The 230,686-nt window shown below is 39.0% G+C and carries 206 protein-coding genes, 2 tRNA genes, 3 rRNA genes and 1 riboswitch (1 of these 212 cut by a window edge); of the genes, 168 read left to right on the forward strand and 43 right to left on the reverse strand.

All coding sequences use genetic code 11. The features are described 5' to 3' along the window. The 6 genes from dnaA to glyS all read left to right on the forward strand — a co-directional run bounded on the left by dnaA (position 1) and on the right by glyS (position 9,321). Positions 1-1,374: a chromosomal replication initiator protein DnaA gene (gene dnaA / locus RI845_RS00005; protein ID WP_348387704.1), complete on the forward strand. Its 1,374-nt coding sequence runs from the start codon at positions 1-3 to the stop codon at positions 1,372-1,374. A 14-nt stretch (positions 1,375-1,388) separates the two neighbouring features. Then, positions 1,389-2,492, forward strand: a complete 1,104-nt coding sequence (dnaN, locus tag RI845_RS00010; protein ID WP_348387705.1) for a DNA polymerase III subunit beta — start codon at positions 1,389-1,391, stop codon at positions 2,490-2,492. 17 nt (positions 2,493-2,509) lie between these two features. After that, positions 2,510-3,601 (forward strand): DNA replication/repair protein RecF, encoded by a 1,092-nt coding sequence (gene recF / locus RI845_RS00015; protein WP_348387706.1) that lies wholly within the window; start codon positions 2,510-2,512, stop codon positions 3,599-3,601. Position 3,602: 1 nt separating this feature from the next. Continuing rightward, complete coding sequence (gene gyrB / locus RI845_RS00020; RefSeq protein ID WP_348387707.1) at positions 3,603-6,041, forward strand: DNA topoisomerase (ATP-hydrolyzing) subunit B; 2,439 nt, start codon at positions 3,603-3,605, stop codon at positions 6,039-6,041. Between the two features lie 296 nt (positions 6,042-6,337). After that, positions 6,338-7,255 carry a glycine--tRNA ligase subunit alpha gene (gene glyQ / locus RI845_RS00025; RefSeq protein ID WP_348387708.1) on the forward strand — a complete coding sequence of 306 codons (918 nt, stop codon included), beginning with the start codon at positions 6,338-6,340 and terminating at the stop codon, positions 7,253-7,255. After that, the gene (glyS, locus tag RI845_RS00030; protein ID WP_348387709.1) at positions 7,255-9,321 is read left to right on the forward strand and encodes a glycine--tRNA ligase subunit beta; all 2,067 of its coding nucleotides are present in this window, start codon (positions 7,255-7,257) and stop codon (positions 9,319-9,321) included. The genes glyQ and glyS overlap by 1 nt, the downstream gene beginning before the upstream one ends. Positions 9,322-9,556: 235 nt before the next feature. On the opposite strand, the gene tusA is transcribed toward glyS, so the two are convergent. Further along, positions 9,557-9,799: a sulfurtransferase TusA gene (gene tusA / locus RI845_RS00035; RefSeq protein WP_348387710.1), complete on the reverse strand. Its 243-nt coding sequence runs from the start codon at positions 9,797-9,799 to the stop codon at positions 9,557-9,559. Positions 9,800-9,938: 139 nt separating this feature from the next. On the opposite strand from tusA, the gene RI845_RS00040 reads away from it, so the two are divergent. From RI845_RS00040 to RI845_RS00055, 4 genes are all read left to right on the forward strand, one after another. Then, a complete protein-coding gene (locus tag RI845_RS00040) occupies positions 9,939-11,813 on the forward strand; it encodes a transglycosylase SLT domain-containing protein (RefSeq protein ID WP_348387711.1) in 1,875 nt (624 codons plus the stop codon). 81 nt (positions 11,814-11,894) lie between these two features. Next, a complete protein-coding gene (pepQ, locus tag RI845_RS00045) occupies positions 11,895-13,214 on the forward strand; it encodes a Xaa-Pro dipeptidase (protein WP_348387712.1) in 1,320 nt (439 codons plus the stop codon). A 3-nt stretch (positions 13,215-13,217) separates the two neighbouring features. Further along, positions 13,218-13,841 (forward strand): YigZ family protein, encoded by a 624-nt coding sequence (locus RI845_RS00050; RefSeq protein ID WP_348387713.1) that lies wholly within the window; start codon positions 13,218-13,220, stop codon positions 13,839-13,841. Between the two features lie 130 nt (positions 13,842-13,971). Next, complete coding sequence (locus RI845_RS00055) at positions 13,972-15,423, forward strand: TrkH family potassium uptake protein (RefSeq protein WP_348387714.1); 1,452 nt, start codon at positions 13,972-13,974, stop codon at positions 15,421-15,423. Positions 15,424-15,491: 68 nt separating this feature from the next. On the opposite strand, the gene trkA is transcribed toward RI845_RS00055, so the two are convergent. From trkA to def, 4 genes are all read right to left on the reverse strand, one after another. Then, positions 15,492-16,874 carry a Trk system potassium transporter TrkA gene (gene trkA, locus RI845_RS00060; RefSeq protein WP_348387715.1) on the reverse strand — a complete coding sequence of 461 codons (1,383 nt, stop codon included), beginning with the start codon at positions 16,872-16,874 and terminating at the stop codon, positions 15,492-15,494. A gap of 91 nt (positions 16,875-16,965) precedes the next feature. After that, entirely contained in the window at positions 16,966-18,261 is a 1,296-nt protein-coding gene (rsmB, locus tag RI845_RS00065) for a 16S rRNA (cytosine(967)-C(5))-methyltransferase RsmB (RefSeq protein WP_348387716.1), read from the reverse strand. Then, entirely contained in the window at positions 18,254-19,240 is a 987-nt protein-coding gene (gene fmt / locus RI845_RS00070; protein WP_348387717.1) for a methionyl-tRNA formyltransferase, read from the reverse strand. Before fmt ends, rsmB begins: the two co-directional genes overlap by 8 nt. Before the next feature lie 9 nt (positions 19,241-19,249). Then, positions 19,250-19,762 carry a peptide deformylase gene (def, locus tag RI845_RS00075; protein WP_348387718.1) on the reverse strand — a complete coding sequence of 171 codons (513 nt, stop codon included), beginning with the start codon at positions 19,760-19,762 and terminating at the stop codon, positions 19,250-19,252. A 149-nt stretch (positions 19,763-19,911) separates the two neighbouring features. Here def and RI845_RS00080 point away from each other — a divergent pair, with 149 nt between their 5' ends. From RI845_RS00080 to RI845_RS00095, 4 genes are all read left to right on the forward strand, one after another. Then, complete coding sequence (locus RI845_RS00080) at positions 19,912-21,009, forward strand: LysM peptidoglycan-binding domain-containing protein (RefSeq protein WP_348387719.1); 1,098 nt, start codon at positions 19,912-19,914, stop codon at positions 21,007-21,009. A 58-nt stretch (positions 21,010-21,067) separates the two neighbouring features. Beyond that, entirely contained in the window at positions 21,068-22,183 is a 1,116-nt protein-coding gene (dprA, locus tag RI845_RS00085) for a DNA-processing protein DprA (protein ID WP_348387720.1), read from the forward strand. A gap of 43 nt (positions 22,184-22,226) precedes the next feature. Further along, a complete protein-coding gene (locus RI845_RS00090) occupies positions 22,227-22,700 on the forward strand; it encodes a DUF494 family protein (RefSeq protein WP_348387721.1) in 474 nt (157 codons plus the stop codon). 75 nt (positions 22,701-22,775) lie between these two features. Further along, positions 22,776-23,333, forward strand: a complete 558-nt coding sequence (locus RI845_RS00095; RefSeq protein WP_348387722.1) for a topoisomerase DNA-binding C4 zinc finger domain-containing protein — start codon at positions 22,776-22,778, stop codon at positions 23,331-23,333. 67 nt (positions 23,334-23,400) lie between these two features. On the opposite strand, the gene RI845_RS00100 is transcribed toward RI845_RS00095, so the two are convergent. Both RI845_RS00100 and purE read right to left on the reverse strand, forming a co-directional pair. Next, positions 23,401-24,564, reverse strand: a complete 1,164-nt coding sequence (locus tag RI845_RS00100) for a 5-(carboxyamino)imidazole ribonucleotide synthase (protein ID WP_348387723.1) — start codon at positions 24,562-24,564, stop codon at positions 23,401-23,403. Between the two features lie 5 nt (positions 24,565-24,569). Continuing rightward, positions 24,570-25,052: a 5-(carboxyamino)imidazole ribonucleotide mutase gene (gene purE / locus RI845_RS00105; RefSeq protein WP_348387724.1), complete on the reverse strand. Its 483-nt coding sequence runs from the start codon at positions 25,050-25,052 to the stop codon at positions 24,570-24,572. 220 nt (positions 25,053-25,272) lie between these two features. Here purE and RI845_RS00110 point away from each other — a divergent pair, with 220 nt between their 5' ends. From RI845_RS00110 to hemF, 3 genes are all read left to right on the forward strand, one after another. After that, positions 25,273-26,919, forward strand: coding sequence for an acyl-CoA synthetase (locus tag RI845_RS00110; RefSeq protein WP_348387725.1), 1,647 nt, complete (start codon positions 25,273-25,275; stop codon positions 26,917-26,919). A gap of 100 nt (positions 26,920-27,019) precedes the next feature. Then, positions 27,020-27,589, forward strand: a complete 570-nt coding sequence (locus tag RI845_RS00115; protein WP_348387726.1) for an L-threonylcarbamoyladenylate synthase — start codon at positions 27,020-27,022, stop codon at positions 27,587-27,589. Beyond that, entirely contained in the window at positions 27,589-28,497 is a 909-nt protein-coding gene (gene hemF, locus RI845_RS00120; protein WP_348387727.1) for an oxygen-dependent coproporphyrinogen oxidase, read from the forward strand. The genes RI845_RS00115 and hemF overlap by 1 nt, the downstream gene beginning before the upstream one ends. A gap of 76 nt (positions 28,498-28,573) precedes the next feature. Here hemF and RI845_RS00125 read toward each other — a convergent pair whose 3' ends face one another. After that, complete coding sequence (locus tag RI845_RS00125; RefSeq protein ID WP_348387728.1) at positions 28,574-30,406, reverse strand: DUF3413 domain-containing protein; 1,833 nt, start codon at positions 30,404-30,406, stop codon at positions 28,574-28,576. Positions 30,407-30,531: 125 nt separating this feature from the next. On the opposite strand from RI845_RS00125, the gene RI845_RS00130 reads away from it, so the two are divergent. The 3 genes from RI845_RS00130 to RI845_RS00140 all read left to right on the forward strand — a co-directional run bounded on the left by RI845_RS00130 (position 30,532) and on the right by RI845_RS00140 (position 32,424). Beyond that, the gene (locus RI845_RS00130) at positions 30,532-31,197 is read left to right on the forward strand and encodes an OmpW/AlkL family protein (protein WP_348387729.1); all 666 of its coding nucleotides are present in this window, start codon (positions 30,532-30,534) and stop codon (positions 31,195-31,197) included. Positions 31,198-31,387: 190 nt separating this feature from the next. Continuing rightward, positions 31,388-32,212: a shikimate dehydrogenase gene (gene aroE, locus RI845_RS00135; RefSeq protein ID WP_348387730.1), complete on the forward strand. Its 825-nt coding sequence runs from the start codon at positions 31,388-31,390 to the stop codon at positions 32,210-32,212. Next, positions 32,209-32,424: a hypothetical protein gene (locus tag RI845_RS00140; RefSeq protein WP_348387731.1), complete on the forward strand. Its 216-nt coding sequence runs from the start codon at positions 32,209-32,211 to the stop codon at positions 32,422-32,424. Before aroE ends, RI845_RS00140 begins: the two co-directional genes overlap by 4 nt. A 3-nt stretch (positions 32,425-32,427) precedes the next feature. Here the strand turns inward: RI845_RS00140 and RI845_RS00145 are convergent, their stop codons facing one another. Beyond that, the gene (locus RI845_RS00145; protein ID WP_348387732.1) at positions 32,428-32,976 is read right to left on the reverse strand and encodes a gamma carbonic anhydrase family protein; all 549 of its coding nucleotides are present in this window, start codon (positions 32,974-32,976) and stop codon (positions 32,428-32,430) included. Between the two features lie 734 nt (positions 32,977-33,710). On the opposite strand from RI845_RS00145, the gene RI845_RS00150 reads away from it, so the two are divergent. The 5 genes from RI845_RS00150 to rrf all read left to right on the forward strand — a co-directional run bounded on the left by RI845_RS00150 (position 33,711) and on the right by rrf (position 39,197). Continuing rightward, positions 33,711-35,253, forward strand: a 16S ribosomal RNA gene (locus RI845_RS00150). 117 nt (positions 35,254-35,370) lie between these two features. Beyond that, a tRNA-Ile gene (locus RI845_RS00155) sits at positions 35,371-35,447 on the forward strand. Positions 35,448-35,489: 42 nt separating this feature from the next. Then, positions 35,490-35,565, forward strand: a tRNA-Ala gene (locus RI845_RS00160). 419 nt (positions 35,566-35,984) lie between these two features. Next, positions 35,985-38,874: ribosomal RNA gene (locus RI845_RS00165) — 23S ribosomal RNA — on the forward strand. Between the two features lie 208 nt (positions 38,875-39,082). After that, positions 39,083-39,197: ribosomal RNA gene (gene rrf / locus RI845_RS00170) — 5S ribosomal RNA — on the forward strand. The 16S, 23S and 5S rRNA genes sit together here with 2 tRNA genes alongside, the layout of an rRNA operon. 615 nt (positions 39,198-39,812) lie before the next feature. On the opposite strand, the gene RI845_RS00175 is transcribed toward rrf, so the two are convergent. From RI845_RS00175 to RI845_RS00190, 4 genes are all read right to left on the reverse strand, one after another. Beyond that, on the reverse strand, positions 39,813-41,261 hold the full coding sequence (locus tag RI845_RS00175; RefSeq protein ID WP_348387733.1) for a DUF3300 domain-containing protein: 1,449 nt from the start codon (positions 41,259-41,261) through the stop codon (positions 39,813-39,815). Between the two features lie 174 nt (positions 41,262-41,435). Next, positions 41,436-42,719 carry an ATP-binding protein gene (locus RI845_RS00180; RefSeq protein ID WP_348387734.1) on the reverse strand — a complete coding sequence of 428 codons (1,284 nt, stop codon included), beginning with the start codon at positions 42,717-42,719 and terminating at the stop codon, positions 41,436-41,438. A 75-nt stretch (positions 42,720-42,794) separates the two neighbouring features. Beyond that, complete coding sequence (locus tag RI845_RS00185; protein ID WP_348387735.1) at positions 42,795-43,478, reverse strand: response regulator transcription factor; 684 nt, start codon at positions 43,476-43,478, stop codon at positions 42,795-42,797. A 3-nt stretch (positions 43,479-43,481) separates the two neighbouring features. Then, positions 43,482-43,784 carry a PepSY domain-containing protein gene (locus RI845_RS00190; protein WP_348387736.1) on the reverse strand — a complete coding sequence of 101 codons (303 nt, stop codon included), beginning with the start codon at positions 43,782-43,784 and terminating at the stop codon, positions 43,482-43,484. A gap of 227 nt (positions 43,785-44,011) precedes the next feature. Here RI845_RS00190 and RI845_RS00195 point away from each other — a divergent pair, with 227 nt between their 5' ends. Next, positions 44,012-44,887 carry a choice-of-anchor H family protein gene (locus tag RI845_RS00195; protein WP_348387737.1) on the forward strand — a complete coding sequence of 292 codons (876 nt, stop codon included), beginning with the start codon at positions 44,012-44,014 and terminating at the stop codon, positions 44,885-44,887. Positions 44,888-44,939: 52 nt separating this feature from the next. Here the strand turns inward: RI845_RS00195 and RI845_RS00200 are convergent, their stop codons facing one another. Beyond that, positions 44,940-48,392: an acyl-[ACP]--phospholipid O-acyltransferase gene (locus tag RI845_RS00200; protein ID WP_348387738.1), complete on the reverse strand. Its 3,453-nt coding sequence runs from the start codon at positions 48,390-48,392 to the stop codon at positions 44,940-44,942. A 202-nt stretch (positions 48,393-48,594) separates the two neighbouring features. Between RI845_RS00200 and RI845_RS00205 the strand changes: the two genes are divergently transcribed. The 3 genes from RI845_RS00205 (at position 48,595) to glmU (ending at position 53,125) form a co-directional block, all read left to right on the forward strand. Next, positions 48,595-49,332: a helix-turn-helix domain-containing protein gene (locus RI845_RS00205; protein ID WP_348387739.1), complete on the forward strand. Its 738-nt coding sequence runs from the start codon at positions 48,595-48,597 to the stop codon at positions 49,330-49,332. Between the two features lie 200 nt (positions 49,333-49,532). Then, on the forward strand, positions 49,533-51,584 hold the full coding sequence (locus RI845_RS00210) for a VIT and vWA domain-containing protein (protein ID WP_348387740.1): 2,052 nt from the start codon (positions 49,533-49,535) through the stop codon (positions 51,582-51,584). A gap of 182 nt (positions 51,585-51,766) precedes the next feature. Next, positions 51,767-53,125, forward strand: a complete 1,359-nt coding sequence (gene glmU / locus RI845_RS00215; protein ID WP_348387741.1) for a bifunctional UDP-N-acetylglucosamine diphosphorylase/glucosamine-1-phosphate N-acetyltransferase GlmU — start codon at positions 51,767-51,769, stop codon at positions 53,123-53,125. A 47-nt stretch (positions 53,126-53,172) separates the two neighbouring features. Here glmU and RI845_RS00220 read toward each other — a convergent pair whose 3' ends face one another. Next, positions 53,173-54,081: a nucleoside-specific channel-forming Tsx family protein gene (locus tag RI845_RS00220; RefSeq protein ID WP_348387742.1), complete on the reverse strand. Its 909-nt coding sequence runs from the start codon at positions 54,079-54,081 to the stop codon at positions 53,173-53,175. A 97-nt stretch (positions 54,082-54,178) separates the two neighbouring features. Continuing rightward, the gene (locus RI845_RS00225) at positions 54,179-55,144 is read right to left on the reverse strand and encodes an integron integrase (RefSeq protein WP_348387743.1); all 966 of its coding nucleotides are present in this window, start codon (positions 55,142-55,144) and stop codon (positions 54,179-54,181) included. Between the two features lie 68 nt (positions 55,145-55,212). Here RI845_RS00225 and RI845_RS00230 point away from each other — a divergent pair, with 68 nt between their 5' ends. The 73 genes from RI845_RS00230 to RI845_RS00590 all read left to right on the forward strand — a co-directional run bounded on the left by RI845_RS00230 (position 55,213) and on the right by RI845_RS00590 (position 95,533). Then, the gene (locus RI845_RS00230) at positions 55,213-55,770 is read left to right on the forward strand and encodes a sugar O-acetyltransferase (RefSeq protein ID WP_348387744.1); all 558 of its coding nucleotides are present in this window, start codon (positions 55,213-55,215) and stop codon (positions 55,768-55,770) included. A gap of 222 nt (positions 55,771-55,992) precedes the next feature. Continuing rightward, complete coding sequence (locus tag RI845_RS00235; protein WP_348387745.1) at positions 55,993-56,328, forward strand: GIY-YIG nuclease family protein; 336 nt, start codon at positions 55,993-55,995, stop codon at positions 56,326-56,328. 119 nt (positions 56,329-56,447) lie between these two features. Further along, the gene (locus RI845_RS00240) at positions 56,448-56,879 is read left to right on the forward strand and encodes a hypothetical protein (RefSeq protein WP_348387746.1); all 432 of its coding nucleotides are present in this window, start codon (positions 56,448-56,450) and stop codon (positions 56,877-56,879) included. Positions 56,880-56,993: 114 nt separating this feature from the next. Beyond that, on the forward strand, positions 56,994-57,221 hold the full coding sequence (locus RI845_RS00245) for a hypothetical protein (RefSeq protein WP_348387747.1): 228 nt from the start codon (positions 56,994-56,996) through the stop codon (positions 57,219-57,221). 115 nt (positions 57,222-57,336) lie between these two features. Then, positions 57,337-57,627, forward strand: a complete 291-nt coding sequence (locus tag RI845_RS00250; protein ID WP_348387748.1) for a hypothetical protein — start codon at positions 57,337-57,339, stop codon at positions 57,625-57,627. A gap of 107 nt (positions 57,628-57,734) precedes the next feature. Then, entirely contained in the window at positions 57,735-58,172 is a 438-nt protein-coding gene (locus RI845_RS00255) for a hypothetical protein (protein WP_348387749.1), read from the forward strand. Between the two features lie 109 nt (positions 58,173-58,281). Next, complete coding sequence (locus RI845_RS00260) at positions 58,282-58,662, forward strand: hypothetical protein (RefSeq protein ID WP_348387750.1); 381 nt, start codon at positions 58,282-58,284, stop codon at positions 58,660-58,662. A gap of 152 nt (positions 58,663-58,814) precedes the next feature. Then, positions 58,815-59,402 (forward strand): hypothetical protein, encoded by a 588-nt coding sequence (locus tag RI845_RS00265; protein ID WP_348387751.1) that lies wholly within the window; start codon positions 58,815-58,817, stop codon positions 59,400-59,402. 122 nt (positions 59,403-59,524) lie between these two features. Further along, positions 59,525-59,746: a hypothetical protein gene (locus RI845_RS00270; RefSeq protein ID WP_348387752.1), complete on the forward strand. Its 222-nt coding sequence runs from the start codon at positions 59,525-59,527 to the stop codon at positions 59,744-59,746. A gap of 115 nt (positions 59,747-59,861) precedes the next feature. Continuing rightward, positions 59,862-60,173: an immunity protein Tsi6 family protein gene (locus RI845_RS00275; protein ID WP_348387753.1), complete on the forward strand. Its 312-nt coding sequence runs from the start codon at positions 59,862-59,864 to the stop codon at positions 60,171-60,173. A 118-nt stretch (positions 60,174-60,291) separates the two neighbouring features. Further along, entirely contained in the window at positions 60,292-60,615 is a 324-nt protein-coding gene (locus RI845_RS00280) for a hypothetical protein (protein WP_348387754.1), read from the forward strand. A gap of 421 nt (positions 60,616-61,036) precedes the next feature. Then, positions 61,037-61,672, forward strand: coding sequence for a DUF5677 domain-containing protein (locus tag RI845_RS00285; RefSeq protein ID WP_348387755.1), 636 nt, complete (start codon positions 61,037-61,039; stop codon positions 61,670-61,672). Positions 61,673-61,918: 246 nt separating this feature from the next. Further along, complete coding sequence (locus RI845_RS00290) at positions 61,919-62,302, forward strand: hypothetical protein (protein ID WP_348387756.1); 384 nt, start codon at positions 61,919-61,921, stop codon at positions 62,300-62,302. 102 nt (positions 62,303-62,404) lie between these two features. Continuing rightward, on the forward strand, positions 62,405-62,785 hold the full coding sequence (locus tag RI845_RS00295) for a hypothetical protein (RefSeq protein WP_348387757.1): 381 nt from the start codon (positions 62,405-62,407) through the stop codon (positions 62,783-62,785). Positions 62,786-63,247: 462 nt separating this feature from the next. Next, on the forward strand, positions 63,248-63,481 hold the full coding sequence (locus tag RI845_RS00300) for a hypothetical protein (protein WP_348387758.1): 234 nt from the start codon (positions 63,248-63,250) through the stop codon (positions 63,479-63,481). A 118-nt stretch (positions 63,482-63,599) separates the two neighbouring features. Further along, positions 63,600-63,971: a hypothetical protein gene (locus RI845_RS00305; RefSeq protein WP_348387759.1), complete on the forward strand. Its 372-nt coding sequence runs from the start codon at positions 63,600-63,602 to the stop codon at positions 63,969-63,971. A 113-nt stretch (positions 63,972-64,084) separates the two neighbouring features. After that, positions 64,085-64,384, forward strand: coding sequence for a hypothetical protein (locus RI845_RS00310; protein ID WP_348387760.1), 300 nt, complete (start codon positions 64,085-64,087; stop codon positions 64,382-64,384). A gap of 145 nt (positions 64,385-64,529) precedes the next feature. After that, positions 64,530-64,784: a hypothetical protein gene (locus RI845_RS00315; RefSeq protein WP_130598657.1), complete on the forward strand. Its 255-nt coding sequence runs from the start codon at positions 64,530-64,532 to the stop codon at positions 64,782-64,784. A 114-nt stretch (positions 64,785-64,898) separates the two neighbouring features. Beyond that, complete coding sequence (locus RI845_RS00320) at positions 64,899-65,393, forward strand: hypothetical protein (protein WP_348387761.1); 495 nt, start codon at positions 64,899-64,901, stop codon at positions 65,391-65,393. Positions 65,394-65,505: 112 nt separating this feature from the next. Then, positions 65,506-65,886 (forward strand): hypothetical protein, encoded by a 381-nt coding sequence (locus RI845_RS00325; RefSeq protein ID WP_348387762.1) that lies wholly within the window; start codon positions 65,506-65,508, stop codon positions 65,884-65,886. A 101-nt stretch (positions 65,887-65,987) separates the two neighbouring features. Next, positions 65,988-66,341, forward strand: a complete 354-nt coding sequence (locus tag RI845_RS00330) for a hypothetical protein (protein ID WP_348387763.1) — start codon at positions 65,988-65,990, stop codon at positions 66,339-66,341. 572 nt (positions 66,342-66,913) lie between these two features. Then, positions 66,914-67,333 (forward strand): hypothetical protein, encoded by a 420-nt coding sequence (locus tag RI845_RS00335; RefSeq protein ID WP_348387764.1) that lies wholly within the window; start codon positions 66,914-66,916, stop codon positions 67,331-67,333. Between the two features lie 121 nt (positions 67,334-67,454). Continuing rightward, positions 67,455-67,793, forward strand: coding sequence for a DUF6678 family protein (locus tag RI845_RS00340; protein WP_348387765.1), 339 nt, complete (start codon positions 67,455-67,457; stop codon positions 67,791-67,793). A gap of 438 nt (positions 67,794-68,231) precedes the next feature. Continuing rightward, positions 68,232-68,684 (forward strand): hypothetical protein, encoded by a 453-nt coding sequence (locus RI845_RS00345; protein ID WP_348387766.1) that lies wholly within the window; start codon positions 68,232-68,234, stop codon positions 68,682-68,684. Positions 68,685-68,801: 117 nt separating this feature from the next. After that, on the forward strand, positions 68,802-69,134 hold the full coding sequence (locus RI845_RS00350) for a hypothetical protein (protein ID WP_348387767.1): 333 nt from the start codon (positions 68,802-68,804) through the stop codon (positions 69,132-69,134). Positions 69,135-69,280: 146 nt separating this feature from the next. Further along, positions 69,281-69,718, forward strand: coding sequence for a hypothetical protein (locus tag RI845_RS00355; RefSeq protein ID WP_348387768.1), 438 nt, complete (start codon positions 69,281-69,283; stop codon positions 69,716-69,718). A 432-nt stretch (positions 69,719-70,150) separates the two neighbouring features. Continuing rightward, the gene (locus tag RI845_RS00360) at positions 70,151-70,504 is read left to right on the forward strand and encodes a hypothetical protein (protein ID WP_348387769.1); all 354 of its coding nucleotides are present in this window, start codon (positions 70,151-70,153) and stop codon (positions 70,502-70,504) included. Positions 70,505-70,619: 115 nt separating this feature from the next. Next, complete coding sequence (locus RI845_RS00365) at positions 70,620-70,991, forward strand: SMI1/KNR4 family protein (RefSeq protein WP_348387770.1); 372 nt, start codon at positions 70,620-70,622, stop codon at positions 70,989-70,991. A gap of 124 nt (positions 70,992-71,115) precedes the next feature. Next, positions 71,116-71,439, forward strand: a complete 324-nt coding sequence (locus RI845_RS00370; protein WP_348387771.1) for a low molecular weight protein tyrosine phosphatase family protein — start codon at positions 71,116-71,118, stop codon at positions 71,437-71,439. A 125-nt stretch (positions 71,440-71,564) separates the two neighbouring features. Continuing rightward, the gene (locus RI845_RS00375; protein ID WP_348387772.1) at positions 71,565-71,924 is read left to right on the forward strand and encodes a hypothetical protein; all 360 of its coding nucleotides are present in this window, start codon (positions 71,565-71,567) and stop codon (positions 71,922-71,924) included. 122 nt (positions 71,925-72,046) lie between these two features. Then, positions 72,047-72,418, forward strand: coding sequence for a hypothetical protein (locus RI845_RS00380; protein WP_348387773.1), 372 nt, complete (start codon positions 72,047-72,049; stop codon positions 72,416-72,418). Between the two features lie 176 nt (positions 72,419-72,594). Further along, on the forward strand, positions 72,595-72,876 hold the full coding sequence (locus RI845_RS00385) for a type II toxin-antitoxin system Phd/YefM family antitoxin (protein WP_348387774.1): 282 nt from the start codon (positions 72,595-72,597) through the stop codon (positions 72,874-72,876). Then, entirely contained in the window at positions 72,873-73,166 is a 294-nt protein-coding gene (locus RI845_RS00390) for a type II toxin-antitoxin system RelE/ParE family toxin (RefSeq protein ID WP_348387775.1), read from the forward strand. The genes RI845_RS00385 and RI845_RS00390 overlap by 4 nt, the downstream gene beginning before the upstream one ends. Positions 73,167-73,277: 111 nt before the next feature. After that, positions 73,278-73,583, forward strand: coding sequence for a hypothetical protein (locus RI845_RS00395; RefSeq protein WP_348387776.1), 306 nt, complete (start codon positions 73,278-73,280; stop codon positions 73,581-73,583). 182 nt (positions 73,584-73,765) lie between these two features. Further along, a complete protein-coding gene (locus tag RI845_RS00400) occupies positions 73,766-73,999 on the forward strand; it encodes a CopG family transcriptional regulator (protein WP_348387777.1) in 234 nt (77 codons plus the stop codon). Beyond that, the gene (locus tag RI845_RS00405; RefSeq protein WP_348387778.1) at positions 73,986-74,249 is read left to right on the forward strand and encodes a type II toxin-antitoxin system RelE family toxin; all 264 of its coding nucleotides are present in this window, start codon (positions 73,986-73,988) and stop codon (positions 74,247-74,249) included. Before RI845_RS00400 ends, RI845_RS00405 begins: the two co-directional genes overlap by 14 nt. Positions 74,250-74,367: 118 nt before the next feature. Then, entirely contained in the window at positions 74,368-74,823 is a 456-nt protein-coding gene (locus tag RI845_RS00410; protein ID WP_348387779.1) for a GNAT family N-acetyltransferase, read from the forward strand. A gap of 93 nt (positions 74,824-74,916) precedes the next feature. Continuing rightward, the gene (locus RI845_RS00415; protein WP_348387780.1) at positions 74,917-75,162 is read left to right on the forward strand and encodes a Rho-binding antiterminator; all 246 of its coding nucleotides are present in this window, start codon (positions 74,917-74,919) and stop codon (positions 75,160-75,162) included. A 129-nt stretch (positions 75,163-75,291) separates the two neighbouring features. Then, complete coding sequence (locus RI845_RS00420) at positions 75,292-75,804, forward strand: hypothetical protein (RefSeq protein ID WP_348387781.1); 513 nt, start codon at positions 75,292-75,294, stop codon at positions 75,802-75,804. A 127-nt stretch (positions 75,805-75,931) separates the two neighbouring features. Next, entirely contained in the window at positions 75,932-76,675 is a 744-nt protein-coding gene (locus RI845_RS00425; protein ID WP_348387782.1) for a hypothetical protein, read from the forward strand. A 183-nt stretch (positions 76,676-76,858) separates the two neighbouring features. After that, positions 76,859-77,374, forward strand: coding sequence for a hypothetical protein (locus RI845_RS00430; protein ID WP_348387783.1), 516 nt, complete (start codon positions 76,859-76,861; stop codon positions 77,372-77,374). Between the two features lie 155 nt (positions 77,375-77,529). Continuing rightward, positions 77,530-78,102 carry a hypothetical protein gene (locus tag RI845_RS00435; protein ID WP_348387784.1) on the forward strand — a complete coding sequence of 191 codons (573 nt, stop codon included), beginning with the start codon at positions 77,530-77,532 and terminating at the stop codon, positions 78,100-78,102. Between the two features lie 138 nt (positions 78,103-78,240). Next, positions 78,241-78,636, forward strand: coding sequence for an ACT domain-containing protein (locus RI845_RS00440; protein ID WP_348387785.1), 396 nt, complete (start codon positions 78,241-78,243; stop codon positions 78,634-78,636). 59 nt (positions 78,637-78,695) lie between these two features. After that, positions 78,696-79,085 (forward strand): MAPEG family protein, encoded by a 390-nt coding sequence (locus RI845_RS00445; protein ID WP_348387786.1) that lies wholly within the window; start codon positions 78,696-78,698, stop codon positions 79,083-79,085. A gap of 122 nt (positions 79,086-79,207) precedes the next feature. Beyond that, entirely contained in the window at positions 79,208-79,546 is a 339-nt protein-coding gene (locus tag RI845_RS00450) for a zinc ribbon domain-containing protein YjdM (protein WP_348387787.1), read from the forward strand. 46 nt (positions 79,547-79,592) lie between these two features. After that, complete coding sequence (locus RI845_RS00455) at positions 79,593-80,084, forward strand: gamma-glutamylcyclotransferase family protein (protein ID WP_348387788.1); 492 nt, start codon at positions 79,593-79,595, stop codon at positions 80,082-80,084. 71 nt (positions 80,085-80,155) lie between these two features. Beyond that, positions 80,156-80,536 (forward strand): hypothetical protein, encoded by a 381-nt coding sequence (locus tag RI845_RS00460; protein WP_348387789.1) that lies wholly within the window; start codon positions 80,156-80,158, stop codon positions 80,534-80,536. A gap of 107 nt (positions 80,537-80,643) precedes the next feature. Continuing rightward, positions 80,644-81,102 (forward strand): DUF3291 domain-containing protein, encoded by a 459-nt coding sequence (locus RI845_RS00465; protein WP_348387790.1) that lies wholly within the window; start codon positions 80,644-80,646, stop codon positions 81,100-81,102. A 38-nt stretch (positions 81,103-81,140) separates the two neighbouring features. Then, entirely contained in the window at positions 81,141-81,575 is a 435-nt protein-coding gene (locus RI845_RS00470; RefSeq protein ID WP_348387791.1) for a PaaI family thioesterase, read from the forward strand. 23 nt (positions 81,576-81,598) lie between these two features. Beyond that, positions 81,599-81,904 carry a hypothetical protein gene (locus tag RI845_RS00475; RefSeq protein ID WP_348387792.1) on the forward strand — a complete coding sequence of 102 codons (306 nt, stop codon included), beginning with the start codon at positions 81,599-81,601 and terminating at the stop codon, positions 81,902-81,904. 56 nt (positions 81,905-81,960) lie between these two features. After that, positions 81,961-82,377 (forward strand): nuclear transport factor 2 family protein, encoded by a 417-nt coding sequence (locus RI845_RS00480; protein WP_348387793.1) that lies wholly within the window; start codon positions 81,961-81,963, stop codon positions 82,375-82,377. 119 nt (positions 82,378-82,496) lie between these two features. Further along, entirely contained in the window at positions 82,497-82,868 is a 372-nt protein-coding gene (locus RI845_RS00485; RefSeq protein WP_348387794.1) for a hypothetical protein, read from the forward strand. 40 nt (positions 82,869-82,908) lie between these two features. Then, the gene (locus tag RI845_RS00490; RefSeq protein ID WP_348387795.1) at positions 82,909-83,196 is read left to right on the forward strand and encodes a hypothetical protein; all 288 of its coding nucleotides are present in this window, start codon (positions 82,909-82,911) and stop codon (positions 83,194-83,196) included. 109 nt (positions 83,197-83,305) lie between these two features. After that, positions 83,306-83,800 (forward strand): GNAT family N-acetyltransferase, encoded by a 495-nt coding sequence (locus RI845_RS00495; RefSeq protein WP_405054114.1) that lies wholly within the window; start codon positions 83,306-83,308, stop codon positions 83,798-83,800. A gap of 25 nt (positions 83,801-83,825) precedes the next feature. Then, positions 83,826-84,191, forward strand: coding sequence for a cupin domain-containing protein (locus RI845_RS00500; protein WP_348387797.1), 366 nt, complete (start codon positions 83,826-83,828; stop codon positions 84,189-84,191). Positions 84,192-84,241: 50 nt separating this feature from the next. Continuing rightward, complete coding sequence (locus RI845_RS00505; protein ID WP_348387798.1) at positions 84,242-84,700, forward strand: GNAT family N-acetyltransferase; 459 nt, start codon at positions 84,242-84,244, stop codon at positions 84,698-84,700. A gap of 102 nt (positions 84,701-84,802) precedes the next feature. Further along, positions 84,803-85,282 carry an AAA family ATPase gene (locus RI845_RS00510; protein WP_348387799.1) on the forward strand — a complete coding sequence of 160 codons (480 nt, stop codon included), beginning with the start codon at positions 84,803-84,805 and terminating at the stop codon, positions 85,280-85,282. Positions 85,283-85,328: 46 nt separating this feature from the next. Continuing rightward, positions 85,329-85,757 (forward strand): GNAT family N-acetyltransferase, encoded by a 429-nt coding sequence (locus tag RI845_RS00515; RefSeq protein ID WP_348387800.1) that lies wholly within the window; start codon positions 85,329-85,331, stop codon positions 85,755-85,757. 30 nt (positions 85,758-85,787) lie between these two features. Next, entirely contained in the window at positions 85,788-86,306 is a 519-nt protein-coding gene (locus RI845_RS00520) for a metal-dependent hydrolase (protein ID WP_348387801.1), read from the forward strand. A 168-nt stretch (positions 86,307-86,474) separates the two neighbouring features. Continuing rightward, entirely contained in the window at positions 86,475-87,026 is a 552-nt protein-coding gene (locus RI845_RS00525) for an alpha/beta hydrolase family protein (RefSeq protein WP_348387802.1), read from the forward strand. 196 nt (positions 87,027-87,222) lie between these two features. Next, positions 87,223-87,537: a hypothetical protein gene (locus RI845_RS00530; RefSeq protein WP_348387803.1), complete on the forward strand. Its 315-nt coding sequence runs from the start codon at positions 87,223-87,225 to the stop codon at positions 87,535-87,537. Between the two features lie 187 nt (positions 87,538-87,724). Then, positions 87,725-88,375: a YidC/Oxa1 family membrane protein insertase gene (locus RI845_RS00535; RefSeq protein ID WP_348387804.1), complete on the forward strand. Its 651-nt coding sequence runs from the start codon at positions 87,725-87,727 to the stop codon at positions 88,373-88,375. Positions 88,376-88,621: 246 nt separating this feature from the next. After that, positions 88,622-89,809 (forward strand): tetratricopeptide repeat protein, encoded by a 1,188-nt coding sequence (locus RI845_RS00540; RefSeq protein ID WP_348387805.1) that lies wholly within the window; start codon positions 88,622-88,624, stop codon positions 89,807-89,809. Positions 89,810-89,834: 25 nt separating this feature from the next. Further along, positions 89,835-90,431 carry a CAP domain-containing protein gene (locus tag RI845_RS00545; RefSeq protein WP_348387806.1) on the forward strand — a complete coding sequence of 199 codons (597 nt, stop codon included), beginning with the start codon at positions 89,835-89,837 and terminating at the stop codon, positions 90,429-90,431. A gap of 27 nt (positions 90,432-90,458) precedes the next feature. Continuing rightward, the gene (locus RI845_RS00550; RefSeq protein ID WP_348387807.1) at positions 90,459-90,809 is read left to right on the forward strand and encodes a hypothetical protein; all 351 of its coding nucleotides are present in this window, start codon (positions 90,459-90,461) and stop codon (positions 90,807-90,809) included. Positions 90,810-90,859: 50 nt separating this feature from the next. Then, positions 90,860-91,552, forward strand: a complete 693-nt coding sequence (locus tag RI845_RS00555; protein WP_348387808.1) for an alpha/beta fold hydrolase — start codon at positions 90,860-90,862, stop codon at positions 91,550-91,552. Between the two features lie 100 nt (positions 91,553-91,652). Beyond that, positions 91,653-92,624, forward strand: coding sequence for an MBL fold metallo-hydrolase (locus tag RI845_RS00560; protein WP_348387809.1), 972 nt, complete (start codon positions 91,653-91,655; stop codon positions 92,622-92,624). Positions 92,625-92,670: 46 nt separating this feature from the next. Then, entirely contained in the window at positions 92,671-93,129 is a 459-nt protein-coding gene (locus tag RI845_RS00565) for a GNAT family N-acetyltransferase (protein WP_348387810.1), read from the forward strand. 151 nt (positions 93,130-93,280) lie between these two features. Then, a complete protein-coding gene (locus RI845_RS00570; RefSeq protein WP_348387811.1) occupies positions 93,281-93,679 on the forward strand; it encodes a cupin domain-containing protein in 399 nt (132 codons plus the stop codon). Positions 93,680-93,692: 13 nt separating this feature from the next. Continuing rightward, a complete protein-coding gene (locus RI845_RS00575) occupies positions 93,693-93,905 on the forward strand; it encodes a GDCCVxC domain-containing (seleno)protein (protein ID WP_348387812.1) in 213 nt (70 codons plus the stop codon). A 23-nt stretch (positions 93,906-93,928) separates the two neighbouring features. Continuing rightward, positions 93,929-94,312, forward strand: coding sequence for a cupin domain-containing protein (locus RI845_RS00580; protein ID WP_348387813.1), 384 nt, complete (start codon positions 93,929-93,931; stop codon positions 94,310-94,312). Then, entirely contained in the window at positions 94,313-94,756 is a 444-nt protein-coding gene (locus RI845_RS00585) for a GFA family protein (protein WP_348387814.1), read from the forward strand. 108 nt (positions 94,757-94,864) lie between these two features. Then, a complete protein-coding gene (locus RI845_RS00590) occupies positions 94,865-95,533 on the forward strand; it encodes a response regulator transcription factor (protein ID WP_348389482.1) in 669 nt (222 codons plus the stop codon). A 39-nt stretch (positions 95,534-95,572) separates the two neighbouring features. On the opposite strand, the gene RI845_RS00595 is transcribed toward RI845_RS00590, so the two are convergent. From RI845_RS00595 to RI845_RS00610, 4 genes are all read right to left on the reverse strand, one after another. After that, positions 95,573-99,007 carry a hybrid sensor histidine kinase/response regulator gene (locus tag RI845_RS00595; protein ID WP_348387815.1) on the reverse strand — a complete coding sequence of 1,145 codons (3,435 nt, stop codon included), beginning with the start codon at positions 99,005-99,007 and terminating at the stop codon, positions 95,573-95,575. A 32-nt stretch (positions 99,008-99,039) separates the two neighbouring features. Next, positions 99,040-99,486: a hypothetical protein gene (locus RI845_RS00600; protein ID WP_348387816.1), complete on the reverse strand. Its 447-nt coding sequence runs from the start codon at positions 99,484-99,486 to the stop codon at positions 99,040-99,042. A gap of 133 nt (positions 99,487-99,619) precedes the next feature. Continuing rightward, positions 99,620-101,356 carry a sodium:solute symporter family protein gene (locus RI845_RS00605; RefSeq protein WP_348387817.1) on the reverse strand — a complete coding sequence of 579 codons (1,737 nt, stop codon included), beginning with the start codon at positions 101,354-101,356 and terminating at the stop codon, positions 99,620-99,622. Between the two features lie 3 nt (positions 101,357-101,359). After that, positions 101,360-101,611, reverse strand: a complete 252-nt coding sequence (locus RI845_RS00610) for a DUF4212 domain-containing protein (RefSeq protein ID WP_348387818.1) — start codon at positions 101,609-101,611, stop codon at positions 101,360-101,362. A 280-nt stretch (positions 101,612-101,891) separates the two neighbouring features. On the opposite strand from RI845_RS00610, the gene RI845_RS00615 reads away from it, so the two are divergent. The 4 genes from RI845_RS00615 to RI845_RS00630 all read left to right on the forward strand — a co-directional run bounded on the left by RI845_RS00615 (position 101,892) and on the right by RI845_RS00630 (position 107,786). Beyond that, positions 101,892-103,739 (forward strand): putative nucleotidyltransferase substrate binding domain-containing protein, encoded by a 1,848-nt coding sequence (locus RI845_RS00615; protein ID WP_348387819.1) that lies wholly within the window; start codon positions 101,892-101,894, stop codon positions 103,737-103,739. Positions 103,740-103,745: 6 nt separating this feature from the next. Then, the gene (locus tag RI845_RS00620; RefSeq protein WP_348387820.1) at positions 103,746-104,456 is read left to right on the forward strand and encodes an exonuclease domain-containing protein; all 711 of its coding nucleotides are present in this window, start codon (positions 103,746-103,748) and stop codon (positions 104,454-104,456) included. A gap of 230 nt (positions 104,457-104,686) precedes the next feature. Further along, positions 104,687-106,585 carry an acetate--CoA ligase gene (gene acs / locus RI845_RS00625; protein WP_348387821.1) on the forward strand — a complete coding sequence of 633 codons (1,899 nt, stop codon included), beginning with the start codon at positions 104,687-104,689 and terminating at the stop codon, positions 106,583-106,585. A 142-nt stretch (positions 106,586-106,727) separates the two neighbouring features. Continuing rightward, positions 106,728-107,786, forward strand: coding sequence for a DcaP family trimeric outer membrane transporter (locus tag RI845_RS00630; protein ID WP_348387822.1), 1,059 nt, complete (start codon positions 106,728-106,730; stop codon positions 107,784-107,786). A 423-nt stretch (positions 107,787-108,209) separates the two neighbouring features. On the opposite strand, the gene RI845_RS00635 is transcribed toward RI845_RS00630, so the two are convergent. Together RI845_RS00635 and RI845_RS00640 are read right to left on the reverse strand one after the other, a co-directional pair. Continuing rightward, positions 108,210-110,150, reverse strand: a complete 1,941-nt coding sequence (locus RI845_RS00635) for a response regulator (RefSeq protein WP_348387823.1) — start codon at positions 110,148-110,150, stop codon at positions 108,210-108,212. Positions 110,151-110,299: 149 nt separating this feature from the next. Beyond that, positions 110,300-111,166: a LysR substrate-binding domain-containing protein gene (locus RI845_RS00640; protein ID WP_348387824.1), complete on the reverse strand. Its 867-nt coding sequence runs from the start codon at positions 111,164-111,166 to the stop codon at positions 110,300-110,302. Positions 111,167-111,312: 146 nt separating this feature from the next. Here RI845_RS00640 and RI845_RS00645 point away from each other — a divergent pair, with 146 nt between their 5' ends. Together RI845_RS00645 and fghA are read left to right on the forward strand one after the other, a co-directional pair. Continuing rightward, positions 111,313-112,443 (forward strand): S-(hydroxymethyl)glutathione dehydrogenase/class III alcohol dehydrogenase, encoded by a 1,131-nt coding sequence (locus RI845_RS00645; protein ID WP_348387825.1) that lies wholly within the window; start codon positions 111,313-111,315, stop codon positions 112,441-112,443. A 57-nt stretch (positions 112,444-112,500) separates the two neighbouring features. Further along, entirely contained in the window at positions 112,501-113,340 is an 840-nt protein-coding gene (gene fghA / locus RI845_RS00650) for an S-formylglutathione hydrolase (RefSeq protein ID WP_348387826.1), read from the forward strand. Between the two features lie 82 nt (positions 113,341-113,422). On the opposite strand, the gene RI845_RS00655 is transcribed toward fghA, so the two are convergent. Both RI845_RS00655 and RI845_RS00660 read right to left on the reverse strand, forming a co-directional pair. Further along, positions 113,423-115,030 (reverse strand): PH domain-containing protein, encoded by a 1,608-nt coding sequence (locus tag RI845_RS00655; protein WP_348387827.1) that lies wholly within the window; start codon positions 115,028-115,030, stop codon positions 113,423-113,425. After that, the gene (locus tag RI845_RS00660) at positions 115,023-115,574 is read right to left on the reverse strand and encodes a PH domain-containing protein (RefSeq protein ID WP_348387828.1); all 552 of its coding nucleotides are present in this window, start codon (positions 115,572-115,574) and stop codon (positions 115,023-115,025) included. Before RI845_RS00660 ends, RI845_RS00655 begins: the two co-directional genes overlap by 8 nt. A gap of 207 nt (positions 115,575-115,781) precedes the next feature. Between RI845_RS00660 and RI845_RS00665 the strand changes: the two genes are divergently transcribed. The 11 genes from RI845_RS00665 (at position 115,782) to RI845_RS00715 (ending at position 136,404) form a co-directional block, all read left to right on the forward strand. Next, the gene (locus tag RI845_RS00665) at positions 115,782-117,713 is read left to right on the forward strand and encodes an alpha/beta hydrolase family protein (RefSeq protein ID WP_348387829.1); all 1,932 of its coding nucleotides are present in this window, start codon (positions 115,782-115,784) and stop codon (positions 117,711-117,713) included. A gap of 75 nt (positions 117,714-117,788) precedes the next feature. Continuing rightward, positions 117,789-118,169, forward strand: a complete 381-nt coding sequence (locus tag RI845_RS00670; protein WP_348387830.1) for a hypothetical protein — start codon at positions 117,789-117,791, stop codon at positions 118,167-118,169. Positions 118,170-118,226: 57 nt separating this feature from the next. After that, positions 118,227-119,537, forward strand: a complete 1,311-nt coding sequence (locus tag RI845_RS00675; RefSeq protein ID WP_348387831.1) for an efflux RND transporter periplasmic adaptor subunit — start codon at positions 118,227-118,229, stop codon at positions 119,535-119,537. Between the two features lie 8 nt (positions 119,538-119,545). Continuing rightward, entirely contained in the window at positions 119,546-122,668 is a 3,123-nt protein-coding gene (locus RI845_RS00680; RefSeq protein WP_348387832.1) for an efflux RND transporter permease subunit, read from the forward strand. Positions 122,669-122,679: 11 nt separating this feature from the next. After that, positions 122,680-123,408, forward strand: a complete 729-nt coding sequence (locus tag RI845_RS00685; protein WP_348387833.1) for a PepSY domain-containing protein — start codon at positions 122,680-122,682, stop codon at positions 123,406-123,408. Further along, the gene (locus RI845_RS00690; protein WP_348387834.1) at positions 123,408-125,249 is read left to right on the forward strand and encodes a 2Fe-2S iron-sulfur cluster-binding protein; all 1,842 of its coding nucleotides are present in this window, start codon (positions 123,408-123,410) and stop codon (positions 125,247-125,249) included. Before RI845_RS00685 ends, RI845_RS00690 begins: the two co-directional genes overlap by 1 nt. Positions 125,250-125,565: 316 nt before the next feature. Then, positions 125,566-128,031, forward strand: coding sequence for a glycogen/starch/alpha-glucan phosphorylase (locus RI845_RS00695; protein WP_348387835.1), 2,466 nt, complete (start codon positions 125,566-125,568; stop codon positions 128,029-128,031). Between the two features lie 40 nt (positions 128,032-128,071). Next, positions 128,072-130,288 carry a 1,4-alpha-glucan branching protein GlgB gene (gene glgB / locus RI845_RS00700; RefSeq protein ID WP_348387836.1) on the forward strand — a complete coding sequence of 739 codons (2,217 nt, stop codon included), beginning with the start codon at positions 128,072-128,074 and terminating at the stop codon, positions 130,286-130,288. Positions 130,289-130,294: 6 nt separating this feature from the next. Further along, positions 130,295-132,433 carry a glycogen debranching protein GlgX gene (glgX, locus tag RI845_RS00705; RefSeq protein ID WP_348387837.1) on the forward strand — a complete coding sequence of 713 codons (2,139 nt, stop codon included), beginning with the start codon at positions 130,295-130,297 and terminating at the stop codon, positions 132,431-132,433. Beyond that, a complete protein-coding gene (gene malQ, locus RI845_RS00710; protein WP_348387838.1) occupies positions 132,433-134,613 on the forward strand; it encodes a 4-alpha-glucanotransferase in 2,181 nt (726 codons plus the stop codon). Before glgX ends, malQ begins: the two co-directional genes overlap by 1 nt. Positions 134,614-134,634: 21 nt before the next feature. After that, entirely contained in the window at positions 134,635-136,404 is a 1,770-nt protein-coding gene (locus RI845_RS00715) for an alpha-amylase family glycosyl hydrolase (RefSeq protein ID WP_348387839.1), read from the forward strand. Positions 136,405-136,721: 317 nt separating this feature from the next. Here RI845_RS00715 and RI845_RS00720 read toward each other — a convergent pair whose 3' ends face one another. Both RI845_RS00720 and RI845_RS00725 read right to left on the reverse strand, forming a co-directional pair. Next, entirely contained in the window at positions 136,722-137,558 is an 837-nt protein-coding gene (locus tag RI845_RS00720; RefSeq protein ID WP_348387840.1) for a hypothetical protein, read from the reverse strand. 1 nt (position 137,559) lies between these two features. Next, complete coding sequence (locus RI845_RS00725; RefSeq protein WP_348387841.1) at positions 137,560-137,931, reverse strand: GntR family transcriptional regulator; 372 nt, start codon at positions 137,929-137,931, stop codon at positions 137,560-137,562. A 170-nt stretch (positions 137,932-138,101) separates the two neighbouring features. Between RI845_RS00725 and RI845_RS00730 the strand changes: the two genes are divergently transcribed. The 5 genes from RI845_RS00730 to RI845_RS00750 all read left to right on the forward strand — a co-directional run bounded on the left by RI845_RS00730 (position 138,102) and on the right by RI845_RS00750 (position 140,677). Beyond that, positions 138,102-138,299: a hypothetical protein gene (locus tag RI845_RS00730; protein WP_348387842.1), complete on the forward strand. Its 198-nt coding sequence runs from the start codon at positions 138,102-138,104 to the stop codon at positions 138,297-138,299. A gap of 11 nt (positions 138,300-138,310) precedes the next feature. Continuing rightward, the gene (locus tag RI845_RS00735; RefSeq protein WP_348387843.1) at positions 138,311-138,694 is read left to right on the forward strand and encodes a hypothetical protein; all 384 of its coding nucleotides are present in this window, start codon (positions 138,311-138,313) and stop codon (positions 138,692-138,694) included. Between the two features lie 98 nt (positions 138,695-138,792). Next, positions 138,793-139,731 (forward strand): alpha/beta hydrolase family protein, encoded by a 939-nt coding sequence (locus tag RI845_RS00740; protein WP_348387844.1) that lies wholly within the window; start codon positions 138,793-138,795, stop codon positions 139,729-139,731. Between the two features lie 326 nt (positions 139,732-140,057). Then, a complete protein-coding gene (locus RI845_RS00745) occupies positions 140,058-140,480 on the forward strand; it encodes a hypothetical protein (protein WP_348387845.1) in 423 nt (140 codons plus the stop codon). Further along, a complete protein-coding gene (locus tag RI845_RS00750; protein WP_348387846.1) occupies positions 140,477-140,677 on the forward strand; it encodes a helix-turn-helix transcriptional regulator in 201 nt (66 codons plus the stop codon). Before RI845_RS00745 ends, RI845_RS00750 begins: the two co-directional genes overlap by 4 nt. Here RI845_RS00750 and RI845_RS00755 read toward each other — a convergent pair. The 5 genes from RI845_RS00755 to RI845_RS00775 all read right to left on the reverse strand — a co-directional run bounded on the left by RI845_RS00755 (position 140,640) and on the right by RI845_RS00775 (position 148,784). Further along, positions 140,640-141,578: an alpha/beta hydrolase gene (locus tag RI845_RS00755; protein WP_348387847.1), complete on the reverse strand. Its 939-nt coding sequence runs from the start codon at positions 141,576-141,578 to the stop codon at positions 140,640-140,642. The two genes, RI845_RS00750 and RI845_RS00755, sit on opposite strands and share 38 nt — an antisense overlap. A 26-nt stretch (positions 141,579-141,604) precedes the next feature. Continuing rightward, the gene (locus RI845_RS00760; protein ID WP_348387848.1) at positions 141,605-143,026 is read right to left on the reverse strand and encodes an MFS transporter; all 1,422 of its coding nucleotides are present in this window, start codon (positions 143,024-143,026) and stop codon (positions 141,605-141,607) included. Positions 143,027-143,118: 92 nt separating this feature from the next. Continuing rightward, a complete protein-coding gene (locus RI845_RS00765; protein ID WP_348387849.1) occupies positions 143,119-144,036 on the reverse strand; it encodes an aldo/keto reductase in 918 nt (305 codons plus the stop codon). 15 nt (positions 144,037-144,051) lie between these two features. Beyond that, entirely contained in the window at positions 144,052-145,551 is a 1,500-nt protein-coding gene (locus RI845_RS00770; RefSeq protein WP_348387850.1) for a tryptophan halogenase family protein, read from the reverse strand. Positions 145,552-145,979: 428 nt separating this feature from the next. Further along, positions 145,980-148,784, reverse strand: a complete 2,805-nt coding sequence (locus tag RI845_RS00775; RefSeq protein WP_348387851.1) for a TonB-dependent receptor — start codon at positions 148,782-148,784, stop codon at positions 145,980-145,982. A gap of 364 nt (positions 148,785-149,148) precedes the next feature. On the opposite strand from RI845_RS00775, the gene pulA reads away from it, so the two are divergent. The 6 genes from pulA (at position 149,149) to RI845_RS00805 (ending at position 158,242) form a co-directional block, all read left to right on the forward strand. Then, a complete protein-coding gene (pulA, locus tag RI845_RS00780) occupies positions 149,149-151,917 on the forward strand; it encodes a pullulanase-type alpha-1,6-glucosidase (protein ID WP_348387852.1) in 2,769 nt (922 codons plus the stop codon). Between the two features lie 23 nt (positions 151,918-151,940). After that, complete coding sequence (locus tag RI845_RS00785) at positions 151,941-153,983, forward strand: glycoside hydrolase family 97 protein (RefSeq protein WP_348387853.1); 2,043 nt, start codon at positions 151,941-151,943, stop codon at positions 153,981-153,983. A gap of 13 nt (positions 153,984-153,996) precedes the next feature. Then, positions 153,997-155,493: an MFS transporter gene (locus tag RI845_RS00790; protein ID WP_348387854.1), complete on the forward strand. Its 1,497-nt coding sequence runs from the start codon at positions 153,997-153,999 to the stop codon at positions 155,491-155,493. Positions 155,494-155,633: 140 nt separating this feature from the next. After that, complete coding sequence (locus RI845_RS00795; protein ID WP_348387855.1) at positions 155,634-156,650, forward strand: LacI family DNA-binding transcriptional regulator; 1,017 nt, start codon at positions 155,634-155,636, stop codon at positions 156,648-156,650. 91 nt (positions 156,651-156,741) lie between these two features. Further along, positions 156,742-157,374 (forward strand): fused MFS/spermidine synthase, encoded by a 633-nt coding sequence (locus tag RI845_RS00800; RefSeq protein ID WP_348387856.1) that lies wholly within the window; start codon positions 156,742-156,744, stop codon positions 157,372-157,374. Then, positions 157,349-158,242, forward strand: coding sequence for a spermidine synthase (locus RI845_RS00805; protein WP_348387857.1), 894 nt, complete (start codon positions 157,349-157,351; stop codon positions 158,240-158,242). The genes RI845_RS00800 and RI845_RS00805 overlap by 26 nt, the downstream gene beginning before the upstream one ends. A gap of 21 nt (positions 158,243-158,263) precedes the next feature. Here the strand turns inward: RI845_RS00805 and RI845_RS00810 are convergent, their stop codons facing one another. Continuing rightward, positions 158,264-159,064 carry a hypothetical protein gene (locus RI845_RS00810; protein WP_348387858.1) on the reverse strand — a complete coding sequence of 267 codons (801 nt, stop codon included), beginning with the start codon at positions 159,062-159,064 and terminating at the stop codon, positions 158,264-158,266. A 179-nt stretch (positions 159,065-159,243) separates the two neighbouring features. Between RI845_RS00810 and RI845_RS00815 the strand changes: the two genes are divergently transcribed. Together RI845_RS00815 and deoA are read left to right on the forward strand one after the other, a co-directional pair. After that, entirely contained in the window at positions 159,244-159,660 is a 417-nt protein-coding gene (locus RI845_RS00815) for a cytidine deaminase (RefSeq protein WP_405054067.1), read from the forward strand. 8 nt (positions 159,661-159,668) lie between these two features. Then, positions 159,669-160,997, forward strand: coding sequence for a thymidine phosphorylase (deoA, locus tag RI845_RS00820; RefSeq protein WP_348387859.1), 1,329 nt, complete (start codon positions 159,669-159,671; stop codon positions 160,995-160,997). A gap of 19 nt (positions 160,998-161,016) precedes the next feature. On the opposite strand, the gene RI845_RS00825 is transcribed toward deoA, so the two are convergent. Beyond that, entirely contained in the window at positions 161,017-161,610 is a 594-nt protein-coding gene (locus RI845_RS00825) for a peroxiredoxin-like family protein (RefSeq protein WP_348387860.1), read from the reverse strand. Positions 161,611-161,756: 146 nt separating this feature from the next. Here RI845_RS00825 and RI845_RS00830 point away from each other — a divergent pair, with 146 nt between their 5' ends. From RI845_RS00830 to tesB, 4 genes are all read left to right on the forward strand, one after another. Then, complete coding sequence (locus tag RI845_RS00830; protein WP_348387861.1) at positions 161,757-163,511, forward strand: monovalent cation:proton antiporter-2 (CPA2) family protein; 1,755 nt, start codon at positions 161,757-161,759, stop codon at positions 163,509-163,511. Next, complete coding sequence (locus RI845_RS00835) at positions 163,504-163,959, forward strand: DUF523 domain-containing protein (protein ID WP_348387862.1); 456 nt, start codon at positions 163,504-163,506, stop codon at positions 163,957-163,959. Before RI845_RS00830 ends, RI845_RS00835 begins: the two co-directional genes overlap by 8 nt. Positions 163,960-163,996: 37 nt before the next feature. Beyond that, positions 163,997-165,763 carry a DUF885 domain-containing protein gene (locus RI845_RS00840; RefSeq protein WP_348387863.1) on the forward strand — a complete coding sequence of 589 codons (1,767 nt, stop codon included), beginning with the start codon at positions 163,997-163,999 and terminating at the stop codon, positions 165,761-165,763. Positions 165,764-166,045: 282 nt separating this feature from the next. Then, positions 166,046-166,145, reverse strand: a riboswitch (cyclic di-GMP riboswitch). A 131-nt stretch (positions 166,146-166,276) separates the two neighbouring features. Continuing rightward, the gene (gene tesB, locus RI845_RS00845; protein WP_348387864.1) at positions 166,277-167,134 is read left to right on the forward strand and encodes an acyl-CoA thioesterase II; all 858 of its coding nucleotides are present in this window, start codon (positions 166,277-166,279) and stop codon (positions 167,132-167,134) included. Between the two features lie 27 nt (positions 167,135-167,161). On the opposite strand, the gene RI845_RS00850 is transcribed toward tesB, so the two are convergent. After that, the gene (locus RI845_RS00850; RefSeq protein ID WP_348387865.1) at positions 167,162-168,403 is read right to left on the reverse strand and encodes a mechanosensitive ion channel family protein; all 1,242 of its coding nucleotides are present in this window, start codon (positions 168,401-168,403) and stop codon (positions 167,162-167,164) included. A 203-nt stretch (positions 168,404-168,606) separates the two neighbouring features. Here RI845_RS00850 and proB point away from each other — a divergent pair, with 203 nt between their 5' ends. Beyond that, positions 168,607-169,716 carry a glutamate 5-kinase gene (proB, locus tag RI845_RS00855; protein WP_348387866.1) on the forward strand — a complete coding sequence of 370 codons (1,110 nt, stop codon included), beginning with the start codon at positions 168,607-168,609 and terminating at the stop codon, positions 169,714-169,716. 10 nt (positions 169,717-169,726) lie between these two features. Beyond that, on the forward strand, positions 169,727-170,989 hold the full coding sequence (locus RI845_RS00860) for a glutamate-5-semialdehyde dehydrogenase (RefSeq protein WP_348387867.1): 1,263 nt from the start codon (positions 169,727-169,729) through the stop codon (positions 170,987-170,989). Positions 170,990-171,059: 70 nt separating this feature from the next. On the opposite strand, the gene RI845_RS00865 is transcribed toward RI845_RS00860, so the two are convergent. Both RI845_RS00865 and ilvC read right to left on the reverse strand, forming a co-directional pair. Beyond that, positions 171,060-172,139, reverse strand: coding sequence for an asparaginase (locus RI845_RS00865; protein ID WP_348387868.1), 1,080 nt, complete (start codon positions 172,137-172,139; stop codon positions 171,060-171,062). A gap of 224 nt (positions 172,140-172,363) precedes the next feature. After that, positions 172,364-173,848, reverse strand: coding sequence for a ketol-acid reductoisomerase (gene ilvC / locus RI845_RS00870; protein ID WP_348387869.1), 1,485 nt, complete (start codon positions 173,846-173,848; stop codon positions 172,364-172,366). 148 nt (positions 173,849-173,996) lie between these two features. Between ilvC and ilvY the strand changes: the two genes are divergently transcribed. Continuing rightward, positions 173,997-174,881: an HTH-type transcriptional activator IlvY gene (gene ilvY / locus RI845_RS00875; protein WP_348387870.1), complete on the forward strand. Its 885-nt coding sequence runs from the start codon at positions 173,997-173,999 to the stop codon at positions 174,879-174,881. Here ilvY and RI845_RS00880 read toward each other — a convergent pair. Beyond that, positions 174,878-176,410, reverse strand: coding sequence for a YifB family Mg chelatase-like AAA ATPase (locus RI845_RS00880; protein WP_348387871.1), 1,533 nt, complete (start codon positions 176,408-176,410; stop codon positions 174,878-174,880). The two genes, ilvY and RI845_RS00880, sit on opposite strands and share 4 nt — an antisense overlap. A 699-nt stretch (positions 176,411-177,109) precedes the next feature. Between RI845_RS00880 and RI845_RS00885 the strand changes: the two genes are divergently transcribed. The 3 genes from RI845_RS00885 to ilvA all read left to right on the forward strand — a co-directional run bounded on the left by RI845_RS00885 (position 177,110) and on the right by ilvA (position 181,517). Then, a complete protein-coding gene (locus tag RI845_RS00885) occupies positions 177,110-178,036 on the forward strand; it encodes a branched-chain amino acid transaminase (protein ID WP_348387872.1) in 927 nt (308 codons plus the stop codon). 31 nt (positions 178,037-178,067) lie between these two features. Continuing rightward, the gene (gene ilvD, locus RI845_RS00890) at positions 178,068-179,927 is read left to right on the forward strand and encodes a dihydroxy-acid dehydratase (protein ID WP_348387873.1); all 1,860 of its coding nucleotides are present in this window, start codon (positions 178,068-178,070) and stop codon (positions 179,925-179,927) included. A gap of 69 nt (positions 179,928-179,996) precedes the next feature. Continuing rightward, positions 179,997-181,517 carry a threonine ammonia-lyase, biosynthetic gene (ilvA, locus tag RI845_RS00895; RefSeq protein ID WP_348389484.1) on the forward strand — a complete coding sequence of 507 codons (1,521 nt, stop codon included), beginning with the start codon at positions 179,997-179,999 and terminating at the stop codon, positions 181,515-181,517. Positions 181,518-181,579: 62 nt separating this feature from the next. Here the strand turns inward: ilvA and RI845_RS00900 are convergent, their stop codons facing one another. Then, positions 181,580-182,068: a LabA-like NYN domain-containing protein gene (locus RI845_RS00900; RefSeq protein ID WP_348387874.1), complete on the reverse strand. Its 489-nt coding sequence runs from the start codon at positions 182,066-182,068 to the stop codon at positions 181,580-181,582. 136 nt (positions 182,069-182,204) lie between these two features. On the opposite strand from RI845_RS00900, the gene RI845_RS00905 reads away from it, so the two are divergent. From RI845_RS00905 to RI845_RS00975, 15 genes are all read left to right on the forward strand, one after another. Next, positions 182,205-182,678, forward strand: coding sequence for a peroxiredoxin (locus tag RI845_RS00905; RefSeq protein ID WP_348387875.1), 474 nt, complete (start codon positions 182,205-182,207; stop codon positions 182,676-182,678). Between the two features lie 17 nt (positions 182,679-182,695). Beyond that, positions 182,696-183,223, forward strand: a complete 528-nt coding sequence (gene ftnA / locus RI845_RS00910; protein WP_348387876.1) for a non-heme ferritin — start codon at positions 182,696-182,698, stop codon at positions 183,221-183,223. Between the two features lie 5 nt (positions 183,224-183,228). Further along, complete coding sequence (locus tag RI845_RS00915) at positions 183,229-184,419, forward strand: BaiN/RdsA family NAD(P)/FAD-dependent oxidoreductase (RefSeq protein WP_348387877.1); 1,191 nt, start codon at positions 183,229-183,231, stop codon at positions 184,417-184,419. A 169-nt stretch (positions 184,420-184,588) separates the two neighbouring features. After that, the gene (locus RI845_RS00920) at positions 184,589-185,416 is read left to right on the forward strand and encodes a TnsA endonuclease N-terminal domain-containing protein (protein WP_348387878.1); all 828 of its coding nucleotides are present in this window, start codon (positions 184,589-184,591) and stop codon (positions 185,414-185,416) included. Continuing rightward, on the forward strand, positions 185,403-187,541 hold the full coding sequence (locus RI845_RS00925; protein WP_348387879.1) for a transposase: 2,139 nt from the start codon (positions 185,403-185,405) through the stop codon (positions 187,539-187,541). Before RI845_RS00920 ends, RI845_RS00925 begins: the two co-directional genes overlap by 14 nt. Beyond that, positions 187,528-188,946, forward strand: coding sequence for an ATP-binding protein (locus tag RI845_RS00930; protein WP_348387880.1), 1,419 nt, complete (start codon positions 187,528-187,530; stop codon positions 188,944-188,946). The genes RI845_RS00925 and RI845_RS00930 overlap by 14 nt, the downstream gene beginning before the upstream one ends. A 1-nt stretch (position 188,947) precedes the next feature. After that, on the forward strand, positions 188,948-190,312 hold the full coding sequence (locus RI845_RS00935; RefSeq protein WP_348387881.1) for a TnsD family Tn7-like transposition protein: 1,365 nt from the start codon (positions 188,948-188,950) through the stop codon (positions 190,310-190,312). Between the two features lie 178 nt (positions 190,313-190,490). Then, positions 190,491-191,510 carry a hypothetical protein gene (locus RI845_RS00940; RefSeq protein WP_348387882.1) on the forward strand — a complete coding sequence of 340 codons (1,020 nt, stop codon included), beginning with the start codon at positions 190,491-190,493 and terminating at the stop codon, positions 191,508-191,510. 945 nt (positions 191,511-192,455) lie between these two features. After that, positions 192,456-193,766 (forward strand): S8 family serine peptidase, encoded by a 1,311-nt coding sequence (locus tag RI845_RS00945; RefSeq protein ID WP_348387883.1) that lies wholly within the window; start codon positions 192,456-192,458, stop codon positions 193,764-193,766. A gap of 2 nt (positions 193,767-193,768) precedes the next feature. After that, a complete protein-coding gene (locus RI845_RS00950) occupies positions 193,769-197,725 on the forward strand; it encodes an RHS repeat domain-containing protein (RefSeq protein WP_348387884.1) in 3,957 nt (1,318 codons plus the stop codon). Further along, positions 197,712-198,017: a hypothetical protein gene (locus tag RI845_RS00955; protein WP_348387885.1), complete on the forward strand. Its 306-nt coding sequence runs from the start codon at positions 197,712-197,714 to the stop codon at positions 198,015-198,017. Before RI845_RS00950 ends, RI845_RS00955 begins: the two co-directional genes overlap by 14 nt. Positions 198,018-198,169: 152 nt before the next feature. Continuing rightward, the gene (locus tag RI845_RS00960; RefSeq protein ID WP_348387886.1) at positions 198,170-200,728 is read left to right on the forward strand and encodes an AAA family ATPase; all 2,559 of its coding nucleotides are present in this window, start codon (positions 198,170-198,172) and stop codon (positions 200,726-200,728) included. A 335-nt stretch (positions 200,729-201,063) separates the two neighbouring features. Next, a complete protein-coding gene (locus RI845_RS00965; protein WP_348387887.1) occupies positions 201,064-201,270 on the forward strand; it encodes a hypothetical protein in 207 nt (68 codons plus the stop codon). Between the two features lie 185 nt (positions 201,271-201,455). Beyond that, a complete protein-coding gene (locus tag RI845_RS00970; RefSeq protein ID WP_348387888.1) occupies positions 201,456-201,677 on the forward strand; it encodes a hypothetical protein in 222 nt (73 codons plus the stop codon). Positions 201,678-202,035: 358 nt separating this feature from the next. Continuing rightward, complete coding sequence (locus RI845_RS00975; protein WP_348387889.1) at positions 202,036-204,114, forward strand: TonB-dependent receptor; 2,079 nt, start codon at positions 202,036-202,038, stop codon at positions 204,112-204,114. A gap of 154 nt (positions 204,115-204,268) precedes the next feature. On the opposite strand, the gene RI845_RS00980 is transcribed toward RI845_RS00975, so the two are convergent. Then, complete coding sequence (locus RI845_RS00980; RefSeq protein ID WP_348387890.1) at positions 204,269-205,102, reverse strand: DUF2306 domain-containing protein; 834 nt, start codon at positions 205,100-205,102, stop codon at positions 204,269-204,271. 300 nt (positions 205,103-205,402) lie between these two features. Continuing rightward, positions 205,403-206,992, reverse strand: coding sequence for a nitric oxide reductase transcriptional regulator NorR (gene norR / locus RI845_RS00985; RefSeq protein ID WP_348387891.1), 1,590 nt, complete (start codon positions 206,990-206,992; stop codon positions 205,403-205,405). Positions 206,993-207,171: 179 nt separating this feature from the next. Here norR and RI845_RS00990 point away from each other — a divergent pair, with 179 nt between their 5' ends. From RI845_RS00990 to hmpA, 3 genes are read left to right on the forward strand one after another with little or no spacing between them, the layout of a single operon-like run. Beyond that, positions 207,172-207,444, forward strand: a complete 273-nt coding sequence (locus RI845_RS00990; protein WP_348387892.1) for a hypothetical protein — start codon at positions 207,172-207,174, stop codon at positions 207,442-207,444. Beyond that, positions 207,445-208,674 carry an NnrS family protein gene (locus tag RI845_RS00995; protein WP_348387893.1) on the forward strand — a complete coding sequence of 410 codons (1,230 nt, stop codon included), beginning with the start codon at positions 207,445-207,447 and terminating at the stop codon, positions 208,672-208,674. It abuts the gene before it with no gap. A 39-nt stretch (positions 208,675-208,713) separates the two neighbouring features. Beyond that, positions 208,714-209,895, forward strand: coding sequence for an NO-inducible flavohemoprotein (gene hmpA, locus RI845_RS01000; protein WP_348387894.1), 1,182 nt, complete (start codon positions 208,714-208,716; stop codon positions 209,893-209,895). A gap of 80 nt (positions 209,896-209,975) precedes the next feature. Here the strand turns inward: hmpA and RI845_RS01005 are convergent, their stop codons facing one another. Then, positions 209,976-212,186, reverse strand: coding sequence for a penicillin acylase family protein (locus tag RI845_RS01005; RefSeq protein WP_348387895.1), 2,211 nt, complete (start codon positions 212,184-212,186; stop codon positions 209,976-209,978). Positions 212,187-212,402: 216 nt separating this feature from the next. Then, complete coding sequence (locus RI845_RS01010) at positions 212,403-215,261, reverse strand: choice-of-anchor D domain-containing protein (protein ID WP_348387896.1); 2,859 nt, start codon at positions 215,259-215,261, stop codon at positions 212,403-212,405. Between the two features lie 348 nt (positions 215,262-215,609). Here RI845_RS01010 and pdxR point away from each other — a divergent pair, with 348 nt between their 5' ends. The 8 genes from pdxR to RI845_RS01050 all read left to right on the forward strand — a co-directional run bounded on the left by pdxR (position 215,610) and on the right by RI845_RS01050 (position 228,467). Then, entirely contained in the window at positions 215,610-217,421 is a 1,812-nt protein-coding gene (gene pdxR / locus RI845_RS01015; protein WP_348387897.1) for a MocR-like pyridoxine biosynthesis transcription factor PdxR, read from the forward strand. A 133-nt stretch (positions 217,422-217,554) separates the two neighbouring features. Then, entirely contained in the window at positions 217,555-218,400 is an 846-nt protein-coding gene (locus tag RI845_RS01020; RefSeq protein WP_348387898.1) for a carbon-nitrogen hydrolase family protein, read from the forward strand. A 122-nt stretch (positions 218,401-218,522) separates the two neighbouring features. Next, positions 218,523-221,000, forward strand: coding sequence for a TonB-dependent receptor (locus RI845_RS01025; protein WP_348387899.1), 2,478 nt, complete (start codon positions 218,523-218,525; stop codon positions 220,998-221,000). Positions 221,001-221,256: 256 nt separating this feature from the next. Next, a complete protein-coding gene (locus RI845_RS01030; RefSeq protein ID WP_348387900.1) occupies positions 221,257-222,903 on the forward strand; it encodes a tetratricopeptide repeat-containing sulfotransferase family protein in 1,647 nt (548 codons plus the stop codon). 47 nt (positions 222,904-222,950) lie between these two features. Then, on the forward strand, positions 222,951-224,144 hold the full coding sequence (locus RI845_RS01035) for an MFS transporter (RefSeq protein WP_348387901.1): 1,194 nt from the start codon (positions 222,951-222,953) through the stop codon (positions 224,142-224,144). 132 nt (positions 224,145-224,276) lie between these two features. Next, positions 224,277-225,203, forward strand: coding sequence for an extracellular catalytic domain type 1 short-chain-length polyhydroxyalkanoate depolymerase (locus tag RI845_RS01040; protein ID WP_348387902.1), 927 nt, complete (start codon positions 224,277-224,279; stop codon positions 225,201-225,203). A gap of 200 nt (positions 225,204-225,403) precedes the next feature. Next, on the forward strand, positions 225,404-227,686 hold the full coding sequence (locus RI845_RS01045; protein WP_348387903.1) for a TonB-dependent receptor: 2,283 nt from the start codon (positions 225,404-225,406) through the stop codon (positions 227,684-227,686). A 106-nt stretch (positions 227,687-227,792) separates the two neighbouring features. After that, positions 227,793-228,467: a response regulator transcription factor gene (locus RI845_RS01050; protein WP_348387904.1), complete on the forward strand. Its 675-nt coding sequence runs from the start codon at positions 227,793-227,795 to the stop codon at positions 228,465-228,467. Positions 228,468-228,483: 16 nt separating this feature from the next. On the opposite strand, the gene RI845_RS01055 is transcribed toward RI845_RS01050, so the two are convergent. Continuing rightward, positions 228,484-230,686 carry the 3' portion of a hybrid sensor histidine kinase/response regulator gene (locus RI845_RS01055; protein ID WP_348387905.1) on the reverse strand. Its footprint extends 1,241 nt past the window's final position, so 2,203 of the gene's 3,444 nt are visible here — the last part of the coding sequence; its start codon lies off the right edge, out of view; it ends in the stop codon at positions 228,484-228,486.

Genomic DNA, 230,686 nt, shown 5'->3' on the forward strand with positions numbered 1-230,686 from the left:
GTGGAACATTCACTCTGGCAAAGTTGCTTATCAGTTCTTGAAGAAGAACTACCTGCCCAGCAATTTAGTATGTGGATAAGACCACTACAATGTGTTGTTGACAGCAACAGCATGACTTTATATGCCCCAAATCGCTTCGTTCTCGATTGGGTTCGAGAAAAATACATGGCCAGAATCACTCAGCTGGTAGCCATTGAAGAATCAAACCCACCGGAATTAAGATTTGACGTTGGTAGCAAGCCCGTAAATTCTCAAAGTGTTGCTGCCGAGGTAGCCAATAACTTTGCAGCGAGTCATAATAAAAATTATGCACAAGCAACAGCCTCTAATGAGGTAGTACCTAATATCCCGAAAACCACAAACGTAAGAGATAAATATACGTTTGATAACTTTGTTGAAGGTAAATCTAACCAATTAGCTCGTGCAGCAGCTTCGCAAGTTGCTGATAATCCAGGCCAAGCATATAACCCACTATTTATTTATGGCGGTACCGGCCTAGGTAAAACCCATTTATTGCATGCCGTTGGTAATGGTATTTTATTAAATAATCCTAAAGCAAAAATTGCCTATATGCATTCTGAGCGTTTTGTTCAAGATATGGTTAAGGCGCTGCAAAACAACGAAATTGAAAAGTTTAAGCAATACTATCGTAGCGTTGACGCGTTATTAATTGATGATATTCAATTTTTTGCCAATAAAGAACGTACTCAAGAAGAATTTTTCCATACCTTTAACGCTTTGTTAGAAGGTAATCAACAAATTATCCTCACCAGCGATAGATACCCAAAAGAAATTACAGGTGTTGAAGACAGATTAAAATCACGATTTGGTTGGGGGTTAACCTTAGCTATTGAACCACCAGAACTTGAAACCAGAGTGGCAATATTAAAACGTAAAGCGCAAGAAAGTAATATTAATCTTGCTGATGAAGTTGCCTTCTTTATTGCGAAACGTTTACGTTCAAATGTACGTGAATTAGAAGGGGCTCTTAACCGAGTTATCGCTAACGCCAACTTTACTGGTCGTCCAATTACTATCGATTTTGTACGTGAAGCACTTCGTGATCTTTTAGCGTTACAAGATAAGCTTGTTACTATCGACAATATTCAACGAACTGTAGCTGAATATTACAAAATAAAAGTTGCTGATATTTTATCAAAACGCCGTAATAGGTCAGTAGCAAGACCAAGACAAATAGCTATGGCATTGGCAAAAGAGTTAACTAATCACAGTTTACCTGAGATTGGTGATGCATTTGGTGGCCGTGATCACACTACGGTACTGCATGCATGTCGTAAAGTTAAATCTTTACGCGAAGAAACACATGATATAAAAGAAGATTATTCAAATCTAATAAGAACACTATCATCGTAACAGGAAATTAAAGAATGAAATTTTCATTATCTAGGGATTTACTTTTAAAACCACTTTTATTGGTTTCTGGTGCAGTTGAGCGCAAAAGCACCTTGCCTATTTTAGGTAATATATTGCTAGAAGTAAGTGGGCAATCACTTACTATGATAGCTACTGATTTAGAGCTTGAGATGGTTTCATCTACAGAAATCACCAATGAAGGCTCTGATGGAAAAGTTACAGTTCCAGCGCGAAAGTTGTTGGATATATGTAAAAGCTTACCAGATGATGCTTCAATACAATTTGAACTTGCTGGAGAAACAATAAGTATTATCTCTGGTCGTAGTAGATATTCTTTAGCAACATTACCAGCAAATGATTTCCCTAATATTGAACAATGGCAAGGTGATGTAGAATTCAGCCTGCAAAAATCTCAACTGTTACGATTAATCGAAAGTACACACTTTTCAATGGCGAACCAAGATGTCCGTTATTATTTAAATGGTATGTCGATCGAAACCGAAAATAATGAAATCCGTTCAGTTGCTACTGATGGACATCGTCTTGCCATTTGTAAGATTGTTAACGACAGTTTAGCGTTGCCTAATCGCCAGGTTATTGTACCGCGAAAGGGCATTTTAGAAATTATTCGATTGCTTGATCCTATTGATGAAGATGTACAGATTTATTTAGGTCCTAATCACATCAGGATTATTGATAATGATTTTTCTTTCACCAGTAAACTTGTAGATGGCAGATTTCCAGATTACCGTCGCGTGTTACCGAGAAATGGTGACAAAGTACTGACTACGAATAAAGAAAAGTTAAAGCAAGTTTTATCACGAGCTTCAATTTTATCGAATGAAAAATTCAAAGGTGTTCGTTTAAACTTTGCACCTAATGAATTAAAAATTACAGCTAACAACCCTGAACAAGAGCAAGCAGAAGAATATTTAGAAATAGATTTTCCTTTTGAAAGTTTAGAGATTGGTTTTAATGTTAGTTATATTCTAGACGTGCTTAATGCGATCAAAGAAGATGGGGTAAAGTTTACTCTTTCAGACGCAAACTCAAGTGTTGTGCTTGAAGGAGAAGAATCTGGTGAAGCACTTTATGTGATTATGCCAATGCGTCTGTAACGCTGATATATTCGTTAATGAGTATTAGCAGTTTAACAACAAGTACATTTAGAAATTTAAGTTATTGTAGTGTTAAGTTTCATCAAAATTTAAACTTAATCACCGGCGATAACGGCAGCGGTAAAAGTAGTTTATTAGAAAGTTTATTTTTTCTGGGCCACGGTAAATCGTTTCGGACAAGTAAAGTAGAAAACTTGATTAATACTGAGAGTGACCATTTTGTTGTCAGTGTAAAAGATGATAATAATCATCAACTCGGAGTTCGTCGTGATAAGAGCGGCCAATTCGACATCAAAATTAATGGTGACTCTAAATTTAGATTATCTGATTTAGCTAAAAATATTGCAGTGCAGGTGATAACCCCAGAAACATTCAGATTGTTTTTTGGAGGTCCTAAAGAGCGAAGAAAATTTGTAGATTTAGGATTGTTTCACGTGGAACATCAATATGCTGATCTATGGCGCAACTTTAGAAAAGTACTTTTGCAACGTAATGCCTGTTTAAAAAACAGAATTACAGGCCAGCAATTCGATTATTGGAACGAGTCATTTTGCCAATACTCACATCAAATTGCTGATATAAGGGTAGGATATGTAGAACAACTTTCTACAGAGCTTAATAAGTGGCTTAGGATTTTATTGCCTACTCTGTCCGAAAATATAGTATTACATTACTCGCAAGGGTGGAGTAGTAAGCGTAAATTAATTGAAGTTCTGAATGAGAATTCAGAGCGTGAAAGAAAATATGGGCATAGCTTGTTCGGTGCTCATAAGTTTGATGTTAAATTTAATTACAAGAAAACAAACATTGAACAGGTTTTATCTCGGGGTCAACAAAAACTATTTTTGATGGCTTTGACAATAGCGCAGGCTAATTTAATTTATAACAGCCAAAGCATAGTACCAATAATTCTAATTGATGATATTGGTGCTGAGTTAGATGTAAGTTCTCGAACTGTTCTAGCTCAGGCAATTGAACAATTAAACTGTCAATTGTTTATAACGGCGATAGACACAAATGCATTGGAACCAATAATTCCAAAAAAACAAAATTATAAAATGTTTCACGTGGAACATGGCGTGATATCAGAAATAACGCAAGGCGATTAAAATGACTGTAGAAAATGAATACGACTCGTCCAGTATCAAAGTTTTAAAAGGCTTAGATGCAGTACGTAAAAGACCTGGGATGTATATTGGTGATACCGATGATGGTACAGGTTTACACCATATGGTTTTTGAGGTTCTTGATAACTCTATCGATGAAGCATTAGCTGGTCATTGTAGCGACATCACAGTGACAATCCATGGTGATAACTCGGTATCTGTAAAAGATGATGGACGTGGTATTCCAACTGATATTCATCCTGAAGAGGGTGTTTCTGCTGCTGAAGTAATTATGACAGTACTTCATGCCGGTGGTAAGTTTGGTGGTGAAGATTCTGGTTATAAAGTATCTGGCGGTTTACACGGTGTAGGTATTTCAGTGGTAAATGCGTTAAGTTCTAAATTAGAATTAACCATTCGTAGAGCTGGTAAAGTGCATGAGCAAACTTATAGTATGGGGGTTCCAAATGATCCATTAGCGGAAATTGGTACCACCGAAAGAACAGGAACTCAAGTACGCTTCTGGCCTAGTGAAGAGACATTTTCAGATACAGTTTTTCATTACGACATCTTAGCAAAACGTATTCGTGAGTTATCATTCTTAAACTCAGGCGTATCAATTAGACTTAAAGATGAGCGTGATGGCCGTGAAGATCACTTCTTTTATGAAGGTGGTATTCAAGCATTTGTTGATTACTTAAATACCAATAAAACTCCAGTAAATGACCAAATATTCTATTTTGACTTAACTCGTGACGATGGCATTGTTGTTGAAATTGCGATGCAATGGAATGATGGTTTCCAAGAAAATATTCATTGTTTTACAAACAATATTCCACAGCGTGATGGTGGTACCCATTTAAGTGGTTTTAGAACAGCATTAACTCGTACTCTGAATAGTTACATGACTAAAGAAGGCTTGAACAAAAAAGCTAAAGGCGGTGGTGAAACTAGCGCGAGCGGTGACGATGCTCGTGAAGGTTTAACTGCGGTTATCTCAGTAAAAGTACCTGATCCAAAATTCTCTTCACAAACCAAAGACAAGTTGGTTTCTTCTGAAGTTAAAACTGCAGTTGAACAAGCTATGGGTGAGAAATTAGGTGAATACTTATTAGAAAATCCTAGCATAGCTAAAACCATTATCATGAAAATTATTGATGCAGCTCGCGCTCGTGAAGCGGCTCGTAAAGCTCGTGAGATGACTCGTCGTAAAGGTGTATTAGATATAGCGGGTTTACCTGGTAAATTGGCAGATTGTCAGGAAAAAGACCCTGCACTTTCTGAACTATATATTGTGGAAGGGGACTCTGCTGGCGGATCAGCCAAGCAGGGGCGTAATCGTAAAAACCAAGCAATTCTTCCGCTTAAAGGTAAAATCCTTAACGTTGAAAAAGCACGTTTTGATAAAATGATTTCTTCACAAGAAGTTGGCACACTGATTACCGCACTAGGTTGTGGTATTGGTCGTGATGAATATGACCCAGAAAAAATGCGTTATCATTCAATCGTTATCATGACCGATGCCGATGTCGATGGATCTCATATTCGAACATTATTGTTAACATTCTTCTATCGTCAAATGCCGGAAGTAATTGAGCGTGGTTACATCTACATTGCTCAACCACCACTTTATAAAGTGAAGAAAGGTAAGCAAGAAAGATATTTAAAAGACGATGAGCAAAAGGAAGAGTACTTCACTACACTAGCACTAGATAACTCATCTATACATGTAAATGAAGAAGCACCAGGGTTAGCAGGTCTTGCATTAGAAGGCTTGTTTAACCAATATCGTGAAACTATGAAAATCATCAAACGTGTATCTCGCCAGATACCAGAAACGTTATTGGATCAATTAGTGTATGCGCCAGTTATTAGTAACGGCGATTTCTCTGACAAAGCTAAAGTTGAAGAGTGGACGAAGGTCTTCGTAGGACTGTTAGATGAGAAAGGTGACAAAGGTTCTTTATATTCAGCAAGCGTAGAACACGATAGCGAACGTAATATTTACTACCCGTCTGTAACTATTCGTATGCACGGCATAGATAACGTTCACAACTTTAGTTATGAACTTATTCATTCTTCTGAATTTAAAGCTATTATGTCGCTTAATGAAGCAATTAATGGCTTAATGGAAGAAGGGGCTTATGTGAAACGTGGCGAGAAAGTTAAGCCGGTTAAATCGTTTGTTGAAGCTCGTGCCTGGTTAATGAAAGAAGCAGAACGTGGTCAATACATTCAACGCTACAAAGGATTGGGTGAAATGAATCCAGAGCAGCTTTGGGAAACAACCATGGACCCTGAAACTCGTCGTATGTTACAAGTGACGATTGAAGATGCCGTTGGTGCTGATCAGTTGTTTACAACATTAATGGGTGATCACGTAGAGCCACGTCGTAAGTTTATCGATGATAATGCACTTAACGTAGAAAACTTAGATGTATAGTTCTAGTAAATAACGTTACCAATTAAAAACCAGCCTTCGAGCTGGTTTTTTGTTATTTAGGAATAACATACTTTAGAAACGAGAAACGAGAAACGAGCCGACAACTCTGGCTTAAAAGTAATTGTATATAAAAAGTAAATATTTAACTTTGTTGGATAAATTCGTTTAGGTAAAATCCGCTCTGCTCTTAGATTCTCGTTTCTAGACTCTAGTTTCTGTTATTTATCACTAGTCGATTAAGTAAACAACCGCTATAATTAGCGCAATTTTTTCGCCTAACAGTAAATACGGTATTCATGAGTACATTTGATATCAAAACATTTCAGGGACTAATACTTAAATTACAACAGTATTGGTCAGAGCAGGGTTGTGTAATTGTTCAGCCATTAGACTTAGAAGTTGGTGCTGGTACATTCCACCCAATGACATTCTTGCGCTCAATTGGTCCAGAGCCAATGAGCAGTGCTTATGTACAGCCTTGTCGTCGTCCTACAGACGGACGCTATGGTGAAAACCCAAACCGTTTACAACATTACTACCAATTTCAAGTAGTGCTTAAACCATCGCCTAAAAATATCCAAGAGTTATACCTGAACTCCTTAAAAGAAATCGGCATTGATACATTAGTTCATGATGTTCGTTTTGTTGAAGATAACTGGGAATCACCAACGTTAGGTGCCTGGGGATTAGGTTGGGAGATTTGGTTGAATGGTATGGAGATTACTCAATTTACTTACTTTCAACAAGTAGGCGGCTTAGAGTGTGCTCCTGTTACAGGTGAAATAACTTACGGTTTAGAACGCTTAGCTATGTACATTCAAAACGTAGATAGCATTTATGACTTGGTTTGGGCTGACGGTCCATTGGGTAAGGTTTATTACCGTGATGTATTCCACCAAAATGAAGTTGAGCAATCGGCTTATAATTTTGAGCATGCTAATGTTGATGCGTTATTTAACCAGTTTGACGTATGCGAAGCAGAAAGCGCTAAGTTAATTGAATTAGGTTTGGCACTTCCTGCTTATGAACAAGTGATGAAAGCATCCCATGCGTTTAACTTATTAGATGCACGCCATGCTATTTCAGTTACTGAAAGACAACGTTATATATTAAGAGTCCGTACTTTAGCAAAAGCTTGTGCTGAAGCTTACTACGCATCTCGAGAAGAATTAGGTTTTCCAATGTGTCGTCAACAAGATCAGGAGAGTAAATAATGAATACTGATACTCTTCTAATAGAATTAGGTACCGAAGAATTACCGCCAAAAGCATTAAAAAAATTGGCTACAGCATTCTTCGATTCAATTACAGAACAATTGTCATCTGCGTCGCTAAGCTACAGTGAAGCAAAATGGTTTGCTACGCCGCGTAGATTAGCTGTGATGGTAAATGAACTAGAACAACAACAAGCTGATAAAGTGTTGGAAAAACGTGGCCCTGCAGTTAATGTCGCATTCGATGCTGATGGTAATGCTACAAAAGCAGCTCAAGGTTGGGCACGTTCAAACGGTATTACGGTTGAACAAGCTGAGCGATTAGTGACAGATAAAGGCGAATGGTTACTTCATAAAGCCACTCAAAAAGGTCAGTCAGTAAATGACTTAATAGAAGCGATTGTAAAAACCGCAGTTACTAAATTACCGATCCCTAAGCCAATGCGATGGGGCAGTAGCAGAATCCAGTTTATCCGCCCTGTACATACGTTAACTATGATGTTTGGAAACGAGGTGATAGCGGGAGAAGTATTAGGTATTCAGTCTGATCGTCAATTACAAGGTCACCGTTTTCATTTTGAAGGCAATATTGATCTACAACACGCTAATGAATATGAAGCAACGCTTGAAAAAGCATACGTAATTGCTGACTACGAAACGCGTCGTAATAAAATAGTTAGCGAAGTAAATGCAGCAGCAAGTGCATTAAATGCTACTGCGTTGCTTGATGATGAATTAGTTGATGAAGTAACATCTATCAATGAATGGCCGTCAGTATTAGTGGGAAGTTTTGATGAAGACTTCTTACAAGTACCAGCTGAGCCTCTAATTTATTCGATGAAAGATCACCAAAAATACTTCCCTGCAATTGATGCAGATGGTGAGCTGTTAGCTAAATTTATCTTTGTTACTAACATCGACTCTAAACAACCTGAAGAGGTAATAAAGGGAAATGAGAAGGTAATTCGTCCGCGTTTGGCTGATGCCGAATTTTTCTTTAAAACAGATAAAAAACAAAGTTTAGAAAGCCGTCTGGCAAGCCTGGAAAATGTATTGTTTCAAAAACAACTTGGAACATTAAAAGCGAAATCTGAACGTATAGCTAATTTAAGTAAACACATTGCTTTGTCGTCAAATGAAAATGCTGATGATGCTTATAGAGCTGGCTTATTAAGTAAAACTGACTTAATGAGTGATATGGTTCTTGAGTTCCCACAAGTGCAAGGCACCATGGGGAAATACTACGCTCAAAACGACGGAGAAGTTGAAGCTGTTGCACAAGCATTAGAAGATCAATATCGTCCACGTTTTGCTAGGGATAAATTACCAGAAGGCGTTATCGGTGCGAGCGTTGCTATCGCAGATAAAGTTGATACATTAGTAGGTATTTTTGGTATCAACCAAGCTCCTAAGGGCGACAAAGACCCATTTGCTTTACGTCGCGCAGCAATTGGTTTAATCCGTATTATTATCGAAAAGCAGCTTAGTTTAGACATTACCGACTTATTGTCTGTAAGTATCACATCGTATGGTGATAAATTATCTAACGCTAACACCGCAGAAGACGTTATCGATTTCATTATGGGTCGTTTCCGTGCTTATTATCAAGAGCAGGGCATAAGCGTAGATGTGATTCAAGCTGTACTCGCTAACAAGCCTACAGCGCCACTAGACTTTGACCAACGTGTTAAAGCGGTTAGCTTCTTCCGTACCTTAGATGAAGCTCAGGCACTAGCTGCAGCGAATAAACGTGTTGGTAATATTTTAGCGAAATTTGATGGTGAATTATTCAGCGAGTTTAATACTGAGTTGGCAACAGAACCTGCAGAAATTGCATTAGCAAAGGTTTATAGTGACTTAAATACTGAACTTGCACCATTATTTGCAGCAAAAGATTATCAACAGGCACTAACTAAACTTGCCAGTTTACGTGCACCTGTAGATGAATTTTTTGATAATGTAATGGTAATGGCAGATGATGACGCGGTTAAAACCAACAGATTAACTCTGTTAAGTCAATTACGTGCTAGTTTCTTTAACGTTGCAGATATTTCATTGTTACAGTAACCGAAAGATACTTTAAATCCCAAAAAGACGCATAAAGCGTCTTTTTTTATGGGAAGGCGAGAAACGAAGAGCCATTGTTTGTAGGCACGTTTTGAATTTAGGAGGTCCCGTGTAAAAACATCACGGGATGACGTGGTGTAAGTTAACTAACATCATGAATAATAGTATATTATTAGAAAAACACTCCGTCATTCCGTTGAAAAACGGAACCCCCTTACTTGACAGCGAGCGGTGCTTATTTCTTCTTGATCAAATACTGATAGGGTGAAGAAGCGACTTCTTTAGCGATTAATTCATGTTCCATGAATTCGCAAAAACTGGGAATATCACGAGTCGTAGATGGATCATCAGCAATAACTAATAACGTTTCACCCACAGCGATTTTACGAATATTCATTCGTACCATCATTACTGGTTCAGGGCAGCGTAGTCCTATTGCATCTAGGGTGTGATCAGCATCCCGTATATTGTCTTGCATCTTTTACTTCTTCGTTCAATTTATTACAGATAAGTACGGCTATTTTATGTTTTTATGGCTAATATAAACAAGTGTTATTTGTTTCTCCCCGTTAAGGTTACGTATGGTCCTGTCAAGGTTATTAAAGATATCACTATGTTTGTGTTTATTTTCAGTCGCTGCTGTTAAAGCGAACGAACGTGACAGTCTTCGTGCCGATTTTTTACAAGCGGAAGCCGTTAAGTGGAACATCAATGGCACGCCATATAAAGATAAATATAAATCGTTTGATGGTTATGCTTTACAGGATTATTTTCAATTAGCCCAATTGAAGAAAAATATCTTGATGAAAAACGAAGCTCAAATAGCAGATTTTCTATCTTTATATAACAACACACCTCTAGACTGGAGCTTACGTAAGCCTTGGTTATCTCACCTTATCAGATACAAGTATAAAGAACGCTTTATAAAATATTATAAGCCAAGCAGTAATAAACAATTTACCTGTAACTATTATCAATATCAGATAGAAACTGGGGTAGATAAAAACAGTGTTTTACCTCACGTTACTAAGCTTTGGTTAAACGGTGAGTCATTACCAAAAGAATGTGACAGGTTGTTCTCGCTTTGGACTAAAAAGGGCTATCGAACCAATGAACTGATATGGCAGCGTGTGATGTTAGCTCAAAAAAATAGAAAGTACGGCTTAGTAAAATATTTGTTTAAACTCTTGCCGCAAAAGGAACAGTATTTAGTAGAACTTTGGAAAAAAATAAAACGCTCTCCGAAACAAGTAGCACAACTGCAAAAGTTTAAACGTAATAATGCTCAAGAGACATTTATCATTATTGACGGTATTAAACGCTTAATTTGGAAAGATGAAGTATTAGCGTTATCTGTTTTTGAAAAGGCGAGCATGCAGGGAAGGTTCAGTAATAATCAAAAGCAAAATATATTAAAGTCATTGGTTACCGCCGTCGCTCGCTCTAATGACCCAAAAGCGCAATTGTGGTTCTCTAACTTAGAGCGAGAGTATATTCATAGTGGCGCAATTCAGTGGCGAGTTGCATCTTTGCTACGCAATGGAAATTATGATGACTTAACTACAGAATTGGAACAACTCACTGTTGAACAACAAGCTGATAGACAGTGGTTATATTGGCGAGCAAGATCATTTGAGCGGACAAAACAAACTGATAAAGCGCAACTCATTTACCAACAGTTAGCTGAGCAGCGTAGTTATTACGGCTTTTTGGCGGCAGCAAAAATTGGTGATAAATCTGTGTTAAATCATCAAGCTATAAGTATCCCCGGACATCTTAATGATAATATCAGCACAATGAAAGCAGGGCAAAGAGCCATGGAACTCTATCGCTTGAATCGCCTTACAGAAGCAAGGCGAGAGTGGAATTATTGGATGACTGAGCTGAACGAGACCGAGCAGATGGTCGCAGCTAAGTGGGCACATCAGCAAGGTTGGTATGATCGTGGAATTTATTCGTTGTCACAAATAGGTTCATTGAATGATATGGATGTTAGGTTTCCTATGCCATTTCAAAATGAATTTTCAAAAGCAGCTAAACGGCATAATGTTAATGAAGCTTGGGCTTATGCGATTGCGCGCAAAGAAAGTATTTTTATGAGTGATGCGACATCATCGGTTGGCGCTTTAGGCTTGATGCAAGTTAAGCCAATCACTGCAAATTACATAAACAAATCGAAATTAAGGCGCTGGCAAATACTTGATCCTGATACCAATATTGAACTGGGGATTAGGTATTTAAGTTACTTACAAAAGAAATTTAATAATAATATTGTGCTTGCGACCGTTGCCTATAATGCCGGGCCTAAAAAAGTATACCGCTGGCTTAAAGCTGAACCAAGTTTACCAGTAGATGCTTGGATAGAGACAATTCCATATAAAGAAACTCGCGACTATGTAAAAAGTGTTATGGCATTTACTGAAATTTATCAACAAAAACAGGGCAGTGGAGAGTCGCCATTTATACAATTAATTGAAATGCAGATTGAATAGCTTGATAACGTTGGTATAGCTACCAGCGTGCATTCGCCTATGCTATTATCTGCCCATAATTTTTATCACTATGATACTGATATGAAAGATTTAGCCAAACACTATCCAGCTCATATTACCGAGCTACAACAGCGTACCAATACCATCCTTGAACGTGAAAATTTAAATGCCTTAGCTATTCATGCTGGCCAGGTAGGAAAGATTTTCCTCGACGATATGTATTACCCATTCAAAACTAATCCACACTTTAAGGCTTGGTTGCCTATCATTGAAACACCAAATTGTTGGCTCATTGTTAATGGCAAAGATAAACCTGTATTAGCGTTTTATCAGCCTACTGACTTTTGGCACAAAGTGGTGAAATTAGAAGAAGACTATTGGACTTCATTTTTTGATATCAAACTAATGAGTAGTGCGGAAGAAATATCGGCAATTTTACCTGATAACAAACAAGGTATCGGCTACATCGGTGCACATCAGGATGTTGCTAATAAGCTGGGTTTCGAATTAGTTAATCCAGAAGCAGTGTTGAATTACTTTCATTACCATCGTGCTTATAAAACAGAATATGATTTAGTTTGTTTACGGGAAGCTAATCGTATCGCTGTTATTGGTCATAATGCGGCAAAAGAAGCGTTTTTCGCTAAAGGTTCAGAGTTTGATATTCAATTAGCTTATCTACAGGCAACGGGTCAGGGTGAAAATGAAATGCCTTATGGCAATATTATTGCACTTAATGAAAATGCAGCAATATTACATTACACCGTATTAGAACAAACAAAGCCGAAACAACATCATTCATTTTTAATTGACGCGGGTGCAAATTTTAATGGCTATGCCTCTGATATAACGCGTACTTATGCCTTTGTGCAAAATGAATTTCATGAATTAATTATTGCGATGAATGAAATGCAATTAGAGCTTGGCCAAAGCTTAAAAGCGAATACCAGTTATGTTGAGTTACACATTAGTAATCATTATAAATTAGCGGCACTGTTAAAACGCTTTGAACTTGTTAATTTAGAGCCTGAAGCTATGGTCGCTAATGGCATTACCTCTGCATTTTATCCTCATGGTCTTGGTCACCATTTAGGTTTACAGGTACATGACATGGGTGGTTTCATGGCCGATGAGTCTGGCACACATGTCGCAGCGCCGAAAGAATACCCGTTCTTACGTACTACAAGAGGTATCGAAAGTAAGCAAGTGTTTACTATTGAGCCAGGGCTTTATTTTATTGATGAGTTTTTGCAAAACCTATCAACTTCTGAAAATGCAAAGTACATTAATTGGGACAAAGTTGACCGTTTGCGTAAGTATGGCGGTATAAGAATTGAAGATAATATCATCGTGCATGATGATCACGTTGAAAATATGACACGAGACTTTAAGCTTGCTTAGTGTATGTCAGTAAATACCAGTCCATATCTGATCCCGGTTAACAATTTAGAGTTTGAAACAATTGTTAACCGTAGTCGTTTTATCTGTTCTTTAAAACACTGTAGTGATAATGCTCAAGTAAAAAGTTTTATTGAACAGATCAGACAACAATATCCTGATGCTTCTCATCATTGTTATGCCTTTGTTTCGGCGAGACCGGAAGATAGCCAAAATTATGGTTTTAGTGATGATGGTGAGCCGAGCGGCACAGCAGGCCGACCAATGCTTGCTGTTTTACAAGGCAGCAATATAGGTGAAGTGTGTGCCGTGGTTACTCGATACTTTGGTGGTGTAAAACTTGGCACTGGTGGTTTACAAAGAGCTTACGGAAACAGCGTAAGACAAGCATTGTTAGAATTACCTACAACATTGAAGATACCAACCGAGCAAGTATTTATTACTTGCGATTATCAACAGGTTAAGGATATCGAACATACATTATTAGGATTCGATGGTGTAGTGATTAACCAATACTATGCAATAGATGTTAATCTTGAGGTTGAATTGCCTATTCCTAACATAGCTAAGTTTTGCCAAAGAATTACTGAATTAACGTCTGGTAGAGTTGTTCCTACTAAAAAAAATTAAACCTATCTATCTGAACTTAACTTTTACCTACCTTTGTTTTGATAAAAATACATATAAGTTGGCTAACAAGCAGGTTATGCTATATTCTTGGCATAATACTCTGTAAAAAATAAAATAATTAAAATAAACAATGCAGTATCGTAATATAACCCGAATTCTGGGCATGTTGGTAATGATCTTAAGTTCCACCATGTTACCACCTGGCTTAGTTTCTCTTATTTATCGAGACGGTGGTGGTGTTGCTTTTATGACCGCATTTTTACTTTGTTTAAGTGCTGGTTTTTTTGCATGGTATCCAAATCGAGACCAAAAAGGTGATTTAAGAGCCCGAGAAGGGTTTCTTATCGTGGTTCTGTTCTGGACCGTTTTGGCCAGTTTCTCTTCCGTACCATTAATGCTTACCGAAACACCTAATTTATCGATTACCGATGCCTTTTTTGAATCATTCTCGGGTTTAACCACAACAGGTGCTACGATATTAACTCAGATTGATGGCTTACCTCATGCGGTTTTATGGTATCGCCAACAACTGCAATGGTTAGGTGGTATGGGTATCATCGTATTAGCTGTTGCAGTCTTACCAATGCTGGGTGTTGGTGGAATGCAGTTGTATCGTGCTGAAACTCCTGGTCCAGTAAAAGATTCTAAAATGACCCCGCGGATAGCGGATACGGCCAAACATCTTTGGTATATATACTTATCATTAACGATTGCATGTGCGCTGTGTTATTGGCTTGCCGGAATGTCAGGTTTTGACGCCATATCGCATTCGTTTTCAACGATAGCCATTGGTGGGTTTTCAACTCATGATGCGTCGATGGGGTATTTTGATAGCACACTGATAAATATGATTTGTGTATTCTTCTTGGTAATTGCTGGCGTTAATTTTGCTTTGCACTATACCGCGTGGGCTAGTAAAAGCTTTAGAACGTATTTGTTTGATCCTGAATTTAAAACCTTTATCTCTATTCAAATAGTACTGACACTTATTTGCTTTTTTGCCCTACTTATTTATGGGGTTGAAAGTAATTATGAGCAAGCCTTTGACGATGCTATTTTCCAAGCCGTTTCAATAAGCACTACCGCAGGTTTTGCTACAACTGACTTTTCTCTATGGCCGGCAATGCTGCCAATACTTCTTATCTTCGCCAGTTTTATCGGGGGCTGTGCAGGCAGTACCGGTGGTGGTATGAAAGTGATGCGAGTTGTGTTGTTATACCTACAAGGTATTCGAGAACTCAGTCGCTTAATTCATCCAAAAGCAATAATAACTATTAAGCTTGGTAACAAGGCGTTACCTGACAAAGTTGTTGATGCAATCTGGGGGTTCTTCTCCGCTTATGCAGCAATATTTATTATCTGTATGGTGCTGTTAATGGCATCAGGAATTGATGAGATCAGTGCATTTACAGCAGTCGCTGCTTGTTTAAATAACCTTGGTCCAGGGCTAGGCGAAGTTGCTGCAAACTATTCCAGCATAAATGACTTTAGTAAATGGGTATTAATTATTGCGATGTTGTTTGGACGACTGGAAATATTTACCTTGTTAGTGCTATTCATGCCAGCGTTTTGGAGAAATTAGCAATTTTTCTTGTCAACTTGTTGGCTTAGAAAAATGCGTATCCCGTACTTGTTACGGGATCTAAAGTGCTAAAAGAATATCGCACTTACCGCAAATAACTTCTCTACTTGGTGAATATATTTTTTATCCACCAAGAATAAAATTACATGATCGTCAGACTTAATCACGGTAGTAGAATGGGCTATCAAAACTTCATCACCTCTAACTATGGCACCAATAGTTGCACCAGGTGGTAATTTTATATCCTGAATTTCTCTACCTATCACTTTAGATGATTGTTCATCACCATGAGCTACTGTTTCAACCGCCTCAGCAGCACCGCGACGTAAGCTGTAGGCGTTAACGATACCACCGGTTCTAACGTGAGTTAATAACGCCGATATGGTCGCTTGTTGAGGAGATACGGCAATATCTAAATCAAGGATATTGCCATGAATAACATCGTGATATGCATTACGCTGAATTAATGCGATGGTTTTTTTGGCGCCACAACCTTTGGCCACCATTGACGACATTATATTGGCTTCATCATCGTTGGTAACAGCAATAAACACATCAACTTGGTCAATATGCTCTTCAACCAGCAATTCTTTGTCTGAAGAGTCACCAATAAACACCAAGGTGTTATTAAGCTCATTCGATAATTTTTCAGCGCGTTTGGGGTTGCGCTCAATAATTTTTACTTGATAATTTTTCTCTAGAATTTTAGCTAAACCTGAGCCAATATGACCGCCGCCGGCAATCATAATGCTTTTATAAGGCGCTTCAAGCTTCTGTAGCTCACTCATCACTGCGCGAATATGTTTGGTCGCGGCAATGAAAAACACCTCGTCATCAGCTTCAATAACAGTTGTGCCAAGCGGCCTGATAGGTTTGCCTTTTCGGTAGATTGCTGCCACTCGCGTATCTACATTAGGAATATGTTCTCGTAATGCTGATAGGGCATGTCCAACTAATAATCCACCGTAATACGCACGGATACCAACTAAAGAGACTTTACCTCCGGCAAATTCACGAACTTGCAAAGCGCCAGGGTAGTCAATTAAACGGGCAATATCTTTGGTAACTAATTGCTCTGGGGCAATAACAAAATCAACGGGAATATCTTGATTATGAAAGAGCACTTTTTCATGTTTTAAAATTTGTTCTGAGCGGATTCGAGCGATTTTTGTGGGTGTACTAAATAATGAAAAGGCAATTTGACAAGCTAACATATTGGTAGCGTCATCGCTGGTTACGGCAATGAGCATATCAGCATCTTCAGCACCTGCTTTTGCTAATACGTCAGGGTGGCTGCCAAACCCTGTAACAACTTGTAGATCAAACTTATCTTGCAGCTCGTGCAGCTTATTAGTGTCAGTATCAACCAGAGTGATCTCGTGCTCACCCACCAAGTTTTCAGCGAGTGTTCCACCAACTTGTCCTGCACCTAAAATGATGATCTTTTTCATTAATTTTTAACTACTTAATACTATTATTGTTTTTATCTATCAACAGCAATTGAGTGATAATATATTCAAGTTTATTTCAGCTATGTTTAACTTAGCACTTTTTACTGAGTTTGGCATAATAAAAGCCATCCATAGAATTATCACCAGGTAATATTTGCCAATCATCGCTATCTTCAGTTACGCCTAAAGGCTCCAATACTGCATCAGGAGTATCAGTGATAAACTGTTCTATTTGTTGGCAGTTTTCCTCAGGCAGTATTGAACAGGTGGCATAAATCATTGTACCTCCTGGTTTTAATAACGCCCAAATGGCGGTCAATATTTGCTTTTGTAATATCACCAGAGCATCAATATCGGCTGCACGCCTTAGCCATTTTATATCTGGGTTTTTTCTGATTACACCAGTGCCTGAACATGGGGCATCAAGTAAAATTCGATCAAATAATTCACCATCAAACCATTGCGTTGGATTTGCCGCATCTCCTGCAATAACCTTGGCATTTAAGCCTAAACGAGTCAGATTTTCATTTACGCGAACGAGCCTCGGTTCTTCAACATCGATGGCGGTCATCGCTTTAAGGTTAGGCTCTAGCTCAAGGATATGACAAGTTTTACCACCCGGGGCTGCGCAGCAATCTAGAACATTATCACCAGCCTGGGTATTTAATAGTGGCGCTGCCATTTGTGCCGCACCATCTTGTACTGACACCCAGCCATCCTCAAAATGAGGTAGTTTGGTAACATCTGTTGCTTGTTCTAACAAAATAGCCTGGCTTATCGGGGCAACTTGTTCAACAACTATGTCTTGTTCAGTTAACAAGTTAAGGTAATTTTCAACCGTTGTCTTTTGCTGATTAACTCTAAGCCACATTGGTGGTCTTTGCAGGTTCTGCTCGAGAATATGCTGCCAATTGTCCGGGTAACCGATTTTAATTTTGTTGATAAACCAGCCTGGATGATTGTAACGAACAGGGTCGGGTAATTGTTCAATATTTTCTAGTTCAGGATCTCGTTGATAACTGCGTAACACAGCATTAACCATACCTTTTAAATGGCGATTTTTTAAAATGGCTGTTGCAGCAACGGTTTCTGCTACGGCGGCGTGATCAGGTATGCGAGTAAATTTTATTTGATAAATACCCACCATCATTAAAAAGTGGAACACTCTTTGTTTGCCGGTTAATGGTTTTTTAACAAAGCGCCGTACATGTTGTTCAAGCTCTGGTAAATAGCGCAGCACGCCATAACAAAGCTCTTGCAGTAAGCCTTTATCTTTTCCCGACTCAATCAGTAATTGCTGCTTAGGTAACTCTTCAGACAGTGAGCGACCTTGATCTACAACACCGTAAAGACAACGGGCAGCAATGGCACGAACGTTTTTACTCATTAGTTGCATCCATCGCAGTGCCGGTCACCAAATTGCCAACCTTGAACCAATCGGCACGGCCATTGAGAATATCAGCTACAGCCAGAGCTTTTTTTCCTGGTAATTGTAAACTGGTTAATTTTAAACAACCTTGGCCAGTCGCTATGGTGATCCCTGCTTTATCAACATTAACAATTGTGCCTTCAGGCTTGTTTGACTGTTCAGTTAAAGGCTCTGCCTGCCACACTTTTATACGGTGTTCTTTGCCATTATCATTAAAGGTAATTTGAGCAAAAGGCCATGGTTGGTAAGCTCGAATTTTTCTATCTAAGATATCGGCGCTTAAGGACCAATCCAATTCGGCTTCATCTTTACTTAATTTTTCAGCGTAGTTTGCTAGGTTATTATCTTGCGGCTTGGCAATATGCGTACCTTGTGCCATTTGGCTCATGGTTTCTAAAAGTGCTTTAGGGCCTAACAAGGCAAGCTTTTCATAAAGTGTTGCACTGGTATCAACGTTGGTAATAGGGCAGCTAGCCTTTAATAACATAGCGCCAGTATCTAAACCTTTATCCATTTGCATTATCGTAACGCCCGTTTCCCTATCACCCATTTCCAGGGAGCGTTGAATTGGAGCAGCACCACGCCAGCGCGGTAATAATGAGCCATGTACATTCACACAACCAAACTTAGGCGTATCTAATACTATTTGCGGCAACAATAAGCCATACGCAACAACTACCATGACATCAGCGTTATAGTTTGCTAACACAAGTTGGTCAGCTTCGCTTTTAAAGTTCAGCGGCTGTTCCACTGGGATGTTGTGTTCAATAGCAAGTTGTTTAACGGCGCAAGCGGTGAGTTTTTTACCCCTACCTGCCGGTTTGTCTTGTGGGCAGTAAACTGCTTTCACATTATGTTCTGAATCAATTAACGCTTGTAAATGTTCAGCGGCAAAGTGTGGTGTGCCGGCAAAAATAATATCTAATGGTTTCGACAAAGTAACTTCCTAAGCTTTCGCTTCTAAGCGAGCGGCTTTTTCTAATTTTGTTTTAATGCGTTGACGCTTTAATGGTGATAAATAGTCTATAAATAATACACCTTGCAAGTGATCAAGCTCATGCTGAATGCAAATAGCCAATAGTTCACTTGCCTGTAACGAAAATTCTTTACCTTGAGCATCCAGCGCAGTTACCGTTACTTCAGTATTACGGTCAACTTTGGCGTAACTACCAGGAACAGATAAACATCCTTCCTCGTTCACCATTATGTCACCGCTTTTTTCAGTGATAACAGGGTTGATAAGCACTAACGGCTCTGACTTATCGTCAGAAACATCCATTACCACAATGCGTTGATGGATGTTCACTTGAGTGGCAGCAAGGCCGACACCATTTTCTTCATACATGGTTTCGAACATGTCTTCAGTAATTTTTCTTATGTCATCATTGACTTCGGTTACTTCACTAGCAACCGTTCTTAAGCGTTCATCCGGAAAGCGTAATACATTTAAAATAGTCATAATATTTGCAAAACAATTAGCGATAATTGATATAGAGTGTTATGTTTTAATTTTAGCCATTATTTTCTAGTAATAATAGGGCTTTATACTCAGCAAGTAGAATTATCTGTATACTGAGGTAGTAAATTGCTTGAAATGGACCAATCAGCATGTATAAAAAAATACTAATAACAATATTTTGTCTGTTTACATCATTACTCGTTTTGGCAGACGAGCTACAAATTAAAGATGATGCACCGAAAACCTATGTAGTCAAAAAAGGCGATACATTATGGGATATTTCAGGCATTTTCTTAAATGAACCGTGGTTGTGGCCAAAGCTTTGGCGAATGAACCCAGAAATCAACAACCCTCATTTAATATATCCTGGTGATGAATTACGTCTAGTCTATGATGAAGACGGTCAGCCTATGCTCGTTAAGGGTAAGCCAGAATTAAAATGGTCGCCTAAAGGCAGAAAAACGTTAAAAGACAGTAATCCTATAACCATATTGCCACTTGAACATTTGGCGCCTTACTTAAATTATTCGACTGTGCTTAGCCAAGCAGAAATTGATTCATCACCTTATATTTTAGGCGGTGATGAAAAATATAAATCCAATATGGAAGGGGCTAGACTGTACATAAAAGGTGAATTAAAAGCCGGACAAAACTACGCGATATACCATAAAGGCGATGAAATATTAGATCCTGAAACCAAAGAGCATTTAGGTTATTACGCTATACTTGTTGGCACGGCAAAAGGAATTAGATCGGGCAGCATAGAAAATAAAGAACCTTCTACTGCATTTTTAGAGTCATCGAAGCGTGAAGTTAGAGCGGGAGATGTTGTTATTGCAGTTAATGAAGGCCAGCTTTTACCGTCTTTTTATGCAATGCAAACCGTTAAAGATAAAGAGCTGCAGGCAAGAATGATTAGTTCATATAACTTGGCTCGTGAATTTGGTAAGTTTGAAGTTGTATTAATTAACAAAGGTGCTAACCACCAATTACAGATGGGCGAGGTTTACGCCATTAACCGTCAAAGTCCAGATGTTATTGAAACTGCCGATGGACCTGTTTATGAAGAAGATGCATCTTTCTGGTATCGTTTAACGCGCCCTAACGATAGTGACAAACGTATTAGTATGCCAATGGAAAATATTGGCCATTTAATGGTGTTTAAGGTTATGGAAAAAACCAGTTTCGCTATTGTGTTATCAACAACAAAAGCAGTTCGTATTGAAGATTATGTAAGCGCCCCTTAATGAGGCAATAACAATAATACACACCTTGTTTTGAGGCATAATTCTTAAGGATGAGAATATGTCAGAACAAAGATCTAACGATCACTATTGGTTAGCGTGGAAGTTAATTCCTCGCTTAGCCAGTAATATCAAAATCAATCTACTCAATGAATTTGGCTTAGCCGATTTTTTTCAACTTTCAAAAAGTTCTCTAACCAGCTTGGGGTTAAACCAGACTCAGGTAAGTGCTGTATGTCAGCCAAATTGGTCGAAAATTAATGCGATTATCGCTTGCTGTCAGCAACATAAGATAACAGTCATTGGTATTGACCATAATCATTATCCCAAACTGTTAAAACAAACCGAAAACCCACCAATACTGCTTTTTGGCCAAGGCAGGCTTAGCCTATTAAATCAAACGCAATTAGCGATAGTAGGTTCCCGCTCTGCCACACTTGGTGCTCGTGAACTCGCTAAAAAGTTTGCTTACCAGTTATCGTTAGAAGATATCGTTATTACTTCAGGTTTAGCGTTAGGAATAGACTCAGCTGCGCACCGAGGTGCATTACTCGCTGATAAACCGACGATTGCCGTTGTGGGCACAGGGTTAGATCTTGTTTATCCAGCCCGTAATAAGCCATTAGCAAAAGAAATCCTAGCCGCTAATGGTGCTATTATCAGCGAATATTTACCTGGAACCAGGCCAAATCCAGGGTGTTTTCCAAAACGAAATAGAATTATTACTGGCATGAGTCTGGGGGTTTTTGTGGTTGAAGCACAACTCAAAAGTGGTTCATTGATTTCAGCAAGGATGGCAATTGAGCAAAACCGTGAGGTTTTTGCTATGCCTGGGGCAATTAATAACCCGCAAAGTAAAGGTTGCCATAGTTTAATTAAACAAGGCGCAACTTTAGTCGATGAAGTAGAAGATATTATATTTTTGTTAGATCTTCCCACCACATCTGGTCTGTATAAAAGAGAGGCTGAAAAAGAACAAAAAAAATACCAAAAAAATGACCAACAAGACTTGTTTATCGATCCATTGTTGCGTAGTGTGGATTATGAAACTACTTCCGTAGACACGGTAGTTTCTCGGAGTCAACTTCCCACAGAGGAGGTCTTAACCCGATTGATGACGCTAGAGCTTAGAGGTCTGGTAACTGCGGTACCAGGAGGCTATATCAAATTGAACTAAAACAATAAATTGCATATGTTCAATCACTTAAAAGGGGCTAGTTATGTTCGATATTCTTATGTACCTTTTTGAAAACTATATCCACAGCGAAGCTGAGGTAATGGTAGATCATGATCTACTGACAGATGAGTTAACCCGTGCGGGTTTCCATCAAGATGAGATCTATAAAGCTCTATCCTGGTTAGAAAAACTGGCTGCGCTACAAAATACAGAAACATACCCATACCTTACCCGCAGACCGGGTACATCGGTACGCATTTATACGCCTGAAGAAACTCGCTTTCTAGACGTTGAATGTCGAGGATTCTTAATGTTTTTAGAACAAGTTAATGTACTTGATTTTACTACCCGTGAAATGGTTGTAGATCGAGTTATGGAGCTTGATACTAAAGACTTTTATATTGATGATTTAAAATGGGTAGTGTTAATGGTGTTGTTTAATGTGCCAGGTAAAGAATCAGCTTATTCACAGATGGAAGATTTAATCTTTGATGAATGTGAAGGCCCACTGCACTAAAAGCTAATGCCTGTTCAAATAAGCATTAATTAATTAACTATTTTTATGTCATAATAGCCCCTTAACGGAGTTATTATGACTAAAGATAGAAAACCATTATTTTCTCAACACGAACACGCTCTGGAAAAAGCCTACGAGGTATGTCCAGAATGTGGCAGTGAACTTGCCGTAAAAAACTCTAAAGCTGGCGCATTTCTTGGATGTGTAAGCTACCCAACCTGTGCCTACACTCGTCCCGTTATCGAACAAGAAAAATTTGAAACGCAAATTTTAGTTGGTAGTCAATGCCCAGAATGTGCAAGTGAGTTAGCCGTTAAGCAAGGCCGTTATGGTTTATTTATTGGTTGTACCAACTTTCCCGAGTGCTCTCATATAGAACAAGAAGAAAGTGAAGTTTTTGAAGATGTGCATTGCCCAAAATGTAAAAAAGGGCATTTAGCTGAAAAACAAAGCCGTTATGGCAAAACCTTTTATGCCTGTGATAATTACCCAAAATGCAAGTTTGCTGTTAATCATCAACCAGTATCAGGTAGTTGCGAAAAATGTGGATTTGAACTTTTGTTATCTCGTACCATGGCTGCAGGCGATATTTTACAATGTGCAGATAAAAAATGTTCGCACATACATAAATAGGTTTCAGCCAACAACCTCAAGGGTTAGTGTCTGAAATAAAAAAGACGAGCTTTGCTCGTCTTTTTTATTAGTTGTTGCTAACTTTCTGCTTTAATTGCTGAGCAAAGTCAGCTAAATCAGGATAAGCGTGATCATCTAAAATACCCGCTAGCTGAATTAATTTATTCGCTAATTCAATGCTACTTTCAGCACATAGGTTGATGTGTCCCATTTTACGGCCAGCACGTTTTTCTTTTTCATACCAATGTATGGCAACACCAGGCATCGCGAGTACCGCTTCAGGCACTGAATCTTCACCTAAAATATTGACCATTGCTGTTGGACGAATTAACTCAGTATTACCAAGTGGCAATGCACAAATTGCACGCAAATGATTTTCAAACTGACAAGTATCAGCTCCTTGTTGAGTCCAGTGCCCAGAGTTGTGAACACGTGGAGCAATCTCATTCACCAATAATTCATCACCAACTTGGAAAAACTCAATGGCTAGAATACCGACATAATCTAACGCTTGCGTTAATTTACTGAAGACTTCAAAGGCTTGTTGCTGTAATTCATCAGTAACCGGCAGTGCCAAAGAGACACTTAACACACCATTGGTATGGTGGTTTTCAGTAACAGGATAAACAGCAATCTCTCCTTTAGTATTACGAGCACCAACAATGGAAACTTCGCGATCAAATGGCACCATTTGTTCGGCAACAATAGCTTGCGGAACAGATGTGTTAGCTTGCTTAATAAAGTCTTCCATTTCAGCCCAAATTACTTCAGCCTGTTTCATTGACTTTAAGCGCCATTGACCTTTCCCATCGTAACCCTCTAGGGCGCTCTTGAAAATAATAGGTAAGGATAACTGGCTTAGTGCGATTTTAAAATCATCGTAATTGGAAATGATTTTGTGTGTAGCATTGGCAACCTGACAAGATTCAAGCAAGTTCTTTTCAAGACGTCGGTCTCCACCAATTTTTATCGCTGTACTGCTTGGCAGCAATTTACCACTGGCTTGACATTTTTCAAGAACATCGTGAGCTAAGTGTTCAAATTCAGCAGTGATGACATCGGCATTGTTGATGCCATCTTCTAGATTGCCCAAGATATAATCGTTAGCAATAGGGTGTACTACTTTATTCGTTCTTGGATCAAATGCAGCAATATCAAGATTTAGTGGAGATCCTGCTAAATCCATCATACGCGCTAATTGACCAGCGCCAAGCACAAGTACCTTTGTCATAACTTTTATTCTGCCGGGTTAGGATTATTCAAAATTGTTTCTGTTTGGGTTTTACGGAACGCGTCGATGTTAGCCATAATAGTTTCATCGTGAGTTCCTAAAATTTGAGCAGCTAATAAACCTGCATTTGCTGCACCTGCAGCACCAATTGCAAGTGTACCTACAGCAATACCTTTAGGCATTTGCACGATAGATAATAAAGAATCTTGACCGCTTAAGGCCTTTGATTGCACAGGAACACCTAACACTGGCAAGCTTGTATAAGCTGCAGTCATACCTGGTAAGTGGGCTGCGCCACCAGCACCAGCAATAATTACTTTGATGCCGCGTTCTTTTGCTGACTCTGAGTATTCGCTCAATAAATGAGGCGTTCGGTGTGCTGAAACAACTTTGGTTTCATAAGGAACGTTTAATAAATCAAGCATTTCTGCCGCATGTTGCATTGTTGGCCAATCTGATTTTGACCCCATAATGATACCTACAGTCATCAAAGAATACCTTTTGGTTGTGTATAAGTGGGTAATAAGTGCCGACCCAACGGGTCAAAAAATAAGCGCGCATTATACCCTTGTTTAACTAAATCCCCAACTTTTCTCAGTGATTATATTTATTCTCAATTTATCGAGAATGCTAGACTAAGGTAGAATTGTAAATTTACCGAGCCTAATGCATTATTTATATAACATAAATAAGTTATTCAGGTGAACCATGTCAGATAAGTATATTAATGGACTCACTCAAGTTGCAGCAAATCATCAAGCCTTGAGTCCTGTCAATTTTCTTAAACGTAGCGCAGAGTTATATCCTGATAAAGTCGCAATTATTCATGGTAATGAACAGTATACTTACCGTGAATTCCAACAAAACGTAAATCGATTAGCATCAGCATTACAACAACGTGGTGTAAGCCAAGGTACTACTGTTACCGTAATGGCTGCCAATATACCGGCTTTTTTAGATGCGCATTTTGCTGTGCCTATGTTAGGAGCGGTACTTAACTCTTTAAATACACGGCTAGATGCTGAAAACCTTGCGTTCATTCTTGATCATGCCGAATGTGATGTGTTGTTAACTGATACCGCCTACAGTGAAGTGATGAAAAAAGCAGTTGCTCTATCGAGTAGAACGCCGCTTATTATTGATATCGATGATCCTCAAAGCCAAGGAGGGGAGCGTTTAGGTGAGTTGGAATATCAACAGCTATTAGCCGAAGGCACACCATCGTTCGAGCAGCCAGTTATAGAAGATGAATGGCAAGCTATGGCGTTAAATTACACATCAGGAACCACTGGCAACCCTAAAGGGGTTGTATATTCTCACCGGGGTGCCTATTTAAACGCACTAGGTAACAATATGATTTGGCCGTTGGATGAAAATTCAGTGTATTTATGGACTCTGCCAATGTTCCATTGTAATGGTTGGTGTTTCCCTTGGACCGTTACAGCAATGGCAGCAACACATGTATGTCTTCGTCAGGTTGAAGTAAACGCTATTATTAATTCTATCTCTGAACACAATATTACGCATATGTGTGGTGCACCTATTGTGTTAAATATGATTTTAAATGGTCCAGAGGAACTCACTCAAAAATTAACTGGCAGTGTTAAAGCCATGACCGCTGGAGCTCCACCACCTGCTGCGGTTATTAAAGGTATGGAAAAGTTGGGTTTTGATATTACTCAAACATACGGCTTAACTGAAGTTTATGGTCCTTGTGTGGCAAGCTCATGGAAAAAAGAGTGGAACCATTTAAGCGGTGATGAACGCGCAGCTTTAAAAGCTAGGCAAGGCATCCGCTATCCAACTCAAGAAGATGTCGATGTGTTAGATCCCGAAACTATGTTACCAGTACCTGCTGATGCGGAAACTATTGGCGAAATAATGTTTCGCGGTAATACTACAATGAAGGGATATTTAAAGAATCCATCTGCGACACAAGAGGCTTTTAAAGGAGGGTGGTTTCATTCAGGCGATTTAGCGGTTAAACACCCTGATGGTTATTTAGAAATTCGCGATAGATCAAAAGATATCATTATTTCCGGCGGTGAAAATATTTCATCCGTTGAAGTTGAGGGCGTTCTATATCGTCACCCGGCCATAATGGAAGCAGCGGTTGTTGCTCGTAAAGATGATACTTGGGGAGAAACGCCGTGCGCTTTTGTTACCCTAAAGTCTGGAGAGCACGCTACTCAAAGTGAAATTATCGAATTTTGTCGTGAAAACATGGCACGTTTCAAGTGTCCTAAAACAATTGTTTTCGCGGATTTACCAAAAACGTCTACAGGTAAGATTCAAAAGTTTATTTTAAGAGAAAAAGTAAAAAACTTATTTGAAAACATTCCAGAAACGGCTTAAAGCAGTTTAAACAATTTCTAAGTAAACAAATCAATGCGATCATTCGTTTTAGGCGATATAATGATCGCATTTTTATTAACTAGCAAAGTTAAGTGCTTAGATGAATCCCAACGAACAATCCAATATATATACTTCAGCACAAGAAGCCTATGAGGCTGGTGGCATTATTGCCTATCCAACTGAAGCGGTGTTTGGTTTAGGGTGTGATCCCGACAATCAATCTGCGGTTGAAAAGCTATTGCAACTAAAGCAGCGTTCTGTAAGTAAAGGGTTAATTTTACTGGCCAGTAACTATTCACAGTTATTACCCTATATAGATGATAGTAAAATACCTCAAGACAAACGCTATACTGTATTGTCGCGATGGCCAGACTGTATTACTCAAGTCGTTCCGGCAAATCCATCTATTGCTAAGTATTTAACTGGCGATTTCAGCACAATAGCTGTACGGGTAACGAGTCAGCCAGATGTTGTTGCATTATGCAAGGCGACTAATAAACCAATCGTCTCAACGAGCGCTAATTTGAGCGGCACAGAGCCGGCGATTACCTGGCAACAAGTAGAAGCAGCATTTGCTAATACGGTAGATTTCATTATTAAAGGCGAAACATTAGGTTTTGCTAAACCATCAACAATCATCAATGCATTAACAGGGGAAGTATACCGCTAATGAGCCAAATTAATATTGACCAAGTGGTTGAGTTTTTAAAAACGTTACAAGATCAAATTTGTTCAGCCCTAGAACAAGCTGATGGCGAAGCTAAGTTTGTTGAAGATCTATGGCAACGTGAAGAAGGTGGAGGTGGTCGTACTCGAGTATTAACCAATGGTGCGGTAATAGAGCAGGGTGGTGTTAACTTTTCAACGGTTAGTGGAGACAAATTGCCTCCTTCAGCGACCGCGCATCGCCCAGAATTAGCAGGTCGTACTTGGCAAGCCTGTGGTGTCTCATTGGTTATTCACCCCAAAAATCCTCATATTCCAACATCTCATGCTAATGTACGATTTTTTATTGCCGAAAAAGACGGAGAAGATCCGGTTTGGTGGTTTGGTGGTGGTTTTGATTTAACGCCATTTTACCCGGTAAAAGAAGACGTTATTCATTGGCATCAAACTGCGGCTGATTTATGCGCCCCGTTTGGTGATAATATTTACCAAGAGCACAAAAAATGGTGTGATGAATATTTCTATTTAAAACACAGAGATGAAACCCGTGGTGTTGGTGGCTTGTTTTTTGATGATTTAAATTGTTGGGACTTTGATACTTGTTTGAATTACATCAAGGCAGTAGGGCAAGGGTTTATTGATGCTTATGTGCCAATTATTAATAAACGTAAAAATACACCTTTTACTGAGCATCAACGCCAATTCCAATTATATCGCCGTGGTCGTTATGTTGAATTCAACCTGGTGTTTGATCGAGGAACGTTATTCGGTTTGCAATCGGGTGGCCGTACAGAGTCTATATTAATGTCTATGCCGCCACTGGCAAGATGGGAATATAACTATCAGCCAGAAGATGGCAGCCAAGAAGCTGAACTCTATCAGCATTATTTAAAGCCACAAAACTGGTTATAGTTTTTAAACTAATTAAAAAAGCCCAATAAATATAACTTTATTGGGCTTTTTTCTTTCATGCGTTTATCGGAAAAGCTTATTTATTAAAGCGGCGTAACTCTTCCATCGCGTCTAACACAACGTTCATATCCAACTTACCATCTTCAATTTCTTGATAGTCATTATCGAAAATTGTGAAATTACCTAAACGATCGAGTTCATTCAGTTGCTTGGTATCTTTTATTGCGTAATAACCATCACGACCAAAGATTAACCAACTATGCTGCTGTTTATCAAACAATGACTGACCACTGCTGTATTCATTGCTTTTATTACTACAGCCAAGCGCGTCAGTAAGCAACGTCGGAGCAATATCATAATGGCTAGTTTGAGCTTGATAGAAGTCTTTTGGAGCTTCTGGCCAATGAATTATCAATGGCACCTGAGTTTGGTATCTGGAATAGTTTGAGTTGTGACCCCAAAATCCCTTCTTACTATCATTAAACTCTTTACCATGATCACCCGTTATGATGATGATGGTATTGTTAATATCATCGCCCAATTGAGCGATTACTTGTTGAATTTGCAAATCAATAAAATTGATTGAATTCTTATATAAGTTTAAAAATGGCTGCGGATCATAGTCATCATTTAATGCCATATAGTTTATGTCATCTAAAGAAGGTGTATATTTTCGTTCAAAATCTGTCGGTATCGAAAATCCATGGGCAGAGTCAAAAAGCATGAATGCAAAAAATGGATTATCGCTGTCCTTGTTTTTATGCCAATCGATAAAATCTTTGGTAATGTCCATATCACGCTCAAAAGGTTTTTCACCTTTAGAATGAGTACGAAGATTTTCAACGTTACTAAATAATGTTTGATCAAACTCCGGGCTTGTCAATTTTGCACTGGCAAAAATACCAATATCGTAGCTTTGCTGCTTAACAACATCCATTAAAACAGGCGATGTCTGCGTATCCAGAATAGGTTGCCAGTAATGGCCAGGAATCGCATAAAACAAACTGAACATGCCATGGCGAGTGTTGTTACTGCCGCTATGGTGTTGCTTAAAGTGCGTACCTTTATCAGCAATACTTTGAATAGTTGGCGTCATTTTGCCGTCCATCATATCACTGCGCCAAGAGTCCAACGTGATCAATAAAATATTTTTTTGCTGAGCTGGCGCCACACATTGCATTGGGCTTAACGGATAATTAATTGCCGACTTGACCTTTTTTTGTTTTAACAAGGCCTGTTGTTTTTGTGCTTCTATATTAACCACACCAAATTTAGCCATAAAGCTTTTCGCTGTTAGCGGAAATGAAATTGGCAAATAACGAGCTTGCTGGGTAATACTTTTCTCAAACTTGGCATCTGCCCACGTATGAATGCCGTGGCCAAGAAGTAATAATACAAACCAAATCTTTAAAGGTGTTTTAAGAGAAAAATGAGTTTCCACATATTTATTACGAAGCATTTCGCTTAAGAATATTTGCGCGGCAAAAAAGGCCAAAATAATTAAGCTTATCAATGTCCATAACTGCCACGAGAAACTGAAAATTTCTGTTCCGCCCTCAACCATTAACTCAAACACAATGCCATTAAAATGAAATCGATATTGTTGATAAACAAAAGTATCGGCAAGTAGTAATGATAAGGCTAAAGATACGAGTATGATGGCAATAAATCGTATTGCTAAATAATGCTTTAGAATTTTAGCCAGTAAATGTAAAAAACCGGTCAGTAATAATGCTAAAAAACCTAAATGAGCAACACTGTAAGTAAATAAAAATATTGTTGAAATTACACTGTCAGGATAGGGGTGTGGCGATAAATACCTTAAGGCAATGAAAATTGTAATGACAAAGTTAACGGCTAGGTACCGGTTTAACCAGCTTTTTACATTGTTTGCTTGAAAATCATTCATAAATTAATTAATTTTTGTATTTTGTTTAGTATCTAAAAAAACTTGTTCTAAATCAATATCCCTACTTTTTTTGTGGTTACAATCCTTAACAAATTTTGACAATATTAACATGTAAGGCAATGGCCATGAAAAAGAATTTAATTAGTTTAGCATTAGTATCCCTATTAGCGAGCAATGCAGCGGTAGCCGCATCTTACGAAGCTGGTGATTTTGTGATCCGTGGTGGTGTAACCATGGTAGAACCTGACAGTGGTAAATCCGGCATAGATTTAGCGGGTGAAGATTCTGGCTTAACTTTAAGCGTAGATGATAATACTCAATTAGGTCTAAACTTTGTTTACTTTTTTGATAGCAACTGGGCGATAGAAGTATTGGCAGCAACGCCATTTACTCACGATGTTAAATTACAGGCGGCTGGCACAGAAACTACATTAGCTGAAGTTACACATTTACCACCGACAGTGAGTGCGGTTTATTACTTTGATACCGGTTCAAAATTTATGCCTTATGTAGGTGCCGGTTTAAACTACACCATTTTCTTTGATGAAGAATTTGATTCAACTTATAAAGACGCTGGCTTTAGTAATCTTGAACTGGACGGGTCTTTTGGATTTGCATTACAAGTTGGTGCCGATTATCAATTAAATGAAAAGTGGCATATTAATGCATCAGCTCGTTACATCGATATAGGTACAGACGCTACTTTCGATGTGGGTGGTGCAAGTATTGGCGAATCTTCTGTAGATGTAGACCCAATGGTTTACTCACTTATGCTTGGCTATAAGTTTTAATTAAACTTTCCCATCAATATAAACAGCCACTGAATTCGAAAGATTCGGTGGCTTTTTAATTCATGGAAGAATTAACTTAGAATTGCCATGGATGCTTTTCAGAGTTGCCCGTTATAAGCTTTTGTCAATTCATATTCCCATTAGCGTTAGATTTGGTTACTCTTAACAAAACTCACCATAATTAGTGCCCATGGATAACTATCTCGTTTTTGGCAACCCAATTGCCCAATCAAAATCACCACTTATTCATCAAATGTTTGCCGAGCAAACACAACAAGCGATTACTTATACAAAAAGCCAACCAGAAGAGGCTGAATTTAAAGCATCCGTTGCAACATTCATTAATAACGGTGGTAAGGGTGCTAATGTCACAGCACCTTTTAAAGAACAGGCAATTCAATTGTGTGAGCATTTAACTGAACGAGCTAATATGGCTGGTGCAGTGAATACATTGAGTTTTCGTGATGGTAAGGTTTATGGCGATAATACCGATGGCATTGGTTTAGTAAATGATTTGAAAAGTCACCAGGTTCAGCTTACCAATAAATCAATATTACTTATGGGAGCTGGCGGGGCAGCTCGTGGGGTAATATTACCTCTATTAGCTGAAAATCCAGCTCGCATTGTTATTGTAAATAGAACAGTCGAAAAAGCAAAGTTGTTAGCAACTCGTTTTAATGATGAAAAGTTATCGGCAATTGGCTATAGCGAAACCGCAGAAACAACGTTTGATGTAATTATTAATGCAACATCGGCAAGCCTATCAGCAAACCTACCTGATTTAAGTCCTAAATGTATTACTGAGAAAACTGTTTGTTATGACATGGTTTATGGCGCTGAATTAAGCCTATTCTTAACCTGGTGTGCTGAACACAAAGCCCGACAAGTCATTGATGGTTTAGGTATGTTAGTAGGCCAAGCCGCAGAAAGTTTTTATATTTGGCGCAAAGTAAGGCCAGAACAAACTCAGGTACTGGCTAAGTTAAGAAGTCAATTACAAGGCGTTGATAAATGAATCAGGCGATTTTGTTTAATGATGATCATATTTATATAGTAGAAAAGCAGCTTTGGCGCTTTACCGGGTTACTGTCTGGCAATCAGGTAAATATATATATAGCACATTCAGCGTCAGCAATAAGCCAAGCAGATAAGTTTGATTGGGAAGAAAAAGTCGAAGAGTGGTTAGAAGATAATGAGCCAGATGAGAATAATGAGATCTGGCTCTAGTAACTATTGATTTTGTTCTGCAATATACTCATCTTTTAAACGAACGTAATTAGCATTTGTGTCTCTTAAGAAAGTGAGCTCGTCATCAGTGAGAGGGCGCTTTTGTTTTGCCGGGTTACCAACATACAAAAAGCCAGGCTCTAATGTCTTATTTGGTGGTACGAGAGATCCGGCACCTATAATACAATCGTTACCGACAACTGCACCGTCCATTATTATGGCGCCCATGCCAACCAAAATACGATCGCCCAACGTACAGCCATGCAGCATTACTTTATGGCCAACGGTAACTTCTTCACCAATAACTAGAGGATAGCCATCAGGAAATTTGGTGGTTTTGCGAGTCACATGCAAGACACTACCATCTTGAATGTTACTATTTGCGCCGATAGTAATATGATTCACATCACCTCGTGCTACCACCAGTGGCCAAATACTTACATCAGCCCCTAGAGTGATATCACCAATTAATACAGAACTTGGATCAACATATACTTTTTCAGATAATTTAGGGTAAATGCCTCTATATGGCCTAAGGGAAGAAACTGTCATAAATGAAGCCTATTAATTGATTTAGTATTTACTCTATCAAAAAAACTAGAGCAAACAGATATAAAAACCCATTATCTAATAATAAATTGTAGTTTTTATATTAACTGTGAACGAGAAAATGTAATTCAAACATAACTAAAAACGATCTAATCGATAACACTGAGCTCAATAATAGCGCAGCTTGTACAGAATATAATCGAATTTGAGTTTTTTTCAAATTAATTTCAAAAAGCAGTTGACGGCAGCCTAAAAATCTCTAAAATGCGCTTCACTTCTTCGGGACATCCCAACGAAGCGTTTTAATAAGTTAAGTAATCCAATAGGGTACTTAATCGCTGATGAAGCATTTAAAAATAAACTTTTAAATAATTCAAAAAAATCGGTTGACATTAAAACTAGGGTGCTTATAATGCGCATCCACTTCAGGCAAGGCTACTAGCCGGTTTGAAGACAAAGAGACTAACGAATGCGATTAGCTCTTCGTTCGAATAGAACGGTTCTTTAACAATTAGTTATCATGCAATTTGTGTGGGCACTCACATTAAGATTGATTTACAACATAGATACTTCGGTATCAAAAATCACTTAATGATGATGAACACACAAACAAATTAATTATCTTTATTTAGCGATAAAGTTAATTAGTACGTTTTAGTTTAACCAGCTTCTGGTTAGACGGAACATTCAGAATTCATTGAGTAGCATCGCTTGTCGATGCATATGTAACAACTTTTTAATTGAAGAGTTTGATCATGGCTCAGATTGAACGCTGGCGGCAGGCTTAACACATGCAAGTCGAGCGGAAACGAGAAGTAGCTTGCTACTTCGGCGTCGAGCGGCGGACGGGTGAGTAATGCTTGGGAATATGCCTTTAGGTGGGGGACAACAGTTGGAAACGACTGCTAATACCGCATAATGTCTACGGACCAAAGGGGGGGATCTTCGGACCTCTCGCCTATAGATTAGCCCAAGTGAGATTAGCTAGTTGGTAAGGTAAAGGCTTACCAAGGCGACGATCTCTAGCTGGTTTGAGAGGATGATCAGCCACACTGGGACTGAGACACGGCCCAGACTCCTACGGGAGGCAGCAGTGGGGAATATTGCACAATGGGGGAAACCCTGATGCAGCCATGCCGCGTGTGTGAAGAAGGCCTTCGGGTTGTAAAGCACTTTCAGTTGTGAGGAAAGGTTAGTAGTTAATAACTGCTAGCTGTGACGTTAGCAACAGAAGAAGCACCGGCTAACTCCGTGCCAGCAGCCGCGGTAATACGGAGGGTGCGAGCGTTAATCGGAATTACTGGGCGTAAAGCGTGCGTAGGCGGTTTGTTAAGCAAGATGTGAAAGCCCAGGGCTCAACCTTGGAACTGCATTTTGAACTGGCAAGCTAGAGTATTGTAGAGGGTGGTGGAATTTCCAGTGTAGCGGTGAAATGCGTAGAGATTGGAAGGAACATCAGTGGCGAAGGCGGCCACCTGGACAAATACTGACGCTGAGGCACGAAAGCGTGGGGAGCAAACAGGATTAGATACCCTGGTAGTCCACGCCGTAAACGATGTCAACTAGCTGTCTGTAGACTTGATCTGTGGGTAGCGCAGCTAACGCGATAAGTTGACCGCCTGGGGAGTACGGCCGCAAGGTTAAAACTCAAATGAATTGACGGGGGCCCGCACAAGCGGTGGAGCATGTGGTTTAATTCGATGCAACGCGAAGAACCTTACCATCCCTTGACATCCAGAGAATTTTCTAGAGATAGATTAGTGCCTTCGGGAACTCTGAGACAGGTGCTGCATGGCTGTCGTCAGCTCGTGTTGTGAAATGTTGGGTTAAGTCCCGCAACGAGCGCAACCCCTATCCTTATTTGCCAGCGAGTAGTGTCGGGAACTCTAAGGAGACTGCCGGTGATAAACCGGAGGAAGGTGGGGACGACGTCAAGTCATCATGGCCCTTACGGGATGGGCTACACACGTGCTACAATGGCAGGTACAGAGGGCAGCAAGACCGCGAGGTGGAGCGAATCCCAGAAAGCCTGTCGTAGTCCGGATCGGAGTCTGCAACTCGACTCCGTGAAGTCGGAATCGCTAGTAATCGTGGATCAGAATGCCACGGTGAATACGTTCCCGGGCCTTGTACACACCGCCCGTCACACCATGGGAGTAGGTTGCAAAAGAAGTAGCTAGTTTAACCTTCGGGGGGACGGTTACCACTTTGTGATTTATGACTGGGGTGAAGTCGTAACAAGGTAACCCTAGGGGAACCTGGGGTTGGATCACCTCCTTACCTTAAGTAGACAACTTAATGAGAGCTTAGGCTCTGCGAGTGTTCACACAAATTGTATGATAACGAAAGATGAAGAAGTATAGGTCGTGACTACTTAAGTTGCAGACCCATCATGATAGGTCTGTAGCTCAGCTGGTTAGAGCGCACCCCTGATAAGGGTGAGGTCGGCAGTTCAAGTCTGCCCAGACCTACCAAATTAACGTTTTTACAACGTTAATTACCATTGGTAAAACAATGGGGCTATAGCTCAGCTGGGAGAGCGCCTGCCTTGCACGCAGGAGGTCAGCAGTTCGATCCTGCTTAGCTCCACCATTTACTTACTCTTCTTCACGAGAAAGACCAAATTTAAATTATCTTTTAAGATGTTTTAAATTTGGTTTTTTACCAACATAGATACCGAATGTGCGTATCAATGTACTCTTTAACAATTTGGAAAGCTGATATTAAACCCGGTAACTTATGTTTATGACCTCCAATCATAAGCGTTCAATAAGTTACCACGATAAACAATTTATTGTTTATCAACCGAGCTGTTTTATACAACAGCTCAATATTATTAATGGCAACTCTTATCGTGTTGTCATTAGTTCTTACTCAAGGCTCACAGTTTACTGTGGGTTTGACATGAAGATGTCAACATTCTTATGAATGCGTGAAAATGTCAGACCTATAACTTAGTTCGGATTAGTCTCCGGACATTCTTGAAGTTGCAAGACTTTTTGGGGTTGTATGGTTAAGTGACTAAGCGTATGTGGTGGATGCCTTGGCAGTTAGAGGCGATGAAGGACGTGTTAATCTGCGAAAAGCTGTGTTAAGCCGATAAAAGGCGTTATAGGCACAGATGTCCGAATGGGGGAACCCACCCAACGTAAGTTGGGTATCTTTTAGTGAATACATAGCTAATTGAGGCGAACCGGGAGAACTGAAACATCTAAGTACCCCGAGGAAAAGAAATCAACCGAGATTTCGTTAGTAGCGGCGAGCGAACGCGAATCAGCCCTTAAGCTATTTGGGCGTTAGTGGAATGTTCTGGAAAGGACAGCGATACAGGGTGATAGCCCCGTACACAAAAACAACCTAATAGTGAAATCGAGTAGGTCGGGACACGAGAAATCTTGACTGAATATGGGGGGACCATCCTCCAAGGCTAAATACTCCTAACTGACCGATAGTGAACCAGTACCGTGAGGGAAAGGCGAAAAGAACCCCTGTGAGGGGAGTGAAATAGAACCTGAAACCGCATACGTACAAGCAGTGGAAGCCGGATTTAGTCCGGTGCCTGCGTACCTTTTGTATAATGGGTCAGCGACTTATGTTCTGTAGCAAGGTTAACCGATTAGGGGAGCCGTAGCGAAAGCGAGTGTTAACTGCGCGTTTAGTTGCAGGGCATAGACCCGAAACCCGGCGATCTACCCATGGGCAGGTTGAAGGTTGAGTAACATCAACTGGAGGACCGAACACACGTATGTTGAAAAATGCGGTGATGACTTGTGGGTCGGAGTGAAAGGCTAATCAAGCCGGGAGATAGCTGGTTCTCCCCGAAATCTATTTAGGTAGAGCCTCGCACGAACACCATTGGGGGTAGAGCACTGTTAAGGCTAGGGGGTCATCCCGACTTACCAACCCTTTGCAAACTCCGAATACCAATGAGTGATATGCGGGAGACACACTACGGGTGCTAACGTCCGTTGTGGAAAGGGAAACAACCCAGACCGCCAGCTAAGGTCCCAAAGTCATAGTTAAGTGGGAAACGATGTGGAAAGGCATAGACAGCTAGGAGGTTGGCTTAGAAGCAGCCATCCTTTAAAGAAAGCGTAATAGCTCACTAGTCGAGTCGGTCTGCGCGGAAGATGTAACGGGGCTAAACTATGCACCGAAGCTGCGGATTTGAACTTAGGTTCAAGTGGTAGGGGAGCGTTCTGTAAGCCGTTGAAGGTGAATCGTAAGGTTTGCTGGAGGTATCAGAAGTGCGAATGCTGACATGAGTAACGATAAGGGGAGTGAAAAACTCCCCCGCCGAAAGACCAAGGTTTCCTGTCCCATGTTAATCAGGGCAGGGTAAGTCGGCCCCTAAGGCGAGGCGGAAACGCGTAGTCGATGGGAAACAGATTAATATTTCTGTACTTCTATATATTGCGAAGGAGGGACGGAGAAGGCTAAGCAAGCATGGCGCTGGTTGTCCATGTGAAAGTATGTAGGCTGAAGAATTAGGTAAATCCGGTTCTTCTTAAGGCTGAGATACGAGACGAGACTCTACGGAGTTGAAGTTGTTGATGCCATACTTCCAGGAAAAGCTTCTAAGCTTCAGATATATAGGAACCGTACCCCAAACCGACACAGGTGGTTAGGTAGAGAATACTAAGGCGCTTGAGAGAACTCGGGTGAAGGAACTAGGCAAAATAGTACCGTAACTTCGGGAGAAGGTACGCTCTCTAGTGTGAATCCCTTGCGGAGTAAGCACAGGAGAGTCGAAGTAACCAGGTGGCTGGAACTGTTTATTAAAAACACAGCACTGTGCAAAATCGAAAGATGACGTATACGGTGTGACGCCTGCCCGGTGCCGGAAGGTTAATTGATTGGGTTAGCTCTGCGAAGCTCATGATCGAAGCCCCGGTAAACGGCGGCCGTAACTATAACGGTCCTAAGGTAGCGAAATTCCTTGTCGGGTAAGTTCCGACCTGCACGAATGGCGTAATCATGGCCACACTGTCTCCACCCGAGACTCAGTGAAATTGAATTTGCGGTTAAGATGCCGTATACCCGCGGCTAGACGGAAAGACCCCGTGAACCTTTACTATAGCTTGACAGTGAACATTGCTCCTACATGTGTAGGATAGGTGGGAGGCATTGAAACCGCGTCGCTAGATGTGGTGGAGCCAATCTTGAAATACCACCCTTGTATGCGTGATGTTCTAACCTAGGGCCCTTATCGGGCTTGGGGACACTGTCTGGTGGGTAGTTTGACTGGGGCGGTCTCCTCCCAAAGAGTAACGGAGGAGCACGAAGGTTGGCTAAGTATGGTCGGACATCATACGGTTAGTGCAATGGCATAAGCCAGCTTAACTGCGAGACAGACACGTCGAGCAGGTACGAAAGTAGGTCATAGTGATCCGGTGGTTCTGTATGGAAGGGCCATCGCTCAACGGATAAAAGGTACTCCGGGGATAACAGGCTGATACCGCCCAAGAGTTCATATCGACGGCGGTGTTTGGCACCTCGATGTCGGCTCATCACATCCTGGGGCTGAAGTCGGTCCCAAGGGTATGGCTGTTCGCCATTTAAAGTGGTACGCGAGCTGGGTTTAGAACGTCGTGAGACAGTTCGGTCCCTATCTGCCGTGGGCGTTTGAGAATTGAAGAGGGCTGCTCCTAGTACGAGAGGACCGGAGTGGACGAACCTCTGGTGTTCGGGTTGTCACGCCAGTGGCATTGCCCGGTAGCTACGTTCGGAACTGATAACCGCTGAAAGCATCTAAGCGGGAAGCAGGCTTTGAGATGAGTTCTCACTGGGACTTTAAGTCCCCTAAAGGGTCGTTGGAGACTACAACGTTGATAGGTCAGGTGTGTAAGTGCTGTGAGGCATTGAGCTAACTGATACTAATTGCCCGTGAGGCTTAACCATACAACACCCAAGCAGTTTTGCTTGAGTTGTATGGTCTGATGAAAATCACGCATTAAAGAATACGACTTGAGTAAGTCACGGTTTAATACGCGTCCTGAACTTGTTTCAGGATCTATACAGCTTTCTAAATACGTTAGAACTCTGATGCACAATATGCGTCAGGAGACCCTGAAACAAGTTCAGGGTGTTTCTAACGAAACAGTTTTTGTCTGGCGACAATAGCACTGTGGAACCACCTGATCCCATGCCGAACTCAGAAGTGAAACGCAGTTGCGCCGATGGTAGTGTGGGAGTTCCCATGTGAGAGTAGGTCATCGCCAGGCTCCTAATTGAAAATGAAAAGGGCATCCGTAAGGGTGCCCTTTTTGTTTGTCTCGAATAAAGTCTACTTCACATATATTATCTTGTATGTACGGATACCGTTTCCATTTTAAGCAGAGCATGTGATACCAATCACGCGTTCACAACTCCCAAACATCCCTGTTTTCGTTGCATATAGTATTTCCTATACAAAACACGATCCCGAAGGGGAGTCCCTGCTCACAACAAGTTGCTCCCGAAAATGAAACACGAAACATGTTTCGTCAAAAACGTTTCATTTCCCCCATGTGAGAGTATTTATCGAAAATTGCGTCCATGCATTTTCGATATTCACCACATCCATGTGGCTTATCGCCAGGCTCCTCGGCAACTGCTCCATGCGTTGCTCTAACTACGCCCATCCATGGGCTAGTAATTCCGAAAAGCCCCTTGCTAACGCAGAGGGCTTTTTTCGTTTGAGATTCTGAGTTTATTAAGCCACAGCACGCTGATGGAGGTCCCGGACATCGCTGCTCGGCAATTGCTCCTGCATTGCTCTACCTCCTGCATCCATGCAGTCGTCTTCCGGGATGACGAGGTGTATTTTAACTAGCACCGCGTTTTCTCAAATATTATTTTCAGTGCCGAGGTTTTGAAGATTTACCTCTTGATGATTTGTGGCTAGAGCCCTTACTTGGTCTTGAATGCTGCTTAGAAGCACTATAACTTGGTTTACTCGCTCTTTGCTTATATGCCTTTGAACTTTGTTTATTTGGTGCCTTCTTAGCCGTGTAAGAGTTCTTGTTAGATAAGTTCCTATTTTGTTTTGACGTAGCATTCACAGATGGCTTCTTACTTCTATCCGTATAAGTTTTTCTATAGTCATTCTTAGCGTGCTTGCTTTTGGTAATAGCGTTATTTCTATGATTGGTATTTGCCACTTGCTTATTACTACTTTTATTCTGCTTGGTACGCACATTAGAACTATTAATTTTGTGCTTAACTTGCTGATGTTTAGTGCTTGTTACTTTCTTCGTTTTATATTGTTTGTTATTAACATTTTGCACGCCTTTATATTTGTTTAAAGCCAGCAACTGTCTATCTTGTTTTCTCGATACATTTACTTGGTTTTTACTGGGTTTGTTACTGCTGTATTGTTTAGCAACTCGATCATTTTTATATGAAATACTCTTTCTATGTGACGGTTGATGCTGCCAGCGTTGGTAACCTTTTGAGCTTTGCTTCGACGCATGTGGCTTACCCGTGCTGTAGTGCTTTTTACCACCACTATAATGCTTACTATGGCCGTGATGATGACTACTGTGATGACGATGGTAATAAGAATGTGGGTGATGGTGCACTACTACATGATGATTACCCCAATGAAAACCACCGAAAAACCAACCCACTGAAATATGCACTGCTGTATGCCAATAAAATGGCGCAGGATATGCCGCATAATAGTGTGGCGAATAATATGATGGATAATGGGCCCAGTACACCGGAGGGTAACCCGACCAATACCAAGGTCCGTAAACTACACGGGCATCATAATAGGGTACATAAACTATTTGCGGATCAGCTGGAACAATAGCAATAGTGTTATCTTCTCTTGTGACACCTACGTTTTCCATTTGAGCTAAACTACCAGCGTTATCTGCCTTTTGTCGCAACGATTGAATACTGGCAAGTACTTGTTCTTCACTCGATAAAAAAGCGTCACCGAGTTGTCGAGTCCAAGTCAGTTCTTCGCTCATTTTGGTTAATATGCCATCAAAAGGTAACAACGCGACAACACTAGGGTCCCACTCCATGGATTCGCCTTTGTCCATCAACTCATTGTTAGATAGATTAGGGTTCTTAGATACCCATCGTTCAGCTTCTATTATTTCCAACGGGTAGGTTGCTGCAATAAGGATATGGGTTAATACGCTATCTGGATAAAGCGCTATTGGAGCTAACATTTGCTCTAATTCTGCCTGGCTGTATTCAACTGGTTTAGCATCACTAGCTGGCTGTTGCTCAGCAAAGCTAAGAGGCAAATTAAGCAAATAAATAAATGTAAACACTAACGTTAAATATTTCATTTTCCACCCTTAGCCAACTGTAGTGCGGCCAGTTTAGTTATTAGAGTGGTTATTATAAAAAAGTGAAACTGAACATGAGCTGAATGAAAATAGAAACGAAGAGCAGTTGGATTAGACTTGGTATTATATAAATGCAGTGATGTTTAGGGGCTCGGTAATGAGCCCTAGTGGTTTTTATCGTTTGAACGTAATCGTAAATAAAGCACCGCCGAGCTCAGAGCTGGTCCCTATGGATAAATTACCATGATAACTGGCCACTAAGTCGCGCACTATGGCGAGTCCTATACCGTGGCCTTGTTGATAGGTGTCAGCTCTAGTGCCACGTTTTAATATGTCTTCTTGCAACGCCTCACTTACGCCAGCTCCATCATCGGTTATCGTTAAAACAAGCTCTGTTTCACTTTGTGTAACCTGCAAACATATTGTTTTGTTTGCCGCCTTACAGGCATTGTCGAGTAAGTTACCCAAGATCTCAAACAGGTCACTTTCCTCACCATTAAATATCGCCTGTTCATCAATCGATAAATTAATACTCAGCTGCTTTTGTTGGTAAATTTTATGCAGACTGCTCACCAGCTTTGTCGCGATTGGGGATATTTTAATGCCAACATGCCAAGCAGTTTCGCCACCACTTTGCGCACGTTTTAATTGGTGCTCTATGGTTTTATTCATTAGTGATAACTGTTGCAATGAGTTAGTGGTCAAATTTCCTTGGCTTTGCATGACAGCCAATGGGTTTTTTAAACTATGAGCCAGATCTGATAAAGCGTTGCGATAGCGTTTACGTTGGTTTTTTTGTGCTGTTAACAAGGTATTAAGTTGTTTAGCAACTCGGGCTAGCTCCAAAGGGTATTGCTGCTCAATTTTGTGCTGATTTCCATGTTCTACCTGGCTAAGTTCTTTTTGTAATTTACGTAATGGTCTTAAAGTAAATTTTAGCCAAACAAACTGCAATATTAATAATACCGCCATAATAAACCCTAACCATGACCACAATGTTTGCTGGAACTTAGCGACCATTTTGGCAAAATCAGATTGATCTTTAGCGATGTGCAAGGTTACGGTGAAAGCTTGTTGTTGTTCGATGAAACTTACCGTGAAGCTGTACAACAAGTGCTTCTTGTTATCGATAATTTGTTTACTGAAACGACTCTCACCAACAGCCGGGGTTGGCAAGTTATTAGGCACAGTTAAGCCTAAAAATGATGGTGAAGACCATAAAGTATTTTGTTTATCAAAGTCAGCTTTGATCATAAGTGCATATAAACCAGAGCCGCTCGCATTAAATTGATTATTGAGTAGTTGTTCAGGCATTTGCAGTTGCTGATCATCAACTTCAGCGAGTGCTAAAATTGAATAACTACTGGCGATAAGCTCATTTTTAATGGAGTTTTGCACTTGCTCGGTAAAGGCATTGTTTAAGATAATGGCAATGCTTGGCAGAATAATTAAAATCATTAATAATGCCGACACCATAACCCGCGCCTTCAGGGAGTTAAACCAATCTTTGATTTGAGTTATCAAAGCCACAAGTTAAGTCTCACTTTGTAGAGGTTTAAGCTTATATCCTTGACCGCGTAGTGTTTCAATAAAGTCGTATTCGCTCGTTGGATCCAACTTTTTGCGCAACCGGCGCACAAATACTTCAATTACATTAGAATCAAGATCAAAGTCTTCGTTATAAATATGTTCAGTAAGCTCAGCCTTTGATTTAACCTCACCTAAATGCAACATTAAATATTCAAGAAGGCGATACTCTGAGCTGCTTAAATTTACTGCTTGGTGATTGACCTCAACCTGCATACTTTTGGTATTAATGCTAAGTGGACCGTTATAAATTATTGGACTTGCTTGGCCAGCGCTGCGTCTGATTAATGCATTTAATCTTGCTAAAAGTTCTTCTACCTGGAAAGGTTTTGCTAAGTAATCGTCTGCACCGGCATCGAGGCCTGTTACCTTATCTTGCCAGTGATCACGCGCGGTTAGAATTAAAATGGGAAATTTAATATCTTTCTCGCGGAGCGATTTAATTAAACTAATGCCATCTATTTTAGGTAAGCCGACGTCGATAATTGCCGCGTCGTACGGGTACTCTGTCCCTTGAAATAAACCTATTTCACCATCAGATGCAACATCCACAGAAAAGTTGGCAAGTTGTAAATGATTTTGTAATTGGCTCTGCAGTTGTAAGTCGTCTTCAACGATAAGTAAGCGCATTGATCATCCTTTTATTTTTCCAGTTTTTGCATTCACATAAACCGAAACAATTTGGCCATCATCTTTAAGTAATTTAACTTTGTAGGCTTGTTGGCCCTTCACTGCTTTTACACTAAGTACTTTACCGCCCATTCGCGACTTTACTAATTTTGCTGCCTGCTGTTTATTCGCAACTTTAAGTGCTGCGCTGTTGTAAGGAGCATATTCAAAATATTGTGATTTGGCTAAAGGACTATTTAACTTGGCCATAGAACATGGCGAAGTCATTACTCCAATACTAAATAAGCACAACACAATACATTTCATTCGCAAACCTTAAACAATAGTCATAATCCAGCCCTAATCTATAAGCCAGTGTAAAAGATTGAATCAGTTAAATAAACCAAGATTTAGTTAATTCATATTTTCCTGATCAGAATAAATTTTGTAAGCTGAATATACGCTGAACAAAAAATTAAAATCCTGTTCAGCTAATGTTCAGTTAGGTTGCGCTTTAATAACCCTACAAAGTGAAAAACCAGCAGGTGACTAACATGAACATTCCAGAAAGATTTACCTTTGTAGATAAATTTTTATTATCTACCTTAGCCGTTTTACTATTTCTATTAGCGATTCAAATAATAATGGTTTTATTTGGGTTTAATAAAGCTCATGCACAGGAGCAAGCACCGCTAGTTGCTTTGAAGACCGTTTCATTTGGCCAAAATAAGCAATTATTCACTGAACAAGATAAATTAAACTTCATTGAACAAAGCCGTAGCCAGGGCTTTAGCGATCAAGATATTGGCAAGGCAAGTAATATAACGCGTAAACAACGGCTTAATGAAAATGATGCAAGTAAGCAGACACTGGCTAGTAAGTCTGTAACTATGGCAAGCACGAACAGCAGTTATTACAATCATTCGTTCACCATTTATGATGCTCAAAGTTATTTATTTGATGACTTTGATGAGGACGGTTTTTACCAATCCTTTAGTGTGGTTTTCGATGCTGATGTGATCAGTAATATTTATAATGAAAGGGCAGATGTTTATGCCGAACTTTATTTGAGTATTGATGGCGGCCCTTGGACTCACTATTATACTACCGACATATTTACCATTGTTGGTGAAAATATTGATGATGAATATGAAGTCGTAACATCGCTTTATGAGGGATACTACACGGACCATTACGATGTGCTAATTGACTTATATGAAGTTGGTTATCCAGGTTTGGTGGCAACATTCAGCTCTGATGACAGCGATGCTTTATATGCTCTGCCTTTGGAAAGCGATGAACATGACATTTACTACGATGATCATTATTATGATGACCATCATCACCATAGTGGTAGTGCCGGATTTTTAGGTTTAATTACTATGCTGATTATTTTCTTTGTACGAAAAACACGTCACATCGCGTTGTAAAAATCAGCACTAATTACCAATAAAGTTATGGTAATCAGTGCTATTAATTTATTTAAGCAAAGCTTAATGCCAATTTTTTCGCCCCGGCAAAGTCAGATTTGCCACTTCCCAATTTAGGTACCTGTGTCACTTGATAAACCTGTGCTGGTATCATCAGCGGATTACAGTTGTTATTAAGTAACTCTTGCCTCAGCTGTTTTTCGCTAATATCTGCCGTGGTTAATATCACTATCTTTTCACCTTTCTTGGGATCCGCCAGATTAACCGCTAAAAAATCACCTAAATCGTCATGAATAACTTTATTAACCTCTTGTTCTACCGCTTGTAAACTGATCATCTCGCCACCAATTTTAGCAAACCGTGAGTAGCGATCTACAACCGTTAAGAAACCGTCTTTATCAAGGTAGCCTTTATCGCCGGTTTTGTACCAGCGACGGTTATCTATGTTCACAATGACTTGCTCTGTTTTTTCATCATCATTTAAATACCCCAACATTAATTGGCTACCAGAAATTAATATTAACCCCTGTTCTCCCGTAGCAAGCGTTTGCATGCTGATAGGGTCAACAATTCTAAAAGAGCAACCAGGTAAGGGCATACCAACAGAGCCAATTTTGCTTCCTGACTGCACCCTTAAATCATTAGGATCGAGCTGATCAGGAATATTTACACTGGCAACAGGTGTTGTTTCAGTAGCCCCATAACCTTCATAAATTGTTTTATTAAACTTATCTTTAAAGCGTTGGCGAGTATCTTCAGGCAGCTTTTCAGCACCAGCAACCACCAGTCGTAAACTATCTAACATCAAAGGGTTAATTTTACGATTTAATGTATATAGTCTTAAAAACGTAGCCGTGGCGCAAAGCAGTGTCGCCTTATTTTTGGCGATTGCTTTGGCGATATTGAGTGCGTCCGTTGGGTCTGGATGACAAACCACAGGTATCCCTTCAATTAATGGCATAAAGGTGGTTACGGTTAAGCCAAACGAATGAAATGGTGGTAATGATCCCATAACCACATCCTTATCATTGGTTCTTAGCACATCACTGATTTGTTTAATGTTTGCAGAAAAGTTTTTATGACTTAACACGATGCCTTTTGGCGTGCCTTCGCTACCACTTGAAAATAAAATACATGCAGGAGCGTTTACATCTACGGGCTTACCAAAAACACGATAAAATGCCTTCGCCGGTAATAAAAAGCTGGCAATCGAGGCGCAGGTATAGCGTATTTTTGACAGCTGCTCTTTAACATCTTCCATATAAACTATATTGACATTCGCGAGCATTTTTTCGCAATCAATGCCTTTGTTTTGCAATTTTTGAATAAACTTCTTCGAGCTGAACACGGTTGTGATTTGAGCGTTTTCAATGCCAGAACATACGGCATCAACACTGGTAGAGTAGTTCAGATTTACTGCCGTTTGACCATTGAGCAACACGGCATTGTTAGCGATAATTGCGGCACTGCTTGCCGGCAGCATAAGACCGATATTTTGAGATTTATCTAACTGGTTAATTTTGGCTGCGAATGCCGCAGTGGCCGCCAATAACTGTCTATTGGAAACACGAGTTCCTGCAGTGTCTTTAACAGCTAATGACATTAAATTTTGTTTAGCAGATTTTATCCAAGCTAAAGGCAATGGATCAGCGTGGCTGGTTTGGTATTCCCAGGCATTAAATGCTAATTCAAACACTTTTTGCTTCAATTCGCTTGCAGGTGTTTCCATCGCTAATGGCGTACCAAAACAAATGGAAACGTCTCTACGCAAACCTTGTTGGGTATTTTCACGCAACTTACTACTTTTGGCTCGCGATAAACGACTGCCCCATAAACCATGCAGGTAGAATGGCACTATTACGCCATTTACATCATCTACAACGCGTTCATAGCCTGTTCTAAACACACCAAGAGCACCGGTGCGGCTTATTGCTCCTTCGGGAAATAAACATACAACTTCGCCATCTTTTAACGCCTGATTAACCAACGCCAATGATTCTGTGCTGTTACCTTCACTAATTGGAATAGCTCCAAAAAATTTAACGATGGGTTTTAGGTACCAACGATTATAAATGCTGCGTAGCATGACAAAACGAACTTTTCGAGGGCATGCCATTTGTACAATTAAACCATCAATCCAACTTATATGATTACCAAGCAATAACAAGCCATCATTAGCCGGTAAATTTTCAAAACCAAGCACTTGCAGCTTGTAACGGCGCTGCATAATAAACGAGGTAACAATTCGAATTAACGAGTGTGGTAATTGGTATACCGTATACAAGGCACCGGTTAACGCTAATGCCATCAACACATAAAAAATATCGGTACTGCTCATGCCATAAGAAACTAAGGCAATAGTCGCGATTAAAAAGCTCAACATGGCTACATTTTGTACCCAATTATTGCCGGCCAATACGGTGCCTAACTCATCTTCTTTAGCCGTGTATTGAATTAACGAATTTAACGGCACAATAAACAGGCCGCCACTAATACCTAAACCGAGGAACGTAAACGCCATAGTGATACTGGAATCAAGAGAGGCGATATTGCCAAGTAATAAAGCAAAACTGATGGCCGCAATTGGAATAATACCTAGTTCAATATGATCTTTTGATATTCGAGCAGCAAACAGTGACCCCATTACAATGCCAATGCCGGTACTGGCCATAATGCCTTGGATGATTAAGGTGTTATTTTCAGATAATACTTCTTTGGCAAAAGCAGGAAATGTTGCCAGCATTACTTGTGACACTGACCAGAACATGGATAAACCGACAATTGATAACCAAATAATTCGATTACTGAAAATCTTTTTCAAATTACTTCCCAGGTACTGGCCTTTGATGTAAGTTTTGGTAGAAAAAGTCATGCTATTATCAATAGGCTTAGTGTCTTTAAGCTGACACGAGAACCACCACTCGAGTACCGATAAAGCGACCATTACCCAGCCTAAAATCACTACGCCTTGTAAAATAACGCCGCTGTCTGTTAACTCAACTCCCGCCAGTAACAGTTCAAAAAATGCTGAAAATACAAAGGTACCTAATAATATTGACACTATGGTAACGGCCTGCACTAACGCATTACCTTGGGCTAAATGGTCAACACCAATTAACTCCTTTAAATAACCGTATTTTGCCGGTGAGTAAATGGCAGATTGGATACCCATTAATAGGGTTAAGGCGAAGGCGCCAAGAAACCATCCTTGGTAGTAACATAGGGTGATCAATAAGGTTGCAACAATGGCCACCAAAGCACTATTACGCATAACCTTGGGTTTAGGATATTTGTCAGCTAAGTAACCTGAAGGAGAAAATAAGAAGATAAACGGCAATAATATTAATGCATTTAATACCGCGGTTAAAACTATTTGAATGTCGCCATCGTAAATTTTGAACACGGTATTTTGCACAATAATTTTGTGTCCTAAATCAACAAAGGCATTAATAAATACCATGGCGATATAGGCGAAAAACCCTTTAAAAGTGAATAACTGTTTCATAATGTCCTTTGATTTATACCAATCCGTTTAATGATCACATCATTATGAGAACAGGTATTACTGGTTTGTTACACGTGGCGCTAGTGTGTATTTTGTTGTTATATTTTTCTACCAATAATTTAAGTGTTGCAATATATTCGCCTTAAGGTATAAATATTTAATACCATGAAGAATATTTAACCAACAATAATTAGATTACCCTATGGCCCAAACAAGTTCACTGTTAATTTCATTAAAAAAATCATTAAAAGCTCATGGCTACACTTATGCCGATGTTGGAAAGCACATAGGCTTGACTCAGGCCAGTATTAAGCGCTTGTTTAGTGAGGAAAATATTTCACTGCAGCGACTGGATCAAATATGCCAAATGATGGATTTAGAAATTTCAGATCTAGTACATTTAATGGCCGAGCAACAAGCGCAATTGCAACAACTTAGCGTTGAGCAAGAACAAGAGCTTAGTGATGATCTGGGTTTGCTGTTGATTGCTCTGTGTGTACTTAATAAATGGACCATGGATGAAATCATTGATCATTATAAGTTAGAGAGCCATTACTGTATTTTAAAACTGGCTCGTTTAGACAAGCTGAAAATTATTGAGCTGTTACCGGGCAATCGTATTAAACTTTTAGTTGCGGCAAACTTTGGCTGGCGCGAAAACGGTCCTATTCAGGCATTTTTTCAACGTACCATAGGCCAAGAATTTTTCAACTCCCGCTTTAATCAAGATGAGGAGAGCTTATTGGTACTCAATGGTATGCTTGCCAGTACCAGCAACAGTGAATTTCAACGTAAACTTAAACGAATAGCGCAAGAGTTTGAGGTATTAAATCACGAAGATTCCAGTTTACCTTTAAGCCAACGCTTTGGCGTTACGGTAGTGCTTGCTATAAGAAGCTGGCGTTACGGATTGTCGCAACATTTGTTCAAACCAAATTGATCACACCTATAAAAACCAATTAAAAGTCGTCATGTTATTAACTGTTTTTTTACATAAGGTATCGTTATTTAATACCTTGTGTAACTAAAATTGCAACTTTTTAGCTTTTAGTTGCGAAATATTACGGCTCCCGCCACAGTGCTGTTTCCTAATTTAAATCAATGACCGTCGTCATTGTGAGCAAAGGAAAGGGCAAAATTATGAACAACGTATTAATAAAAATATTAAAGCACTCGTTACTAATTGGTTTGGCATTGTTTAGCCAATTTAGTTTAGCGAGTGGCTTACTTACTCCTAGTGATGGTTCATTACCAGCATTAGATATTAACGAACACCACGTTAATGTGGTGATAGAAGACGGGTTTATTGTTACTCGCATAGAACAGGTATTTTATAACCCGAACGCCATTGATTTAGAGGCGATCTATTCTTTTCCACTACCTAAAAATGCATCTCTTGGTGAATTTGCCTATTGGATTGATGGTCAGCCGGTAACTGGCGAAGTGGTTGCTAAGCTTAAAGCTGAACAAATTTATCAGCAAGAAAAACAAGCTGGACGTGAAGTTGCGTTAAGTGAAAAAGACAGTTACAAAAGCTTTGATACTAAGGTATATCCTGTACGTGCCAAACAAGAAGTGCGTATTCAATTGACTTATTTGCAAGTAGTGGAAGTCGACACCTCAATTGGTCGTTACGTTTACCCAATGGAAGAAGGTGGTGTCGATGAAATTAAAACCGCATTTTGGAACTATCAAGATGATGTTAAGCAAAAATTCAGCTTTAACTTAACCTTTCGCTCGAGCTATCCAGTGGAAGAGTTTCGCCTGCCTAAACATCCACAGGCGTTAGTGCAACAAACTTCGGCTAATGAATGGTCAGTAAGTTTTGACAGCGAAGCCAATGCCGCCATTATTGAAGAAGGTAGCAACCCTAACAACTATGCAGTTGCTGCATCGGCATTTTCCCTAGACCAGGACATCGTTGTTTACTGGCGTTTACAAGCGGGTTTACCTGGCTCTATCGACTTGGTGAGCTATAAACAACCTGGTAAAGACCGTGGTACCTTTATGATGACCGTAACTCCCGGTGAAGATTTATCAGCAATTACTCAAGGCCGAGATTTTATTTTTGTATTAGATTATTCCGGTTCAATGCAAGGTAAATATCAAAGCATGGTTGAAGGCGTGCGCCAAGGTTTACATAAATTGAACGATCAAGACCGGTTTCAAGTAGTTATTTTTAGCAGTCATGCTGAGCAAATAACCAAGGGATATGAACACGCTACTCGTGAAAATGTAGAGCACTGGATGAAGAAGTTAGAGCAACAGCAACCGGGTGATAGCACCAACCTTTATAATGGCATGGAGCTGGCGATAAAAAACTTGGATGCTGATCGCCCAAGCGCAATTATTTTGGTAACCGATGGCGTAACTAATGTTGGCACTACTGAGAAAAAGGCCTTTATTAAATTACTCGAACAAGTTGATGTTAGGTTGTTTACCTTTGTAATGGGTAACAGTGCGAATAGACCATTGCTTGCTGGCATGACCAAAATATCGAATGGTTTTGCCATTGATGTCTCTAATAGTGACGATATAGTAGGGCAATTAATGCAGGCGACGGCAAAAATAGGTTACGAAGCATTTCACGATATTGATATCAACATTAGTGGCGTGAAAGTAAAAGACATGACGCCAACAAACGTCAACACGTTATACAGAGGCCAACAATTAGTGATATTTGGTCATTACTATGGCGATGGCGACGCTGAAGTAACAATTAAAGGTAAAGTGTCAGGTGATAAAAAGCGTTATAACAGCCGTTTTAATTTTGCCAAAGAAAATGAATTGCACCCTGAACTGGAGCGTCTGTGGGCATTTGCCACAATTCAAAACATTCAGGATAAAATGGATTATTTAGGTGCAGATAAAGATAGTGAACAAGCGATCACGGACATGGCCATTGAATATGGGTTAGTGACTGACTATACCTCTATGCTGGTGATGCGAGAGGAGCAATTTGCTGCTCATGGTATTGACCGTAAAAATCAACAACGGGTGACAAAAGAGCATGCCGCTAGAGCGAACAGAGCCCGTGCTCCGGTACGTAATAATCGTATCGACAATAGCAAACCGGCGTTTACCAAAAGTCGCCCGAGCTTTAGTGGTGGCGGAGGTGGTAGTACAACACCTTGGATATTATTAGTGTTACTTATCAGTCTTGCTCAGCGCAAAATAAGCAACGCTATCTAATACTAAACAACATAACGTCAGGGAAGCAGGAATGCCAACGTAACAGGGATGTTTTAAAGTTGGCTTTGTTAATCTGCTTATTTTTTATAAAACAGCTAAAAGGCATAAATATATTAGAAATTTAAGCTATTCAACGCTAAAATAACCGCAATTATCTTCTTTACAATAAAAATGGATCTTATATGTCACTTTCAGTGGTCATTCTAGCCGCAGGCAAAGGCACTCGTATGCGCTCTAACTTGCCAAAAGTTTTACACCCGGTTGCCCATCAATCTATGGTTGAGCACGTTATCGACTCGGCTCGTGCGGTTAACGCTGATAATATTTACCTAGTCTATGGTTTTGGTGGTGATGTCCTTAAAGCTCGTGTGCAAGGTGATGATCTTACGTTTGTTGAGCAAGCAGAGCAGTTGGGTACCGGCCACGCAGTAGATATGGCAAGTCCTTTTTTAAAAGACGATGAAGATGTTTTAGTGCTTTATGGTGACGTACCTCTTACCAAAGTATCAACTATAGAAAAGCTCATTCAAGCCAAGCAAGAAGACAGCATGGCATTACTCACTGTTCACTTAGCCAACCCAACAGGCTATGGGCGCATTGTTCGTTTAGGTGGCAATGTGGTGGGTATTGTTGAGCAAAAAGATGCGTCGGCAGAGCAACTTGAAATTACTGAATGTAATACCGGTATTTTATTGGCGAATGGTGGCGACTTGAAACGTTGGTTATCTAATCTTTCAAGTGACAATGCTCAAGGTGAATATTACCTAACCGACATTATTGCGATGGCTCATAGTGACGGCCAAACTATTCATACAGCTCACCCTGATACCGAAGTTGAAGTTGAAGGTGCTAATAATAGAGTTCAACTTGCTAATCTTGAACGAGCTTATCAGTTACGTAAGGCTGAAGAACTTATGATTGCTGGCGCAAGTTTACGCGATCCTTCACGTATTGACGTTAGAGGTAACTTAACCGTTGGCAACGAAGTTCAAATAGACGTGAACTGTATATTTGAAGGCGATGTATCATTAGCCGACAATGTTAAAATAGGTGCAAATAGCATCATCATTAATAGCCAAATTGGTCAAGGTGCTGAAATTAAACCAAACAGCATTATTGAAAATGCCATAATTGGTGAGCAATGTTCGGCAGGACCTTTCGCCAGAATACGCCCTGGTACGGTAATGAAAACCAACTCACACGTTGGTAATTTTGTTGAGATGAAAAACACCGTAATGGATGAAGGTGCAAAAGCCGGCCACTTAACTTATTTAGGCGATGCTGAAATTGGTAAAAAAGTAAACATTGGTGCAGGGACCATTACCTGTAACTACGACGGTGTGAATAAATCTAAAACCATTATAGGTGATGGCGCCTTTATTGGTTCAAACGCATCATTGGTTGCCCCTGTAACTATTGGCAAAATGGCAACTACAGGCGCAGGCTCTACAATTGCTAAAGATGTTGAAGATGAAACATTGGCTGTTTCAAGAGCCAAACAGCGCAACATTACTGGTTGGGCACGACCAACTAAAAAATAAAGTAAAACGCCGGCATATGCCGGCGTTTTCATATCTGTATTGGCGGTTTAAAAAGAATAGGTCAAATTAAAGTAATGGCCTGCACCGCTAGTATCAACTTCCTTTCCACCTAAAATAGTACCATCTTTCCACTGGGTCATATTGTCGTATAGTTTTAACCCGTACCCCATAGCAAAGTGCGAGCTTGGCAGGTGATACCAAAGGCCTAAATAGGATTGTACTGAGGTGTCGGTGCGATACTCTTGCTCAAAACTATTACCATTGTCTAGATCACTACCAAATTCATAATCAAAATAGCCTTGGAAGGCAAGAAAACCAGAATTCTCAAAATGGTGAAGTTGTTTAAACCAGTTCATATGAAAAGCATAACCATCCCAATCATCCTCATTGGTAGCACCGTAGTTTTCACGAATCAACCGGGCATATAAATTCACCCCGGTTTTACCTAGCCAAGGTAAGTCCATATCGGTACCAATACCAAGCCAAACAATTTTCAGGCCACTACTTTTTGTTGTAACCGGTACTTCATCTACAACATCAACAACACAGGTTTGCGCACACTCATTATCACCATAATAAATATCCATCGCGATATACCACTCTTTAATGATGCCTACAGATAAATCTTTATCGAATAAATAATCGAGAGACATCCTCGGCTCTATATCGGCAAACATATTAGAGCCATCATGGGCATCACTGTCGGAATTATTAAATGCATCTTTAAAGTCAACGTAACCGTATAAATCAAATAATCCAGAGCGGCCACCAAACTCTATTTCAAAGTATTGGTCGTTAAACTTAAACGGCCCGCCACGTTGATCTTGACCATGATAAAGATGAAAGTTAAGCCATAAAAAGTCATTTTCATGGATATCTTCTGGAACATCAGCGGCTAGCAGCACACTTGAATACAGCAAACTTATAAAAAGCAAAAAACCAGTTAACACTCTCATGAAATGTCTCCAAGTAATAAAGTTAGGATGTTTTTAAATGTTGATAAAAATTATAGTTCAAATATTTAATTATGATGCCGACTATAGCCGCACCCGTTTAAAGAAGGTCTGACAACGGGCTGAGAACACCACTTGCACCTCTTTCTATAACATGAGTGTATATTTGTGTTGTTCTAACATCGGTATGGCCCAATTGCTCTTGCACTGTTCTTATATCGGCACCACGTTGCAATAAATGGGTAGCAAAAGAATGACGTAAAGTATGGCAAGTTACCCGTTTTTCTAACTTAGCTTTTATTGCTGTATTTCTAACTGCTTTTTGTAACCCTGTATGATCAATATGATGTCTTCTTAATAAATTATTTTCAGGATCATTGCTTAACCGGGTTGAGGGAAATAGAAAATGCCAACCCAGCTGCTTAGGTGCCTTTGGATATTTTTTTGATAGAGCATAAGGCAACCAAACCCCTGCATATTCATTATTTTTTAAATCTTGAACTACAAACTGTTTAGCGAAACATACTTGTTGTTTTAGCGGCTCTAATAGCTCTTTAGCTAAAGTTACTCTGCGATTTTTGCCGCCTTTGCCTTGCCATATTTGTAATGATACATAATCAAAATCAATATCTTGTATGCGCAGCCTTATTACCTCCATTAAGCGTAAGCCGCTGCCATACATAAGCTGACATGGTAAAACCCACTTGGCAGGCAAATGAGCAAAAAACACCTTCATTTCAGCCTTGGTAAGCACGACAGGTAATTTAGTTGGCGCAGTACTTTTATTAAACCTTAATTTAAGAGTTAACGGGGTTAGCAGCACGTCTCGATATAAAAACACCAAAGCATTCAACGCTAAAGCTTGCGTACGAGGAGCTACATACATCTCATTGGCTAAAAAACTAAGGAACAGTTCAACATCGTTATCATGTAAAAGCTCGGGGTGTTTTTTGTTGTTATAATTGATAAACGCTTTAATCCAATACAGATAAGATTCTATGGTGCGCTTTGCATATCGGCGGGTCCACATGTATTGTTCAACATGCAATAAAAACTCTGATTTCATAATTTGAATTCCTTTTCAATTAATCACAATCAGTATAGTAGATAAATTTAAATTGTAGATACCAAGAAATGACCTCTCAAACTGAAAAACAAAAAATGCTCGCCGGTGAACAATACAACCCCCTTGATCGTCAATTAAGCGCAGAACGAGAAGCATGCAAAATTACTCTTAAACAGTTTAACGACTCTGCACCGCAAGATACCAAGCAGCGCCGTGAATTACTTAAAGAACTATTTAAGAAAAAGGTGCAAGTGTGGATAGAACCGCCATTTTACTGTGATTACGGCAGCAATATTGAACTTGGTAAACAAGTATTTTTTAACTTTAATTGTGTCGTACTAGATGCAGCCAAAGTCACCATAGGCAATAATGTGTTTATTGGCCCAGCAGTACAAATTTATACCTCTATACACCCAAAAGATGCGAGCCAACGCCGCAAATTCTTTGAATCAGCAAAACCAATAAGTATTGGTGACGATGTTTGGATTGGCGGTGGCGCCATAATTTTACCTGGAGTAACAATCGGTGATCGTAGCATCATTGGCGCTGGCAGCGTTGTAACTAAAGACATACCAGAAGACGTTTCTGTAGCTGGAAACCCAGCCAAAATTATTAATAAAAATTAAATAATACTGACACCAATCACCAACACCTGCATTTCTACACAGAAATGTAGGCATAAATAAGCAATCTATTAAAAACATTAAATTAACTCTTTGATAAAGGGCTAAAAACTATTAAAGTGATTTCATTATTAAATAAATAGAATGGATTAACCTCATGAGTAAATGTAGGTAATTTCGTTCTATTAAGCTGTTATACCTACCAAGAAAGCATGGAGAATAAAAATGGCAAAATATGGAACAGTTACTTACACAGGTAAATCGGGGACAAAATATGAATTCACTGCATATTCTTGGGATACTGAATTCAAAGAAAATTACGGAGCCGTTTATTTCATAACTAAACGCTCTCAAAATAATGAAGGCGGCCACTCCCACACTCGTATTTACGTTGGTCAAACTGGTGACTTATCCGAACGATTCGATGATCATCATAAAGCTGATTGTTTTGCCTCAAAAGGGGCAAACTGTAAATGTATTTATGGCGAGTCAAATAAAGATTCTAGGCTAGCAATAGAAAGAGATCTTATCGAAGCATACGACCCACCGTGTAATGGGTAGGTATAACAAGCGCATTAAGTATCGGGACACATAACAGTTGGCTGGGTTCCGCTTCGCTTCACATTTTAGCCAACTATTATTTAGCCCCTTATGCGGGCGTTATGTATCTAGGGAAAGTTATGCGTAGAATTCTTATATTCCTTCTGGTTTTAGCTTCCACTCAAGTTCATTCAGAATATTCTACTTTTAAAGTTTTGGATGTTAATTCGTCCGTCTGTATGGGTTTTAAAATTTGGGTCTTTGAAGGTAAGCATATCCCAATAACTTTCCCAAACACAATTGATGATATGTCTCCTAAAGGAGTTAAAGCTAAGTTCAAAAAAGATGGTAATGTAGTTTTTTCTTCGTATTCTCATTTTCATAAAAAGCAATCAAATTTTGGGCTGACACTTGAAGTGGAAAATGAACTCACAAATTATCGTGATATTGAGCTTGAAGTAGAATACTCATGTAACAAGGAATGCGTATCGCATTTTTCAACCTATGTGATTCCATCCGTATACGCTTATAAGCATATCGGAGAGGGTGAATGTAGAGCCATAGATACATAACAAGCATTTAAAGCGGGACTGCTAACAGTTTGCTCGGTTCCACTTCGTTTCACATTTTAGCAAACTATTATCAGCCCCTTAAATGGGCGTTATAAAACACTCAGGATCGAGTAAATGAGTAAGCTAGTTTTTATTTTAAGCATCATTTTAATTACCTTTGCTGTAATTATGTTTGTTGTAGATTTTCTACCAATAGATATGTTTAATAGCTCTAATCAAGAAATGTATATTAAGTCTGTTTCAAGTAACTCTTTTTCTTGGGTAAGCTATCGAGTACACGCATTAGTTTTAGGTATTGTGTTATTCGCATTAAATAAATATACAAACTTGTTCGGTGGGTAATGTGTTTTATAACAAGTTACTCAATAGGACAAATAACACTGTCACGGCTTTTGCAAAAAGCGCAAAACCAGTGCCAGTATCATTAGCCTCTTAGTAAGGCGTTATGCATTAAATTATGAAAACTAGAAATATTGGCCTTAATTTAATAATCATTCTAGCGGTAGCGGGGATGGCATTAGGAACATACGGAAAGCTAAACCCAGAATTTGGAAACGATTTTTGGAATGCGTTAGGTCCAAATGTTCGTATTGGCATCGCTACGTTATTTTGCTTGTTTGGCTTTTTTGTCACTTTTCCTAGAAAGCGATTAATTGAAAAACGTGTAAAGCCAATACTTTACTTAAAACCATTGTTTTGGTTCGGTTTTTTGATATATTTTTGGTATCAATGGTTTAGTTTAAGTTAAATGCATAACAAGGCGCTCAAGCAGGACGCAAAACACTTGGCTTGCGTTCGTGCCTCACTAATTTTAGCCAAGTATTTTTCGCCTCTTAGCTAGGCGTTAGTTGCCTTATGAATATTGTGCCATTAATCGGATTGAAGAGTATCGAATTTGGTGACTCCAAAGAAAAAGCGAACATGCTATTTGGTGTACCTGATTTAGTTGAAAATGAGTTAGGGCAAGACGGTGTTAGTTCTGAAATTTGGGAGTTCAAATCAAAAGGACTGAAGTTATATTTCGATCCTGATTTAGAGTTTAGGTTATGGGAAATCTCTATTACCTCTGAAACTGTTCAGCTCAATAATGTTACGCTAATTGGGCTTAATGAGACTGAGTTGCTAAATAACTTTCCAAGTTTAGCTTTAGAAGTAAATGACGGTGTATTTAAAGAGTATGTAGATTCATCTCAAGAACTAGTGTTCTTCTTACGTAACAACATCGTTGAACGTATAGATTTATCACCTAATTTAGATGACTATCTAAACAAGTTTGGTGTAGTCGGCAACTAACAAGCCACTCAAGCGGGACTGCTAACAGCTTGCTCAGTTTCGCTTCGCTTCACATTTTAGCAAGCTATTATCAGCCCCTTAGTGGGGCGTTATGTATCTAGGAGATGTCTTGAGTTCTCGATTCAATAAAAAGTCTTTAATTCGATGGAAGGTCTATATTGATCGTTCAAAAATGTATATTGGCTATGTACAGTTTTTGCTTATAATTTTCGTTTTCATAAAATCTCTAGGTGATAACCCCGTTACTGAATTTGTATTTAATAGCCCAATGATTGCAGTTCCTATTATTTTAGTTATTTTTGTTATAGCTTCTTTGCTTCTCGGTTATTTAGATTCAAGGCTTGGGTTTCGTGAAGAAGAAATTAGAAACCACTCTAAATCTAATCCTGTATTAATGGAAATTCAAAAATCTCTTAATGAGCTAAATGATAAAGTAGCACAAATGGAACAGAGTAAAACAAACAAAAGTTCAGGCGAAACAGATACATAACAAGCCATTACAGTAACGGGACTGCTAAGAGCTTGCTCGGTTCCGCTTCGCTTCACATTTTAGCAAGCTATTATCAGCCCCTGAATGGGGTGTTATGTTTTTCTGCCAACATCAATGCATAATTTATTTTTAGCTTACACTGAGAAATCAATATGAAACCCAATAATAAAATTCAAATGATACGCCCCGTTTTAACAGAAGTCTTATCAATTGTTATAGGTGTTCTGCTTGCTTTAGCTGTAAATGAATGGAATGAAAACCGAATACAAACTGGAAAAGCAGATGAAGCAATCCAAAATATAATCCATGAAATTGATTCTAATATTAAGTTAATGGATATTGTTAATAAAAACAATAAGGTTGTCATAGAGTTGCTTAATAATGAAAGCGTTGTAACTTCCAACGAAAAAAATAATCAACAGTTTTTACCCGGATTGCAAATACAGGATACGGCGTGGAAAACTCTTCAATCAACGGGGGTTTCACAACATATTAAGTACTCTACACTTTATACGTTATCTAATGTTTACTCACTTCAAGAGATTTATAAAAAATTGGGGTACAATTTAATTCAAAATGTTGCTAATCATCGTATATTGCTATCGGTTAAAGATAAGGGTGTTTTAAACTCTATTGACAGTAAGGTATTCCTTACTGACATGGAGTTAATAGAAAGTGTTGAAAGTGCACTTTTGAGCAATTACAAAAAAACTTTGGATCAGCTTAAAAGTAAAGTGTAAAACAAAACATAACAAGAATTTAAAGCGGGACTGCTAACAGTTTGCTCGGTTTCGCTTCGCTTCACAATTTTAGCAAACAATTATCAGCCCCTTAAATGGGCGTTAGGTTAATAAGGAAATTTATGAGTATAGCTGGACGTATAGCTCAACTAATTATCGGTTTAGTAGTAGGTTGGTACGGCTTAACCTTAGTGTCTGAGGATGGTTCAGATATATTCACTTGGTTACCAGTAATTATTGGTGCAGGTACAATCTTATCAGCCATGTTTCCTGATCTTATCGACATATCAACTAATGATGGTGATAGCGGTTCTAGCAGTGACTCTGGCGGTGACGGAGATTAATTAACCTAACAAGGCACTCAAAAGGACAAATAACCGTTGGCTGTTTGCTCCTTCGTCGCTTATTTTAGCCAACAATTATTTGCCTCTTAGTGAGGCGTTATGAGTCTCTAGGGAAATGAGTCAAGAAGAAATAAAAGTGGAAATTTGTGAGCATGCTTTAGAAGTATGTAACAACAATCGCAATGTAATGCTTCCCCAAATATTTGAGTCAATTGAAAACCAATTGAATTGGTTAATTGCGTACTTCAAAGGTGAGTCTTGCGATAGACAAAAATTATTTGAATTAACCTTTGGACATTTTGCCGCTCGTGAAATTGACCCTAGAGAAAAAGAAGTTGTTGAAGCACTGAATAGAGCTTTTTATGTTGCCGAAAGAACTCGGCAAGGACTTAAATTGGATTTAAACGTTTTGAGAATAGACTCATAACAAGCCAATACAGTAACGGGACTGCTAACAGCTTGCTTGGTTCCGCTTCGCTTCACATTTTAGCAAGCTATTATCAGCCCCTGATTGGGGCGTTATGTGTTTGTGTTACGAGGAATCTATGACAATACCTTACAATATGGCTTTTGCATGTCTAGATTGTCGTAAGTCATTCAAACGTCAGTTTAATTTATCAAAAGAGTGTCCGTCAGAAATGACTTGTCCTAATTGTGCTGGAATAGCTCATAATTTTGGCCGTCATTTTAAAGCACCGAAGAAAACTGATAGTAAACAGTGGAAAAAGATTGAGTTCTTATTCCAACATGGGTTTAAATTTCAAAAAATTAGAATAGGTAGTGGGCATCACGATGTAGTGAATTATCCTGATACATTAGAGCAAGCTAGAGAGTTCGTAGTTAAATATAAAAATCACGCAATTAGCTAAGTATAAACACATAACAAGTTGCTTAAACGGACGTGTAACAGTTGGCTCACGCTCGTTCCTCGCAAGTTTAGCCAACTGTTTCACGCCGCTTAGCAAGGCGTTAGTTTGTTTTATCTTTAAGAGTTAAAAACAAGGAATGTTTTCAAATTAAAGTAAGCGCTTTTTATTGAGTAGATACTTTTTAAAATCAGCGCTTAACCTACCTAATCATTTCCATTTTGTTTTCTTTTTAAGTACAGTAGATAAATTGTAAAAAGTGTATGTTTACCAATGGCTTGTGGCCAGTAAACTGGCGGAAGCGTGGTTACTCAAACTAACAAGCTGTTCAACGTGACACATAAAGCTGGCTGTGTTTCGTGCCTCAACTATTTTAGCCAGCTTTACTTAGCCCGTTAACAGGGCGTTATGAGTTTCTCCGAATATGGCATCTGTTGAAGATTGGGTAGGACTTCTCAAAATTAGAGAAGATAAACTATCTAAAATTAAATATGAAACAGTACAACAAAAATATGTTTTGTTTCTTGCTTCTAGGGTAAGTGAGCTGTGCTTAGATGCTGTTATTCTTTTAAATAATCAAAGAGTATCAGGCGTACCTGTAATTTTGCGCACCGCACTAGAGTCATACGCTGATTTTTTAGCATGTATAAAAGAATCTGAACACACCAAGGAAATGACAGACTCTCTATACTGGCAACTTCACGAACTCCATAAAGAAACAGATAAAGAAAAATCAGATTATTACAAAAATAAAGGTAAATATTCCTCTGTTAAAAAGCGATTTAATAAGGCTGGTTTACAAGAGTTATTTAATGGTTATTACAAAGAACTTTCTCTTCACTCTCATGGTAACCTATCAGCATTGATAGAGTTTCATTCAAAAGATAACTCTGTTTATTTAGGTTCATTGAGTGATGATGAGAAATTATTAATGTTCTTTGATCAGGCTATTAATTTCTTGGCTTTAATTTTAAAGGACACTTTCGAGTTCTTTAAATTACCTAAAAGTGATTTATTAGAGCCACAAAGAGTTTTAGACAGTATTAATAAAAACTCATAACAAGCAATTAAAGCGGGACTTTTTACAGTTTGCTCGGTTCCGCTGCGCTACACAATTTTAGCAAACTATTAAAAAGCCCCTTAATGTGGGCGTTAGGGTTTCAGGGAGGTTCCAATCAAATATCTAGCATTTTTAATCGTTCTTTTATCTTTCACATCCTTTGCTCAAAAATTTGAGTACTCAACAATTTATGGGACAAAGGTAAATATCTCAGTTGATGAAGAAAAACAAAAATGTAGAACACAAATGTTTGATGTTATTAGCATAACTAAAAACTGTGGTTGGGACATTGATAAAGAAATTAATATCATAGGTAATAACCTACGTATAAAACTATTAAATGATAATATTTCTCGTGGTTATCATGAGTGGGCAGACGAATTCGGTACTTATAAAGTACAAACTGTTAAAGAGTTAAATTTACTTACTCATAAATTTGAAAACGTATATGTTGTACAATTTTTCCAACAAACGCCTTACCCTGCGGTATATTTAACATTAATAAATCGTCAAATTGGTATTATTGGTTTTGGTCGTAGAACTGAAGCATATCCAAATCTAGAAGTTACTGATTTGGCTTTTATAAACGGTGATTGTGGTTTTGCTGGGGCTTGTAATAAGAAACCCTAACAAGCGCATTAAGACGGGACTGCTAACAGTTTGCTCGGTTCCGCTCCGCTTCACATTTTAGCAAACTATTACCAGCCCCTTATGCGGGCGTTATGTAGCAATATGAAATATCTAGCATTTGTATTTTTAATTATATCTTTTAATGCATTTTCTTGTACTCAAGAAGAAGCCATGGCTGCTGAAGAAGTCGCTGCTTATGCCAAATCTTGGGAAGCTTTGGAAAATACATTCATTAAGTACGAACATTGCGATGACGGATCTATTGCGGCCGGTTTTTCTGAGTCTGTATCAAATTTATTAGCGTACAAATGGGATGAGTTAGCTTATTTAAAAAACAAGCCTGAGCTATATAAATTTGTTTTATCCCATATAGATGAAACATGGGGCATGCAATATGACGACGTACTTAAAAATGTAAAGCGTTCATGTCCTAATTTCGCTAACAGCATTTGTCAGGCTGTTATCAATTTGCCAGCTACATAACAAGTCATTCAAGCAGGAAAATTTACAGTTGGCTGTTTTCACTGCGTTCAACATTTTAGCCAACTATAAATTTCCTCTTAATGAGGCGTTATAACTCAAGGAAGTATTGTTTGCTTATGAAGCATTGGATGCTCAAATTAAGAATGTTTATCTTTCTTAATTCAATTATATTTCCCGCTTTAGCGCATGGTCCCGAATGGGTTTACTATGCGATGTGCGTTGGCTTATTTGTCGGGTTCATTGGATTACTATGGGTAGCTTGGAAAGTAATCATCTTTTTTGTTATTCCAGCATTACAAAAATTGTTAAGTAAAAAATAAATTTAACCTATTGAGAAATTGAGTTATAACAAGCAATTAAAGCGGGACTTTTTACAGTTTGCTCGGTTCCGCTGCGCTACACAATTTTAGCAAACTAATAAAAAGCCCCTTAATGTGGGCGTTAGGTATACAAGGAAGTCTAGTGAAAAAATTCAAGGCATATCTACTCATCATATTTAGCTCACTTTTAGGCCTTTTCGCAACATTGAGTGCGTTAACGTCTATACCTATGTTTATGAAACTAGATATTTCGCAGCCTTATAATTGGGGGTATATTGGTGGTAGAGTAATCATAATTGTTTTATTGTTATTTTTAGCTAAGGTACTATTTAGTAAAGGTAAAAAGCTAAAATCTGTTCTCGAAAGTGGTGCTTAGTATACCTAACAAGCTGTTAAAGCGGGAAAAATTACAGTTGGCTGGTTCCGCTTCGCTTCACATTTTAGCCAACTACAATTTTCCCCTTAACAGGGCGTTATAAGGGCATCATACTGTGGTGAAGTATTTAGTAATTTTCCTATTATTGTTTTCAGGTTTTACGTATTCGAGCGAATGTACGAAGTGGGAATACGCAAACTTAGGGTATACGACTTCTTCTAACGGTTTAGAGCCTGAGCATGAAAAGTTCGGTTATTTTGTTTTGTGGTCAAATCCTAAGGGGTTATCAACATGGCAAAATAACAAATTAATGATGAGTGGTGTTACTGATAAATCAATGAAAGAGTTCTTTAAAATAAATTCCCACGACTATATATCTATTCTAAATGCTTTGGGCAATAGAGGTTGGGAAAGCTATAGCTATGATCTTTATCGGCGAACAGAGCACGAAAAAAATCATAGTTGGCAGTTTAAAAGGTGTAAGGTTTAAAACCCTTATAACAAGCTGTTCAAGCGGGACAAATAACAGTTGGCTGGTTCCGCTTCGCTTCACATTTTAGCCAACTACAACTTGCCCCTTAACAGGGCGTTAGGTTACCAGGGATGAAATTAGAACAAGTTGACGTATCTGAAGAATTCAAATTAATTGAAGCTAAATTCTTTAGAACCATGCGTACTTCGGCGTTAATTGCGCTTACTATCTTTCCCGTTTATTGGTTGGATATTTCGTTTATTAACCCTTGGTCAGGTCCTATCGTTGCCGCCATTCTATACAATATTTGGGGCTACCGTTATTACAGGTGCCCAAATTGTAACTCTGTTATTACCTCGGCATTTACTCGTAAAGGTTTCGCTTTTAAACCCAGTAAGTGTATTGATTGCAGTGCGGTATTTAGAAAGTAGTAACCTAACAAGGCACTCAAGCAGGACAAATAAAGCTTGGCTTTTGTCACTGCGTGCCAGATTATAGCCAAGCATTATTTGCCTCTTAGTGGGGCGTTATGTTTCAAGGAAGATGATGAGTAAGGTTTCTACTAAGGAGCTATATTTGATTGGGGTCATAGGTGCTCCGTATTATATTTTTGCTGTGGTATTAGCCTCTGTATCAGTAAAACATATTAGTTTTGGCTTTTTAATACTCTTACCTCTTTGGTTAATCTACGATCGTATTTCACAAACTACCTATATCGCGTATGTCAAAAATGGTGGTTGTAGTAAAAGTAAATACACCTTAATATCAATTACATACCAATTTATCTTCATCTGTATCACTTTAGTTATTATGGGTGCAGTTGAAACATAACAAGCAAATAAATCAGGACAAATAACAGCTTGGCTTTTTGCTCCTGCGTCGCTTATTTTAGCCAAGCATTATTTGCCCATTATTGTGGGCGTTAGCGATATCTCGGAGCTAGTCATGAAATCAATATGGGTATTACTTTGTCTACTCATTTCGCTAAGTTCAAAAGCCAATGAATCATATGAGTTAGCTTTTGAGCACTTTGTTAATAATTCGAACGGGTTATTTCAATTTAGTGATAACTTTTTGAACCAGATTCAGAAACTAGATATTGAGCCTGAAATAAAGGATAGTTTAATTAGATGTGCGACAGAAGATAAACTTTTCTATCTAAAAGACTTTATTCCTATATTTCAAAGGTATTTAACAGCTGATGATTTAAATAAAGCATCAAATTGGTTAATGTCAAAAGAAGGCAAACTTTGGTTCAATATCCATAAAGGTCTCGTTAACGTAAATGAATTAACTAAGTCACAAATTGAACAAATTAATGAATTTACAGGCGGAAAAATAATGAGAAATTTAGACATAGCAACAAAAGAGTCAATTGATATTGCTCCATCTTCTTCTCAAAAGTTTGCAGACTATTGTATAGCAAAGTCTGGTTTATAATATTGCTAACAAGTTACTCAAAAGGACGCAAAACGCTTGGCTTGTGCTCCTTCGTCGCTAATTTTAGCCAAGCATTTTACGCCTCTTAGTAAGGCGTTAACTTGCAAAGGATATGTATCAATTAATGCGACCAATTCAACTAAAGTTAGCTATTCTGTTTTGCTTTATTGGCTTACTCATAAATCTGGCTTATATACCGTTAAATATGGAAAGTTATGGTACAGGATGGCTAATTATTTTCGCAGTTAAACTATTCGTAAGCTTTTTTTGGGCTGCCGCTTTTATTCTGATATTAAAGGGCAGCAGTTGGCCTAGGTATGTTTATTCTGCATTTGTTATTTATGCATTAGTTAAAACAGTTTATTTAGGTGCTTTTTCATTATTAGATTTTTGGGTTATAACCTCATTGCTGGCTAGTTTCGGTGCAATCATCCTTTGGTTTTTGCCTCAATCTAATAACTGGTTTAAAGTAATAAAAAATCAAGCAAGTTAACAAGGCGCTCAAGTGGACAACTAACATTGTCACGGCATTTGCAAAAGACGCAAATCCACGCGCCATTATTATTTGCCTACTTAGCTAGGCGTTATGTTTTTATGAGAATACTGATAATTTCGTTAATGTTTCTAAGCCTCAGTGGTCATGCTTGTAAGCTTAATCCTGAGTATATGAAACTGCGTGCAGAGTTAACTAAGGAAGTACGTGAACCATATAATTCATGTATAAAATCTACTCGTGCCTACTTTTTTTATAAAGCTGTTGCAAAGTGCGAACAGGAAGGACGAGGTAAAGATATATCAGGTGGGTGCTACCACGTTGTTGGTTATGAAGAAACTCATGATGAATCTGAATTAAATCATTGCAAAGTTTTAAAACCAACAACAGAAGAGTTTGTAGCTCTTTTAAAGGCAAACGCAGAACATCAAGCTATAAAAAGATGCTTGGATTAGCTCAAAACATAACAAGCAATTAAAGCGGGACTTTTTACAGTTTGCTCGGTTCCGCTGCGCTACACAATTTTAGCAAACTATTAAAAAGCCCCTTAATGTGGGCGTTAGCTGACTAAAAATAGATCGAGGTTCCATTGTCAAAGGAAGATAAAATTTCATTACCCGAAGTACAACTGTTAGTATTATTTTTATGTAGTACCTTTGCAATATTGCCAATGATTTTTAGCGGGAACTTAATTGGAGTATTCACTTTCGGCTTAATAGTATGTTTTTATCTAGTTTCTGAATTTAAGTGGCTTAAAACCACATTTAAGTTAAATGATAAAGAAGTTGTTTTTCACTTAACCTTAATTAGTATATGCGGTTTACTCGCGTATGAAGTGTTCTTTTTGTTAGGTGTTTTAGCTGGTTTCCCACTTTCAAAATTTTATCAGTGGCCTTGAAAGTAATTTGTAGTAATCGTCAGCTAACAAGCCACTCAAGCAGGACAAAAAACAGTTGGTTTTGCTCCTGCGTCGCTAATTTTAACCAACTATTTTTTGCCTCTTAGTGGGGCGTTATGTGTATAGGGTATGATTCGACCTCCTCATTATGAAAAAATATTTCAACTTACAATTGATATTGTAAATACAGATGATGTTGAGTTGGGATTAATTGCATACAATAAAATTTTAAAAATTTGTGAGACGCATGAAGGTACCTTACTAGATCATCCTTTCCAATGGGAAACTCTTGGTGATTTCACATTGGAAGATAACTTAAAAGCTCTTTCTTTTTATTTTAAAGCATTAAAGTTAGCTAATAATGCAGGGTTAACTGAGTACATAGCATCAATCAATTTAGCTATTGCCGAGCAATACCTTGAATTGGGGGATTTTAATAAGTCTTGGAAGTTTGGGGTTGCTGCTAATGAAGCTGTAAAATCGTCAGTAGATCTTTCACTAAAGCAGGAAATAAGTGAAACTCTTTTAGAAATCAGTAAATACACATAACAAGCTAATTAACAGGACAAATTACAGTTGGTTTTGCTCCTGCGTCGCTTATTTTAACCAACTGCAATTTGCCCATTATTAGGGCGTTAGTTGTTTCGAGAGTTTGGAGAAAATAAAAAGTATGGATGCTAATCAAATAGAGATTTTGATTAAATCAATTAAAGCTGAGTTACCATTTACACCACCATTTCAATACAAAAAATTTGATGAAGATCCATTCCCATTATCATTCTCTGAAAATGTAAACTACTTAGGTGATTGGTCAGCTCATTGCCTGCATCCTTTTACTAAAATAGAGTGGCTTTGCGTTCGTCCACAATATTTAAAAAGTGTTGGGCGTTTAGTTCCACCTAAAGTAGTTTCCTGTGAGGCTGAGTTTATTAATTTATTGCAAAACTTAAAGGTTCCATTTCAGTCCCAAGGTGATACTATTTTCATTTATTGTAATAAAAACAACTAACAAGCCAATCAAGCGGGACTAAAAACAGTTTGCTCGGTTTCGCTTCGCTACACATTTTAGCAAACAATTTTTAGCCCCTTATTGGGGCGTTATATGGTACCACTAAGTCAAAGTAATAATTAGGTGTTTTAAGCAAGTTGTATTGCCTTATTCGCCGCGTTGAATTCTTATATTTAAACTAGCTTGGTTATTTAATTTTAAATTAATTTACTGTTTATAAAACTGAATTCGTAGTGTGTGTTGTAGTGGTACTCGATTATAAATTCTTGCCTTGTTGTAAATGTTAAGTTGCTGTAAATTAATACTAAAGTTGTGAGTCATCACTCATATAACAAGGCAATCAATCGGACAAAAAACAGTTGGCTTTGTTCGTGCCTCACAAATTATAGCCAACTTTTTTTTGCCGTTTATCGCGGCGTTAAATTACTAAGGAAAGTTATGTATATCTGGAAAGTCTCCCCATTAATTCAAGAACTAAAATCAGAAGGTTTATCTCAAAAAGAGCAATTTAAGTATTTTCTTACATATTCAATATTAATGGTATTTGCCACAGACCCATTACTTTCTTTTGGTTACGAGTATGTTGTATACGATGCACTAAATACTCTTATCGTCACTACCGTAACTATATTGGGTATAGTTTATTGTTATAAAGTGAATGAGTCTGTTGATGGAAAAGATTTCATTCTGAGGCTTATGACTTTAGGTTTGCCTATTATGATCCGTTTTTTGGTCGTGGTTATCGCTATTACATTTGTTTATTATTTTTTTATAGATTCTAGTGATTCTGAGTTGATTACTACTCAGCCGATTGATGTTTTATTTTCAGCGATTTTCATGATTGGATATTATTATTATTTTGCTAAAAAGTTAAAGGCATTTGCGAGTTAGTAACTTAACAAGCCTCTTAAGCAGGACAAATAAAGCTTGGCTTTTGTCACTGCGTGCCAGATTTTAGCCAAGCATTATTAGCCTCTTAGTGGGGCGTTATGTTTTACGGAGATATTGGTGAAAAGTTTACTCAAAAGTATTCAATATGGAATGTTAGATTTCATCGAAGGAGATGATGAGCCCGATTATACATCTGAAGATGTTAGTGCTTGTATTACTCTACTTTTAGAGTTCATGTCTGTAGTTGAATCTGAATCACAAACAATAGATAGCGCAAGAGAACACGTTAAGAATTTAGTTCTTTCACTGAATGAACTAAATGAAAAATGTGGTGAATGCTTGATAGAAACAGACCAACGAGAAGAGATTTGTGAGTTTATATTCAAAGTTGTTGCCAACGCTAATATAGAGGTTTCTGGAGATATTACAGAAGAGTGGCGTGACTGGTAAAACATAACAAGCCATTACAGTAACGGGACTGCTAACAGCTTGCTCAGTTCCGCTTCGCTTCACAATTTTAGCAAGCTATTATCAGCCCCTGAATGGGGCGTTATATTGCTAAAAAAGTACAGTGTGTTTTCAGCATAGGAGAGCAAATGAAAAAGGAACTTACAGATATATTTGAAGTTGACTCAGTTCTAAAGACTCTCGTTCTTTGCATTCTCACAATAGGTTCGTATTTAATATATAAACTTTACCGTTTTTCGAACCAAATCAACGAGCATACAGAGCTTAAAATATCTAAATATTTTATCCTTACTACTGTAATTTTATTTGGCATTTCATTAGCTAGTTTAATTTATGGCTTAGTTAATCTTCACGATTTATCCATTTTTAAAAGCTCAATTGTTATTCATTTGGTTTCAAGTGTTTTTGATGTAACGTGGATAGTTATGGTCCGCAATCGTATAAACCAAATTTCAGGTTCAAGTAAAGGTGACATACTTTGGTTAAATCCATTTATTACATCATTTTTTCATGTAATCTATATGCAACATAAAATTAATCAAAGCTTGGTTAAAGCCGCAATATAACAAGCAATTAAAGCGGGACTTTTTACAGTTTGCTCGGTTCCGCTTCGCTACACAATTTTAGCAAACTATTAAAAAGCCCCTTAATGTGGGCGTTATACGGCAACACTAAATCAAAGAATACATGGAAGTATTAAGTAAATATCCTTGTCTTAATCTCGGCGTTGAATTCTAAAGCTAAACACATTCGGCTGTTAATTTTTACACCTTATACTGTTTGTAAAACTGAATGCCAAATCTAGGTTGTAGTGTTGCACCATTATAAATTCTAGTCTTGTTGTAAACGTTAAGGTGTTGTAAGTTAACTATAAAGTTGTCTGTCACCATCGTATAACAAGGCAATTAATCAGGACAAATAACGCTGTCATGGCTTATGCAAAATACGCAAAAGCAATGCCAGCATAATTCGCCTATTATTGAGGCGTTAAATTGAACATGAGAATATTTATAAGCATCACATTTGGAGTTTTTTTAGGAATAGGCCTTTCATGGTTTTATTTCAAGAATTGGGTGGAACCAGAATATGATAAAACGGCTATTTCATGGGTTACAGCAGAACAAGGTTTTATCTATCAATATTTGTTCACAATTTTAAATTCTGATGAAAGTGAAATTAAACCTAAATTGCAGCGTTATTTGTGTAAGTCTATTTCATCTAATATGAATTGGAAAAAAGGTGAGCTTAATGGTCATGCTATGGCTATGGGAGTTAAGCCTACAAATAATATGTTGCAGGAGTATTTGGTCATAAATAATATTGAGCTAGAAGATTGTGTTAGTTCAATTTAACAAGTTGCTCAAAAGGACACAAAACGCTTGGCTTGTGCTCCTTCGTCGCCAAGTATAGCCAAGCATTTTGTGCCTCTTAGCAAGGCGTTAGTTGTACTGTTGGAGATAAGAGTAAATGGAAGAATTTGAAGTTATTATTCCGTCTGATTCTGAAATTAAGTTAGCTCAAGAGAAGTTGAAGTTTATATTTTCACCAGAATATATTGCTTTCATAAAATCTGGATATGATCTTGGTGAAGCTGCACTCGAAGCGTTAGAAATATCAAATCCCCCAAGTTATGCAAATATTTATGAGGTTAGGAGTGATGCTAAAAAGTATTATGACTTGCCAGATGAACTTCTACCAATTTGTGAGGATAACTCGGACTATTACTGTTTGAATACAGATGGAGAAGTAGTATTTTGTTCACATAATGGTGCAACTAATGAAAGATGGGAAAATGTTGCGGTGTGGCAAGCTGAAATGATTAGTGAAGCTGATGAGTAAACGTACAACTAACAAGGCCGTGAATGGCGGACAAAAATTCATTGGCTTAGGCTCATTCTTCGCTTATTATAGCCAATAAATTTTAGCCGTTTACGGCGGCGTTATGTGTTTCTCAAGGACGTAGATGAATTTACTATTTGTATGTAGCCAAAATAAATTAAGAAGTCCTACTGCGGAATCAGTATTTTCAAACGAACCAAATGTTAATGTTCGCTCTGCGGGACTCAATAACAATGCAGAAGTCCCCCTCGGCATAGAAGACGTACAGTGGGCAGATTGTATTTTTGTTATGGAGCAGGCTCAGAAAAAGAAGTTGAAAACACATTTTAAAGAGCATTTAAACTCTCAACGGGTCATATGCTTAGGTATTCCAGATAATTATGCGTATATGGAACCAGCTCTTATAAAGTTGTTCAAACAAAAAGTACCTCAGTATATTGGTGCTTAAACACATAACAAGAATTTCAAGCGGGACTTTTTACAGTTTGCTCGGTTTCGCTTCGCTACACATTTTAGCAAACTGTTTTCAGCCCCTTAAATGGGCGTTATGTGTAAACGGATATCGTCGAGTATATGGATATTTTCAAAGGTATAGATTTCAATGACTCGTTTGTTCTCGGTTGGAGTTCAAATGACACGGAAATCACATTCAAAATTGAGGCAAGCATTTGGCCTGATTCACCTCATTATCTAAGTCCAAAACCTGATGAATATACTTGCTACCGTAAATGTGAAATTCAATTTACGGGTTTTACTTCATATTCAGGGCTTGCTGAACAAAGTAGTGTTAAACCAATCAAAGATATAAATGGTTCATTTGATTATGGCAATATAGATTCGTTAATTAAGACAAATCAAGGCTTTAAGGTTATTGGTGAGTTTGGTAACTTAGAAATTATAAACGGCAAAGTTCAGCTAAAAATCTACACATAACAAGCTGTTCAAGCGGGACAAATAACAGTTGGCTGGTTCCGCTTCGCTTCACATTTTAGCCAACTACAATTTGCCCCTTATCAGGGCGTTATGTGACTATCCACAAATCGAGCTAATAACAAATGAATGATTTAATAAAAAAGTTTAATTGGACATTTTATGGGTTTGTTCGGTTAAACCTATTCGTGTTAGTCATCGTTGCCTTAGATTTTATATCCGGTGAGCGAGACATTGAAAAGTTAATTGGCGGTTTTATATTTTTGCTCCAGGCGGCTAATCTTTTTGTTTTTGTGGCATTGCCTTTTGTTGACCTCTTTTTCATGTTTAAAGATAAGAAAATGTGTTCTCACTTCGGTATAAGCTACACATCAGACTTTCTAAGCTCTTTTACTGAGAAAGAAAAGGAGCAAATAAGGGCTAACTTTCAAAGCTCTGAAATTGGTGATGCAAAATCATTAGAAGATTTGTTGAACAAGGAAAACAAAGTCACATAACAAGCCAATTAAGTACGGGACTGCTAAAGCTTGGCTCGGTTCCGCTTCGCTACACTAGTTTAGCCAAGCATTATCAGCCCCTTATTGGGGCGTTATAACTCAAAACAAGTTTGGCTTTAATTCATAGAATGGTTTATATTTAAAAGTACAATTAATTGTACAAATAAAGGTACGTTATGAGCCGTATTCATTTTGACCAAGATATCCAGCCCCTATCTGAATTTAGAGCGGGAGTTACTTCTTTTATCAAGCAAATTAACGAAACAAGAAGACCGCTAGTTATTACTCAGCGAGGGAAAGGTGTTGCTGTAGTTTTAGATGTTGCTGAGTACGAGGCAATGCAAGAAAAAATAGAGTTACTTGAAGAGGCCCAAAAAGCCGAGTTACAGCTAGCTTCAGGCCAGGGGATTTCAAATTCAGATGCTAGAGCTCAAATATTGGATAAATTGAATCAATGAAAGTAATTTGGTCGCCATTAGCGTTGGACAAAGTTAGCGCAATAGCAGAGTTTATTGCACTTGATAAACCCTCCGCAGCCATTGATTGGGCCAATGATGTTTTTGATCTCGCCGAAAATTTAGGTACGCAACCAGAAATAGGGCGCGTAGTACCTGAACTTATTGGTAAGGGCTATAGAGAAGTCATACATGGTAACTACCGCATCATTTATAAAATTGGCAATACTTTAGAAATATTAACAGTAAGAAATTGTCGTCAACTATTAAACTTGGGTGACGATGAGTTATAACAAGTTACTCAATAGGACAAATAACACTGTCACAGTTTCTGCAAACAACGCATAAAGCTGTGCCAGTATCATTAGCCACTTAGTAAGGCGTTATATGCCAAGGAAAGTATCGTGACTACCGAAAAATATGTTGAATGCTGCGAACATGGAAAGCAACAAGCTACCTTCGTCTGCAATCACGTTGTTGAGTCACTTCACGATGAAACCCCTAGAGGTTTTTGGTGGGCAAATGATCCTGATAATCCTCGACCTGACGCTTGGTGTTCTGAATGTGAAGCGCGATTGAAAGCAAACGATGGTGAATGGAATGAGGAAATCGAAGCACTTGCCTATATTCGCTTACTTTGTGGTGTGTGCTACGACAATGCAAAGAGTTTAAACTTTCCATCACAAAAGAAATGGTGGAAGTTTTGGTAGTTGGCATATAACAAGCCAATTAAGCACGGGACTGCTAACAGCTTGCTCGGTTCCGCTTCGCTTCACATTATAGCCAACTATTAAAAGCCCCTTAGTGTGGGCGTTAGTTGTTCTAAAAGTAATTTGTAGCGTTATGGTGCTGTAATGCTATAATGTTATTATAAGTTATTGGAGTAACAAATATGAGCAATTTATCAAAACGTTCTACCGTTTATTTTGAACCAAATATTCATCAAGCATTAAAAATGAGAGCTGCATCTTCTCACTTATCAGTATCTGAAATTATTGATGAAGCCGTCCGCTTATTAATGCGCGAAGACCAAGAAGATTTAGCTGCTGTTTCAAAAAGAGCAGCTGAACCTGAAATATCTTATGAAGACTTATTAAATGATCTAAAGTCACATGGCAAAATATAAAATAACTTTTAAAAAGTCGGTCTCTAAAGATCTCCGAGCAATCCCAAGTCAGGATGTAAGGAAAATTTTGAATAAGATTGAAGCTCTATCTGAAAACCCCAGAGCAGAAGGATGTATCAAGCTTTCAGGTCAAGAGAACTATAGAGTTAGACAAGGGCTTTATAGAATAGTCTATGAAATAAGAGATGAGGTCTTAGTGGTGAATGTTATAAAGGTAGCCCATAGATCAAATGTTTATAAGAACAACTAACAAGGCGATCAAGCAGGACAAAAAACAGTTGGTTTTTGCTCCTGCGTCGCTTATTTTAACCAACTATTTTTTGCCTGTTAATTAGGCGTTAGCAGTCAGAAGTAATAAGGACCTATAAATGGAATTAAAGTATCGTTCAGCTGAATTTGAAGATTTGGCAAGTCTTGTTGCTTTACTTTCAAATGACCCACTTGGTAGCAAAAGAGAAGATGCATCTATTCCGTTGAATAGTGCGTATCTTGAAGCGTTCGAAGCGATTGTACGAGACCCTAAAAACGAATTACTTGTTGTCGAACTGGAAAACTCTCTAGTCGGGATGCTTCAAATTACATTTATTCCTTACCTGACGCATATTGGTAGTTGGCGTTGTCTTATCGAAAGTGTTCGAATCCATAGTGACTATCGCGGACAAGGTTTCGGTGAGCAAATGTTCGAACATGCTATTGAACTGGCAAAAAACAAAGGCTGTACAATCGTTCAGTTAACAAGTGACAAGCAGCGCCCTGATGCAATCAGGTTCTATGAAAAACTTGGTTTCAAGGCAACACACGAAGGGCTCAAGCTTGCGCTGTAAGTTTACTGCTAACAAGGCATTTAATAGCGATTTCGTAACGTGTGCCGATTTCGCCTTGCTCAAGTATGGCAACACTCTAAAGGGTATTCTTTTATGATTTCTTGTGAGCAACATGATTATGTAGAAATAGCTTGTATGTATAACTATTTAATTAAGCTAAGTCTTAACTCTGGTGATGAGTTAGAGGGCATCGCACTTGATGTCAAACGTAATGTAAATCGAGAAGAATGTGTAAAAGTTAAAGTTGATAATACAGATGTTCTTGTTGTTTTGGATTCAGTTTCTAAAATGGAAGTTCTTGTAGATAACCCCCACTTTAAGGTTGTAATTTTTAAATAATTTAAGGTGATTTGTTGCCTAACAAGCTGTTCAAGCAGGACAAATAAAGTTTGGTTTTTGTCACTGCGTTCATGATTTTAACCAAACTAAATTAGCCTTTTAGTATGGCGTTAGCTCTCCGGGGGAAGCATGGAAGAAGCAGGTAGTTCTCTTAGCCCAATCATAAGTGGATTGATTGGCGGACTCGTAGTCACATTAATGGTTATGTTTACAAAGAGTAAGAGCAAAAGAGTTGGTGATGTTCGTGAACTAACTTTTGGTTTTTTATTCAAAGCATTTTCATTTTTGTTGGTTCCATTTACAACTTTTGTTTTATACGCTATTTCTCAATCTTACGAAGGGCAAGAGATCGCAGCAGGCCTTGTAGGTTTAGGCTTTTTCTTAGGGGCTATATTTTTTCCATACCAAGCTTTTTTCATCGAGTTTAGTTATGACGATGAAAATGTTTATTTTAAAAGCCCTGTAGCAGGAGAAAAGACTGCGAGTTGGAAGGGGTTAACAAAAGTTGGTTATTCTTGGTTACTACAAGCAGACTATATTGTTGTCGATGGTATAGGAAAAATTTGGTGTTCTAATATGCTTCAAGGTTATGCAGAACTAATGGAATTTGCGGCTAAGGTTGAGCAGAAAAACAAGATATAACAAGCAATTCAAGCGGAACTGCTAACAGTTGGCTCGGTTCCGCTTCGGTACACATTTTAGCAAACTATTATCAGCCCTTATTGGGCCGTTAAGTGCTTTTTTACCAAATCAAAATATGGATTATTAAATGAAATTTAGTAAGGTTAAGCGAATACAATTTGTATCACTGTTGATATTAAGCATTTCATTATCGTTCGAAGGTAATGCTAGTGACATATATGGTGCCGTGGTGAATAATTCCGAGAGATTAAAAAGTGACTTCGCGCATGACGAGAAGCGGAAACCGTTAGATATTCTTCCTTTTACTCAAATCAAAGAAGGCGATAAAGTTCTTGAACTTGGTGCTGGTGGTGGGTACACAACGGAATTATTATCATTGCTGGTTGGTAAATCAGGCAAAGTGTACGCGCACTTCCTGTATAAAAAAGAACGCCTTGAAAATAATAGACTTCCAAATGTTATTTCACTTAGAGAGCATTCTTTAAATGAACATGCGCAAGTGCTTGCTGAAAACGAAATTCAATCCAATAAATTGGATGCAATCATCATATTTTTTGTGCTGCATGACATTTACCTAAATAATGAAATGAGTGATGAGTTATTGTCTAGTTTGAAGGCGGCGTTAAAGCCTGGTGGCAGTGTGATTATACTAGACAACGCAGCTAAGCCTGATTCAGGTTTGGCCAATATAGGCGATCTTCACCGGATTGGAGAGAAATTCGTTAAAGCAGAAATGGAGAAAGCGGGTTTTGTATTTGATGGCGAAACAGCAGTATTAAGAAACAAGCAAGATGATCACACCAAACCGTGGGGCGATTTTGAAGGTTTACAAGATCGATTTGCTTATAGATTTAAAAAGGGCAGAATGTAATTCTAGAACGCAATTAACAAACGCACTTAACAAACGCATTAAATTGATCGCAAGCTCGCAGGGACACAAACACGTCAGCTGCGTCACTTCGTTCCGATTATAGCTGCCATGTTTTTGCCCTTTATGCGGGCGTTAACTGGCAAGGTGTTGTCGTTATATCGGTAGTAATTTTAAAAGGGATGTATGAATAACAATAAGTGGTATAAAAAACCTGAAATGATAGTTGCATTATCAGCACTATTAATTAGTTTGGTTACAGCAGCTGTTGGGATCTATTCTGCATATATAGATCGATCTTATGCTCGTGCTTCAGTTTGGCCTCGATTAGAAGTTTCTCGAAGTTTCGGAGGGGAATATTTTGAGTATGGGATCACAAATAGTGGGAACGGGCCAGCTCTAATTAAATATGCAGTTATTCAATACAAGTCTAAGCCTATTAAATATTGGAGGGACATACCAAGCTTGCCAAACTTTACTCAGTCCCATTTAGGAACGAGAATACTGTCATCACAAAACAGTATTAAGCCTATTGTTTACCGTGGTAAAGCTGCCAAGTCGTTTTTAGATACGGATGAGTTTATTGAAATAGAGATCTGTTATTGCTCAATTTATGAAGAGTGTTGGTTAATTAATAGAGTAAATGAACCTAAACCTGTAGATAATTGTCATGTAACTCAAGAAAGAGCTTTTCTACAATAGCCAATTAACAAACGCATTTAGCGTGGGACTGCTAAAGTTTGGCTCGGTTCCGCTTCGCTATACATTTTAGCCAAGCATTATTAGCCACTTAGCTTGGCGTTAGCTGTTTTAACTGGTATGTGTTTCTATTTAACTCGACTGAAAGGATGTGTGTGGTGAAATTATATTTAGTTTTTTTTATATTTATTGTCGGCGTTATTTTTCCTAACTATTCATATTGTAGCGAGAATAATGAAAAGGATTTTTCAGAACAAAGTAACTTAAACCTAGAAGATAAAGAATCTTTCAATGCTATTCTTTCGCAGGCTCAACTTTGGGTAAAACAGCAAGAAGAAAAATTTAGTCACTCTGGCCGGCAGCTTAGTATTCAGGAATTTTTTATGGCTAAGGCTATGGGAGTTCAATACCCCGAACAAGTTCGTGTTGTTGTTATAGCTGATTTTCCAATACCCACACAGCAACCACTACTTAATGAGTATAAAAGTATTGGTTTTACCTCTCCTGAAGTCGGAGGGCAAGCGTTTGGCTACACAATCTTAATTAAGCCTAGGTATGCTGGGAAAGACTGGTTATTATTACATGAGTTAGTTCATGTTGCGCAGTTTGAAAGAATAGGAATAAAGAGGTTCGTAGCTCGTTACTTAATTGAACTTAAAACTCTAGGTTACAGAGATTCATTGATTGAAATAGAGGCAAGAGAAAAATCTCAAAGCTATATCAGCGGATAACTGATCATTTACAGAGTAAATCAACAGCTAACAAGCTAATAAATCGGGACAAAAAACAGTTGGCTGTTTTCGTTCATTAACATTTTATCCAACAGTTCTCGTCCGCTTAAGCGGGGGTTAGCCACAAAGGAGAATCCAGTGGTTGGTGAAACTAATTTAAGCAAATTACTAGGGGCGATGTCACCTGTCTTAATGCCAGATGAATACGTATTTTGCTCAGTGCAAGGTGAATACCGTGATTTTCATGAATTGGATCCGTTAGCATCTTATCGCGAAGCTGAAGGCTTAACTTTAGTTATCTCAAAAGAAGCAGCGATCGCTAACAAACTGCAATTTGAATCTGTGTTTAGAGGTATAACTTTAACGGTTCACTCAAGCCTCGATGCAGTTGGTTTAACTGCGGCTGTTTCAACTAAGTTGGCCGAAAAAGGCATCAGTGCTAATGTAATAGCCGCGTATTATCATGATCATATATTCGTTCAATCGGAGAAAGCTGAATTAGCGATTGAAGCATTAGGTGAATTTCGTAGCTAACAAGTCGTTAAATGGCTACGTGGCAAGTTTATTGTGAATATTAAAATAGGAATAATACATTGATAATATTAATTTGGTGCTTAATTGCAGCAGCATTACTACCATTTATTGCAAAAATACCTTTAGCTTTAGCGATGAATAAAGCAGGTGGTTACGACAATAATCATCCAAGAGAGCAACAAGCAAGTTTAAAGGGTTTTGGAGCACGCGCTTTAGCTGCCCATCAAAACTCTTTTGAAGCTCTTATTATTTTTTCTGCTGCTATATTGTTAGCTTTAGCGACCAACAAGACAAGTGATACAGTGCAATTACTCGCTATGGTACATATTGCCTCAAGAGTTATTTATAACGTTTTTTACTTATTAAATTTAGGCGCATTACGTTCACTTTCTTGGGCTGTTGCTATAGGTTGTTCATTTGCTATTATGTGGCAATGTATTCCTAACTAATGACAATAAAAAGTCATTTAACAAGCAATTCAAGCGGGACAAAAAAGTTTGGCTTTTGTCACTGCGTTCCAAATTATAACTTTTACAATATAATTGAAATAAACATATTAAAGTAGAAACTTATGACGCTTCCTCCATGCCCCAAATGTAATTCCGAATTTGTTTACCAAGATCAAAACCAGCTGATTTGTCCTGAATGTTCGCATGAATGGAATCCGGCAGAGGCTCTTGCAGAAGAAGAACGTTTAGCGATAAAAGATGCCAATGGAGCGCAGTTGAGTGAAGGTGATAAAGTAACGATGATAAAAGACCTTAAAATTAAAGGTAGCTCTCAAGTAATTAAAGTTGGTACTAAAGCCGTTATTAGACGAATAATTGAAGGTAAAGATCATCAACTTGACTGTAAAGTGGATGGCGTTGGAGAAATGATGGTTACGGCAAAATTTGTGAAGAAAGCCTGAGCAAATAATATGTCAATTAGCAGGGCTTAACAGTACAGGAGGTTTATTGAAGTATTTTGCATACGGCTCAAACATGTCACTTTTGAGACTTCAACAGCGGGTACCAAGTGCCAAAAAGCTTGAGATAGTAACACTTAAAAATCACCAATTACGTTTTCATATGAGCGGAATTGATGGCTCTGGAAAGTGTGATTCTTTTCAAACAAACAATAGTGAAGATCGGGTAATAGGGGCACTCTTTGAAATAAATGAAGATGAAAAAGAAGTCTTAGATCGAGCTGAAAGCTTAGGCTCTGGGTATGGTGAAAAATTCGTTTATGTAGAAAATGAAACGGGTGAGGTTTTTGAAGCCTTAACATACTATGCGATAAGAATTGATGCTTCGTTAAAACCTTATTCTTGGTATCTAAATCACGTTATTATTGGAGCAAAGGAAACAAATGTGCCGACAGGTTACCTTGCTGTAATTGAGTCTGTTGATTGTATAGAAGACTCTGATAAAAACCGTGAAGCAATCGAACGTGCAATGTACATTTAACAATTTTTGCTCCTAATAAGGGGGCTATATTTTAGGAGGAAATAATTATCTATAAGTTTATTTTTACTGCAATGTTGTGTTTTTCATTTTCCATCCAAGCCGATGAAAGTGAGGTTTTGAATGTTGAGCGTTCAGTATCTGCCAGCATTGAACTTTCATTCCCAAATGAAAATAATATAGAACCAGAAGAAAGTGATTTCGAAATAGTAAATTATGTTCTTATGGGTAATGAAATAGGTGAGCGTTTTGCTGTAATTACTTTACAGAACACATCTTCTGGTAACCGAGTGTTGGAAAATAAACATTTAATGGCACTTTTTGCAGACGGTAATCGAAGAAACCCGTCAGATATTAAGTTGAATTTCGAAGGGAATGAAATGCAATCAATAACCGCTTCATTTGGTGAAAGCAAGTTTCCTATTTTATCTGTATATTCAAATAACGAAATATAAAGCGTCGATGAGTAATTGATATAAAAGTTACTCAAGTGGACGCAAACACTCATGCTTGTATTATTTAACTCTTAATTATTAGTTGTTAGGCATAAAGGAGAAGCTAAATGCATCTTGCCCAATTGAATATTGCTAAAGCGAAATATTCCTTAGAAGCACTCGAAATGAAAGAGTTCGTTGATAATTTAGAGCCGGTTAACAACATAGCTGAATCAAGTGCGGGCTTTGTTTGGCGCCTTAAAGATGAAAGTGGAGATGCAACTAATATTAAAGCATTTTCAGACCCAAATATTATCGTAAACATGTCAGTTTGGGACTCAACTGAAGCGCTTAAAAATTTTATGTTCAGAACACATCACATAGATTTCTTACGTCGTAAAAAAGAATGGTTTGATAACATACCTGATGATAGTTATGTTTTATGGTGGGTTCCAACAGGCCACATTCCTACCGTTAACGAGGCCGTAGAAAAGTTAGAGCTATTACGAAATAACGGCGAAACACCAGAGGCATTTACTTTCAAAAGTAATTTTAGTGCTTTAGAGTATATGAATAGTAAAGCCTAGGAAGGCACTTGTATTTATTCAAAGAAGAGGCGCAATGCATGACCGAAAAATCACATTTTGAAAAATTAAAAAGCATGTATGCTGCGGCCCCAATCAATAAAATCTATTCACCAGTAATGGATGTTTCTAAAGGTGAAGCTGTTATAGAAATTGAACTGTCAGAACAATATCATCACTCTGCTGGCGGGGTCCATGGGTCTGTTTATTTCAAAATGCTAGATGACTCGGCTTTTTTTGCGGCCAACTCATTGGAGAATGAATTTTTCGTCTTAACAACTTCTTTCACTACATACATCACACGCCCGGTAGCGTCTGGAAAAATGAAAGCCATAGGTAAAGTGGTGAATAAAAATAAAACTCAATTTATTGCTGAGTCTGTAGTCTATGACACAGATGGCAGAGAAATTGGTCGTGGAAATGGCATCTTTGTAAGAGGGAAGTTGCCTCTGGTCGATGCCACTGGGTATGCATAACTTAAATGGGACTATTTAGCGCTATGATAATTTCAATTATTCTTATTTCAATCTGGTTTTTACTTATGTTGCGTTCTGGTGTCGCGGAATATAAATACTATCAGGCAGTAAAAACGCTCGAACCTGATATTTGGGCACAACTTGGTTCACCTAAATACCTAAAGATCCCAATGGTATTTATATCACCAAAAGGCTCAAAAATTTTACGTGGTGTTGCCAATAAAACGGTAAGTGAACTTGCCAATAATCATAGAAAATATGGCATTCAATTTTTATCGTATGTTGTATTGGTATTGTTTGTAAGTATCGTATATTTCAAAGTTGCTTAACGAGTAAATCAACAAAGAGTTAAACTTTTAAGACGTTATATTTTTTAGGGGAATTTGTGCGAAAATTAATATTGATATGCTTTCTTTTTATGCCAGTACTTTCGATAGCATCTGAAACTGACATTGTGGAAAAGTTTTTGAAACTTAGTGACGCCACAAAAATAAAAGGGGCATCCCAAAGTGATATTGATGCTGTTGCAGCATTACTCTCTGACAATATGCGTTATCAACATCCTAACTACAGTGCAGATCTTTCAAAAAATGAATTTATTGAAGGGCTTATCAGATACATGGGATTAGCTGATTCGTTACAATCAAAAATAACCAACAAAATTGAAGGCAGCAAAGCCGTTACTATTTCCTTTATTTCTACGACTGTAATAGACGGTAATACTGAAACAGATCAACAACCATTAATGCGCCTCTTTGAAATAGATAAAGGCAAAATCACCTTAATTAGAGAATATTGGTAGTAAAAAAACTAGCGCTTAATCGGGGTAAAACATCTAGTTTTTCTTCAGAGTTGTTTATTTGAAGAAAAAATTTTAGGCCTGTGAATTGGCCTTAATTATGCCAGCGAGGGATTTAGAACATGAGTACATTGATAGTTATTTTTGGGGGCTTAATGCTCTTTGCTGGAGTGGTGCTTATTATCAACCCAGATACTATATTTAAAGTACTGCGAAATAATTTTGATAAGCTTTGGTTACATGTATCTGCTGTTGCAGTAAGGTTGTTACTTGGCGCATTACTTATTTATCAGGCAGATGTTTCAAAATTCCCTCTAACAATAGAGGTTCTTGGCTGGGTGGCAATTATCGCTGCTATCGTATTTACGCTAATAGGCCGAAAAAACTTTCAACGGTTAATATCATGGGCATTTTCATTGGTGACTCCACTTGGGCGTACTAGTGGAGTATTGGCGTTATGTTTTGGCTCATTGCTAATTTATGCATTTGTTTAATTGCCCATTGTTGGGTGTCTACGTTTAGGAATAAAAAGCAGTGAATGACATTGAGCGCGAAGAGTTAATTAAAACCAGTTGGCAGTTACATAGTCGGATCGAGGCTAACTACCTAAGCAACCCCGCAACCAAAGATGATAATGAGTGGCTTGAAAAACAGCGAATTTTATTGGCTGATATGGCAATACATTTGCTGCAAACGGCAATAAATCCCGAAAGCATCGAACTTGATAAATTGAAAAATAACCTTCATGCAATATTAACTATCTCGGATCAATTCTTACCACACGCAGAGCTAAAAAAGGCCACAGATAAGCTTTACCAATAGGCGTATAACAACTTGTTAAACTAGATAAAATACAGTTGGCTTTTAATTCTTTGTGGCTTATTGTAGTAAACAATCTTTACCTGGTAACAGGGTGATTTGCCACTATAAAATGGAGTGTTATGTGTCAGAAATTAATATAAAAGAAGCCAATGTTGAAGACTCAGCGTTGATCTTAAGGTTTGTTAAAGATCTTGCTCGATACGAAAAAGCTGAACATGAAGTGATGGCGACTCAATCCGATATTGAACGCTCATTGTTTGGCCCAAACTCAAAAACAAATGCCGTTATCTGTAGTGTTAATGGCGAACCTGTTGGTTTTGCTGTTTATTTTTATAATTACTCAACATGGCTTGGTAAAAACGGCCTTTATCTTGAGGATTTATACGTTTCTCCAGAACACAGAAGCGTAGGGGCAGGTAAGGCTTTGCTGAAATATTTAGCAAAAATTGCTGTTTCTAATCAGTGCGGTCGCTTTGAATGGAGTGTACTTGATTGGAACGAACCGGCTATAAAATTCTATCAATCAATTGGCGCAAAACCGCAAAATGAATGGGTAGGATATCGTTTAACTGGGAATGCACTTGAAAACTTTGCCAACAGTTAAGTTGCTTTATGCTAAGTAGAGTTCTATGAAAAAAATTAATATTGCTGAAAAATTTGAGTTGTTTACTGAACAGTGGACACCAAAAGTGATCGCACAATCTAATGGCCAATTGGTGAAAATAGCAAAAGGCAGTGGTGAGTTAGTTTGGCACAAGCATGATAATGAAGATGAGCTATTTATTGTGTTCAAAGGGCAACTTACCTTGCAGTTAAAAGCAGGTAACATAGTTCTTAACGCTGGTGAAATGTATGTTGTTCCTAAAGGGGTTGAACATTGTCCTAAAGCACAGGCGGACACTCATTTTATGATGGTGGAGCCATCAACAACAGCACATACTGGAGAAACAGTAAGTGACCTTACAGTTTCAGCAGAGCAGCAAGAATGGATTTAGAGCGTCTCACCTAATTATACAAGTAAGTTTACTGGAAGAGTTGGCTGAATATGCAATTAACACAACCTCTGAAAAGTCATCTGCTGGAAATGATGAGTTGGTTTTCTAATGAAAAAGAACTTACAGATTGGTCTGGACCAAATTTCAGATATCCTTTTGATGAACTTTCATTTATTGAAGATCTCAAGCTTAATACGCTGAGTTCATTTGCACTTATGTCTGAAAAAGCTGACTTTTTAGCTTTTGGTCAATTTTACCAACGACTTGGCAAATGCCACTTGAGCCGATTAATTGTAAATCCTGACTATAGAGGTAAAGGAATTGCGGCTCAACTAATCCGTCACCTGTGCGAGATAGGGCTGAAAGAGCTTGAGGTAAAAGAATGCTCCTTGTTTGTGTTATCCCATAATGTCCAGGCAATAAAAGCATATGAAAAGTTTGGGTTTTCATTTGATAATTATCCCGAAGAAATATCACTAGAAAACTGTGTTTATATGGTTAAACAGTAAAAAATACAAAACCAATAGGATGTTTTCACTCGGTTAAACGTTTAAGTAATCATCTTTTTTGCCGTGTATCATGGTGTTAGGTGTTTTATTAGGAATCAAGTTTTGAGTAAAATTTTAATTTTTGGAAATTCAGCTTCGGGCAAGTCAACACTAGCTAAAAAACTTAGTATTAAAAATAATGTTGCACATTTAGATTTAGATACCATTGCTTGGCAAGCAACATCACCGCCAACTCGAACTCCTATTTCTGAATCGGAAAATCAAATAAACGACTTCATCGATATTAATGATAACTGGGTGATCGAAGGCTGTTATTCTGATTTACTGCAATTGGTCTTAGTAAAAGCCGATGAAGTTATATTTTTAAACTTACCCGTAGAGGATTGTATTAAAAATGCCAAGGCTCGTCCTTGGGAGCCACATAAATATGATTCTCAAGAGGCCCAAGATGCAAATTTAGAAATGCTTATCAATTGGATCTCACAATACTCAAAGAGAGAAGATGACTTTTCTCAAAAAGCACATTTAAAATTATTTAATGCATTTTCGGGTAAAAAAGAAATGCATACAACAAACGTGTAAAACACTTAACAAGTCAATTAACTGGCATTAGCTGCCAAGGAAAATTATGCAAGTTCATTTGTTAAAATCAGATTCAGAGATCGACCTTGTCGCAGACGTTATTTTACAGCTTAGGCCGCAATTCAACCTTGAAAGTTTAAAATTACAAATCGCCAAACAACGAAACTTGGGCTATCAACTTGCTTATGTGAAATCAGACAGAGATATATTGTGTGTTGCCGGCTTTGTCGTTGGCGAAAAACTCGCTTGGGGAAAGCATATTTATATTGATGATCTTGTTACCAATGAAGCAAACCGTTCTACGGGAGCGGGAGCATTTTTAATTGATTGGTTCAAAGACTATGCAAAAGAAATTGGTTGCCAACAATTACATTTAGACTCAGGAATTCAAAAATTTCCAGCCCATAGATTTTATCTTAGGGAGCGGTTTAACATTGCCAGCCATCATTTTTCAATTACGGATATTTGTGACTAACAAGCAAATCACTTATCAAAAGGAAGAGTAATGCCATTCACCCCCATTCATATGGGGCCTGGACTATTAATTAAAGGCCTTATGCAAAGTAGTTTCAGTCTTATGATTTTCGGCTGGACGCAGATCGTGATGGATATTCAGCCACTGATAGTATTAGTTACTGGAGAAGGACATTTACACGGATTTTCTCACACCTATATCGGAGCAACATTACTTGCAATTGTGTCAGCACTAACAGGCAAACACCTTGCACAATTTGGACTGTGGTTACTGGACATTACTGAATCTATTGCCGTGAATATTCCTTGGTGGGTTGTTTTTCTGAGTGCATTTATTGGCAGTTTTAGTCATGTATTGCTCGATAGTATTATGCATAATGATGTGCAGCCGTATTATCCTTGGGTATTAAATAATCCATTGCTTGAGTTAGTGTCTGTCGCTACGTTACACAAAATATGTTTGTACTCTGGGTTAGTGGGTGCTGGGATATACTATTTTTTAGAGTGGCGTCGTGAAAATTCTATAAAGAGAACTCAATGTGATAAATGACGCGCACATGGTTTTAATTAGCAACACTAAGCAAAAAGTCGGCTACGTTAGGAGTTAATCATCAAGCATTTAATATCGGCAGTGATAAGTCTACTGATTTCATCGAACTGCATCGCGAGTAACATATATGAAAGTTTTCCAAGTAAAATAAATCCAAAAGAAAAATATGTGTTCTATTCTCATGGTTTTATAGTCGAAGGTAAAAATCCTACCCCGATAAATCCTCGTTGGGGGATGTACGACTTCCCTAAAATTAAAAATGCGCTCGCAGATGATGACTATAATCTGATCGCCTATCATCGACCTAAAGGCACCAACCCAAGGGTGTTTGCTAAAAAGCTGACTGAAAATGCAAATACGCTTATTAGCAAAGGAGTCAAGCCAGAGAATATTACGTTTATTGGCTTTTCTCGTGGTGGGGCGATAACAGTATTAACTTCAAATTATTTAGCTTCTGAAAAAGTTAATTTCGTTATTTTGGCGGGCTGTTCCACGTTTGTTAACAATAATCCTGAATTAGATGTCTTTGGCAATGTATTTTCTGTTTTTGAAACATCCGACGGTGTTGGTTCTTGCCAGTTTTTAATTGATCGTAGTAAGAGAGTGACAACATTTGAAGAGATATCAATTAGTACAGGTAAAGAGCATGGTGCATTTTATACCCCCATTGGCGAGTGGGTTATACCCGTTAAAAATTGGGTAAAATCAAAGGGGAGCTAGCCTTGTGTTCAAAGGTCAAAATACAGTTGGCTACTTTCATTCTGTGATTTATACAACTATATTTAGCCGCTGAAAGATTCGTTATGTTTACTTTATGTTATGGAGTTAACCGTTGTTTATAAAGTTTTTTGAGCTTTACGCTACAGCTTTTTTAAGCTTCAATCCGAGTTATATCGAGAGTGTTTATGAATTTCCAATGACGTTTTATACAGAGGAGGGGAATTCGGTAACATTTGAACAAGAAGCATTTTCAGAAAATACTAATAAACTGATTTCCTTATACAAAGAACTCGGTGTTAAAAATGTTTCATTTGAGCTGAAATCTAATATTGAGCTTTCAGCATCATTGAATTTAGTGTCAGTATTGTGGACGTTTAAAGACAGTGATAACAATGAAATTTATAATGCTACTACTAGGTATGTGATGAAAAATACTGACAATGGCTTAAAAATCAAATCAGTTTTTGTTGTCGATGAAAGCAGCAAATTCAATAAATTACGAGCTCAGTAAATATAATAAAACTATCAAGAACGACCAATTCCCCACCAAGTTAAGGCGCTGCTTATGAGGACGGTTATCAGACTTGAGCTTTCGTATTTCGCAATAATACTAGATTAATATAAAACAATGATTTATTGACATAATATGTCGAGTAAACTACATTGTAGACATATTATGTCATTGGATGAGCGCGTAAATGGAAATTTGGTCTTTTTTTACTGGAATTATTGTGCAATCAATAGGGTTCTTAACTACTGAAATTGGAGTTAGTGAAGCGCTTGCGGTTATATTATTTACATTGCTAATTCGCTTAATACTTATGCCGATTAATGTGTTCGCTATGGTGAATATGTATCGAAATAAAAAATTAATATTAGCGATTAAACCAGAATTGGAACAATTAAAAATAATTCATAAAAATGAGCCTGCAAAGATCGCTAAACGCTCTATGGCATTATATAAAAAGCATAACATTAAACTACTTGATAAAAGCAGTATTGCAAATATTACCAGTCAGGGGATATTTGGTTTTGGCATGTTTCAAGCGCTGCAGCAAATAATGTTCAGCAGTAAATTTGCTTGGATTTCTAATATTGCTAAACCAGATGTATTACTAGCATTACTTGTAGGAGTAATTACTTATGCTTCTATGGTGCTAATGCCTAACAGTGCTGAGCAAACCAGCACTTTATTATTCATGCTTCCAGCTATTATTTGCATCGTAACCTTAATTAATTTTCCATCTGCTATAGGCTTATACTGGGCGACATCCAGCGCTGCGAGTTTATTACAATCATTGGCAATTAATAAGTATTTTAAAACCCAAGAAAAATATCAGATGAGTTAAGTGTTAACGGATAAAAACACTTAAGCAGCACATGTAAAAATAAACTCTTTATTGCCCACTGTTTCTTTATACATTCATTTTAAAATGCAACGTTTTTGTTGTGGTTGTTTCTCCACCTTTGGCTAGGTAGTATATCTAACAAGCTAATAAATAAGGATTAAAAATGGTTTACCATTTTTCACCTTAATATTTTAGTCAACTGTGCAAAGGGCGCAGGTGAATTGTTGCATTATAAAAGGATTTAAAATGATTAAGATAATTATAACGAATTTAGCGTTAATGATTACGTTGCTGCCTGCACTTGTACAAGCTACAAACATTAAAGAACTTAATCCAATACAGTCACTAAAGATAGAATCTAAATACTTTAAAGAGCCTATTGACTACAACATTACATTACCCAAAAGTTATAATGAGGCAAACAGCAAGGACAAGAAATATTTTGTTATCTTCGACTTGCATCCACGCAGTCAACCTTACTTAAGTGGCCTACATGATTGGTTAAGCCATAATGGTGAGTGGCCTTGGTTGGAAACAATTGTCGTGACTCCTGCAGATTATAATCCTGAATTTGCTAAAGTATTTGAGCAAATAGTAAGTGACCCAACGAAGCAGACGATGCTCGATTTTTTTGAGTTTGATTTGCTAACCAAGTTAGATAAAACATATAGAACAAATGGATTTAGAATTTACAGTGGCTTTATGGGCAATGGCGCATTGGGTTTATTTGCGCTGCTGAATCGCCCTAATTTATTTAATGCTTACATTATATCAAGCCCTTCATTGGCTAATGATTTTGGAGCAATATCGTCAGACGCCAATAAAAAATTAGCCCAGTTAGATGATAAAATGAGATTTTTATATCTTGCTACGGGTAATCATCAATACGAACAAGGAAATTTACCCGCGTTTGAATTATTTGAAAAAGCACTGACAACCTCGTCTCCTAAGTCGCTTGATTGGCAAGTTCATCGTAACAATCAAAATAATTATATGTCTCAGCCTATAGTCTCGACCTTAAATGGTATTGAGGCACTTTTTGCTGATATTCATACCAATCTTGCCGCAGAATCTGAGATTTCTCAAAATGGAGCTCAAGCAATAATTGATTATTACGCCATGGTTTCTGAAAAAAAATATGGCTTTGATATTTCAGCAGAGGGGTCTTTAAAAGCGCTGGCTAAATCATTAATGAAAAAGGACCCTAAAAAAGCTCTGTCGGTATATCAAAAAACAATCGAACTTTATCCAGAATCTGCCTATGCGCTGTCATCGTTAGCAAAGGCATATGCTGAACTAGGGGATATTGACAAAGCAATTAAATATCAGACCCAAGCAGTTGAAAAATCGAAGTCGATGATTGAATGGCACCAAAACAAGCACAAGCAATATTTAGACGAATTTAGAGCGCAACTAAATGATCTTGGCGAATAAGTGCGTTATTAGGAATAATATTTATATGGCAAAACTATATTTTATTATCACCTTACTGATGCTGCCAATTTTCACCTTTGCAAATGAGTCAGTTGAGTGTGGAAACAACAAGCAGGCGTTGGCTTTAGTTAAGTTAATTAAAGCAGATAAAGAGCAACAACGAACCAATATTCGTTGCAACAGTATACTGACTAAAGCGGCTGTGGCTAAAGCTGAAAAGATGGCTGAATTCGGTTTAGTTGTCCATAATTTAGGGGGAAGCCCTAACTCATTTTTACGTGAGGCAAATTACGTCCTTCCAAGTTATTACGGCAGCGATTTCGATAGCAATCAAGTGGAGGCTGTTGCTGGTGGCTACTCTAACTCAACAGAGGTTTGGAAGGCTTTTAAAAACTCCAAAGCTCATAGGTCACACTTATTAGGCGAGCATAAATTTTATAAAGAGCAAGATGAAATAGGGGTGGCTTTTATAAAAAATCGGGAATCTCCCCATGTAGAATACTGGGTTGTTTATTTGACCAAAGGTAACCAGGCAAACCAGTCAATTTCTGATAAATTTAGTGATATACCCAATAAAAGTTTATATATATTACAGCAAGCAAAAAAAGAAATAACACAATAAATAGGCGTAGGGAATTTTGGAGGGTTAATGAATTGGTTACAACTTTCAGATAATGAAATTATGAGTTTGGTTACCCCTATCATGGATAACCTTATGGATGCGTCCACTGAAATTGATCATGAAAAACATACCAGAGATTTCAGTGAAAATATGAAAAAAATCGTCACAAAAGTTGAGCTGGAAAAACAGTGCAAGTCTTATCAAGCCACGCTTGGTTTTTTCACTAAACGGCAGTTGGTTGGAATTTTTAGAAAAAAAGGCGATGTTCGTGTTTTTTGGAAACAATGGTACTCAAAATCAGACGATGAATTTTTGGCCTTTGTCCACATCGTACATCGTAATGACAAGTTGGAAGTTGTGAATGCTTCGGTGTCATAATAAACGTAGTAACCAATAATTTAAGCAGTGTCAAAACGCCTTGGGGTAGTATGCGTAAAAAGTTACATTTAATTCCGGGCACTATGTGCAATGAAAAGTTATGGAGAGAATTAGTCCCGTATTTACACGGCTACGACATCGTTTATCTGGATATCCCGAAAGGTAAAAACTTTACTCAACTGGCAAATTATTACAACGAACTCCTTAGCAGTGAAAAAGTTTGTCTTATTGGTTTCTCACTTGGGGGATATATCGCTACTTATTTTTCTAAGATGTACCCAGAGCGAGTTGAAAAATTATTTGTAATATCCAATAGCCCAACATCGTTACCCTCAACTGAATTGAATCAGCGCGAAGAAATTCTAAAATTTGTTAAAAAACATGGCTATCAAGGCATGAGCAGAAGCAGGGTGGTTAACTTATTCGATAAAGAAAATCATCAGGAACACCTTATAGATTTGGTCATGAATATGGACAAGGAACTCGGCATTGACGAATTTATTAGCCAATATCAATTTACTTCCGCTAGAACAGATCTTGCTAAAGCTATAAGGCAGTTTTCATTTCCTGTGCACTTTTACTATAGCGATGGTGATGGCTTAGTAAATATAAATTGGTTCAATGAACTTAGGTCCTCTAATCCGAAGTTATCATTATTTAATACGTCAGGCTCTGGTCATATGCTGCCATTGGAAAAACCAGAAGAATTAGCAAAATATTTAACATTGTGGGCCGAATTGTAACAAGGCATTAACTCTGGATGGTAGCAGTTGACAGGGTCTTGCTTCGCTAGACATTATATCCAATAACATTACATTGCTGAGTCGCTTCGTGGAGGAGTGGATGAAATTTAGTATTATAATCACATCAATATTGGTGTTAATTGGCTGCACCTCTCAATCAAAAGTTGACGCAAAAATAATTCCGCAATCAACGACGGCAGCTGAAAAATCTACTCTTGCTAAACAAAATTGGATTCATGGCTCACCTGACTGTGATGAAAACAAGGATTCAACTGTTGATGTCTATCAGCACGACTTAAATAGCTATATTATTCGCCAAAATAAATGTTTAACTTTTGAAGCGCCATTCATCTATGTTTTAGTAGGTGAAAATTCCATATTGGTATTAGATACGGGCGCGTTAGAGGACGAAAAATTTTCTATCTACGAGGTCATAAAAAATACTCTCGGCAAGGAACTTGTCGACAAACGGAAAATTCTTGTTGCTCATTCGCATGGACATTCTGACCACTATCAAGGCGATGACCATTTTAAAGGGCACGCCAATGTCACATTAATTCAACCTTCTAAGAAGAGTGTTGTAGAGTTTTTTGGCTTTGAGCATTGGCCCAATGATAAACAAACCATAGATTTAGGTAATCGACAAATAACCGTCATTCCTACTCCGGGTCACCAAGAACAAGCTATTACGATTTACGATCATCAAACCAAATGGTTAATGACAGGGGACACTTTATATCCTGGCTATATCTACGTTAAAGAATGGGACGTATTTCGAGAGAGCATCGCGAGGTTGGCAACGTTCGCCAACAACAATGAAATCTCTGCCATTGTTGGCACACATATAGAGTCGAAAAATACGCCTGATTCGTATTATTCTGTTGGAACTACTTATCAGCCTAACGAAGCAAAGCTTGATTTAAGTGTTCAGCAATTACAGCTTTTGAACGCAAAATTAAAAGACACAGATGAACCACAAGACATTAAATTTGATAATTTCATTATAAAACCGCTGAATTTATTTCAAAGAATGCTAAGTAATGTCGCAGGATGGTTTACAAGTAGCGATTGATATAGCTAATAATTATTAATGAATGAGCAAGTTTTTTTGGGTATATATGGATATTAGAACGGGTGAATTAAGGAGCAAAGATGTTATCGCTCTACTCAAAGAACATCATCAAGATATGTTGTGTCACTCGCCCCCTGAAAGTGTGCACGCTTTAGATTTAGCTGCGCTTGACGCTGCTGATGTAACTTTCTGGAGTTTATGGATTGATGATAATTTAGCTGGTATAGGCGCATTAAAAGAGCTTAATAAGCAGCATGGCGAAATTAAATCCATGCGCACATCAACTAATTATTTACGCAAAGGTGTGGCGGGTAAAATGTTGGCACATATTGTTCAACAGGCCCAATTACGCTCATATAAAAAGCTAAGCTTGGAAACTGGCTCTATGGATGCCTTTATACCAGCGCGAAAGCTTTACCTGCAGTTTGGTTTTCAATCGTGTTCGCCATTTGGGCAATACAAAGAAGATCCAAACAGTATGTTTATGACAAAAAACATTGGCTAAATGTAGCTGATACACTTATAAAGTTCCCGATAATCTGGCTGGAATCATGCGCAGTTAATCATAGTCGCGATTGCCTTAATAATCGGATGAATTCGCAATGTAGCAATTTTCATCATACAGTTAAGGGGTTACTCTACTTCTGGATAATAAAATGATTAAAACGTTTACCACGCTATTCACCTTATTACTGTTAATTTCGGGGAATCTTTGCCAAGCTGAAGAGTCGGTTAAGTATAACAAGGTTTTATTTAAGAGCGTCCTTTCTGAAGAAGATGGCAAAGACATTCAAGTTAGAGAAGCTTATTTCCCACCTGGTTGGAAAGCACCAAGACATTATCACAACAGCAACTTATTTATTTATGTTGTTGAAGGTGAATTTGAAGTTGAATTAGCGGGCAGTGATAAAGTAACCTATCGTCAAGGAGAGGCGCTGCAAATGAATTCAGGTATTGAAATGGAAGCTAGAAACCCAAGTGCTACACATTCGCTGAAGTTGGCTGTTTTTCAGGTGGGTAACCCTGATGCAGATTTTGTCGTACCCGTGCAATAAACATAGTAAAGATATGGCCAATATCATACTAAAATCTAACATTACTTGCCCTAAATGTGGATATTCAAAAATAGAAACCATGCCAACGGATGCGTGTCAGTATTTTTATGAATGTGGTCACTGCAATACACTACTTAAACCACTTGCTGGTGATTGCTGCGTATTCTGTTCATACGGCAGCGTTAAATGCCCACCAATACAGCAAGGTGATAGCTGCTGCGAGTAAGTGGCTAAATTAAAAGGAACATTATGAAAAGCCTAAATATTTCATTGGTTATCGGATTGATACTCTTTTTCGGATTGATGCTAACCAGTCTAGCTAATGAATTACCAGATCCTCTTGCTGCTGGTTGGCAAGGGGAAAAGGTGTGCGAACTATTAAATGAAGATGATAAGCAGCGTATATTAAGGTGTACGTTTGAGCCTGGCGTTGGTCATGAAAAACACTTTCATACGGCGCATTTTGGTTATGCGCTATCAGGCGGAACAATGCGCTTAATTTCTGAGTCTGGCACGCGCGAAGTAACCTTAAAAACCGGCAGCAGCTACACCTCTGATGGCGTTGAATGGCATGAAGTATTAAATATTGGTGATACCACCGTTACCTACTTAATCGTTGAGCCAAAGGGATAAATGGTGAATGTCAAAGGTAGCTGCCAATGCGGCGCGATTCAATATCAGGTAGACGGTGAATTACTCGCAACGCTAATGTGTTATTGCACTGAGTGTCACAAAGTATCTGCAGGCTATGGAACGATGACTGTGCTAATAAATCAAAGTAACTTTCATCTAACTAAAGGGACTTTGAAAGTTTGGCAACGTAGCTCTGATAGTGGCAATCTTAATCGTGCCCATTTTTGTGGTGATTGTGGTAACCGTGTTTATCATCAAAACCCTGACAAACCCGATATTATTCGTTTAAAAACTGGCACTTTGGCAAACTCAGCCAGTTACACACCACAAGCTCATCTATGGCTTAAAAGTGCACCTTCCTGGGTGGTAATTCCCGAGGATACTCTTACCTTTGAAACACAACCATCATTAGCTGATTTATTAGCTTTAATAAAAGAGCAATAAAAGTAACTTTGATTTAGATTAATTTTAAGCTTATTAGCCGAAAGTCTAATAACAAAAAATTAACATCCATAGTATTATACTACTGGGATAATACTATGGATGAAGAATATGTTTTTACCGGATAAAGTGATTATTGCTGATGATCATCCTTTGTTTCGACGAGCATTGTTAGAAACACTAAAGGAAAGATTGGCTACTACTAATTGGCTGCAAGCTGAAACGGTAGAAGAGCTTGATGCATTGTTAAAGCAAAACACCGACTCAGATCTTTTGTTATTAGATTTAAATATTCCTGGCGCACATGGTTTTAATACCTTGATTCATGTTCGAAATCATTTTCCGCAAATACCCGTTGTTGTTGTATCAGCTTATGAAGACAGCGATACCATTAATAAAGCGATGAGCTATGGTGCTTCGGGGTTTGTGCCAAAGTCGACAGATGTTGGTACCATTTTTACTGCGATTAATCAGGTATTATCCGGTCAGTTGTGGACACCAGAATCATTAAATAATGCAACAGAAAATGATAGTAAAGCTGAAATGGCAGATCGAATTGCCAGTCTTACCCAGCAACAATATAAAATTTTATTAATGTTTGCTGAAGGCTTATTGAATAAACAAATTGCCTACGATCTCAATGTATCAGAAGCAACCATCAAAGCTCATGCTACGGCTATTTTTAGAAAGCTTAATGTTCGTAATCGCACGCAAGCGGTTATATGTCTTGGACAGCTAGATTTGTCTGAAGGTGAGTTTACCCAAGAACTTACACAATAATACCAACACCATTAGTGTTTGTTTAAAGGTCAACAGACACTATTTTTTTGGCATATAATTAGCTTTTAATATGTTGGCCAACATAGAACTCATCATGGCTCTAAGAGCCGCCGGCTTCACCATTTTACGCATATAACCTACGTTGGCCTTTGACGTTTTATTTTCAATGTCAGGGTCTGTGGTTGCTGTAATTAATATAGCGGGTATCTGACGTTGCCCCAATCCACGTAGCTCTTTGATCAAATCAATACCGTTTTCATTATTGTCCAGCTGATAGTCGACAAGCAGGATTTCAATTTCATCACCGTGGCGGTTAAACACTTCTTTTGCTTCTGCGGTACCACTTGCACCATATACCTTACATTGCCAAGCGGTTAATAGTGCCAACATACCCTCAAGTACTTGCGGATCGTTGTCTATACACAATACCGACACCCCTTGTAAGCCAACTTGTTGAGTTGGCGCTTGTTGTGTTTGTGATACAGGCTCAGCTTTAGGTACACAAATAGAGAAATTACAGCCACAATTTGGTTCGGATTCTAAATGCAGAGTATGACCAAGAATTTGTGATAATGAACGAGTTATGTTTAAGCCTAATCCTAAGCCATTACTGGCATGATTTTTACCATTGTCTAGCTGGGTAAACTGTTCAAATACTAATTGTTGTTTGTCAGCGGCAATTCCAGGGCCATTATCAATAACCTGAATGAGAAGTTGTTCATTTTCTAATTTTACTGCCAATGCAACTTTTCCTGGGCTTGCATATCTAAATGCATTGGTAAGTAAATTTTGCAATATTCTGCGCAATAAATGCTTGTCAGACTTTATCCAGTGCTCACTATCATCTACTTTCAGTTCAATTTGATACTCATCGGCAGAAGCAGAAAACTCTTGCTCAATTTGTTTAAGTAAATCAGCTAAGCAAAACACCTCGATATCAGGACTGATATTGCCGCTTTCAATGCGAGCAACTTCCGCCAAATTTATTAGTAAATCGTTAGCGACCTTTAATGAATGGTCAATATTTTGTACTTGACGCTTTTGACTGTCATTAAGTTTATTTTGATCTGCTAATGCTGATGTGAACAACCGTGCTGCTTCTAACGGTTGCATTAAATCATGGCTGATAGCCTTTAAATATTGGCTCTTTTTAAGGTGTGCTTGTTCAGACTTTTCTCTGGCAACGGCTAATTGTTTATTCACTAATTCAAGTTTTTGGGTGCGTTCGGTAACGATTGATTCCAAATCTAGGTTTTCTGCTTTTAGCACCATTTCTGTTTCACGAAAGGCGGTAATGTTTTTAAAGATCATAACAAAACCACCGTCGGGCAAAGGGTTACCCTCAATACGAATTATTTGCCCTGTTTCTAGCTGCCGCTCGGATGTATGTGGGCTACCGCTGCGTAAATAATGCAGTCGTCTACTGACTTGCTGTTCAACTTCTCCTTGACCACATAAGCCTTGTTCCGCGTTATAGCGAATTAGAGTTTCTATCTGACAGCCGACAAAAACCATATTTTTAGGATAGTTAAAGAGTTCAAGATAACGAGTATTCCAGGCAACTAAATTAAGTTGGCTGTCGATAATTGAAAAGCCCTCGCTGGCATTTTCAATTGCACTTTGTAATAAACTCTGATTATCCTGTTGCTTTTGTGTCGAGGTTTCTTCAACTAACTGTGCTAACTCATTTAAGTTAATGTTTCTGCCCTGCATGGCAGAATTAATCACAAGTCTTGCTGATGCGGAGCCCATCACTGTACCTAAAGTATTTTCACAGTGGTTTATTAAAGATTGATGCAGTTGTTTTTCATCAAGTTGCATGTCGGCATGTTTTTGTTCAAAGCTGGCGAAGCTGGCACTGGCTTTTTCGTCACCGATAAAGCGCGATATTAATAGCTGCAATTCAGAGCCGGTGATTTGTTTTTTCTTAAGGGTCGGCAACTCAACATCTTCAATATCTTCGTTAAAAAATGCCGCTTGCACACGTTCATGTACACTTTGTCTGCTTAACAGAGAAATCGACCACATAACAAAAATATTAGCGGTAAAGCTGATCAAGGTTGCAGTGGTATTATTTGATAATTCTCCAAGAAATATCGACTGCTCATAAAAACCTAAATTAGGCAGTAGGTTTAATAAAAACCACAATGAAAAGCCAGTAGCAATACCGCTATACACTCCGGTTAAACTGGCATGGCGCCAATAAAATGCAGCAACCAAAGCTGGTGTAAGTTGGGCAATACAACCAAAAGCAATCGCGCCTAATGAAGCTAAGGTATCGTCAGAGGCCAACAAAAATGCGCCATAACCCATTAAAATTATGATCAGTACCAAGAACTTTCTAATATTTAATAGCTTTAAACGAAAACGTTCATAATCATTACCCTGCTGATTGTTGCTACGAAACAGTAAAGGAAACACAATTTCATTACTAAGCATTGTGCTTAAGGCGATAGAGGAAATAATGATCATAGAACTTGCTGCAGAAATGGCCCCTAAAAAGGTAAGTGAAGCAAGCCATACTTGTTGATTTTTAACCGGTAGCATTAATACATATGCATCGGCGGCAATACTGCCATTAAAGAGCAAGTGCCCGGCTAACCCGAGCGGGATAGCTAAAATGGCAAAAATTAGTAGATAAAAAGGGAATATTTTACGGGCAAAGCGGGTATCTTTTTTATCCTTGAGCTCAACAACCATTACCTGAAATTGTCGAGGTAAAGACAAAAATGCCGCCATAACAATTACTAACATGCCCAACATTGAAGATATGTTCGGCCAGTTAAATTGTTGATTTATATCTACATCCGCTTGTTGCCAAAGATCTGATGGTGAGTCAAATAGAAAAAAACAAACGAAAACGGCAATAGCCACAAAAGCAATTATCTTGATTAGTGACTCAAAGGCGATAGCTAACATTACCCCAGGGTGGCGCTCGGTTACATCAATATTACGGATACCGAAGAAAATGGTGAAACCAGCCATGGTAATAGAGGTGATTAAACCGAGTTGCCAGTTATTAACCTCTTGTTTAATTTGTAATAATTCAAATGAATAAACAATGGCTTTAAGTTGCAACGCCATATAAGGCAAGGTACCAATTAAGGCGACCACGGTCACTAATATCGCTAAATTGTGAGATTTACCAAAACGAGAAGAAAGTAAATCGGCTATTGAGGTTAAGTTTAATTTTAAACTCACTCTGATAATACGTTTGATAAACGGCCAGGCAAACATGAACAATAATATTGGCCCAAGATAAATTGGTATATGAGAAAAAATATTTGTAGCAGTTTGCCCTGTGGTACCGAGGAAGCTCCATGAAGTACAATAAACACCTAACGTTAAGGCATAAATAATGGCTTGGCTCTTGCCAAATATTTTATGACGATATTTGTCGCCTAAGTAAGCAATGACAAATAACAAGCCGATATAGGCTAATGCGATAATGACTAATTGCCAATTGTGAAACATACTACCTCTAGTGTTTTATTGTTAACTTTGTACTAGCTTTGGTTGGCTGTTTGAGTGTAAAACTCGCTAATATATTTACCGCCTTTTATGGTCGCTATAATACGCAGTTTATAAGTATCACCTTTTGCGCTAATTTTTTCTCTTAATGGCGTTTGTCTAAACCAGTAGTAAGGAGTATCGCTCATTTGCAGTTGATATGGTGTTGCTTCATTGTTGCTATCAACTAAAAATAGCGTTGCTGTATCTAATGGAAAGGTAGAGTTAATTGTGGTTTTACCATTATCATCAAAGATGTTTAATTTAAAATCGTTGGCTAATAAAACACATTTTCCACCTAATACATCACAAGAGCTTTCAGGTGCCATCTCAAAAATTCTGGTTTCATTAGCCTTGTCTTCAATCCAAAAATCTGACGCGATGTAACCGCCTATGGCCAAAATAGGCGCTACCATAAAGGCTAATTTTGTATGCTTATTCATTTACTTACTTTCCTTTTATATAGTTTTAACACCTTATTAACAGGGTGAAAAGGATTAATAATATCGTTGTTAATTCAGATAAATAAAAACAAGAAAGACTCCCGTAGGAGCCTTTCACTATTTAAGGTGAGAGTTAGTGAGCGTGAGCTTCACCAGCACCTTTTGGAATACGGAAGTTTTCTACCATATGTTGGATATGCGCTGGCGCTTCGCCAGTTAACTTACATACGCCAAACGCTACAGCAAAGTTAACTAATGCACCGACTGCACCAAATGCATTTGGTGAAATTCCGAAGAACCAGTTTTGCTCTAGGCCACCTAAGAACGATGTGCCAGGTATAAACATGATGCCCTTGTGTTGGAATACGTACAACATAGTAATCCCAATACCAGAAATCATACCTGCAACAGCAGCTTTACCACTCATTTTCTTCGAGAATATACCCATCATTAATGCCGGGAATATTGACGATGCAGCTAAACCAAAGGCTAGGGCAACAGTACCTGCGGCAAACCCAGGTGGATTGAGACCGAGATAACCAGACACCAGTATTGCTATGGTCATTACTATCCGTCCCGCCCTTAATTCTGCTTTCTCTGACAGATCTGGCGTTAATACCCCTTTCATCAAGTCATGGGAAATAGAGGACGATATTGCTAATAATAACCCTGCCGCGGTGGACAGTGCAGCGGCCAAACCACCTGCAGCTACCAGAGCGATAACCCAGTTAGGCAAGTTTGCGATAGCCGGATTAGCCAGAACCATAATGTCACGGTCAACTTTAACCATTTCATTGGTATCTGCGTCTGCTACGTACTGAACTTTACCGTCACCGTTTTTATCTTCAAATTTCAATAAACCAGTTTTTTCCCAGTCTTTAAACCATTGTGGACGCTCAGCATAAACCATATTTTCACCAGCTGTAGGTTCAATTGTGTTCATTAAGTTGAAACGTGCCATGGCGCCAACAGCGGGTGCTACGGTATAAAGTAATGCGATAAATACTAAAGCATAACCTGCCGAAGCTCGTGCAGCTTTCACTGAAGGAACAGTGAAGAAACGCATAATTACATGCGGTAAACCAGCAGTACCAATCATTAGAGACATGGTATAAGCGAACATGTTTAACGTGCCGCCCATGTTGTCAGTTGTATATTCTTTAAAACCTAAATCGGTAACGACCAGATCAAGTTTATCTAATAAATATACGCCACTACCATCAGCGAGGGTTGAACCTAAACCAAGTTGTGGAATTGGATTACCAGTAAGTTGTAATGAAATGAATACCGCAGGAATAGTGTAAGCAAAAATTAGTACACAGTACTGAGCTATTTGAGTGTAAGTAATCCCTTTCATGCCACCTAATACGGCATAAACCCAAACAACCATCATACCTATGCCTAAGCCTAGGCCGTAGTCAACTTCCAGGAAGCGAGAGAACGCTACACCAACACCTTTCATTTGACCTATGATGTAGGTTAATGAAGCGATAATTAAACAAACAACGGCAACTATACGTGCGGTTTTTGAGTAGTAACGGTCAAAAATAAATTCTGGAACGGTAAACTTACCGTGTTTACGTAGGTAAGGCGCTAGTAACATGGCAAGTAATACGTAACCACCAGTCCAACCCATTAAAAATACAGAACCACCGTAACCTAAAAAGGCAATTAAACCAGCCATTGAAATAAACGATGCGGCGCTCATCCAGTCGGCACCAATTGCCATACCATTTTGTATCGGTGTAACACCACCACCGGCAACGTAGAAGTCACTTGTTGAACCAGCTCGCGCCCACCAGGCGATCGCAAAATAAACACCGAACGAACCAAATACGGCAATATAAGTATAAAGCTTTAACTCATCCATTATTTATTCCTCTTCTACGTCATGTTTTTTGTCTAGTTTATTCATCTGTGATGAATACCAGAAAACTAAACCAACAAACGTGTAAATTGACCCCTGTTGGGCAAACCAGAAACCTAGTTTATATCCACCAACACGTATCTCGTTTAACGGTTCTACTAATAACAAACCAAAGCCAAATGAAACTACAAACCAAATGACAAGGCAGATGAGTATCAGGCGAAGGTTTTCTTGCCAGTAACTGTTATTACTCTCCACAATGCTCTCCTAACTATTTAAAATTATTAATACCAATTGATATTTTGTTTTTTATATTTTTATAAATTCAAGTTGTATGAAGAAGATATTTATCGAAAGCCAAAGCTATGTTTTTACTTTGATTCTTTTGGTAAAAATCTTTTTCTATCTATCACACTAGCAATCCAATACTAATAAAAACATTAGACCTTGGTCTAGTTTGTATACAGATAGGTTGTGTTAATTGCTTGCTTACTATAAAACTAATGGTAAGAGATTGTCTAAACAGTTGAGCGTTTAAATGAGTACTGAACTTGCTGATATTCATGACTTTATCAAAGCGATTGAGCCATTTGATCAGTTACCCGACACAGCCGTTGCTCGCATAGTGCGCAATATTAGTATTTGCTATGTACGAACTGGCGAACAATTACCGCCAGCAGGGGTACAGGTGCCAATGCTGTATTTTTTACGTAAAGGCGCTCTTGCCTATTTCACCGAGAATAATGAGCTTTTAGGTAAATACGGAGAAGGGGATATATGTACGGTATTTTGTAATCCGGATGAAAATTTAGTTGTTAACGTCATTCCTGAAGAAGATACATTACTTTGTGCTATTAGTTGTGATGATCTAAAAGCAGTAATTAACGATTTTCCAAATGTGTTGCGCTTTTTTATTCAAACCGGAGCACAACGGTTAAAGCAACAAGTATTAAAAATTAACGAAGAAGCCATTATGGCTTCAACGTTAATGAATACTTCTATTGAAGATTTCTATCATGCACCGGTAGTGACTATTGATCATAAGTCATCAATTAAAGACGCTGCGGTTAAAATGACAGAATTAAACTTTTCCTGCCTGGTTGTCGTTGATGGTGAAAAATTATCGGGCATAGTTACCGATAAAGATTTACGCCGGCGGTGTATTGCCAAAGGGCTGGATCTTAACTTGCCAGTTAGCAACATTATGACCCCTAACATGGAAGTCATTGATGTAAATTACAGTGCCCATGATGCGTTAATTAAAATGACCAGCCAGCACATTCATCATTTACCTGTTATGAAAGATGGTGTGTTAACCGGCATGGTTACCGTAACTGATTTAATGAATCAGGAGGGATTAAATGCGGTTAATATGTCTAGCACCATTGGTAAGGCAACATCTGTTGAAGAGCTGGTTAGTATTAGTAAAATGCTACCAAAACTTCAAATTAGAATGGCAAAACTTGGCACAACTGCTGATCATGTTGGTAAAACCATAAGTGCGATAACGTGTGCATTTACCGTTAAGCTCATCAAAATGGCCAAACAAAAATATGGCCCAGAGCCTGTGCCTTTTGCTTGGTTAGCGGCAGGTTCGCAAGCACGACAAGAGCAATTTGCCCATTCTGATCAAGACAACGCGTTGATTATTTCCAATGATATGCGCCCTGAAGATGATGCTTGGTTTAAACAGCTCGCGACCTTTGTCAGTGATGGCCTGGCTGCCTGTGGATTTATTTATTGTCCAGGGGATGTGATGGCAACAAACGATAAATGGCGACAACCGCAGCATGTTTGGCAGCATTACTTTGAACGTTGGGTTAATACGCCAGAGCCGATGGCGTTAATGCATTCAAGTGTATTTTTTGATTTAAACTGTGTTTTTGGTGATGCAGATTTACTCAATGAGGTACGGGCTAATATGCTTAAACAAACGCAGCGCAATACCCTATTTATCGCCCACTTATCTGGTAATGCGTTAAAGCTGCGTCCACCACTTGGATTTTTCAGGGACTTTGTTTTAGTCTCAAGCGGTAAAAATAAAAAAGCGTTGGATTTAAAGCATAATGGCATTGCACCTATTGTTGATTTAGCTCGTATTTATGCTCTTTCTGAAGGCATAACAGCGGTTAATACTATCGAACGTCTCAAGCAAGCATCTGGCACACCTTCATTAAGTAAAACTTCTGCCGCCAACCTAATTGATGCGTACGAGTTTCTTGGTATGTTACGGGCTGAGCATCAAGCTCGTCAGTTACAAGATGGTATTGAACCGGACAATTTTTTAGCGCCAAAAGAAATTTCTCGATTAGAGCGTGAACACTTAAAAGACGCATTCAAAGTGATAAAAACCATGCAGTCTAATCGACAAAGCACTTACGGTTAGGCACTTATGATGAAAGGTAAGTTAAAACAAATCATCAACAGATTTAAAAACTTAAATGCTCAACGCTTAGAGTTGCTTGCTAAAGCGCCAGAAGGACCGTTAAAGCAGTTTTTATCGGTGCCTTTTCCAGACAACAAAACGGCAATAAGTGATGTAGATATTCTTGCAGTCGATTTTGAAACTACCGGGCTGAATGCTAAAACTGATCAATTGCTCAGTGTTGGTTATGTGCTTGTTGAACATGGATTCATTAAACTTGCCAAAAGCACGCATGAAGTTGTTCAATCTCAAGGTGATTTGCATAAAGATAATGTAGTTATCCATCAAATTACTGATGATGAAAAAGCCAATGGTTTAGCATTAGAGCTAGTTGTTGAAAAAATGCTTAATGCTTTAGCGGGCAAAGTTATGTTGGTGCATTACGCCAATATAGAACGTTCTTTTTTACGGCAAGCCTGTATTGAGCTTTATGGCATGGCACCGGTGTGGCCGATTATTGATACGTTAGCCTTAGCGAAAAAACGTTTAGACAGATCAGACACTGCTTATGACCCAAATCAGCTAAGGTTAATAAACCTACGTCATTCGTATGGCCTACCGGCTCACCACGAGCATAATGCCCTAAACGATGCCATTGCGACAGGAGAGTTGTTTTTAGCGCAAATGCATCATTATGATCACGGCTTCAATACCCCTTTAAAAGAATTCATTAGCTAATCAATCCACCTCTTAAACCGAGTTCAGGTTAATCAACGAAATAAAAATCCAATTAAATCAACAAACTTAGACTAAGGTCTAATGCTTAAATTGGCAGTTTTAGACTTAGGTCTAATATCTTCTCTTGCCATACCCACCTACCTTTGTATGCAACAAGAAATTTACAAATAAATCGGCTGACGCTTTTCCTTGTCATGAGTCTTCGTCAGCTAACAAAGGTGGAGAGCATTATGAACGCATCGGTTAATCCAGATATGTTTTACCCAGGTCAAGACGTTGTCGATCAAGCTAACGTTAGTGAATATGAAAAAATGTACCAGTACTCGGTAGAAAACCGTGAAGAGTTTTGGGCTGAGCAAGCAGACACTCTGGGTTGGTATAAAAAATGGGACTCAGTATTAGACGAGTCGAACGCACCGTTTTATAAATGGTTTGATGGCGCTGAAATAAACATTGTCCATAACGCCATTGACCGCCATCTTGAAAATGCGAATCGCAATAAAATGGCCATTATTTGGGAAGGTGAAAACGGTCAAAAACGTAACTTTTCATATAACGGCTTAAACCGCGAAGTGTGCCAGTTTGCCAACGTATTAAAAAGTATGGGCGTAGAAAAAGGCGATATCGTAACCATCTACATGCCACAAATTCCTGAGCTTGTCTTTGCCATGTTAGCCTGTGCAAAAATTGGTGCGGTACATTCTGTAGTTTACGGTGGATTTAGTACTGAAGCGCTTGCTTCTCGAATTGATGATGCTCATTCTCGAGTACTAATTACTGCCGATGGCGGCTGGCGTCGTGGTAAACAAATCGATTTAAAGTCTATTGCCAATGAGGCAATGCAACGTTCTCCAAGTATTGAAGTATGTATCTGTGTAAAAAATAACGAACTAGATGTTGAAATGGAACCTACTCGTGATTTTTGGTTGCATGACTTAAAAGCGTTACCTATTGCCGGTAGCCAGTGTGAAACCGAGCAAACCAGCTCTGAAGACCCTTTATTTATTTTATACACCTCGGGTACTACCGGTACGCCAAAAGGTATGTTGCATACCCATGGTGGTTACGCTGTTTATACCTCAACAACCCATCGCATGGCATTTGATATTAAACCACAAGACAGATGGTGGTGTGCGGCCGATCCAGGTTGGATAACTGGCCACAGTTACATCGTTTACGGACCACTTATTAATGGTGCGACGATCATGCTTTATGAAGGTGCGCCAAATTATCCTTACCCGAACCGTTGGTGGCAAATTATTGAAAACTACGGCATTAACATTCTTTACACCTCGCCAACAGCAATTCGTGGCTTAATGCGCTTTGGTGAGCGTTGGCCGAAAAAACATGACCTTTCAAGCTTACGCTTATTGGGTAGTGTTGGTGAGCCGATTAACCCGGAAGCATGGAAATGGTATCACCATGTAATTGGTAACGATAAATGTCCAATTATTGATACTTGGTGGCAAACAGAAACCGGTGGTTTCATGATTTGTCCACTGCCTATCACCCCATTAAAACCTGGTTCTGCAACCAAGCCTTTCTTTGGTAATGAAATGGCTATTGTTGATGACGATGGCAATGAGGTGGGTACCAATGAAGAAGGCAAACTTATCGTTAAAAACCCATGGCCGGGCATGGCCCGTACGGTATTTAAAGATGATCAACGCTATGCCGATTTATATTGGAGCCAAGACAAAGACGGCAAGTGGATTTACTTAGCTGGCGACAGTGCCAAAAAAGATGAAGATGATTACATTTGGGTTATCGGCCGTATGGATGAGGTGCTGAAAGTAAGCGGTTATCGTTTAGGTACCTCTGAAGTTGAAAGTGCTCTGGTAAGCCACCCTATGGTAACTGAAGCTGCGGCAGTTGGCTTACCGCACGAGCTAAAAGGTAATGCAATTCACACCTATGTAATTTTGCAAGCTGGCATGGTTGGCGATAAAAACCTTGAGCAAGAGCTAAAAGCTCATGTCGGTAGTGAAATGGGCAAAATTGCTATGCCAGAGCGTGTCGAGTTTGTTGAATCATTACCAAAAACTCGTTCAGGAAAAATCATGCGCCGTGTTCTGAAAGCCAGAGCACTCGGTCAGGATGAAGGTGATTTAAGTACGTTAGAAGAGTAAATAAATCACTAACCAAGTAAAAATTACAACATAAAAATAAGGGGGCTTGGCCCCCATTAACAAAAATTTAATTATAACGAAACACCAATCGCTTTAAGGAATGTCAGTAGTCTTACCTTGATCGATGATGGGGAGCAAAACAATGTTAAAAAGAAATAAACTAGCGTTAGCAACGGGCTTAGCCCTTCTAGCTGGTAGTGCACATGCAGGGTATACGATCAAATTGACTGATAAGGATACCATTACCTTTGGCGGCTATATTCAAGGTGATATTCGTTACGTTGATGGTGATCTTAGCTCGCCACTTACCAATGATGATTTCTGGATTGGCCATGTTGCTGCTGATGAGCAAAGTAATGTTAATTTTAATGCCAATTCTACCCGTTTTAATACCAAATATGTTCATGGTGATGTTACTGGTTTTATTGAAATGGATTTTTATGGTGGTGGTGGTAATGAAAAACTGACCAACTCTCGTCACCCTCGTCTTCGTCATGCTTTTATCAAGTATAAAAACTGGACTGTAGGTCAAACTTGGTCAACTTTTATGAATACAAGTGCACTAGCTGAATCTGCCGATTTCGCTGGGCCTTTGAATGCATCTGCGTTTATTCGTCAAGATCAAATTCGCTATACGAATGGCGGCTTTCAAATCGCAATAGAAAACCCTGAATCTTACGGTGGTGAAACCGGTGATGCAGGCTATGGTGACCAAGACTCTGTACCTGATGTGGTAGGTAAATATACCTTCACTGGTGATTGGGGGAATATTGCTATTTCTGGTGTGGTAAAACAACTGAACACTGTTGGCGGTGAATCTGAAACAGGTGTAGGTTTTGGTGTATCTGGTCGTATTAATTCTTTTGGTAAAGATGATATTCGCTTTGCCTTCCATGGTGGCAATACCGGCCGTTATGTAGGTGCTGCTGCTGCAACTGATTTAGTTGGCGAGGAAGTAGAAGAATCGACTTCTATTATGGTTTCATACCGCCATTTTTGGACAGAAACTTGGCGTTCAAATGTTTACTACGGTAGTACTGAAACTGAAGAATCAGACAGAACACGTACACATGCAGCGATCAACATATTCAATAATGTTACTAAAGAGCTTTCATATGGCTTGGAAGTTGGTAACTATGAAGCAGAAGATTTAGATGCAGATTCAGATTACGTACAGTTTTCAGTGAAATACGTTTTATAGTTAACCAGTTTAACTTTCTCCTCGTTCAATTCGCCTGAGATTTAGCCATCTCAAACGAGGTTTTTTGGGAAAGCATTCGCTTTCCCTTTTTTTTATTTCAGGGACAATTATTTAAGCATCCATGCAATAATTGCATATACAGCATCCATGCTGAAAATGATGGAATGCAAACTGCCATGGATGGCATTAAGTTTGTAAAGTTATGGAAGTGCTTATCCTCCCGTGCCATGGACCACTCCTTCACATCCTGTGATCGTGGCATTCATTACTTCCATGTAAATTATGGCGGAAAGGGAGGGTTTACTTCAGGGACCATTATTTAAGCGTCCATGCAATAATTGCATATACAGCATCCATGCTGAAAATGATGGAATGCAAATCGCCACTTAAAGGCATTAAGTTTGTAAAGTCACTGGAGTGCGATCACGATAAAAGTTGAGTAATTTGTTCTATTAATTCCTCTGTATTGGAGCCTTTTTTATGAAAATGGCTAATACCAAATTCTTCAACATTGTGCGTGCCAATTTCTGAGCTATAGCCTGAACTGATAATAATGGGCATATTGGGGAATGAACGTTTAACTTGCTTACTGAGTTCTATACCGGTCATGTCGGGCATGCTTTGATCAGTAACAATTAAATCAATAGTCTCTTCGTTTAGTTTTTCTAAAGCAAGTTGACCATTTTTAGCCGTTACCACGTTGTAATCATGGAAGCTTATAAAGCAGGCTAAAAATTTAACAATTAACGGTTCATCATCGACAACCAGAATTGTTTTAGCATTTGCTGTAGCTTGTTTCATCCCTGCTGTATTTGCACTTTTGGTGCTTTTAATAAATCTATTAACTATTTGACTGATTTTGGCAATACCAATCGGTTTTTGGGCAATAAAAGAAAACTGAGGTTTGGACTCTGCTCGTTTCTCCAAACTTTGAAAATAACCTGTTAACAACACTACAGGGCAATCAGGCCTTACTTGACGAACAGTATCGAGAACTTCAATGCCACCTTGTAAAAAGTCACCAATAATAAAGTCGCTAATAACAAGATCAAAATCATCGGGCTGTTTTTTTATATAATCAATAGCGCAAACAACATTGGAGTAGCATTGCACCTCATACCCAAGCTGTTCCAGCATTTCATAGGTCGCAGCCAGAGTATTTTGATCATCTTCAATGTAAAGGATGCGACCAGAACCGGGCACAATTTCATTCGAAAAGGGCTGATGCATAGGCTTAATGTTTTTATTCTTTTCAAAAATTGGCAGGTAAATTGTAAATGTTGAACCTACGCCGATTTCAGATTCGACCTGAATGGTACCGTTATGATTCTTAACTATGGTCCAACAAGAGCTTAAGCCAAGCCCGTGGCCATTTTCCTTAGTGGAAAAATACGGCTTGAATATATCTTTTTTATGCTCGTCGGAAATGCCTATGCCACGATCTTTAATCGATATAGCAAAGTAGTTGCCAGCATGGAGTTCTGGGTGTTCATCGGGTTTAATTTCACAATTTTTGATTGTGATGGTGATCTCTTCATTATTTGCTGACGCTTGAGCAGCATTAATCAGGATGTTGTTTAATACTTGATGAATTTGGTTTATATCGGCATACAGCGAACCTTGAGTATTATGTGCTTCATATTTTATTTCTGAGTTAATCCCTGACTGCACAAAGGAAGTCATTTCCTCTAGCATTTCTGCAAGGTTACACACCGTTTTGGTCACTTCACCATGTTCTGAATAATTCATAAATTTTTCAGTTAAGACAGACGCTTGCGTTGTGGCGTGTTCAATATTATCTAAATGTTTGCTTATTTCTTCTTTATCGGATCCATTGGTAACTTTCATTTTTGCTAATTGGCTAGAGCCTAGGATCATCATTAATATGTTATTAAAATCGTGAGCTAAGCCCGCGGCAAGGGTGCCTAGAGAGTCGAGTTTTTGATTGGCAATATTTTCATCTTCGAGTTTTTTCCGAGCGGTTATGTCGTGGAATGCGGCTAATATACCAATAATATCGCCATCGGCATTGGTTAAAGGTATTTTGCTGGTTTCAAGCCAAGATATTCGTCCATCTGCTTGCCTTAGACTTTCGATAATATTAACTTCTGCTTTCCCTGACTCCATAACGCGTCTATCGCACTCTCGATAAAAGTCAGACTCTTCAGTCGTCCAAGGTAAATCATAATCAGTTTTACCAATAATATCTTTAGGAGAATTGAGATTTGCAATGTCAGCAAGCGCTTGATTACAACCAAGAAAAACACTATTTCTATCTTTCCAAAACACACAAAAAGGCAATGCATCAAGGACCGATTGAAACATCTCGTTTGACGGTTGTGCTGCGAAATTACCTGAACTCATGATCTACCCTTAATGGAATCGATATAAGTGCTTTATTTAATAAAATTCATAGTGTTATTGCTCATTTTAACCCCCAAGTATATACCAGTATCAAAAATTTGCCTCGTGAGCGATTGTTGCATTGTGATATGGCTTGAAACTGCCGATGATTAATTTAAATGAGCATTGAGGTAGTCAACAAGCAGCCTTATTTTTGCTGATAAATGACGATTTTGCGGATAGATAGCCCAAATGCTTTCTTCAGGCTCTCTGTATTTGTCCAAAATGGTGATTAAATTGCCACTTTTGATGTGTTGAGTAACGTAATAGTCGGGCAAATGCACCACGCCAAGCCCTTTTAACGCGGCATCAACAAGGCCAAGTCCGCTGTTGTAACGAATACCACCGGTGATGCGAATACTCTTTTCTTTACCTGCTTCTCTAAAAAGCCAATGATCCAACGTACCCAGTAAACACTTATGCTTAGACAATTCTGATAGAGAGTGTGGAGTCCCGTATTTGCCTAGGTAGCTGGGTGATGCACAGGCATAACTAGTTCGTTGATCGATTTTTTTTGCCATCATACTTGAATCGCTCAGTTTACCTATACGAATAGCTAAATCATAGCCTTCTTCCACTAAATCAGCTCGCTGATTATTTAGGTTTGCCTGTATTTCAATATCGCTGTATTGCAGCATGAAATCATTCAATAAAGGCAGAATATGCTGTTCCCCATAGGTAACAGGGGCGGTGAGTTTTATTTTGCCTTGCGGTTTTGTTTGCAGATTGGTTATCGCCCGTTCAGCTTCAGCTAGGCCATCAAGAACACTGCGGCAATGTTGGTAAAATAACTGACCCTCTTGGGTTAAAGATACTTTGCGCGTAGTACGATACAGTAATTTAATATTAAGTCGTTTTTCTAAGGCACTAACTTGGCGACTCACTTGCGCAGTCGAAATTTGTAATTTTTTTGACGCTTGGGTAAAACTTGTCGTTTCAGCCACATGGACAAATTCACTAATTCCTTCCCATTCCATTATTGTTACTCACTGGTAAAAGTAATTTACTAATATCGTATATTATCATTTCTGTAGAAATAATTATAATACACACCATAAACACAAATTGCTGTATTCAGCTATTATTAATCAATCATCTATTAAAGTTATAAATGAGGAATCAAATGTCAGATCAATTTATTAAATCAAAAGCTGCGATAGCCTGGGGTGCAGGTCAACCATTATCAATTGAGGAAGTAGATGTAATGCTACCTCGTAAAGGTGAAGTATTAGTAAAAGTTATTGCATCTGGCGTTTGTCACACCGATGCTTTTACCTTGTCAGGCGATGATCCTGAAGGTATTTTTCCGGTAATTTTAGGCCATGAAGGTGGTGGTATTGTTGAGCAAGTTGGTGAAGGCGTTACCAGTGTACAAGTTGGTGATCATGTTATTCCTTTATACACACCTGAGTGTGGTGAATGTAAATTCTGTCTTTCAGGTAAAACCAATCTTTGTCAGAAAATTAGAGAAACTCAAGGTAAGGGTTTAATGCCAGATGGCACCACTCGTTTCTATAAAGATGGCCAGCCGATCTTCCACTATATGGGCTGTTCTACGTTCTCTGAATACACAGTATTGCCAGAAATTTCGTTAGCTAAAGTTAATAAAGAAGCGCCATTAGAAGAGGTTTGTTTATTAGGTTGTGGTGTTACCACTGGCATGGGCGCTGTAATGAATACAGCCAAAGTTGAAGAGGGCGCAACCGTTGCCATCTTTGGGCTTGGTGGCATTGGTTTGTCAGCTGTTATTGGTGCAACTATGGCAAAGGCGGGTCGTATAATTGCGATAGATATCAACGAAAGTAAGTTTGAGTTAGCGAGAAAATTAGGCGCTACCGATTGCATTAATCCAAAAGATTACGACAAACCAATTCAAGATGTAATTGTCGACTTAACCGATGGTGGTGTTGATTACTCGTTTGAATGTGTTGGTAACGTGAACTTAATGCGTTCAGCTCTAGAGTGTTGTCACAAAGGCTGGGGCGAATCTGTAGTTATTGGTGTTGCTGGCGCTGGCCAAGAAATTTCAACTCGTCCATTCCAATTAGTTACTGGTCGTGTATGGCGCGGCTCTGCTTTTGGTGGTGTTAAAGGCCGCACTGAATTACCAGACTATGTTGAACGTTACTTACAAGGCGAATTCAAATTAAGTGACTTTATTACTCATACTATGGGTCTTGAAGACATCAATGAATCGTTTGAGTTAATGCATAAAGGCGAAAGTATCCGCAGCGTAATTCATTTTAATAAATAGCCGTTTCTGTTTACCTTAATATGCCAGTTTTATTAATAAAACTGGCAAGGATTTATTATGACAATTGAAAATTTAAGCGTTAACAAAAGCTTTGGTGGCTGGCACAAACAATATAGCCATTATTCCAATACTCTAAACTGCAATATGCGTTTTGCTATTTATCTGCCCCCGCAAGCATCTAATGGGCAAAAGGTTCCGGTAGTATATTGGCTCTCTGGCCTAACTTGCAGTGACGAAAACTTTATGCAAAAAGCTGGAGCGCAGCGTATTGCCGCGGAATTAGGTGTTGCTATCGTTGCTCCCGATACGAGCCCAAGAGGTGACGATGTTGCTGATGATGATGGTTATGATTTAGGTAAAGGAGCTGGCTTTTATGTGAATGCCAACCAAGCTCCCTGGAGCAAGCACTACCAAATGTATGATTATATTGTGCAGGAGTTGCCTGACTTAATTGAATCAACATTCCCAGTTAGTGATAAGCGTGCAATTGCTGGGCATTCTATGGGAGGCCATGGTGCTTTAACAATAGCGATGCGTAATCCTCAGCGTTATATGTCAGTTTCAGCATTTAGCCCTATCAGCAATCCAGTTAATTGCCCCTGGGGACAAAAAGCGTTTACTGCCTACCTTGGCAAAGACAAAGAGCTTTGGCGACAGCACGATGCTAGCGAACTAATGCGAAAAGCGACACAGTTTGTTCCTGCAAAAGTTGATCAAGGCGAATCCGATGATTTCCTGTCTGAACAGTTAAAACCGGAAATGTTAGAGGCCGCAGCCAAAGTTAGCGGTTACCCATTGGAGTTAAACCTTCACGAGGGCTATGATCACAGCTATTACTTTATTTCGAGTTTTATTGAGCAACATTTGCAGTTTCATGCATCGTATCTAAATCAATAAAACATTTTAAACTGCCGACGCTTGTCGCATCGGCAGTTTTAAGCTTTTATTCTTCTCGTTTCTCGTTTCTCGTTTCTCGTTTTTACATCCAGTTCCGCTTACTTTCTTCTACTTCGTACAAACTTGAATTGATTAACTCCAATCCATCTTCTTGTGGTAAATAAGGTACGTTTACCGCTCCAGCTGCGAGCACAAACTCTATAGAACAAAGCTGCTTACGTTTTAAAAACCAACTTTGCTTAAACGAAGTTTGCTGAACTTTATAGATAGGAAAAGTGAGGTAATCTACACCCAACACGCCTTGGCGTACATAGATGAAATTATCATCTTTGGCATAACCCCAACGTAGATAACGCATCACCATTAAAAAGCCAATAAATGCTGTGCCTGAGCCGAGGTAATACAAACCTTCAATTTTGTCATGTTCAATCAACACCCAAGCCACTACGCTGGTTATTGGTAATAAAAATAAGAAAATATTTCTTATTAATAAACGCGGATGAACGCGCTTGAATTTAGTATTCTTTAATTGATTGTCAGGATATGCATCAAGCATTAACTGCTGACATTCTTTATTTGTGACCGAAGGAACAATTATTTTATTGGTGAGTTGACCGGCATTGGGGTTATTAAAATTGGCATTGGATTGCTCAAACTTCAGATTAATTCGCCCTAATAATATGTCGAGCCAATCTTGCTGGCGAACGATCATTTGTAAACGTGACAAACGCATGGTGACTTCAGTTTTAGTGAATAGACCGCTGCGCCGTATGTATCGGTCACCAATTTTACTCAGTTTGAAATCGTGAAAGGCGATTATCGAGCCGAGCACTGAAAAAATACTGATGATCAACATCACAATTAAGAACGTCGAAAGCACTGTACTGGCAATTTGCCAGCCTGAACGGCCTTCAAATTCAAAATATTGATTCACATTAATGCCGAACATCATTAACCACTCACCAATGGTTGATGAAATACGGTCCATAAACGGTGCCATACCACCTAAAAATATCCATACACGATTATTGGTTAAACCATGGATCACCAAGTCATCCAAATTGCGTCGGTCTAATACCGTTTCATCATCTTCATTTGGTACTGGTGCTTCATTGGTAACCGATTCATCATCAGTGAGTGATTCTGCTTTGTCGCTTTGTACTAGATGCGCAGCGAGGATTTCGTGCTTAAGTTGTTCAGCAAAGGATTTTTTCAGGGCGACTACCTTCGCTTCCTGTTTCACTGAACCTGCGGTATCAAGTTGCATGCAAGTATAGCCAAACGGGCGATAATATAGCGGCTCGGTTAACTCCACGTTTTGAATACGGGAAAACGGTAAGTTAACGTATTTTTTTGCAAACACGCCGGACCGGATTTCAATTTGTTGGTTGGTTAATCGGTACTGAAAAAAGTAGTAACTCAGCAAAGATGCCAACCCCAATAAAGCCGATAAACCATAAATAAATGGCAACCAAAAGCTTGGGTCTTCGGCTATTTTGTTATAACCAATCAGCAGTGCTGGCGCCACATAAATGAAGTTGCCAAAGATGTTCTTTATAAACATTAAAACAAAATAAATGAGCGCAATAGGCGATATTCTTTGCCAGTTATTGCTCGTGTTTTGTTGCTCAGAGGTATTGTCTGTCGCGTTATCAATGTCGTCCAGAGTGGAATTTAGCTCTTTATCCATGAAGGTTAATGTCCTTATGAGCTAATATAAACTGACGCATATTTTCTGCGGTCTCTACATCCAATCCGGGTATTTCAAACGTATGCATGGCACCACCGGCGCTAAAAACCTGTAAATTTGCCAAGCCAACTTTGCGATCAATTGGTCCGCGTTTCAATTCAACATGTTGTACTCGCAAAATAGGCTGACTTACTGTTTTTCGAAACACTAAACCCGACTGGTAACTAATATCATGCTCACGTATCGCGTAACGTTTTTTCGGATCGGCAAGTGAGTGATAAAGGCTGATAACAAGTCCTAATGTACCTATACCCCAAATAGGATATTGCAGTGTATTTACAACATTTTTGCTTATATCAATAAATGGCTGATAGCTAATAAAGACTAATATTAACATCATCGTAACTGTTGTAACTAAGCTCACTAACCTGTGTGTAGGTGCATACTTTTCAGAAAGACTGGTATAGGTCAATGCCTGTAGTTGGGGCATATCATCCGCGGCTATTTCGATGTTAGAAAATTCAATGTTTGCCTGCTCAGTCATATTAATCTCGTTTTTATAAGCGCAGTTAATGTTGTTTGATATACAGCATAACGATAAATTCTTATTTGTTAACAGGTTTTTGATAACTTTTTAATAAATATTCGATATGGATTTCGACAATATTGTTGTTTACTAATTTAAACTTAAAAACAAAATTGGTAATCTGTACAAATAACTATAAAAATAAACTAAACGGATTTAACCATTTTGTTCAAATATCTTCCTTACACACTCTTGCTTTTAATCGCAGTGAGTTCTATCGCAACAGCTAAGACAACCACTGACAAACTGCCGTTGGAATACTTTTTTAATCGCTCAGACATTGTCGACTTAAAAATATCGCCAACAGGGGAATACTTTGCTGGCAAAGTAAAAATCGATGGTCTGTTTCAACTGGCCATACTAGAACGGAAAACAATGAAAGCCATTCAGCTGTTATCATTTACTAAGGATAAAAGTGAGTTGTATGAGTTTGGTTGGTTAAACGATGAAAGAGTGTATGCCAGCATGAGTACTCAGGCTGGGCCTCTTGATAAACCTAGATTAACCGGGGTGTTGTTTGCCGGAAATATTGATGGTAGCAAGAAAATTCAATTGCTTGGGCCACATGGCAATGGTTTTTACTTTTATGGGGCACACACCATTTTAAGTCGTCTAAAAGATGATAAACGTAATATTTTAATGGAGTTATCAAGCCGGGAACGCAGTTATGTACACAAATTAAACATTTATACCGGTAAAGTTCGTAAAGTAGCGAAAAGCCCAACTAAGCGTGCATCTTTTATGGTCGATGATGACGAACAGGTTCGTATTGCCATAGGTTTTGAGGAAGAAGATGGTATTTATAGTACGATAATTCATTATCGAGCTGATAACCGTGCTGACTGGCAAGAGCTGGACCGTCGTGATGAAAATGAAGGTCGATTTATGCCTATGGGTACATTCGATGAAAAAGGCATGCAGGTTTATATTGCAAAAGGGCCAGCGGGTAGAGGCATCTATCATTATGATGTGCAAAATAAATCTATCAATTTAATTCATGCCATCAAAGGGGAAGAGGATATAGATGGCTACATTTATAACGAAGAATCAAAATTTATCGGTATTGTTCGTCAAAAAGGTAAAAAAGAGGTTGAGTTATTCAATCCTAAAAGCAAAGGCGCCCAACTATATCGCTCCATTGCCGCATCTTTCCCCGAACAAGTTGTCCGTTTTCGCGGCTTTACCGAAGATAAAAATTTAGCGATTGTTAAAACCTTTTCTGATTTAAGCCCTACGTCGTTTTATTTGTTTGACATAAAAAACAAAAAAATGAGTTATTTATTGAATACCAAAGCATGGGTTGACCCCAAAAAGACCGCACCTATGGAGCCTGTTCGCTATCAAGCCAGAGATGGCTTAGAGATCACTGGCTTTCTAACTCGGCCGTTAGGTAAAACTAAAGACTTGCCTATGGTGGTTTATGTGCATGGCGGCCCTTACGGCATCAAGGATGAGTGGGGCTACGACAGTCGCGTACAATTTATGGCAAATAGGGGTTATGCGGTCTTACAAATTAATTATCGTGGCTCTGGTGGTCGGGGAAAGGATTTTGAAAAAAGTAACTATCGAAAGATGGGCGCTGAAATGCAAGATGATTTGACTGACGGTACATTGTGGGCAATTGAGCAAGGCATTGCTGATAAAGACCGTATTTGTATTTTTGGTGCCAGTTATGGTGGTTACGCAGCAATGATGGCGGTTGTAAAAGAGCCAGACTTATATAAATGCGCAATTCCATATGTTGGCGTATATGATATTGCCATCCAAAAAGACGAAAGTGATACAGCTCGCTTTAAAGGCGGTCGTAAGTTTTTAGCCGATGCTTGGAATGCTTACGACGAAGAGTTTGTTAAAGAGCGCTCGCCAATTTATCATTTAGATAAATTAAAAGCGCCACTGTTTATCGTTCATGGCGAAGATGATGCACGCTGTCCTATTGAGCAATACGAAGCGTTAACCGCGGCACTGGATAAGCGTGGAATAAAATATGAATCTATGGTGAAAGAACATGAAGGCCATGGTTTTTATGACCTAGATAATGTTTTTGAACTTCATCAACGCTTAGAAAAATTCCTTAAAAAGCATATAGGTAACTAATTTCATGTCATAAGCTCCAAGAGCTAGAAACTTTATTTCTAGCTCTTGAAAGATTTATCTTTTATAGTATGTCCTATGAATACCATGCGTAAATTTATTTTATTACTAATAATGATGACTTTTGCTTTTGCTAATGTAGCGAAAGCGAACGTGCATGTGTGCGATATGGAACAACCACAAATGATGTCTATGGCGGGTCATGAAGGCCATGTTATGAACATTGAAAAATCAGTAATGAGCGACCATGACTGTTGTGAACAACAGGCACAAGCAAGCATTGTAAATGTCGATCATAGTAACTGTAGTGATTGCGATCTGCATATGGGGTCTGTAAGTGCTCTGCCGATTAATACCATGCAATTGAATGCTGGTGGCTTTAACGATCGAATCCTCTCCCGTCTTCCTCCTGAAATAACTGCACCTACGCAAGAGTGGTTAATTCCACCAATCGCATAATATTACAAAACTAGTTTCCCTATTTTTTGTTTTTATCGTTTTCGAACGAGGATTATTATGTGTATTACCCGTTTTTTTAAATTGATTGTTGTTATATTTTTGCTGTCAAACCCTGTGTTAACTGTTCACGCTGAAGAACATTTAGCAAAAGAGTTTAGTCAACTAACCGAGCAAACCGACGTGCAAGCTAGTCAGTATGTTTGCCCAATGCATTCGCATATTGTTAAAGATCATCCTGGAAAATGCCCAATTTGTGGCATGGATTTAGTTGAGGTTGTTCGCACACCCGCAACTGATACGGATGTTGAAGTTACTGTACCTGGCCACATTCAACAGAATATGGCACTCACCACTGAACGTGCTGAAACATCTGTACTTTGGCGATTTATCGAAACCTTTGGTTCGGTTAAATATGATGAAAATGGCCAGGTTCACTTGCATCCACGCACCACCGGTTGGGTTGAAAAATTAACCGTTAAAACCTTAGGTGAAAGTGTTGCTAAAGGTCAGTTGCTGTATGAGATTTACTCGCCGGAATTATTACTGGCTCAGGATGAATATTTAAGTTTATATCGCGATCAAACTGTTGGTAAAAAATTGAAAAAGCGTGGCCGAACTCGATTAAGTTTATTGGGATTAAGTGACGCTTTTATCGATAAGTTAGAGCAGCGTAATCAGTCGTTTTATCGTGTGCCTTATTATGCCCCAAGTAATGGTATTGTTGCCAAATTAGACATACGTGAAGGCATGTATGTAAATCCTGAAAATGAATTAATGATGCTGGCCGATACTGCTAAAGTGTGGGTAATCGTCGATGTATTTGAGCATCAGATGGACTGGGTTAAAACAGGTAAATGGGTTGAGTTTGACTTGCCAGCACTGGGTATCTTTGCTCGAGAAGGTAAAGTTGAATATATCTATCCTGCTCTCGATCCTGTGACTCGTACTTTAAAAGTACGATTGTCATTAGATAACCCCGATGGTGCCTTTAAGCCGGAAATGATCGCTAATGTTCGTATCTATGGCGGCGCCACCGATGAGGTGCTAAATATACCGGTACAAGCGTTGATTCAAACAGAACAGCAGAACCGTGTCATTGTAAAAACCAGCGATGATAAGTTTGTTGTTAAACATGTCGCCGTAGGTACCATGAGCCAAGGTCGAGCCGAGATCATTTCGGGCTTAAATGCTGGCGATGTTGTGGTTACTTCCGGACAATTCCTAATCGACTCTGAAGCTAACATCCAATCGGCTATTCAGCAGATGTCGAACCAAGTTATGGACCATAACGGGATGGAGATGGACCATAACGATATGGATCATCAAGACATGCCAGCTAAACCTCAAAACAATACTCATAACCACTAGGAGGCGTGATGTTAACTTATTTGATTAATCAATCATTAAAACATCGCGTTTTGGTGCTAATATTTTCGGCTATTTTAGCGGTACTTGGTTATCGAGCAATGCTGGATACCCCGCTTGACGCGTTACCAGACTTAAGTGATATTCAGGTAATTGTTAAAACTACTTACCCTGGACAAGCGCCTGAACTGGTAGAGCAACAAGTGACGTACCCATTATCGAGTACATTGCTATCTGTACCAAAAGCAAAAACAGTGCGTGGCTTTTCATTTTTTGGCGACTCTTACGTATACGTAATTTTCGAGGACGACACTGATTTGTATTGGGCACGTTCACGAGTGCTGGAATATTTAGATCAAGCCGCCGATATATTACCTAAAACTGCTAAACCAAGAATTGGCCCTGATGCCTCAGGTGTTGGTTGGGTATACCAGTACGCATTATCTGCACCTGATGGCGGTTATGACTTATCTCAATTAAAAAGCCTGCAAGATTGGTTTTTAAAGTTAGAGTTGCAATCTGTTGCTGGCGTTAGTGAAGTGGCAACCGTTGGTGGCATGGAACTAACTTACCAAGTGGTTGTTGAGCCTCTGCGATTAATGCAATACGGATTAACCTTGGCTGATGTCGAAATGGCCATTAAAAATGGCAATGGCGATGTTGGTGGTTCAGTTCTGGAAATGAGCGAAGCGGAATATATGATCCGTTCGAAAGGCTATTTGCAAACGATTGATGATATAAAATTGATCCCGCTGGGTATTAATAATGAGCAAAATACGCCGTTGTTATTAGAGCACGTTGCCACAGTAAGGCATGGCCCGCAAATGCGTCGCGGCATAGCCGAACTTGATGGTGAGGGTGAAGTCGTAGGTGGTATTGTCGTTATGCGTCACGGCGAAAATGCACTAAAAACCATCGAAGCAGTTAAAGCTAAATTAGCTAAATTACAACAAGGTCTGCCTGAAGGCGTTAAAATTACCACGACCTATGATCGCTCAAATTTAATTGAACGCTCAGTTAGTACTCTTAAAGAAAAATTGATCGAAGAAATAATCGTTGTAGTACTCGTTTGTTTTGCTTTCTTATTGCATGTTCGCTCTACATTTGTGGCGGTAATATGTTTGCCATTATCTGTGCTAATTGGCTTTATCGTCATGCAGCGTTTAGGTATAAACGCCAACATCATGAGTCTGGGCGGTATTGCTATTGCCATAGGTGCTTTGGTTGATGCGGCGATTGTTATGGTAGAAAACCAACATAAGCATTTACAGCTGTACTATCAAAAACATGGTGAGTATGCGAAAGGGCAAGCGCATTGGCGTTTAGTGGCAAATGCTGCTGGTGAGGTTGGGCCGGCATTATTCTTAACCTTGTTACTTATCACCTTCAGCTTTTTACCTGTATTTGCCCTTGAAGCGCAAGAAGGCCGGTTATTCACGCCATTAGCGTTCACCAAAACGTTAGTGATGGCTGCCGCAGCGTTAGTGTCGGTTACTTTAGTGCCTGTGCTGATGGGCTACTTTATTAAAGGCAAAGTGCCAAGCGAACATAAAAATCCATTAAACAGAATTCTTGTGTGGTTATATCGACCATTTTTACGAATTGCATTGAAGGTTCCTGTGTTGGTGCTTTTATTGGCAGTTGGCTTAGCGGCTTCCAGTTACTATCCGCTCAGCAAAATGGGCAGTGAATTTATGCCCGAATTGGAAGAGGGAGATTTGCTCTACATGCCAACAACGCTTCCGGGGGTTTCAATTAGTGAAGCAGGTAAGATATTACAACAAACCGATAGGTTAATTAAAACTGTTGCTGAAGTCGAAACGGTTTTTGGGAAAGTAGGGCGAGCAGATACTGCCACCGATCCTGCGCCATTAACAATGTTGGAAACAACCATTACTTTAAAGCCTCGAAGTGAATGGCGCGAAGGGGTGACCTTACAAGATATTATTGCCGAACTTGAACAAAAAGTGCAATTTCCAGGTTTAACTAATGCCTGGGTACAACCAATAAAGACTCGTATAGACATGCTTTCTACCGGGATAAAAACGCCCGTAGGTATTAAAATATCAGGTGAGCAAACCGCTATATTGGAAACTATTGGTGAAGATATTGAAAACGCCCTCTCTGAACTGGCTGGAACCCGTAGTGTTTATGCCGAACGAGCCCAGTCAGGTCGCTACATCGATATTGTGCCAAACCGTATTGAAGCGGCCAAGTATGGGCTAAACATCAACGACATCCAACAAGTGATTATGTACGCTGTTGGTGGTGCCAATGTTGATGAATTAGTGAAAGGTAAAGAGCGATATCAAATTAATTTACGTTATCCAAGACGCTACCGTGAGCACATGGATAGTTTGAATAATTTACCTTTTGTTACCCCGAGCGGCGCTTGGGTCACCTTGTCACAAGTTGCCAGCGTTGAAATTAAACAAGGCCCGGCAATGTTGAAAAGTGAAAATGGCCGTAACATCGCTTGGGTATTTGTTGATTTAGAGCCTGGCACATCAATTGGTGATTACATTTCTAGTGCCGAACAAACCTTAGCAACTAAGGTCGATTTACCGGCTAAGTATGCGATAAGTTTTGCCGGGCAATATGAATATATGCAGCGCGTAGAAGCAAAGATGCAATTAGTGGTGCCGATCACCGTATTAATTATTTTTATTCTACTTTATTTAACGTTTAGTTCTATGCAACAGGCCCTATTAGTGATGGTTACCCTGCCGGTTGCTCTTGCCGGTTCCCTTTGGTTTGTGTATTTACTCGATTACCAAATGTCAGTGGCACTAGCCGTTGGGATGATAGCTTTGGCCGGTGTAGCAGCCGAATTTGGCGTTATTATGCTTATTTATTTAAACCAAGCATTGGCAACCAATACCGAGAAAACTCGAGCCTTTTTACTTGAAAAAATTGAGTATGGAGCAGTTCAGCGGGTTAGGCCAAAAGCAATGACCGTGTTAACCATTATTGCTGGTTTATTACCAATAATGCTTGGTAGCGGTAGTGGTAATGAAGTTATGCAGCGCATTGCCGCACCGATGGTTGGCGGTATGATCGTCAGTCCGTTAGTGTCTATGTTGGTGATCCCTTGTGCTTATTTTCTATTAAACAAAGCATCATTTAAAAAATAAGGTCTATTAGTTTGCAAAGAACAGCGAGAAAATATCACAAATGGCTGATGCTTTTTATTGGTGCACAATTTGTGATTTGGTCAGTCAGCGGTGCGTATATGGTATTTTTTGATATCGATTATATTCATGGCGATAGCTTGGTCATCAATCATCAAGACACAATAAATGTCGAAAATATCCATTATTCTGTTAAGGAGTTACGTGAACAGTACCCTGATGCAACGAATGTCAGTGTTGGTAAGTTTATCGATAAAGAAGTGTATTCATTTGCCAGCCAAGGTGTCGTTCATTTAGTTGATGCCAGTAATGGGCAGTTGCTCTCGCCACTAAAGCAAGCAACGGCTATTAAAGCGGCACAATACTATTACTCAGGTGATGGCTCGGTACAAGATGTCGAGCTGTTCACCGACAATCCGCCCTTTGAATTAAGCCCTAGAGCATTGCCAGCTTGGCGAATTAATTTTGATGATTTTGGTTCGCCATCAATCTATGTGTCGGCGCAAACTGGCAAGTTAGTGGGCAAGCGGCATGAGTTTTGGCGATTGTTCGATTGGATGTTTCGCTTTCATGTAATGGATTACGATGATGGTGAAAATATCGAAAATTTATTACTGTTCTGCGCCGCTTTATTGGGCCTTGCCGCAGCAATTTTTGGACTTGTTTTGACTTACTTTCGTGTGTTTAAAGCGAAGAAAGTAACGGACAGTACAAGCCCAACAGAACTAGAAGGCAGCGCATAATGCCATTTATAAGAAAGATTCATAAGTGGGCCTCCGTAATCGTAGGTATTCAATTGTTACTTTGGCTTATTAGCGGCATATTTTTTAATACGATGGACCATACAAAGGCCGCAGGAAATACTTATAAAAACCGTAAACATCAGCATATTGAAGTTGAACAATCATTATTAGTTGAACCATTAGTTGTATTGCAAGCGAACAAGTCGAGTATTTCTTTAACTCAAACCCATTTGTTGGGAGAGCCATACTACTTACTTACCCATGCCAAGGGATTATATAAGCATTTTAAGAACCACTATAGTCTAGTAAATGCCTATACAGGTGAGCAGCTTGTTATTGAACAACGCTTAGCCACAGCCCTAGCTAAACAGTCATATACGGGGCCGGGTGATGTTGTTTCTGTTGAACTGTTGCACCATTCAATAGAGGATATCCCTAAGCAAAAAAATGCCACTTGGCAAATTAATTTCTCCGATGAGATTAATACCAGTGTCTATATCGAAGCTGGTTCTGGGCGAGTTGTTGGACACAGCGACGATGACAAGCGTTTTGCCGATTTTTTCTTCATGCTACATTTTATGGATTATGGTAATGAAGGTAGCTTTAATAGTGTGCAAATGATGTTGTTTGCATTTATCACCTTATGGTTGTCGTTAACAGGGCTTATTTGGACTGTTGATTTAGGCTTAAGAGGCCAATATAAAATTAAAGCATTAGCAAGCGAGAAAAATGTAAAGCTGTTCGACAAAGATAGAAACAGTATGGGTAATGTTACGTTATCTACGCATAGTAACTTGCTTGATGGCTTGATTGAGCATGATATTGCCTTACCGTCGAGTTGTGGCGGAGGTGGTACCTGTGGCCGTTGTCGCATATTGGTAAATCCTTCCGTAGAGGTTACCAGTGCTGATCATCAACACTTTACTGATACACAGTTACAGCAAGGCTATCGTTTAGCCTGTCAACATTTTAGTAATGACGTGAACAGCATGACATTAGTTGATGTGAGTCGTGCCCAAAAGCTTGCTTTGAAACTTGTTAAAAGCAGCTTTATTAGTCCGATGATTAAAGAGCTACGATTTAAAGTTATTGATGGCAGTAAAGTTAAGTATAAAGCAGGGGCATTTGTGCGCTTTATGATACCTGCTACGAAAGGTTGCTCTATACCGTTAAATATTCCAGAGGAACACAAACCTCACTGGCAACATATAGAGCATTTAGAGTATGAACATTTAGCCTGCACACGTAACTACTCTCTGGCAGAATCAACTCTGACTACGGATGAATTGGTATTTACCATAAAAATACAAACAGCGCCAAATAAGCAAATCCTTCCCGGGGTTGCTTCAAGTTACTTGTGCAATTTAAATGTAGGAAAGTCAGTCGAAGCGATTGGCCCTTTTGAAGATTTTCATGCTAAGGAAAATAGTAGTAAAACTATGGTGTTTTTAGGGGCTGGCTCTGGCATGGCTCCGTTGAGATCTTTAATCATTGAGCAACTCGCCTTGGCAAAAGACGACCAGCAACCGCCTCGTGCTCTTCACTTTTTTTACGGCGCTAGAAAACAAACCGATTTACTTTATGCAGATGATTTTAGTCAATGGGCAAAAGACAATGATGATTTCTTTTATTATCCAACACTCTCTCAGCCGGACGAAAGTTGGCATGGTGCTGTTGGGCATGCTCAAAACACCCTTAAATCAAAACTAACGGCATTAGGTAATATCGATAATATTGAGTTTTATTTATGTGGTCCACCAGCCTTAATGAATGACGCGATTGAATTCTTAATCTCTTCTGGAGTAGATGAAAGCAACATCGCATTTGATTCATTTGCTTAAAACCAGCACCTAATCTATTCAAGTTTATCTTTTCCCCTGAACTCATTACCGATGAGTTCAGGGTACTTTTCATGCAATCACTCCCTAACTGCGTTGCTTTATTGCATTTTGCATACGTATGCATGGCATTTCAGCTATGCATACGTATGTAGTCATTTCACTAAATCTGCAATTTATCGTAACTTTATAGTCAGTAAATAAATTGCCCAATTTTCAAGCAAGCGCTAGAGCAATAAACTTAATTAAAGCAACAATAAGCGTTTGCATTTTTCCCGTAAAGGGTTGATCAGAGTTATCAAAAGAGAACCGACTTATTATGGCCACAGCAATTAAAAAGCCGTTAACTGCAGCGCAGTTCAAGAAGAAAGTAGTACAGCATTTAAACTTTACTTCCTCTCAAACAGATTATCAGCAAGACCCAACTGCGGTTTTGCGTGCCGTTTGCTTAACAGTAAACGAAGTAGTTTATGAAAAACTAACAGAAACAAATCAATACCATAAAGAACATAAAAGCCGCTCAATTAATTACCTGTCATTAGAGTATTTAATGGGCCGTATGTTATCGAACAACTTACATAACTTAGACTTGTTCGACGTTGCGCAAAAAGCCGTTGCCAGTCTTGGTTTTGAAATAGAAGACATCTTTGAAGAAGGTCACGATTTAGCGTTAGGTAACGGTGGTTTAGGCCGTTTAGCTGCGTGTTTCCTGGATTCACTTGCCACCATGGACTTTAATGCTGTTGGTTATGGCATTCATTACGAACACGGCTTATTCAAGCAGCAATTTCATCAAGGTCGTCAAATTGAAACACCAGATGAATGGCGTGAATATGGTAACCCTTGGGAAGTATGTCGCCCAGAAGCAGTACAAAATATTCCGTTGTTTGGCCATGTAGAAACCATTGCCAATACTGATGGCAGTGTGCAAAAAGTATGGCATAGCGGTCAAACGATTAAAGGTGTGCCATGGGATGTGCCAATTGTCGGTTATAACTCTAAAACGGTAAACGTTTTACGTTTATGGGAATCACGGGCATCGAGTCATTTTGATTGGGACCAGTTTAATTCTGGTGCATACCAAGATGCTCATTCGGCACAAAACCATGCGGAAACTATTTCGAAAGTACTTTACCCAAATGATGAAACTGATGCCGGTAAAGAACTACGTTTTATTCAGCAATACTTTTTCTGTGCCTGTTCAATAAAAGACATTATTAAACGCTATCAAGAGCAATATGCTGATGATTGGTCACAGTTTAGTAAGCAAGTGGTGATTCAATTAAATGATACTCACCCAACTATCGCGATTTTAGAACTAATGCGCACCCTAATAGATGAGCAAGGATTTACTTGGTCTGATGCATTTGCCATGTGTCGTGAAATATTCGCTTATACCAACCACACCTTATTGCCAGAAGCACTGGAAAAATGGTCGGTAGATATGTTTGAACGTGTGTTGCCACGTCATTTAGAAATTTTATACACCATCAATGAGTTTTTCCTCGATCAGGAAGTAGCAGCATTGTGGCCAAACGATCACCAGATGCGTCGCCGTTTATCTATCATTGAAGAAGGCCCGCAAAAAATGGTGCGTATGGCGCATTTATGTGTGGTTACCTCATTCAAAGTCAATGGCGTTGCACAAATTCACTCGGACTTAGTGAAAAGTGATTTATTCCCTGAATTTAATCAACTGTATCCAAGTAAATTAACCAACGTAACTAATGGTGTAACACCGCGTCGTTGGTTAAAAGCCTGTAACCCTGAGCTTTCTAAGTTATTAGACAGCAAGGTAAAAAGTGATTGGGCGAAAGACTTATCATCGTTGAGTGCCGTTGCTAAATTTGCAGATGATGAAAAATTTCAGCAAAAGTTTATGGCAATAAAGCACAACAACAAGGTTAAGCTTGCTGAAGAAATTCTGACAAGTACCGGTGTTGTAGTCAGTCCAGATGCAATTTTTGATGTGCAAATTAAACGCTTACATGAGTACAAGCGCCAACACTTAAGCTTCTTACATATTCTTGCGCTGTATCGACGTTTATTGGCAGACCCAGATTACGACATGCACCCAAGAGTGTATATTTTTGGCGCGAAAGCGGCACCGGGTTATTACCTGGCAAAAGAAATCATTTACGCGATCAATAAAGTTGCAGACAAAATCAATAATGATGACCGTATAAACGGTAAGTTAAAGGTTGTGTTCATGCCGAATTACCGCGTAACCCTTGCCGAAAAAATTATTCCAGCGGCCGATGTGTCTGAGCAAATATCTACTGCAGGTAAAGAAGCCTCTGGTACCGGTAACATGAAATTAGCGCTTAACGGTGCGATTACTATTGGTACCTTGGATGGCGCGAATGTTGAAATTGCTGAAGAAGTAGGCGATGACAATATCTTTATTTTTGGTAATACCGTTGATGATATTAAAGCGTTAGAAGCAAACGGTTATAACCCTTATGACTACTACAACAATGATGAAGAAATTAAAGCTTGTTTAGATTGGTTGTTAACCGACTACTTTACACCAGGTAACCCGGGTGAATTGTCTGCTGTTGCGCACAGTTTACTTGATGGCGGCGATCCGTATCGATTATTAGCCGATTTTGCTGATTATGCAAAAGCTAATATTGCGCTCGATAACGCTTATAAAGACAAAGCACGTTGGGCACGCATGGCGATCATTAATACTGCAAAAATGGGTAAATTTACGTCCGATCGTTCTATTCAAGATTACGTAGACAATATTTGGAAATTAACGCCAATGAGTTCACAGGATTAAATCAGATGTTTAACAACGGCATCGTTAGGAAAAATAGCTAATGCAAAATGATATTCAAGCCAAAATGTTGAGTGAAGTACAGGCGATAGCCAGTGCGAGTCACTCAAACCCATATGGCTTTTTAGGCTTGCACGCCGATCATAAAGGCTACTTGCAGATAAACACGTTTTTGCCTGACGCAATCCAAGTATCGTTGTTAGATGAGAAGGGCAAAGTTGTTGCCAAGCTTGATAAGATTGATGAACGAGGTTTTTTCAGTAAAGTTACTCGTCGTAAAAAGCATTTTTCATATCAGTTAAAAGTGCAAACAGCGCACGGTGAAAAAACTATAGCTGACCCTTTTGCTTGCTCGCCAGTGCTAAACGATTTAGATATTTACCTGTTTAATGAAGGCAAACACAAAAAGCCATATCAAATACTGGGCGCTCATTGTGTTGAACATGATGGCGTAACCGGTGTGTCTTTTGTTGTTTGGGCGCCTAATGCCAGCCATGTTGCGGTAGTAGGTGACTTCAATAATTGGGATGGTCGTATACACCCAATGCGTAAGCGCTTGGAATGCGGCATGTGGGAAATATTTATTGCTGAAAACGCAGCTCATACACCGGTTGTCGAAGGTTGTCATTACAAATTTGAAGTAAAAGACAATAGCGGTAATTTACTGCCATTGAAAGCTGACCCATACGGCGCGCAAGCGCAAATGCGTCCAGAAACATCGTCAGTTATTAGTGCAGAAGTAGAATTTGATTGGAATGATCAACAGTGGATGAATTCGCGTCAGTTACGCAATGACAGAAGCAGCCCTATTTCAATTTACGAGTTGCACTTAGGCTCTTGGCAACGAGACCAAGATAATGAGTTTTTAAACTACCGAGATATCGCTAAACGTTTAATACCGTATACGCTAGAAATGGGGTTTACCCATATTCAACTAATGCCGGTAAGTGAATTTCCATACGATGGCTCATGGGGTTATCAGCCCGTTGGCTTGTTTGCTCCTACTGCTCGTTTTGGCAATGCGCAAGATTTTAAATATTTTGTTCAGGCTTGTCATAACGCGGGGATTGGTTTGTTGATTGACTGGGTACCTGGTCATTTCCCCATCGATGAACATGGCCTGGCAAAATTTGATGGCACCTGTTTATTTGAACATGAAGATTTACGCAAAGGCTTTCATCCTGACTGGAACACTTTAATTTATAATTATGGTCGTACAGAGGTGGCAAACTTTTTACGAGCAAGTGCTATGCATTGGCTTGATACCTATCATGTTGATGGCATTCGAGTAGATGCGGTCGCATCGATGTTGTATTTGGATTATAGCCGAGCCGATGGCGAGTGGATCCCAAATGAGCATGGCGGTAATGAAAATCTGGAAGCGGTTGCATTTCTAAAAGAATTTAACGAAGAACTTTATGCCGATTATCCAGGTGCATTTTCGGTAGCCGAAGAGTCTACTTCTTGGCCGGGAGTATCTCGCCCAACAAGTGATGGCGGATTAGGCTTTGGTTATAAGTGGAACATGGGGTGGATGAACGATTCGCTTGAATACATGAAACGCGATCCTATCTATCGTCAACACCACCATAATGAATTAAGTTTTGGCTTAGTGTATGCGTTTGATGAAAACTTTGTGTTGCCGTTAAGCCATGATGAAGTGGTGCATGGCAAAGGCTCTATTTTAACGCGTATGCCTGGTGATGAATGGCAACAATTTGCCAACTTACGCGCTTATTACAGTTTTATGTGGGCTCATCCCGGTAAAAAATTATTATTTATGGGCTGCGAATTTGGTCAACGAGCGGAGTGGAACTTCGATCAAGGCTTAGATTGGCATTTGCTGGAAAACGACAACCATAATGGCGTGCAAAAATTAGTTAAAGACTTAAACCATCTTTATAAAACCATGCCGGCCTTGCATCAATTGGATTGTGAAAAAGACGGCTTTGATTGGATTGATCATGATAACGCTGAGCAATCTATTTATAGCTTCGTGCGTTATGGCCAAAATGGTACGAATCCAGTGTTAGTGGTGTGTAACTTTACTCCAACAGTACAACATGCATTCCGTGTTGGTACGCCAAAAGCCGGCTATCACAGAGAAATATTCAACTCAGATGCAGCCATTTATGGTGGCAGTAATGTTGGTAACCCGCTAGGCACACAATCAATAAACAGACCTTGGCAAGGGCGCACAGATTCAATTGAAATCACCGTGCCGCCGCTTGCTACTGTGATGTTTGAGTTACAAGGTTAATTATTGATGACCTTAGCTAAGTTGGTAAATCCAGGTAAACATTATCCTTTAGGCGCAACCTTTGATGGTAGCGGTACTAATTTTGCCTTGTTTTCTGCCAATGCCACTAAGGTTGAACTTTGTTTGTTCGACAAGGTTACTGAAACCGAATTAAGTCGGGTAGAGTTAACCGAATATACCGATGAAGTTTGGCATGGCTATTTACCACAAGTACAGCCGGGAACCTTATATGGTTATCGAGTGCATGGGCCTTATGAACCACATAATGGCCATCGATTTAACCCTGCTAAACTATTGTTGGACCCGTACGCGAAGCAATTAAATAAAAGTTTTACTTGGTCAGAACGCCATTATGGTTTTGACATCAATTCGTGTGCGCAAGATCTAATGATCGATCATACTGACAACGCCGTCTGCATGCCAAAATGTGTTGTAGTTGAGCCGTTAGTTGGTTTAAACAATGCCGTAACAGTTAACGACAATGAAACCATAATCTACGAAGCGCATGTAAAAGGCTTTACCCAATTGAATCCAGATGTACCGGTTGAAATGCGTGGTACTTTCAAAGGGTTATCTCATCCATCAGTAATTGAATATCTTAAAGATCTGGGTGTTACCAGTGTAGAACTTCTGCCTGTTCATGGCTTTTTTGATGAATCATTTGCCTTAGAAAAAGAGTTAAAAAACTATTGGGGCTACAACTCTATCGCCTTCTTTGCGCCAGAGCCCAGGTATTGCCAGCAGCAAGATTTAATTGAGTTTCAACAAATGGTTGATGCGTTTCACCAAGCCGGATTGCAAGTCATATTAGACGTGGTTTATAACCACACTGCTGAAGGCAATCACATGGGGCCGACGTACAGTTTTAAAGGTATCGATAACGCCAGTTATTATCGTTTAGAACCACAAGATAAACGTTTTTATATCAACCATTCAGGCTGTGGCAATACCCTAAACTTAGCCCACCCGCGTGTTTTACAAATGGTTATGGATAGCTTGCGGTATTGGGTTGAAGTGATGGGCATTGACGGCTTCCGTTTTGATTTAGCTCCCATATTAGGTCGTCAGGATTTACAGGGTAATGATAATTTTTATGGTCATTCAAGTTTCTTTGCTGCACTTCGTCAAGATCCTGTGTTAGCTCATGTAAAGCTGATCGCAGAACCATGGGATATTGGCCATGGTGGTTATCAGCTTGGTCAATTCCCGGGGAATTGGTATGAGTGGAATGATAGATATCGTGATGCCGTTCGACGCTTTTGGCGTGGTGAAGGCAACATGATCGCCGAATTTGCCCGACGATTACATGGTAGTGGTGATATTTTTGAACATCACGGCAGACGTCCATATGCCAGCGTTAATGTAGTAACTACTCATGACGGTTATACCCTTCATGACTTGGTAACGTTTGAACAACGTCATAATCAAGCCAATGGCGAGCAAAACAGAGATGGCCATAAGAGTAACTTTAGCCGCAATTACGGCGTTGAAGGTGAAACGTCAGATGCCAACATTAATAAGATACGCAAGCAACAAAAACGTAATATTTTAGCAACGCTATTTTTATCGCAAGGTACGCCAATGCTGCTTGCTGGCGATGAACGTAATAACAGTCAATATGGCAATAATAATGCCTATTGCCAAGACAATGAAATTACCTGGATTAATTGGGACAAACAAGACGAACAACAAGTTCACTTTGTTAAACAACTCATTAAGCTGCGTAAGCAACACCCATTACTTAACCGGTTAAATTATCAACACGGGCAACAAGTTTCAGCCAAAACAGGTTTGCCCGATATCAGTTGGTTTAATTGTCATGGCGAAGCTATGGATGAAAGTAATTGGCACAACAAGGCACTTAAAAGTTTTGCCATGATGTTGGCCGATACCAACAATTTCGATGAGAACAAAAAAGCAAACGTTTCTAATGATGACGCTTTATTAATAATTTTTAATGCTGCCGACGTGGCTAGCAATTTTCAGTTACCAAACTTGCCCGGTAATTGGATTCAAATAATAAATACCGCTGATAGCACCGCCGAAATCACTAACACATTAATAGATAATACCTTATTGTCTGTTGCTCCGTTTAGTTGTTCGGTACTGACTTACAGTCAACACGATACACAGGGAATACAATAATGACAGCTATTCAACAACTTGCCGAACAGGTAGGTTTTCACTCCAGTTATATTGATAGTTATGGTAACTCGGTTGCTGCCAATCAAGATGCGTTAAAAGCATTACTTACGGCAATGAACTACAACGTTGACTGCGATGAGGCAATATTAGCGAGTGTGAAGCAGTTACGTGAAGCTTCATGGATCTCGCTTTTACCGGCAATGCAAATGGTTAAATCAGAGCAGGCTGTTCATAGCGCTTGGATCAGCGTTGCCAGTGCTGATTTAAACAGCAACCTACAATGGCTTGTATCAAAAGAAGATGGCAGCATATTAACCGGTGTTGTAGATGTTGCTGAGCTAAGCGTTATTGCCGAGCAAGATGTTAATGGTACGGTATATAAAAAGCTTGCAGTAGTGTTACCTAACCTACCAGAAGGGTATCATTCATTATCGGTTAGCTTAGGGGAAAACACCGCAACCGGTCATCTAATTGTTGCACCGCAAAAATGTTATAGCCCAAATGATGCTGCAGATTATCGTATGTGGGGATTAGCTGCTCAATTGTATTCGGTTAAATCAGACAACAGTTGGGGCATGGGCGATTTTGGCGATCTTAAAAATCTAGTTAAGCAATCAGCACAGCGTGGTGTAACGGCGATAGGGTTGAATCCTTTACACCCCTTGTATCCAAATAACCCGGGCCATATCAGCCCTTATTCACCGACAAGTCGTTGTTTTTTAAATACGCTTTATATCGATGTTACCAGTGTTATTAACTTTAACAGCTGCACGGCAGTTCAAACGTTAGTAAATTCAACTACGTTTAAAGAGCAAGTTAGCCAAGCTAACAGCCAGGAATTTATTGACTACCCACATGCGGCACATCTTAAATTTCAAGCTTTAGAATTATTATACAAAGATTTTGTTGCTAACCATTTACCGAAAAATACAAAATTTGCTAAGCAGTATTTAACCTTCGTTACTGAAATGGGCGATGACTTATCTGAATTAGCAACGTTTGATGCGCTTTATGAGCACTTTCGCGCCATTGATGAGCATGCCTATGGCTGGAAAGCTTGGCCAACAGAGTTTCAAGATCCACACAGTGTTGAGGTTGAGCAATTTAAAAAAGACAATATTGAGCGTATTGGCTATTTCCAATTTTTACAGTTTATTGCCGACAGCCAGTTAGGCGATGCAGCTGCGCAAGCAAAAGTAGATGATATGCCAGTAGGGTTATATCTAGATTTAGCGGTTGGTTGTGATGGCAGTGGCGCCGAGGTTTGGGCAGATAAGCACAGTTATGTATCTGGCGCAGCCGTTGGCGCACCACCTGATGCGATGAATACTTTAGGGCAAGACTGGGGATTAACTCCTATTAACCCCGTAGCATTGCAAGAAAAGGGCTATATGCCGTTGGTTAAAGCGTTACGCAGCAATATGCGTCATGCCGGGGCTCTTCGTATTGATCATGTGTTGGGGCTAATGCGTCAATATTGGGTTGCGCCTGGTATGGCAGCTGACCAAGGCATTTATATTACTTTCCCGCTGGAAGACATCTTCCGCATCATAGCGCTCGAATCGCGTCGTAATAATTGTGTGGTCATTGGTGAAGATTTAGGTAACGTACCTGATGGCTTTGGTGACATTATGGCAGCGGCAGGCTTACTGTCTTATAAAGTATTGTTTTTTGAACGTTGGGATAATGGCTTATTTTTCCGTCCTGAACTTTACTCAGAACAATCAATGGTAACGGTTTCTACTCATGACTTATCAACCATCGCCGGTTGGTGGACTGGCAATGATTTGAAATGGCGTCAAGAGCTGAACTTATACCCAAATGAGCAAATGGGCATTAATGAACGTAACTCTCGAGTGACTGACCGAGAACAATTACTTGGCGCACTTGAATATGAAGGCGTGCTTAGCAAAGAGAATTTCCCGCAAACACAACCTGCGGTGATGAATTCAGAATTATCTCGCGCGGTACAAGCATTTTTGGCCAAAGCGCCAAGCCGTATTTTATTGGTACCACTTGAAGATGCTTTAGGCTTAACAGAGCAGGTAAATATACCTGGTACCATAGATGAGCATCCAAACTGGCGTCGCCGTTTGCCATTTACCATTGAAGAGTTTTGGCAACAACAAGATATGAACAATTTAGTTGATGTAATGAATCAGGAGCGACCAAAAGGGTAACCTTAAGGTATAGGAAAGATTATGAATTTTATAAAAACCACATTTTTAGGGTTTTGCGCCTTAACGTTAAGTGCTTGTGATTCTGCAAATAAGCAAACGACGCACGTTGAAACTCAGATAAAAACAGCAAAAATTAGTGCTGAGCTACCACACTACTTGGAACGCGACATTCGTGATGAAGTTTTTTATTTTGTCATGCCAGACCGATTTCATAATGGTGATAGCAGTAATGACAATGGCTCAGCCACAATTTTAGAATCACAAGGTGGTTTTGATCCAACAAGCAACGGCCATTATCACGGTGGTGATATTATCGGCTTAAAAGAAAAGCTGCCGTATTTGCAAGACATGGGTATTACTGCAATTTGGATGACGCCAATAATGCGTAACCAAGCAGTGCAGGGCGACAGCTCTGGCTATCATGGCTACTGGGTTCTGGATTTTACTGAAATTGACCCGCACTTAGGCTCTAACCAAGACTTAAAAGACTTAATCGATGCAGCCCACGCGCTGAATATGAAGGTGTTTTTTGACATTATTGCCAACCACAGTGCCGATGTTATTAAATTCAAAGAGTGTCATGGTGAAGACGGTAAACAATGGCTTGGTGCCAATCCTGGTTTATGTGACTACAAAACATTGGAGCAAGTAGCTAGCGGTGATGAATACTCGGTATTTATCCCCGAGGGCAGTGAAAATATTAAAACGCCGCAGTGGTTAAATGACCCTAAGTATTACAACAACCAAGGCGACAGTACCTGGGAAGGCGAAAGTGCAATTTACGGTGATTTTGCCGGCCTTGATGATATTGACACCGCTAATCCTGAAGTAGTCGCGGGCTTAATTGAGGTGTTCAAAGGCGTGGTGTCAGAATTTAAACCAGACGGCTTTAGAATTGATACGGTCAAACATGTGAATATGGAATTTTGGACAGAGTTTTCTCCTGCCATAGTTGAGCATGCCAAATCATTAGGTATTCCACAATTCTTCATGTTTGGTGAAGTTTACGATTTTACCCCGGAATTTCTAAGCACGTTTACCACTACTGGCAAGATGCAATCAATTTTAGATTTTGCTTTGCAAGGTGCGATAGCAAAAGCGTTGGTAGAACATAAAGGCACAGATGAACTCGAAACCCTTTTCAATGGCGATCACCATTATCAAGATGAAGACAGTGATGCCAGCATGCTGGTCACCTTTACCGGTAATCATGATATGGGACGATTTGCTCACATTCTTGATAAAGAAAACCCTGATATGAGCGAGGCTGAAAAGCTGGCACGAGTGAAATTATCTAATGCGTTAATGTATTTTTCTCGCGGCATTCCAGTGGTTTATTATGGCGACGAACAGGGTTTTGTTGGTGACGGTAACGATAAAAATTCCCGTCAAGATATGATGCCTTCAAAAGTCGATATTTATAATGATGATGATTTGCTTGGTACCGATGCAACTACAGCAGATGCGAACTTTGATCAAAGCCATGTGCTTTATCAAAATTTGGTAAATTTGGCTAATTTATACCAAGAGCATGATGCCCTGCGTCATGGTAAGCAAGAGCAAGTTTACTCGCAAAAAACACCAGGATTATATGCCTTTACTCGCACTGATGAAAATGCCCAGTATTTAATCGTTGCCAATACAGCAACAACAGATCAAAGCCAAACCATGACAATGTCATATAAAGGGTTTGAGCCGGTAGTGTTGGCTAAAGATAAAAGTGAAGACAATGGTGTAGTGACCATCAATTTAGCGCCGTTAAGCTATGCGATTTATAAAGCTGTGAAATAGCCTAACAAACACACTTGTTAAATTTACTATAAGCCGAACTTAGTTTCGGCTTTTTACATTTTGGCAATTGATTTGTAATCTGAAGGCGCTTATGAGCGATAAGCGACGACCTTATTTAAGAAAAAACACACCGTCATCCTGTGCGAGCCAAAGCGAGACACGGGACCTCCTGAAGTATGCTGAGGCTCTAAAATTAAGAATTTCAAACTTTTATAAGCACACTGTTACTCGAGGAGATACCGGATGTCGCTAGTGCTCCTCCGGTATGACGTATAATTATTAAATCACTTCCTAAAACTGATGAATAAAAAGTTCTGCTATAAGTTAGTGCTTTTATATACATCCATATCTTCGGCATGCCATCTTTGGCTACGATTTAATATGGCTAATTGGATAAAAACACTAAATGGAACAATAAGCCAAATACTTTGGTTGCTGGTTTTTGCACCCATCATACCTAACAGGGAAAATATAAGGATAGCCGCTGCGATACCAAGTAAACTTCGTTGAACATCTTGGTTTCTTTTATTCGTTCTATCCTCATCTTTAATAAGCTTGTCATGATTTTTGCCGTATATGGCGACATATATACGATGAGCAAGCAACAAGTTGGTAACAACAAAAAGTGCTGATAACCCAAACTGCTTTGTTGTGCCAAGCTGCGTATTTGAAAAGATGATATTCAATGTGACTAGAGCAGATAAACATAATAGCGTTAGATGAATAAGCGAGATATGATCAAAGATACTACGAGCAACCAGGCTAAATTTTTTGGTGTTAACGGTGACCTTTTTTTTACGTTTTATTGCTGACAATTCCAATGTTATCAATGAATAAAGAGATGGCACCAGTTGAATAGCTGTACAAAATACCCACGTGGTAAATACATTGGTTTGCTTGCTTAGAATATTTGCAGAGAATAATAGATAACCAATAACAAATAGCGCGATGAGATCTAGTAATACCCTAACGGATAAGAGTGTACATTCCGTTTTTATTGAATAGACATAAAATTTTGGATACTGGCTCGGCGGATATTTTTGAAAAAGCCTCATTTGTTGTTGTCCCCACCGAAACGGAGAGACAACAGAAATAACCAGAGCTTGTACTAAAATTGCCAATAATATAATGGTTTCTGGTGTGATAACGGTCATATTAATTTTTCATAATAGCATTAAAACTATTTCTTATTTCAGAATCAATAGCACCAAATTTGCGTAGTTTTTGAATCGCTTCAGCTAATTCTTGTTCAACCTTAGATTGCATATTTTCATCTAGATGTTCGCTTGCCGTTGAATTTATAAAAGTACCTCTAAAACCTTTTGAGACAATTACTTGATCACGTTCGAGTATTTTAAATGCTTTAGCTACCGTATTTGGGTTTACTTCTACTTCATTGGCAATTTGTCTAATTGAGGGAAGCTGTGTGCCTACAGCTAATTCACCAGAGGCTACAGCTGCTTTAACCTGTTCAACAATCTGTTTATATATGGGGGTTGTCGAGTTTTCATCAATCGCAATATTCATTGTAAACCCTAGGATTCTTTCGCTTAATTTTTCTCTATTGCTTAAGCTTAGCACTTTTTTTTTGGTTGTACTACTTGTAATCGTAATACAAGTAGTCTATTGTATTACTAGTACATGTAGTACATCTCTTTAATAAGAGGCATATAACAGACAAATTTGAGGAGTCTATGATGTTTAACATGACAAAAAAGCAATGCAAATTACTAGGTGATGTAGGGGGTGGTGTTGGCATTTTAGTGTTGGCGTGGTTGCTGAAAGATGCAGATCCTGAAGGAAAACAAATTGGCATGATGACAGTTTTTTTTGCCATTTTAATACGTTTTAGCGGACCAAATTTTTTACGTTCAACAAATAGAAAGTGTAAGTAAGGGGAAAGATAATGAATTTAATTAAATCAACTATGGTGATTGCCATTTTGACAAGTGTATTACTTAGTTTTGCTTCGTCAGCAGCAAATTTAGCAGGCCAATGGAAAGGTAATCTCGAGATCGGACAACAATCGGTTCCGATAATTTTCAATGTTACTCAAGAATCCGATAAATTAAGTGCCACTATGGATAGTCCATTACAAGGCGCAAAAGATATACCAGTTAAATCTGTTGAGGTGAATGGTAACAAAGTTGCTTTTAATATTGCCGTCGCTGGCGCGAGATACGAGGCAAGCTTTGAAGGTGGCAAGTTAATCGGAAATTGGAATCAAAGTGGTCAGTCTTTTCCTCTTCAAATGGAACAAGGTGCTACTGCTGCTGTAAAAAAAAACTAAAACGCCCTCAAGAGCCTAAAGGAAAATTACCTTATCAAGAAAAAGAGGTAAGGTTTACCAATAAAAAGAGTGGTATTGAGTTAGCTGGTACCTTGAGTTTGCCAGCTAACCCTATTGCAGGCGTTATTCTTATCACAGGGTCTGGGCCGCAAGATCGAAATCAATTATTTATGGGACACCAAACGTTTCTTGTATTAGCTGATTATTTAACAAGAAAAAATATTGCGGTACTACGATATGACGATCGCGGTGTTGGTCAGTCTCAAGGACAATTTGATGGTGCAACAAGTTATGACTTTGCTGATGATGCAAGCAGTGCCATTGATTTTTTAAATGCTCAACCTGAATTACATAACCGCTTAGTTGGAATAATTGGCCACAGCGAAGGTGGATTGATTGCGCCAATTGTTGCAACACAAAACTCTAAAGTCGACTTTATCACACTGTTAGCCGGGCCTAGTCGAAGTGGTCGATTTGTTTCAGAGAATCAAATAAAAAAGATATTGTTATCTAACGGAATGTCAAAAGATACCTCGACAAAGGGTAGCCAAATCACCAAAAGCCTCAATAAAAGCGTTATTCAATATGCTGACTTATCCAAGGATGATTTAAAGCAAAAGCTAAAAACGGTGTATCAAACCAAGTGGCAACAACTTGATGATACATCACAAACACAATTACAGCGATTAGGTGGCGGGTCATTGCCTGAACCTCGGCTAAAGATGTTAGTAGGCGATTGGTATAAAGCATTTTTAACGCACCAGCCTGTCGACTATTTAACTAAGCTCAATATTCCAACATTGGCATTATACGGAGATAAAGATGTGCAAGTTAGTGCAGAAGATCACGCGAAAGTGATGGAACACGCGTTAACGGAAAATGGCGTAAATCTCTCTAAAGTAGTTATATTACCGAATCATAATCATATGTTTCAACGCTCTAAGACTGGTGCGATGACCGAATATCAGCATATTGAAGAAACGCTGTCGCTATTAACGTTAAGTAGCATTGCTGATTGGATTAGTGACTTGAAGTAATACCGCGGTGGCTTATCTAGGGAACTAAGGTTCTTTAGATTTTAGCAGCAGTGCTAAGCTTTAACTGATTGACTCAAAATGGCACAAAGCTGCCGTAAACATGGATTCCCGCCTCGGCTCGGGCATCCTGCTTCGCTCTACCTTCTCCATCCGTGGAGTCGTTCGCGGGAATGACGGTGTATTCCTACTTCTACGCAACTTCTAACCTTATCAATTTAGTTATGTTCACTTGTCCTTATGTAAAGTATGCTTGACTTTGTTTTGTTTAACGTCTATCTTAATTGAAAGTAAAATATACTTTACATTATGACAAGCGAGGTAGACTTATGGATAAGCAGGAATCAGGACAAAATAATTGGGAAGCACGAACCAAGAAAAACACAGTAAAGTTAGGCATTTGGACATTTGGTTGGGTGCTAACTACGGCCGTTACCGCATTCGCACCAAAGTTCTTATGGGACTTTAATACCGTATTAACTGTTATTGCCGTGATTATTAATGTGTTGGTTGGTTTTGGCATGATCTTGGCTAACAGAGAGCATTTACGTGGCTTAGATGAAATGCAGCAAAAAATACAAACTGAAGCGATGGCGCTGTCATTAGGTGTGGGCTTAGTGCTTGGTTGCAGTTATGAACTTTTAGAAGATATTAAATTAATAACTTTTGAACCAGAAATATCTCATTTGGTGATACTTATGTGTATTACTTACATGATTGGCATAATTAAGAGCGGAGCAAAATATCGATGAAAAATCGCTTAAAAGTATTGCGCGCTGAACGAGACTGGACCCAGGCAGATCTTGCTAATGCACTAGAAGTATCAAGGCAAACCGTTAATGCCATCGAAAAAGGTAAGTTTGATCCAAGCTTACCATTAGCATTTAAAGCCGCTCGACTGTTTGAATTATCTATTGAGCAGATATTTCAGGATGAAGAGCAAAGATAAATTCAAGCGGAATATGCAGGCGCTTACTCCAAGCCTGTTCGCTGTGATTTTCCCCTTTAAAAAATAAGCTTTGCCATTGCTGTTTTGGATACTCTTGCGTAAATAAAGTATCAACTTGCTGTTGAAGCACAGGGTACATGGCATCTAACGTAGCATCGCCATGGTCAAAGTAAATTTTGTGATCTGTAAGTGTCGGTAGTTTCACTTTGATGTAATTAAGAAATTGTTGAAATAGGATTTTATCTTTGGCAAACGCGCCTGGCCAATGAGTTGACATGCAAATAGCACCGGCAAACTCATTTGGATATTGCATTAAGCCATACCAAGAGATTAATCCCCCCATACTTGAACCCGCTAAATAGCGATGTTTACCACCTTTTTTTACAGAATAATTAGCGTCAATAAAAGGCACGACTTCAGTGACGATAAATTCTAAATACTTATCTGAATACACTTTAGTGTTAAACAATGGCAGATCTGCACTTCTTTCAAGTTGGTACATTTGTGCTTGTTGCTGTTTGCTTAATTTCTCGAATGGTTGTTGCGGGAAAAATTCACTGTGACGGTTTTTCACCCCATTAGGGATCGCCACAACAATAAAAGGTCGAACTTTTTGTTGTTCAATCAAGCTGCCAGCTACTTCATCAACCATCCATTCTTGCTTATTCCAAGTGATGTTAGCATCAAAAAGCATGCGGCCGTCATGCATGTAAAGTACATCATATTTTGAATTTTCTGAGTAACCAGGTGGTAACCAAACATCGATGTATCTTGAGCCAATTAACTTGGATTTAAATGGTTCAATACGCTCAATTGTTCCTTTGTGCACCACCGGGATCGGATCTGATGCAAGGCAATTGAACGTAATCGCGACGAGTAATAATGACAACCATCTATTCATAGTTTTTAATCTTAAATTTACCGATATTATTTTTTATGCTCTTTAACTTGGCTCCAGCACAATGCTGAAACAGTTAAGGCAATTCCACATAAGATGAAAATGGCGCTTTTGTCATTTGTTTGAGAAATAAACAAACCGACACCCAAGCTAACCAACAACTGCGGAATAACTACCGATAAGTTAAATAAGCCCATGTACATGCCCATTTTATTTTGGTCAATTTTCTCCGACATGATGGCAAACACTAAACTGATCACTGCTGACCAACCTATCCCTAAAATTGCCATCAAAAAGTACAGGGTATATTCTGAATGCCCCAAAAAGGCTACTAAAAAATAGCCTATAGCCATAGACGCAATACAATAGGTGTGCACCTTTACCCGGCCAAATTTTGTTGCCAAAGGCTCGAGCAGTAATGTTGGTAATAATGCCGACACAGCACTCAAGACTAGAAAGCTTATTGAAATTATTTTTCCCAGTTCATCATCAGCAATACCGCCCATTTTGTCTTGTAAAAATGCAAAAATGAACACAAACATAGTTTGAATACCAATCCAGCTAAACGAGTGCGCGGCTAAAATTTTTCGAAAACCAACCAGGCCTGCTTCCTGCTCTGATTTATCATCTTCTTTCGCTTTGATGGTTTGTATTACCCAAACCAAAGTGAGTAATACACAGATAAATTCAGCATAATAATTTTCAACTGTTATGCCCGATAATTGGCGCCCCATGGCATAGATGTCATATATGATAAAACCCCAGAGCGGCTTTATGTTGATCATAATATCTTTAAATGACAGTGACTCACTCGCAACGGTGCGTTCACTAACGGCCAATTCTTTTGGCTCGGTGATGAAAAAAGGCGGGAAAATAGACAACACCAGCACTAATGCAGCGCCAAAATAAATTAAAACAAAATTACCCCAAATTGCACCGATCGCGTAGGCTAAAACCCCGAACGTACCTGAAATGGTTTGCATCCAGGTATAACCAAGCGTTCTTTTTTCACCTTCAGGTGTCACATCGGCAATAATAGAGCGAGTAGGGTTAAAGCCAATATTGATTGATAAATCCAGAGTTAAGGCAATGGCAATAGCCACGGCCAGAATAGCTTCAATGCCAAGGCTTTTTGATACAATATCAATGTTTGGCAACGCCAACAGCATTAACCCGGCCAAAACACCGCCAATTAAAATAAACGGTCTGCGACGACCATTCCAAAACCAAACATTGTCAGAAATAATACCGATAATTACTTGCCCTAAGATGCCCGCAATTGGTCCGGCAGCCCAAACCAAACCTACTTCGTGAATATCCAACCCATATTGAGTGGTTAATATCCAACTTAACGCTGAAATTTGCACTGATAAGGCAAATCCCATTGCGGTAGAAGGCAAGCTAAGCAGCGCATAAAAACGCTTACTTAGATTTTGTTGTATTGCTAGCATTGTTTTCCCCAATCATGATTATGAGTTGTTCTTATGGCGCAGTTAATTTTATTATTGCTTTAGGTATTAACAGTCGAAATTGTTGTTTGTTTTTACGGAACAGGTTGTCCGTTGCGTGCTTGTAATAAGCGGTACCAATCTTCGCGTGAGTAATTAAGTTCAAGGGCTTGCTTAGCTTCAACAATGCGTTGTGGATTTGTTGAGCCAACAATTGGACAAATTTTAGCTGGATGCTTTAATAACCAAGCAAAAGCTACAACCCATTTTTCACAGTCATACTGCTGCGCTTGGCGTTCAAACTCTTGATGAATTCGGGCTACATCTTCATGGCTGAAGGTGTTGCCCCAAGCTTCATAAACTACAGTTGCTATTGGGCACCATGCCATAGGTGTAATGTTGTGTTGCATGCATTGATCAAGCGTACCATCGGTAAACGAACTAATGTTATGAATATTAATTTCAACTTGGTTTACCATCAGTTTTTCTGTTGTCGCCGCTTGTAACAAACTCACTTGTGAAGGGCTAAAATTACTCACGCCAAAGTGTTTCACTTTGCCTTGGCGTTTAAGCTGCTCAAACGTCTCTGCGACTTCTTGTGGGTCAAATAGGTAATCTGGACGATGTAATAAGAATAAGTCCAGCGCTTCAACGTTAAGGCGCTCTAATGAGCCTTCTACTTGCTTAATTAAATAGTCTTTTGAAAAGTCATAACGGCCCACATCACCTTCGTTAGGTGTATTGGCAAACCGAATTCCGGCTTTTGAGGTGATAATCAATTGCTCGCGTAATTCTGGACTTTCCTTTAATACTTGACCAAAAATACTTTCACATTCACCACCGCCATAAATGTCAGCATGATCAAAGTGGTTATAACCTGCATCAATTGCACTTCTAATTGCAAGTTTACCCTGGGACATAGCGTCTGCAGAATTATCGCCGTTTATACGCATGCAGCCATAAATGAGCCTTGATGATGCCTTGCTTAAATTGCCAATTTGTAGTGTTTTCATAGTGTTCTTTATATCTTAAGTGGCTGAAACAGTGTTGATAAAACCTTCATGGCTTGCCATGCCTTTAACACTGCGATCGATCAAAATTTTCAGGTTTTGCATTAAATCAAGTATTTGCTGTTCGGTTAAGGCATCGGCCAATGCATTATGGTCTTCAGGTATTATACCTTGACCCATTAAGACTTGCTGCCAGGCAATTTCAGTAAATAAATCATCCTGTTCACGGAATAATTTTCCTGTAGTTTTAAATAACTCAATTTTACGTTGCAAGCTTTCAGGAATATCCATGCGTTGGCATTCGCGCCAAAATTTGCTGTCATCACGCTCGTTCACTTTGTAATGCAAGATGATGAAATCTCTAATTTGCTCAATTTCAATTTTTGTCTGACGATTAAATTCATCAACCTCAGTGTCTTTAATACCCTGATGAGGGAATAGTTTGATTAAGCGGATTGCAGCCGTTTGAATCAAATGAATGCTGGTGGACTCTAACGGCTCAAGAAAGCCGCTGGATAAACCAATGCTCACAACGTTTTTGTGCCATTGTTTTCTGCGCCGCCCGGTTCTAAACGGAATTATTTTTGGCTCTGCTAAAGGCTTACCATCCAAGTTCTTCAGTAGTAGTTCTTTGGCTTGGTCGTCAGTCATATGCTTGCTTGAATAAACTAAGCCATTACCTATGCGATGTTGCAGAGGAATACGCCACTGCCAGCCAGAATCATGGGCAATAGATTTAGTATACGGTGTAATTGGCGCAACAGATTCACAAGGAATGGCCATGGCGCGGTCACAAGGTAGCCAATGTGACCAATCTACGTAGCCAGTGTTTAGCGCTTTCTCAATAAGTAGACCAGCAAGGCCAGTACAGTCGATAAATAAATCACCATCAATGCAACTGCCATCTTTAAGCGTTATGCTTTCAACAAAACCATTATCATCGTTAAGATTGACATTACAGACCATGCCTTCGATGCGTTTCACACCTTTAGCTTCGCTGTACTTTCGCAAAAATTGTGCGTACATACCGGCATCAAAATGATAGGCGTAGGTAAGCCCTGGCATATTTGTGCCTTCAATCTTTGGCGACTTAGAAAACTTGTTATGTTTTGCTGCTTGGTAATTTAGCGAGAAATCCCAAAAATCTGATGTGTCACCAAGATTCTTGGCTTTTAGCCAGTAATGATAAAAATCACAAAATGGGAAATTTTTTCCTATACCACCAAAGGCGTGCATGTAGCTGTCGCCTTGTTGCTTCCAATTTTCAAACTCAATACCAAGTTTTATTGTCGCTTTGGTTTCATTAATAAATTCTTTTTCAGTAATGCCCAAGGCATTATTAATGGTAATTATTGGTGGTATGGTTGCTTCACCAACACCAACCGTGCCTATTTGCTCAGATTCCACTAAAGTAATATTTAAGGTTTTCCCTAATACGCGAGATAATAGTGCGGCGCTAACCCAGCCGGCGGTACCACCACCAACAATCACTACATTCTGAACTTTATCTTTATTCACATTAATACCTTAAATACCGAATTATTTTATTCATTCAATAAGCTACTTTAGCTTAACCAGGTTAGTTTAAATAGTTTATTGAATAGATACTTTTTTTGCATTCCATCATCCATGAACTTACAAATCTATTACCAAGATTCACCGGATGTGATGAATGCCGAGGTCACATGGATGTGAATGAACGGTCCATGGTGATTTGCACTCCATCATCCATGAAGTAAACCCTCTCTAAAGGCATCCTGCCTGCCGAGGATAAGTACATCCTTGATGTTACAAATCAATTGCCATCCATGGCGATTTGCATTCCATCATCCATGAAGTTACAAATCTATTACCATCCATGGCGATTTGCATTCCATCATCCCTGAAGTAAAAAAAGCCCCTGCAATTTATTATCACAAGGGCTTAAACATAACTACATCAATTACTTACAGCTTGTAGCTGAAACCTAATAAGTAGCTGCGACCGTAGTCTTGGTGATCGCGTACTTGTAGGCTGTTGTCACCAGAAAGTGATGTAAATGGTTCTTCAGTAAGGTTGTAACCTTGAATGAATACCGATAAACCTTTCAGGCTTTCAAAACCACCTTCGCCAAAGTCATAACCAATTTGCGCATCAACAATAGTTTCGCCTTCAATATCAACCTGTACTGAGTCAAAACCGATACCGTATACGTCGCCCTTAAAGTCTTCACGATGACGCATGCTGGCACGAACTTGGAAACCATGGTTTTCGTAGTATGCGGTTACACTTGAAATACTGTCTGACAAACCTGGTAATTCAAACTCATTACCGTTTTGGTCTTCAATGTCTGATTCAACACCAGTGTAGCTGGCAATTACACCAAAGCCGTCTAAGCTCTCGCTAAATACATTAAATGGTAATGCTACAGAAAGTTCGTAACCCCAAAGAGTTCCTTCACCGCCGTTTACTTTACCATTACCAGTACCAGTTGAGTTAGGTGGAATCTCACCCGTTGCAGGGTCTGCAACACCGCTCATATCTACTTCATAGTTACCGTCAAAAATCCATTCACTTAGATCTTTGTGGAATAGTGCTACCGAGAAGTAACCTTCTGCAGAGAAGTAGTTATCGTAGGTTAAATCGATACCAATCGCTTCTTTTGGCTCAAGCTCTGGGTTACCACCACTAACACTCCAGTAGTTACCATTTGAATCAGGTTGCTGGTTATAAGTAGCACTTACCGATGCATTCATTTCATCTAAACGTGCACGAGAGATAGTTTTTGCGGCACCAAAACGAATTGTTTGAGTATCATCTAGCGCTAAAGATAAGTTTAAGCTAGGTAATACGTGAGAGTAGTCATGGCTAATGTCTGTTGGGCTAGTAATAACTAAACCATTTTCAGTTCCAAAAGCGTTACCTTGAGATGATTGGTCAGTTTGTACATAACGTACACCAACATTACCGGTTAGTGGCAAGCCACCAACTTCCATATCAAGATCGGCTTTTACGAAGAACGCAGTGATTTCTTCTTTAACAGTAAATGATTTGGTTTCATGGCTTGTGTTAGTTAGTTTTTCTGAAAGTAAGTCGTAATAGCCGTCATTCATTAAACCGCGTACATTGTAGGCAATCATATCGCCCATGCCTATAAAGCCTAAATTGGCAGAGCCTAAACGATACTGCTCAGGTACAGACATCATGCCAGGGTTTTCTAATGAAAATGACGATACCGTCATAAAGAAACCATCTGAATCTTTAGTTTTTTCACGATCTTTGTAAGACACACCGTAAGTGATTGCGCTTACGTAATCATTATCAAGCGCTTGCGTTGCCGCAAACTTCAATGAAGTAAGCTCATCGTCAACCGTTGGTGTATTTAAGAAACCGTCTTGTGCTTGGTTTTCATACTCAGTACCGGTGATGCCATATTTATCATTAAGTGCTGAACTCCAGCCCCAAGATAAAGGCCCACCCAGTTGCATTAGGTCATAATCAGAATAATCTAATCCATGTGAGAATGTTGCGCCAGTGTTACCGCCGTCAAATTCATAACCAATCGTATCAGCAGCACCGCGGCTATCACCACGACCAGTACCAGAGTAACTTTCTAGTGACCAAATCTCACGCTCAACTTTTGAGTAAGAAGCGTCAAATTCTAAATCCCAGTTATCATTTAAATTGTATTCAGCATTAAAACCGTACGAGTTAAGCTCTGCTTCACGCTCTTCGTAATCGTTACGAACAACAACGCGTTGGCCTTCAGTGATGGCACTGGTTACAAAACCAGTTTCAGGATCAACTACGGCAGTATCGGCAGAGATAGAACCTTGACCCCAAGCAAATGGTACTTCAATACCACGTAAGATTTTTTCATCGGTAAAATCTACATATAAGGCATCAAAAGTAAGATGTAAATCATCAGTAGGTGCAAATTCTAAAACACCCATCACTGAGTCACGCTCTAACGTTGATGAACGTACGAATGGTTTAGCACCACCTAAAATAGAACCAACAACATTGCCATTCTCATCTGTTAATTCTGGGTAACCCCAAGCATTCCAACGTTTTTCTTGGTTAGGAGAGCTCATGGTAGAAATTGCAATGGCAACACCAACAGTATCGTCAGCAAATTGATCCATGTAGGCGAATGAACCTCTAAAACCATTGTTATCGGCATCAGGGTTTAATTCTTCAAAACTGGTTTCTTCGTAAGTACCATTAATGGCAATAACACGCTCGCCTTTGCTTAATGGACGAACAGTTTGTAAATCTACAACACCAGCAATACCTTCGCCTTCAATTGTTGCATCAGGAGTTTTGTAAACTGTAACTCCGCTCATGATCTCTGAAGGATATAAATCGAATTGAACACCACGGTTATCATCGATTGAAACTTGTTCACGACCGTTGAATGTTGTGGCACTTTCGTTTTCACCAAAACCACGAATACTTACTTTACTTGCACGACCATCAAGGCGTTGCGCGGTAAGACCTGGTAGGCGAGCGATTGATTCAGCGATTGAAGAATCTGGTAATTTACCAATATCTTCAGCAGTAATAGCTTCTACTACGCTAGATGAATAACGTTTAGTGTTCATTGACTCAACAAGGCTGCGACGAAAGCCAGTTACTTCAATAACTTCAACTTCTTCTTCTGCTTGTTGTTCTGCAGTTGCTTCTTCAGCTGCAAGAGCGATTGAGCTCATTGACAATAGACCACCAGATAGTAGTGCCATAGTCAGCTTGCTCGGTTTAAAGTTTAACATTTGTCTCTCCCGATTGAGTCCATTCTTTTTATTTTACTCAGACTTCTTGTCCGAGTTATATGTTGTTTAAAAAGCACACAACTTTTTAAAGTTTCCCTTATGTTAATTACATTCGGTTACAAATAGAATGATCTGCATACGTATTCATAAATATGCAGTGAATTTATATTGAACCGTTACTTTTCATTAACATTTCTTTGTTATGTCCAGTAAAAACAAAGGCTTGAAGTGTGTTTGGTCGATTATTGACCTGGTTGCAAAAGTACTGAATACGTATGCAATTGATTATTCAATTTAGTTATATCATGCTTGCCAACAGTAAGATTTAATTCAAATTTTAGTTTTGATTACAGGTTGGTTACAAATGCGATTGTCACTTTTTCCAGTTTTTCTTTTGTTATTATTAGTTGCTTGTTCGCCAGCCATTGATCAACAAGTTGATTTTAATGGTATCGAAATCAGTGGTTTAGATAATGATGTTAGCGGCCATTGGCTTGCTAAAAATGAATTATTGCTATATTCCAAAGTCGATGCATCTATCGCCCATTATTTGATTACAACAGGTAAAAATTCAGCACAATGGCTGTTAAAAAATCAGCCATTGAGTTTGACCAGTCAGCAAAAATTTCCGCATTTAGTTGAGAGTGGACAGGGGCTTTCATTTGTTGAAAACATCACTTCAAAACAAATAAAGCAACTGTTAAAACAGCAACTATTTATCGTAGGCGTTAATAGCGACAATAAGGTAATCAGCACTACTCGAGTGCAAACTGGTAATGTAATTGACGACATTTATACTTCTGCAGCTAATGATGCCGATGAAATAACCGATTTTGGCGCGACATTATCTGCGCAAGGTACTCAATTTAAACTATGGGCACCAACAGCTAAACGGGTTAGTGTTTTATTGTTTAACCAAGATAAATCGGCGCATGAAATACAGCAAATTGAATTAAGCCAAAACTTAACAACAGGCGCATGGCAAGGCCTAGTTAAACAGTCATTATTTGATGTTTATTATCAATATAAAATTGAACTGTTTCATCCCGAAAGCCAGCAAAAAGAAACCCTAATAACGACTGACCCATATTCTTTAAGTTTGTCTGCAAACAGTGAGTATTCACAGGTTACAGATTTAAATAATCCAACCACTAAACCCTTGGGCTGGGATGAGCAAGCCAACCCAACAGTTGAAAACATTGAAGATAATATTTTTTATGAGCTGCATATCGGCGATTTTAGTGGCACTGACAACAGCCTCGCAGACCAGCAAGCGAAAGGTAAATATAAAGCGTTCGCTGAAAAAAACAGCGATGGTATTAAGCATTTAAAATTACTGAAACAGGCAGGGTTAAATAACATTCATTTATTGCCAACGTTTGATATTGGTACGATTAACGAAACTGAAGAACAACGTATTAGCTTAACCGACACAGTGGCAAAGCTATGCTCTATTTATGCCAAGCACACCCTTTGCCAAACTGAGGGTGTTAATCATCAGCATACCTTATTAGACATTTTAAATAGTTATGACCCAGCAAGTTCTAATGCAGAACAACTGGTTAGTGAATTACGTGAACTTGATGATTACAACTGGGGTTACGACCCATTTCATTACACTGTACCTGAAGGCAGTTATGCATTAAATCCAGAAGGTAATGCGCGTATCGTTGAGTTTCGTGAGATGGTACAGCACATTCATAACTTGGGTTTTCGGGTGATCATGGATGTAGTGTATAACCACACACATCAAGCCGGTTTAGAAGGCACATCAGTACTTGATAAAATTGTGCCCGGTTATTATCAGCGTTTAAACCCTGTAACTGGCTTAATTGAACAATCTACCTGTTGTGACAATACCGCAACTGAACGAAAAATGATGGCTAAATTGATGACCGACTCGTTAGTGGTTTGGGCCAGAGATTACAAAATTGACGGCTTTCGTTTTGATTTAATGGCGCATCAACCAAAATCGGTAATGTTACAGACACGAGAAGCTGTACAAGCGGTTGACCCGGATAATTATTTTTATGGCGAAGGATGGAATTTTGGTGAAGTAGCCAATAATCAGCGCTTTGTTCAGGCGAGCCAATTAGAGCTTGCAGGTACAGAAATAGGCACATTTACTGACAGGCTTCGTGATGCGGTCCGTGGTGGCGGTATGACAGAATCCGGTGATGAAATACGAAAGCTGCAAGGCATAGGCAATGGTTTATATACCTTGCCGAATGAACTTCGTAGCCAGGAAGACAGTAAAGAACATTACCTATTACTTGCTGATCAACTTAGGGTTGGCTTAGCCGGTAACTTGGCAAACTTCCCATTAACCAATGCAAAAAACGAACAGGTTACTGGTAAAGATATACCTTATGGCGACCAGCCTAGTGGTTATGCGTTGGATCCTGCCGATACCATTAATTATGTGTCAAAACACGATAACCAAACTCTTTGGGATAATAACCAATACCGTAATGATTTCAGTTTAAGTATTGATGATCGGGTGCGTTTGCAAACGTTAAGCTTGTCATATCCGTTACTCGCCCAAGGCATTCCATTCTTACATATGGGTTCTGAGCTATTGCGTTCTAAATCATATTTGCGAGACAGTTACGACTATGGGCATTGGTTTAACAAGGTCGACTTTTCAATGCAAACCAACAACTATAATGTTGGTTTACCACCGCACGAAAAAGATCAGCAAAACTGGCAAGTGATCGGCAAAGTCATAAGTAAAAATGCTGGCCGTGATCTGGTTAAAGTACAGCATATTGAATTTAGTCGAGCGCGTTTTATTGAATTTTTGAAAATCAGAAGCTCAATAAATTTATTCCGATTAACCACGGCAGAAGCGGTTAATTCGCAAGTAAAATTTCATAATACAGGTAGTGATCAGGAGCTTGGTTTAATTGTTATGAGTCTGACTGATCTAGATGATATTGATAAAAATTATCAGCAAATTGTGGTTGTGTTTAACAGCTCGGCAAAACAACGAACCTTTGCGTTTGATGATTCCGAGTCTTTCAAACTGCATCCAGTACAAGCGACAAGTACAGATCAATTAATATCAGCAAGTTTGGCTGATGAACATGGTTTCACCGTGAATAAATTTAGCACCGCAGTATTTGTGAAATAAGCATTAAACTAATAGGATTTCCAATGAAAACGTTATTTAAAATCGTTACCATAATCGCACTATTTACCAGCCCATCATTGCTGGCAAAAGAGGCGAGTGTTAAATCGCCTGATGGCAATCTGGTGTTTACGCTTTCAGATGCAAATGATGTTATTAAATATAAGGTGACATTTAATGGCGAAGAGGTTGTAGAACCGTCAAAACTTGGCTTAGTGTTTAAAGATGGCCCGTATTTAGATGGTGGTTTTGTCATTGATACGACTAAATCTACATCGGTAAACTCTACTTGGCAACAACCTTGGGGAGAGCAAAAAAACATTACTGATCATCATAATGAATTAGCGGTAACCTTAGTTGCCGAGCGAGCAACCGTTAATACGTTTACGGTAAAGGTTAGGGTATTTAATGATGGTTTAGGTTTTCGCTATGAAGTGCCAAAACAGAATGGCTTAGACAAGGTTGAAATAACCAACGAACTCACCGAATTTGCTGTTAAAGACTTTAAAAGCTCTACCGCGTATTGGATCCCATCGCGCGAATTTAATCGTTATGAGTATGTCTATAACACTACAGAGTTTGAAGACGTTAGCATCGCCCATACGCCGTTCACTTTCACCTTAGGCTCTGGTGTGCACATGAGCATTCATGAAGCCGCGCTTATTGATTATGCGGGTATGTCGGTGAATCAACGCCGACCTGGTGTTTTAAAAGCAGATTTAGCGCCGTGGTCAGACGGGATTTTAGTGAAAACAACAGCGGGTTTTACAACCCCATGGCGTACCATTCAAGTCAGCAAAGATGCGGTTGGCCTATTAAATTCAAACTTAATTCTAAATTTAAACGAACCAAATAAACTTGGCGATGTAAGCTGGGTAGAGCCGGGTAAGTATGTAGGTATTTGGTGGGGCATGCATGTAAAAGAAACAACTTGGGGAAGTGGTGAAAATCACGGCGCAACCACCTCTGAAGTTAAACGTTATATGGACTTTGCCGCTAAATATAATTTTAAAGGAGTGCTCGTTGAAGGATGGAATGTTGGCTGGGATGGCGACTGGTTCTTTAATGGTGATGTCTTTAATTTCACCAAAACTTATGATGATTTTGACATTAATGCGATAAGCGCACATGGTAAAAATGTTGGCGTAGAATTAATTGGTCATCATGAGACCTCAGGTAATGTAACTAACTATCGTAAGCAAATGGGCGCGGCTTTTGACTTATATGAAAAGCATGGCGTAACGCAGGTGAAAACCGGCTACGTTGCTGATGGTGGAAACATCAAACGTATCGATGAAAATGGCATTGCCCGTCATGAATGGCATGATGGTCAATTTATGGTAAATGAATATTTATATAATATTACCGAAGCGGCGAAACGTAATATCAGCATTAACACTCACGAGCCTATAAAAGACACTGGTTTGCGCCGCACTTATCCTAACTGGATTTCACGTGAAGGCGCTCGTGGACAAGAGTTTAACGCTTGGGGAACTCCGCCTAATCCACCAGAACACGCGGCAATGTTGCCTTATACTCGAATGCTGGCTGGTCCAATGGATTTCACCCCGGGCATATTTAACATGGGCTTTAATGGTTTAGGTGCGGATACCAATCGACCACAAACTACACTGGCTAAGCAATTAGCCTTATATGTTGTCCTGTATAGCCCTATCCAAATGGCGGCAGATTTACCGCGTAATTACGAAGCTAACTTACCTGCATTTCAATTCATATTAGATGTACCAACTGATTGGGTTGAGTCAATTGCGGTTGCAGGTGAGGTTGGTGATTATGTTGCTTTTGCTCGTCAAGATAAGCATAGTGATGATTGGTATTTAGGTGCGTTGACTGATGAAGATAGCCGCACGATAGAGGTTAAATTAAACTTTTTGTCAGAAAATAAGCAATATATCGCCGAGATTTATCGTGACGGAAAAAATGCTGATTGGATTGATAATCCGTACGAAATGATTATTGAACAAAAAAATGTAAAACAAACAGATACGCTAACGTTACCGTTGGCAACCAGTGGCGGTGTTGCCATTCGCTTCAAAGCAGTTAAATAAATAAGAAACTATTATGAGCAATCAAAAACCACAATTATCGTTCTGGCAAATATGGAATATGTGTTTTGGCTTTTTAGGCATCCAGTTTGGTTTTGCCCTGCAAAATGCCAATGTCAGTCGAATCTTTCAAACCCTTGGCGCTGAAATTGACGATATTCCTATTCTTTGGATTGCCGGCCCAATAACTGGCTTGATTGTACAACCGATAGTCGGTTATTTCAGTGATAATACTTGGAATAAATTTGGTCGTCGTCGCCCATTCTTTTTTGCTGGCGCAATCTTAACGACTCTTGCACTTTTTGTTATGCCGAACTCTCCGGCGTTATGGATTGCGGCTGGGACATTGTGGATATTAGATGCGTCGATAAACATCACAATGGAACCATTTAGAGCTTTTGTAGGCGATAATTTACCCCATGAGCAACGCACTACAGGCTTTGCCATGCAAAGCTTTTTCATTGGTATTGGCGCGATTGTAGCTTCTGCCATGCCGTACATGTTGGCGAACTGGTTTGGCGTTAACAACGTGGCACCTGCTGGTGAAATTGCTGAATCAGTAAAATATTCATTTTATTTCGGTGGCTTGGTATTACTGGCTTCGGTGCTATGGACTGTATATTCATCAAAAGAATATAGCCCAAAACAACTTGCTGATTTTGAAGCTGCCGAGCTGGGGGCTGCTAATGATAAGAGTACAGAAGATAGTGTTAGAGCTAATTTAAACTATCAACAAAAAGGTTGGGTTTATTTAACTGTTGGTCTAATTTCTACTTTTGCGATTGTACAGTTTGCCTTAGATAAACAATTATATATTTTATCAATCGGCTTCATTGTGTTTGCCTTGGTACAGTTTATTGTTGCTAAAATGCAATCATCAGGAAAAACCAGCAACGGTTTTTATGAAGTAATTGATGATCTATATCACATGCCAGAAACGATGAAAAAGTTGGCGGTAACCCAGTTTTTCTCATGGTTTGGTTTATTTGCCATGTGGATTTACACTACGTCTGCAGTAACAAGCGTGCATTTTGGCTCTAACGACCCAACATCTACAGCCTATAATACTGGCGCTGATTGGGTTGGTGTTTTATTTGCGGCCTACAATGGTTTTGCCGCACTAGCGGCTTTTGTTATTCCCGTTTTAGCCGCAAAGTATTCTCGTCAATGGGCACATTTTATCTGTTTATTCTGCGGTGCTGCGGGCCTAATTTCGATGGCATTTATTGAAAATCCTGATTTACTGTTAGTTTCAATGATAGGTGTTGGTATTGCCTGGGCGTCTATTTTATCTGTGCCATATTCATTGCTATCAAGTTCATTACCAGCGAACAAAATGGGTGTATATATGGGGATTTTTAATTTCTTTATAGTTATCCCGCAAATTCTAGCAGCCAGTGTGTTAGGTTTATTTGTACGAGAATTATTTGCTGGTCAAAGTATTTATGCATTGGTACTTGGCGGTGCATTTATGATCATTTCTGCAATATCAGTGTTGCGCGTTAAAGATTAATCGTAAATCTGTTTACGTTTGTATACGCAATTAAAGGAATGCCGGTTAACTAGGATGTTAATCGGTATATAACTTTCCTATACATTAGATAATTGTTACGTTACTATTTTTTATATTAATTACCAAAATAGAACTTTGTAGTGAAAGCAACTTCATTTGACATCGCCTATCGTGCCGGAGTTTCCCAGTCTACTGTTTCTCGTGCTTTGAGAAATAGCCCGCTGGTTAATGAAGAAACTCGCCTAAAAGTTCAGGCTATTGCGAAAGAATTAAATTATAAAGTAGATAAAAATGCCCGTAATTTACGTTCTCAACAAAGTAATACAATCGCGCTTTTACTGTTCGAAGATTCTACCTCTGATGATTCCCAAATAAATCCGTTCTTCCTATCTATGCTTGGCAGTATAACCCGTGCGTGTGCCAATAAAGGTTATGATTTACTCGTGTCTTTTCAGCAAATGGACAATGACTGGCACGCCGAATTCGAAGACACCAACAAAGCTGATGGTATTATTTTATTAGGTTATGGTGACTACGTTGAGTATAAGAAAAAATTGGTACAACTGCATGAACAAGGCACACATTTTGTTCGCTGGGGCGCTGAAGTAAAAGACATGCAAGTTGCTACATTAGGCTGTGATAATATTCATGGTGGCATGCAATTAACGCAACACCTTATACATAAAGGTCGTCAGCAATGTGCTTTTATTGGTACGGCGTCACGACATGCACCAGAATTTAATGATCGCTATAAAGGCCATGTGAAAGCATTAAAAAAAGCAGGCATAAATGTTGATAAAACCTTACAGGTCGATGCGATGTATACTGAAGAAGCTGGATATCTGGCAACAAAAGCCTTGTTAACCCAAGGCAAAAAATTCGATTCTTTATTTGGTGCTTGCGATCTTATTGCTGTAGGTGCTATTCGCGCACTTAAAGAACATGGTTTGAAAATTCCTGATGATGTAGCCGTTGTTGGCTTTGACGACATTCCTATGGCTAACTTTATCAATCCCCCTTTAACCACTGCCAAACAAGACACCATGCTTGCCGGGCAACTTTTGGTTGATAACTTATTAAACCTTATAGGTGGTGAAGAGCCAAACACCATGTTGATACCGAGCCAATTAATAGAACGCGGCTCTACAAACATTTAATTCCTCTATTGCTGTGTTGGGTTAATTTAATGTTGCTTGCCTTAGATCGTACTGTTAAATTAGACCTATAACTTGTTTAATTTGCAGTACTATGAACAAATCTTTTCATAATTATTTTATTTACTTACTGGCGTTTAGCAGTGGCTTTTCCATTATGGGCATTGAGTTACTTGGTGGACGCATCTTAGCGCCATATTTTGGTTCAAGCGTACACGTATGGGGCAGCATCATTACTGTCTTTATGTTGTCATTATCATTTGGCTACTTGCTCGGTGGGCGGTTATCGTTAACCAACCCTTCCTTAAAACGATATGGCAGCATATTCCTATTTGCCGGCATTACATTATTGCCCATAGCGTATTTTGCTACGCCAATGTTAGAGCTTGTTTTTGATAATATTGAAGACAGTCGATATGGCTCTTTAGTGGCATCTATGATGTTGTTTTTCATTCCTACAATTATTTTAGGAATGATTTCCCCTTACTCAGTAAGACTGTTAGTAACAAGCCAAGATGAAAGTGGTCATGTTGCTGGCGTATTGTATTTTGTATCAACCCTTGGCTCTGCACTTGGAACTTTAGCAACATCGTTTTATTTAGTGCTTTGGTTCGAAGTTAATACCATCATTTTAAGCTACTGTTTTCTGTTGATGGTACTTGGAATATTGGCGATTTGTTTTTATAAAATGGAATTAAAAGATGCGCAAGTTCAAATTCAAGCATAAGACTTTATGCCTATTGGCGATTGGTTTTATATTACCGTTTAGCACTCAGGCGCAAGTGATAAAAGAAGAGCGTTCTTTATATAGAAACATAATTGTTGAAGATAAAGGTGACATCCGCTGTTTAAAGTTTTCAGTTAAACGGTTGAAATCAAGCCAATCATGCGTAGATAAAACTAACCCTCAGGCATTGGTGTTTGATTACACCAAGTATGTAATGTCTTCATTGCTTTTTAATCCATCACCGAAAAGGGTGCTGATTATAGGCCTAGGTGGCGGCACGCTTTCCAATAGCTTATTAGAACTGTTTCCAGATGTAGAAATAGATAATGTTGAAATTGATCCTGCAGTCGTAAGGGTTGCTCGACAATATTTTGACTTTAAAACCACCGATAATGTTAAAAGCCATACTCAAGATGGTCGTATTTTTATTAAACGGGCAAAGCGCAAAAGCCAAGAATATGACTTGATCATTCTTGATGCGTTTAATGGAGAATATATTCCGGAACATTTGTTAACGAAAGAGTTTTTAGAAGAAACGGAAAGTTTGCTTGCTGATAATGGGGTATTGGTCGCTAATACCTTTTCTAGCAGTAAGCTTTATCATCATGAAACTGCCACATACCATGCGGTATTTGGTGACTTTTACTCGTTGCAAAAAGGCTATAATCAAGGCAACCGAGTAATTATGGTCCCGAAAATCAAGCCGACCAATGACGAGTTATCAGCAAGGTTAATTGAGCTAGAGCCCAGATTGGCAGCCTATAATATTAAACTGATGAATATGTTGGCATTTTTGGAAATTGAGAAACTACCAGAAGAAGAATATAAAGTATTAACCGATCAATATTCGCCTGCTAACTTATTATAATAAGGGTACTAGTTGTAGTTTTTAAAACTTAAAATCACCACCAATGGTGAAGACCTCATGCTCTTCACCATTTATTTCAAACACTTGCATTTCAGACTTTAAAATAAAGCTCTCATAATCATATTTAAAGCCAATACCGTAAAACATATCGGTACCACCATCTAAGTCAGAGTTCATGCCAGGTTGACCATAAACAGGACGCTGGTTGGCACTTAGTTCATTTGCCTGGCTTTCTTCAATTTCCCAGTTGTTCACGCCAACTTTGGCAAATAATGATGATTTTTCGGTGAGTGGCACAAAGCCTATAATATTAATCATCATGGCAGATGAGTCTGCACTGTCTCTAAAGCGAACTTCGCTAGCTTCATCCATAACGGCATCTTGACCCTTATGGGCGCCTTTTAGGTTGGCGTAATCAGCCTCCAGTCCCCAGTAAGGATTGAACTGTAATGCATCAATTGCTTTTTCTTCCTCGCTTCGATTATTCAAAGCAAAAATATTTCTTTGGTTTTTAAAATATCGATTATGGCGAAGATAACTAATTTTCTGAACTGACAATACTTTATCAATATCAGTCTTTATTGTTGGCGGTTGTTCGCTTGATGTTTCACCATCTACAACATCCTCACTCGCGTCATCTACGCTGCTGTATTGTTGTTCCTCAGTAACCTTGGCAAGGTCATTAGTTTTTGCCGCTTGAGGTTTAGTTGTTTGCTTTACAGTTATTTCTTTTGTTTCATTGTTAGGAAAATCAGGCATAAAAAATAGCACTATAACAGCGACAAAAGCCAATGATGCTATGAGTATTAACGTTTTTCTCATTAGTGTTCCCAGAATTAATAAACTTATTCAATATTATTTTTTTACTGTTGTTAGTTTAAGTATAGTTAGCATTTTCGGATGATAGTAGAGTAACTATGTTTTAGTTTGTTAATTCCATCTGTTGTTGTTTATCTTTTGCTAAACTAATTGATAATAAATTAGTTTCACTAGGATTTCCTTTGACGAAAATTCAACAAACCTTGAATATTAGTGCGCTTAAAACGGCGGCGAAAACAGCTTATAGCAATGCCTATGCACCCTATAGTAAGTTTTACGTGGGAGCTGCAGCCTTAACAAAGTCTGGCAACATAGTAAGCGGTTGTAATGTTGAGAATGCCTCTTATGGTTTAACTGTTTGCGCGGAACGAAATTGTATTGCTCAAGCTGTTATCAATGGTGAGCATGAGTTTCAAACCTTAGTCATTTATACCGAACAAGAAAAACTAACCCCACCTTGTGGCGCATGTCGGCAAGTGATAGCTGAATTTTTAGAGCAATCGGCAATAGTCACCGCCGTAAATCACCTCGATCACCAAATAAGCTGGACCGTTAAACAGTTACTTCCCGATGCGTTCACTCCAAAAGATTTAGAATAGGAACAAATATGATCCTTCCGCAGGAAATTATTCGTAATAAACGTGATGGCAGAGTCTTATCTAATACTGATATTCAAGGGTTTGTCACTGGTCTAGTCGATGGTAGTTTTAATGACGCGCAAGTAGGCGCAATGGCCATGGCTATCGTACAACAAGGCATGAATGTTGATGAAACGGTCGCCTTAACATTGCAAATGATGGATTCTGGCGATGTGCTTGCTTGGCCTGAGTTGGATGGACCTATCGTTGATAAACACTCTACGGGCGGCGTTGGTGACAAGGTTAGTTTTATGCTTGCAGCTATTGTTGCTGCAAATGGTGCTTATGTACCAATGATTTCTGGGCGAGGGTTAGGGCATACAGGTGGCACAGTAGATAAGTTGGAAAGCATTAGTGGCTTTAACGTACAGCCAACTACCGCGCAATTTAAGCAAATAGTAAAAGATGTTGGTATGGCCATTATAGGGCAAACAAGTAATATTGCTCCTGCTGACAAACGGTTATATTCCATTCGAGATATTACTGCAACGGTTGAATCAGTACCGCTAATTACCGCGTCAATTTTATCTAAGAAACTGTCTGCTGGTCTTAATGCTCTGGTAATGGACGTTAAAGTAGGAAATGGCGCGATGATGCAAGACATGCAGGCCTCAAAAGAGTTGGCACAAAGTATCGTAAATGTCGCCAATGGTGCTGGTGTGAAAACCCAGGCGATTATTACCGACATGAATCAAGTGCTAGGAAATACCGCAGGTAATGCTCTGGAAATCAAAGAAACGCTGGATTACTTAAGTGGCGAATATTTAGACCCTAGACTGCATGAAGTGGTTAATGCATTAGCATGTGCAATGTTAATTGATGCAAATATTGCAACAGATACTGCACGTGCCACACAACTGGTGAAAGAGGTCTTAAATAATGGCAAGGCTGCAGAGGTATTTGCCAAAATGATCGCACAGATGGGCGGACCAAGTGACTTGTTTGATGCACCAGATAAATACATGCCGACAGCAAATATGATTACAGATATAAAAGCGCCAAAAACAGGTGTTATCAGTGCGATGCAAACCCGTGATATAGGCATGGCTGTTGTGACTATGGGCGGTGGGCGTTTATCAAATGAGCAAGAAATAGATCATAGTGTTGGTTTTGATCAAATTACACCTGTTGGCGGTAAAGTGACTGTCGGTGATGTTATTGCCCGAGTTCATGCTAATTCAGCTGAAAGCTTAGCTGTAGCTAAAGGTAGCTATCTAAATTCAGTACACATTAGCGATGAGATGAATGAATTTAATCCAGTGGTATATGAAACTATTGCGGAAAATAATAAGGCTTAGTAAATCAGCCTTATCTTATTTATTTAGCCAATCTTGCAGCATGTAATAATAATTCTGGTGCCAAGCGAGTTTTATAATTTGGATTAACGTATTGAAATTGCACTAATCCGTTCGCGTCTATAACGTAAACTGCAGGTGCCGGCAGTACTAAACGCTCTTCTCCAGCAGCATTCTTTTGCAATGGATTCTGTAAATTCATTTTCGCTAAATAGCGGTCAGTTACCTTTTGTGAGGCAAAAAACGCTAAACCAAACGTTTGGCTTACGGTGCTATTGTAATCAGATAACAGTTGATAGCTTAGCTTTTTATCTTTAATACTTTTTTGTAAATCAGTTGGTGAATCAGTGGATATACCTACCAGCTGAAAGCCTAGCTCTTTTAGGTCGTTTTCAATAGCCTGTAATTGTCCCATTTGTACGTTACAAAATGGGCACCAACCGCCACGATAAAAAAATAGAACGGTAGGTTTGCCTTTGACTAAATCAGCTAAGTCTACTTGTTCATTATCAAGGGTGGTTGTAACCGCGCTGGGAACTGATTGTCCAGGCAGCAAAGGTGATACTAGATCTTGCGTCTCTGCAATGGGTTTTGCAGCCACGTTCAGACTTAACATTAAAAACGCTAAAACGGTTATTATTTTTTGCACAGTAGATTATCTCATTATTTAATTATGTTATTCTGATAGACCAAGGATATTGGAAAAATATTTCCTAAAAATAGATATTATATACTTGTTACCATTCATAAATAGGATTATTGATGAGCGCTCTCACCTCAGGTGTTATTTTTCTTAGCGCTGCTGTTATTGCAGTCCCCATTTTCACCCGTTTTAAACTCGGTGCTATTTTAGGTTATTTAGCAGCAGGTTTAATTATTGGCCCTTCAGTATTGGGCCTTATTCATGACCCTGAACAGATACTGCATTTTGCCGAATTAGGCGTAGTATTTTTGTTATTTATTATTGGCCTTGAGCTGGAGCCAGAAAAACTGCTGCGAATGCGCAATCAAATATTATTTATTGGTGGCGGTCAGTTGTTGTTTTGTGCTTTTGCAATCACCGCATTATTATTGCTGCTGTCTTTCGACTGGAAAATTGCCCTTGTTTTAGGCTTGGCTTTTGGCTTGTCGTCTACCGCTTTTGCCATCCAATTGATGGAAGAAAAGCGTTTATTAACCACGCCATTAGGGCAAAAAGGCTTTTCAATTTTACTGATGCAAGATTTAGCGGTTATCCCTATCTTGTTATTAGTGACAGCGCTTGCTGGCTCAAGTAACGCTGACGCACCTGCTTGGTATATTAGTGTTTCTGTTATTATTGCCGTGTTATTTTCAGGGCGTTATTTAGTTAACCCATTCTTGAGAGTCATGTCTCGTTATGGAAGTTCTGAAGTAATGACCGCTGCGGCTTTGTTAATTGTGATTGCCACCGCATTAGTTATGCAGCTCGTTGGTTTGTCGATGGGGTTAGGTGCCTTTATTGCCGGTATATTGCTTGCAAACTCAAGTTTTAGACATCAGCTTGAAGTTGAAATAGCGCCTTTTAAAGGATTATTGCTTGGCCTGTTTTTTATCGCCATCGGGATGAATTTAGAACTTGATTTGTTGATTGCTCAGCCGGTAACAATTATTGGTGCAAGTTTGATTCTAATTGCCATTAAAACAGCTATTATTTATGGTTTGTTAAGGTTTAACAATCAACCCGGAACCCATCCACTAAGACTTGCGTTGATGTTATCCCAAGGTGGTGAATTCGCCTTTGTAATTTTTAATGTTGCCGTAAATGATGCGTTATTACCAGGTAGCATAGCAGCACAAGCGACATTAATCGTTGGTATTTCGATGGCCTTAACATCACCTTTGGTGATCTTGTATGAAAAAATTCAACGACGAAAAGTGCAAGTACCAGAATACGACACCGAATCAGGAGTGCTTGAACCTGAAGTAATTATTGCTGGCTTTGGCCGTTTTGGTCAAATTACCGGCCGTATCTTATCGGCCAATAACATTCACTTTACGGCACTCGATAACAATGCCGAGCATATTGAATTTTTGAAACAATTTGGTAATAAGGTGTTTTATGGCGATGCAACAAAACTGCGATTGTTAAAAGCCGCAGGCATTGAACATGTGCGTATTATGTTTATAGCGGCAGATTCAGATAAGCATGGTTTTGATATTGCAAAAACCGTTAAGGAACACTTTCCACATATAAAAATTATCGCTCGTGCTAAAAGCCGTTTAAGTGTACTCAAATATAGAGATATTGGTGTTTATACCAATGTTAGAGAAATGTTTGATAGCAGTTTAACCGCGGCGCAAATAGTACTTGAAGAATACGGTTTTGATCATGCTAAAGCGCAACATTTGGTGAAAGTCTTTAAAGCACATGATGAACAATTACTGGAAGAGTCTTATCAAAGTAAAAATAAATTTGATATGAACGAACTCATTAAAGTGAGTAATAAAGGTCGGGCAGAACTAGAGACGTTATTTAAGAAAGATCACGATGAATAAAATCTTAATTAGCAGCTGTTTTTTAGGTAACAAAGTTAGATACGACGGCCAGACTAAATCAATTGTCGACCCACAAATCGCAACATGGCAACAGCAAGGCTGCTTAACCGTTATTTGCCCAGAAGTATCTGGCGGCTTGTCGGTGCCAAGAGCAAGAGCAGAACAAATTGGTAAGCAAGTTTTTGACGAGTTCGGTGTAGATGTTACGGCCCAGTTTCAATTAGGTGCGATACATGCTCTCGAGTTGTGTCAGCAACAGCAAATAAAATTTGCTTTGCTAAAAGAATTTAGCCCATCATGCGGCAGCAAGCAGATATATAACGGTGACTTCAACGGCACTAAAATAAAGGGGCAGGGCGTTACCGCTAAATTACTGACTGAGCATGGCATAGCGGTTTACAGTGAATTAACGCTCGCGCAATTAATTATTGACTACAATAGGGCGTAAGCGTTTAATACGACCAGACTCAACAAGAGAATTCCTTATGAACAAACTAATTTTTATCTTTTTTTCCATTTTTATACTTTCTGCATGTGCTCAAACAGCTGATGATAATCAGGTTCAAGCCAGTGACGCTCAGTTATTACAAATTATTGATGAGCAAAAAGCGTATCAGGACTCGTTAAACCCATTTAAAAAAGAAAACAATATTCTTTATTATGACGTATCACCAGAAGCGCTGGCGAAAGATCATGAAATAACTGCTGGAATTTATCAACGCTTGCAAGCTATCGATAAATCAACACTAAGCTTTGATAATCAGATCAACCATACAATTTTGAGTTATAAGTTAAAAAATGAACTCGATTCGTATACAAACTTCGATCATTATCTGCCGATAACTGCAGAGGGTGGTTTCCATGCTTACATGACGTTCATGGTTAATCGTTCAACCTTTAAATCAACTGAAGATTACCAAACTTATTTAAAGCGTTTAGTTGCTCTAGACACCTATTTTGAGCAACAAACTTACTGGATGAAGAAAGGCTTGGAAACTGGAATTAGCCAACCACAGGTTGTATTGGAAGGCTTCGAACATAGTATTAGTTCATTAATTGTTGACGATGTGACGAAAAGTGAGTTTTACCGTCCTTTTATCACTATGCCTGACTATATTTCAGCTGAACAGCAACAAGCTTTAAAACAACAAGCGCAAACGATAATTAGCGAAAATATCAACCCGATGTATCAACGCTTTTATGACTTTATGGTTGACGTTTACATCCCGAATGCGCGCCAAACTATTGCGGCAAAAGACTTCCCTAATGGTAGCGAATTTTATCAAAATAGAATTGAGCACTACACTACATTGACGATGAATGCTGATGAAATTCACAACATTGGTTTAAAAGAAGTGGCTAGAATTCGTGCCGAAATGGAAGAAGTTATTGTTGAAGTTGGATTTGAAGGCAGCTTTGCAGAGTTTGTCGAGTTTTTAAGAACTGACCCGCAATTTTATGCAACCACACCTGAACAGTTACTAAAAGAAGCCTCTTATATTGCTAAAAAGATGGATGCGAAATTACCGTCTTTATTTAAAACCCTACCGCGTACTCCTTATGGGGTAATTCCTGTGCCGGCAAGCCTAGCGCCTAAATATACAACCGGACGTTATTCTGGTCCAAGTCGTGATGATCAACCAGGTAATTATTGGGTAAACACCTATGCGTTAGACCGTCGCCCTTTGTATGTATTAGAAGCACTTACCTTACATGAAGCTGTTCCTGGACATCATTTACAAGGCTCAATCGCTCGAGAAATGGAGAATGTACCAGAGTTTCGTAATCAAACTTATATTTCTGCTTTTGGTGAAGGTTGGGGGTTATATTCTGAATACCTTGGCATAGAAGCTGGTTTTTACCAAGACCCATACTCAAGGTTTGGCCGTTTAACGTATGAAATGTGGCGCGCCGTGCGTTTAGTGGTTGATACCGGCATGCATATGAAAGGTTGGTCAAGACAGAAGGCCATGGATTACTTAGCCAATAATTCTGCTTTATCATTACATAATGTTAAAACTGAAATAGACCGTTATATTTCTTGGCCAGCACAGGCGTTATCGTACAAGCTTGGTGAAATAACGATCAAGAGTTTACGAGTTGAAGCCGAGCAAGCTTTAGGAGAGAACTTTGATTTACGTGAGTTTCATGATCAAGTGCTGAAAAATGGATCTATACCTTTATCTTTATTAGAAACGATTATTAGAGATTATATTGCTCAAAAGCAAAGTGAGATTAACGCGACACACTAGTGTCGTTTTGAACTCGACACTCTACTTTCGTCCTGAATTTATTTCAGGATCTTGATGTGAGCAAGGATGCTGACATTATCTTAAGAAACGAGAAACGAGAAACGAGAAACGAGAAACGAGAAACGAGAAACGAGAAACGAGAAACGAGAAACGAGAAACGAGAAACGAGAAACGAGAAACGAAGTTAGAAAGTCATTGGAAGATTGAAGAAATAAGACAAGGCCCGCAAAGAAACGATCGTAACAAGGAATGCTAATAAAGATAAGCCCCCGCAATATCTTAGTCGGCAGTTCCGCTGTCATAAATATTTTCAAACTGCAAAAATATCATTAGACCGGTAACTTTGCGTCCCCAGCTTTCGCTAGGTTTGCCTTGGACGAGCTAAGTAGCCCTAAAAGTGATTATAGTCAAAAAAACCTTGCTGTAAACCTTTTCACAAAAAAATCACCCTAATGTGGCTGTTTTCTTTGGATATAGGCATACTGTGGTTAAGAAACGTATTAGGAAGTAGTAATGAGTAAAGTGTTAAACGAGCTGTTAGGTCTGTTAGAGTTAGAAAAATTAGATGACAATTTATTTATTGGCCAAAGTCAGGATTTAGGCTTTAAGGCGTTATTTGGCGGGCAAGTTATCGGTCAAGCGTTGTCGGCAGCGAAACAAACCTTAGCGCAAGAGCGCCAATTACACTCGTTCCACTCCTATTTTCTGCGTCCTGGCGATGCAAAAAAGCCGGTTACTTATATTGTCGAAATTACTCGTGACGGCAGGAGTTTTAGTACTCGACGCGTACAAGCGATGCAAAACGGCAAAGCGATATTTAATTTAACCGCATCATTTCAAATCGAAGAGCTTGGGTTTGAGCATCAAGATGATATGCCTGCAGCTGTAGGCCCAGAAGGGCTTGCGACTATTCAGGAATTACAAATGCAGCATAAAGATAAAATTCCACAGGCTATGCACAGCACCATTTTTGCTGAACGACCAATTGAGTTCCGTCCGGTGAAAGAGTATGACTGGCTAAACCCAAAAAAATCATCGTCAAAAAATCAAGTTTGGATGAGAGCTAAAGGTGACATGCCTAATGATTTACGTATTCATAAATACGTGCTTGGTTATGCGTCTGACTATAACTTTTTACCAACCGCTGTACATCCTCATGGGCGTAGCGTTTGGTCTAAAGACTTTCAAATTGCAACCATAGATCATTCAATGTGGTTCCATCGTGATTTTAAATTTGATGATTGGTTGTTGTACGATATCGACAGTCCTTCAGCAAGTGGTGGCCGAGGCTTAGTTCGCGGTAAAATTTATAATCAGCAAGGCCAGCTTGTTGCTTCTACCGCACAAGAAGGCGTAATTAGACAGTACTAGAATTAATACTGTCTAAACTTAATGGACTCAAGCTCTTGCTTGCCAATCATGGCCAGTAGGAGTTTGGAATATTCGTAATTCAAATAATGGTGCAATGGCAAATAGATGGTCGAAGATATCAGCCTGAATACCTTCATAATTTGCCCAGTTAATATCATTACTGAAAAAGTACAATTCTAAGGCAACACCAACTTCGGTAGGCTTTAGCTGTCTAACCATGCAGGTCATATCATTATGAACTTTTGGGTGCTGCTGTAAATATGCGGCTATATAGGCTCTAAATGTACCTATATTCGTTAAACGTCGGCTATTAGGGTTGGTTATGTCATCTATACCTTTTTGCTGATTAAACTCGCTAATATCATTTTGTTTGTTATTAAGGTAATCATTCAAAAATTCAAATTGTTGCAATTTAGCCAATAATTCATCAGAGCAAAAGTGAATGCTGGAAATGTCGATACTGATACTGCGTTTAATTCGTCTGCCGCCAGAGCTGGTCATTCCGCGCCAGTTTTTAAATGACTCACTAATTAATGCATAGGTAGGGATGGTTGTTACGGTGTTGTCCCAGTTTTGCACTTTTACTGTATTTAACGCTATTTCTAGCACATCACCATCTGCGCCGTATTGCGGCATTTCAATCCAGTCGCCGGGTGCTACCATTTTATTGGCAGATATTTGAATACTGGCCACTAAACCTTTAATGGTGTCTTGAAACACTAACAATAAAACAGCGGTTAATGCACCTAAACCACTCAACAGGTAAATTGGTGACCGATCAATAAGTACTGAAATGGCCAATATGGTGGCGACTAAGTAAATTGCCAGCTTAAGCAATTGAATGGTGGCATTTAGAGGTAGATATTTTTCTTTGCTTGATTCCTGAAACAGGCTGTTAGCCACGTTTAACAATGCGCTTAAGCTTCGAGCCACTTGTAATGCTATGGCAATTTTGGCAATTATGGTTAAGGCATCTACTAATTGTGGATTTTCACTGATAAAAAATGGCATTAACGCCAATAACAGTATGGCTGGAATTAACCAAGAAATGCGGTCGAATACTTTTTGAGAAATTAATAAGTCGTCCCATTCATTGCTCGTTTTGGTTACGATTTTATGGACAAACTTCAATACAAAATGTTTAGCGATGTAGTAACTAATCCAACAAATTGTTAGTAAAAGCACAAAACCAATAGCTGCCGATACCGGTAGCACTAAACGCTCGCTTAGGCCGCCCATCGTTAGCCATTGTTGAATGAGTTCAGACATGTTTTCTCAGAATATTTTGAATTTAAATTTTATTCAGATTAGCGTTGATTTTAATGCTAAGCAATAAAAATCAAAATCTTGCCCTGTTTTAGTAATTTTATTGCTTATATTGTTATTTTATCTATGTATTTTCAAAAAGTTATTTGATCTTCTAAGCGCAATCTGTTTTCTTAGGGGGAGCTAATAAAAACACGGGTTGAGGAATGAATTTTAAACGAGTTGTGATTAAGGTAGGCAGCGCATTAGTTGCTCCTGATGGTGAAGGTTGTAGTGGTAAATATTTGCTGGCAATTGCCCGCTTTATTACCGAATGCCACCAACGAGGCAAAGAAGTTATTTTGGTATCTTCTGGCAGCGTGGCGGCTGGACGTCAATTAATACATCATGGCTCACCCAACCCCTCTATCGCAGCCAAGCAAGCCATGGCATCGGTAGGGCAAATGCAAATGATGGCCAATTGGCAGCGCTTCTTTGATACTGCCTGTTCGCAGTTACTTATCACCCACGGTGATTTAAAAGACAGGCAGCGTTACATTAATATTAAAAATACCCTACGAATATTATTAGAGAATAATATTTTGCCGGTCGTTAATGAAAATGACACGGTTGCAACGCAAGAGTTAAAAGTAGGCGATAACGATAATTTAGCCGCATTGGTAGCAATGGTAAGCGATGCTGACTGTTTGTTTATTCTAAGTGATGTTGATGGTGTGTTTAATTGCGATCCACGCTCTAACCCTGACGCTAAACTATTTAGTGAAATTGATACCATAGATGATGCGCTTTATGACATGGCTGGCGGTACATCTAATCATATAGCCACTGGCGGTATGAAAACTAAAATTCAAGCCGCTGAAAAAGCGATTGAACATGGTATTGAAACCTATATTTTGAACGGTAGTAAATCGGAAATTTTTGACAAACTGTTGCAAGGGGAAAACCCAGGCACGCGCTTTATTGCAAAAAATACTGCAGTAAAGGCAAAAAAACATTGGTTGAAACATACCTTGAAAAGCCATGGCTCAATTGTAATTGACGAAGGTGCGATTAATGCTTTGATAAATAAAGGCGCATCGCTACTTGCCACCGGCATTACTGAAATTTGGGGCGATTTTATCAAAGGCGAATCAGTAAATATTACCGCTCAATGTGGTACGCGGGTATTGGCAAAAGGTATTTGTCAGTACAGCAGTCAGGATTTGGCTAAACTTAAAGGTAAGAATTCATCCGATTTTGAGAGTATTTTAGGTTATTGCCCGAGTAAAGAGATTATCCATCGAGATGATTTGGTTTTGATGGAAACAAATGTTTAAGTAGAAAATTATGAGTAGTGATACAAGATTCGATATTGCCAAACTTGCCAAAAAAGCAAGGCAAGCATCTTTGCAAGCAGCGCAATTGAATAGCGAAATAAAAAATAAATTATTGACGGCGATGGCAAGCAATATTATTGCTAACCAAAGTGCAATTATTGCTGAAAATAGCAAAGACATTAGCGCTGGTGAAGCGAAAGGTTTATCCACAGCCATGCTTGACCGTTTGTTATTAACACCAGAGCGTATTAAAGGTATTAGCGATGCAATTATTGATATCGTAAACTTGCCTGATCCAGTAGGTAGTCGCTCGGCAATGACCAACCGACCAACGGGCATTGAGGTTGGTAAAATGCGTATCCCATTAGGGGTGATTGCAATGATTTATGAAGCTCGTCCTAATGTTACCGCGGAAGCTGCAGCACTTTGTTTGAAATCAGGAAATGCAGTGATATTAAGAGGTGGCAGCGAGGCTTTACACAGTAATCTAGCCATTGCTGCGATTCTGCATGACACATTAAAAGAGTTTTCACTACAGCCAGATATGGTTTGTGTGGTGCCTGATCCTGATCGTAGTGTCATCGAAAAACTTCTAACCTTGAATCAAGACATTGATTTGGTCATTCCGCGTGGTGGCGAAGGGCTGATTCGCTATGTAAGTGACAATTCTCGTATACCAGTTATCCAACATTTTAAAGGGGTTTGTCACCTTTTTGTGGATAAGTATGCAGATATCAACAAAGCGGTTAACATTTTGGTCAATGGTAAAACTCAAAGACCGAGCGCCTGTAACTCGTTGGAAACGCTGTTAGTACATCAAGATATTGCCGACGAATTCTTACCAATTGCCGCAACAGCACTGGCCGAGTTCAATGTGAAAGTTCATGCTTGTGAAAAAAGTCTTGGTAAATTTACCGGTGGTAGTTTAGCCACGGATGAAGATTACGATGCCGAATATTTAGCGCAAGAAATCGCAATAAAACAAGTCAGCGATTACGATCAAGCGATTGCTCATATTCAACAATTCAGCTCTGATCATACCGAAGTTATTGTTACTCAGGATTATTCTCGTGCCAATGAATTTGTGCGCCGAATAAATTCTTCAGTAGTGATGGTAAATGCATCGTCGAGGTTTTCTGACGGTGGTGAGCTTGGTTTAGGGTCTGAGATTGGTATTTCTACCAGTAAGTTACATGCTTACGGGCCTATGGGCTTAGAAGCCTTAACCACCGAAAAGTTTGTTGTATTTGGTGAAGGTGCGGTTAGAAAATAGAGTTAAGCTCTTTCCAACCATCAGTTTAGAATGCGGTTGGCCCGAATTTCTTCGCGCCAACCTAATTAAACTATTTACTCGCCGTCATTTCTTTACAAACAGCAGAGCCCAACAGTTTTACTAATTGCAGTTTACGCTCTTCACTGCCTAATGCCCACATTAGCTTGGTGCTTGCTGCTTCAGGGGTCATGTCACGACCATCAATAATTGATTTAGAACGCAGGTTTTTACCGGCCTCATAACGATGAATATCTAAACTGCCATTGTAAACATCGGTCACAATAACTGCACATTTAAAGCGATTATTGGTTTGTTGCTGAGCTTGTTTAACTACGTCGGCCAAATTGAAATCATCTGGCGCGGTACCGCTACCAAATACACGCAATACTAAGCCTTCAATGTCACTACCCATAATAATTTTTAACAGTAGTTCACCAGTAAAGCCGGGGTTTAAGTTCATGCTCAATACTTTATCGCTAAAGCCAAGAGAGCTTGTGTTTAATGGTGGATAGCTGTTTGGTAATGGACGTAATTGCTCGGTAAATATAGTTGGTACCGGAAATAACTCTCCTAATATTTGAGCATTTGGCGTTGAAAATCCAACTGCTGAGCGGGTCGAAGATTTTCTTGAACGATTACCGCGCAATAATTGCCCAGCAAAACAAATCATTACTTCTGATAGCTGTGGCAATGATTTCCCTGCTTGATCAGCAACATACAGTGCTAAACGTAAGTTCTGCAGACCATCGCTGCCTGGTTTACTTAACGGCACTTGCGCACCCGTTACAACAACCGGTTTGGTATTTTGTGCTAAACAAAAAGATAGAGCCGATGCGGTATAAGACATCGTGTCGGTACCATGCAAAATAACAAAGCCATCATAATCATCGTTAAGGTTAATGATCATACTAGCCATTGCATCCCAATGTTTTGGGCCAATGTCACTGGAGTCGCTCGTACCAAGTACATCACCATTAGATAAGGTTAATGGTTTCACTTCAATGGTTGAACATAAGTCACTGGTTAAATCTTTAATAAGATCGACAAGGACTTCACCTTTACCTGCTTGCAATTCGCCTGTGGCTTTAGCAGCCATGGTAATAGTGCCACCGGTATTGATAACCAGAATTTTATTAATAGGATTGTTCATTTATCTATCTTTTACTGAAATTGATATTAATTAGTGCTTGGCGCACATTCTAGGTGAATTCTCTAGCAAAGCAATTATTTATTGAGCTTTTGGTATGAGTTCAAGCTAAAGATAAGAGTAGATATTTTATTGGGAAATTGCAGATGTGTAGGAAAGAAAAACCGCCTGCGACGACTACACAACTGTCGCAGGCAAAGGAGTAAACCTTAATGTTTCAAAAAATATTACTGATTTGCTTCAACAATACGTTTCATGTCGGTCATGTAGCCACGTAGCTTTTGGCCAACAATTTCAACAGGGTGATTGCGAATCGCATCATTTACTTCAATTAAACGTACGTTATCAACACCATTTGAGGTAGAAGCAATGCCTTCACCTAACTCTTCTAACGTTAAGTTTTTAGCAAAATCGCTAAGTAATGGTACTGCAGCGTGAGTAAATAAGTAGTTACCGTACTCAGCAGTATCAGAAATTACTACGTTCATTTCGTATAACTTGTTACGAGCAATACAGTTAGCAATAAGTGGCGTTTCATGAAGTGATTCGTAGTATGCAGACTCTTCAATAATGCCCGCAGCAACCATAGCTTCAAATGCTAATTCAACACCGGCTTTGATCATCGCTACAACAAAGATACCTTTGTCGTAATATTCTTGTTCTGTAATTTCAGTCTCACAATCAGCAGCTTGCTCAAATGTTGATTCAGCTGTTTCTGCGCGCCATTTTAATAAGTTAGCGTCATCATTATTCCAATCTTCCATCATGGTTGATGAGAATTTACCTTCGATGATGTCGTCCATGTGCTTGTTGAATAATGGACGTAAAATTACTTTTAACTCTTCAGACATATCAAACGCTTTAATTTTTGCAGGGTTTGATAAACGGTCCATCATGTTGGTGATGCCGCCGTGTTTTAAGCCTTCAGTAGTTGTTTCTAAACCGTATTGTAATAATTTACGAGCGTAAGCCGCGTCCATGCCTTGAGCAATAAGTTGCTGATGACCTAACACTGCAGCGGTTTGCAACATACCACAAAGGATAGTTTGCTCACCCATTAAGTCAGACTTAACTTCAGCGATAAATGAAGACTCAAGCACACCAGCACGATCGCCACCTGTTGCAGAAGCGTAAGCTTTAGCAATGGCAAAACCATTACCTTGTGGATCATTTTCAGGGTGAACTGCAATTAACGTTGGTACACCAAAACCACGCTTGTATTCTTCGCGTACTTCAGTACCAGGACACTTAGGTGCAACCATTACAACAGTAATGTCTTTACGAATTTGCATGCCTTCTTCAACAATGTTGAAACCATGAGAATACGCTAAAGTTGAGCCTTGCTTCATTAATGGCATTACCGCAGATACTGCTGAGGTATGTTGTTTATCAGGAGTAAGGTTTAATACTAAATCAGCTTGTGGAATTAATTCTTCGTAGTTACCAACAGTAAAGCCATTTTCAGTGGCCCATTGCCAAGATTGGCGTTTCTCAGCAATCGCTGCATCACGTAATGCGTAAGAAATATTTAAACCAGAATCGCGCATGTTTAAACCTTGGTTTAAACCCTGTGCACCACAACCGACGATTACGATATTCCAACCCTTGATGAAATTACAGCCATCGCTGAATTCATCACGTTGCATGAAACGACATTTGCCTAATTGCGATAATTGCTCGCGTAAACTTAAAGTATTGAAATAATTGGCCATGAGGCGCTCCTAAATATTGGGGCTACGTGCTTATCGTAGCGATAATTTAATATACGACAATGTAGTAATTGCTTAAAGTGATATATATGCATTACTATGTTGCATAATGTGAAATAATGTAACCTCAGCGCAATTAGGATCTAGCTTCATGGATATAAAATCTTTACAAGTGTTTACTCACTTGGCCAATACCTTACATTTTGGCCAAACTGCGCATGCTCATCATGTCAGTCCATCAACACTGTCTAGAATGATCCAGCGCATTGAAGAAGAGGTGGGCTGTAAGTTATTGCAGCGCGACAATCGAACTGCCGTACTTACTAAAGCCGGGGTGAAATTTGAAGCTTACGCCAATCAGCAGTTGCAACAATGGCAAGAGTTTCAAGGCGATATTCTCGCTGAGCAACCACAGCTTACTGGTAAACTAAGCATTTATTGTTCAGTAACTGCTGCTTACTCACATTTGCCGCAATTATTAGATGGTTTTCGTCGTTTATATCCACAAATTGAAATTATGCTCGAAACCGGTAATGCCGAAGATGCCGTTGGTAAGGTGATTGACCGACAGGTAGATTTCGCCATTGCAGCACATCCAGAGTCGTTAGCAAAAAGTTGTTATTTTCATGCTATTGCGCAAATACCGGTATCTATTATTGCGCCATTAGTTGATTGCCAGGTCAAGCAGCAGTTAGAGCAAAGACAAGTTAACTGGCAAGACATTCCGATAATATTGCCAGAGCATGGTCCTGCACGTAATCGCTTTGAAAAATGGTATCGTCAAAAAGGCGAGGGCAAACCGAACATTTATGCCACAGTAGCAGGTCATGAAGCGTTGGTGTCTATGGTTGCTTTAGGGTGTGGTGTTGGCGTTGCACCGGAAGTTGTATTAGAAAACAGCCCGGTGAAAGACAGGGTACAAAGACTCACCGTACCCTCGGCAATAAAACCCTTTGAACTGGGTATTTGTTGCTTGAAAAAACGAATGAACGAGCCGGTGATCAATGCATTTATGGCAACAGTGTTAGAAAGCTAACCGGAGATGCTCGACGTTAAGTGCTGAATTAACCTGTCCATAGCTCGATACGATAACGCTTCAACTAAGTGTTCGCGTTTGATTTGCTTCTCTGTTTTTAAATCTGCAATGGTGCGGGCTATTTTTAATAACTTGTGATGCGCTCTTGTTGAAAGGCCAAGCTTTTCAACAGCTAGTTCTAGAAACTCACAATCAGCATCATTTAAATAGCAATGCTGCTTTAACTCCGGACTACTTAAATGGGCATTTGCTTTACCTTGTCTGGCTAATTGGATTTGACGACAGTTATGCACTCGCGCTCGTATCACTTCGCTAGTTTCGTTATTATGTTCGTTATTATTCCACAGCCCTTTCGGCAGTCGGCTCACTTCTAATTGAATGTCGATGCGGTCAAGAAAGGGGCCAGACAGTTTATTTAAATAACGCAGTATTTGTTCAGGTGTACTACGTTTATCCAAATAAAATCCTGTGGGGCTAGGGTTCATTGCGGCCACAAGTTGAAACTTTGCCGGATACGTTGTTTTGTGCATTGCACGGGAGATTGTTACTTCCCCAGATTCCATCGGCTCACGCAGTACATCCAGTACTTTTCTATCGTATTCTGGAAGTTCATCTAAAAATAGTACGCCATTGTGAGCAAGTGATATTTCACCAGGTACTGGCTGACTGCCGCCGCCCACTAATGCTGCCGATGAGGCGGTATGATGCGGCGCGCGAAAAGGTCGCTTTAGCCAATGCTGATTATTAATCGCTGTGGTGCAAATAGAATGAATGGCCGCAGTTTCTAGAGACTCTGAGGTTGTCATCTGTGGCAAAATACCCGGTAGTCTGCTGGCAAGCATGGTTTTTCCGGTTCCAGGAGGGCCAATAAACAGTAAATTATGGCTGCCGGCCGCCGCCAGTTCCAATGCTCTTTTGGCTAATGGTTGACCCATAACGTCGGCAATGTCTTTGATCGGGTCATGCGGTATGTCTGTGCTTAAGTCTGGTTCTTCATAGTTGATTAATGGCAGAGGTTGCTGGCGGGCAAAATGAGGAAACAGTTGACTCAAGTGTTGCAGGGCAATTATCTGAGCGTGCTCAACTCTGCTGGCGAGTTGGGCATTACCAAGTGGCAGTATTAACGTACGCTGGCTATCTCTGCTTGCTATGGCAATTGGAATTTCACCTACAATGTTTCTAAGCTCTCCTGATAACGCTAACTCTCCGGCAAATTCATAATTGTTTAATTCAGTATTAGGGATTTGATTGGAGGCGGCGAGAATGCCAACGGCAATAGGCAAGTCAAAGTGACCACCTTCTTTGGGTAAGTCAGCCGGAGCAAGGTTTACTACAATTTTTTGACAAGGAAATTCAAAGCCACAATTAATCAGCGCGCTGCGAACTCTATTCTTTGATTCTTTAACAGAGGTTTCTGCTAGTCCGACAATTTGAAAGCCCGGTAAACCGGCACTTAAGTGAATTTCAATTGATACAAGGGGAGATTCCAGCCCTATTCGGGCACGAGTATAGATAGATGCGAGAGCCATATTAATTCCATTTAGTTTGGTTATACCAACTACTAATCCATTAGTAAGTTAAGTTTAGTCCTCATTTTTATTTATGGGGAAAATAATTTGCTAATACGCATTTGAAATAATATTCAATAAAATAGAATAAGTATTTAATCGAGTTTTGTGTATAAAAAGCTTGTGACCACGTAAATGCTGTGTTAAAACTTAGGGACTTGCAAAATAGCGTATTGAAAAAGCAAACAAAAATGAAAAAATTTAACCTAATTCTGATTAACCATATTGTCGTAGTGATTTATAAATCATTGCGGGTGTGGCGTTGAGTTAGTTTAAATAACCAGATATCAACCCCCCGCTTTGAGAAAACCGGGGGGTTTTTTATTATAGGGTTCGAATAAGTTCGGACTAACCGTGCAGCTGGTTTATGCTGCAAAAAATGCTCGCGCATAAATGCCGTTATCTTTGAGTACAGAAAGGTAACAACTTAAGGTTTAATGTACCGCCTGTGGCTATGCTAAACTCAATGCATTCATTGAAGTGTATTGTCATTATTTAAGCAAGTGTCATTACTTTGTGACAAATTCATCGGTTTTCGATGTTGTTAATTTAGCCAAAGTATCGACATTGCTTAGATAAACGTTGAAGATCAGGCTCAACACACATTTATGATTTTATTGTTTTCAATAAAATCAATTATTTAAGTATTAGGAAAGAGAAATGGCTAAAGTTAACGCTGAACAAATTTGGTTTAATGGTGAATTAATGCCGTGGCAAAATGCTACGGTACACGTAATGAGTCATGCATTGCATTATGGTTCATCTGTATTCGAAGGTATCCGTGCTTATAACACTCACAAGGGTACGTGTATCTTCCGTTTAGAAGAGCACATTGACCGCCTTTTTGACTCGGCAAAAATTTACCGTATGAATATCCCATTTACGCGTGAAGAAGTTATGCAAGCATGTCGTGATTCTGTTGCTGAAAATGGTTTAAATTCAGCTTACTTACGCCCTCTAGCATTTTTAGGTGATATTGGTATGGGCTTACGTCCTGCTGATGATGCAAAAGCTGACCTAATGGTTGCGGCCTTTAGTTGGGAAGCCTACCTTGGTGCTGATGCAATGGAAAACGGTGTAAATGTTGGTGTTTCTTCATGGAACCGTATCGCACCTAATACTATCCCTACGGCTGCTAAAGCTGGTGGTAACTATTTATCTTCACAATTAATTTCTCGCGAAGCTGCTCGTCACGGTTATACCGAAGGTATTGCTTTAGATGTTAATAACTACGTGAGTGAAGGTGCAGGCCAAAACTTATTCTTAATTCGCAAAGGCATCATTTACACACCACCAGGTTCGTGTTCAATTTTACCTGGTTTAACGCGTGACACAGTAATTACCTTAGCAAAACAAATGGGCTATGAAGTTCGCGAAGAGCTTATTGCTCGTGAAGCGCTTTACCTAGCTGATGAATTCTTTATGTGTGGTACTGCAACTGAGATTGTACCGGTAAGTACTGTAGATGGTATGCAAGTTGGCTGTGGTAAACGCGGTGAAATCACTAAGAAAATTCAAGATGCATTCTTTGGTATGTTCGATGGAACAACAGAGATTGCTGATAACTGGTTAGACCCAGTTAAATAATTATTTAAAATCGAAAGTTAAAGGAAATACAATGCCCAAATTGAAATCAGCAACGTCTACTCAAGGTCGTAATATGGCGGGGGCTCGTGCGTTATGGCGTGCAACCGGTATGACAGATGGTGACTTTGGTAAACCAATTATTGCTGTTGTGAATTCATTCACACAATTTGTACCTGGCCATGTGCATTTAAAAGACATGGGCCAGTTAGTGGCAGGAGCTATTGAAGAAGCAGGCGGTGTTGCTAAAGAGTTTAATACCATCGCCGTTGATGATGGCATTGCAATGGGTCACAGCGGTATGCTTTACAGCTTACCGTCACGCGATCTTATCGCTGACTCTGTAGAATATATGGTAAATGCCCATTGTGCTGATGCCATGGTATGTATTTCCAATTGTGACAAAATCACCCCAGGCATGTTGATGGCCGCGATGCGCCTTAACATACCTGTTATTTTTGTTTCTGGCGGCCCAATGGAAGCCGGTAAAACTAAACTTTCTGACCAAATCATCAAGCTTGATTTAGTCGACGCGATGATCCAAGGTGCCGATCCTAAAGTATCTGATGAACAGTCTGATCAAGTAGAACGTTCAGCATGCCCAACGTGTGGCTCATGCTCTGGTATGTTCACTGCAAACTCAATGAACTGTTTAGCTGAAGCATTAGGTTTAGCGCTTCCAGGTAATGGTTCAATGTTGGCTACTCATGCTGATCGCGAAAAACTGTTCTTAAAGGCAGGTAAGCAGATTGTTGAATTAACTAAGCGTTATTACCAAGATAACGATGAATCAGCATTGCCACGTAATATTGCCAGTAAAGAAGCTTTTGCAAATGCCATGTGTTTAGATATTGCCATGGGTGGTTCAACCAACACCATCTTGCATTTACTTGCCACGGCGCAAGAAGCTGAAATAGATTACACCATGGAAGACATGGATAAATTATCACGCGTTGTGCCGCAACTATGTAAAGTTGCGCCATCAACGCCTGAATATCATATGGAAGATGTGCATCGCGCCGGTGGTGTAATCGCTATCTTAGGTGAATTGGCACGCGCTAATTTATTAACTACCGATGTGCCAAATGTATTAGGTACTACATTGGCTGATGTCATTGCTAAATATGATATTAAGGTTACAGACGATGAAGACGTTAAAAAATTCTATCGCGCTGGACCTGCAGGTATTCGTACCACTAAAGCATTCAGCCAAGATTGTCGTTGGGATACCCTCGACGATGACAGAGAAAATGGTTGTATTCGAAACCTTGAAAATGCTTTTTCAACAGAAGGTGGTTTAGCGGTACTTTCAGGTAACATCGCTGTCGACGGTTGTGTTGTTAAAACGGCGGGCGTATCAGATGATAATCTAACCTTTACTGGCCCTGCACATATTTTTGAAAGCCAAGATGCAGCTGTTGCTGGCATTTTGGATGGGAAAGTAGTAGCTGGCGAAGTCGTTGTTATTCGTTATGAAGGTCCTAAAGGCGGTCCAGGTATGCAAGAAATGCTTTACCCAACTACCTATTTAAAATCAATGGGCTTAGGCAAAGCATGTGCATTGTTAACGGATGGTCGTTTCTCTGGTGGTACATCAGGCTTATCAATTGGCCATGTTTCTCCAGAAGCTGCTTCTGGTGGTACTATCGGTTTAGTTGAGCAAGGCGATATCATACATATCGACATTCCTAGCCGTACGATTAAATTAGAAATTTCTGAAGAAGATTTGCAAGCACGTCGTGAAGCAATGGAAGCAAAAGGCAAAGATGCTTGGAAGCCAGTCAATCGAGATCGTCCTATTAGTTACGCATTAAAGAATTATGCAATGCTAGCTACCAGTGCTGACAAAGGTGCGGTTAGAAATCGTGAATTACTAGATCAGCAAGATTATTAAGGTGTTATAGGTAAAAGCATGGCAACTAGCACAGTAACAGAAGCGCTTTTAACCAAAGGAGAACAGGCGATGAGAGATATTGGTTTAGAATATTTACGTCGAATTTTGGTGGCTCCTGTCTATGATGTTGCCGTTGAAACTTCCCTGACCGCTTGTACAAAATTATCTGCCAAGCTTGGTAATGACATTTATTTAAAGCGTGAAGATCAACAACCGGTTCATTCATTCAAATTGCGCGGTGCCTATAACAAGCTTGCGCAATTACCGAAAGAGCAAAGCCAGTTTGGTGTTATTGCTGCGTCTGCTGGTAATCATGCGCAAGGACTGGCTCTGGCTGCTAAAAAACTTGGTATAAAAGCCACTATTGTTATGCCCATTACCACCCCTGATATCAAAGTTGATAATGTTCGCCGTTTTGGCGCCGAAGTTCGCTTAGTAGGTAAAAGCTTTAATGAGGCGCAACAAGCATCAATAGAGTTTGCTGAACAAGAAAATAAAACCATTATTCATCCCTTTGATGATCCTGATGTAATTGCTGGGCAAGGGACTGTTGCCAAAGAATTAATGCAACAACTGCCTAATGCTGACGTTGTCTTTATCCCAGTTGGTGGCGGCGGTTTACTTGCCGGTATGGCGGTTTACTTAAAACAGCTTTCTCCTACGACTAAAGTCATTGGTGTTGAAGCCGAAGATTCAGCTTGTTTAGCGGCTGCAATGAAAGCTGGGAAACCAGTCGACTTAGACCATGTTGGCTTGTTTGCAGATGGCGTGGCGGTTAAGCGAATCGGAACAAATACCTTTTCATTGATTAAGCATTTTTGTGACGACGTGATCACGGTATCCAGTGATGAAATTTGTGCTTCAATAAAAGATATTTTTGAACAAACTCGTGTGATTGCCGAACCTGCTGGCGCGTTGTCGTTAGCTGGTTTACTTAAATATTGTCAAACAAGTGCAGGTAATGAAAAACTAGCGGCGGTGTTGTCTGGCGCTAACATGAATTTCCATTCACTGCGTTATGTTTCAGAACGTTGTGAACTTGGTGAACAAAAAGAAGCGGTACTTTCTGTCGTCATTCCTGAAGAAAAGGGCAGTTTCCGCCGTTTTTGCCAAGCACTAAACGGTAAAGCAATAACTGAATTTAATTATCGTTATGCTGACCAAACACAAGCCCATATTTTTGTTGGTGTACGTTTAACTGAAGGTAAAGCTGAGCTTGAACAACTCATCGCCGATTTATCAGCGCAAAATTATCAAGTCAGTGACTTTACCGACAATGAGTTAGCCAAATTACACGTACGCTACATGATTGGTGGTCAAGCAACTGCACCACAAAATGAACGATTATTTAGTTTTGAATTTCCAGAATACCCAGGCGCTTTAGAAAAGTTTTTAGATGCCTTGGGTGAACTTTGGAATATATCGTTATTTCATTATCGAAATCACGGTGCAGCTTTTGGCCAAGTGTTGGCAGGCATTGAAGTTAACAGCGACAACCAGTTGGCGTTTTTCCGCCACCTGAAAGATTTAGGTTTTAACTATAAAGAAGAAACCGATAACCCTGCTTACCAAGCATTTTTGAGTAAATAGTATTTAAATCTGCCTGAGTTAAGAGATTAACTTAGGCATTATTTTACCTATTACCATTTTGACTAAAGTAACAAACCCGAATTGATTGGGGTGAATTTATCGCAGGCGATTAAAAGCGAATTGGCGGTCAGTTGCTCAACTCCAACGACTTCTACTTCACATTTATATTTACTGCGCAGCTTATTTACCAAGAGATCAAAGTCGCCGTCACCCGATAACAGTATAACTTTGTCGGCTTTTGGTCCATATTCAATCGCATCTAAGGTAATGCCGACGTCCCAGTCACCTTTTGCACTGCCATCTTTGCGTTGAATGTAAGGCTTAAGTTTCACCTCAAAACCAATGGCTCTCAGTATATTTTGAAACTGACGCTGTTTTTCATTACCTGAATCTATTGCGTAAGCGTTGGCTTTAATAATTTGATGTTCTGCGCCTGCGTATGCCCAAAACGTGTTGTAGTCAAAACTGCGGTTAAAACCTTGGCGGCAGGTATAGTAAATATTTTGTACATCAACAAAGATGGCAACGGTTTTTCCTGTGGATTCAGACATTAAAAGTTCAATTGTTTAAGTGGGCTTGTAGGTTAGTTTACTCGATTAATTACAATAATTCAGACAAATGACAATATTCGTCTTATAATCTTGGTGATAAAATATTTAAACTATTCCCCAAATAGATAAGGTACTCATGATCAAAGTTAACGACACTATTCCAACAGGAACATTACAACAATTAACCGCAAGTGGTATGGAAAACCATAACACTGACGAACTATTCGCCAATAAAAAAACAGTGTTGTTTGCCGTGCCAGGTGCCTTTACACCAACGTGTTCAGTATCACACTTACCAGGTTACGTGATAAAATTTGATGAGTTCAAAGCCAAAGGTGTTGACCAAATTATTTGTTTATCAGTAAATGATGCCTTTGTGATGGAAGCATGGGGAAATGCCCAAAATGCTGAAAATATAATGATGTTAGCGGATGGTGATGGTAGTTTTACTAAGCTATTAGGCTTAGACATGGATACGGCCAGTTTTGGTGGTATTCGTTCGCAACGATACGCCATGGTTGTCGAAAATGGCGTAGTTACACATTTAGGCGTTGAAGCGCCAAAAGAATTTGAAGTAAGTAAAGCTGAAAGCGTACTTGCCGTACTTTAGAAAATAAAGAGATTGTTATGTTAAAAAAAGAAATGGTTGACCAATTAAACAGCCAAATTAATTTAGAGTTTTATTCATCAAATTTATACCTGCAAATGAGTGCATGGTGTGAAGATAAAGGTTTTGAAGGTGCAGCGGCATTTATGCATAAGCACGCTATTGAAGAAATGCAGCATATGAACCGCCTTTTTGCTTACGTGAGTGAAACCGGTTCAATGCCGATTTTAGGCTCTATTGATGCGCCACCACATGAATTTAAATCTCTTGTTGATGTGTTTCAGGAAACGTATAAACATGAGTGTTTAATTACTGAAAAAATTAACTCTTTGGCTCATTTTGCTTTTTCTAACCAAGATTATTCAACGTTTAACTTTTTACAATGGTTTGTGTCTGAACAACACGAAGAAGAAACATTATTTAAAAGCATCATCGACAAAATCGAATTGGTTGGCAACGATGGTCACGCCTTATTCTTTGTTGATAAAGATCTTGCTGAAATGGCCAAACAAGGTTCTACTTCTGCTGTACCTGAACCAGGTATGTAATAAAAGTGTCACTTGAAAAAGTAGATGTAGTAGTTATTGGGGCCGGAGCAGCCGGCCTTATGTGCGCTATTAACGCAGGTTACCGTGGTCGTAGTGTTGCGGTAGTCGACATGGGTAAAAAAACGGGCAGAAAAATCATTATTAGTGGTGGCGGTCGTTGTAATTTTACCAATCAACACGCCGAGCCAAGTAACTATCTTTGTAGTAATCCTCACTTTGTTAAGTCAGCTCTTAGTCGCTATACCCAATACGATTTTATCGATATGGTTGAACGACACGGAGTTGAATACCATCATAAAACGTTAGGGCAATTATTTTGTGATGATTCAGCCCATAATATTGTTGATATGTTACTTACTGAATGTGACTGGGCCGGAGTGGGTATTCACTTACAGTCTGAAGTTCATAAAGTAAGTAAGACTGATGATGGCTATATAGTTACAACCAACGGTAAGGACTTTCAGTGCCAATCGTTAGTGGTCGCATCTGGTGGTTTAACCATGCCAAAACTTGGTGCTACCCCGATAGGTTATAAAATTGCTGAACAATTTGGTTTAAATGTTTTACCTACTTGCGCCGCTTTGGTTCCTTTCACTTTGCATGATCAAGACAAACAACGTTTTGATGGATTATCGGGCATTAGTGTCGATAGTATTGTTACCAGTGAAGATGGCACCAGTTTTAGAGAAAATATTTTATTTACTCATCGCGGCTTATCTGGTCCGGCAATATTGCAAATATCCTCTTTTTGGCAAGCAGGGCAAGTCGTTAGTATTAATTTAATACCTGATTATGACCTTGAACAGCGTTTGCAGGATATTCGTCAAGAAAGTCCACAACGCGCGTTAAAAACAGCCCTAAGCCATTTGCTTCCTAAGCGCTTAATTGAGCGTTTATATGATGCAAATGAATTGCCTGATAAACCAATGAACCAATTAACTCATCAAGAGTATAAAGACATTGCTAACTACTTCCATAATTGGCAAATAAAACCAAATGGCACAGAGGGCTATCGTACTGCTGAAGTGACTCTGGGCGGCGTCGACACCGATGAGTTATCATCAAAAACCATGGAAAGTAAAAAAGCCCCAGGCTTATATTTTATTGGCGAAGTGGCTGATGTTACCGGTTGGCTAGGTGGTTACAATTTCCAATGGGCTTGGTCAAGTGGTTGGGCTGCAGGGCAGGTCGCATAGTCTTGTGTAATGACAAAAAAGATTGCCCGTAAGCAAAAAAGTTTGCCCGTTAGAGCTATAAATGACAAAAAAGTTTGCCCGTAATGGTGTGGTTTTATAGTAATCATCATTAAATTAAGAACTTATAAATATACTATAATTAAAGTAGGCTAACTAGTAGGAAGTCAGTATGCCTAAAGGTAGAAAATTAGAATCCATTGCGGATTATCAAAGAGCCCTAAAAAACAAATATGGTTTAGGGCAAGGTAGTAAATATAAGCCCTGGCTTAGGGTACAAGATGTAAAGTCTAGAGGCACTAGGTCCCAGATATTTGGTCGGAAGACAAATAGAGAACATCATCTAATGTCTTTGCTCGAATCCGAGCTTTTTTATTTAATTGAATTCTCAGATCGGGTTACCGATATCAGAGAACAGTTTCCTATTTTACCGTTAAATTATTCTCAGAAAGTCGCAAAGACATTAGGTGTAGAACACCCTAAACACCCTAAAACCAAAGAACCAATTGTTTTAACTACAGACTTACTTTTGACTGTCGACTCTGAATCAGGGCAATATTTTCATGCCATCTCCGTAAAGCCTGAGGAAGAAGCTGGTGTAGATAGAGTCCTTCAAAAAGTAGAAATTGAAAGAATATGCTGGGAATTAATGGGAGTAAAGTTTAGCTTTTACGTTGGAGATGATTTAAGAAGAATCCAAAGTGAAAATATTGCTTGGGCTACATTTCCATTTAGAAAGGGGCCTTCATATTTTTCTTTTGAGCTTGTTACGTCGGCTTTATCTTTATTGAAGAAAAAACAATATTACAAAGAAGATTTATGTGAAAAATTTATTAAGAATAATATAGTTAATAGAGATGAGTCTCTCTTATTGTTAAAGTACCTAATTAGTGAAAAATTTATTGAGGTTGATTTGAATTATTCACTTGGTGAGTCTGATGTAATAGACATAAGAAACATAGCCTTCGAACAGCGGAGGTTTGCATATGAAAATTTTTAGGAACAGTGTTTGGCTTTGTTTAAACTTTGAATTGCTCGATTGTTGCCGTTATAGAGTTTTAGATATTTTTCCTACCAATGATTGCATAATACTTTTTAAAGTTGATACTGATTCGGTCGCTGTTCGTCCGATAGCTATATCATTAGAAAGTTTTAAAAGTGGATTGAAAAACAAAGAAATAACAAGCTCTGAGTATGTTTTGCCTAATTTTATGTTACAGAGTGAAGATAATGCCTCTACTGACCACATTGCGAAGAGAGATAGTAATTACGAAATTATAAAACCTCTAATTTCAGATTCTGAATTTCTATTTAACTACGCTACTAAGAAAAGATTCTCACAGTTGGCTCAATATTCTCAACAGATTCGCGTTGACAGGAAAAGCATTACAAGGCTTTTGACTAAATATTGGCTCTACGGACAAAGTATAATGTCGTTGCTACCCGCATATTCAAACAGTGGGGGATTTGGAAAGGATAAAACGGTCTCAAATAAAGATCTTGGTGCCCCAGTAAATCCTCGAACTCTCGCAGTAGAAAGATATAAAAAATTTATACTCACTGACGACATAAAGGCTAAATTTAAGCTATCTCTAAAAAAGTATTACCTAAAAGAGACAGGAATAAGTTTAGTTAAAACCTATGAACAATTTCTAAGGGATCATTTCGAGGATGAGCTCAGAGTATCAAATCTAGAAGGTCGCCCTCCTTATATTCCAACAATAAAACAGTTCAGATATTGGACAAATAAGCTTTTTTCTAAAGATGAAATTACTTTGAAAAGAACCTCTGAAAATGACTATTTAAGGAACAAAAGAGGAGTGTTAGGTAGCGTTATAGACAAAAGCTTTTTACCTGGTACCACCTTCGAAATAGACGCAACAGTAGCTGATGTTCATATTGTTTCTGAATTTGGAACTCAATATGTGCTGGGTAGGCCGACAATCTACATGATAGCTGATAGAGCAAGTAGGATGATCGTTGGTATGCATGTATCTCTTTTTCATGCATCTTGGAGAGCTGCCAGACAAGCGATTGCGAATTGTTTTATTGAAAAAACTCAATATTGTCGTGAATTTGGTGTGAACATTTCATCTCCTGACTGGCCATGTTTTCATGTTCCGAGAAATTTGATGTGTGATAACGGCGAAATGATTGGTTTAAAGCCGAAAGATGTAGTAACGCCAATGACTTCTTTGTTGTTTGGTCCGCCCTACCGACCTGAGACTAAAGGTGTTATTGAAAGAAGTTTTAAGATTATTAATGATGATAGCTTGCATGAACTTTTAGGGAATACTCGTTTGGGGACGGTAATCAGAGGTCGAAGAGATCCAAGAAAAGATGCTTGTCACACACTTAAGGAAGTCACAACCATTATCATTAAGTCAGTTCTAGAACATAATAGGAGCATTTTGAAAGAGCTTGGGTATTCGAGCTCGTTATTAGTTGAGAACGATTTAACTCCAACTCCCGCAAATTATTGGAAGATTCATCTAGCTAAACAAAAACAAGATCTTAAATTAGCCAATGAAGATGAAGTCATTGCAGAAATTCTTCCACCAGCCGAAGTTAGTATGACTAGAAATGGCATTGAGTTTAATGGTCTGTATTACTCATGCTCTGAAGTACTTGAAAAAAGCTTGGCTTCAATAGCTCGGACTAGTGGAAGGTGGAGGCTCGAAGCCAGAATAGATGAAAATACCACGAACTATATTTATGTAAAGCTAGAACCGAAAGGTAAGTTTTTACGTTGTGAACTTTTATCTCGTAGCCGGATGTTTGCTAATAAGACAATGATTGATGCTGACTTTATGCAAGACTGGGTTGAAATTAAGAAAGAGTTAAACCCCGTTAGCATAGAGTCAATAGATGATATGAAACAGCGCAAGCAATCGAAGAAGGAGGCAAAAAAACGACTTAAGGCTAGTCCTAAAATACCATTTTCACAAAAACGAAAAAATATTAGGCAAAAAAGAAAAGATGAACTTCTTAGTACAACTAATGTGATTACCTCTGATAACAGGTGTGAAGCAAAAGTTATAACACAGCAATCTACTGTTGCTGAGGTAGTAGCGCTGCCAATAGGTAGGGCTAGGAAAAATAGGAGTAGTAATGAAAACGATTAAGGCGATATATAATGAAGCCATTCTACCTGAACATAAAGGTAACCCTTTAATTGAGGCTCTTCCTCCTAAATTACCTTGGCTAAATGTTATGGAGCTGTTTAGTCATTACCCTGACTATGCCGAAGAAATATCTGACCATCCTGATCCATTGGTTCGAGATGAGTATTTGGTAAGGATAGACCGTTTAAGGCAACCTTTAACCGATTATCAGACATGCTTTAGGGCAATAGAAAGAAGTCTCAAAAATGGCTATTCTACAAAAAATCCATTAACACCTACTACTGCGCAATATTTGCATTATTTTGTCGATGAACAGCCAGAAATTGAGCCAGATTCAGGACGATTTACACCTAAAGGAGAGGGCCTTACTCTAATTGGAGAGAGTGGAATTGGGAAAACAACAATGCTAGAGCAAGTGTTGAGTTATTTTCCGAATGTCATTGTTCACGACGGCTATAAAGGTACTAATTTAGACTTTTCTAAACAAGTTGTGTGGGTAAAAGTTGACTGTCCTCAAAATTCTAGCGTAAGAGATCTTTGTGAAGAAATATTGTGGTCATTAGATCTATCTCTTGATAGACCAAGAACTAGGCCAGAAAAATTAATTGGTTCGCTAATACGTCAAATTGAGCAGGTAATGAAAGCTAGTTTTTTGGGTATGCTTGTCATCGATGAAATGCAAAATTTGACATTCAAGAAAACTAAAGGAGAAGATAATCTGCTCAAATTTTTGCACAGGCTTGTAAATAAACTTGGTATCCCAATATTTTTTTGTGCGAATCCACCATTTAACCTCTCTTTAATCAAAGAGCTCAAAAATGCACGTCGTGCAGAAAGTTGCTACCACTATCACATGTCTCCTCTTTCTATTGATAGTGATTCTTGGAAAGTATTTATTCAACAACTGTGGAATTATCAATGGACAAACGTTTTTACTGAATTAACAGATGAACTGAATAAAAAGATTTTCGAATTATCTGTAGGAAATATTGACATGGCATGCCGCACGTTTAGGGAAGCTCAGAGATTACTTATTGGCAGTGTTGATGAACGTTTAACTAAAGCCTCCCTTGAAGCAGGAAATGCAATCGCTTGTAGCCTGTCTCGACAAACACAACAGGTTATCGACTTAAAAACAGCAATTACTCTTCCTGTTGGCAAAAAACGAACTCAAAAAGTACAATCTAACAGTAATAGTATGAAAGTTGATAAAACGGGCGATGTTTCTAAACCACAGCACTCTGAATTTGCAGTCCAAATTCAAGAGTTGATGGGCCTAGTCGATTTGTCTAACGAAATTGAAGATATGGATTTGATGCAACGCTCTAAAAATTTTGAAAGCCAAATGGAGTATTTAAGTCATGCGGGCGTCCTTTTGGAAGACCCCCTTTCTGAGTTTGGCTAAAATGTTAATTACTGAAGCTTTGCCTGGAGAAAGTCTCTATAGCCGTTATATAAGACATATGACACTTTGGCATATGCCTGCGAAAGCATTTTTACAGACTTTAGTAGGAAATAACCGCGCTAGTATTCATCCTTATATCACTGTAGGTGCTACAAATGCGGCTGAGTTTTATAGTCAAAATTATAATAAAATTATTAGTGAGCAAACTCTTGCACCATTGTTTGTTCACTTTTCTCATAAACGTAAAAACAAAATTTATAAATATTTGTTATTAAATGATTCAGGTAGGGCAATTCGGAACTGTCAGCTCCCTAATTTTAGAGAATCTGAAAAGCTTTCTCTAAAATACTGTCTTGTTTGTGTACACAATGATATTAAAAAATATGGTATTTCATATTGGCATATAGCCCATCAAGTACCAGGAATAAATTCATGCTATAAGCATCAAATATCATTATTACATCTCTCACTTCCCTGTAGACCACATATTAAAATGGGATTACTGCCGAGTTTAATCGGAGATGCCAAAGCAAGTACAAAAGAAAGTTTTTTACTTGCACGTTATGTATATAGTCGTTTACAGAATATTGTTAATATTGGCAGACCATACAATATTAATACGCTGCTAGAGAAGCTTCGTCGTACGGGGTTTATAAGAGAAAACAATCGTGTTCTGAGAGCAGAGTTAACATATGAATGTTTTCATCTTAGTCGCAAATTACAACACTCAAGTGTAGGGTTACTCCCAAGGTCAGATACTGACTTTAACTACTTCTCATATTTGTTATGCAATCAACATCCACAACACCCATTTAAATACTTGTTTCTTGAGTTTTGGTTAACTTTTTTCTGCAAAACCAAAGTTAAACCTGTACTAGAAGTTACAGCAGTTGATAATACAAAACAGCAAACGATTTTAAAAAACAAGTACTTAGATTTACTTCGAGGAGGCTTATCATTAGCAAAAATCAGCCAAAAAACAGGAAAAAGTAGATGTTATTTAAAACTCTTAGCATTGAAGAATAAGATTTCAATCAATATGAAGCCTAGATTGATAACTACAGAGGTCGTGAAGGGGGTTCTGAAGATGGCCTATAAAGGTTTTCACCGGAAAGCTATAGCTAAACATTTTAAGATATCAACCGGTAGCATATCCCAAATAATATCTGCTGAATCTGGATTAGTGCAAAGGAGAAGGCGGGCTAAATTTGAATCTCGAAGGCGAAAGTATAAAGCTCAAGTTTTAAAGTGGATAGCATTAGAACCTTCTGATAGTAAAAAGTATATAAGAAAATATCTACCTTATGCTTATTCGTGGCTGTATCGTCATGAAAGGAAATGGTTGTACCAACAACTTAACTTTTAACAGTTATTCTAGATTTCATATGTAATTTTAAATTTAATTTTATACTTGGACTCTTAACGAGCTGGATGATTCAGAATTGCTAAAAATACAAAAAGATGAATTAATACACAGTTTCATTTATCGAACCCAGAAAATAAATGGCATATTACAGTATCACAATATACTTACAGCAGTTGGGATGTGGCATGATAAAATAGGTATTCTACCTGAAACTTTGAAAGTATACGGTACAATTGATGAGCCATCTATATTGAACAGTCTTCGTATAATTGGGATGGCAAATACACCTAAAAGATTGTTTGAATATCCATTTGGTTTTGCAAATGACTTACGCAACTTTTTATTTGGAAGGTCAATTAGAATGAAGAACTCTGCTGCTCACGGAATTCGAGTGACTTTTTGCCCTTGCTGTATAGAAAAAAATATTAAGAAGCTAGGCTTTGCATATTTCAAAATACACTGGTTTAACAATACTTATTGTACAGTGCACCATTCCCCATTGTATGAACTAAAAACAAGCTTTTATTCTAGAGCTAAAGCAATTAAAGCCATCGACATAATATTGCGCGGTAAAATTCCACAGGATGCAAGCATTATTACTCAGCATAATGATTTGAAGGTAATACAACAGAATAATGTAAACAATCATTTCGCTGGATGCTTTACTAGAGAGTTAAATAAGAAGTTTCCATGGCCGGTTAATTTTGATGATAATTCTTGGGATATGTCATCGGATGAAATAGCTGAGATTCAAGATAACTTTGAATATTTACACAAACGCTACCCCTATACTCTTGAAAGGATTTTTAAAAATAAAGCTAAAGTTATTGATGTATTGCTAGGGGTATTTAATAGAAATGCTATTAGTGGTAAGGTTATAAAACTTAGAAGCTCAAGCTGTCAAATTTGCACTAACTATAATTGTATTCTTAATCTGACGATTAAACGTCCAACCCCGTCTTCTCAGCTTGCAGACTTATGTACACAAAACCAGTTTGCTCTATTAGACTCACTCGGAGCCTCACCCAGATATAGAAATAAAAATCTAGAGGAAAAGGCTGCTCATATGTCGCTCGAAGATAAAATTAAAGTTGTAGGTACAAAAGGAGAAGAAAGGTTACAGCTTGAGAAAAAATGGTCAATCGAACTTGAAGAGAAATTTCTTTTTAGGGGATGGTTTGATGAGTCTCTAATGTAGTTATTTGATAAATAAGGTATTGATAGTTGTTGTTTGTAAGGGGGTAAACATTATCGAATTTCAAGTTCTATAGATTCTTTATACAATTCGTTGGAGATTGCCCCAATAGTCAGGGGCATTTCTGAATTCCAATCGACATCAGCCTCTCGCCGTACATTAAGTTTGCCTTATCAATTAGAAGTTGCGAGCTTTTTTACTCTACTTAAAGCTACGAAATTCACGACTTAGAAGATCGAAAGCGCGAACGTAATAAAAGCTCCCTGTATAAATAATCGCGAGAAGGATTATTGAACGAATTTTATGCACAGATGTACGTGATACGTAGCTTATATCTCTTTGGCGATTTTAGTAGATTCCTTGCAAAGCTGCATGAACATTACCTAACTTAGGTTCAATAGTTTGCAGTGTATAAGTAAAGCTCGCGGCTGAAAATCGTGGTTCACAAACAATGGTTTGACTCCCATGAGTCAGTAAATGATTTCCCTTGAAGTTAATTGTGGCTAACCAGGTGTGACTTGTTATATTACTTGGTTATAAATGAGCTGGTTGTAATATTCTAAAATCGGCATGCTCCAAGAAGGAGCTTACAATCAAAAGAAATTTTACTAATGACATTCTTACATACATTATCATCCCGATTAAATCTGCTATGGTATTCGGCCTTTAACATATTTAAAAAATAGGCTTCCATCTATAGCAAATTACAACACCAACAATGTAGCCCTGATAAAAATGACATCTACTTGACATTTAATTGACATTAATTGTTCGATAATCAATTGATTTTCATAACAATTTACAAGTACCCTAAATCAAATGGATTTTGTTCTATATGCATGGTTTGCAATATATCTCTTTTTGATAAAAGTTTGATTGAATACTCTGAATATGATCGAAGTTCGCTTCATTTGACTGATTTAAACTCATATTATAAAGGGTATTTATATGAACATCACGGCATCGTCGTCTATCACTTACGATAGTCGAACATTGAGCTTTTACTCCCTCACCAGACAACTGTTTAAATACATTAATTCGTTTTATTTCATGGCTTTTTATTTTCTTTTGCTCTGCGCTACTTTTGCTGTAGAGGCGAGTAATAATAAGCTCAATGGCCTAAACCATAATCGTGTATTAGATGAATATATTGTCACATTTAACATCACAGATACCCAAGATATTAAAAGGTTAATAAAGAAATTCGGCGGTACATATAAAAAACAATTTCAATCTACGTCTGGTATTTATGTGCAAATTCCAGAGTCTAGCCTTGAAGACTTTAGCAAACACGAAAGTGTAGAGCTAGTTGAGGCAAACCTAATAGTTGAAAAAGCAAGTTATGACTGGGGACTAGATCGATTAAATCAATCCACACCTGTTTTGGATGGCAATGTGTCGACTACACTATCAGGCGATAACATTAGTGTTTATATGCTTGATACTGGTATTAACTTTGCTCATGAAGCGTTCAATGGTAATGCTACCCCCTTTTGGGATTATACCGGAGGCTCGGGCAGTGACTGTAATGGGCATGGCACTCATACAGCAGGAACTGTAAATAATGTAGTACCACTAAGTCAGCTATATTCTGTGAAAGTACTTGATTGTTCAGGTAATGCGCCATTGTCGACCGTTCTTTCAGGAATTGATGCAGTGCTATATACAGCGCCACCAGCTCAAATTACAGATGTTGTTTTTTTAGGGTTTATTAGTGCTAACAGTTCTTCCCTTGATAATGCGGTAACTAACTTAATTAGTGCCGGTTATGAAGTCGTCACAATGGCGGGGAATTCTAATAATGATGCTTGTAACTTTTCACCAGCACACCTTTCCTATGTACGTACCATTGGCTCTTTAGGGAAAAATGATGTGCCTTCTGCATTTACAAATTATGGCTCTTGCATTGATATGTCAGCCCCTGGTGAGGATATCTTATCAGCTGCTTATTTCGATAACAGTTTAGAAATCACAATGTCGGGCAGTTCAATGGCTGCAGCCTATATTACCGGAGTGCTCGCAGGCTATTTATCTCAAGGAATGACATGGGATAACTTGATGATGGATTCAATGGAGTTTCCATCATGCATGGGAGGGCCATGTAGAATCGTAGTGCTACAACAAAACAGCACACTACAGACTATTGATTATCAATATGATGCCAAAGGGCGCTTAAAGAATATTAAAAATAATGAGAATAAAGATGTGACCTACAGTTATGACGATGCAGGTAATCGCACACAAGTTAAGGAGAACTAGGCATGAAACAGTTAATTAACGCTTCTTGGCTACTATTAGTCAGCGCTCTCACGGGCCAAACCTTTGCAGAAGAAGATAACGAGTATATTAAACCGCTAGAAATCGTGACTGATATTAACGGGGTCGATTTAAACTCGGGCAAATATTACCCTCAATTTCCGGCTCTAAGTATCCCGGCTGCGCCTCGCTTATCGTTTCATACCATTCAAAAGTTTGAATCACGAGTTGATGGTACATGGTCGGCCGGAGGGAATACCCGCATAGAATCGCATTCGGTTACGTTTGGTGGTAGTACCTCAGAGTTTTTTGAATGTATTGATGACGATTGTATTCCTGAACGAAACACAGGGTCTACCCTATTCGGTAATATGTCTGGTCCTTTCTTTCTATATACGCAAGGAAGTACAGGCGTAAAGGTAAAGTACAATGTAAAAGCCGGTATTTACCCGACTAATGGGGTTCACTACCCTAATGGCACATTTTACGCGAGTGAAATTACTTACCCGGACGGGGAAGTAATTTCCATAGATTATACTCAAAACCCATCTAATTATGACCAACGACCGAATAAAGCAACGAGTAGCTTAGGCTATGAAATGGCGTTTACCTATCAATCGAATAGTAACGGCTCTCTTTGGGCGGTAATAAAGCGTGTAACTATTGCTAAGACAAGTGCACCGAGCGTTATTTTAGCGGAAAATAACTATTCTAGCTCTAATGGTACGGTAACAGATGCTTTAGGAAGAACGTGGGATTATACCGGCTTTACGAATAGCTTATACCTACCAGAGCACGCGACTAATTTTAGTTATAAATTACCGTCTAATAGCGCTAATAACATTTCTGTAAGCTCTGCATATTTACCTTATGATGATGAGACACACGCTAATTTTGTGACAAGCGTTACTCGTAATGGTGAAACGTATAATTACAGCTATACACCAACAAGCGGTATCCAATACGACCCGAAAAAACAATTTACTCAAATCGATATTACCGGGCCAGATAATTATCAGCGCACAATTAAATTAAATGCGTCGAGTGGTAAAAGCAAAAGCGTACAAGTTGCCAGTGATACGGGCAGCTTAGGTAATGAAACGCTTTACGAATATAACCTTAATAAGCAGCTAGAGAAAATCACGTACCCAGAAGGTAATAGCGTCAATATTTATTATGATGGTAACGGTAATATCACCTCGAAACACGTTCATGCTAAACCGGGCTCTGGTCTTGCCTCTATCGTTACTACTGCTAATTATGATTTAAGTCTACCGGGTTTAAACGCCTTTAGACCGACCTATACGGTAGATGCAAATAACAACCGTACTGATTATACCTTTGATTCACTTCACGGCGGTATGCTCACCAAGCTAGAGCCAGCAGGTCAAAATGGCATGCGTAGATTAACAACCAATACTTATACCTCAATAGGTGGTTATGACCGGTTAACCAAAACCTCAATATGCAGTGGCTCAGAGTGTGGGACTAGCAAAGAGTTTATTACCGAATATACGTACTGGAATAATACTCACATAGTCGAAACCGTTACCGAGCGAAACTACGGTAATACTCTGAATAAAACAACTACGTATACTTATGATGGTGCCGGAAATAAATTAAGTGAAGACGGTCCGTTATCCGGGTTAGATGATGCGACGTATTATCGCTATGATACTACGGGCAGAATGACTTGGGAAATATCACCGGTTAATCAACAAGGCGTTAGGGTCGCGAGTAAAACAACGTATCGAGACCAAGATAATCAACCGCTTAAGGTTGAGCAAGGGACACTTTCATCAAGTACAGACACGACCTTAGACGTTAATTTAACGACAAATTACACCTATGACAGTAACGATATGCCGGTTAAAACAACGGTAAACTCTGATGCTGCTACGGAGTCTGTCACGCAAACCTCGTATACGCCTCGTAACTTAGTCGATTGTCAGGTTATACGTATGAATCCGGCTATATTTGCCAGTTTACCAGGTTCAGCGTGTAGTTTAGGTACTGCCGGGACTTTTGGTAGTGACCGTATTACTAAAAATACTTATGATAACAATGGCCGAGTGACTAAAACTATTTCTGGGTATAATACGATTGATGAAGCAATTGATATTGAAATCGCCTATACCGGCAATGGTCAAGCCGACTATAAAAAAGACGGTAACGGCAATTTAACGAATTATACCTATGATGGAGTTGATAGGTTAAGTCGTACAACCTTCCCGGATAACACGTATGAGCTAAATACGTATGATACCAATGGAAATGTGGAAACCTTGCGTAAACGTGACGGAGTCGTCCTTACGCATACCTATGATGCGTTAAACTTAAAAACTCAAACGACAATCCCGAATGAATCTGCGCTTGTCTTTACCTATGATAATTTTGATAGACCTAAAACGTCTACTCGCGACTCTAGCGTTGTAAGTAATACCTATGATGATTTAGGGCGTTTGTTAACGTCTACCACCAATAATAAAACCCTAAGCTATTTATATGATGTTGCAGGTAGACGTATACGCCTAACGCATCCGGACGGATTCTACATAATCTATGATTATGACAGTTCAGGCGCATTAACCGCGATTAAAGAAAGTGGTACTAAAGAACTTGTAGGATATGATTATAACGAGCTTGGTCAATTGGTGAGTATGACCCGTAACAATGGGGTTGTATCAACACTTGACCATGATGAATTAGGGCGTTTAACAGACTTTGCTCATGGGTCGATTAACGCGTCAAGTTTTAACTACAATCCGGCGAGTCAGATAACCTATCGAACTGCGAGTAATGCGAGTTTTCAAATATCTATCCCGAGTGTAGGAGAGCAAGCCTATACCCCGAATAACCTTAATCAATACACTAACGTTGCTGGTAATAGCCTAAGTTATGATTTGACCGGTAATTTGATTAATTACGATGGGTGGACGTATGACTATAACGCGCATAATCGATTAATATCAGCCGATAAGACGGGAACGGATTTAGATTTAACTTACGACCCTACGGGACGCTTAGAGAGTTTTACGTTAAACACTGTTAAAACCAATTTTTTATATGATGGTGACGAGCTTGTCGCGGAATATAACAGTAGCGGTACGTTAATCAATCGCTATGTTCATGGCGTAGGCGTAGACGACCCACTAGTGTGGTACATTGGCTCAGGCACAAGCGAAACCCGTTATTTACTCGCAAATGCACAAGGCTCAATCATAGCAGAAACCGATAGCAGTGGCAGTGTCGCAAACATTCATGGCTACAGCGCGTTCGGCGAGCCGGATAATGTCAGTGATGCGCGTTTTAGGTATACTGGTCAAATATTGTTGCCTGGTACAGAGCTTTATTACTACAAAGCACGGATTTATCATCCAAAACTAGGTCGGTTTATGCAAACAGACCCGATTGGTTACGATGATGGGATGAATTGGTATGCTTATGTTGGGAATGATCCGGTTAATAATGCTGACCCAACAGGGAAGTTTCTGATAGGTGCTGGAGTAGGATTTGCACTAGATTTGACTGTACAATTGATAGCTAATGGTGGAGACATAACCAAAGTCGATCCAGTTCAGCTAGCGGGCGCGACTGCAATGGGAGCAATAGGTGCCGGTATTGGTGCTCAGATCGCAAAGGCATCTAATGCAATTTCAGCAGCAACAAATAGTACTAAATTAGGTAGTGCAGTGAATGTAACCGCAAATACCGTAGCAGGAGTTACAACGGAGGGAGCCGCATCGGCTGTTAAAATTACGGTTGATGCAGTTGCAGGGACTAATTACGGTGAAGGTACTTCAGATAAAGTTGTAGGCTCTATCGGTGGTAGTGCTCAGAACGCTGCTGTGAATGAAGTAGTAAGTCATGCTACAGGTCAATCAAAATTAGGACAAGTAGCTGAAATAGGTGTTAAAGCTGTTGCAGCTATTACAGGCGCTTTAAAAGATGAAAAAAAGTAAAATTAATTTAAAACTAATCTTAAGAAGATATTCATACTTCTCGACTTTTGTGCTGGTGGTGGCAATTGGCTCGTTTATATCTCATTTCACGCTAGAAGACTTTTCTTGGAAAGTCTTCATAATTAGTATCTCAGCTGTTATTGGTTGTGCTAGTGTCACCCTATTGCCAGTTGATATAATAAAAGCTAGAAAAGATCGAAGGATGTGTGAAAGGGTAAATCTTGATTTTGATAAATTTAGTATGATGAAAGAAGTGGATAAAGAAAGTATTAGGAAAGAATATTGTGAATAAACATAACTGATTATTTTGAATCCAAAGCTTCGCTAGTCGGGGCTTTTTATTAGCATAAAGAAGATTGATTCAATTGTATTTTTTAATGAAATAGAGATATATATACTGTCACTAAGAGCTATTAACTAAGTTCATTACAAATGGAGTCGAATTTGAGCGATGTAAACAAAGGAATAATTGATTGGGTTAATGCCCAGCCGTACTGGGTGCAATTAGCAGTATCAAAGGTCTATGGGCAAACAGAGATTAAAAACGAGCTTATCGATGAACTGCTTGCTCTATTGAAAACGCCTGAAGGTCAATCAAAAGATACACAAGTCGATTTAACACCATTTTTTAAAAGCGCCTTTGATGATAATGGTGATATTCGTATTCATTCCATTGGAGAAATTGAAGGTATTGATGCGTTAGCACCTCGAACTCCACTTCCATTTGCACATAATTTATCGGTTATTTACGGTAATAACGGATCTGGTAAATCAGGGTACGCTCGAATTCTAAAAAAGTTGTGCGGCAAGCCAAATGCGGCAGAACTTCAACCAAACGTATTCAAAGAGTTACCTCAGAATAGACAATGTAAAGTCGAAGCTTCAATAAATGGTGATGATAAAACCTTCTTATGGCAGGCAAATGAAAATCCCGCTCAAGAACTTACCACAGTTGATGTTTTTGATAGTCAGACGGGTTTTTTCTATATAGATAAAGAGCAAGAAATTAATTATGTCCCAAACGAAGTGGCACTTTTCGAGCAATTAGTTTCTATTTATCAACAACTGCAACAAAAGCTTAAGGGAGAGTTAGGGGCTATAGGTTCTGTACTTCCCGCAAAGCCTGCTGATTATGGAGACACGAAATACATTAAGGGAATGTTTGAACGCTTAAAGCACGATACAGATATAAATACTGTAGAAGAATTCTATAAATTTTCAGTTGAAGATAAGGCCGCTTTGGTACAACTAGGTGAGCGATTATCAGCTTCGCCAACTGACTTAGCAGTAAAGAAACAAAAGCGGAAAACTCAACTCGAAAATATACTTAATAATGTGATGAAGGCTGCCAAACATGTCTCTAATATTTCAGTTGAACGTATTAAACAGTTGGAACTAGACGCTAAGACAAAACGAGAAATAGCTCAGCAAGGTGCTAATGCAATTGTCACAGAAACAAGTTTTGATGGTTTTGGCACAGAAATATGGAAAGCTATGTGGGAAGCTGCGAGAAATTACTCTAAACGTAGTGCTTACCCTGAAGCTGAATATCCTTATGTAGAACAAGGTTCCAAATGTGTTTTATGTGAACAAGAACTTGATGAGTCAGCAAGGAAACGGTTAGAAAAATTTGAAAGCTATGTTGCGGGTGAGCTTGAGTCGTCTGCTACGCTTGCAGAAACTGCTCTTAAGGATGTTTTGGATAAACTACCAACAAAACCAGAAGAGCAAACTATTGTAATGTCTCTTCAAGCCGCTCAATTGGATGAACGTGAATGGCTTCCCATATTTAAAGGTGTTTGGGGGAATATTCAAGATGTCGTTTCCAATGCAAAGGATAAAGAGCGAGAAATACACAAATATTATGATCTTGCCCCCGACACTTTCAAACCCATTCAATCCATCATTGAGAGTTTAGAGCAAGAGGTAGAACAACATCAAAAAGATGCTGTGGAATTTGATAAAAATAACCTGATTAATCACATTAACGAATTGAAGTCTAAAGAATGGGCTAGTAGCTATGTTGATGCTGTTAAAGATGAAATATCAAACCTTAAGGAGAAACAAAAAATTAGCGAGTGGCTTAAGTCAGTTAATACGGCAGCAGTTTCAAAAGAAGCTGGGCGAGTATCTGAAATCTTAGTAACTGAAGCGTTTGTTGACAGGTTCAACAATGAGTTAATTCTCCTAGGTGCGTCAAAAGTAACGGTAGAACTTGTAAAGACTAGGCCAAAGCTTGGACGTGTTTATCATAAAGTTCAACTTCAAGGACTAAATCATCAGCATAGTCGAAGTAAAGCAATGAGTGTTTTAAGTGAAGGTGAACAAAGAATAGTATCTTTGGCAGCATTTCTTGCTGATGTTGGAAGTAAACCTAATTCAGCTCCTTTTATTTTTGATGATCCTATATCGTCATTAGATCAAACCTATGAAGAGCACACTGCAAAGCGATTGGTTTCTTTGAGTGAAAATAGGCAAGTCATTGTGTTTACTCATAGGCTCAGTTTGCTAGGTCAATTGATTGACAATGGTAATGCTGAATGTCGATATATTAGAAGGGAGCCATGGGGGTGTGGTGAACATGGTGATATTCCACTTTTCGGTAAAAAGCCTGTTAATGCTGTTAAAGACCTTAAAAATAACAGGCTTAGCGTTGCAAGAAAAATGTATGATTCGCATGGATTTGATAACTACTATCCCTTGGCAAAAGCAATTTGTAGCGACTTTAGAATTCTTTTAGAAAGAATTGTTGAGACAGAACTTCTGGCTGATGTCATCAAGAGACATAGGCGAGATATTCATACTAAAAATAAAATTAATTTACTGGCAAAAATTACGAAAGATGATTGCGAACTTATTGAAAAATTGATGAGTGATTTTTCGTGTTTTGAGCATAGTCAATCAGACGAGTCTCCGGTAGAGATACCAGAGCCAGATATATTAGAAAGCTATTTGGATAGTATTATCATCTGGCATGAAGCTTTTAAAACGAGAGTGCATTAACCTTAAAATATGGCGCTAACTCCTAAAGTTTTCTCTCAATTTCAAAGCCAGCGGAAGCTGGTTTTGTCTTCTTAAGTAAAAATAAATCTTTTACCCACCATTAAAAGCTAGAACAACTTCGATTTTTTGAAGTGGTAAATTTATTTCGCAAAGGTGGTAAAACTTTTTCGCTGAGATGGAAAGGTTTTATCGGAAAGCTGGTAAAGTAGGTGCGGAATATACACATATAAGCAATAGTGTCAAAGTTACTTTAGAAATGATATGTTTTTTAGTGTATGGGTAGCTATTCTCATTTATCTTATTACTTATTTGTGGACAAAATCGGAATTGAATTTATGAAAATATTAACGGATAAGCTTATTGTTGATGCTGTTAACTGCCTTTGGTGTGTTGATGCATGTCCTCCGACAACTGAGCGTGTAGTAAAAGAAATTCATCATTTTGATTTAAAGCGCGTCAGGGGGGCTTTAGAAAGGGCGGCTGAAAGAGGAAAACTTATATCATCTAATGGCTATTGGACGCCTACTAGAAAAGGGATTTAGAACAAACCTTCTACGGGCAAATTATTTTGTAACTTTTAACTCTTACGGGCAAACTTTTTTGTCATTTCACAAGTCTCTGATTTAATAAGACCTGATGATAATCATAGTTATGTTTCTAGTGCTCCTTAAGTTTGGGTATCTGGCAGAATTGAATCTAAAAATTTAGATAAGTAACAGGAAACAGCATGAAATTTAAAAAAAAGCAGCATAGAGATATATTTGAAGTTTTTAAGATGATCTTTGGTTTAATGTTTATTTTTTCCGCTATAAGAACAGGAATTAATATATCCAATGATGGATTTGAATATATTACTATAGGTAGCATTTTATTAGGTCTACTGATCATGTTTATTGGTTCGCTTATTGCTTCTTGGGCGATTATTTATTTTGGTGATAAAGGAAATTAGTATATTTTTGAATCCAAAGCCTTGCTAGTCGGGGCTTTGATTCAACCTCGCAATCAATAAAGTTTGCTCTCAATCTCAAAGTCAGCGGAAGCTGGTTTTGCCGTTTTAACCGTTAATAAAAAATCACCTTTCTAAAAACTGTTAATCAAATACTTCATCTTTGGTTTTTATCAGAGGAGGTAAATTTATTTCGTAAAGCTGGTAAAAGTCAATTAGCGCTATTTGCGCACAGCGTGTGTGCTTGCTACCCGAAAAGAACGATTATATATCCGAACATGCAAAGTTGGTTAATGAACTGTTAACATAAACGAAAACGGGACCTTTTAATCCTTATTTTCTGATCAGTTGACGTAAACCAATGAAATTATTTCAAAAGCACAATAATAAAAACGTTCAAGTTAAAGGCGTTGCTAAAATCTCAATAGTACTAGCTTTGTTGTACACGCTGGCAGGCAACGCTAGCGAAGTCGATACTACTATTGAGAGAATAACCATATCCAACTCACGTTCAGCACAAGTATTAAATGAGGTCCCTCGCGCTATTGAGTTGATAGACACTGAAGATATAGAACGTGTGCAAGTTGATCATATACAACAAGTACTCAATCAAGAGGCGGGGGTTTTTCTTAACCGTAACTCAGGACAAGAAATGTTATTAGCTATACGCTCACCTGTATTAACAGGGGCTGGTGCTTGTGGCAGCTTTTTAACATTGGAAAATGGTATTGCCCTGCGGCCCAATGGCTTTTGTAATGTTAATGAGCTGTTTGAAAGTCATTATGAAATGGCACAAAGAATAGAAATAATTAAAGGTCCTACGTCAGTATATTACGGTAGTAATGGTTTACATGGGGCTATTAATATTATTCAGCCAGCATCTTTAACACGATCACCATTTATTAAAGCAACATTTGGAGAATGGGATTACAAACAATTATCTTTTTTAGCCAATAGCGATAATGTAGCTATCTCATCTTCATTATCACACGATGGCGGCTATCGAGATGATTCGGGATTTGATCAACAAAAAGTTTCGTTAACACACCTTTATCAAGCTGATGAGTTTGATTTAGAAACCTTTATTACTGCAACCAATTTAAATCAAGAAACAGCTGGCTATATTGTTGGCAAAGATAGTTACAAAGATGAAGAAATACGGAAGTCGAACCCAAACCCTGAAGCTTATCGAGATGCAAGTGCGATTAGGCTCTCTCAACGGTATTCCTTTTCCAATGGTTTAGTTATTTCCCCTTTTGCCAGATATAGTGAAATGGAGTTTTTACAGCATTTTATTCCAGGTAAACCCGTAGAAAAAAACAAACATCATAGCTTTGGATTACAGAGCCAATATCAAATTAAGCTTATGGATAACACCATAATAAACCTAGGTTTGGATGCCGAGTATGCAGAAATAGCGTTAGTTGAGGAGCAGTTTTCTCCAACCGAAGGCTCTGCATTTTTACAAGCCACAATACCTGTAGGAAAACATTATGATTACGAAGTTGAGGCTACAACCCTAGCGTCCTTTGTCAGTTTACAACATCCATTATCGAGTCAATGGCAAATTGATACTGGTATACGACTTGAATCCATTACTTTCGATTATCAAAACAAAATGAATACAGGTAGGGTTGATGAACAAGGTAATACGTGTGGGTTTGGTGGATGTCGCTTTAATCGTCCTGAAAATAGTAAAGATGAATTTACTATTGCATCACCGAAACTCGGGTTAATTTATAATAATGAAAGTTATTCTGGATACGTTAATGTCAGCCACGGTTTTAGAGCGCCACAAGCAACAGAGCTGTATCGATTACAACGAGAGCAAATGACGTCGGAATTAGAGGCTGAAGAATTAATTGCACTAGATGGTGGTTGGCAGACTTCATTCTCAGGAGCACAGCTAAATTTATCCGCTTACAAGTATGAAAAATCAAATGTTATTTTACGTGATAACGATTACTTTTATGTAAGTGATGGAGAAACTGAGCATACAGGTATTGAACTTTCTTTAGATGCCCCGTTATTAGATTCCATTAACTTAAAAAGCAATATTAGTTACAGTAAGCATCAATATAAAAATAACCCCAATTTAAGTGACCAAAATATCATTGATAATGATATTGCTAATGCACCTAGATGGCTTGCTAATATATTTGCAAGCTATCAGCACACGCAGTGGCAATTTGAATTACATGGCCAGTTTGTTGGAAAGTACTATTTAAACGCAGAAAATACGTCGAAATACTCAGGCCACACCTTAGTGCATGCACGAGCAAAATACGAATACTTAACTGATTTAAGTTTCTTTTTTAATTTAGAAAATTTACTCGATACTGATTACGCCGAAAGAGCTAACTACACTAGCTTTACTCAAGAACGATACTTTCCTGGTATGCCAAGAAATATCAAATTTTCAGTGTATTATAGTTTTTAGTAATGGCTACCCTTTTAATGAGCACGCATAATTTAAATGGAATCATTTCTAATTCAGCTAGGATTTATGTCTGCTGTGCGAAGCTTCTGGCTAAATTTACATGTAAGCGACATAACTAAATCATATCGCCTACATCATTTGTATGCCTGACTAGCTATATTCGTGGTAACCACATTCCTAATGAAGCAGCAACAATACCACCAGCCATTGCCAAGGTTAATAAGACAAGAGTAACAGACATGATTATCTTATGGTGATTGTTAGTGCTATCTGACGCTTTAAAGTATAACTGTGCAACTGCCAATGGGATAAGGTACTGTGCAAAGCCTAAAAATGTTAAAAATGGGCCTTCAAATGTTTTTGGGTCAAACCCTACTGGTGCTTGATGAATCATTAGCCAGAGCATTAAACCAATACGGAAAAACCACACTCCACCCATAACAATGAACAGTCTAATTGCCCAACGACGGTGTGTTTTTATATCCCTTTTGATAGCAAAATAAACGGCTAAGCTTGCAAATGCCATTATTAAAATCGCGTTTAAGCTAATACTGTATTTACCAATCTCACCACCCGCTACTCCACGAGTCCAGACCATAAATAGGCCGCCAATACTTAAAATAAGCGCTGTTAATATATAAATTCGACCATTAATACGGTGAAATTTCGGCGCAGATTTTCTAATTTGAGGGATAAGCTGTAATGGGCCACCAATTAAAACAACGAGGGCAAGAAGCAAATGCATACCGACGGCAATATTTCCTACGGTGTCTCCGGCTATATAGCCATGAGGCATGACTTTGTTCCACCGGGCAAAGTCACCGTCTAATGACGCTGAGCCGTAAAACATTGCCACATAAAAAGCGAATATCCACTGTCCGAACACCGTTACTAAAAACCACAATTTAGCGCTGTGGCTTAGCCAATTATTGTTTGATGACTGGGCAAATAATTCGCTGCCGGCTGTTGTTATTGTTGTTTGAGTCATTTTAAATCCTTGAAAATTTTCCAACGTAAAATTACGTTTATTATTTAGAAGGCTAATAAGCAAGTAATGCGCCAATAATAAAACCCTTAAAAAACAGTTAGATACAAGGGGTGGAATAATGAGGCAAATGAAGTAATGATTAATTGTTAGTCATTTAAGCCAATGAGGTGTTTATTTACTGAATAAATAAAATTAAAAAAGCACGAGAAAATAGAAGAGTTACTAGAACTCTTCATTTGAGCGAAGAACGAAATGATACATTAGGGCTTAACAGCGTATGGCAAATTGAATTCGAAACAATCATTTAACCGCTTTAATTACTTTTATGTTTAAGCGCTTAGCGGCTCTATTCAAGTTGCCTCTATCGGTAGACAAACGTCTGGCAGTTGCCGCCCAATTGCCATTTTCTTCTGTTAATACTTTAGTTATCAGCCCGCGTTGAAAGTTTTCTGTGGCATCTCTTAGATTAATATTTTCTTTGTTTATTTTATCTGCAGCTGAGTTTAACGCTGTGTCGGATAAATTACTGAGCGGGTCTTTTTTTGATAAGCCGATTAAGCTTCCACAGTCTTGTTTTTCTATGTTTATTATTTTCGAATTCCGTTGTCGAGCACTGGCTTTTAACGCCGCGCGACTGATCACATGCTCCAATTCTCGAACATTGCCAGGCCAGTCATAGTTATTCAAATAAGTAATCGCGTCTAGCGAAGCTTTTAATTGCGTAATGCCTAATTTGCGTCTGGTGTTTTCGATAAAGTAGCCTGCTAATAATACAATATCACCTTCGCGTTCACGTAGTGGTTCAACGGTTAACGGATATACACTTAGGCGATGATATAAATCGGCGCGAAAACGCCCAGCTTCAACTTCTGTTTCTAAGTTTCGGTTCGTCGCCGCGAATATGCGCACATCAACTTGTTCTACTTTATCCTGACCAACGGGTTGTATTTCATTGTTTTGAATTGCCCGAAGGATTTTACTTTGCGCACTTAGTGGTAGTTCACCTATTTCATCGAGAAATAAGGTTCCACCATCGGCAATTAAAAATTTACCGGCTCGATTTTGTTCAGCACCGGTAAATGCACCTTTGATATGGCCAAACAACTCACTTTCAATTAAATTTTCAGGAAGGGCGGCGCAATTTACATAGACCAAGGGTGCTGTTGCTCTATTGGATTGCTGATGCAGAGTTCTTGCTACCAACTCCTTTCCCACGCCTGTTTCACCATAGATCAAAATATTAAAATCTGAGGGCGCAACTATTTTTATTTCATTCTTTAGTCGAGTTATGCTGCTGCTGTAGCCAATAATTTCACCACCGTCTCTTTTTAACGCTTCTTGGGTGAGTTCATTTACCACTTTTTGATTGTGTATTGCTTTGCTTTCCAATTGTTCAATCATTAAGGCGGTATTAAGCGTATTAGCAGCAATGGAAGTGATCACATCTAACGTTCTACTCGGGATATTGTCGAATGCATGTGGGGTCAAACTGTCTATGGTAAGTAAACCTATCAACTCATTGTTGAAATACAACGGTAAACCCATGCACGCATGAACAGGCAAGTCACCTTCTCTATCGGCAAGAAGCCCATCATAAGGGTCGGGTAGGGTGCTGTCGGCTGAAAATCTTACCGGGGTGGCTGAATTACATAGTATGACAAATCTTGGATGTTCATTTATCAGAAATCGTCGGCCTAAGGTGTCTTTAGTTAACCCTTGTTGTGCAATGGGTTTCAATAAATCTTGATGAAAAGACAATAAAGCAACGGCATCGCAGGCGATGGTTTTTCTAACGGTATCGAGTAAACGATCGAACCGGTCTTTCGAACTTAAGCTATTGGTTAAATCAATTGCGAGCTGCAGCAACGCATTTGAGGTTATTTCATTCACAGCAATCTCCTACAAAAGTTCACTAATGATACATGAGAGTCATAATGACATCAATTTAATGGTGTCAATATGACTCTTTTTAGCTTGGTGTTTTAAACTAATTCAGTAAAAACAGTGTGTTATAAGGTTGGCACTGTGTTTGCAATATAAAGAATATATAGCAAACACAGGAACAAAGCATGTACTCACAATTTTATATCGCCAACCAACTACCGCAAATCGACAATGCGTTGAATTTTCAAAAATGCTTAGTGGTGGGCAATTGGCTGATGCTGGCTTCTTTTTTAATTGTATCAATGTGCGTTGCAATTACGTTTGGCTTTGAAGAAAGCTTTGGCATTCCTGCGCAAGTGTCAGCGCATATTGCCACTATCGTTTTTGCAGGACTTTTAAAAATTGGTTACGTACTTCGTTGCGTTGCACTGCACGCATTTGGAGTGAAGGTTTTTTAAATGATTTCTATTAACGATCCTGAATTACAGCAGCTGCAAGCTGACGCTAACAGTCAACACAGTACGTTTACCAAGATAACTAAGCATGCTTTGTTTGACTTGCCGTTTCGCTCATTTTTCTTGAGTGCGGTATTAGCCTCAATATTATCTCTTGGTATTTGGTCGGCATATTTAAATGGCGAGATCAGCTTTTTAAGCGGGAGTTTGTCGCCAGCTGTATGGCATATACATGAGATGCTTTTCGCGTTTGGCGCAACAATTGCGGTTGGCTTTATATTAACCGCGGTACAAACCTGGACCGGCCAAGCAAGTATAAAAGGCTTACCTGTTATCGGTTTATTGGTGCTGTGGTTATTGGTACGTATATGTTTATTCATAAACAGCAGTGAGTCTGTTTACTTAGGTGTAGTACTACAAGCAGTTTGGTGGCTAAGTGTTATAAGTGTGTTCGCAAAATTAACGTTTGCGGCAAAAAATCGAAGAAATTATTTATTCATTCCTTTATTAAGCGTGCTAATGCTACTGAATTTAGGAATATTACTGTTTGATTTAAATGGTCGAGCTGACTTGTCATTGCATTTTGCTCGAACGGCAGTGCTAATGTTTGGTTTATTGATGGGCATCATGGGCGGTCGAGTTATCCCATTCTTTACTAGTGCAGGAACACGTACAAGCAAAATAACAACGCCAGTGTTTTTAACTCCTATGTTGTTAGTTACCTCTGTTGCGGGGATTAGCGTTTTCTTCATTGGTCAGTTTTATAGTTTACCTTTTACCCCAGCAGCTCTGATGATCGCAAGCGGCCTGTTACACATCATTCGCTTAACTTTTTGGCGAACTAGGTTAACCGTTAATACGCCACTGCTATGGTCGCTGCATTTATCTTATTTTTGTTTAGGGCTTGGCCTAATTCTATTGGGCTCAAGTTATCTACAAACTCAACTTCAATTTAGTGATGCTTTGCATTTATTGACTATAGGCGCGATGGCATTAATGATTTTTGCCATGATGAGCCGAGTATCGCTAGGCCATACCGGGCGAGCTTTACAAACACATAAAGCCATTCCTATTAGCTTTATATTGGTTTTTGCTGCTGCTCTCGCACGAGTATTTTTACCATTATTAGAACAGTACCAACTTGCCTGGCATCTAAGCGCCATTTTGTGGATGGTTGCCGGCGTAATTTTTTTGGTTATTTATAGCCCTATTTTATCAACACCAAGATCTTAATTTATTAATATTTTACTACTTACAAACTTTGGAGAATCCATGTTAACAGACGCTCATATCGACATCATAAAAAGCACTATCCCATTACTAGAAAATGCAGGCTCAGCGCTTACTAATCATTTTTATAAAAGAATGTTTTCTCAAAACCCTGAACTGCAAGATATTTTCAATATGTCGAATCAGCATACTGGCCGTCAACAAGTCGCCTTGTTTGAAGCAATAGCGGCGTATGCAAAAAACATAGATAACCTAGCCGCATTAACAACGGCTGTAGAGCGTATCGCGCAAAAACATACCAGCTTCAATATTCAGGCAAAGCATTATGAAATTGTTGGCATGCATTTAATTGAAACACTTCGTGAATTAGCAACAGAGGCATTTACACCTGACGTTGAAGAAGCTTGGACACAAGCGTATTTATTTCTAGCTCAAATTTTTATCTCGCGAGAAAGTGAGCTGTATAAATTACGTTCAGAAAGTTTCGGCGGTTGGGCCGGCACTCGAAAATTTATCGTTAAAGAGAAAAACGTTGAGTCGGAACTAGTGACAAGTTTCGTTTTTGCGCCAGTCGATCAGCAACCGGTTATTGATTATGTGCCTGGCCAATATCTTGGTGTTGAGGTAATGCCAACAGGCTCTAAATATAAAGAGATCCGTCAGTATTCATTGTCAACAGCGGCTAACGGCAAAACCTATCGTATATCCGTTAAACGAGAAGTTAATGGTGTACCTGGTGTAGTGTCAAATTACTTACATGATGGCCTAAATGTTGGTGATGAAGTTAATTTATATGCACCTGCTGGTGACTTTTACTTTGTTGATAGAAAAGCGCCTGTAGTGCTACTTTCTGCGGGCGTTGGTGTAACGCCTATGCAATCTATTCTAGAAACCTTAGCGGCAGACAAGTATTCGGAGCAGGTCCATTACCTCCATGCCTGTGAAAACTCTAAGCAACACTCATTTGCACAACGAGTACAGCAGCTCACAACTGAAAATCCTTGGCAACAATATACTTGGTATCGCAGTGAAGAGAGTGACAGTGAACAGATTGGTCATGGTGTTATGGACTTTTCAACACGAGACTTGCCACTGAGTAACGGTGACTTTTACTTATGTGGTCCAATCCCATTTATGCAATTTGCTAAACAGCAATTACTTACTTTGGGAGTTAGCGAGGATAGAGTGCATTACGAGGTATTTGGTCCGCACGCTGCACTTTAGACGTTACGTTTTAGTAGCCTAAAACGAAAAATACCCTAGCAAATGTTAGGGTATTTTTTGTTTTTATTAAGTTTTAACTACTATCGTTGTGACTCTTCACCAGGATAATAACTGCGTTTTGCCGCTTTTTTTACATCTTCAAGATAGTAATGAACCGGTCGTAATTTGCCTTGTGAATAGAGTTCCGCTTGATCATTGAAATGTGGTGATGATGGATCGCCGCTTTGGCCTCCAGCAGTAATGGCTTTCGCTGTTACCTTGTCGCCAAATTCTACAACAGCAACAAAGCTGTTGCCGCGCGTCCCATAAATTTTCTTGGTATTGTTGAACGTACGTTGACCATACGCTGCTAACGACCCCCAACGTGATGAAGCAAAGCCGACTGGATAACTAGGCTTTGAATCATCAAATGGCTGCACAATATCACCGGTTAAACGCTGAAAGCGATTTATTTCGCCCCATGGTGTATCCCATTGGCCAAAATCGTTGCTGAGTTTATTAATAGCAACTTTTAAACTTTGTATACCGATATTACCGGCAACTTCTAACATGTACTGATCAAAGGTAATTCCACGAGCTTTGTAGTTTGCTAATCCCTGTTCATCAGCTAAAGCCTGTTCACGTAATTCTCGGCCCCAAAATATCGCCAGTGATGTTGCTTTGCTATCAACACTTGATTTTCTATCCCACGCTTTGAGCATATCGATTTGCGCACTAAATTCAGCTTTGTCTTTATCAGTTAACGAATCATACTGAGTAAACAGCACCGGCAATAACGCGTCAAATGCAGCAAGGTGCGGGTCATAAGCCGCGGTAATCAGACTATCAATGGTAAAATCTTTTTTATCTTTTAAGATTTGCACCGCATTAATGCCGCGATAATTTTCTGGAAAAGTTGCCATATAAGCTGGAAAATCTTCTTGCTTAGGGCTAGTTTCACCAATGACAGAATATGGCCAGTTATTGGTGTTTTGCAGCCAGCCAGTCGCCGGGTTTAAAATGCCAACTGTTTCTTCAATACTGTGTAGTCCTTGCCACTGTGTTGCGGGGTTACTACCATCTACAGGTTTATTCCAATCAAAGCTTGTGTCGCGTTTAGGAATGAAATTTCCGTGAAAATACGCTATGTTGCCGCTATTGTCGGCGTAAACGGTATTGTTGGATGAGTTAGTATGAAAGCGCATGGTGTCTTTGTAGCTTTCATAGTCAGTTGTTTTAGTACGTAAGTAAGACTGTTGTAATGCTTTTACCGGCTCATTCATTAATTTAATGCTGATCCATTTATCATCATTGCCAGCAACAATTGGTCCATTATGAGTGTAAAAAGCGTTTACTTGCTTGGTTTTCATACCGGTTTCTGTTTTGTAGTGCAAATCAATTGCCTTTACTGTCAGCCCTTTTATTTCATCGCCATACCGGTAATAAGCACCTTCTACAATATCTTCTTCATACCAATCAATGGCATCAGCGCCGCTTGAGGTGTGCATCCAACCGGTGTTGCTATTAAAGCCCTGATAAATAAAGAACTGGCCCCAAGTTACTGCGCCGTAAGCATTTAAACCTTCTTCACTAATCATGTGCATTTCTGCGCGAAAGTAAAATGACGTATGTGGGTTAATTAATAATAATGCATTACCTGAGGCACTGTTGGTTGGTGCAATGGCAAAACCGTTTGAGCCAGTCGGTTCTGCATGCGGGAAAGGCTTGTTCATCGCTAGATTCGCAGACATACTCTCACTATAAAAGTTTTCTAGATCAGCTAAATTCACCCTCTCGATATCGCCGCCGATAGAGCCCTCGGTAAATGACAGAGCCATCCAAGGTTCAAAATGGGTGATCACTTTCGGTTTAACTTCAGGATGCTTGTACAAGTAGTAATTTAAGCCATCAGCAAACGCAACCATAAGTTTTTTCATTGGCTCAGGACTGATCTCAAACTGTTGTTTCAACTGTTCAGGATCGATGAACAACCTCATCCGTAAATCACGATAAAGAGCCGACTCTCCTTCGGCTTCGGCTAAGCGCCCCATGGCATTTAAATAATTTATTTCGATTCGGTTAAAGTCATCTTCAGCTTGCGCATACACCATTCCAAATACTGCATCTGCATCGGTTTTACCGTATACGTGCGGAATGCCCCACTCATCACGCATGATGGTAATTTTTTCGGCTTGGCTTTGCCAGCGTTCAAGGTTTGCTGGCTCGGTTCCAGTCGGTGCACAACCAGTTATAGATATGATTAAACTAAAAATGAAAACCGAGAGAGGCTTAAAATGACAAGACAGGGACATAGCAGGGTTTATCCTTAAATAAAGTATGGATTAAGACTAGCGACAATGTTTTTATTATTCAAGCTATGAGCGTAACAGGATCGTAAACGCAGTTAGAGAGTGCAGACTATATCTATTGATAACCTATGTACAATAAAGCCAGTCACAATGACTGGCTTTTAATTACGGCGTAACCTTAATAGCAATAATGGCGATTAAGGCGTGATTTGTTGAACGTTAATTAGGTGGGCAAGTATTACTGATATTGGCAAACACATCATTAATCGTGCTCAAGAAACCAATACCACCGCCATCAGTTAACTGAGTGATAATTACCTCTGGCAATATGATGGTTGTATGACCACCATAACCAGACATAATAGGCACCTGTGTACTTGCACCACACGCGCTCATATCACTTGCAGCACCAACATGGTAACGCCAAAAACCATTGTCGTAGTTAAAGTTTGAAAGTTGTGCATACAAGCCTTTACTAGCACCACTTAATACTTCATTTACCATAGTGGCATCTAATAAATTACCCGTTGCGGCATCATCACGAATGTATTTTGATATTTTAACAACATCGTTTAACGTTACTGATAACCCATACCCACCCCATGCATCGAGTGTATCGCTAGTACGTTGGATACCTCTAATGTAATGGCTTAAGCCTATAGCATCATAAATAGGAACCAATATGTCATTAAACGCTTCGGCATTTCCGCCCAATTTATTGTTTGCAAATTTCGCTGCGGCATAGCTGACTAACTCAGTGTCCGTAGTGTGGTATACGTGATAGGTGCCCGGGGCAACTTTATGAGGCCAGCCCGTACAAGAGAAGCTGCCTCTTGCGCTACGAGTAGTAGGGTCAAAGAAGCCATTCACAATGGCAGAGCTACCTTCATCTACTTCATAATTTGCCGAGGTGTAATTGCCGGTTGCCATATCTAAAGCATGTTCAACAGTCACGCCATTCCAACGGCTATCACCAGAACATTCAGGCACTAAGTCGGCAATTAATTGGCTTTTAAATCCTGGATACTGATGTTCCAACGCGGCAACTACCATAAAGGCATGCATCGATTTAGTGAACGAATAAACGCCTATCGTTTTGTCCATACAATATGGATGAGTACCATAACGCGTGGTACAGCCATCTGTGTAACTTACTCCATTTACAAGGACACTGTAGCCATTTAAATCAGCAGCATCGATAGCATAACCATAGTTTGCTAAATCAACTCCCGGATAATCTACCGCCAACTCAGAAAGTGACTTGGTAGGTAGCCAGTTTGCTTCTTCATTATTACGTTCATTAATCACTTGTGCAGAATTAGTAACGGCATGAGCATTATAAGTACCCGATAAATTTCCGTAAAATTCGAATCCGTAAAAGATACAGGTTTCAGCAACGTTTTGAACATGCACATTTGAGATTGAACCGTCATCTTTAAACAAGAAAGTAGCTAAAGCATTATGTTCACAGTTAGTGTTATTTTGCTTGATCGTATAAGGGAATGCAGCGCGGGTATAGCCATTGTCACCAGCTTCGTCCCATACTGCGCCAACACCAGCACTAATTGACCAGGCACCGCTACCAACAAAACCATGTCCTCTGTCTACTGGAATTAATCGATTACCATCTTGCACAAATTCATAATCAAAGCCTGGCCAAGTGGTATAGCCGACAGGCAAGTCTCCAGTTACACCATAGTTTTTGCTAAATACCGGTGTGCCTGATATCACCAAATTACCGTTAAAGGTATTTGCTGTAGCACCAACTTTTGCTTGAGCAAAAGCTGCCGTTGAAAATGTTTGATTGGTATTACTCATTAAATCTGCATAGGTTGCCTCTGCTCGTGGTACACCACCAGAGATAGGTTCAATTGATACATTATCGAAGAAACAATCATCGGAATTAATATTACCTGCCGCGCGAATACGTAATGACAAATTAGTATTATCAAAAGTACCGTTAGACGCCGAAAATGTGTGGGTTGTGCTATCATCCTGGCCATTTTCTAATAAACCAACAGTTACCCAAGCACCAGTGCCTTGAGCTTCTGCAACACAGGTTTCTCCTGATTCTAAAGAGCTGGCAATCATATCTAAGGTAACAACAACATCAACTTCGTTGCTGGTGTCGATACTAACAGTTGCAGAACTGTCTAATGCCAAGTTTAATGCGTTAGAACCACCTTTGCTGACGATACCAAAATCGCCACTGCCAGCAATGGTCCAACCGTCATAACCGCTTTCAAAATCATCTGAAAACAATACGCCACCACCAGTACTTCCACTTGTTCCAGTACCTGATAATGCAACGGTGCTATTTGGTTCATCACTATCATTGGAAGGAATGGTTAAGGTTGCGTTACTGGAGATTTCTGCCGTAGGACTATATTGTACTTCAATAGTACAGTTTGCAGATTCAGCAATGTCGGTATTGGAGCAGCTATCATTTAGCACGCTAAAAGGTGCAGTTAAACTACTAATCGTTCCAATTGATAACGTCGCGTTGCCATCATTAGTAACCGTTATAATTGTTGATGCCGTTGTGTCTACTGTTACATTGCCAAAACTTCCGTTGCCAGTAATGGTAATTTCAGCTTCAGGAGTAACACTTATGGCATTACCACTGAGGGTAATATTGTCAAAATAACAGTAATCTTTAGTGCTATTGTTGGCGGCTCTCATTCGTAATACTAGGTTGGCATTGTCGGTTGCGCCTGCAGGGGACAACGTTTCTGTTGATGAGCTTGTTGTTGTGTTGCCTATCGTCACATAATTGTTGCCGTTATCTACGGAGACTTCTGAAAAACAACTGTCGCCCGATTCAAGGCCGGATGATGAATGATCAACGGCAACGACAATATCTTGCCATCCAACTGTTGATACTGTTTGGGTTATTGTTTTGCTTCTTGATAATCTTGCTTTGCTGCCATTAACCGTTGCTTTTCCTAAGCCTGATTGTGACCAGCCATTAAGGTTTCCGTCATTAAAGTTATCGCTAAACACCACCTCTGCAGAAGCGGTTGTCGAACACGCTGTTAGCAATAATGTTGCGAGCAGCATTTTACTCTTGTTATTCATAATGTTTCCCGTAAATTTGTATTATTATTGGTTATGTAAACAATTGAATTTTAGGCTCTTAAATATCGATTCCATCGAACAGCACATAGCTTCCTTATACTATTTTTTTTATTTTCAACAGAGCAAGCTAAATTGCATGATCAGAAATAAATATAGCTATTTTTCAATGGCTTAGAGTTGTTTCATGATATTTAGCTGCGTTCATCCTATATTGGCTAAATAATAACCAGTAGTTCCAGTACGAGAGTTTAAATGGTGCCAGTTAGATTATTTTGTTTTAATTTTAAATTCTTGCAAGCCACTGATTTTCAATATAAGTTAATTCTAAATTGGCTGAAATTACACGTTATGATAAGTCGTTTAATCCATATAGAACCAAGTAAGAATGACAGTCTACAAAGTCAAATTCGCCAAAAGTTGGTGGAAGGAATTTTGGTAGGCTCATTTGCTGCGGGTACCAAGCTGCCGTCTTCGCGAAAGTTGGCTCAACAGTTGTCGGTTTCAAGAAATACTGTGGTTTTGGTTTATCAGGCCTTACTCGATGAAGGATATATTGAATCGCGGGAGCGAAGCGGTATTTATGTTAGTGAAAATGTCCATCAAGGCCGTGTTGAGACTTTTGAACAGCAAACGAGTTTTAATGCCAAAGCAGGAAATAACCAACATCGCTTTAAAGGTGCATTAGCCGTTACTAATGCTAAGTCTTGTCCGGCAAATTGGCGTAAGTTCCCTTATCCTTTTATTGATGGAAAATATGATAGTTCTCTTTATCCCGTAAAGGAATGGCGAGAAGCCAATAGCAAGGCAAATGCAACCAATGAAATATATCATTGGTCTGAATTATATGGCGATGATGATGACCCAATGTTGCTTGATGAAATCAGAACAAAAATTTTGCCTCGCCGTGGTATTCAAGCAAGCCAAGATGAAATTTTAATAACGGTGGGTACACAACAAGCCTTGCACCTTATTACTCAGTTATTTGTCGATAAAAACACCTCGGTAGCAGTTGAAGAGCCGGGTTATCCTGAAATGCGTGACTTGTTATTGCATCAAGGGGCTAAGCCTACTTATCAACCGATAGACGATAAAGGCATGGTGGTTGATGACAATTTGGATAATTGCGATATTATTTACACTACCCCAAGCCATCAAACCCCTACAAGTATTACGATGTCGATGGCTCGCCGTGATGAGTTACTCAGCAAAGCACAACAACAAGATTTATTGATTATTGAAGACGATTTTGAGTTTGAAAGTAACTTTCTTGGCCAACCACACCCAGCGTTAAGAAGCCTGGATGATGATAACCGCGTGGTGTATGTGTCTTGTTTGTCTAAAGTATTAGCCTCTGGTGTGCAAATTGGCTTTATTGTCGCTGATTCAGCAGTGATAATCGAATTGAAAAAAATACGTAAACTGGTGTTGCGCAACCCGCCACTGAATAATCAACGCGCGGTCGCGTATTTTCTCTCTCTAGGCTATTACGACTCGTATATGATGCATTTGCATAAAGTATTTTTTGAACGTTGGCTGACCTTACGAGAAGCTTTAAATATATATTTACCAAACTGTATAGATACCGGCCCTATTCAGGGGGGAACAGCCTATTGGATCACCGGACCTAAACAACTTGATGGTGAATACCTACGCGAAAAAGCGGCTGAATTAGGTATTTTGATTGAACCGGTAAAGCGGTATTTTTCTTCCTCTAATGCTCCAGACAACTGCTTTAGGATGGGCGTTACAAGTATTCCTAATGATAAAATTCGTGATGGGGTAAGTAAGCTTGCAGAGCTAATTCATCAACTAACAGGCGAATATGAAGAAAAGCTGACTAATGCAAAAGGACGCTTACTCGACCAGGAAGCATTGAAAAAACTGCTGCCTGATTCTGTTTTAGAATGCCAAATGGTTTATGGCGTACCTTGTACAATAGAGCTAAAGGCAAACGGCACAATGCTAGGGCGAACTGGCGGCGAAGATCAAGAGGTTGATAGAGGTCGTTGGTGGATAGAAAATGGCATGTATTATCGTCAGTGGAAACTTTGGGGCTACGGTGAGCTGAAAGGTTTTTATGTGATCATCGATGGTGAACAAATGAAATGGTTTGATCAACATTATCGCTTCGTCCGTGAGTTAGAAATAAAATCGAGTTAATAAGTCCCCCTTCATAAAACTGGTACTATACATTGGTTTGATCTGGTACTAATGTAAAGCCAAAACTCTCTGTAGTTTAAATAAGCAACAATAATAACAATTTTTTTACAAGCTTATTTTTGAGAGTATTTTCATGAGTCATTTTTCCATTGCTGGACTACAACTTTCTTTACCCTGCGGAGATAACCTAGAGGTTATCGGCACAGAAATAGTAAAAACTAAAAAGCGTTTTCCTTGGGTAGACATGATTGTTTTAAGTGAGCTTTGCAGCTTCGGCCCTGAAAAAAAATATGCCCAAACCTTACCTAATGATGCCGAGACATTTTATTGCCAATTAGCTAGAGAGAACAATGTTTGGCTAATACCTGGCAGCTTATACGAGCAAACTTCTGAAGGTATTTATAATACCACGCCAGTTATTAACAATAACGGCGAAGTGGTTACCAGATATCGCAAGATATACCCATTTTATCCTTATGAATCAGATGTTAAAGAGGGAAATGAATTCGTCGTTTTTGATGTGCCGCAAGGGCGTATTGGCGTCGCTATTTGTTATGACTTATGGTTCCCTGAGGTCGCCAGAACGCTAACTTGTGAAGGTGCTGAAGTGTTAATTTATCCAACGCTAACCGGCACTATTGATCGCTCGATTGAGCTTATTATGGCGCAATCCACCGCTGCAACAAATCAATGTTATGTACTTGCTGTTAACGCTGCTGGCGGGCTTGGTAATGGTCAATCTATTGTCGTTGGGCCAGATGGAAAAGTGATTCATCAAGCTGGAGAGAATCCGGAATTATTCCCTGTTGAAATCGACTTCGATCGTGTTCGTCGTGACCGAGAACGGGGATTGCATGGATTAGGTCAGCCATTGAAAAGTTTTCGTGATAATTCTATTGATTATCCAATATATAAAAATAATTCGAATAAAAACAAAGAACTAAACAGTTTGGGTGAATTAATCATTCCAAAATCATAAATATAATAAGTTCTGTAGAGAACTGGACCAATCATACCAGCCAATCTGGTACTACTAGATTGCTACTGACTGGGATAATCTCAAAGCAGGCTAAAAAAACAACAATAATCTGGAGCCATAAAATGAAACGTACAACCTTTAATAAAACTGCATTATCAACGGCTGTTAGTGCCGCACTGGTAATGTCTATGCCTGCGTATAGTGCCGAAGAAGCAGCAAATACTGATGCATCTGAAGACGCGAAAATTGAGCGAATTCAAGTAACCGCAACACACCGTAGTGTTGCGCAAGATGAATTACCATTTAATATTTCATCTGTACTTGGTAGCGATATTGAGGGCAATAACATCTCAGATAGTGCTGAATTATTGCGTACTGTTGCGGGTATCACGTTAATTGACCGAGGTCATCGTAACGGCGGTACCGCAAATAGTATGGTTGTTCGTGGAGTAAACGTAGATAGTGGTATATCTGGTGCAAACGTTGGTCAATCAACTGCGCCAACCGTATCTACTTATGTAGATAATACGCCAATTTTTGCAAACTTCATGTTAAAAGATATTGAGCGAGTTGAAGTACTACGTGGTCCACAGGGTACTTTATATGGCTCTGGTGCTTTGGGTGGTACAGTTCGTTATGTGATGAATAAACCCGATGCAGATCTTACCGAAGGTAGTTTTAAAGTAGATTTGAGCCAGACTGATGGTAGTGATGGTCAAAATATTTCGTTTGATGGCATGTTTAATATGCCGATCACTGATAAATCTGCAGTAAGGGTTGCGGTAGGGCGTGTTGATAACGACGGCTTTATTGATAATCCAAATTTATACCAACTTGATGATGCTGGCATTCCAGTAGTAAAAGCCGATGATGGTTCATGTAAGAGTGTTTCTGATGCTTCCTTAACGCCAGAAGAAGTCGTTTACAACGGTTCTTGTTATGAAAGCAAAGACGATGTTGATACCGTCGAAATTACTTATTTTAAAGTCGCTTTTGGCATGGAAGTTACTGATAATATCGATTTATTACTAACTCATCATAACCAAAGTGATGAAGTTGGAGGTCGTCGTTCGGTAACTGAAGGCTCAGATTACTACGGTAATGAATATGGCGAATATGAAGATGGTATCGCTCTTGGTGAGTCATCTGAAAGAGATGTTGCACTTACCAGCTTAGAAGTAAATTTCGATCTAGGTTTTGCGACACTAACATCTAATACTTCTTTTTATGAGCATGATGGAAATGGCTGGCGCGACAACACTGGCTTGTGGGTAACAGGTCGAGATTGGTACAACGCCTGGTATCGTGGTAATCCTCGTCCTGCATCGCATGTAGAAGCAGGCTTTGATGAAGAAGCAACAGTACAAGAATTTAGACTAGTATCGAATAATGATGGTGATGACAAATTTGATTGGATTATTGGTGCTTACTATATGGACCAAGAACGTCAAACCAACAACTTTAGTCACTTACGCGGTCTAGAAGAATACGGTGAAGCCTGTAATTTACTTCCTGATACTGCTGAGTGTTGGTCATGGTGGGTAGGTGCAGAAACTGACAAAGATTTAACTTACATTCGTGATGAAACCTTTGAAGATAAAGCACTTTATGGTGAATTAACTTATCATGTAACAGACAAGTTTAGTATCACAGGTGGCGCACGTTGGTTTGATAATACCTTAGAAAATGATACTGCAATTGATGCTTATTATGGTCAACCAAGAGTCGTACCTTCAGTACCATTCCCAACACAAGAAGAAGATGATGTTTTATTAAAACTGAACCTTGCGTATAACGTTTCTGATGAAATGATGACTTATGCAACGTACTCAGAAGGTTTCCGTCGCGGTGGTTCAAATGCCATTCCTACTGATGGACCGTTTGAAGAATTAAACCCTGAAACAGTAGAAACCTTTGCCAAAGATACCGTACAAAACTATGAAATTGGTGTTAAAGGTTTTTCAGATAGCATTTCTTACTCAGCTGATATTTACTTAGTGAAATGGGATGACCCACAGTTAAACACTGGTACTGCATGGTGGGGCTTTTTCATGGCACAAAATGGCTCAACAGCTGAAACTAAAGGTTTAGAGTTAGAAGCGAGTATTGCTTTAACCGACAGTTTAAATGCTCGTTTGGGATATGCCTATACTGAAGCAGAATTAACTGGCGATTTAATTCAACCGCAAAGTGAAACATTAATTGCTGAAGATGGTGCTCGATTACCAGGCGTTGCAGAAAATGTATTCTCAATTAACTTAACGCATACAACTGAAATAACCGATGATATTGAAATGATAAGTCGATTAACAGGTTACTATCAATCAGATACTGTAAACCATATTGATGAAGACAGTAGCATTTATGATGAATTTGATTCTTTCTCTATTTGGAATGCCTCTGTACAATTTTTACAAGGTAACTGGGGCTTATCGGTTTATGCGAAAAACCTAACCAACGAAGAAGGTGTTACGGGTAGTTACCCAGACACTTATGTTGGTAAAGATACCAATGTATTTGAAAATTACTACGGTAATACGTCAAAGAACTTTATCGCACAGCCTCGTACTATAGGTGCATCAGTGTCTTACAAGTTTTAATTTGAATTGATCTGTCGAATGAAGCCATACCTAACATGTATGGCTTCTTTTACTTCAGGGACGAAGGAATGCCAACTTAACAGGGATGTTTTAAAGTTGGTTCACTTCAGGGACGAAGGAATGCCAACTTAACAGGGACCGCTCACACGCATCCATGCGTTCGCGGCATATACAACTTCCATGTTGAAAATGTTATAAAGTTGGCTAACTTTTCTAGCAATAAGATAAGTGCTAGCCAGCGATCGGAGGAGGTATTATGATAAATGAAAAAGTAAATTTTATGAATCAAGCAAATCAAACCCAATCCGCCGAAAAGTTACTTAGCCAAGGCTGGAACTGTCTACGTAACCAACGCATTAACGATGCGATTAAAATAAGTCAGCAACTTAATAAATATCATCCTAACAATGCTCAAGCATGGTACTTTACTGCGCAGGTAGCGTTAAAAATAGGTAATATTAGCGCGGCAAAGAAGTGTTTAAATAATGCTTGTAAAATTCAACCAAGCCATGCCAGTTTGAAAATTGCTTTGGCCAATGTATACCTCCGTGAGAATGATTTTGAGCAAATAAAGCTTATTATCAGCAATATAGAAAAATTATCGTTAACGGCAACAGATCATAACCAAGTCGCAATGTTATGTTCTCAATTGAAACTGTCCAACCAAGCGATTGCTCATTATCAAAATGCAATTTCCTTAGAACCACAAAACCATGAGCATCACTACAGTTTGGCTGCTGTTTTACGCCATGCTGGTGAATTACAACAAGCTGAAGAACACTTAACTAAAGCCATCGAATTACAGCCACTTGATATTGATGCACATACGTTAAGAGTCGACTTGAAAAAACAAACTGGTGAGCATAATTATGTTGATTCATTAAATGCATTGTTAACTAAGCAATTGTCAGCTCGTAAACAAGTTCAAGTGCAATTTGCCTTAGCTAAGTCTTATGAAGATATGGGTGAATGCAGCCAAGCGTTCAAACATTTGCAACTTGGCTCTAATTTGCGTCGTAAACATCTTGAATATAATGTTGAAAATGACATTGCAACGATGACACAAATTAGCCAAAGCTTTGATCAAAACTGGTGGCAAAAGTCTTCCAAGCACGTCCAAGAGCCAGATAATACTGACATTGTTCCAATATTTATATTAGGCATGCCGCGCACCGGTTCAACATTAACCGATCAAATTTTGACTGCCGGAGATAATGTTCATAGTGCCGGAGAGTTGAACGACTTTTCAAGGTTGTTAACCGAGCGAGTTAAGGCGACATATACTGGTGAGATTAAAAACAAACTGCAATTTATTGCTGCTGCTGCAGACATTGATTTTGCGAAGTTGGGACAAGACTATTTACGTTCGGTAAAAACACAATTAGCTGATGTTGGTTTAGGGCAAAAGGTGCATTACTTCACCGATAAATTACCGCTTAATTTTCTTTATGTTGGCTTACTGAAAAAAGCATTACCCAATGCCAAAATTATTCATGTCACTCGCGATCCTATGGATACCTGTTACGCAGTATTTAAAACCCTGTTTCAACAGGCGTATCCGTTTTCTTATGATCAAAAAGAGCTGGGTCAATATTTTATCGCTTATCAAAAGCTGATGAAGCATTGGCAACAGTGCGACAGTTTAAATATTCACACCGTAAGTTATGAAGATCTCGTAACCGACACCGAAAAAACTGCCGAGAAGTTGTACCAATTTTGTGGTTTACAATGGCAGTCGGAATTTGCCGATGTGCAAAATAATACAGCCAGTGTAAATACAGCCAGTGCTAGCCAAGTTAGACAAGCCATTTATAAAAGTTCAGTGCAGAAATGGCGCAATTACGAACAGCAATTAGCCCCATTAAAACAAATATTAGAGCAAGCTGATATTCGTTGTGACTAAACAATTTAGCCACAACTCATTTTTTACCAGCGCCCGCGGAGAGCAGTATGACCGAAGAAGTATTAGAAACTAAACAACCCGCTAAAGGATTTTTTAACGTGATGAAAGCAGCACCTAACAGCATGATCGCCAGAATTTTTTTAGCCTTTTTAACCACGGCGGGTATTTTCTATATCAACATTATGCCGGCGGTAGTAAATGGTTTAAAAGAAGGGCTTGGTTTTAGTACCCAGCAAGCGGGTTTTGTAAGCTCTGCCAATTTATACGGCGCCGCAATGGGCGCTTTACTCGCGGTCTTTATCATTAAAAAAATCAACTGGAAGCGATGGAGCTATAGCCTGTTAATTGCGTTAATCGCAATCGATTTATCCTGCTTAGTTATTGAATCGCCTAACTTGATGATAGCTGTTCGCGCATTACATGGCGTAACTGGTGGCTTATTAGTAGGTATAGGTTTTGGTATTATCTCCCGAACGTCGGAAGCTGATAAAACCTTTGGTTATTTATTATTTATTCAATGGGGTTTAGGTGGTTTAGGCATTATGTATTTGCCTGGTCTAGTACCTGAATACGGCACTGGCGCATTGTTTGTATCTCTGGTGGCGTTCACTGTCGTTACTTTATTCATGATGCCGTTTCTTAGTGAATATCCTATCGAAGATAAACCGGTTGAAAAGCAGTTAAACCCATCAGTAAAGCGCTTACCATTAATGTTAACCCTATTCGCTATATTCTTATTTCAAGGAGCAAACATGGGCTTGTTTGCTTACATCATTGGCTTAGGAAAAGTAGAGGGCCTTACCGTTGAATTTATGAGCCCGGTATTAGCCGTGGCAAGTTGGATTGCGTTAATAGGTTCGTTTTTAGTTATCCTGTTGGGCACTAAATTTGGTCGTACTATCCCGGTGTTATCCGCCGTATTAATTACTGCCTTGTGTACCTGGTTATTACACTTTAGTGAAAGTGAAATGGTATATTTACTTACCAATGTATTTATTGGCATCACTTGGGCATTTGTTTTGCCATATTTATTTGGTATTTGTTCTGAACTTGACCAAGCCGGTCAAATGGCTGCTATGGGCGGCTTTGCTTCAAAAATGGGTTTAGCATCAGGACCTATGGTGGCGGCTTTACTATTAGGCGATGATAACTACGCAATGGTGATCAATATATCTGCAATCGCTTTGGTTGCCTGTGCTTTAGTTGCCTTTAAACCTGCAAGACTACTTGATACTAAATAATCCTAGTTCTGGTTAAATACCCCCTTTAGTTCCATTAGCCAATGACTTAGTTTGGCTTATGGAACTAAAGTGCCATTGAAGTATTTGGTACGCCTAGCCATTATTAATGAAAAAATGTAATTGGATTTTTTCATGCCCTTATTCCTTAAGCTTTGTCTATTATCGTCATTATTTTCCCCCTATATAATTGCCAAACAGGCACCTGAGCCATTTGCAAATTTAACTACTTTTGGCAGCAACCCAGGAAATCTTAGCGCAAGTTTTATTACCAGCAGCAAAACGAGTGATAAGTTGGTGGTGTTATTGCATGGCTGCGTTCAAAACGGCGAACAATTTGCAGAGCAGAGCGGCTTTGTAGACTTAGCCGAAAAGCATCAATTTAACCTGCTGATCCCCCAACAAAGTGACCAGAATAATATTCAAGGCTGCTTTAATTGGTTTTCTCCACAGGATCAACAACGTGATAAAGGTGAAGCATTATCATTGAAACAAATGATAGAGACGCTTAAAGAACAAACTCAAGTCACAAAAGTGTATATCGCCGGCCTGTCTGCTGGAGGGGCAATGGCAAGCGCGATGCTAATTAATTATCCCGATTTATTTGATGCAGGTGCGATTATTTCTGGCATTGCCTACCCTTGCGCTGACAATTTAACCAAAGCAATTTCCTGCATGCGAAATGGTCCATCGCAAACCATTGAAGAGCTGGTGCAACAAGCAAAAGCTATTCAGCCTGAGCAAAAAGACTGGCCGCGATTAGTTGTTTTCACTGGTGAGCAAGACAAGGTTGTTGCACCAATAAATGCAGAAAGCATCGCCCAGCAATGGCTGGGTTTAAGTGGAATTTCAACACCCCCACAACAATTTAAACATACAGGCTATCAACAGCAGCAATGGCGAAGCGATAGTGGGCTTTTAGCTGTTGAGATGTTTCTGATTGCTGATATGGGCCATGGTATTGCGATTAATAGCTCAATTGAAAGTGGCGGTTCAGAAGCACCTTTTCTGTTAAATGCACCATTATCTGCGGCCAATGAAATCATCAAATTTTGGTTTTAAAACTAGTTTCCAATAAATAATAATTAGAGGTATTTGTTAAATAAACGTTAAAATTCAATGGTGTAGAGCGTATACTACTATAGTACAAATTATTTTATTTAAAAAGTGCGATAGAGTTTAAACCATAGAAGAAATTAACAAGCCATTAACGTTAACTGGTATCAATTTTTACAATAATAAAATACACAATGGGAATAACTATGGAACACGGCAAACACAAACTCAGCTACATGGCATTGGTTATTGCGACAGCATTAACAACTAATGTCGCTTTTGCACAAGACGATTCACAAGATTCAGATTCTGACGATTCTGGTCTTGAGCATATTGAAGTTACCGCTCGTAAAACGGTAGAGAATTTACAAGAGGTGCCGGTTGCCATAACGTCCATTGGTGCTGAGCAGTTAGCACAAAATGGAGTCAGTGTATTAACTGAACTGCAACAGTTTTCACCAAATACTACGTTACAAAAGAGTCGTGGTACCAACTCAACATTAACGGCTTTTATTCGTGGTGTTGGTCAACAAGATCCATTGTGGGGTTATGAACCAGGCGTAGGAATTTATATTGATGATGTCTATATGGCGCGACCACAAGGTGCGGTATTAGATATTATCGATGTTGAGCGAGTTGAAGTGCTACGCGGTCCTCAAGGTACGCTTTATGGTAAAAATACCATTGGTGGTGCAGTTAAATACATAACCAGAAAAATGACTGGCGATGCAGAATTTAAAGTTCAGGCAACGGTTGGTGATTATTCTCGTCAAGACTTTAAAGTTTCCGGGCAAATTCCATTAATTGATGACAAATTATATTTAGGTTTTGCCGGTGCTAGCTTGCAACGTGATGGTTTTGGCGAATACATTACATCAGACCTAGATGGTCAAGACCGGGAAAACTACAATAAAGACGTTTTCGCTGGTCGCTTAACGCTAGAGTACACGCCAACGGAAGATTTGTTCTTCCGACTCAACTACGATAAAACTGACGATGATTCGAACTCAAAAGGGGGCTATCGTTTAGTACCTAGTTTACTCACTGATGCACCAGTGCCAGATAGTGTTTATGACTCATATACCAGTATGCCAACTTGGAATAAAGTTGAAACGGAAGGGGTTAGTCTTACCGTTTCTTATGACATCAACGATGCTTGGTCAGTAAAGTCGGTAACCGCATCTCGTGAGAGTTATTCACCTACTAATATCGATTTCGACAACACCAGTTTACGCATTTTTGATGTACCTGCGATTTATGATGATGAGCAATTTTCACAAGAGTTCCAGTTAAATTATGCCTCTGATAACCTACAAGTCGTTTCTGGTTTGTATTATTTTGATGGTGAATCTTGTGGCCATTTTGATGCAATACTAGAAGTGTTGGGTAATGCCATTGGCTTACCAGGTTTAACTCGTGAAGTAAGTGGCTGTAACAACAGTGAAACAACAGCAGCTTATGCACAAGGGTCGTATAGCTTTACCGATAAACTGTCGATGACTTTAGGGGCACGGTATACCACCGAAGAAAAAGAAGCCGTGGTAAAAAACGGTCTATTATTCTCTACAGAATATCCTGAGTCTGACTGGGTTCCTGGTTATGTTCGTGACGATGCTGCCATTGATGCTGCAATCCCAACTGTACTCGATGATTCTGAAGAGTGGTCACGATTTACCCCAAGAGTTGGCATTGAGTATCAATACAGTAATGACATGATGCTATTTGCAAGTTATTCACAAGGTTTCAAATCGGGAACGTTTAACCCTAGGGCAACAACTGCTGAGCCTGCAGTAGATCCTGAAATTGTTGATTCTTTTGAACTTGGCATGAAAAGCGAATGGAATAACACGCTCAGAGTAAATGCCACAGTGTTTATGCTTGATCATAAAGATCGCCAATATATCAGTGTTGTACCTAATGATGACCCGGCAGTGCTAGATCAGCGCTTAGGCAATATAGGTGATTCAGAAGCAACGGGTGCTGAACTTGAAATACAGTATGCGGCAACAGATTCATTAAACTTTAATTTATCGGTTGGTGTAATAGATACTGAATTTAACGAAGTGCTGAGTTGGAACGGTAGTGGCTATGATGATATCTCGGATGGCTTTACTGTAACAAACACACCTGAAACAACAGCTAACTTTGCCGTAAATTATAACCTCGATACCGATTTAGGTAGCTTTGTGTTTAACGGTAATTACTACTACCGTGGTGAATATGACTTATCTGAACAAGGTAATTTATTGACTCAAGATGGCTATGGCTTAGTAAACTTAGGCATTAACTGGTACAGCAATGATGGTAACTGGGAAGCTGGTTTACATATGAAAAACGTAACAGATGAAGAGTATTTAGTGGGTACTTATGCCTTTGTAACACCACAGGATGATGGCAGCTATCTACCAGGTTTAGGTGGAGACACTACGTTAATCGGTTACTATGGCGACCCGCAAACTATTGCATTTACGGTAGGCTATCAGTTCTAAATAGCGACATGACAAAGTAGAGAATACTACTTAGCAATAAAGTGCTGGCTAATGTCGGCACTTTTTTTCATAATCAAATAAGCATAATAAAACTAAGAGGTTTCACATGATAGGTGCGCAAGTTGCAATAGCAGACGATCATCCGTTGTTTCGAGCCGCGTTAAAACAAGCCATTTTTGACTGTATCCCCAATGCAGGCATGCTGGAAGCGGATAGTTTCACTGAATTACTTGCCCTAATTGAACAAAACCCCACGCTTGAAGTCATATTTTTAGATTTGCATATGCCTGGCAATGATGGTTTTACAGGCTTGACCCAACTGGTTAATCATTACCCCGATTTGATTGTTATCATGGTTTCATCAGACAGTAATAGTGATAATATGCAAAAGGCAATTAACTTTGGCGCGTCAGCATTTATTCCTAAATCGGCAGATTTAAGCACTATTGCTACGGCTATAGATTGTGTGTTGGATGGTAATGTTTGGTTACCAGACAATAATCAAGAAGGCGTTGATCAACAAGCTGCATTGAACCATCAAAAGCTGGCAAAACAGCTAGCAAGTTTAACACCACAGCAATATAACGTATTGGCACAAATTGCTGATGGCCAACTTAACAAACAAATCGCCTACGATTTAAAAATTCAAGAAACAACGGTTAAGAAACATGTGTCGGCCATTTTAGAAAAATTACAGGTAAACAACCGGACCTTGGCCGGTTTAGCGTATCAAGAGTTAATGCATACTGCTGCAGAGAATGAGGCGATAGTAGAACATTAACCGAGCATTAATTTATTCAATCTATAGCAAATATTAACTGTTTCATTAAACGTTTTAATGCCAACTCTTTAACCGGCTTTCTTAGAAAATAAAACTGTGCATCACTGGTATGTTGTCTTACTTGCTCAGAAGGATCTGCTGAACATATCACACAAGGGATCTGCCATTGCTGTTGTTTAAACAGCTTTGCAATTAAGTCAACACCGTTGGCATTATCATCTAAATGATAATCGCCTAAAACTAATTGAGGTATTATAGAGCTCTCTTCCAGTTGGCTAAACATTGAAATTTCATCTCTTGCGGTAATCACCTGGCAGCCCCAATCTGTCAATAGTGATGACATGGCTGATAACGTTAAACTATCATTATCAATCAGTAATACAGAGGTACCATTAAAGCTTTTTGGTGATGAGTCTATGGCGATAATGTTGTGATCAGGCATCAAATCTTCATCTGCTTCAGCCTTTGGTAAGTCGATGATAAAGCCAGTACCTTTACCGACAACAGATTTAACTGTAATGATAATGCCAAGCATTACTGCCATACGTTTTGAAATAGCTAAACCCAAACCAAGCCCTGGGATGTCACGATTTTGCTCCAAGCGTTCAAACTCTTCAAAAATGCTCTGTTGCTTATCTGTTGGTATACCTGGACCGTTATCCCAAACTTCAATGCTTAAATGATGCGTTCGACGTCGCACGCCGAGCAAAATCCTACTTTTTACCCCCTCTCTTTGCCCACAATAATGTACTGCATTTGATAAGAAGTTTTGTAGTATACGCCTTAACATTCGCTTATCACTTTTTACAAAACCGCTACAGGGCTGATAATTAAAGTTAATGTTTGCTTGCTCGGCGAGTGCGGAAAATTCATTTTTTAATGGTGTTAATAACTCATCTATCGCAAAGTTGCTTTCGCTCAGTTTTTGCGGGCTGCTATCAAGTCGAGAAATTTCAACGAGATCAGATAGAAGTGTTTCGACAACATTGAGAGAATCACCAATTTGATTTGCTAATAACCTTAATTCATCTCCTTGCACTTTCTTCTTTAGCATTGAGGTGAATAGTGTCAGCGCATTAAAAGGCTGCATTAAATCATGACTTGCGGCGGCTAAGAAGCGAGTTTTACTGCTGTTAGCAGCTTCTGCCTCTGCTTTTGCGTTAAGTAATTCAGCGGTTCTATTTTCAACTCTTTTCTCTAACGTTTGATTCGCTTGTTGTAATGCTTTCTCTGCCTCTATGTGAGCGGTAATATCGGCAAAGGTGCTAACAAAGCCACCGCCAGGCATTGCTTGTCCTCTGATCTCTAATACAATGCCGCTTGGCATTACACGTTGAAAGTGATGGCTGCTACCGCTGCGCATATGTTCTAACCGTGTTTTAATTAACTGCTCTGCCTCATTGCCAACAATAACACCTTTGTCGATACTTAACTGGAGCAACTGTTCTACCGGCATACCGGCTTTTATTACATGTTGTGGATACTCAAGTAATTCTATATAACGATTATTCCAGGCAACCAAGCGCATATCGGCATCGACTACGCTGATCCCTTGCTCAATGTTTTCAACCCCCGATTGTAATAATTCACGGTTAAACTCGAACATTTGGCTTGCTTCATCAACAATACTTACCACATCTTCTAAAGGCATTTCCTGTCGACTCGAGGCGGCCTTCATCACCATACTGGTCGAAGCCGAACCAAGTACGCCAGATAGCTGTAAACGGGTATATTCAACTAAATCTTCATTGTTTAAACCTGGGTTGTTGCTACGATATTGGCTAAGGTTTTGCGCTGCACTTTTATTGATGAAGCGTTGTAATAAGTTATAAAGATCATCTGTTGAAAGGTTACGCTCAAATTGACTTTGGCTTTTATTGACGAATACCTCCGCTTGTAGTTTTTCACCAACGCTGCGATGGGTAACCATAGATATACTGATATAGCTGATTATGTTTAGTATTAAGGTATAAAATACGCCATGACTGGTGCTATCGAGAAACGATAAGCCAAATAGTGCAGTCGGCTTTAACCAATCAATTGATAAAGGTCCATGATTAACCCAATTTGATTCAGGAAAAATTGTCGGTAAAAGGAGGGTGTATAGCCATACTGTAGAGCCAACAATTAAACTAATTAATGCCGCTTTCGTCGTCGCTTTGCGCCAATAAAGCGCTCCTATTGTTGCCGGTGCTACTTGAGATAATAATACAAAGGAC

It is taken from the genome of Thalassotalea nanhaiensis (genome assembly GCF_031583575.1).
Taxonomy (GTDB): Bacteria; Pseudomonadota; Gammaproteobacteria; order Enterobacterales; family Alteromonadaceae; genus Thalassotalea_A; species Thalassotalea_A nanhaiensis.

Coding starts and splice junctions, on each gene's coding strand:
- dnaN (WP_348387705.1), top strand. CDS start 1,389: ATGAAATTTTCATTATCTAGGGATTTACTTTTAAAACCACTTTTATTG.
- recF (WP_348387706.1), top strand. CDS start 2,510: ATGAGTATTAGCAGTTTAACAACAAGTACATTTAGAAATTTAAGTTAT.
- gyrB (WP_348387707.1), top strand. CDS start 3,603: ATGACTGTAGAAAATGAATACGACTCGTCCAGTATCAAAGTTTTAAAA.
- glyQ (WP_348387708.1), top strand. CDS start 6,338: ATGAGTACATTTGATATCAAAACATTTCAGGGACTAATACTTAAATTA.
- glyS (WP_348387709.1), top strand. CDS start 7,255: ATGAATACTGATACTCTTCTAATAGAATTAGGTACCGAAGAATTACCG.
- tusA (WP_348387710.1), bottom strand. CDS start 9,799: ATGCAAGACAATATACGGGATGCTGATCACACCCTAGATGCAATAGGA.
- pepQ (WP_348387712.1), top strand. CDS start 11,895: ATGAAAGATTTAGCCAAACACTATCCAGCTCATATTACCGAGCTACAA.
- RI845_RS00050 (WP_348387713.1), top strand. CDS start 13,218: ATGTCAGTAAATACCAGTCCATATCTGATCCCGGTTAACAATTTAGAG.
- RI845_RS00055 (WP_348387714.1), top strand. CDS start 13,972: ATGCAGTATCGTAATATAACCCGAATTCTGGGCATGTTGGTAATGATC.
- trkA (WP_348387715.1), bottom strand. CDS start 16,874: ATGAAAAAGATCATCATTTTAGGTGCAGGACAAGTTGGTGGAACACTC.
- rsmB (WP_348387716.1), bottom strand. CDS start 18,261: ATGAGTAAAAACGTTCGTGCCATTGCTGCCCGTTGTCTTTACGGTGTT.
- def (WP_348387718.1), bottom strand. CDS start 19,762: ATGACTATTTTAAATGTATTACGCTTTCCGGATGAACGCTTAAGAACG.
- RI845_RS00080 (WP_348387719.1), top strand. CDS start 19,912: ATGTATAAAAAAATACTAATAACAATATTTTGTCTGTTTACATCATTA.
- dprA (WP_348387720.1), top strand. CDS start 21,068: ATGTCAGAACAAAGATCTAACGATCACTATTGGTTAGCGTGGAAGTTA.
- RI845_RS00090 (WP_348387721.1), top strand. CDS start 22,227: ATGTTCGATATTCTTATGTACCTTTTTGAAAACTATATCCACAGCGAA.
- RI845_RS00095 (WP_348387722.1), top strand. CDS start 22,776: ATGACTAAAGATAGAAAACCATTATTTTCTCAACACGAACACGCTCTG.
- RI845_RS00100 (WP_348387723.1), bottom strand. CDS start 24,564: ATGACAAAGGTACTTGTGCTTGGCGCTGGTCAATTAGCGCGTATGATG.
- purE (WP_348387724.1), bottom strand. CDS start 25,052: ATGACTGTAGGTATCATTATGGGGTCAAAATCAGATTGGCCAACAATG.
- RI845_RS00110 (WP_348387725.1), top strand. CDS start 25,273: ATGTCAGATAAGTATATTAATGGACTCACTCAAGTTGCAGCAAATCAT.
- RI845_RS00115 (WP_348387726.1), top strand. CDS start 27,020: ATGAATCCCAACGAACAATCCAATATATATACTTCAGCACAAGAAGCC.
- hemF (WP_348387727.1), top strand. CDS start 27,589: ATGAGCCAAATTAATATTGACCAAGTGGTTGAGTTTTTAAAAACGTTA.
- RI845_RS00125 (WP_348387728.1), bottom strand. CDS start 30,406: ATGAATGATTTTCAAGCAAACAATGTAAAAAGCTGGTTAAACCGGTAC.
- RI845_RS00130 (WP_348387729.1), top strand. CDS start 30,532: ATGAAAAAGAATTTAATTAGTTTAGCATTAGTATCCCTATTAGCGAGC.
- aroE (WP_348387730.1), top strand. CDS start 31,388: ATGGATAACTATCTCGTTTTTGGCAACCCAATTGCCCAATCAAAATCA.
- RI845_RS00140 (WP_348387731.1), top strand. CDS start 32,209: ATGAATCAGGCGATTTTGTTTAATGATGATCATATTTATATAGTAGAA.
- RI845_RS00145 (WP_348387732.1), bottom strand. CDS start 32,976: ATGACAGTTTCTTCCCTTAGGCCATATAGAGGCATTTACCCTAAATTA.
- RI845_RS00175 (WP_348387733.1), bottom strand. CDS start 41,261: ATGAAATATTTAACGTTAGTGTTTACATTTATTTATTTGCTTAATTTG.
- RI845_RS00180 (WP_348387734.1), bottom strand. CDS start 42,719: ATGATTTTAATTATTCTGCCAAGCATTGCCATTATCTTAAACAATGCC.
- RI845_RS00185 (WP_348387735.1), bottom strand. CDS start 43,478: ATGCGCTTACTTATCGTTGAAGACGACTTACAACTGCAGAGCCAATTA.
- RI845_RS00190 (WP_348387736.1), bottom strand. CDS start 43,784: ATGAAATGTATTGTGTTGTGCTTATTTAGTATTGGAGTAATGACTTCG.
- RI845_RS00195 (WP_348387737.1), top strand. CDS start 44,012: ATGAACATTCCAGAAAGATTTACCTTTGTAGATAAATTTTTATTATCT.
- RI845_RS00200 (WP_348387738.1), bottom strand. CDS start 48,392: ATGAAACAGTTATTCACTTTTAAAGGGTTTTTCGCCTATATCGCCATG.
- RI845_RS00205 (WP_348387739.1), top strand. CDS start 48,595: ATGGCCCAAACAAGTTCACTGTTAATTTCATTAAAAAAATCATTAAAA.
- RI845_RS00210 (WP_348387740.1), top strand. CDS start 49,533: ATGAACAACGTATTAATAAAAATATTAAAGCACTCGTTACTAATTGGT.
- glmU (WP_348387741.1), top strand. CDS start 51,767: ATGTCACTTTCAGTGGTCATTCTAGCCGCAGGCAAAGGCACTCGTATG.
- RI845_RS00220 (WP_348387742.1), bottom strand. CDS start 54,081: ATGAGAGTGTTAACTGGTTTTTTGCTTTTTATAAGTTTGCTGTATTCA.
- RI845_RS00225 (WP_348387743.1), bottom strand. CDS start 55,144: ATGAAATCAGAGTTTTTATTGCATGTTGAACAATACATGTGGACCCGC.
- RI845_RS00230 (WP_348387744.1), top strand. CDS start 55,213: ATGACCTCTCAAACTGAAAAACAAAAAATGCTCGCCGGTGAACAATAC.
- RI845_RS00235 (WP_348387745.1), top strand. CDS start 55,993: ATGGCAAAATATGGAACAGTTACTTACACAGGTAAATCGGGGACAAAA.
- RI845_RS00240 (WP_348387746.1), top strand. CDS start 56,448: ATGCGTAGAATTCTTATATTCCTTCTGGTTTTAGCTTCCACTCAAGTT.
- RI845_RS00245 (WP_348387747.1), top strand. CDS start 56,994: ATGAGTAAGCTAGTTTTTATTTTAAGCATCATTTTAATTACCTTTGCT.
- RI845_RS00250 (WP_348387748.1), top strand. CDS start 57,337: ATGAAAACTAGAAATATTGGCCTTAATTTAATAATCATTCTAGCGGTA.
- RI845_RS00255 (WP_348387749.1), top strand. CDS start 57,735: ATGAATATTGTGCCATTAATCGGATTGAAGAGTATCGAATTTGGTGAC.
- RI845_RS00265 (WP_348387751.1), top strand. CDS start 58,815: ATGAAACCCAATAATAAAATTCAAATGATACGCCCCGTTTTAACAGAA.
- RI845_RS00270 (WP_348387752.1), top strand. CDS start 59,525: ATGAGTATAGCTGGACGTATAGCTCAACTAATTATCGGTTTAGTAGTA.
- RI845_RS00275 (WP_348387753.1), top strand. CDS start 59,862: ATGAGTCAAGAAGAAATAAAAGTGGAAATTTGTGAGCATGCTTTAGAA.
- RI845_RS00280 (WP_348387754.1), top strand. CDS start 60,292: ATGACAATACCTTACAATATGGCTTTTGCATGTCTAGATTGTCGTAAG.
- RI845_RS00285 (WP_348387755.1), top strand. CDS start 61,037: ATGGCATCTGTTGAAGATTGGGTAGGACTTCTCAAAATTAGAGAAGAT.
- RI845_RS00290 (WP_348387756.1), top strand. CDS start 61,919: ATGTTTGATGTTATTAGCATAACTAAAAACTGTGGTTGGGACATTGAT.
- RI845_RS00295 (WP_348387757.1), top strand. CDS start 62,405: ATGAAATATCTAGCATTTGTATTTTTAATTATATCTTTTAATGCATTT.
- RI845_RS00310 (WP_348387760.1), top strand. CDS start 64,085: ATGAAATTAGAACAAGTTGACGTATCTGAAGAATTCAAATTAATTGAA.
- RI845_RS00320 (WP_348387761.1), top strand. CDS start 64,899: ATGAAATCAATATGGGTATTACTTTGTCTACTCATTTCGCTAAGTTCA.
- RI845_RS00325 (WP_348387762.1), top strand. CDS start 65,506: ATGTATCAATTAATGCGACCAATTCAACTAAAGTTAGCTATTCTGTTT.
- RI845_RS00330 (WP_348387763.1), top strand. CDS start 65,988: ATGAGAATACTGATAATTTCGTTAATGTTTCTAAGCCTCAGTGGTCAT.
- RI845_RS00335 (WP_348387764.1), top strand. CDS start 66,914: ATGATTCGACCTCCTCATTATGAAAAAATATTTCAACTTACAATTGAT.
- RI845_RS00340 (WP_348387765.1), top strand. CDS start 67,455: ATGGATGCTAATCAAATAGAGATTTTGATTAAATCAATTAAAGCTGAG.
- RI845_RS00345 (WP_348387766.1), top strand. CDS start 68,232: ATGTATATCTGGAAAGTCTCCCCATTAATTCAAGAACTAAAATCAGAA.
- RI845_RS00355 (WP_348387768.1), top strand. CDS start 69,281: ATGAAAAAGGAACTTACAGATATATTTGAAGTTGACTCAGTTCTAAAG.
- RI845_RS00360 (WP_348387769.1), top strand. CDS start 70,151: ATGAGAATATTTATAAGCATCACATTTGGAGTTTTTTTAGGAATAGGC.
- RI845_RS00365 (WP_348387770.1), top strand. CDS start 70,620: ATGGAAGAATTTGAAGTTATTATTCCGTCTGATTCTGAAATTAAGTTA.
- RI845_RS00370 (WP_348387771.1), top strand. CDS start 71,116: ATGAATTTACTATTTGTATGTAGCCAAAATAAATTAAGAAGTCCTACT.
- RI845_RS00375 (WP_348387772.1), top strand. CDS start 71,565: ATGGATATTTTCAAAGGTATAGATTTCAATGACTCGTTTGTTCTCGGT.
- RI845_RS00380 (WP_348387773.1), top strand. CDS start 72,047: ATGAATGATTTAATAAAAAAGTTTAATTGGACATTTTATGGGTTTGTT.
- RI845_RS00385 (WP_348387774.1), top strand. CDS start 72,595: ATGAGCCGTATTCATTTTGACCAAGATATCCAGCCCCTATCTGAATTT.
- RI845_RS00390 (WP_348387775.1), top strand. CDS start 72,873: ATGAAAGTAATTTGGTCGCCATTAGCGTTGGACAAAGTTAGCGCAATA.
- RI845_RS00400 (WP_348387777.1), top strand. CDS start 73,766: ATGAGCAATTTATCAAAACGTTCTACCGTTTATTTTGAACCAAATATT.
- RI845_RS00405 (WP_348387778.1), top strand. CDS start 73,986: ATGGCAAAATATAAAATAACTTTTAAAAAGTCGGTCTCTAAAGATCTC.
- RI845_RS00410 (WP_348387779.1), top strand. CDS start 74,368: ATGGAATTAAAGTATCGTTCAGCTGAATTTGAAGATTTGGCAAGTCTT.
- RI845_RS00415 (WP_348387780.1), top strand. CDS start 74,917: ATGATTTCTTGTGAGCAACATGATTATGTAGAAATAGCTTGTATGTAT.
- RI845_RS00420 (WP_348387781.1), top strand. CDS start 75,292: ATGGAAGAAGCAGGTAGTTCTCTTAGCCCAATCATAAGTGGATTGATT.
- RI845_RS00425 (WP_348387782.1), top strand. CDS start 75,932: ATGAAATTTAGTAAGGTTAAGCGAATACAATTTGTATCACTGTTGATA.
- RI845_RS00430 (WP_348387783.1), top strand. CDS start 76,859: ATGAATAACAATAAGTGGTATAAAAAACCTGAAATGATAGTTGCATTA.
- RI845_RS00450 (WP_348387787.1), top strand. CDS start 79,208: ATGACGCTTCCTCCATGCCCCAAATGTAATTCCGAATTTGTTTACCAA.
- RI845_RS00460 (WP_348387789.1), top strand. CDS start 80,156: ATGTTGTGTTTTTCATTTTCCATCCAAGCCGATGAAAGTGAGGTTTTG.
- RI845_RS00465 (WP_348387790.1), top strand. CDS start 80,644: ATGCATCTTGCCCAATTGAATATTGCTAAAGCGAAATATTCCTTAGAA.
- RI845_RS00470 (WP_348387791.1), top strand. CDS start 81,141: ATGACCGAAAAATCACATTTTGAAAAATTAAAAAGCATGTATGCTGCG.
- RI845_RS00475 (WP_348387792.1), top strand. CDS start 81,599: ATGATAATTTCAATTATTCTTATTTCAATCTGGTTTTTACTTATGTTG.
- RI845_RS00485 (WP_348387794.1), top strand. CDS start 82,497: ATGAGTACATTGATAGTTATTTTTGGGGGCTTAATGCTCTTTGCTGGA.
- RI845_RS00495 (WP_405054114.1), top strand. CDS start 83,306: ATGGAGTGTTATGTGTCAGAAATTAATATAAAAGAAGCCAATGTTGAA.
- RI845_RS00500 (WP_348387797.1), top strand. CDS start 83,826: ATGAAAAAAATTAATATTGCTGAAAAATTTGAGTTGTTTACTGAACAG.
- RI845_RS00505 (WP_348387798.1), top strand. CDS start 84,242: ATGCAATTAACACAACCTCTGAAAAGTCATCTGCTGGAAATGATGAGT.
- RI845_RS00515 (WP_348387800.1), top strand. CDS start 85,329: ATGCAAGTTCATTTGTTAAAATCAGATTCAGAGATCGACCTTGTCGCA.
- RI845_RS00520 (WP_348387801.1), top strand. CDS start 85,788: ATGCCATTCACCCCCATTCATATGGGGCCTGGACTATTAATTAAAGGC.
- RI845_RS00530 (WP_348387803.1), top strand. CDS start 87,223: ATGACGTTTTATACAGAGGAGGGGAATTCGGTAACATTTGAACAAGAA.
- RI845_RS00535 (WP_348387804.1), top strand. CDS start 87,725: ATGGAAATTTGGTCTTTTTTTACTGGAATTATTGTGCAATCAATAGGG.
- RI845_RS00540 (WP_348387805.1), top strand. CDS start 88,622: ATGATTAAGATAATTATAACGAATTTAGCGTTAATGATTACGTTGCTG.
- RI845_RS00545 (WP_348387806.1), top strand. CDS start 89,835: ATGGCAAAACTATATTTTATTATCACCTTACTGATGCTGCCAATTTTC.
- RI845_RS00550 (WP_348387807.1), top strand. CDS start 90,459: ATGAATTGGTTACAACTTTCAGATAATGAAATTATGAGTTTGGTTACC.
- RI845_RS00555 (WP_348387808.1), top strand. CDS start 90,860: ATGCGTAAAAAGTTACATTTAATTCCGGGCACTATGTGCAATGAAAAG.
- RI845_RS00560 (WP_348387809.1), top strand. CDS start 91,653: ATGAAATTTAGTATTATAATCACATCAATATTGGTGTTAATTGGCTGC.
- RI845_RS00565 (WP_348387810.1), top strand. CDS start 92,671: ATGGATATTAGAACGGGTGAATTAAGGAGCAAAGATGTTATCGCTCTA.
- RI845_RS00570 (WP_348387811.1), top strand. CDS start 93,281: ATGATTAAAACGTTTACCACGCTATTCACCTTATTACTGTTAATTTCG.
- RI845_RS00575 (WP_348387812.1), top strand. CDS start 93,693: ATGGCCAATATCATACTAAAATCTAACATTACTTGCCCTAAATGTGGA.
- RI845_RS00580 (WP_348387813.1), top strand. CDS start 93,929: ATGAAAAGCCTAAATATTTCATTGGTTATCGGATTGATACTCTTTTTC.
- RI845_RS00585 (WP_348387814.1), top strand. CDS start 94,313: ATGGTGAATGTCAAAGGTAGCTGCCAATGCGGCGCGATTCAATATCAG.
- RI845_RS00590 (WP_348389482.1), top strand. CDS start 94,865: ATGTTTTTACCGGATAAAGTGATTATTGCTGATGATCATCCTTTGTTT.
- RI845_RS00595 (WP_348387815.1), bottom strand. CDS start 99,007: ATGTTTCACAATTGGCAATTAGTCATTATCGCATTAGCCTATATCGGC.
- RI845_RS00600 (WP_348387816.1), bottom strand. CDS start 99,486: ATGAATAAGCATACAAAATTAGCCTTTATGGTAGCGCCTATTTTGGCC.
- RI845_RS00605 (WP_348387817.1), bottom strand. CDS start 101,356: ATGGATGAGTTAAAGCTTTATACTTATATTGCCGTATTTGGTTCGTTC.
- RI845_RS00615 (WP_348387819.1), top strand. CDS start 101,892: ATGAGTACTGAACTTGCTGATATTCATGACTTTATCAAAGCGATTGAG.
- RI845_RS00620 (WP_348387820.1), top strand. CDS start 103,746: ATGATGAAAGGTAAGTTAAAACAAATCATCAACAGATTTAAAAACTTA.
- acs (WP_348387821.1), top strand. CDS start 104,687: ATGAACGCATCGGTTAATCCAGATATGTTTTACCCAGGTCAAGACGTT.
- RI845_RS00630 (WP_348387822.1), top strand. CDS start 106,728: ATGTTAAAAAGAAATAAACTAGCGTTAGCAACGGGCTTAGCCCTTCTA.
- RI845_RS00635 (WP_348387823.1), bottom strand. CDS start 110,150: ATGAGTTCAGGTAATTTCGCAGCACAACCGTCAAACGAGATGTTTCAA.
- RI845_RS00640 (WP_348387824.1), bottom strand. CDS start 111,166: ATGGAATGGGAAGGAATTAGTGAATTTGTCCATGTGGCTGAAACGACA.
- RI845_RS00645 (WP_348387825.1), top strand. CDS start 111,313: ATGTCAGATCAATTTATTAAATCAAAAGCTGCGATAGCCTGGGGTGCA.
- fghA (WP_348387826.1), top strand. CDS start 112,501: ATGACAATTGAAAATTTAAGCGTTAACAAAAGCTTTGGTGGCTGGCAC.
- RI845_RS00655 (WP_348387827.1), bottom strand. CDS start 115,030: ATGGATAAAGAGCTAAATTCCACTCTGGACGACATTGATAACGCGACA.
- RI845_RS00660 (WP_348387828.1), bottom strand. CDS start 115,574: ATGACTGAGCAGGCAAACATTGAATTTTCTAACATCGAAATAGCCGCG.
- RI845_RS00670 (WP_348387830.1), top strand. CDS start 117,789: ATGAATACCATGCGTAAATTTATTTTATTACTAATAATGATGACTTTT.
- RI845_RS00675 (WP_348387831.1), top strand. CDS start 118,227: ATGTGTATTACCCGTTTTTTTAAATTGATTGTTGTTATATTTTTGCTG.
- RI845_RS00680 (WP_348387832.1), top strand. CDS start 119,546: ATGTTAACTTATTTGATTAATCAATCATTAAAACATCGCGTTTTGGTG.
- RI845_RS00690 (WP_348387834.1), top strand. CDS start 123,408: ATGCCATTTATAAGAAAGATTCATAAGTGGGCCTCCGTAATCGTAGGT.
- RI845_RS00695 (WP_348387835.1), top strand. CDS start 125,566: ATGGCCACAGCAATTAAAAAGCCGTTAACTGCAGCGCAGTTCAAGAAG.
- glgB (WP_348387836.1), top strand. CDS start 128,072: ATGCAAAATGATATTCAAGCCAAAATGTTGAGTGAAGTACAGGCGATA.
- glgX (WP_348387837.1), top strand. CDS start 130,295: ATGACCTTAGCTAAGTTGGTAAATCCAGGTAAACATTATCCTTTAGGC.
- malQ (WP_348387838.1), top strand. CDS start 132,433: ATGACAGCTATTCAACAACTTGCCGAACAGGTAGGTTTTCACTCCAGT.
- RI845_RS00715 (WP_348387839.1), top strand. CDS start 134,635: ATGAATTTTATAAAAACCACATTTTTAGGGTTTTGCGCCTTAACGTTA.
- RI845_RS00720 (WP_348387840.1), bottom strand. CDS start 137,558: ATGACCGTTATCACACCAGAAACCATTATATTATTGGCAATTTTAGTA.
- RI845_RS00725 (WP_348387841.1), bottom strand. CDS start 137,931: ATGAATATTGCGATTGATGAAAACTCGACAACCCCCATATATAAACAG.
- RI845_RS00730 (WP_348387842.1), top strand. CDS start 138,102: ATGTTTAACATGACAAAAAAGCAATGCAAATTACTAGGTGATGTAGGG.
- RI845_RS00735 (WP_348387843.1), top strand. CDS start 138,311: ATGAATTTAATTAAATCAACTATGGTGATTGCCATTTTGACAAGTGTA.
- RI845_RS00745 (WP_348387845.1), top strand. CDS start 140,058: ATGGATAAGCAGGAATCAGGACAAAATAATTGGGAAGCACGAACCAAG.
- RI845_RS00750 (WP_348387846.1), top strand. CDS start 140,477: ATGAAAAATCGCTTAAAAGTATTGCGCGCTGAACGAGACTGGACCCAG.
- RI845_RS00755 (WP_348387847.1), bottom strand. CDS start 141,578: ATGAATAGATGGTTGTCATTATTACTCGTCGCGATTACGTTCAATTGC.
- RI845_RS00760 (WP_348387848.1), bottom strand. CDS start 143,026: ATGCTAGCAATACAACAAAATCTAAGTAAGCGTTTTTATGCGCTGCTT.
- RI845_RS00765 (WP_348387849.1), bottom strand. CDS start 144,036: ATGAAAACACTACAAATTGGCAATTTAAGCAAGGCATCATCAAGGCTC.
- RI845_RS00775 (WP_348387851.1), bottom strand. CDS start 148,784: ATGTTAAACTTTAAACCGAGCAAGCTGACTATGGCACTACTATCTGGT.
- pulA (WP_348387852.1), top strand. CDS start 149,149: ATGCGATTGTCACTTTTTCCAGTTTTTCTTTTGTTATTATTAGTTGCT.
- RI845_RS00785 (WP_348387853.1), top strand. CDS start 151,941: ATGAAAACGTTATTTAAAATCGTTACCATAATCGCACTATTTACCAGC.
- RI845_RS00790 (WP_348387854.1), top strand. CDS start 153,997: ATGAGCAATCAAAAACCACAATTATCGTTCTGGCAAATATGGAATATG.
- RI845_RS00800 (WP_348387856.1), top strand. CDS start 156,742: ATGAACAAATCTTTTCATAATTATTTTATTTACTTACTGGCGTTTAGC.
- RI845_RS00805 (WP_348387857.1), top strand. CDS start 157,349: ATGCGCAAGTTCAAATTCAAGCATAAGACTTTATGCCTATTGGCGATT.
- RI845_RS00810 (WP_348387858.1), bottom strand. CDS start 159,064: ATGAGAAAAACGTTAATACTCATAGCATCATTGGCTTTTGTCGCTGTT.
- deoA (WP_348387859.1), top strand. CDS start 159,669: ATGATCCTTCCGCAGGAAATTATTCGTAATAAACGTGATGGCAGAGTC.
- RI845_RS00825 (WP_348387860.1), bottom strand. CDS start 161,610: ATGTTAAGTCTGAACGTGGCTGCAAAACCCATTGCAGAGACGCAAGAT.
- RI845_RS00830 (WP_348387861.1), top strand. CDS start 161,757: ATGAGCGCTCTCACCTCAGGTGTTATTTTTCTTAGCGCTGCTGTTATT.
- RI845_RS00835 (WP_348387862.1), top strand. CDS start 163,504: ATGAATAAAATCTTAATTAGCAGCTGTTTTTTAGGTAACAAAGTTAGA.
- RI845_RS00840 (WP_348387863.1), top strand. CDS start 163,997: ATGAACAAACTAATTTTTATCTTTTTTTCCATTTTTATACTTTCTGCA.
- tesB (WP_348387864.1), top strand. CDS start 166,277: ATGAGTAAAGTGTTAAACGAGCTGTTAGGTCTGTTAGAGTTAGAAAAA.
- RI845_RS00850 (WP_348387865.1), bottom strand. CDS start 168,403: ATGTCTGAACTCATTCAACAATGGCTAACGATGGGCGGCCTAAGCGAG.
- proB (WP_348387866.1), top strand. CDS start 168,607: ATGAATTTTAAACGAGTTGTGATTAAGGTAGGCAGCGCATTAGTTGCT.
- RI845_RS00860 (WP_348387867.1), top strand. CDS start 169,727: ATGAGTAGTGATACAAGATTCGATATTGCCAAACTTGCCAAAAAAGCA.
- RI845_RS00865 (WP_348387868.1), bottom strand. CDS start 172,139: ATGAACAATCCTATTAATAAAATTCTGGTTATCAATACCGGTGGCACT.
- ilvC (WP_348387869.1), bottom strand. CDS start 173,848: ATGGCCAATTATTTCAATACTTTAAGTTTACGCGAGCAATTATCGCAA.
- ilvY (WP_348387870.1), top strand. CDS start 173,997: ATGGATATAAAATCTTTACAAGTGTTTACTCACTTGGCCAATACCTTA.
- RI845_RS00880 (WP_348387871.1), bottom strand. CDS start 176,410: ATGGCTCTCGCATCTATCTATACTCGTGCCCGAATAGGGCTGGAATCT.
- RI845_RS00885 (WP_348387872.1), top strand. CDS start 177,110: ATGGCTAAAGTTAACGCTGAACAAATTTGGTTTAATGGTGAATTAATG.
- ilvD (WP_348387873.1), top strand. CDS start 178,068: ATGCCCAAATTGAAATCAGCAACGTCTACTCAAGGTCGTAATATGGCG.
- ilvA (WP_348389484.1), top strand. CDS start 179,997: ATGAGAGATATTGGTTTAGAATATTTACGTCGAATTTTGGTGGCTCCT.
- RI845_RS00900 (WP_348387874.1), bottom strand. CDS start 182,068: ATGTCTGAATCCACAGGAAAAACCGTTGCCATCTTTGTTGATGTACAA.
- RI845_RS00905 (WP_348387875.1), top strand. CDS start 182,205: ATGATCAAAGTTAACGACACTATTCCAACAGGAACATTACAACAATTA.
- ftnA (WP_348387876.1), top strand. CDS start 182,696: ATGTTAAAAAAAGAAATGGTTGACCAATTAAACAGCCAAATTAATTTA.
- RI845_RS00920 (WP_348387878.1), top strand. CDS start 184,589: ATGCCTAAAGGTAGAAAATTAGAATCCATTGCGGATTATCAAAGAGCC.
- RI845_RS00925 (WP_348387879.1), top strand. CDS start 185,403: ATGAAAATTTTTAGGAACAGTGTTTGGCTTTGTTTAAACTTTGAATTG.
- RI845_RS00930 (WP_348387880.1), top strand. CDS start 187,528: ATGAAAACGATTAAGGCGATATATAATGAAGCCATTCTACCTGAACAT.
- RI845_RS00935 (WP_348387881.1), top strand. CDS start 188,948: ATGTTAATTACTGAAGCTTTGCCTGGAGAAAGTCTCTATAGCCGTTAT.
- RI845_RS00940 (WP_348387882.1), top strand. CDS start 190,491: ATGTGGCATGATAAAATAGGTATTCTACCTGAAACTTTGAAAGTATAC.
- RI845_RS00945 (WP_348387883.1), top strand. CDS start 192,456: ATGAACATCACGGCATCGTCGTCTATCACTTACGATAGTCGAACATTG.
- RI845_RS00950 (WP_348387884.1), top strand. CDS start 193,769: ATGAAACAGTTAATTAACGCTTCTTGGCTACTATTAGTCAGCGCTCTC.
- RI845_RS00955 (WP_348387885.1), top strand. CDS start 197,712: ATGAAAAAAAGTAAAATTAATTTAAAACTAATCTTAAGAAGATATTCA.
- RI845_RS00965 (WP_348387887.1), top strand. CDS start 201,064: ATGAAAATATTAACGGATAAGCTTATTGTTGATGCTGTTAACTGCCTT.
- RI845_RS00970 (WP_348387888.1), top strand. CDS start 201,456: ATGAAATTTAAAAAAAAGCAGCATAGAGATATATTTGAAGTTTTTAAG.
- RI845_RS00975 (WP_348387889.1), top strand. CDS start 202,036: ATGAAATTATTTCAAAAGCACAATAATAAAAACGTTCAAGTTAAAGGC.
- RI845_RS00980 (WP_348387890.1), bottom strand. CDS start 205,102: ATGACTCAAACAACAATAACAACAGCCGGCAGCGAATTATTTGCCCAG.
- RI845_RS00990 (WP_348387892.1), top strand. CDS start 207,172: ATGTACTCACAATTTTATATCGCCAACCAACTACCGCAAATCGACAAT.
- RI845_RS00995 (WP_348387893.1), top strand. CDS start 207,445: ATGATTTCTATTAACGATCCTGAATTACAGCAGCTGCAAGCTGACGCT.
- hmpA (WP_348387894.1), top strand. CDS start 208,714: ATGTTAACAGACGCTCATATCGACATCATAAAAAGCACTATCCCATTA.
- RI845_RS01005 (WP_348387895.1), bottom strand. CDS start 212,186: ATGTCCCTGTCTTGTCATTTTAAGCCTCTCTCGGTTTTCATTTTTAGT.
- RI845_RS01010 (WP_348387896.1), bottom strand. CDS start 215,261: ATGAATAACAAGAGTAAAATGCTGCTCGCAACATTATTGCTAACAGCG.
- pdxR (WP_348387897.1), top strand. CDS start 215,610: ATGATAAGTCGTTTAATCCATATAGAACCAAGTAAGAATGACAGTCTA.
- RI845_RS01020 (WP_348387898.1), top strand. CDS start 217,555: ATGAGTCATTTTTCCATTGCTGGACTACAACTTTCTTTACCCTGCGGA.
- RI845_RS01025 (WP_348387899.1), top strand. CDS start 218,523: ATGAAACGTACAACCTTTAATAAAACTGCATTATCAACGGCTGTTAGT.
- RI845_RS01030 (WP_348387900.1), top strand. CDS start 221,257: ATGATAAATGAAAAAGTAAATTTTATGAATCAAGCAAATCAAACCCAA.
- RI845_RS01035 (WP_348387901.1), top strand. CDS start 222,951: ATGACCGAAGAAGTATTAGAAACTAAACAACCCGCTAAAGGATTTTTT.
- RI845_RS01040 (WP_348387902.1), top strand. CDS start 224,277: ATGCCCTTATTCCTTAAGCTTTGTCTATTATCGTCATTATTTTCCCCC.
- RI845_RS01045 (WP_348387903.1), top strand. CDS start 225,404: ATGGAACACGGCAAACACAAACTCAGCTACATGGCATTGGTTATTGCG.
- RI845_RS01050 (WP_348387904.1), top strand. CDS start 227,793: ATGATAGGTGCGCAAGTTGCAATAGCAGACGATCATCCGTTGTTTCGA.